The following is a 229,949-nucleotide window of genomic DNA, read 5'->3' as shown; positions in this document are numbered from 1 at the left end:
GAGGTGCGCATCCTCATCCTGAGCATGCTCGACCACGAGAAGTACGTGCACCAGGTGCTGGAAGCCGGGGCGCTGGGCTACGTGCTCAAGAATGCCAGCAAGGAGGAAATCGTGCACGCCATCCGCACGGTGGGGGCGGGGCGGCCCTTCCTGTGCACCGAAGTGGGGCTGGCCCTGCTGCAGAAGCTGGTGCAGGCCCCGCCCGCGCCCGCCGGCCCCGGCGTGAAAAAGCCCTCCGACCTCTCGAACCGCGAAACCGAGGTGCTCAAGCTCATTGCCGAGGGCCTTACCAACGCCGAAATAGCCGACAAGCTCTTCACCAGCAAGCGCACCATCGAGACGCACCGGCAGAACATCATCGAGAAAACCCAGGCCAAGAACACGGCCGCCCTCATCAAGTACGCCATGGAAACCGGCCTGCTGCAGTAGCCCGGCCGTGGGCGGCCCACCCCACACAAAAGCCCCGGCCAGCCGGCCAGGGCTTCGTGCGTTCGGGGCGGGCAGTGGGCTCAGCGGCTGCCGCCCTGGTTGCCCCCGCCGTGCGAGGCTTTACCGCCCTTGGAGGCAATGCGGCGCTGCTCTTCTTCGTCCATGCCGGCGAAGCCCCGGTTGCTGCTGCCGCCTTGGTTACCGCTCTGGCTGTTCTTGGCTTCGGCGCCTTTCTTGCCGGCCTGCGAGTGCTGCTCCGAGCTGCCGCCGCGCTGATTCTGATTGCTTGCCATGACCTGGGAAAGTTTGGTTGTGGGTGAGAAAAGAAACTGGTCTTCTTACGCCTCGCCGGGCCGGCTGGACAAGCAAAAACGGCCAAAAAAGCCCGCCGTAGAGCTTGTATGGCCTTTTTTGGTACTTAATGCGGACGCGGTCCGTACGTGCTTTTGGCGGCTCGACCACGCGGGGGGGCGGCCGTAGCGGGGCAGGTTCCACGGGTACTTGCAGTACCAATTGTCGGTCATCCTGCGCTTTGCTCAGGATGACGGACGCTTTCTGCGCTCCAGCCTTACTGCAGGCCGTTGTTCTGCTCGGTGGGGCCGTCCTGGGCGGTGGTATTGCGCACGTGGGCACGGGGGCCGCCCGCGGTGCCGTTGAGCAGAAACTGCCGCAGCCGGTCGATGTGGGTCTTCAGCTCCTCCACGCGCTCCTCCTGCAGGCGCATGTTGCCCGTCTCGTGGCGGCGGGCCATGCCGGCCAGCAGGTTTTTGCGCTCCTCCAGCATGCGCAGGGCCACCCACATGCTTTCCTCCAGCTGGTGCTGGGTGGCGGCCATCAGCGCATCGGCCGTGAAGGTGTGGCCGGTGTGGCAGCGGTAGCGGTGCACGTGGCCGTGCTCCATTTCCCAGAGGCTGCCGCCGCACTCGGGGCAGGTCAGGGGCACCTGGTGCCCGAGCTGGTTGACTTCTTCGACGGTTCCCACCACGCGTTCAGCAATTGAGGCTTCCAGAATGATATCATCGGGGATGGGAGCGGCGGCCGCGCCGGCCTCCCGCGCCAGCTGCTGCAGCAGCGGCCCCATGCGGCTCAGGGGCACCGTGTAATCGATGTCGACGTTGCGCAGGGCGCTTTCGGGCATGCTCGGAAACTCGGCCTCCGTGGGGTCCTGCACCACGGTGGTGCCCCCGGCGCGCTTGATGAACTCCAGCCCGGCCGTGCCGTCGTGCAGCATGCCGGTGAGCACCACGCCCACCACGTGCGAGCCGTGCGAGGCGGCGGCCGAGCGAAACAGCGCGTCGGCGGCGGGGCGGTAGTGGTTTTCGTGCGGGCCCTTGGTGACGAGCAGGCGCAGGCCCTTCACCAGCAGGTGGCGGTCGGGCGGGGCCAGGTAGAGGTGGCCCAGGCGAATGGGCTCCTGGTGCATGGCCAGGCGGCACTGCAGCTCGGTGTGCTGGGCCAGGCGCTCCACCAGAAACTCGCCGGAGCTGTCGACGGACAGGTGCTGTACCACGAGCACGGCTGCGGGCAGCGTGGCCGGCAGCTGGGCTACCAGCTGCAGGAGGGCCGGCATGCCGCCCGCCGAGGTGCCAATGACGATAAGGTTGAGGTGTTCGTCCACGAGCAGAAAAAAAGAGCGGAACGGGGAAAAGCCGGCAGACGAGCCCGCCGGACGCAGAAGGAACAGTGCGGCTACTCCGGCTATACGCAGGCGGGGAAAAGTGGCCGGAATGGGGCGCGGAAACTTGCGCCCGGCCCCGCGCTGCGGCCACCAGAGCGGGGCAGAACCGGTCCGGCCGGCCCGCGCTACCCGCCAACGAGCTACATTTGGAACAATGCCCGGCCCCCGGCGCCGGACGCCTTTGTCCGTGTAGTTGATTTTACGCCGCCCCGCTACCAGGGCGGCTGCTGCCTCCATGAGTACTCCCAACACCGCCCCGAACTCTGATGCGCCCGCGCCCGTCGTGCCCGACGGCCGCCTGCTGCCCGCCCCCGCCGATTCGCTCATCACCGACGACGAGGACGCCGACACCGGGCCGGCCGTGGTGGTGCGCCCGCCTGCCGACCCGGCCGAGCGGTTTGCAGTGGTGGCGCTGGGCGGCTCGGCGGGCTCCATCGAGGCGCTGGAGCGGTTTTTTCAGAACCTGCCGGCCACCTCAGGGCTGGCCTACGTGGTGGTGCTGCACCTGGTGCACGACCAGCGCAGCCACCTGCCCGAGGTGCTGCAGCAGTTCACCAATATGCTGGTCTACGAAATCGAGGACGGCATGAAGCTGCGGCCCAACACGGTGTACGTGCTGCCGCCCGACAAGGACCTGAGCCTGCTCAACAACGTGCTGCTGCTCGTGCCGCCCACCCAGGCGCCGGGCCACCGCCTGCCCATCGACTTTTTCCTGCAGAGCCTGGCCAAGGACGCGCGCGAGCGGGCCGTGGCCATCATCCTCTCCGGCATGGGCTCCGACGGGGCCCTGGGCCTGAAGATGGTGATGGAAAACTTCGGGATGATTATGGTCCAGGACCCCGAAACGGCCGAGTACGACTCCATGCCCCGCGCCGCCGTGGCCACCGAGTTTGTCGACTACGTGCTGCCGCCCGAGGAGTTGCCGGCCCGGCTGCTGGAGTACATGCAGCAGCCGGTGCTGGAGCGCCCCAACGGCGCCCTGCAGCCGGGCGACGCCAAGCCCACCAACGCCCTGCAGAAAATCTTCCTGCTCATCCGCACCCAGACCGGGCACGACTTCTCCCTCTACAAGCGCAACACCGTGTTCCGGCGCATCGACCGGCGCATGAACGCCCACCAGATTCGCGACTTTGCCCAGTACGTGCGCTTTCTGCAGGAAAACCCCCACGAGGTAGAGCTGCTGTTCAAGGAGCTGCTCATCGGCGTCACCAAGTTTTTCCGCGACGCCGAGGCCTTCGACGCGCTGAAAAACTACCTGCTGCCCATCCTGCGCGCCAAGCCCGTGGACTCGGTGGTGCGCATCTGGGCGCCGGGCTGCTCCACCGGCGAGGAGGCCTATACCCTGGCCATGACCCTGCAGGAGTGCCTCGACCAGCTGCCCACCAAGTACCTGAAGCTGCAGATTTTTGCCACCGACATCAACGCCGACGGCATCGACCACGCCCGCGCCGGCTTTTACCCGGCCAACATCGAGGCCGACGTGAGCGGGGAGCGGCTCAAGCGCTTTTTCACTGCGGTGGAGGGCGGCTACCAGATTCGCAAGGAAGTGCGCGACGTGGTGGTCTTTGCCCTGCACAACATCAACAAGGACGCGCCCTTCATCAAGCTGGATTTGCTGGTGTGCCGCAACCTGCTGATTTACCTCTCGAGCGAGCTGCAGCGCAACCTGCTGCCCGTGTTCCACTACGCCCTCAACCCCGACGGGCTGCTGTTTCTGGGCCCCTCGGAAAACATGACGGGCTTCCAGACGCTGTTTACGCCCCTGGACGTGAAGTGGAAAATCTCGCGGCGCAACGACGTGCCGTACTCTTTGGCCCGTATTTCTAACTTCCCGTTTTCCCTGTCGCGGCAGGCTGCCGCGGTGCCCGCCATTGCCCCACCCGCTATGAACCCGTCTCCGCGCAAAGAAGGCCAGTTCGTCACCCTCATCCAGAAGATGCTGCTGCGCACCTTTGCCCCGCCGGCGGTGGTCATCAACAGCAAGGGCGAAATCCTGTTCGTGAACGGGCGCACCGGGCGCTACCTGGAGCCCGCCCCCGGCCTGGGCGCCATGAACGTGTTCGACATGGCCCGCGAGGAAATGGGCTTCGAGCTGAGCGGGGCCGTGCACCGCGCCCACCTGCAGCACGAAGACGTGCTGGTGGAAAACGTGAAGCTGCGCACCGAGGGCGGCTACCAGCTGGTGCGCCTCACGGTGAAGTACCTCGACGCGCCCGAGGCCCTGGCCGGGCTGCTGCTGGTCGTGTTCGAGGACATGCCCACCAGCAAGCGGCAGCGGCGGCAGGCCCAGGCCCAGGAAAGCCTCACCCGCGACTCGGTGGTGCTGGCCCTGGAAAAGGAGCTGCAGTACACCAAGCACCGCCTGCAAACCACCGTGGAGGAAATGGAATCGTCGCTGGAAGAGCTGAAAAGCACCAACGAGGAGCTGCAGTCGGCCAACGAGGAGCTGCAGAGCACCAACGAGGAGGCCATGACCAACAAGGAGGAAATGCAGAGCCTGAACGAGGAGCTGATGACCCTGAACGTGCAGTACCTCAACAAGACCGAGGAGCTGAGCCAGGCGGCCAACGACATGAAGAACCTGCTTGATGCCACCGCCATTGCCACCATCTTCCTCGACAACGACATGGCCATCAAGCGCTTCACGCCGTCGGTGTCGCGCATCATCAACCTGCTGCCCACCGATTTGGGCCGGCCCATTACCCACTTCGCCTCCAACCTGCGCTACGAGCGGCTGGTGGAGGACGTGCGCCAGGTGCTGGAGCGGCTGGTGAGCATCGAAACCAGCATCCAGACCCACAGCGGTGAGTGGTTTGCCATGCGCATTCTGCCCTACCGCACCCTCGATAACTACATCAGCGGGGCCGTCATTACCTTCATCGACATCACCGCCCTCAAGAACCTGGAGCAGCAGCTGCAGGCCAGCACCGCCTTTGCCGAAAGCATCATCGAGAACCTGCGCGAGCCGCTGCTGGTGTTCGACGCCCAGGGCCGGGTGCTGACGGTGAACCGCCCCTTCACCCAGGCGTTTCAGGTGGACGCCGACCAGGCCCGCGGCCAGCAGCTCGACCAGCTCAGCCGCGGGGCCTGGCGCCTGCCCGGCCTGCAGCAGGCCATTGCCCGCACCATCGACACGGGGGAGGGCTTCGATGATCTGGTGGTGGAAACGCACTTCCCCGGCCTGGGCCGGCGCCACCTGCAGCTCTACGGCCGCCACATCACCAACGGCGGCGCCCAGACGGGCCAGCTGCTGCTGGGCGTCAGCCAGATTGGCGAGTAGGGGAGAAGGAGGAAATACAAAAGCCCGTCATCCTGACGAAGGAAGGACCTTCCTCTAACCCCGTACCAACTAGAAAGCGCAGCCACCAACGCCCTAACGTCGATGGCTGCGCTTTACCGTTTCAGCCGATTAGCGTCTGCTCGTTGGTATCGGCGGCGGTGCGGGGTGCGAGGAAGGTCCTTGGCTTCGCCTTCCTTCGGCTACGCCGTACGCCAGATGAAGGATGAGGGGCTTTGGTATTCACTCATCTACTCCCCTGACCACTAAGCTCAAGCCGATGCCCGCGTTATTTCCCTGGCCATTCCATCCCGCGTACTATACCTTTAACACCGGGAGGCGCCGCCGCACGTCCATCCCGCCCATCCTCTCCCGACCCGCCTGATGCTATGGAGCAGACCCCGGACGAACACGATGCGGCGCGGCGCCGCATGGCTGAGCTGCGCACCAAAGCCGAGCAGCGCCGCGGCCTGGTAACGGCCAGCATCGACAACCTCACGCCCGCCGACGTGCGCCGGCTGGTGCAGGAGCTGCAGGTGCACCAGATTGAGCTGGAAATGCAGTACGAGGAGCTGCTCAGCGTGCAGGTGGAGCGCGAGACGTTCTACCAGAACTACGTCGACCTGTTCGAGTTTGCCCCGGTGGGCTACTGCACCCTCGACGCGCAAGGCATCGTGCAGCAGCTCAACCTGCGCGGCGGCCAATTGCTGGGTACGCCCCGCGGGCACGTGCTGGGCAAGCGGTTTGCGCAGTTTGTGCCCGCGGGCGAGGAGCGCAGCCACTTCTACGCCTTTCTGCAGCGGGTGCTGACCACCACCGAGCGGCAAACCTGCGAGCTGGAAATGCAGCGCCCCGACGGCAGCGAGTTTTTTGCCCTGCTGGAAGGCGTGCGCCTGCACCACGAGATGGGCGAGGCCCGCTGCCGCCTCGCCCTCACCGACGACACCGCCCGCCGCCGCGCCAGCGAGGCCCTGTCCGCCAGCGAGCAGAAATTTCGCACGCTGTTCGAAGAAACCGCCGACGCGGCCGTGCTCCTGCGCGACTACACCATCATCGACTGCAACCGCGCCGCCCTGGCCATGCTCGGGGCCGAGCGGCGCGAGCAGCTGGTAGGCCAGCCGGCCCTGCTGCTCACGCCCGAGCGCCAGCCCGACGGCACGCTCTCGGCCCAGCACCTGCTCCGCAACGTGGAGGCGGCCCGGCTGCGCGGCTCCCACCGCTTCGAGTGGCGGCGGCACCGCTTCACGGGCGAGGAAATGTGGCAGGAAATCGTGCTGACGCTGGTGCGCGTGCGCGAGGAGGTGCTGCTGCACGCCGTCTGGCGCGACATCACCGAGCAGAAGCGCCTCGACCAGCGCCTGCGCGAAAGTGAGCAGCGCTTCCGCACCGTGTTTGAGCAAAGCTCCGACGGCATGCTGCTGCAGCAGGACGGCCGCTACGTCGACGCCAACGCGGCCGCCCTGCGCCTCATCGGGGCCGAGCGGCCGGCGCAGCTCATCGGCCAGCCCGCCGACGTGTGTACCCCCGAGGTGCAGCCCAACGGCAAGCGCACCCGCGAGTGGTTTGCCCAGAACGTGGAAACCGCCCGGCGCGAAGGCTCCCTGCGCTGCGAGGCGCTCATGCACCGCTTTTCGGGCGAGGAAATCTGGATTGAGGCCGTGCTCACGCCCATCGACCTGCCCGGCCAGCCCCTGCTCACCCACGTCTGCTGGCGCGACGTGACCGAGCGCCGCCGCGCCGAGCAGCTCGTGCAGGAAAGCGAAACCCGCCTGCGCACCGCCCTCGATGCGGCCGACATGGGCGTGGCCCAGTGGAATTTCGTCACCGACGAGGTGTTTCTGGATTCGCGCGCCCGGCCTATGTTCGGCCTGCCCGCCGAAGGGCCCCCGCTCACCTTCCCCGACGTGCGCCAGCTGCTGCACCCCGACGACCGGGCGCGGGTGGAAGCCTCCCTGCAACGCTCCGTGGCCGAGCACCTGCCCGTCGACATGGACCAGCGCGTGGTGTGGCCCGACGGCTCGGTGCGCTACGTGGTATCGAGCGGGCAGGTGCGCTACGACGCCGACGGCCAGGCCCTGAGCATGAGCGGCGTGCTGCGCGACGTAACCGATAAAAAGCAGGCCGCCCTGCGCCTGCAGGAAAGCGAAGCCCGCCTGAAAACCGCCATCCGGGCCGCCGACATGGGCATCGGCATCTGGAACTTCGACACCCAGCTGTTCTACGTCGACGAGCGGGCCCGGCGCATGTTTGGCCTGCCCCCGGAAGGCGCCGAGCTGCGCTTCGAGGAGCTGATGGCCGTGGTGTACCCGCCCGACCGGGAGCTGGCCGCCACCGCCCTGCAGGGCGCCGCCGCCGGCGACGCCCCCCTCGACGTGGAAGTGCGCGTGCAGCACCCCGACGGCACCCTGCGCTACGTGTGCGCCAACGGGCAGCTCATGCGCGACGAGGCGGGCCAGCCCGTGCGCATGAGCGGCGTGCTGCGCGACGTGACCCACAGCCACCTGGCCGAGCAGCGCCTGCGCGAAAGCGAGGAGCAGCTGCGCACGGCCCTGGGCGCGGCCAACATGGGCGTGGGCCTCTGGGAGCCCCAGGCCGATGAGGTGGAGCTCGATGCCCGTACCGCCGAAATCTTTGGCCTGGCCGGCGCCGGCCGCTACCACATCGATGCGCTCAGCGCCCTGCTCCACCCCGACGACGTGCCCGGCCTGGCCGAGCAGCTGGAGCTGAGCCTGCAAAATCACCTGGCCTTCTCGCTGCACCTGCGGCTGCTGCGCCCGCCCGCGGCCGAGCTGCGCTACGTGCGCGTCAGCGGGCAGGCCCTCTACGACGAGCGCGGCCAGCCCGCCCGCGTGGCCGGCGTGGTGCGCGACATCACCGAATTTCGGCGGGCCAACCTGCGCCTGCGCGAAAGCGAGGAGCGCCTGCGCCTGGCCCTGCTCTCGACGCACACCGGCGTGTTTGAGTGGAGCTTCGAGGGCGACGAGCTGTACTGGGACGAGCGGACCCAGGCCATTTTCGGCCGCCCCTACGAGGACCGCCGCCGGAGCTTCGACGTCATCCGCGGGGCCGTGCACCCGGCCGATGCCCAGGCCGTAACCGAGGCGCTGACCACCAGCATCCGCGACGGGTTGCCCTTCGAGCTGCAGCACCGCATCGTGTGGCCCGACGGCACGGTGCGCCACGTGGCCGCCAGCGGGCAGGTGCAGTACGACGAGGCCGGCAAACCCCAGCGCCTGGCCGGCCTCGTGCGCGACGTGACCGAGCGCCGCCAGGCCCAGGAGGAGCTTAGCGCCAAAAACCGCCTGCTCGACCACATCCTGAGCACCATTCCGGTGGTGCTTTCCCGCGTGGCCAAGGACGGCACCATCGAGCAGGTCGTGGGGGCCGGGCTGCGCGGCCTGGGCCTGACCGACAATGCCATCGTGGGCGCCAACGTGTTTGAGGTGCAGCCGCAGATTGCCGACCACCTCGAGCGGCTGCTGCAGGGCGAAGAAGTCCGGTTTCTGAGCGAGCCGGCCTACCGCGCCGCCGAGCAGACCTACTTCCAGAACTACGGCTTCTTCGACGAGGAAAAGCAGTGCGGCATCATCTTCGGCATCGACGTGACCGAGACGCACCGCGCCAACGCCAAGCTGGCCGCCGACGCGACCTTTCTGCAGGGGCTGGTATCCAACATTCAGGAGGGTATCATGGCCTTCGACGCGGAGCTGCGCGTGACGGAGTGGAACTACCTGATGGAGCAGTACCTGCTGGTGGAGCGCCAGGACGTGTATGGCAAGCCCATTTTCGAGGCGCTGCCCCTGGTGGCCATTCCGCGCAACCGCGACATTATGGGCCGCGCCCTGGCCGGGGAGTCGCAGACCTACTACAACGTCCCCTTCAGCCGCCGGGAGGGCGTGTTCGACGCGGCCTTTGTACCCCTGCGCAACGCCCAGGGCGAGGTGGCCGGGGTATTAGGCGTGATTCGCGACGTGACCGAGCGCAACCGCCTGATGGAGGAAGCCACCCAGGCCCGGCTGCAGCGCGAGAAGGAAGTGCTCAGCGCCATCATGCACACCCAGGAAGACGAGCGGAAGCGCATTGCCGAGGCCCTGCACAACGGCGTGGGCCAGCTGCTGTACGCGGCCAAGCTCCACCTCTACAACCAGCCCGTCGACGAGACGCACCGCATGGCGGCCCTGGGCCTGCTCAACGAGGCCATCAAATCCACACGCACCATTTCCTTCGAGCTGACGCCCAACATCCTGGAGGATTTCGGCCTGAAAACCGCTTTGGAGGAGCTGTGCAAGCGCATTCCGAAGCAAAACCTGGCCGTGCACCTGAACGTGGGCGAGCTGCCCAGCGCGCTGCCGCGCCTGCTCGAAACGGCCGTGTACCGCATCGTGCAGGAGCTGCTCAACAACGTCATCAAGCACGCCCAGGCCCGCGAGGCGTTTATCTACGTGGAGCAGCAGGACGCGCACGCCCTGCACGTGAGCGTGGAAGACGACGGCTCCGGCTTCGACGTGGAAACGGCTACCCGCAAGCGCAGCGGCATCGGGCTGGCCGGCATCCGCAACCGCGTGGGGCTGCTGGCCGGGCAGCTCACCATCCGCTCCATGCCCGGGCTGGGCACCACCATCAGCATTGAGCTGCCGCTGGGGCCCGAAACGGCGGCCGGTGCGGCGGCCGGGCCGGGCGGGTAGGGGCGGGGCTGCCGGGGGCAGGCGGCAAGCTCGGCTATATCCTGGCGGGCCGCGGGGCGTAAGCAAAAGCCGTTCACCAACCTTCCCGACGCGGCCCTATGCAGACTCCCGACCAAACTTCCGGCGCCCACAACACTTCCTGGCTGGCTACGGCCGAGCGCCCCGGCTTTGCCGCCCTCACCGAAAACACCGAAGCCGACGTGGTCGTCATCGGGGCCGGGCTGGCGGGGCTGACCACGGCCTACCTGCTCACGCGCGAAGGCCGGCGCGTGGTGGTGCTCGAAGACGGCGAAATCCTGTCGGGCGAAACGGGCCGCACCACCGCCCACCTCTCCAACGCCCTCGACGACCGGTACTACCACCTGGAAAAGCTGTTCGGCAAGGACGGCGCCCGGCTGGCGGCCCAGAGCCACGGCGCTGCCATCGACCGGATTGAGGCCATTGCCGAGGCGGAGAATATCCAGTGCGACTTCGAGCGGCTCGACGGCTACCTGTTTCTGCCCAAAGACGGTGACCCGCAGGAGCTGGACGACGAGCTGCAGGCCGCCCACCGCGCCGGCCTCACGGAGGTGGAGCGCCTGCCCGACTCGCCCACCAAGGGCTTTCACGCGGGGCCCTGCCTGCGCTTTCCGAACCAGGGGCAGTTTCACCCGGTGCGCTACGCCGGGGGGCTGGCCGCGGCCATTGTGCGCGGTGGCGGGCGCATCTTTACCCACACCCGCGCCAAGGAAGTGCACAGCGGCAGCCACACCCGCGTGGTGACGGACAGCGGCCACGAGGTGCAGGCCCGCCACATCGTGGTGGCCACCAACACGCCCTTCAACGACCGGGTGGTGATGCACACCAAGCAGGCCCCGTACCGCACCTACGCCCTGGCCTTCCGCGTGCCGAAAGGCGCGGTGAGCAAGGCCCTGTACTGGGATACGCCCGACCCCTACCACTACATCCGCCTGCAGCAGGTGCACGAGCCCGCCCCCAGCGGCGACGCCTACGACCTGCTCATCGTGGGCGGCGAGGACCACAAAACCGGGCAGGAATCAAACTACGAGGAGCGGTTTCGCTGCCTGGAAGAGTGGACGCGCGACAATTTCCCCGCCGCGCAGCAACTGGAGTACCGCTGGTCGGGCCAGGTCATGGAGCCCGTCGATTCGCTGGGCTACGCCGGCCGCAACCCGCTCGACGCCGACAACATCTTCATCATCACCGGCGACTCGGGCCACGGCATGACGCATAGCACGCTCGGGGCCATGCTGGTGACGGACCTCATCCTGGGCCGCGACAACCCCTGGGCCCGGCTCTACGACCCCGGCCGCGTGACGGCGCACCCCTCGTCGGTGCTGGAGTTCGTGAAGGAAAACCTGAACGTGGCCGCCGAATACACCGACCTGCTGACCGGCGGCGACGTGAGCAGCGCCGACGCCATTGAGCCCGGTACCGGCGCGGTGCTGCGCCGCGGCCTGAGCAAAGTAGCGGTGTACCGCGACCCCACCGGCAAGACGCACGAGTGCTCGGCCATCTGCCCGCACCTGGGCTGCGTGGTGCACTGGAACGACGGCGAGAAAAGCTGGGACTGTCCCTGCCACGGCTCCCGCTTCACGGCCTACGGCGAGCTGGTAAACGGCCCCGCCGACCGCGGCCTGGCGAAAACGGAGTAATCGGGCTGCGCTATTACCGAGGCAAGCGGAGCCAGCTGACAGCTGCTGACGCGCTAGACTTTTTTTCCTGGAACGTCAGCAACCGCTGACGTTCCTAATTTTTTTTCTCAGCGCGTCAGTGAGCGTTGACACTTTCAGATTTTTCTTCCAGCGCGTCAGTGGCCACTGACGCGCTGGGTTTTCGGGCCTGTGTGAACAGCGCAAGCCCGGTGCACGCAGGAGAGGAGTAACTTTATGTCTGCTTTGCCCTTACTGTCGTGTTTTTACTGCATTTGTTGAGTGTACCGCTCTTCGACTCCATCCTTTGCTGTTTCCAGCAGAGGAGAGGCTTTTGGGCGGCTCTGGTACTACTGCTGGCCCTGAGCGGCCGGGGCCTTGCCGCACCTGCTCCACCCACCGCGCCGCAGCTCTACGCCGGTACCGTCGGCGAGTACGCCGTGTGGCTGCGCCTGCGCGCCCTGCCCGGCGACACCGCCTGGGCGGGCAGCTACTACTACCTGCGCCGCGGCGGGGAGCTGCAGCTGCGCGGCCGCCGCACGGCCACGGGCGCCTGGCTGCTGCGCGAATCAGAAACGGCCGCCGCGGGCGCCAAGGCTCCGGCCACCGGCTCGTTCACGCTCCAGCCCGCCGCCGACGGCACCCTGCAGGGCTCCTGGCGCGACGCCAAGGGCCGCCGCAGCCTGCCCGTGACCCTGCGCCCCTACCAGGCGGTGGCCGAGGCACCGTTCGAGGCCGCCCGCATCAGCTACCGTACCGAGCTGGGGGAGTATAAAGTGCCCGTGGTGACGGTGCCCGATGCGGCCGTGACCAGGCAGCTGCGCGACTGGTTTACCCTCGAATACGTGACGGGCGGCATGACGCGGGCCGAGCTGCAGCAGGTGCGGGCCGAGCACCAGCGCGGCGAATCGGGCGGCTACGGCGGCCCCGACAACTACACCGTGACCTACAACGGCTTCGGCCTGCTGAGCCTGAACTGGTACGACGAAATGGTAGGCGCCAACGTCACCGGCCGCGTGCAGTACGCCACCCTCGATTTGCGCACCGGCCGCGGCCTCAGCCTCCCCGACGAAATCCGCCCGGAGCTGATGAGCCGGTTCGTGGCCGCCTGCGACAGTTCCTTGCAGCGCCAGATCCGCGAGTACCTGAAAACCAATGTCCGGGACTTCAGCAACGGACTTATGGACGAGGACCTGGCAGGGCTGCGCCAGCAGCACGTTACGCTGGACAAAGCCGCGGCAGCCGACCTCATGCTGCTGGCAGACGCCGTGGCCCTGACGTACCAGGTGGAGTACGAGGGCATGTCGCACTTCATGTTCAAAAACTGGAACGGGGCCTTCACGCCCACGCTCACCCTGGCCGAGCTGCAGCCCTACCTGGAACCCGGGAGTCCCTTGCGGCGGCTGGCCCGGCCGGTCGTCTCCGGCCGCTAGCTGCTTTCTTTGCCCCATGCCCGTTGCCAATTCCATCCGCCCGCTGGCCGTGTCGCCGGCGGAAGTCTTCACCGATAACCTGACCACCTACGCCGCCGAGGAGCGGCACTTTGCCGGCCGCCACAGCGCCATAGCCTGGCTGCGGCTGGCCGTGGTGCTGCTGGTGGCCGGGGGCAGCTGGTGGCTGTTTCGCCATAGCCTGAACCTGGCCGGCGTCGGCTGCCTGCTCGGGGGCTACGCGGTATTTATGCTCATAATGCGCTGGCACGGGCGCGTGGGCTACGAGCTGCGCCAGCGCCAGCTGCTGCGCCGCATCAACCAGGAGGAGCTGGACCGCCTGGCCGGCAAGCTCGCGGGCTTCGATGCCGGCCAGCGCTACGCCGACCCGCAGCATCCCTACACCGCCGACCTCGACGTGTTCGGGCCGCACTCCCTGTTTCAGCTGCTGAGCCGCACTACCTCCCGCCTGGGGCAAGACCAGCTGGCCGGCTGGCTGCAGGCCCCCGCCGCGCCGGCCGAGGTGCAGGCCCGGCAGCAGGCCGTGGCCGAGCTGGCCCCCGACGTGGCCTGGCGCCAAAACTGGCAGGCCCGGGCCCGGCACTTTCCCAAGCAGTCGGACGACCCGCGGCCTTTCCTGGCCTGGATGCACGAGCCCGATTTCTACCAGGGCCGCGGCTGGCTGCTGGCCTTGCTGGCGGTGCTGCCCCCGCTGGGCATCGTCGGCACGGTGCTCTGGCTCGACGGCGAATCGGGCTGGCTGCCCGCGGTGCCCCTGCTCCTCATGTACGGGCTGAACCACCGCTTCCGCCAGCAGCGCGACACGGTGTTTGAGCGCTGCATGGACATGTACGACGTGCTGCGCGCCTACCGCGACCAGCTGCGCCACCTCGAAGCGCGGGCGTGCACGGCTCCGCGGCTGGCGGCGCTGCGCGCGGTGCTGCTGGCCCACGGCGCCCCGGCGTCGGCCTACGTGGGGCGGCTGGCGCGCATTGCCCAGAATTTCTCCCTGCGCTGGAGCACCCTGGCCGGCTTCTTCGCCAACAACCTGCTGATGTGGGACTTTTTCTGGATGTGGCGCCTGGAGCGGTGGAAAGGGCAGCTTGGCGGGCGGCTGGAGCCCTGGCTGGAGGCCGTGGCCGAAACCGAAGCCCTGACCAGCCTCGCCGCTACCCAATACGCCAACCCCGGCTGGGCCGTGCCGGCGTTGGTGGAAGAGCCGCTGACCTACGAAGCCGCGGAGCTGGCCCACCCGCTCATCTTCAGCCCCGGCCGCGTGGCCAACGACTTTGCCACCACCGGCCCCGGCCGCACCGGGCTGGTGACGGGCTCCAACATGTCGGGCAAGACCACCTTCCTGCGCACGGTGGGCATCAACGGCGTGCTGGCCCTGGCCGGCGGCCCGGTGTGCGCCGCCCGGCTGCGCATCGGGCCCATGCTGCTGTTCACGGCCATGCGCACCCAGGACAACCTGGCCGAAAGCACGTCCTCGTTCTACGCCGAGCTGAAGCGCCTGCGCCAGCTGCTGGACCTGACCGAAGCCGGCCAGCCGGTGTTTTTCCTGCTCGACGAAATCCTGAAGGGCACCAACTCCCGCGACCGGCACGACGGCGCCCGCGGCCTCATCCGGCAGCTGCACCGCCGCCCGGCCAGCGGCCTCGTCAGCACCCACGATCTGGAGCTGGGCGACCTGGCCCGGGAGCTGCCCGGTTTCGTGACCAACTACAGCTTCAACAGCGACATCGTGGGCGACGAAATTCGCTTCGACTACCGCCTCACGCCCGGTCTCTGCCGCGAGTTCAACGCCAGTAAGCTCATGGAACTCATGGGGATTGAGCTGGAGAAAAACTAGGCGGGCTTGCAACCGTTGGTGAAGTATCTGACATCTGCTATGTAATCAACCTCACCATCCGCCATGAAACAACTACGACTCACTGCCGCTCTGCTGCTGGCCGGCTGCGCTTTCGGGGCCACCAGCTGCCTCACCCACTGCGACGAGGAGCCCGAGCCCGCGGCCGAAATCGTGGAGGTCAGCTACGCCCAGACCTACTGCGCCGACCGCTGGGGCGAGGCCCGCGGCACCCAGCAGCTCGAAACCGTGGCCAAGGCCTACCTGCTGCAGCAGGGCATCACGCCCCAGCAGCTGCAAGCCGCCGCGGTGAATGCCCCCTCGGTGTGCAATGCCTGCAGCTGCACTACCGGGGTGGTGCTGAAAGTCAGCGTTCTGCCGGCCGATTTGCAGACGATGCTAAACCTGGGCTTCAAGCAGTAGCGGCCCCATAATAGTTCGAGCTGAGTATTGGCCACGCCCGGAGCCGCCGCTCCGGGCGTTTTTGCGTACAAGGCGCTTGCCGCCCGGGAGCCGCGCCCGGCCGCGTGCTTTCCCGCTTCCTGCCATGTACGTCCGACAAAATCTTCGGTGGAGCATCATCTGGCGCAGTGCCTGGCGCAGCGTGCTTATCCTGATGCTCTACAACTTGTGCATCTGCTGGTTTTACGCCAGCGGCTTCACCCACTTGTCTATTCCCTGGCAGCCCGTGGCCACGCTGGGCACGGCCGTGGCCTTCTACATCGGCTTCAAGAACAACGGCTCCTACGACCGGTTCTGGGAAGGCCGGCAGATCTGGGGTGGCATCGTCAACACCAGTCGCACCTGGGCCATTCAGGCCCTGGAATTCATTACCTCCCGCGTGGATGCCCCGGACCTGACCGAGACAATGCCCTCGGCCACGGCCCCGGAGCTGACGGCCCGCCACCGCCGCCTGATTTACCGCCACATTGCCTGGTGCAACGCCCTGCGGCTGCAGCTGCGCCTGCAGCGCGAGCAGTACTGGGATACCGACGTGGCACCTTTTCTGGCGCCCGAGGAGTCGGACTTTATGCGGCAGCGGGCCAATCCGCCGGCCCACCTGCTGCGCAAGCAGGCGGCGGAGCTGCGCATCCTGCGCGAGGAGCGCGGCCTGCTCAACGACTTCCAACACGTGACCATGATGCGCACCCTGGAGCGCCTGTTCGACTTGCAGGGCGGCTGCGAGCGAATCAAGAACACACCCTTCCCCCGGCAGTACGCCTTCTACAGCTTCCTGTTCGTGTGCCTGTTTGCCCTGATGCTGCCCCTGGGCCTGTTGCGCGAGTTCGACCAGCTCGGCCCGCACATGGTCTGGCTCACGGTGCCCTTTTCGGTACTGACGAGCTGGGTGTTCAACACCATCGAAGTGGTGGGGCACACCAGCGAGAATCCCTTCGAGAACCAGATGAACGACGTGCCGATGACGGCCATCTGCCGCACCATCGAAATCGACCTGCGCGAGATGCTGGGCGAAACCGAGCTGCCCGAGAAAGTGGCCCCGGTGAAGGATATCCTGTTTTAGCGGCTGCGGTCAGCCTGGCTTGCGGGTAGATGGGTGATAATGCCGGATCAGGTTTAACCTCATCGTGAAACAACCGGCACTGCCCGCCGCCATTGCCGAGTCCGGCAACGTGCTCGAGCCCGTCCGCTAGGGGCCGCGCAGCCGGCTGTCGGCAAAACAGTGCTGATGCTGCGGGCTGCTTGCCTTGGCGGGGAGCTGAGATGTTGGTAAAAGAAAAATAACCTACTCGACCGATCCGCTTTGTAAGCCTGCCAAACCACTCCCAGGCCCCTAAAGGCCGGTAGTAGCGGGGTATTTATTGCTTAATTTATTGCTCTACAGTATAATGATTTGACAATATTGTAAACAAACTACGTATATTAGAATCATCAGCGCAAGATTGCCGCGTACTCAACCAGTGGTATAGCAATCTGCCTCGTGTCATGCGCCCCCTGCCTCCGCCGTTGTTTCCACTGCCTTTGCCGCTCCTACATACCTGCAACCACAGTTTACATGGAGGTTTACCGCGAGATTCTGCCGGAAAGCTACCTGCTCATTCTGGCCGATGACATTCCCCCGACTCCCGACCAGGAGGATTCGCTGGACCGGGCCCTGCGGCGTGCGGCGCGCAGCGGCAAGTCCAGCGTCTGGGTCGACTGCAGCCAGCTGCAGCACCTGCCCCCGGATGCCGCTGAGCTGCTGACCTATTACCACCGCAAGCTCACCAGCCACGGCATGAGCCTGGTGCTCTGCCACCTGACCGACACCGTGCGCACCGAGCTGCAGCACCTGACCTCGGCCCCGCTGCCCATCGTGTCCACCCTGCTCGACGCCGAGCGGTACTGCCACCGCCCGCAAGCCCGGCGCTTCGCCTCGTAAGCCACTACCGGCCCGTGACCAAAAAAGCCCGCGCTGCATTGGCAGTGCGGGCTTTTGCGCAAGAACGAGGCGGAACGAGCTTAGAAAGCTACGCCGAAGGTAAAGCCCGACCGCAGGCCGGTGTTGCTGAACATGCGCGAGAAGCTCAGGCCCACGCCGCTGAGCCGGCTGTAGTCGTCAAACTCACCGGCGCTGATGCCTTCCTTGCTCGAAAAGCTGCTGAAGCTGTGGCTCAGGCCGCCGTAGACGTCGAGGGTAAGCCGCTCACTGATCAGCCACTGGTAGCCGGCCACCACGCCCCCGCCGAAGGTCTGGGTGCGGCCGGTGTAGATTTCGGTGCTGGGGTTGCCGTACTGGTCGAACTGGTTGGAGGGCGCGGTCATCTTAAACGAGCGGAAGCGCACGAACGGCGCCACGTAGAAGCCGTCGAGGGCCTGACCGGACAGGTAGAAGCGGTACTCCGGCGTGAGCGTAACGCCGCTGAGGCGGTTGTCGCCGGAGCCCAGTGAGGTCAGCGCGAGGCCGAGCTGGGCGCTGCCCCGCTCGCGGACTTTGTGCTCGTAAAACAGGGAAGCGGTGCGCACGCCGGTGCTGAGCACGTTCAGCTTGATGGCGTGGGTGCGCTGGGCCAGGGCGGTGGTGGCACTGCCGGCCAGCAGCATTAGGGCGAGTACAGCGTGTTTCATAGGGCACGAAGCGGAGAGAAAAACAAGGAATTCGGAGCGAAAAGCTTTTGCCACCACAACGTTATCGTTTAATTCCGGCAAAGAAAAATTATCAAATAAAAAGGTCGGCCCCGTGGTCGACAGCCGTCATTGGCAGGCCGGGCCGAGTTTAGGTGCGCAGCGTCAGGGAGTTGTCTTGCGCCGGGCCGGCGGGCGGGGTGGGGCCGGCCGGGCCGCCCGCTGAGTGGCTGCCCGGCCGGGGCAGGAGGATTTTTCGGCGCCGGTTGAGTACGTTGGGGCGCCGGCCCGTTTAAGGCCGGGCGGCCGCCCCGCCGCCCCGCGCGGCCCGCCGCTCCTCTGCCATGCGTCGACACGAACGTACCCTCCAATACTTTTTCTTCGGGCAGGACTTTGCCGACGGCCTGCGCGTCACGCTCGGCATCCTGCTGCCCACTCTGCTGCTGGCCCGCTTCGGGCAGTTCGAGCTGGGCCTTACCGTCTCGCTGGGCGCCGTGTGCGCCAGCCTTACCGACATTCCCGGGCCGGTCATTCACAAGCGCAACGGGCTGTGGCTCTGCACGGCGCTGGTGTTCGTGGTGGCCCTGCTCACCGGCGTGGCCCGGCTGAACGTGTGGGTGCTCGGGGCCGAAATCCTCGGGCTGAGCTTTGCCCTGACCATGCTGCTGGTGTACGGAGCCCGGGCCGGAGCCATCGGCTCGGCGGGCCTGCTCATCATGATTCTGACCATGGACCGGGAAATGAGCCTGCCGGAGCTGGGCGCCTACGCGGGCCTGGTGCTGGCCGGCGGGGTGTGGTACACGCTGGTGTGCCTGCTGTTTTTCCGCATCCGGCCCTACCGCCCGGCCCAGCGCGCCCTCGGGGAGTGTATTCACGCCATTGCGGAGTACCTGCGCCTCAAGGCCGAATTCTACGACCCCGAAACCAGCCTCGACAAGGACTACCGCCTGCTGGTGCAGCAGCAGGTGGTGGTGCACGAAAAGCAGGACGCCGCCCGGGAGCTGATGTTCAAGTCGCGCATGATTGTGCGCGAAACCACCGGCACCGGCCGCCGGCTGGTCCTCACGTTCGTCGACGCGGTAGACTTGTTTGAGCAGATTACGGCCACCTACTACGACTACGCCGCCCTGCGCCGGCGCTTCAACCACACCGGCGTGCTGGCCGAGGTGGCCCGGCTGATCCGGCGCATGGCCGTGGAGCTGGACCACCTGGGCCTGGCCATCCACGCGGGCCGCCCCCACACCGGCCACCACGACCGTATGGCCGAGCTGGAACACCTCAAGGCCCTCATTGACCGCATTGGGGAGGAGGAGCCGGGCTCCAACCTGGTGCTGCGCAAGATTCTGGTGCAGCTGCGCAACCTCAACCAGCGCCTGGCCGACCTCAGCCGCGAAGCCGACCCGGCCTACCGCGTGCCCGCCCCCAGCGGCCAGCCCGAGGCCGACTACAGCCGCTTCGTGTCGCACCAGTCGCTGAGCCCGCAGCTGCTGCTCGATAACCTCACCATGACCTCGGCCACCTTCCGCCACGCCCTGCGGGTGAGCGTGGCGGCCATCATCGGCTTTGCGGTGGCCCGGCTGCTGGTGAGCGGGCACCACAGCTACTGGATTGTGATGACCACGGTGTACATGCTCAAGCCCGGCTTCAGCCTGACCAAGGAGCGCAACATTCAGCGCGTGGTGGGCACCCTGCTCGGCGGGGCCATTGGGGTGGTTATTCTATGGCTGATACCGAATCAGCTGGTGCAGTTCGGCTTCCTGCTGGTGTTTATGATAACGGCCTACAGCTTCCAGCGGCTCAACTACGTGGTGATGGTGACGTTTCTGACGCCCTTTCTGCTCATCATGTTCCACTTCCTGGGCATCCGCTACGTGGCCGTCATCGAGGAGCGGGTGCTCGATACGGTTATCGGCTGCGCCATTGCCCTGACGACGGGCTACGTGCTGTTTCCGCGCTGGGAATCGGAGCAGCTGACCACTTACATGCGCGACGTGCTGCAGGCCAACCGCCACTACCTGCACCGCCTGGGCGAGGCCCTGGCCGGCCAGCCCCTCAGCGCCACCGACTACAAGCTGGCCCGCAAGGACGTGTACCTCAGCTCGGCCAACCTGGCGGCGGCCTTTCAGCGCATGCTCTCCGAGCCCAAGAGCAAGCAGCGCCACGAGGCCGAAGTGCACCAGTTCGTGGTGCTGAACCTGATTTTGTCGTCGAACATTGCCACGGTGTCGGCGGCGGCCCGCAGCGGCAGCCTGCCCGCCCGCCCGGCCGAGGTGCTCAAGCCGGTGCGCCAGTCCTTGATGCTGCTGACGGAGAGCCTGAAAAAGCTGACTGCCGAGCCCCCGGCCGAGCTGGCCGCTCTGCCCGCCGCCCCGCCCGCGCCCGCCGCCGAAAAGCCCGCGCCGGTGGGGGAGGAGCGCCTGCTGCTGGAGCAGCTGGAGTTCGTGCAGAAAGTCAGCAGCGACATCCGCCGGGTAACGGAAGTAGTAGCGGGCTAGGGCCTACTCGTAGTACTGGTAGTGGTAGCGGTAAAACACCGGCTGCCCGGTCGAGCGGCTGGTTTCGCCCGCCGGCAGGCCATCGGGCTGGTAGGAAAATACCTGGTACGCCTTGGGGCCGAGGGAGCTGGCCCCGGTGACGCGCAGCTGCTGGGCAATGAGCTGGCCCAGGTTGTTGTAGGTATTGGTGACGACGGTCTGGACGGTATTCAGCCGGCGCACCGGGTATGGGTTGTAGGTATTGCTGATAGAGCGCGGCACCCGCGCTGAGCCGTAGGTCGGGAAATTCGTGCCCTGCTGCACCACGACGGTAGCGGTGTGCTCCTGCGTGACGAGGCGCTGCCGGGCGTCGTAGTAGAACTGGGTGTTGGGCTTGAAGCCCTCCGGGTGGCGGCGCAGCAGGGCGGGAAACTGCCGGAAGGGTATCTGCTCATCGGGCTGCGCGGCCCGGCGCCGGTGCGTCCGCAGGATCTGGTGCAAATCCACCTCGCCCTGTTGCGTCAGCCGCCCGTCGGCGCGCAGCTCGTACTGCATCTGCGTGCTCTGCAGGCGCCCCTTGGGCGAGTAGCTGCCAGCCAGCAGCAGCACCGTATCGGGGGCCAGGGCAAAGCGCCAGTTACGGCGGTAGCCCGCGGCGAAGTGGTAGCGGCCCACCGTCAGGTCCCAGAAGCGGGCTTCCGTCAGCAGGGTGTCGCCGAGCTGCCGGCGCTGCAGCTCGCAGACCGTGGTGCGGTGGCCATTGGGCTCTAGCACTTCGCAGCGGCCCCGGCCCAGCTCCGGGTTATAGGTGTAGATGGTGGTGAAGGAGCGCCCGGGCACCGGGTGAATGACCAGGGACGTGCAGTTGCCCGCCGCGTCGTAGCTCCACTGGCGCCGCTCCTGCCAATCCGAACTGTAGCGGTGCAGCAGCGTGCGGCGGCCCTGCGTATCCACTTCCTGGTACTCCACCGTGTCGCGCACCTGGCCTTCGTCATTGAGGCGCACTTTCAGCACCGTGCGCACCCGCTGCCGGGCGTAGAGCTGCCGGGTGGCCGCGTTGGGCTCGGGTTGCAGGTAAGCCGTAGGGTCGTCCAGGGCCGGCGGCGCGGCCGTGGCCGGCTCTGGCTGGGGCCCGGCCGCCGCCGCGGCCGAAGGGTATTGCTGCCCCGCTGCGGGCAGGGCCAGGAGCAGGCTGCTCAGCAGCCCCAGGGGTAGGACGATACGGATCATAGGACGGCGGATAACAGTCTTAAACATAACGTTTCGGCGCCATAGTCGATGCTGGTTTGGAGCGGAATTACGGCTGGTGCCCCGGCATAGTAGCCGCTCCTGTCGGGCGCCCCCGAACGCCGCACCGCCCGGCCTGCGCAGGGCAGACCGGGCGGTGCATCAACGGGCCGGAGCAGCTTACTTGGCCGCCGGGCCTTCGGGCTTGAGCGTGCGGCCCAGCCAGTCGAAGAATACGCGGTTCCAGAGCACCGAGTTCTGGGGCTTGGTTATCCAGTGGCCTTCGTTGGGGAAGTACAGGAAGCGGCTCGGAATACCGCGCAGCTGGGCCGTGCCGAAGGCTTCCATGCCCTGCCCCTCGGGCACCCGGAAGTCCTTGCCGCCGTGGATGACCAGGATGGGCGTATCCCAGTTCTTGGCAAACAGCTGGGGGTTGAACTCCTGGTAGGTGCGGGCTACGGTGGCCTGGCGGCGGGCCTGGGCTTTGGCTTCCGCCGCCCGCGACTGCGCCGCCAGGTCCTTGCCGTCGGCGTCCCCCGCGTCTTTTATTGCTTCAGCCTGCCGCTCGGCCGCGGCGCGCACGGCGTCGGCCTGGGCTTCCAGGCTGGCGCCCGGCGTCGGCACTTCCCAGGGGGCGCCGCTCAGGTCGTGGTTGGCAAAGAAGGTTTCCTCGGTGCTGGGGTACCAGCTGGTGAGGTTGTACAGGCCGCAGTGGGCAATGAAGGTCTTGAAGCGGCCCTGGTGCTGGCCGGCCAGGTAGTACACCGAGTAACCGCCGTACGAGGCACCCACGCAGCCGCGGCGGTCCTTGTCCACGTAGGGCTCCTCCGAAATATTGTCGATGGCGGCGAGGTAGTCCCGAATCGGCTGCCCGCCCCAGTCGCCGCTGATGGCGTCGTTCCACTCGCGGCCGAAGCCGGGCAGGCCGCGGCGGTTCGGGGCCACTACGATGTAGCCCTGCGCGGCCATCAGGGGGAAATTCCAGCGGTAGGAAAAGCTCTGCGAAATCGGGCTCTGCGGGCCGCCCTGGCAGTAAAGCAGGGTGGGGTACTTCTTGCTCGGATCAAAGTTGGGCGGGTAGATGACGTACACCTGCATCTGCTTGCCGTCGGAGGTGGCCACGCGGCGGTTTTCCACCTTGCCCACTTTCACGGTGCCCATCACGTCCTGGTTGAGCTGGGTCAGGGCGGTTTCCTTGCCGTTTTTGAGGCTCACGCGCACTACTTCGGCCGGGCTCTGCATAGTGGTGCGGTTGCAGATGGCCACGTCGGCCCCGGCCAGCTCGAAGGCGTTGTAGTTCTGCAGGCCCTGCGTCACCTGCCGGATTTTGCCGCCCTTGCTGGGCACGGCAAACAGCTGCTCGGTGCCCTCCACCACGGCCACGAAGTACAGCGTCTTGCCGTCGGGCGTCCAGCGCACGTTGGCGGCCGACAGCTCCGAGCCGGTCGTCACGTCCTCCATTTTGCGCGTTTTCAGGTCGTACACCACGATGCGGCTGCGGTCCGACTCGAAGCCCGGGGTGGCCATGCTCAGCCAGGCCACCTTCGAGCCGTCGGGCGAAAACACCGGCTCGATGTCGTAGCCGCCCAGGCCCTCCGACAGGTTCTGCGTCTTCCCGTCGCGCACCGAGTACAGGTAGATGTCGGCGTTGGTGCTGACGGCTTCGGCCCGGCCCGAAAGCTTACGCGAGGTGTAGGCCAGCCAGTAGCCGTCGGGCGAGAAAGTCAGCTGCTCGGAGCCAGCCAGGGGCCGCACCGGCGCGTCGAAGGCCTCGCCGGCCTGCACGTCCTTGCCGTAGCCGGTGGGGCGGCCGTCGTCGCCCACGGGCTGGAAGAACACGTGCGAGGCTTTGTCGTCCTCCCACTGCGTCCAGTGGCGGTAAAACAGGTCGTCGTAAAGCTTCGCGTCGGCTTTGGGCAGGTCGGGGTACAGGTCCTGAATGGTCTTGCGCACCTTCACGTCCTGGGTGTACAAAATGAACTTGCCGGTGGGCGCGTACTTCAGGTTCGACAAGCCTTCGTCGGCAAACTCGCTGATTTTCTGCTTGCCCGAGCCGTCGGCCCCCATCACGTACAGCTGGGTGGAGCCGCCTTCGTCGGAGAGGAAGGTCAGCTTGCCGTCGGGCCGCCAGTTGATGGTGTTTTCGCTGCCCGGCGTTGAAGTGAGCTGCTTCACCGCGCCGCCGGCCACCGGCACCGCGTAGATGTCGGTGTTGCCGCGGTTGGCCATCAGGTCGTAGCGCGTCACGGTGAAGGCCACCGTCTTGCGGTCCGGCGACACCTGCATTTCGCCCAGGCGGCCCAGCTTCCAGAGCAGCTCCGGCGTGAGGGTTTGCTGAGCGGAAGCGTGGAGCGAAGCGCCGGCCAGCGCGGCCAGCAGCAACGGTTTTTTCATGGGAATGAGGGGAATGGGAAATGAGGCTGCTAAGGTAGACCGCAGATATGAACGGATGCTTAAACGGATAAAACGGATTTGTTCTGATAAGTCTCAGAACGTTATGTCGAGCTTGTTGAAATATCTCGCTGAAGAGCAACTAAATCGTTAAGAGGCTTTTACCGTCTGCATCTGCACGCGAGATGTTCCGATAAGCTCACTCGGTATATTAATTCCTGCATGCCAAGACGAATCGGTTTTATCCGTTTAAGTATCCGTTCATATCTGCGGTCTACCTTGCGCCCATGCCCGATTTCCGCCTCCGCGTCTTCCTGGCCGTGGCCCGGCACCTGAGCTTCACCAAGGCCGCCCAGGAGCTGTGCATCACCCAGCCGGCCGTCACCAAGCACATCCGGGAGCTGGAGCGCGGCTACGAGCAGCGCCTGTTCGAGCGGCGCGGCAACCGCGTGAGCCTCACCGAAGCCGGCCAGCTCTTGCTGCGCTACGCCGAGCAAGTGGAGGCCCTGCACCACCAGCTGGCCGAGCAGCTCCACACCCTGCACGATACTACCGCCGGCCGCCTGCGCCTCGGCGCCAGCTCCACCCTGGCCCAGTACGTGATTCCGCCCATTCTGCCCGGCTTTCAGGCCCGCTACCCCCGCGTGGAGCTGACGGTGCTCATCGGCAACTCCGAGCAGGTGGCCGAGGCCCTGCTCAAAGGCCAGATCGACCTGGGCCTGGTGGAGGGCCAGGTGCGCAACCGCGACCTGCACTACGAATTCCTGCTCGACGACGAGCTGGTGGCCGTGCGCCACGCCACGCCCGGCCAGCCACCACCCGCGCCCCAGCCCCTGGCCGAGGTGTTGCGCCACCCGCTGGTACTGCGCGAACGGGGCTCCGGTACCCTGGAAGTGCTGGAGCTGGCCCTGCGCGAGCAGGGCATCCGCCTCGGGCCGGCCCAGGCCGCCATCTACCTCGACAATACCGAGGGCATCAAAAGCTACCTGGAGGCCGCGCCCGACTGCATCGGTTTCGTCTCCATCCGGGCCCTGAGCCGGGAGCTGGCGGCGGGGCAGCTGGAAATCGTGCCGCTCGAAGGCTTGCGGCTGATGCGCCACTTCGAGGCCGTGTGGCTGCAGGGCCAGCCGCTGCTGCGGGCCGGGCAGCAGTTTCTGCGCTACGCCCACCAGCAGTTCGGGACGGCGGGTTGATAACCTGGGGTTATTGTTGATAAATATTGTTGATAACCACGGGCGTAGGGAGGCGCGTAATTTTGGGCACCCACCCAATTCTGCCACCCGTGAAGCTTACCCACCCCGTTTCCCACCCCGCGGCTCCGGCCGAAGAAGACTGTAGCAGCGCCGTCCCGCTCTGGCACCGCTCCCTGAGCATCGGGCAGCACGCCGTCACCGTGCAAATGCTGGTCTTCGGGCTGGTGCTGCTGTTCTGCCTCACGCCCTGGGCTTCGCCGCCGCTGGCCCTGGCCCTGGGCCTGGCCGTAGCCCTACTGATTGGCAACCCGTTTCCGGCCCAGAGCAAGCAGTACACCGCCAAGCTGCTGCAGTGGTCGGTGGTCGGTCTGGGCTTCGGCATGAATGCCCACCAAGCCCTGAAGGCCGGGCAGGAAGGCCTGCTGTTCAGCATTGTCTCCATCTTTGGCACGCTCACGCTGGGCTACTTCGTGGGCCGCTGGCTGGGCATCACCCGCAAGACCTCCCACCTCATTGCCAGCGGCACGGCCATCTGCGGCGGCTCGGCCATTGCCGCCGTCGGCCCCGTAGTTAAGGCTTCCGACGAGGAAATGTCCATGGCGCTGGGCACCGTGTTCGTGCTCAACGCCGTGGCCCTGTTCCTGTTTCCGCTCATCGGCGAGGCCCTGAGTCTGACGCCGCACCAGTTCGGCCTCTGGGCAGCCATTGCCATCCACGACACCAGCTCGGTAGTAGGGGCCGCCAGCCACTACGGCCCCGGCGACGAGGCCCTGCAGGTAGCTACTACCGTGAAGCTGGCCCGCGCCCTCTGGATTATCCCGGTGGCCCTGCTCACGGCGGTGCTCTTCCGCACCCCGGGCACCAAGGTCAAGCTGCCCTACTTCATCCTCGGCTTCGTGGGTGCCATGCTGCTGGTCAGCTTCGTGCCGGCCCTGCAGCCCATGGGCCCCTGGATGGTCAAGCTGGCCAAAATCGGCCTTACCGTCACGCTTTTCCTGATCGGGGCGGGCCTCTCCACCAAAGTGCTCAAGGCCGTCGGCCCGAAACCCTTTCTGCAAGGTGTGCTGCTGTGGCTGGTAATTTCGGCCGCCTCGCTCTGGGTTATCCTGCACACCGTCGCCTGATCTACCCCTCCCGCCCCACCCACCCGAACAGAGCCCCGACTAATAAGCCGGGGCTCTGTATTTTTGTACTCTCTTTTTCGCCGATAGCACGTGCGACTATCCGCCCGGAACGCCAAAGTCTTTCCGGGCCCGAATCGTCCACCAAATCCGTGCAATCCGAAAAATCCGTCAAATCCGTGATTCATGAAGCTACCCGCTTTTCAGGACCTCATCATTTTTGAAAACGACGACTATATCGTCATCAACAAGCCGCCCTTCCTGGCTACGCTCGACGAGCGGGTAGGGGGGGCGCCCAACATCCTGCGCCTGGCCCGGCAGCACTACGACGACATTCAGGCCTGCCACCGCCTCGACAAGGAAACCAGCGGCGCCCTGGCCCTGGCCAAGAACCCCGACGCCTACCGCAATCTGGCCATGCAGTTTGAGGACCGGCAGGTGAAGAAGGTGTACCACGCCGTCGGCTGGGGCGTGCACGAGTTCGACGGCCTGCGCGTGGAGCGCAACATCGAAACCACCACCAAGGGCAAGGCCCGCCTGGCGCCAGGCGGCAAGCACGCCGAAACGCTGGTGCGCACCCTCGAAACCTACGCCCGCCACACCCTATTCGAGTGCCTGCCCGTCACCGGCCGCATGCACCAGATTCGCCTGCACCTGATGTACCTGCAGGCTCCCATCGTGGGCGACAAAACCTATGGCGGCGAGGATTTCTACCTCTCCACGCTCAAGCGCAAGTTCAACATGAAGCAGGGCGAGGAGGAGCAGCCCTTCATCAAGCGCTTCGCCCTGCACGCCCGCCAGCTCACCTTCGCCGGCCTCGACGGGGAGCCCATCAGCGTGGAAGCCGAATACCCCAAAGACTTCCGCGTGCTGGTCGATACGCTGCGGCAGTACAGCTGACGGGGAGGCCGCAGCAAAAAAATGAGGGAAACCAGGAAAGCTATATTACAATACCGGTAGCTGCTTTACATTTGGTAGTTTTCCCGGAGTGCGTTTTATCCGGATGCGGGCTTGGTGCCCGCATTTTTTTCATCTCTTTTCTCCCCTATGAAGCACTTGTTACTCCCAGTTCTGCTGCTGCCGGTTTGCGCCTTTGCCCAGACAAACCGCACGCCCACCATGCAGTCGCACATGCAGTCCGTTCGGCAGTTCAACCAGATGACCAACCAACGGACCATGGAATTTCAGCAGCGCCAGATGCAGAAAGGCATGCTGAACTCGCGCAGCGCGTACAGCTCGGGCATGATGACCCGGAAAGAGCAGCAGGAAGTGCAGGCCAAGCAGCTGGCGCGGGAAAAGGAAGCAGAAACCAAGCTGGCCAACCTGACGCAGGAGCTGCAGCGCAAGCGGGAGCAAAGCCCGGCGGCCAACCCGCAGCAGGCCGCGGCGCAGCAGAAGAAGGACGAGAAGCAGCTAACCCTGCTCACCGTTAAAAATTACAAGGAGGTATTTCTGCCCGGTCAGCTGAACAGCGCGCTGCAGTCGCGGCAGCTGCCGTTTGAGAGCCAGCGGCAGCTGGCCGGCCTCAACAAGACGCTCACGGACAACAAGTGGTGGAAGCAGCACGGGAGTCAGGCTGGCGCCAGCATCAAGGCCTACAGCGACACGCTGACCTCGCTCACCACCGAGCTGCTCGGCTTTGCCCTGGCCTCGCCCCCGGCCATGCCGGCTACGCCTTCCGCGGGCGCCATCAAGGCCCAGCTGGCCGCTTCCACCTTCGACCAGGCCGCCGCGACCCAGCTGATGCGGGACGCCGCGCTGAGCGAGAAGCTGCTCGCCGGCACCGAGCTGATGAAAGCCGTGCAGGAATTCACCGCGCTGAACACCGCCAGCCCGGAGCTGCAGGGCAACCCCAGGAAGCTGCAGTCCGAAGTGGAAGCCAAGCTGCGCCAGGTCAACAAGGCCATGTACCGCTACGACGCCCGGTTTGGCACGCTGACGCTCGTTTCCGACACGTACCGCGACTTGCTCAAATACACCTCGGCCTACGTGGCGAAGAACGGCAAGTAAGCCCCACGCAAACGGCCATCGGGCCGGGCCCGACCAACCGCAACGAGCTGCTGCCAACCCCCGGAACCGGGGCCGGGCGGCAGCTCGTTCCATCTTTATTCAGCTACTGCTTTGCTTCTCAAGTAAAAAGCACTAATTTTGTGTCCGTTTTTCCCGGACCCTTGCTTCTTTCTTGGGGTTTCGGGCTGAATCGTAAATACTTACCCAACCCCTCAAGAAACTGATCCATGGATCATCTGAGCTTTAAGACGCGCTCGGTAAACAAAGCCTCGGCCGAAAAGGCCTGGGTTGTTGTTGATGCCAGCGACAACACGCTCGGGCGAGTGGCCAGCCAGATTGCCAACATTCTGCGCGGCAAGCACAAGCCCTCGTTCACGCCCAACTCCGATTGCGGCGACTACGTCATCGTCATCAACGCCGACAAGCTGCGCGTGACGGGCAACAAACTCACGGACAAGATCTACCTGCGCCACACGGGCTACCCCGGCGGTCAGCGTAGCATCAACCTGCGCGACCAGAAGGCCAAGAACTCGGCCACGGTTATCGAGAAGGCCGTGAAAGGCATGCTGCAGGGCAACCGCCTCGGCGCCGCCCAGTTCCGCAACCTGTTCGTGTACGCCGGTGCCGAGCACCCGCACGAAGCCCAGCAGCCCACCACGGTTTCGCTGACCAACCTGTAAAAAAACGCCGCCGGCCCCGCGTGGGGCCGTGGTTCATCGATTGTCAACTCATGGAAATCACCAACACCTCTGGTAGAAGAAAAACCTCGGTGGCTCGCGTGTATGTGCAAGCCGGGCAAGGGAATATCACTATCAACGACCGGGATGCAAAGGCGTACTTCGGTAACGACCTTCTGGTAACCATCGTCAACCAGCCCTTCACCACGCTTGATGCCGTGGGTAAGTACGACGTGCAAGTAAACGTGCGCGGCGGAGGCATCAGCGCCCAGGCCGAAGCAATTCGCCTGGCCATTTCGAAGGCCCTGGTTGAAGAAAACGCCGAAACCCGTCCGGCCCTCAAGAAAGAAGGCTTCCTGACCCGCGACCCCCGCATGGTGGAGCGCAAGAAGCCGGGCCGCCGCAAGGCTCGTCGTTCGTTCCAGTTCTCGAAACGCTAATCTTCCAGAGGAACTCCTATCATGGCTCAGTCCGTAACCTATAAAGACCTGCTGGATGCTGGTGCCCACTTTGGTCACCTCACCCGTAAGTGGGACCCGAAAATGGCTCCGTTCATCTTCATGGAGAAGAACGGCATCCACATCATCGACCTGAACAAGACGCTGGCTTCGCTGGAGCAGGCCACCTCGGCCATCCGCAACATCGCCAAGTCGGGCCGTAAAGTAATGTTCGTCGCCACGAAGAAGCAGGCTCAGGAAATCGTTTCCGACGAAGCGAAGCGCCTGAAAATGCCCTACGTGACCGACCGTTGGCTGGGCGGCATGCTCACCAACTTCGCCACCGTGCGCAAGTCGCTGAAGAAAATGAGCACCATCGACAAGATGGTAAAAGAAAACACCGCCTACGCCGCACTGGCTAAGCGTGAGAAGCTCATGATGAACCGCGAGCGGGAAAAGCTGGAGCGCGTACTGGGCGGCATTGCCGACCTGAGCCGCCTGCCCGCTGCGCTGTTCGTGGTGGACGTGAAGCGTGAGCACATTGCCGTGAAAGAAGCTCAGAAACTGGGCATCCCGGTATTCGCCATCGTCGACACCAACTCCAACCCCGAGCTGGTAGACTTCCCGATTCCCGCTAACGACGACGCCTCGAAGTCGATTTCGCTGATTGTTAACGCTGTCGGCAAAGCCATCGAAGAAGGCCTGTCGGAGCGCAAGGTGGACAAAGAGGACGCCGACCGCAAGCAGGCTGACGAAGAAGCCATCCAGGAAAAGCAGAACGCCGACGAATAGTCCCGCACTGCCCCTGATTTGAGAGGAGGGAACATTCGAAGCAAAGGGCTCCGGTGTTCCCTTCTTTTTTAAGCTGCGGCTGAACCAGAAAGACGGCATTAGAACGTCATTCCGAGCGAAGCCGAGGAACCGAAGGAAGGCGCAAGCCAATCTCGCTGGATAGTAATCTTCTCGTTGAACGAGGATTCCACTATCGGGCATCAGCACGCGAGATGTGTCGACAAGCTCGACATGACGTTCTGAAGTCACAAGCCGCAGTCATCCCAGAGAAACCCTCATCAATCTCTCCCAATTTTCACCGCTATGGCAATTACCGCCCAAGACGTGAACAAGCTGCGCGCCATGACCGGCGCCGGTATGATGGACTGCAAAAAGGCTCTGACCGAAGCCAATGGTGACTTCGAGCAAGCCAAAGACATCCTGCGCAAGCAGGGCCAGAAAATTGCCGACAAGCGTTCGGACAACGCTACCTCGGAAGGCGTAGTGCTGGCTAGCGTGAGCGAAGACGGCACCACCGGCAAGCTGGTGGCCCTGGCCTGCGAAACCGAGCCCGTAGCCAAAGTGGCTGACTTCAAAGCCCTGGCTCAGCTGGTTATCGACTCGGCTGTGAAGACCAACGCCGGCACCAAGGAAGACCTGCTGGCCGCTACCCAGGAGGACGGCCGTTCGCTGCAGGAGCACATCACCGACCTGATGGGCAAAATCGGCGAGAAAATCGACGTGGTAGCCTACGAAACCCTGACCGCTGAGAAAGTGGCTTCGTACATCCACTCCGACAACAAGAAGGGGGTGCTGGTAGGCCTGAAGAACACCAGCGGCACCGACGTAGCCGCCGTGGGCCGCGACGTAGCCATGCAAATCGTAGCCATGCGCCCCGTAGCCGTTGACAAAGACGGGGTGGACGCTGCTACCGTGGAGCGCGAAATCGAAATCGGCAAAGAGCAGGCCCGCGCCGAAGGCAAGCCCGAGGCTATGCTGGAGAAGATTGCCCAGGGCAAGCTGAACAAGTTCTACAAGGAGCAGACCCTGCTGAACCAGGAGTTCGTGAAGGACAGCTCGGTGACCATCGCCCAGCTGCTCGACAAGACGTCGAAAGGCATGACGGTAACCGACTTCAAGCGCGTAGCTATCGGCGCCTAAGTCAGAGCCCCTCAAAGCAGAAAACCCGCTGGTCTTAGCCAGCGGGTTTTCTTTTTTAATGAGCATTAGCTATTGAGCTTAGTATTTATACGGATTACCATGGTATTTTTTAATGATTTGATGAATACTGAGCTGATTGGTTAAAGATATTATCAAATCATTACGGTTATTTTATTGATTATACAATTCTCATATTATTTTGAATTTTTAATATCGGAATCATACTTATTTTTCCCATATTGGTACAAGTCTTTTAGGCTAGTAAAAACGTTTATTAAGCCGCTAAAACGTTCCATTCATCGAAAAAGTCCTTCTACAGCCTTTTAGCGCTATAATTTCGTGGGCCAATCTGACTTATTGCTCCGCTTCACCACGGCTTCTTGCCTTCGCAACACCTCAATTTTCCCAAAATGAAACTAAGTGCTACGCCGTTTCACCCGGCCACGGGTGAACTGTTGCCCGCCTACAGGGACGCCTACCTGCGCGGGGACTTATCCAGCGAAAACACGGACTTGGTTGACGCCTATCTGAAAGCCAATAAAAGCCTGGCCGACGAGACGCTACGCCGCTTCCATGAAATGAAAACCACTGGGCACGCTGTAAAACCCGTAGGCTGGGTACAGCGGCAGTTCGATTTGATTCGTACCGAGCCGGAGCGCTTCCGCCGTCGGGCTGCTACCCTGGTGGTAGGGGGCGCCTTGCTGGGCGGAGCCGTATTTGCCGGTACCAACCTGCCCACCAACGCCCCGGTGCTGGACGACGCTGAACTGGCCGCGGCTCCCGCCGAAGCCGCTGCTATCCGGATGGTATCGGTGAAGGGCCGCATCCTCGACGAAAACGGCCGCCCGCTCATCGGGGCTACCGTGTGGCAGAAGGGCACCCGCAACGGGGTGAGCACCGACGCCAACGGGCAGTACACCGTACGCGTACCGGCGCACCAGAAAGCTACCCTGCAGTACGCTTACGGCGGATATGCGGAGGAAGAAATGACCGTCACCGGCAGCCGCACCGAAAACGTGACCCTGGTGCCCCGCGCGCAGGAAAAGGCTGCTAAAAAGCGCTGGTTGTTCTTCTAACCGGCCTGCCGAAGACGGGTACTCCACCTGCGAGAAGCCGCGGTTCCCGTCTTCATGCGGTACTGGCCACCCGAGAGCTTTCTTGCAGTTGCAGGAAAGCTCTCTGGCCCCGCAGACACTACCAACGGACTCGTCCCGCTTACCCAACATGTTTCTTTTCCGGGCCTGAACGCCCGCAGTAACCTCTGCTAAATGAGACTTCCTTTTCTGCACAAACCGGTTGTGAAGAAAATCACGGGAGACGCATTGGGCATTGACCGCCACAAAGCCGACAGCGTAATCAAGCAGTTGATTCAGGCTTTGCCCGAACTGGTGGCGGCCGCGGTGGTTGACATCAAATCAGCCAAGACGATGGCCGCCTACACTTCGCTGGTCAATTTCGACCCGTATAAAATCAGCGGGCGCAACGCGGAGCTCATGCGCCAGGTGCAGAAAATAACGACTACCCCGTGGGTAGCCGGTCAGCAGCTGAACGATCTGCTGTTTGTGCTCGACGAGCAGCTGCACGCCCTGCGCACTACCTCCGACGGCCAGTGGCTTTGCTACGTGGCCGTACGCCAAGCTGATACCAATATGGCACTCCTGCGGGACGCACTGCGGCGCGCCGCCAGCTAAGCCCGCTTTCCTTTCTGCTTTTTCAACTTCATCTCTCTTTTCCCCTCCGCCTTTATCATGGCTAACATCACTCCTCAACAGTGCGTCCAGAACATCCTGAAAGAGCTGCCCTCGCTCGTTGCCGTGGCGGTTGTGGAAACCGAAACCGGCATGCCGCTGGCGCACCACTCCAACCTGGCCACTTTCGATGCTGAAACCGCCGCTGCCTACAACACGGAGGTTATCAAGCAGAAGCTGAAGGCTATCCAGGCCCTGAAGCTGAACCAGGTGGTGCAGGACATCCTGCTCACGCTGACCGACCAGCTGCACCTGCTCAAGCTCTCGCCCGACGGCGGCAAGTTCATCTACCTGGCCGTCAACTCGGCCGATACCAACCTGGCCATGGCCCGCCAGGTACTGAAAAGCCAGTCGTCGGTGCTGAACTAAGCAGCTCCCGCTTACGCTAAAAAGCCCGCTGGCCGTCTGGTCAGCGGGCTTTTTGCGTCAGGTATTACCTTGGGGCGCTATGAGCGAAGACCGTCGGAATGCTTACCGCTACCTACTCTACCACTTTTTGCTGGAAATCCGCTTGGCACCCGCGGCCAGGCCCTCATGTGAACTGAGCGCCGAACAGCAAGCGGCGTACGTGGATTTTGCGGGAGCTATGGCCTATCAGCTGCATAATTTAGCTTTGGCCGCAGCGCAGGACTTTGCCGGGTTTGAGGAAGCCGCATTCTGGGGCCAGTTCGGTGTGATGGACCACTGGCAGCCGGGTTCTGGGGTGGCCGCCCGCTACCGCCGGGTATTCGAGCAGCAGCTGGCCGGTGGCGGCTGAGGCAGGGCACTGGGCCGGGTGTGGGTATCAGGGATTGGCCCGTTGCCAGGCGCGGAGCCGAGCCAGGGCATTGCGCCGTACGCTGAGGTAGTACAGGCCGTAGTCATTGAGGTGGAAGGAGTGGCGCAGCTCCCACTTGCCCGGCAGCGGGAAGCGGAAGTAGCCGCGGCGGCCCGAGGGGTGGGTCCAGAGCAAGCCGTCGTGCACTTGGGCGTCGGCCACGCCGGGACGGTCGATGCGCCGGAACGAGAGCGGCACGCTGCCGCGGTTCAGGCTGGCCGGGGCGTAAGCCGTATCGACGCGCCAGGTGAGCGGGTTGGTGACCAGGGCGCCGTGGTAGGGCGGGTAGTCGTGGCCCCAGGAGCCGGTGTTCCAGCTCACGTAGCAGCCCGTCTGCAGCGAGTCGCGGCAGGGGCGCAGCACCCGGTAGCCCGCCGTGTCCACGTTCAGCCCGACGAGGTAGGCGGCCACCAAGCGGCGGCGCAGGGCCGGGTCCCGGTCGAAAAACTCGCGCAGCAGGCGCCGGGCGTGGTAGGTGCCCTGGCTGTGGGCGGCAATGATGATGGGGCGGCCCTGGTTGTAGTGGGCCAGGTAGTACTCGAAAGCCGCCTTCACATCGGAGTAAGCCAGGGTGAGGGCCTGCTGGCTGTTGGCGGTGCTATCGAAGAAAGTATAGAGCGTGGCCTGCCGGTAGCGCGGGGCGTACACGCGGCCGGCGGCGTTGAACACGCTGGCCTGGGTACGGATGCTGAACCGGTCGGTGTAGCGGTTGACGTGGCGGTTGGCAATATCGGCGTTCCAGCCCCGGGGCTTCATCCGCGTGGTCAGGTGCAGGAAGAACACGTCGGCGGGCGCCGTGGCCTGGCGGCTGCGCAAGCCGCTGTTGGCCGGCACGGCATCGGCCGAGTCGGCGCGGGTGGGCAGGGTGGCCCAACTGGCCGGCTGGCTGTAGTCGGGCGCCGGGGGCGGTGTGTAGCTGTCGAAGCTACGGATGGGCTTGAGCAGCCGGATACAGCTGCTCAGCATCAGCACGAGTAGTGCCGAAGTCCAGATAAAGGCCCGCGCAGTCATGGGGCTACTCCTGGGTCGGAGCCGTTTCCGGGGCAGGGGCGGGAGTAGCGGCCGGCTTGGCGTCGGTAAACTTGTTTTCGAGCAGGCGTTCCTGGCGGAAGAAAGTCAGCTTGCCGGTGTTGTCGAAGCGGGCCCGCACCTGCGTCAGCGTCTGCTGGTACTGATTCAGCGACTTGCGCAAGGAGCGGCCGCGCTCCTGGAAGGTCACCGTCACGGAGCCGTCCTCGGCCGGCGGGCTGATCTGCAGCGTGCCGGGGCTGATGCTGTACTTGCTTTCCGCAAACTCGGGGAAGTAAGTGCTGCTCAGGTTCTCATCGATGGCGGCCGGCGTGGTGTTCTGCAGCTGCAAAAACCGCTCGACCTGCGGGGCGAAGTACTGGGCGGCGCTGAAGGGCGGCGTCTGCAAATCGTTGTAGAAGGCCGTCAGCACGCGTTGCACCTGGGCGCGGGCGGCGGCTTCGGCGGCGGCGGCATCTACCACCGGGGCGCCGGCACCCGCCGAATCGACGGGGGTAGCCGTGACGGGAATGTTGGGCTGCACGCGCACGGTTTCGGGCACGGCGGCGGGCGGCAAATCCAACTGCTCGGCCTGCGGGCCCTCCTCAATCTGCACGGCGGTGGTGTCGGCGGCCGTGATGGAGTTGCTGGTCAGCCGCTCCGAGCTGCGGGAGCCGAGCACCAGGTAGCCGATGATGGCCAGCAGGACGATAACGCCCCCAATAATCAGAATGGGGCCGAGCGGCGACTTGCGCGGCTCGTCGGCGGGGCCGTCGTGGTAGTAGTCCTGCACGTCGACGGGGCCTTCGGTGGGGCGCTGGGTGTGCGGGTCGAGCACCACGGGCTCCAGCGGCGTGGCGCCCGGCGCGGCCACCACCGGCGGCAGCAGCGGGTCGTCGACGGGCGGCGGAATCACCGGCGTGATGTCGGCCACGGGGTGCTCTTCGACCCGCCGCGGCGCGGGCTCCACCGGCGCAGGCGGCGGCACGGCTACCGGGGCCGTCGGCGCCTCCATAATGGGGGCGGGCGGCAGCGGAGCCGGCGCGGGCGAAGCGGCCGGGGGCGTCGGGGCGTCCGGAAACAGCAGCTTCTGCTTCAGCGAGTTGAACTCCTGCGGGGTGATGACGCCCGCGTCCAGCATTTCCTTGAGCTGGCGCAGCGTTTCGAGGGGCGACGAGTCGGGTTTGTCCATGGCGGAGCGGCACAGAGCCTGCGGTTCAGGCTACTACTTACGGTCGAGGGCGGAAAGCCGGTCACGGCGGCGCTGCACAAGAATCTTGCGGCGCTCGGTTTCGGTGGCGTTTTGCGTCAGCTTCTGCTGGTCTTCCTTGATTTTGGCGGCGTGCTGCACGTTTTGCTCGCGCAGCTGCTGGATGCGGGCCAGGTTGCTGACGGTATCAGCCGCCAGGCCCTTGATTTCCTTGTCGAGCCGGGCTTTTTCCTTTTCGGCTTCGACGAGCTGCTTTTCGGCCGCTTCCACTTCCAGCTTGTAGTGGTGCGGGCGGTATTCCTTGGCGAAGCTCTGCACCATGGTGCGCAGGGCGGCAAACTCCGAGGGGGTCTTGTCCGGGTCGAGCCAGGTGGTGCCGTTGTCGAAGGCGGCGAAGACCTGCACTTCGGCCGTGCTGTCGGTGGGCGCCACCACGTTGGTGTACAGGTCCAGCAGCTTACCCGACACGCTTGACACCGGCGTCTGCTTGGCCAGCATCACGTCCTTGTTGCCACCCAGGCCCAGCACCCCGCCCGACTTAATCTTGATATTGTAGCTGTCCTTCAGAAACTGCTGCCAAAAGTCACGGGCTTCCTTGGCGCTGCCTTCCACCTGCACCTTCAGGGCCGGCCGTTCGCGCTTGTCTACGTTCACGGTGCTGGTGTGCACATCGTACACCTGGGCCGTGGCATCGGTGGCAGCCAGGGTTGCCAGCGGCAGCACCAGGAAGAGGACGCGGGAAAAAAGAGTCTTCATAGCGGGCAAGATAGGGGAGAAGCGGGGGCCGGGTTACACCAAATCGTGCCGTTCCAGCGCGTCCCCGAAGTCGGTGCGCATCTCGGCAAAGCGCCGCAGCACAGCGGCTACAAAGGCCTCGTCGAGTACCTGCGGCAGCTCGGCGTCGCCGCCCAGCAAGTCTAGTTCGGCCACCTTGTAAGTCTGCTCGAAGGGGCCCTGCTCGCACTTGAGCAGGTATTTGCCGTTCCACGCCAGCAGCGTGAGTTTCATCTCGGGATGCGGAATATCGGCTACGTGGCGCATGAGGCAGGATTTGGTCAGGCGAAGATACTAGCTCGGGCCTTGTGGCCGCGTTTGGGGCCAGAACCCCGGGCGCCGCGCTGCGTACACCCGGGCAGTGCCGCGCTGTATTTTCCCACCCCCAAAACACTTACAGCCATGCCCCAGGGAGATAAATCCAAATACACGGACAAGCAAAAACGCCAGGCCGAGCACATCGAGGACAGCTACGAGAAGCGCGGCCTTTCCGAAGAGGAGGCCGAGCGGCGGGCCTGGGCCACCGTCAACAAGCAGGACGGCGGCGGCAAAAAGCCCGGCGGCTCCGGCCGAAAGTCGAGCTAAGCCCTGTCACCTGATAGCATTCAACAAAACGGCCACCAGCGTACTGGCGGCCGTTTTTTATAACAGGCTGGCGCCGGTTTAGCGAAACGAAGTGAGCGTAACCGGTGCCTGTTATAACGCAGGCTTTCAGCCTGCGGCCAGCGCCTGTCTGGTTGTTTGCTGGGCCGACGGAACGCAACAACGCCCTACGCAGGTTGGAAACCTGCTTTATGGTAGGCACCGGTTACACCGTCTTCGACGCCTAAACCGGCGCCAGCCTAATGCCAGTCTTAGCCGGCCGTGGGGGCTTGCCGGGTTTTGGCCAGCTTGAACTCCAGCGTGGTACCCTGGCCCGCGGCGCTGCGCACCCGAATGGTTGATTTGTGCGCCTCCACGATGTGCTTGCTGATGGCCAGGCCCAGGCCCGAGCCGCCCGAGTCGCGGGAGCGGCTCTTGTCGATGCGGTAGAACCGCTCGAAGATGCGGCGCTGGTGCTCCTCGGCAATGCCTTCGCCGTCGTCGTGCACGCTGATGCGCACCGACTTGCCCGCGTCGTGCAGGGCCACGGTCACGTGGCCTTCCTCGCGGCCGTACTTGATGGCGTTGTCGATGAGGTTGATAAGTACCTGCCGGATGCGGTTACGGTCGGCCAGCACGGGCACACCCTCCGCGGGCAGGTTCACGGGGTGCAGGTGCAGGGTCACGCGGCGCTTTTCGGCTTTCTGCTCCAGTTGGTCGAAAATGTCGCGCACGAGCTGGGCCAGGTCGAACGACTGCTTGCGCATGCGCACCACGCCTTTTTCCAGCTGCGAAATCGTCACCAGGTCCTGCACCAGCGCGTCGAGGGCATCGAGGGCGGTGGCAGCTTTGAGCAGAAACTTTTCGCGGATAAACACTTCGTCCTCGTCGGCGTCGAGCACGGTGTGCACAAAGCCCTGGGCGGCGAAAATCGGCGTTTTCAGCTCGTGCGACACGTCGGCCAGGAAGTCGGAGCGCAGCTGCTGCAGGCGCTTCAGCTCGTCGATTTCGTTTTGCCGGCGCACGGCCATGTCCAGAATTTCATCCCGCATGCGCTTGAGCGGCTCGGGCCGAAACAGAAACTTGTTCGACAGCTTCTTGAACTCTTTGCGCTTGACGTGCTCCAGCCCCGAGTAAATCTGGTTGACCTCGCGGAACATCAGGGCCTCGAAGGAGAGGTAAATCAGCAGGAAGCAGGCCGCCACCGTGAAGCCGCCCGCCAGCATGGCCCGCTCGAAGGGCAAGCCCGGCGCCAGCGCGGCAAAAAACGTCAGTACCCCGGCCACCAGCAGGGCAATGATAATGGCAATGGCCCGGGACGACAGATGCAGGCGAAACACGAACGGAATGGGCGCCTCCTGGGCTGAAAACGCCGACCGGGCCGCGGGCTTGCGCACCACGCGGCTCAGCACGGCATTCCACAGCGCCGGAACGACGGTTTGGTTGCTCTTCACCGCAAAGGTCGTGGTTAAATGGCTAACGGGTTAAATGGTCGAATGGCTGGACGGTTAAATGGCTGGTCGTTCTGGCAGCAGAACAATCAACCATTTAGCCATCCAGCCATTTGATCATTCATCAATTATCCGAGTTGAACTTGTAGCCCACGCCCTTGATGGTCTGGATGTGGTGCTCCCCTACTTTCTCGCGCACCTTGCGCACGTGCACGTCCACGGTGCGGGCCAGCACGAACACGTCGTTGCCCCAGATGTTCTGCAGCAGCTCGTCGCGGCCAAACACCTTGTGGGGCGAGGCTGCCAGGAAAGCCAGCAGCTCAAACTCCTTCTTGGGCAGCGTGATTTTGCGCCCGTCCTGGTACACGGCGAAGCCCGTGCGGTCGATGCGCAGGCCGTTGATGTCGATAACGTCGGACTGCGGGGCGGTGGGCTCCAGGTCGCGGCGGACCACGGCGGCCAGGCGGCTCATCAGGGCGCGGGGCTTGATGGGCTTGCTCAGGTAGTCGTCGGCGCCGGCGTCGAAGGCGGCTACTTCCGAAAATTCCTCCGAGCGGGCGGTCAGAAACAGGATGTATGTATCCTTGAAGCGGGGCATGGCGCGCAGTTCCCGGCAGGCGGCAATGCCGTCGAGGTGGGGCATCATCACGTCGAGCAGGATGATATCGGGCCCAAACTGCGGGGCTACTTCCAGGGCCTTGCGTCCATCGGGGGCGGTAGCCACCTCGTAGCCCTCCTTGCGCAGGTTGTATTCGAGCAGCTCCACGATGTCCGGGTCGTCGTCGACTACCAGAATCTTGTAGGGGCCAGCGGGGGTAGAAGCGGCAGAATGTTGCACGGGGAAAGTGACTTAGGTGAGCAAAGACACGCGATGCGCCACAAAAATACCGCCTGGCCCGCGAGTCTGCGTATTACCATATTGTGAACTGCTTGATTGTCACCCGCGCAGCGACCAGGAAGCGGGTCACCCTGTAGTCATTGCGAGGCGCAGTCGTGGTAACCTTTCCTCCCGAGGCACAACGGTACGAGAAGCACGGACTGAAAACAGCACCGCCCGAACCTGCAGACGCAAGTTTCGGGCGGTGCTTCTTGTCACGTTACACGTTGTACAGGACCGATTGCTTCGCTTCGCTCGCAATGACAGCGGACCGAACCGTTAGTTCTTTGCCACCAGCGCCAGCTTGTTCTTCAAACCGCTGGCCTTGTACATGTCAATCTTCACCGAGCCGACGAACATTTCGGCCTCGAAGAGCACCGGAATCTTGTTCCGGTCGTCGGAGAGGTACACGGAAATGGCGTCTTCACCGCGGAACAGCTTGTTCTTGGGCATCTTGGGCGTCAGGCGAATGGCGCGGATGATGCCAGCCTTGGTTTCCACGTTCTGCCGGCCCATGTACTTCACCGTCATGTCGAACACCTCGTCGTCGAAGAAGCCCTTCACGTTGATGATTTCCCCGACTTTGCGGTTCGAGTAGTCCAGCGTCCGCAGAAAGTAGAAGCCGCTCACCAAGTCCTGCACGTTGTCGGGCACTTTGAACGACTCGCGCTTGATCTTGTTCTTGTCCCGCTTGTGCGACTCCACGTTGACCATATTCTTGATGTGGTCGAAGTCGGCCGTTTCGCGCTTGCGGTAGTTGTTTTCCTCGATGTTGCGGAAAAAGCGCTGCGGCAGGATGCTGGTGGTGTCGATGTAGGAGCGCCAGGTGTCGCGCACCTTCAGAAACAGGTCGAAAGAGCCGGTGGTGCGGCCCGTCACGGTGGCCTTGTAGCAGGGCCGGTCGTTGACGCGGTGAATGTCGTCGGCCAGCTCGATGGTGGCTTCGGCGGCCGTAATCAGGCCGTAGTGCACCTTGTACTGCATGGTTTCGCCGCGCCGAAAGCTGTCGTTGCGGACGGTGCGCGGGGCTTCACTGGGCGTAAAAGCCATCAGGCCGGCACTCAGCAAGGCGGGAAGGGAAAGCAGAAGCCAGGGGCGACGATTCATGTAAACAAACAAGCAATAAGCAGGCGGTTGTAGGCGCAACGCAAAGCAGGTGCCAAGCAAATATACCGGCCCTGGCTGCCGCGTGAAATCCATATACGGGATTTTGCGCGCCGGCAGTTCAACGGATATCGATGTGCTTGTGGTTCAGAGGTTAATTAAAATAACGCGCGGCCGAAAAGATATCGTTGTCGCCCGCGGCATACGACGCGGACGCCACGAACGACGCCAAGCCACAAAAAAAGCCCGCGGCGTATGCCACGGGCTTTTTCAACGAAAGCGGATAAGGCTTAGAGCGTGTCTTCGCCGTCCTCGGGGCCGCTCATATCGACGGGAATGGCGGCTTCCAGGGCTTCGGGCTCACCCTTGGCCATCTGGCGCACCTTCTGTTCGATTTCGTCGGCCAGCTCGGGGTTGTCGAGCAGGATGGTTTTCACGCCTTCGCGGCCCTGGCCCAGGCGGTTGCCGTTGTACGAGAACCAGGAGCCCGACTTGGCAATGATGCCCATATCGGTAGCCAGGTCGAGGATTTCGCCGACTTTGCTGATGCCCTCGCCGTAGATGATGTCAAACTCGACCACTTTGAAGGGCGGCGCGACTTTGTTTTTCACCACTTTCACCTTGGTGCGGTTGCCGGTCACGTTGTCCTTGTCTTCCTTGATCTGGCCGATGCGGCGGATGTCGAGGCGGACGGAGGCGTAGAACTTCAGGGCGTTACCACCGGTGGTGGTTTCGGGCGAGCCGAACATCACGCCGATTTTCTCGCGCAGCTGGTTGATGAAGATGCACAAGCAGCCGGTCTTGTTGATGGTACCGGTGAGCTTACGCAGGGCCTGCGACATGAGGCGGGCGTGCAGACCCACTTTCGAGTCGCCCATGTCGCCTTCCAGTTCGCCTTTCGGCACCAGAGCGGCCACGGAGTCGATGACGCAGATATCAATGGCGCCGGAGCTGATGAGCTGGTCGGCAATTTCCAGAGCCTGCTCGCCGTTGTCGGGCTGGGAGATGAGCAGGTTCTCGGTGTCGATGCCAAGCTTCTGGGCGTAGACCGGGTCGAAGGCGTGCTCGGCGTCGATGAACGCGGCAATGCCGCCCTTCTTCTGGGCTTCGGCAATGGCGTGCATGGTCAGCGTGGTCTTACCCGACGATTCCGGCCCGTAAATCTCGACGATACGACCTTTGGGCAGGCCGCCGATGCCGAGGGCAATGTCCAGACCGAGCGAGCCGGTGCTGATGGCGGCAATGTCGCCCACCTTGTTGTCGCTCAGCTTCATGACGGTGCCCTTGCCGTAAGCTTTGTCGAGCTTGTCCATCGTGAGCTGCAGCGCCTTCAGTTTCTCGGCCTGCGGGTTGGTGCCAGTTTTTTCAGCTTTGTCCGTGGTAGCAGCCATGTTGTGCTTGGGTTGGGAGATATGATGTAGGTTTGAAAGTCCTTTCGGAAAGGGGCCGCCGAAGCCCGGGGCTGATACGGTAAAAACCGCGTCAGGGCCGTTCTCGGGCGGCTTTTTCTAACACAGCCGACCGCCTTTTTGTGCCAACTGCGCAATAAATATATGAGAAAATCTTTGCTAAAACTATTAGTAGCTGGGTTTCTGATTTTTATAAGCCCGTTAGCATGGGGGCAGCTCGACAACCGGGCGTTTCAGTACCGTGCCCCGGTGCGAGCCGAGTACGACAACCAGCTGCGGCTGGCGGTGCAGAGCTTCCTGTTCACGAAGGATAACGAATATTTCAACAAGATTTTCGAGGGCCGCACCTACTACGGCACCCAGCTGGCTACCCGGCTGGCCTACTTTCCCAGCCCCAAGCTGCGGCTCGAAGCGGGCATCTTCCTTTATAAGGACTACGGCAACCCCCGGATGCGGCAGGTGCAGCCCTTGTTCACGGCCATTTACCAGACGGGCCCGCACCGCATCCTGTTCGGCAACATCGACGCGCACCTCAACCACAACTACATCGAGCCCCTGTTCGACTTCGAGCGGGTGATGCTCAACCGGCTGGAGGAGGGCATGCAGTACCAGTACACCACCCGCCGCTGGGACATCGACGCCTGGGTGGATTGGCAGCGGCAGCAGTACCGCTTCAGCGACTTTCAGGAGCGCATTGCTGGCGGGCTGGTGGCCGATGCGGCCGTGGTGCGCGACTCCAGCGGCTGGCTGGTGCGGGTGCCGTTCCAGTTTCTGGCCATTCACCGCGGCGGCCAGCTCGATACCATCGAAACGCCGCTGCTGACCCTGTTCAACTTCGCCAGCGGCCTGCGGGTGCGCAAGGAGGTGGGCCGCAAATTCCTGCACAGCTGGTACGCCGACGCCTACGGCACCTTGTTCCACGACTACTCCTTCACCCGGGAGCTGCCCTACAAGAACGGCCGCGGCCTGTACCTGAACCTGGGGGCCGACACGCGCTTCTCCAAAATCCAGCTCAGCTACTGGCGCGGCAACGGCTTTATTGCCCCCCAGGGCGGCCCGCTCTACCAGTCGATTTCCTACACGGTGCGCAACCCCAATTACACGGAGCGCAACCGGCACCTGCTTATCCTGCGCCTGTTCAGCGACTATAAGCTCACCGACGGCCTCACCCTGAGCACCCGCTTCGAGCCGTTCTATGATTTCACCAACAAGCAGGTGGAGTTTTCCTTCGGTACCTACATCAACTTCAACCGCGAGTTCCGCCTGACCACGCTCAAGCGGGACTGACGGGGTTACGCAGGCGAAAGTGCCGCCGGGGCTTCCGGTCGTTCGGAAACAATGGTTTGCCTTCTACTAGACTTCCGGTTGGCCCGGAATCAGTTTTTTATGAGCTACCGGACTTCCGGTCGGCTCATAAACCATTGTTTTTGCTCAACCGGAAGTCCGGTTGGCTCGGAATCAAGTGTAAGAGCCTCAACCGGAAGTCCGGTAGCTTTCCAACAATGGTTTCCGAGCTACCGGACTGCCCGAACGCTCTGATGCAATGGTTTTACCCGTATCAGTGGGTACGGAAGCCTGGTTAAGAGCCAGCAATCAGCCGCCGGACCAGTTATCAGCTCGGGCTCAGCGCGTAGTGCCAGATGCCCGGCTCGTCGGGCCCGACGCGCTGGAAGCCCAGGGCCTCGGCGGTAGCCTGGCTGCGCACGTTGTCGGGGTGGCAGCGCAGGGTGAGCAGCTGGGTTTCGAGCGGGCCGAAAGCGTATTGCACCACGGCGGCCAGGGCCTCGCGGGCGTAGCCCCGGCCCTCGGCGGCGGTGGCCAGGTAGTAGCCGATTTCGCCGGTGCGGATGCGGGGCGTGTCGGGCTGCAGGCTGATGTCGCCGAGGTACTCGCCGCTGGCCTCATGCCAGATGCCCCAGACCAGCAGGCGCCGCTGCCGCCACTGCTCCCCGAACAGGCGCAGCTGCTGCTGGGCGTCGGCGTAGGTGCGCACGGCGGCCACGCGGCGCGGGAAGGCCGGCTGCAGGCGCGCCCCCTCAGCCGCGAGCAGGCCGAAAAAGGCCGGCGCATCGGAGAGCAGGTAGGGGCGCAGCAGCAGGCGGGCCGTGCGCAGGGGCGTCGGGGGCAGCGTGGGCAGGAGCGTCATAGGCGGCGCTATGGCACACGCAAAGCGGGCCGAAACGGTTGCGCGGGAGAGAAGTCGGCGGCCAGAAAATGGCTAGCAGACAGCCTCAAGCGGTTTATGGTCGAGTAACCCCGGCTGCGGCTGCCCGTTAGCATTAAGCCCCGGGCCATGGAGCGGCGCGGATTCTACCCACACCAAAACCCTAGTTCAGATGAATCGATTAGCAGGCAAAGTAGCCATTGTCACCGGCGGAGGCGCGGGTATCGGCGAAGCCATCAGCAAGAAATTCGCCCGCGAAGGCGCCGCCGTGGTTGTGTGCGGCTTCCCCGAAGACCCGGTGGAGGCAGTAGTTGAAGAAATTCAGAAAGCCGGCGGCCGGGCCGTGGCCTACACCGGCGACATCAGCGTGCAGGAGCAGGCCGAAGCCTGCGTGAAAGCGGCCGTCAAGGAGTTCGGGCAACTCGATATTCTGATCAACAACGCGGGCGTATTCCCGGCCACTGGCACCATCGATAAGTACCCGGTGGAGGCGTTTCAGTACATGATCAAGAACAACATTTACTCCTGCTTCATGATGACGCGGGCGGCCATGCCGGAGCTGCAGAAAACCCGCGGCAACGTGGTGTCGGCCGGCTCGGAGGCGGGCTGGATGGGCATTCCCGAAAACACGCCCTACGGCGGCACCAAGGGCTTCGTTCACGCTTTTATGAAGGGTGTGGCGGTGGAGCAGGCCAAGGAAGGCGTGCGCGCCAACTGCGTGTGCCCCGGCCCAGTAGACACGGCCTGGACGCACAAGGAAACCGGGCCGATGTCGGCCAAGATGGAAAAGCAGACCGTGGAGGGCACCCCGATGGGCCGCCGCGGCACCCCCGAGGAAATTGCCAACGTGTACCTGTTCCTGGCCTCCGACGAAGCCAGCTACGTCACCGGCGCCCTGTTCTTCGCCGACGGCGGCGTGACCAACTCCAAGGGCCCGCACGGCGCCGAGGTGCCCAGCAAGCTCAAGCAGGAGCCCGAAGGGGAGCTGGACCTTAAGCACGAACACGACGGCCACGCCGAAATCCGCAAGCAGGACCAGTGGCAGCATTTGGGGTAAGGCAGACGGCTCACCCCGCAGTCATTGCGAGCGAAGCGAAGCAATCCTTCCTCCAGTAGCACCGCCGTTACAATGCCTGCCGCCCGAAAACGGCCCCGCGCGAAACCAGAGTTGCTTGGTTTCGCGCGGGGCTGTTTTGAGTTATTGCCAGTTGGGCCGTCGTGCCACGAGAGGAAGGATTGCCGCGCTTCGCTCGCAATGACAGCGGGGTGAACCGCTCGTTCTACCGCTGCGCCGGCAGCGTCGAAATCAGGGCGGCTTCGCTCAGGTGCGGGTGGCGGTACTGGGCGGGGCTACCCAAGGACTGCTGGGTGCGCATCACGTTCATCTGCCGGGCGGCCTCGTTGAAGAATTCCAGGCGGCGGATGAGCATTTCCTTGGTCAGCACGCGGCCCTCGGGCGTCTTCATGTAATCCTTCGCGTTGTCGAGCAGGCGCTGCATGATAGCGTTGCTGGCCTCGAAGCTGGCTTCGTACTGCTGCTTGAACTCGGCCACGCGGCCGAGGCCGTCGGTGCTGAGCTTGAAGCTGGCGCCGCCGTGGTTGAGCACTTCGCTCAGCACGTAGATTTCCAGGGGCAGCGAGGTTTCGAGGGCCGTGGTACGCAGGTCGAGGCCGGCGCGCAGGGCATCGTCCACCATGTGCAGGTTGCGGGGAAAGCTGTCGTAGTAGCCTTGGACTTCCATGAGGGTCAATTAAAAATTGAGAATTAAAAATTAAAAATGAGGTGTCCAACTGACCAAGCTACCGCGAAAGATTGGCGGCGCTACGCCAATTTTTAATTCTTCATTTTTAATTTTTAATTCCCTTAAAGGAGTTCCTGAACGATTTGGTCCACCGATACGCCTTCGGCTTCGGCCTTGAAGTTGCGCACGATGCGGTGGCGCAGGATGGCCGGGGCCACGGCGCGCACGTCCTCGATGTCGGGGGAGTATTTGCCGTTGAGCAGGGCGTTGCACTTGGCCCCGATGATGAGCTGCTGCGAGGCGCGCGGACCGGCGCCCCATTCCAGCAGCTGAGTGGCACGCTGGGCGGCACGGGCCCCGCCGGGGCGGGTTTTGTGCACCAGCCCCACGGCGTACTCAATTACGTTGTCGGTGACGGGCACGCGGCGCACCAGGTGCTGGAAAGCGTCGATTTCGTCGGCCTGTAGGATGCGCTGCACCGTGGGCTTGATGTCGGCCGTGGTGTTCTTCACAATCTGCAGCTCGGCCTCGTAGCTGGGGTAGTCCAGCGTGATGTTGAACATGAAGCGGTCCAGCTGGGCCTCGGGCAGCGGGTAGGTGCCTTCCTGCTCGATGGGGTTCTGGGTGGCCAGCACGAAGAAAGGCTTCGGGAGCTGGTAACGCTGCCCGGCCACCGTCACGGCCTGCTCCTGCATGGCTTCGAGCAGGGCGGCCTGCGTCTTGGGCGGGGTGCGGTTGATTTCGTCGGCCAGAATGATGTTGGCGAAAATCGGCCCCTTGACGAACTGAAACTCGCGCTGCTGATTCAGCGTCTCCGAGCCCACGATGTCGGAGGGCATCAGGTCGGGCGTGAACTGAATGCGGTTGAAGGAGAGGTCCAGGGCGTTGCTGATGGTTTGCACCAGCAGCGTCTTGGCCAGGCCCGGCACGCCCACCAGCAGGGCGTGGCCCTGCGAAAACACGGCCGTCAGCATCAGCCGCACCACCTCGTCCTGCCCGACGATAACCTTACCGATTTCCTGCCGCAGCGTGCGGTACGACTGTGCCAGGGCGTCAGCCGCTTCTTTGTCCGAGGAGAATTTTTGAGACATGAGAACTGAGACGTGAGATACTAGACTTCGGATGCAGGGGCGCGACAGAGAAATGTGAAAAAGCTCTCACATCTCACTTCTAACTTCTCACCTCTAGTTACTGTTCGGTATCCAGCAATTTGCAGTCGGCGTACTGCGGGTCTACTTCGATAAACACGGTGCCGCGGTTGCGGGCAAACCACTCGTCGAGGGCTTTATTTTTCTTCTGGTTCAGCGCCGCCGTCGAAATCTTCTGGTAGTCGTCCTTGAGGTTGGCCTGGTGGGGCGGCGTATTCGACTTCAGCCAGATGATGCGCACCGCGTCCTTGCCGTCGTCGGTGCGGTAGGGCAGGGGCTTCGAGATGCTGCCCACCTTCATTGTGTCGATGGTGAAGAAGATGGCCGGGTCGAGCTGGTCGAGGGGGAGGTAGGAGCTACCGTCGCGGCGGTTCTGGAGCAAGCCGCCGTTGCCGCTGGTTTCCTTGTCCTCGGAGTTGTCCTTGGCCGCCTTGGCAAAGGTGAGGCTGTCGGCCTGAATGCGGGTGCGCAGCTTCAGCAGCTCCTGCGAGGCCATGTCCACGTCGGTGCCGCCCGTCGGGGGCTTCATCAGGATGTGGCGGGTATTGAAGGTGTTGCCCTTCTTCTCAATGAGCTGAATGAGGTGGTAGCCGAACTGCGACTTCACGATGGGCGAGAGGCCGCCCGGCTGCAGGCGCATGGACGCCGCCTCGTACTCGGGCACCAGCTGCCCGCGGCCGAAGAAGCCCAGTTCCCCGCCCTGCTTAGCCGATACCGGGTCCTCGGAGTACTGCCCGGCCAGCTCGGCAAAGCTGGCGCCGGCCAGAATCTGGGCGCGCAAATCGTTCATCTTGGCCAGCGTAGCCTGCTCGGCTTTGGCGTCGGGCTTGGCCAGCTTCACAATCTGGCCTACTTCTACCTCGGTGGAGTAGTAGGGCAGCGAGTCTTTGGGAATTTTGTTGAAGAACTGCCGCACCTCGCGCGGAGTCACCGACACCTTGCCGGCAATCTGGTCCTGCATTTTCTGCTGCACCAGCTGCTCCTTCACCTGCACGCGCAGCTCTTCCTTGAGCTGGCGCAGAGGCTTGTTGTAGTATTCTTCCAGCTTCTTCTCCGAGCCAATCTGCTGCACGAAATAGCTCATGCGGCGGTTCAACTCGCCGGTCACCTGCTCATCACTGACCACCACCGAGTCGGTTTCGGCCTTGGCCAGCAGCAGCTTGTTGAGCGTGAGCGACTGGAGAATCTTGCACTGAATGTCGGGCGGCAAGGGTTTGCCTTCGGCCTGCTGCAGCTGCTGCTGGTAGATGGTTTCCAGGTCGGAGCGCAGCACAATCTGGTTGTCCACCTTCACGATGATGCCGTCGATTACCTGGCGGCCGGGGCTGGGGCGGCCGAGGCCAGCCAGCGTCTGCGCCTGGGCGCTAAGGGTAATCAGGGCCAGCAGCACCAGGGCCGCCAAACGAAACACTTGAGTCATGTCAGAAGAAAAAGCAAAGGCGACGCAGCTGGTAGCGGGCTGGGCGGCCCCGAGTCAACTCGTCGCTCCGTTTTTGGCCAACGCCAAAAGCGGCCGGTAAATTTCAACATAATTAGCTGCGCAGACAAAAAGCGCCGCCTCAATGCCGGAAAGAGCCCCGCCGCCGGGCCAGGGTTGCAAGGCCCGGTATAGGCTTGGGCCGGCGGCTAATCAATTTCAGGCAGAAATACACCCGTGTGTACCCGCACGCCCAAAACCAGCCGGCTTAAAAATAGTGGTGCCACGACTTTGGAGTCGTGGCACCACTCGTTCAATCGTCTACAACCGAAGGTCAGCGAAGCTAAAATCCGTGCAAGCCGACTAATTCAGTTGAATCCGTGATTATTGCTTGGTCACCAGCTTGTTGACCTCAGCTTCGTTGACTTTCACCGGGTACTTGGCGCGCAGCTCCTTGATCCACTCCTGCTCCAGGTAATTCTGGTAGTCGGAGGTAGCCTGACCACGGGCTTCGGCCAGGGTTTTGGGGCCGGCGGGCAGCACTTTTTCCACCTTCACGGTGTAGTAGCGGCCGTCCTGCTGGCTGGTGTAGGTGCCGGGCTGCTGGGGCGCCGCGTCCACGGCCTTGTTCTCGCCTTTGGGGAAGGCGCGCTGCTGCACCTGCACCGCCAGCGGGTTCTGGGCATTCATCATGTCCTCCAGGCCGCTGAGCTGGCTGGTCGTCAGCGCAATCTTAGCGGTAGCGGCGGCCGGACGAGCGTTGGTGGCGGTGCTGATGCGGCCGGCGGCCACTTCACTCTTCTTCAGGTAGTCGGCCAGGTGCTTGGCGCGGGCGGCGGCCAGGCTGGCTTTTTCGCCCGACTTAATCTGGCCGGTCACGCGCACCCGCAGGGTCGTATCGGCCTTCATGCGCTCAGCCAGTTCCTTCTCCAGGATCAGGCCGGCCTTGCTGGGCGTAGCGGAGTTGGCGTTGAATTGCAGCTCCCCGGGCACGGCGCGCTGCACAGGGTAGCGGCCCACGGCCAGCTGCTGCTGGGCCTTCTTCAGCAGCTCCGGCGAGGCGGCGCTGATGACGGTGGCCTGCACGCGCGGCTCCCACTGGTACTTGGCCTGGTTGGCCGCGAAGTACTTCTGCAGGCCCACGGTATCCTCAATGGCCTTCGACCACACCTTCTCGTCCATGAGCTGGAACAGCAGAATCCCGTCGCGGTACTCCTTCACCAGCATGCGGTAGTCCTCGTGCTTGGTTTCCAGGTTGGCGCGCTCGTAGTCCATCAGGCTCTGGTCCACAAACTGGTCGTAGAGCAGCTGCATGGCGTAAGCGGGCGAGGCACCGGGGCGGGCCTGCTGGCGCTGCTCCACGAAGGTGCCGAAGTCCTTCACCGTGTAGGGCTTGGCGCCGATGGTGAAGACGGGCGTTTCGCCGGCCACGGTGCTCTTCTTGCCCTTGGCGGCCGGTACGTTGCTGAGCTTGGTGATAAAGGCGTCGGTCTTGAAGCGGCCGGCCGTCAGGGCCGTGTCGGCCTGGGTTAGCAGCAGCTCCTTCACCGGGGCCAGCTCGGTGAACTTGTTTTCGACGCGCACCCGCTTGATGAAGGCGGCGCGGTTCAGCTCCGAGCGGGAGTCCTTGGCTACTTTCTGCTTAAGGCCGGGCTCCATCTGCTCGAACGTGGGCACGGGCTGCTTCTCGATGAGCTTGATGATGTGCCAGCCGTAGGGCGTCTGCACCGGGCCGGCCAGCTGACCGGGCGTCTGCAGCTTAAACGAAGCCTCTTCGAACGACGGAATCATGCGGCCGGTGCCGAAGGGCGGCAGCTCGCCGGCGTTGGCCGCCGAGCCCTGGTCTTCGGAGAACTGGGCCACGAGCTTGTCCCAGTTTTCGCCCTTCTGCAGGCGGCTGTACAGCTCGTCAATTTTCTTGCGGGCCACCGTCGAGTCGGCCTTGGGCATGCCAGGCGTGGCCCGGATCATGAGGTGCGCCACCTTGATTTCGCCCTGGGCCGGGCGCATGTCGTTGACCTTGATGAGGTGGTAGCCGAAGCGCGTGCGCAGCGGCTGCGACACCTGCCCCACGGGCGTCTTGTAGGCGGCGGCCTCGAAGGGATATACCATCTGCAGGGCCGTGAAATAGCCCAAACGGCCGCCGTTTTCGCGGGCCGAGGGGTCTTCCGACGTTTCGCGGGCTACCTTCTCGAAGTCCTCGCCGCCGGTTACGCGCTGGCGCAGGGCCACAATCTTGTTGTAGGCATCCAGCGTGTCCTTGGGGTCGGCCTCCGGCGCAACGCGGATCAGGATGTGCGAGGCGTTGACTTCCTTCTGGGAGTGCTCGTAGGCCTCGCGCACCAGCTGGTCGGTCACGCTCTTCTCCGTGAGGTAGGGCTGAGCCAGCTGCTGCTTGTAGCCGTCCAGCTCGCGCTTGAAGGCCTGGGTGGTGTCGAGGCCTTTGCTTTCGGCTTCCAGCACCTTGAGTTTGAAGTTGGTGTACAGGTTGAGGTATTCCTGCACGCTTGCACGGGTACCGGCGTCCGGAGCGGAGCTGTTGTTCTTGCGGTACACGTAGGCAAACTCCGAGGCGGGCACCTCGTGGGTGCCCAGGGTCATCAGCGTGGGCTGTGAGGTGGCGGAGCTAGCAGTGGGCGTTTTAGAGGCTTGGCACGCGGCCAGGAATGTCGCCGCGGCGGCGGCGCCCGAAAACAGAATGCGGGAGTTACGCATACAAACTAATTGGCACGAAAAAGCCGTCCAACCCCTCGCTCACGCCAGTTGCGGACGGCTGCTTGTCGCAATGTTACGCAAAAATCGGCCCACCCCAAGGCTTGAGCCTCAGGGCAGGCGCTTGCTCAGGCGACAGAAATTGCGGGTGCCAATGGTGGTGTACTCCACGTGGTCCATAATTCGGTTGACCAGGGCAATGCCCACGCCACCCTTTTTACCGGTGCGGATGTGCTCCTGCAAATCCGGGTCGCGGTACTCGGCGGGGGAGAAGGACTGTCCATCATCCTCGGCTTCGAAGCGGAACTCGTGCGGCTCCATCTCGATGCGGATGTCGAGGTGTTTGTTTTCGTCCTCGTGGTTGGAGTGAATAATGAGGTTGGCCACGATTTCGTCGACGGCTAGGATGATCTGGTTCTGCAGGATATCCGACAGCTGGTGCTGCTGCAGCACGCCCGCCACAAAATCGCGCACCGTCTTCAGGTTGCTGCGGCTGCAACTGACGCGGATGGTGTGCTTCATGGCGGGGTGGGGTGGCGCGGCGGCGTGAGGGCGGCAGAATTATACCGCGGTGGCTTCTTGCTGGGTAGGCACGATGGTCATCAGCGAATCCAGGCCCAGAATTTCAAATACGTTGTGGACTTTGTCCTGCATGTTGAAGAATACCAGCTTCACGCCGGCGTCCTGGAAGCGCTGCAGGTGCGAGATGAACACGCCCAGTCCGGCCGACGAAATGTAATTCAGCCGTTGGCAGTCAATCATCACTTTGCGATAATTCAGGACCTCGGGCTTGGTCAGCTCCGTATCGAGCGAGACGGAGGAGCTGGCGTCCAGCTCGCCGTCGAGGCTGAGCGTAAGGGTATCGTCGGTGGCGTGGTGTGCAATTTTCATAGCTGCGTTTTACGCGGCGGCTAGGCGACGGGTTGGGCGTTTTTGAACTTAATGACGAGCAGCGTCTGGTCGTCGAAGGGCGGCAGGCCGCGGCTAAACTGCTCCAGGTCGCGGATGATGCTCTGCTTGATTTCCTCGGCTTCGAGGTAGTGGCTGCGCTCCAGTAGCTTACGTAGTCGGTCTTCGCCGTATTCCTCGTCCTGGGCGTTGCGCGCCTCCACGATGCCGTCGGTGTACATCACCATCACGTCGCCGGGGTTGTAGTCGTAGTACATATTCTTGATGCGCTTCTCGTAGGAGGCATCCCGAATAATACCGAGCCCGAGGCCTTCCGTCTGGAAATAGAACGTTTCTTCGGTAATGGCATTGTAGTAGAGCGTGTGGCAATGCCCGGCCCGCGCAAAGGCGAAGCCCCGCTCCTTGTAGTCGACGATGTAAAAGGAAGCGGTGATAAACGAGCTGCGCTCCAGGCAGTGGCTCAGGGCCTGGTTGGCCATGGCCATAAACTTGCTCGGCTGCAGGGGCTGGCCCTTGGCGGGCTGATCCAGCAGCATCAAGGAGTGGAAGATGCCCTTCATCTGGGCCACGTGGAAGGCCGCCGTGGTGCCCTTGCCCGATACGTCGCCGATGATGATGGCAATGCGCGAGGCGCTCAGCTGCAGGAAGTCGTAAAAGTCGCCGCCGACCTCGCGGGCGGGCAGGCTGTGCCAGCGAATCTCAAACCAGCTGTCGGCCGGCAGCGTCTTCGGAATCAGGCTTTCCTGCACGATGCTGGCAATCTTGAGCTCCTCCTTCACCCGCTCCGTCTGCAAGGACTCTTCCAGCAGGCGCAGGTTCTCGATGCTGAGCACCGTCTGGCTGGTGAAGATGTGCAGCAGGCTCAGGTTTTCGCGGTCGAAGCCCTGGCGCGTTTCCTTCAGCAGGTAGAGCGTGCCGTAATGGTGCTTCGAGGAGCGCAGCGGCATCACGATGAGCGAGCCGTAGGGCAGCTCCAGGGCCCGGAAGCCGGCGCTGTTGGGCAGGTCGTTGTTGAGGTACTCGATGTGGCCGATGTTGTAGTCGGCCAGCAGGCGGCAGATGCCCTCCCGCGTTTCGGTATCCACCTGAAACGCCAGGCTGGGTGCCGAGCCTTCCGAGCCCAGGTCCAGCCACGCCGCATCGGCCTCCATGGTCTGCACGGCGGAGTCGAACAAGAGCGAGTAGACCTCCTTTTCGCTCTGCCCTTTCTGAATCAGCTGCGAAAGGCGCTGCATGCTCAGGATTTCCTCGCGCTTCTGCTCGAACACGCCCGCTGTGGGCAGGTTGAACAACGTCACCAGGAAGCCCATGACGGCGTAGAAGCCGGCGAAAAAGCTGGTCAGCACCAGAAAGGCGTGCTGGGCCAGCGGACCGGCCAGCTGCGGGTCGCGCTGCAAGCTCAGGAAGTACACCACGAACACCGCCATGACGCCCAGAATGGCCAGCTGCAGGAATACAACTTCCCATTTCTGGCGGCGGTTCAGGTAAGCTATCCACTGCTGGTGCGCGCTCAGATACACCCCCAGGCCGGCCAGCGCCAGCAGCACCGGCAGCACCACCCAGGGAATAGAGTCGCCGCTGAGCAGACGGAACATCAGGGCCACGCCGAGCAGGATTTCAAACCAGCGCCACTCCTGCCGGGTGCGGGGCTGCGCCCGGAAAAACACCAAGGACCGCCACGTGTAGCAGGTGCGGGCCAGGAAGTACACGAAAAGGCCGAGGTTGATGACGTAGAACGCGTTCAGCAGCACCGCACTGCGGGCGGGCACGTAGCTGGCCAGCAGGCGCTCGGCCAGGTGCAGCACCACGCACACGGCCGCCAGCGCCCCGGGCCACACCAGCAGCTGGCGCATCAGGGCAACAAACTCGGTGCCGCGCAGCCGGTCGGGGCGGGAGCGTTCGTGCAGGAAAAGCCCGGCGGCAAACAAAGCTTGCACGGTCAGAATCAGCCAGTCGGGCGGGGTGCCCCACTGGGCAGCTGCCGACGGACTGGCGCGCAGCAGCATGCACACCAGCAAGCCCAACCAGCTGAGCACGGCCACGGGCAGCGCCATCGGGGTTAGCTTGCGGAGAAATGCCATCATGCGAGGTGGAGGGGCAACGAGCGGCGAAGAATTAAGGGCCGCATAAGGGACAGGAGGACCAAGATACGAAGCCCCCACAAAATCGATAGTGGCTTTAACGAGCTTTTAAGGCGGAAGGGGTGAGGCTCAGTCCCTAACAAAAACCGCCACCCGAAAGTGGGTGGCGGTTCTGACAAATGCAAGCCGGCCGCGGCTTAGCGCGAGCTGTAGTTGGGCGCCTCGCGGGTAATCTGCACGTCGTGGGGGTGCGACTCGCGTAGGCCGGCGCCGGTGATGCGCACCATCTGGGCCTGCTGCAGGGTGGGCACGTCGGCGGCGCCCACGTAGCCCATGCCGGCGCGCAGGCCGCCCACCAGCTGGTACAGCACCTCGGCGGCGCTGCCCTTGAAGGCCACGCGGCCCACAATGCCCTCGGGCACCAGCTTTTTCACGTCGTCCTCGGCGTCCTGGAAGTAGCGGTCCTTGGAGCCTTCTTCCATGGCTTCCACCGAGCCCATGCCGCGGTAGGTCTTGAACTTGCGGCCTTCGTAGATGATGACCTCGCCGGGCGCTTCTTCGGTGCCGGCCAGCAAGGAGCCAATCATGATGCTGGAGGCCCCGCCGGCCAGGGCTTTCACCGCGTCGCCGCTGAACTTAATGCCGCCGTCGGCAATGACCGGGACGCCGGTGCCCTGCAGGCCGCGGGCGGCTTCCATCACGGCCGAAAGCTGCGGCACGCCGATGCCGGCAATGATGCGGGTGGTGCAGATGGAGCCGGGGCCCACGCCCACCTTCACGGCGTCGGCGCCGGCGTCGGCCAGGGCCTTGGCGCCGGCGGCGGTGGCCACGTTGCCGGCAATCAGCTCCAGCTGCGGAAACTCCTGCTTCACGCGGCGCACCATGTCGATAACGCCCTTGCTGTGGCCGTGGGCCGTGTCGATGCTGATAACGTCGACGCCGGCTTCCACCAGGGCCTTCACGCGGTCCAGAGTGTCGGGCGTCACGCCCACGGCGGCCCCTACGCGCAGGCGGCCGAATTCGTCCTTGCAGGCGCGGGGGCGGCTGCGGCGCTTCCGGATGTCGCGGTAGGTGATGAGGCCCTGCAGGCGGCCATCGGCGTCCACCACGGGCAGCTTCTCCACGCGGTTGTCCTGCAGCACGGTTTCGGCCTGGGCCAGGTCGGTGCCGACGGGGGTGGTGATGAGCCGCTCGCCGGGCGTCATCAGCTCCGTCACCGAGCGGGTCAGGTCCTTCTCGAAGCGCATGTCGCGGGAGGTGAGCAGGCCGCGCAGGCGCCGGTCGGCATCCACGATGGGAATACCGCCGATTTTGTTGTCGCGCATCAGCTTCTGGGCATCGGCCAGAGTGGCCGTTTCGCCGAGCGTGATGGGGTCGAGCACCATGCCGCTTTCACTGCGCTTCACGCGGCGGACCTGGTTGGCCTGCTGCTTGATGCTCATGTTTTTGTGAATGAAGCCGATACCGCCTTCCTGGGCCATGGCAATGGCCATTTCCGATTCCGTCACGGTGTCCATGGCGGCCGAGACGAAGGGGATGTTCAGGGTGATGCGGCGGGTCAGGCGGGTGCCGGCGTCGGCGTCGCGGGGCAGAACCTCGGAGTAAGCTGGCAGCAGCAGTACGTCGTCGTAGGTCAGGGCCTCGAAGGCAATCTTGGCGGCGGGGTCGGCGGCCATAGGCAAAAGGCTGTTAAAGCGTAGTTGACTCCTTTTGCCGCGTAAAATTAGGGCGAAAATTTGACTCTGAGCGAATCCGCCGCTTACTTAATAGAAAGCTAATCAGCCAAAGTGCCCCGCTGCTGCCCGCCGTCGGACGGGAAACCACAGCGGGGCATCCCGGGTGCTCAAGACTCCCGGATGGGGCGGCCGGTGACTAATCCACGGCCGGGGCCGGCTCCAGGGGCGGGGTATGGTCGCGGCGCAGGTCCACGTTCAGAATCACGCTCAGCTGCAACGTGTGGTTGTGCTCGAACACGCGGCCGTTGCGCTGCTGCACCAGCTGATTCAGGTAGCCGGCTTCCAGGTTCACGAATTTGCTGGCCGCGTAGCCGAAGCCCGCGTACAGGCGGTTCTGGTCGAAGATGTTGTTGCGCACGCGCCGGCCGAAGTTGATCATCACCTCGTCGGAAGCGGCCAGGTAGGGCATGCGCGGCTCGATTTTGGGGCCGAACAGCGGCAGGGTCAGGCGCAGCAGGTAGCGGGCGCGGTTCTGGTAGGTATAGTCCAGGTCGCCGGGCCAGTGAATCCAGCGCTGCTCCAGGCGGTAGCGGTGCTGCAGCTGCACCGGGCCGGCCTCGTCGCGCAGCAGAATTTGCTCGTAGAGGCGGTGTTCGGGCGAGTTGCTGCTGGCCGGAAAGTCGCCGTAGGGAAACGACTTCTGGTAGGCGTAGCCGGTGCTCAGCATCAGCTTGGGGCAGACGTGGTAATCGACGGCCCCGCGCACCAGCGTCTGCTGGGGCTTGCGGCCTTGGTCGGCGCGGCGCAACTGGGCCTCGGTGTACAGGCCCCAGTGCTCGGAAAGGCGGAAACTGCCGTTGTACACCAGCCACAGGTGACGGTTGTTATCGGCCACGCGGCCCTCGGTGGTCTGAGCAAAAGCGGGCTGCACCGCTCCCAGCAGGAGCAGCGCGCCAATCAGGCGGGAAAATAAAGGCATGCCGGGTGGGAAAAGGCGGCGGTGTTACGAAACTGTTACCGAATATCGACTAATGTTACCGGAATGTTACGGCTGAGTATGTTAAGTTTTGCCCGGAACGGTGTTAAGTTTTTCGGGCCAGACTTGACTGGCCGCTCGGCCATATCCCGGCGGCGGCAACTTTGCGTACTTGCAGGGCCGTTCCCCCAACGCCTTCCCCCGTGGCCAGCTCCCCAAACGAAATTGAAGTCAGCTCCTGGGAGGAGCTGCAGCACGTCCTGTTCCGCGACACCTGGGACGGCCGCATCGGCCGTTTCCGCTCCCCCTTCGTGTACCGGGGCGTCCGCTCCCGGGCGTACACGCTCAGCACCAGTCTGCAACGCCTCGGCGGGCCCTACCACGAGTTGGAAAACCACCTGCTGCGCAACTTCCGCAAGTACGCCAACGACACGGCCATTCCCGATCAAGCTTCGGTGTGGGACTGGCTGGCCGTGGCCCAGCACCACGGCCTGCCCACCCGCCTGCTCGACTGGACGTACTCGCCCTACGTGGCCCTGCACTTCGCCACCGACGACCTCGACGCCTACCACCAGGACGGCGTTATCTGGGCCTTGAACTACGTGAAGGCCGCCGAGTACATGCCCGAGCGGTTGCGCGAGGCCCTGCGCGCCGAGGGCTCCAACGTGTTTACGCCCGAGTTGCTGCAGCCCGTGTGCCGCAACCTGCGCGAGCTGGCCGACATGCAGCCCGAGCAGCCGTTCCTGCTGTTCCTGGAGCCGCCCTCTCTGGATGCGCGCATCATCCACCAGTACGCCCTGTTCGCGCTGATGTCGACCCCGCAGGCGGGCCTCGACAGCTGGCTGGAAGAGCACCCGGAGCTGTTTTTCCGCATCATCCTGCCGGCCCGGCTGAAGTGGGAAACGCGCGACAAGCTCGACCAGGCCAACATCACCGAGCGGGTGCTGTTTCCGGGCTTAGGCGGGCTGAGCCGCTGGCTGCACCGCCACTACAGCCCCGCCCACCGCGGCAACCTGCGCCTCGACGGGCTAGATTTGCCGGGTTGATTTAGCGGGATTCTGGCGGCGTGCTGCGGCAAGTCGGAGGCACTTCTGCGGTCAACCTGAAGAAGGGCACCGTAACCGTGCACATGTGTCGCGCGTGGTGCAGAAGGCGCCAATAGGCTCTGGGCAGACGCAAGGGACCCGCCCGCGGCTCGTCGCGAAACGGATTTGCGCGCTACGGGCCTACTGACCTTCCAGCCGCTTCTTGGTAAGCTTGGTGGGCACGTGGGTCATGGGGTCGTCGGGCCAGGGGTGCTTGGGGTAGCGGCCGCGCAGGTCTTTGCGCACCTCGAAGTAGCCCGTCTGCCAGAAGCTGCGCAGGTCGCGGGTAACCTGGGCAGGGCGGCCGCCGGGGCTGAGCAGGTGCAGCAGCAGCGGCACCCGGCCCGCCGCCACGGTGGGCGTTTCGACGAGCCCAAACAGCTCCTGCAGCTTCACGGCCAGCACCGGGGCGGCCGGGTCGCTGTAGTCGATGCGGACGTGGGAGCCGCTGGGCACTTCCAGGTGCGAGGGCGCAAGGCGGTCCAGCTCCTGGCGCTGGGCCCAGCCACCGGGCAGGCGCTGCAACAGCATTTCAGCCACGTCGAGGCGGCCGACTTCGGCGAGGCTGCGCAGGCCGGCCAGGTTGGGCGCCAGCCAATCGGCGGCGTCTGCGAGCAGGGCTTCGGTGGCAGTAGCGGGCCAGTCGGCGGGGGCGAGGTGGTGCAGGAAAACCAGCCGCTCCTGCGTCTGCCGGGCGTGGTCGGTCCAGCTGAGGGCGCGCAGCTCCCCGTCGAGCACGGCCCGGAGCAGGGCGGCGGCCACGTCGTCGGCGCTGGGGTTGGGCAGGTTGGCTTCGGACAAGACCAGGGCACCCAGGCGGCGCAGCTTGCGGGCCAGCACCCGGCCGGTGGCGGCGTCGAACTGCACCTCGGCCTGCTCGCTGATTTGCTCCTTGAACAGCTCCTCGACCTCGGCCTTGGTCAGCGGGGCGGCCAGGGCGGCGCGCGGGGCGTTGGCGGGACCGTCGAGGTGGGCGGCGGCTAAGAACACGTCGGAGCCGGCGAAGAACTCGGCGGGCAGCTGTACCCGCTGGCCGGTGACCAGGCGCAGACGGTCGGCTCCTTCACGCTGACCGAGGCGGTCGGGGTAGGCTAGGGCGGCCAGCAGCCCGGCCAAATCGGGCTCGATGTCGGCGGATCTGACGCCGGCACGGCCGCGCAGGGCAGTGGCGGCTTCGCGCACCCGGCGCAGGCCCTGCGTATCGGGCTGCAGGCCGGGCAGGGGGGCGCGGCCGGTTTGCAGGGCTTCGAGGCGCAGGCGCAAATCGGGCGGGGCGGGGCGGCCGTCGGTGGCGCGCAGGATGTCGCGCTCGGCCAGCAGGGCGGCTAAGGCGCAGGCCGTGGCGCCGTGGCCCAGCTCCCGGCCGCGCACTACTAGGTGGCCCAGGCGCGGCGGAAGGCCCAGGCGGGCCAGCTCGCGGCCGTGGCCGGTGGGGCGGAGCGGTGACTGAGTGGCTGAGTGAATGAGTGAAGTATCGGGCGCTTTGGGGGCGGCGGGCTCCACGGCCCCGAGGCGCAGCAGCAGCTCCCGGGCCTGGGCCAGGGCGGGGGCGGGCGGCGCGTCGAGCCAGAGCAGGTTCGGGGCTTCGGCGCCCCAGAGGGCCAGTTCCAGGGCCAGGGCGCTGAGGTCGGCGGTGAGGATTTCGGGCGCCAGGTGGGCAGGCAGCGCCGCGTGGTCGATTTCGGGCCAGAGGCGGTAGCACACACCGGGGCCCAGGCGGCCGGCGCGGCCCCGGCGCTGGTCGGCGGCCGCCTGGCTGACGGGCACGGTTTCCAGCGTCGTCAGGCCCGTACGCGGCACGAAGCGCGGCACCCGGGCAAAGCCGCCGTCGACGACCACCCGCACGCCTTCGATGGTAAGGCTGGTTTCGGCAATGCTGGTGGCCAGCACCACTTTGCGGCGGCCGGCGGGGGCGGGGCGCAGGGCGGCGTCCTGCTTGTCGAGGGGCAACTCGCCGTGCAGCACGTGCAAATCCACATCCTCCGCCAAGCCGGCTTCGAGCCGCTCGCCCACGCGGCGCTGGTCGGCCAGGCCGGGCAGGAACACCAGCACGTCGCCGGGGTGGGCATACAGGGCCTCGCGCACCACGGCCGGCGTCAGCTCGGCCAGGCGGTCGGTGGGGCGCGGGGGCAGGCCGGCGGCCCGGCGCGGGTTGAGGTAAATGGTGTCGACCGGGTGCATGCGGCCCTCACTGCTCACCACCGGGGCCTGCAGCCAGGGGCCGAGCCGGGCCGCATCCAAGGTGGCCGACATGACCAGCAGGCGCAAATCGGGCCGCAACACCTGCTGGGCGTCCAGCGTCAGGGCCAGGCCCAGGTCGGCCTGCAGGCTCCGCTCGTGGAATTCGTCGAAGAGCACCGCGCTGATGCCTTCCAGGGCCGGGTCGTCCTGCACCAGGCGCGTCAGAATGCCTTCCGTCACCACCTCAATGCGGGTGCGGGCCGAGACTTTGTTTTCCAGCCGCACGCGGTAGCCGACGGTCTGGCCCACCGGTTCGCCCAGCAGCTGAGCCATGCGCGTGGCGGCGGCGCGGGCGGCCAGCCGGCGCGGCTCCAGCATGATGATTTTGCCCTCGGCCGGCCGCCAGGGCGCCTCCAGCAGGGCCAGCGGCACCAGCGTGGTCTTGCCGGCGCCGGGCGGGGCCTGCAGCACGGCGCGGTTGCCAGCCTGAAGGGCTGCCAGCAGCTCGGGCAGCGCGGCGCGGATGGGCAGGTCGGGGAGGAGCAAACGGTGAGATGGTGAAGTGGTGAAATGGTGAGTTTGATGTTCAGGCTGCGTGGACGGCACTCACCATTTCACCATCTCACTAGTTCACCACCTAATACACCGGCACCGCCGGGTCGACGCGCACCGACCAGGCGTGGATGCCGCCGCGCAGGTTCAGCAGGTTCGTCAGGTCGTGGCGGTGCTGCAGATAGGCCAGGGCCTGCATGGAGCGTACGCCGTGGTGGCAGATGAGCACCACGGGCTGGTCGGCGCGGATTTCGTCGGCGCGGCGGGCCAGCTCGCCCAGCGGAATGAGCTGGCTGCCCTCGATGCGGCAGTACTCGAACTCCTCGGGCTGGCGCACGTCGATAAGCTGCAGGGCTTCGCCGGCATCCAGGCGGGCGCGGAGTTGTTCGGGCGTGAGTTCGGGCAGGGACACGGCGGTGAAATGGTGAAGTGGTGAAATGGTGCGTTTGACGTTCGGTAGGCGCGGGGCCGCGCATTTCGCGCAGCTAGCACGGCACTCACCAGTTCACCACCTCACCATTTCACCGACAAAAGTAGCCCCGGAGTCGTTAGCTTTGAGCCTTGGGGCGAGCGTGGCCGCCCACTTGCCTTCCCGCCACCCGTCGATATTTTCTGCTTGGTAGCCATAGCATTTTGGTTTAAACTCTGGGAGGCACTACAGAGCGTAGAGGTCTGGGGCTTCATTACCACGCTGGTATGCGTGTGGCTGGTGGCGCGCTCCTCGGTCTGGAATTTTCCCGTCGGCATTATTGCCTGTGTGCTGGCGGCGGTAGTCAACATCCGGCTGCGGCTGTATTCCGATGCTGGTTTACAGGGAGTATTTATCGTGCTCGGCATTTATGGGTGGATAGAGTGGCTGCGCAAGCCTGCCGGCCTTGCTACCGAGCCTGAGGTACCCATCACGCGCACTAGTCTGCAACTGTGGGGGCGGCTGGGGGCTTTTGTCGTCTGCTTTACCGCTGGAGCCGGCTATTTTTTCGATACCTACACCAATGCGGCGGCGCCCTACCTCGACAATTTCGCTACGGGAGTAAGCATTGCGGCTCAGTACCAGATTGCGCGCAAGAAGGTAGAAAACTGGCTGCTCTGGCTTGGCGTCGACGCGCTCTACACGTGGTTGTACTGGCAGCGGGGCAGCGTGCTGTTCAGCATCCTGTACTTTATCCTGATGCTGCTGGCTGCTTATGGATACTGGGAATGGCGGCAGTTGCTGCGCCGGGCCGCAACCGCGGCCGCGCGGCCGGTGGTGCCACCCGTAGCCGCTGCCTTGGAAGAGGAGCCGCGCCAAGTATAATGTCGAACCTGAACACTGCTGCCCGCTGATGCTGCGCGTTGCCCTCACCGGCCCCGAATCGACGGGCAAAACCACGCTGAGCCGGCAGCTGGCCGCCCACTACGGCACGCTGTGGGTGCCCGAGTACGCCCGCCAGTACCTCGACGAGCACCACATCGGCTTCGACTACACCCTGGCCGACGTGGAGCGTATTGCCCGCGGGCAGCTGGCCGCCGAGGATGCCGCCGTGGCCGAAGCCGCCGCCCGGGGCCTGCCGGTGGTGTTCTGCGACACCGAGCTGCTGGTCATCAAGGTCTGGACCGAGCACGCCTTCGGCCAGTGCCCCGACTGGATACTGACCGAAATGCAGCGCCGCCGCTACGACCTTATCCTGCTGCTGGGTACCGACATACCCTGGGAGCCGGACCCGCAGCGCGAGCATCCGCACCTGCGCCAGCATTTCTACGAGCTGTACCGCACCGAGCTGACCGACCAGCTCTCCAACTTCGCCGAGCTGAGCGGCAGCGCCGCCCACCGTCTGGAGCAGGCCTGCTTCCTCGTCGACGAGCTGCTGGGCCGCGGCGCGGACCCCCTGCAGCGCGGCCCCCACTTCGAACAACTTCCGCTATGACCACCTATTACCTCGAAAACGAGCAGTGCCGCGTCGGCGTCAACGCGCACGGCGCCGAGCTGAGCAGCCTACAGCGCACCGACCTCGGCGGCCTGGAATACCTCTGGCAAGCCGACCCGGCGGTGTGGGCCCGCCACGCGCCGGTGTTGTTTCCCATCGTCGGCCGCCTGCCCCAGGATACCTACCTGCACCAGGGCCAGACCTACCACCTGTCCCAGCACGGCTTCGCCCGCGACCGGGCTTTTGAGCTGGTGCGGCAGTCGGCCACGGAAGTACAGCTGCGCCTCACGGACGATGAGCAGAGCCGCGCGGTATTCCCCTTCGCCTTCGAGCTGACCATCACCCACCGCCTGCAGGGCACCACGGTGCACGTGGGCTGGGAAGTGCGCAACCCGGCCGCCGACCAGGAGCTGCTGTTCAGCATCGGCGCGCACCCGGCCTTCCGCTGCCCGCTGCTGCCCGACGAATCCTTCGGGGACTACGCCTTCCGCTTCGACCACCCCGTGACGCTGGAGCGGCACCTGCTCGACGGCGGCCTGCTCAACGGCCAAACCGAAACCGTGCTGACGGAGGCCACCGAGCTGCCGCTGAGCTACGAGCTGTTTGCCCAGGACGCCCTGGTAATCAAGCACTACGACTTCACCCGCGTGACGCTGGTGAGCCGCCGCTCCGAGCGGGCCGTGCAGATGCAGTTCGACGGCTTTCCTTACCTCGGCCTCTGGACCAAGGGCCCCGGCGCGCCGTTTGTGTGCATCGAGCCCTGGCAGGGCATTGCCAGCAGCGTGGGCGCCCCCGCGGAGCTGCGCGACAAGGAAGGCATCCTCACGCTGGCCCCCGGCGCCACGTTCCGGGCCGCCTACACCATCACGGCCGAGTAATGGACATTCGCCCCGTACCGGCCGCCGCCACCTACGATTTGCGCCACCGCGTGCTCTGGCCCGACAAGCCCGCCGCCTACGTGGAGCTGCCCGAGGACGAAGCCGGGCTGCACTACGGCGCATTTGAGGCGGGGCGGCTGCTGAGCGTGGTGTCGTTGTTTGTGGATGGGGCGGAGGCGCGTTTCCGCAAATTCGCCACCGAGCCGGCCGAGCAGGGGCGGGGCATCGGCTCGGCCTTGCTGCGCCATATAATGCACGAAGCCGCCAGGCGCGGGGCCCGGCGGCTGTGGTGTGATGCCCGGCAGGAAAAGGCCGGCTTTTACCAGAAGTTTGGTTTCAGCGTCGACGGACCGCCGTTTTACAAAGGGCCAATTCCGTACGTGCGCATGAGCTGCGCCGTGCCGACGCAGTAAGACGCTACAGCAGCACTGGCTCCTTGGGGCGCACGGGGCGGCGGTTGTAGTCCGGCTCCCAGTCGTTGATGGGGCGCGAGATGCCCGGGGGCAGGTCGAGGTCGGGTAGGCCGTCGTCGAGCGGTTCACCGCCGTCGTCGTCGCTATCAGTAGCCGGCGGGCGGCGGGCGGCGGGGCGCGGTACCACCATGAAGTAGGCCAGAATGGTGAGGACCACGAGTGAGTAGATAAGGCTAATCATGGCGGTGTGCGGGCTGGGTTGGGAGCCGGCCGCGGCCGGCTATGTAGCTGGTAACGGGACAAGGGCCGGCCTGGTTTTGGGGCGCGGCGGTTTTTTAGGGCGCTGAAGCAGCAAGGGTAATATACTTAACGGTAGCGGGTTATCCTAGTTGCGGTCTTTAGGGTAGGAGGGTGTGGGGGCAGGAGGGTAGGAGTTGAATCATAGTCATTTCGCGCCCCGTGAGACATCCCGCAGGATAGTGTTGTCATGCATCAACTGCGCAGACGCCAGATCAAGTAAGACGTTCTTTTCCGGTCGTTCAAGGTCCGCACGCGGGATGTCCCGCAGGGCCCGACCTGACGTCTACCCAACTCTTACCCCCATACCCTCCCACCCTCATACCCTAAAAAACTTGCGGCGACCTGGGCTACGGCCTACCTTTGCGCCGCGTTTAGGGGTGCTTCGCGTTACGCAGCGAGGCTGAGATCATACCCATTGAACCTGATTCGGCTAGTACCGGCGAAGGGAACAAACGGTCCGCGAGCGACAAACCATGACCCCGACCCCTGGGGCGTGGCTTCGTTCCATCTTTTCCATTCACTGCTTTGTTTAAGCTTTGGAATCTGCCGGGGGCAGCGCTGATTGCGTGCCTGCCCGTCGGCGCGGCGTGGGCGCAGGGCCCCGTCAGCGGCAGCATCCTCGATGGCCGCAGCCAGCAGGGCCTGCCCGGGGCCACCATCCTGCTCGACGGCGCCGCCGTGGGCACCACCGACGCCAACGGGGCGTTCCAACTACCCGCGGTGGCGGCCGGCGCGCACGAGCTGCGCGTCACCTTCGTGGGCTACGAGGCGCTGAGCCAGCGCCTCAGCGGCCAGCCCGAAGCCCAGCAGCTGAGCCTGGCGCTGCAGCCGGCGGCCATTCTGACCGGCGAAGCCGTGGTAACGGCCCAGCGCGCCAACAACCGCACCGCTACGGCCTACACCAACGTGAGCCGCGAGGAGCTGAACCGGCGCAACTTCGGCCAGGACCTGCCCTACCTGCTCGACCAGACGCCCTCGGTGGTCGTGACGTCCGACGCGGGGGCGGGCGTGGGCTACACCGACATCCGCATCCGCGGCACCAGCAACACGGGCATCAACATGACCATCAACGGGGTGCCGCTGAACGATGCGGAGTCGCGCGGCTCCTTTCTGGTGAACCTGCCCGACCTGGCTTCCTCGGTCAGCAGCCTGCAGATTCAGCGCGGGGTGGGCACCAGCCAGAACGGGGGCGCGGCTTTCGGGGCCAGCATCAACATCTCAACGCTCGACAGTCGCCGCGAAGCCTACGCCGAGACGCAGAACTCCTACGGCTCGTTTAACACCTGGAAAAACAACGTGCAGTTCGGCACCGGGCTGGTAGGCAAGTACTTCACCTTCGACGGCCGCCTCTCGCGCATTGCCACCGACGGTTACGTGAACCGGGCTTCGTCGGACCTCAAGTCCTACTACCTGGCGGCGGGCTACCAGCGGCAGAACACCCTGCTGAAGTTCATCACCTTCTCGGGCCGCGAGAAAACCTACCAGGCCTGGAACGGCGTGCCCGAGTTTGCCCTGACCGGCAACCGCGCCCTGGCCCAGGTGTCCATCGACAACTACGAATTCTCGCCGGAGGAAGCCGAGCGGGCCCTGCAGGAAGGCCGCCGCTTCAGCTACTACACCTACGACAACCAGACCGACAACTACCAGCAGAACCACTACCAGCTGCACCTGGCCCAGGGCATCGGTGCGGACTGGAACCTGGGCGCCACGGCCCACCTCACCCGCGGCTTCGGCTACTACGAAAGCTACCGCGCCGGCCGCCGCTTCTCGGCCTACCGCCTGCCCAACGTCATCATCGGCGGCGACACGCTGACGCGCACCGATTTGGTGGACCGCAAGTGGCTCGACAACTACTTCTACGGCGGCACCTTCGCCCTGAACTACCAGCCCAAGCAGAACGATAAGCTGCAGGCCACCATCGGCGGGGCCTGGAACCGCTTCGTCAACGACCACTACGGCGAGGTTATCTGGGCGCGCTACGCCTCCACCGGCAACATCCGCCACCGCTACTACTTCAACGACGCCACCAAAACCGACTACAACGCCTACGCCCGCGCCACCTGGCAGATTCTGGACGAGCTGGGCGTGTACGGCGACGTGCAGCTGCGCCACATCGACTACCGCATCGATGGGGTGGAGGACGACCAGAACGACGTGACCACCCGCGCCGACTACCTGTTCTTCAACCCCAAGGCCGGCGCCACCTTCACCGTGGCCGAGGGGCAGCAGGTATACCTCAGCTACGCCATCGGGCAGCGCGAGCCGGTGCGTTCCGACTTCACCGACCGCCCCGCCGGCGACACCAGCGCCAAGGCGGAAAAGCTCCGGGACTTTGAGGCCGGCTACCGCGGCAGCTGGACCCTGCCCCTGCTGGGGCTCCGCAGCACCCTACGCGTGGAAGCGAACTACTTCTACATGAACTACCGCAACCAGCTGGTAGCCACCGGGCAGCTCAACGACGTGGGCACGGCCCTGCGCACCAACGCCCCGCGCAGCTACCGCACCGGCGTGGAGCTAAACGGTGCCCTGGCCCTGGCCGACAAAATCAGCCTGAGCGCCAACGCCACCTTCAGCCGCAACCGCATCCTGAACTTCCGCAACGTGATTTACGACGCGGACTACAACCCCGTGGTGGACGACGTGGCCCGCACGACCACCATTTCCTACTCGCCCTCGTTTGTGGGCGCGGCCACCCTGGAAGGCCAGCCGCTGAAGGGCCTGCGCCTGGCCCTGCTGGGCAAGGCCGTGAGCGAGCAGTACCTCGACAACACCGCCAGCCAGCAGCGCCGCCTGGCCCCCTACCAGGTACTGGACTTTCGGGCCCGCTACAGCATCCGCCCGTCGTTCGTGAAGGAAATCGAGCTGGGCCTGCTGGTCAGCAACCTGCTCAACCGCGAGTACTCGGCCAACGGCTACACCTACGGCTACCTGGGCGCCAGCGGCCGGCAGGAAACCTTCAACTTCTACTTCCCCCAGGCCACGCGCAATTTCCTGGCCTCGGTGGGGGTGAAGTTTTAAAATATAGTAGCCTATCGGTACACCTATGTGGCTGATATTCGTATATCTTACAGCGTCAGAAGATGACGTTTTTCATTTCATCATTTCATCATTTCATCATTTCATCATTTCATCATGAGAAAAAATTTTCTTTTGTTGTCGGCTACGTTGATGTTAGCTGGCATGGGCGGGTTGGTTAGTTGCGAAAAGAAGCAGGAAGAAGCTGCATTTGAGCAGGTTGTTACAGCGGCTCAGAGCGCTGAAGGGGCGGTGCCTGAAGAGGACTTCGAGAAAGTGTTAGAAAACACCATGAAGTCCCTGGACGGCACCAATCATATGGTTGTCAGAGCTGTCGAAGGGGGGTACACTTTTCAGATTTTGGATGGCGAAATAAATGTGCCAGCTGAGAGAGTTTACTGCAAGTCTCGTATGTATGGGTATACGTTTGCCAATTGTGTAGCGCACAATATCAGAATACACGGCTGCGTCCAGGTTACTTTTTCTGAAGGCTACTACTACGGTAGCAGCTGTGGATAAATCAGTAAGACGAACTGTACGCTAGGTGACGCTGGCTACAAGTCACTTACGCAAAACCCGCTCTGGCCTGCTGGCCGGAGCGGGTTTTGTTTTGTAGCTCGGCTAGCTTACCGACTGCCTGCTCACAAAGCCCCTTGCCGGTGCCGGCAAGGGGCTTTTGCTGTCTGAGGCCGACTGGAGTAAGCACGCAAAACCAGTTTTGTCAGGGAGAAAGTGGTTTTACGAGCACGCAAAACGTGTTTTGTCGTGCTAAAACTGATTTTGCGAGCTTGTAAAACGAGTTTTTGCACGACAAAACTGCTTTTACAAGCTCGCAAAATCAGTTTTGACGTGCGAAAAGACCTTTTGCGAGTTGCACCCGAAGCCGGCGGCGGCGCTTTGGGCGGCCCGGGCTGTTGCCCAAAGCCCTTTCCCCGAGCAGCCGGAATGACTATATTTGTAGCCCCCGCTTTGCATCGTGCTGTTTTTCACCGCCATATTTCCCCGTCTGCGCTTTAGCCTGATTGCGGCCACGCTACTCCTGGTAGTGGGGCTGAACAACCAGGCCGTGGCCACTTACCGCGTCGTCGCCAAGACGAATGCTACGCGGGTGACGGGTGCGCCCAAGGGCACGGTGGTAAAGCAGAAGGTCACGCTCGAAGCCACCAGCCCCCTCGGCCCCTGGCTGATGCCCGCCGCCGAGGCCTGGGAGCCCGCCGCCCCCGCGGCCCTTACCCGAATTGCCTGGCAACGGGCCGAAGCCCCCGCCACGCGGCCCTCGGCCGTACCCGACTGGTTCCGCACGCGCCTGCTCGAAGCGGCGCTGTCGCCGCACGCCCCCTAGGGCGGCGCGCTGGGCACCTTCTTCGGCAAAGCCGCGACGGTAGCCCGCCAAACGGAAGCAAGTCGCTGGACTTGCGCTAGCCGAAAGGCAGCCGCCGCGCTGCCAGTGCGGCCGGCCATTTGAGCCGGCCGCACCCACACCCCGCAATTCCTTTTCCCTTTTTCAATGCGTAATAAAGGTTTAGTCATTACGCTGACGCTTATCGTGTCGGCGTTGTGCGTCTACTTCCTCTACTTCACCTTCGTCTCGCGCCGCGTGCAAGACGATGCCGTGGCCTACGCCACCCGCAACGGCGTGGTGGACCAAACCAAGCGTCAGCACTACCTCGACTCGGTGTGGCGCGCCCCCGTGACCAAAGTCCTGTGGTCGGACTACACCTACCGCGACGTGCGCGCCTCGGAGCTGGGCCTGGGCCTGGACCTGAAAGGCGGCATGCACGTGACGCTGGAAGTGTCGCCGGTGGAGATTGTGCGGGCCATGGCCAACAACTCCAAGGACCCCAAGTTCAACCAGGCGCTGGCCAAGGCCCAGGAGATGCAGAAGCAGAACCCGAGCACGGCCTTCACCACCCTGTTTGCCCAAGCCTGGCGCGACGTGGCCCCCGGCGACAAGCTGGCCCGCATCTTCGCCAACACCACCAACCGCAACCGCGGCATCGACGCCAACTCGCCCGATGACAAAGTGCTGCGCGAAATCAACGCCGAAGTGGAGGAAGCCATTACCCGCGCCTTCACCATCCTGCGCACCCGCGTCGACAAGTTCGGCGTGAACCAGCCCAACATTCAGCGCGTGAAGGGCACCGGCCGCATCCAGGTGGAGCTGCCCGGCGTCGACAACCCCGACCGTATCCGCAAGCTGCTCCAGGGCCAGGCCAAGCTGGAGTTCTGGGAAGTATGGAACCTGGGCGAAATCGGCCCCTTCCTGCAGCAGGCCAACGAGCTGATCGTAGCCGCTGACAAAGCCAAAACCACCCCGGCCGCCGCCACGGCTGCCACCGCCACCTCCGACTCCTCGGCTACCGCCGCCGCCACCGACACCACTTCGCTGGCCGGCCAGCTGGCCAACCGCAGCAAAGCCAAAGACGCCGCCAAGGACACCAGCGCCGCCGCGCAGCAGCAGAACCTGGGCTTGTTCCGCTACCTGATTCCGGTCGACCAGAACACGCTCATCGCCAAGCTCAGCGACACGGCCCGCGTCAACGCCATGCTGGCCCGCCCCGAGGTGAAAGCCACGCTGCCCCCGAACCTGACGTTCATGTGGCACTTCAAGCCCGACACCCGCGACAAAACCGAGTACCTGACGCTGTACCCCATTCGCAAGGCCCGCGACCAGCAGGCCCCGCTGGGCGGCGAAGTAGTATCGGACGCCCGCCAGGACTACGACCAGGGCGGCCAGCCGGAGGTATCGATGCAGATGAACCCCACCGGCGCCAAGAAGTGGCAGAAGCTGACCGGCGCCAACGCCGGCCGCCAGGTGGCCATCGTGCTCGACGACCTGGTGCAGTCGGCCCCGCGCGTGAGCGGCGAAATTGCCGGCGGCAACTCCAGCATCTCGGGCTCCTTCGACATCGAAGAAGCGCAGGACCTGGCCACCAAGCTGAAATCGGGTAAGCTGCCCGCCCCCACGCGCATCGTGGAAGAAGCCGTGGTAGGCCCCTCGCTGGGTCAGGAAGCCATCAACCAGGGCCTGTACTCCTCGCTGGCTGGTCTGGCGGTTATCATGGTGTTCATGGCCGTGTACTACGGCCGCGCCGGTCTGGTGGCCGATGCCGCCCTGCTGTTCAACATGTTCCTGATCCTGGGCGTACTGGCCCAGTTCAGCACCGCCCTCACCCTGCCCGGTATTGCCGGTATGGTGCTGGTTATCGGTACCTCGGTCGACGCCAACGTGCTGATCTTCGAGCGTATCCGCGAAGAGCTTAACCACGGCCTCGGGCTGAAGGACGCCATCAACAAGGGGTACGCCCGCGCCTTCTCGGCCATCTTCGACTCGAACGTGATGACGCTGATTATTGCCATCATCCTGGGCTTCTTCGGCACGGGTCCGGTGCAGAACTTCGCCATCACGCTGGGCATCGGGGTATTCACCTCGTTCCTCTCGGCCGTGTTCGTGTCGCGCCTCATCATCGAGTGGCTGACCAAGGGCAAGGAGAAAAGCGCCATTTCGTTCTCGACGGTGGTGTCGCGCAACCTGTTCCAGAACGTGAACTTCGACATCGTGGGCAAGCGTAAAATTGCCTACGCCCTGACCTCGACCATCATCGTTGTCGGCTTCGTGCTGATGTACGTGCAGGGCGGCCCGAACCTGGGCGTGGACTTCCGCGGCGGCCGCGCCTACGTGGTGGATTTCGCCCAGGAAATGTCGGCCTCCGACGTGCGGGAGCACCTGCACGGGGTGTTCCAGAACGCCGGCACCGAGGTGAAAACCTACGGCTCGCCCGACCGCCTGCGCATCACCACCGGCTACCTGGCCAACGACGAGAGCGTGGAAGCCGACCGCCAGGTCCGCGCCGCCCTCGATAAAGGTCTGCAGCAGTACGCCGCCCAGAAGCCGGTGGTGCAGAGCACCTCGAAAGTGGGCGCCACCATTGCCGACGACATCAAGAAGACCTCGGTGCTGAGCCTGGGCCTGACGCTGCTGGCTATCTTCGTGTACGTGCTGTTCCGCTTCGAGAAGTGGCAGTACTCCATGGCCGCCGTAGTGGCTCTGATTCACGACGCCCTGTTCGTAATTGCCTCGTACCCGATTGCCCGCGCTCTGGGCCTGAACCTGGAAATGGATCAGGTATTCGTGGCCGCCGTGCTGACGGTAATTGGCTACTCGATGAACGACACGGTGGTTATCTACGACCGTATCCGCGAGTACCTGCGCGAAAACCCCAACCTGACCTTTGCGCAGGTGGTAAACCCGGCCCTGAACAGCACCTTCTCGCGGACCATGATTACGGCCACCACCGTACTGCTGGTAGTGGGCGTGCTCTTCATCTTCGGCGGCGAGACGCTCCGCTCGTTCTCCTTCGCCATGATTGTGGGCATGATTATCGGTACTTACTCCTCGCTGTTTATCGCCGCGCCGCTGATTCTGGACACCACCGGCGGCAAGGAGAAAGGCAACCAGCCCAGCAGCCCCACCGACGCCGCTGCGCCCAAGCTCAACACCGCTGCTAACGCCTAAGCGCCGCAGTAGCCCCGCTTTTTGCCAAAAAAGGCTGCCCCGCAATGGGCAGCCTTTTTTGTTGCACGGCTCGGGCTGCATAGCAATTAGGCCGTCATGTCGAGCTTGTCGAGACATCTCGCGTGCTGACTTCCGGTTGTCATGTCGAGCAACGCGAGACATTTGGGGGCTGCCATTGCAGTCCAACGAGGGAGTTACTATCCAGCGAGATGTCTCGACTTCGCTCGACATGACGGGCAAGTTGGTAGCCATTATATTAAGTCAGGATTCAGGCCCTGATTATCAGGTAAAACCGTTAGATGAAAATCTTTTAATCTATGATAATCATGTAGCTACATAATTTTTTAACTTTTAGGGAGAATCAGGCAACCATTGGGCTGACTGCCTGCGAGTAGCCCAATACCAACCACCACTCCCTGCCGCCGTGCCTTCCGCTCAGCCCGACCACGACCCCGATTTGCTGCTTGGCCTGCTCGGCGGCTGCCAGCGGGCCGACCGTGGCAGCCAGCGCCGGCTGTACATGCTGTACTACAGCTACGCTATGGGCATCTGCCTGCGCTACGCCCGCACCCGCGACGAAGCCATGGAGGCCGTCAACGACGGGTTTATGAAGGTGTTTCGCGACGTGGCCCGCTTCGATACCACGAAGTACGACCAGCTGAGCAGCACCTTTCGGGGGTGGCTGAAACGCATCATGATTCACACCGCCATCGACCAGTACCGGGCCACCGAGAAACACCGGCACCAACAGTCGCTCGACGATACGCCGGCTCTGCAGTACGCCGACGACCATTACACCGCCCTCGACGCGCTGAGCTACGAGGAAATCATCCGGCTGGTGAGCCAGCTCACGCCCGGCTACCGGGCCGTGTTCAACCTCTACGTCATCGACGGGTACACCCACGAGGAAATTGCCGCCCAGCTCGGCATTTCGGTGGGGGCTTCCAAGTCCAACCTCTCCAAGGCCCGGGCGCACCTGAAAACCTTGCTTTTTAAAACCCGCCACCATGCGTATGTCGGATCTATCGGATGAGGAACTCGACGCCCTGTTCCGGCAGGGCGCTGAGCACTACCCCGAGGAGCTGAACCTGGGGGCGTGGGCGCGCATGGAGCAGCAGCTGGACGAGGCCCGGGTGCAGCAGCTCGTCAACCGCAAGGTGGCCCGCTGGTTTGCCGCCGAAGTGGGCATCGTGGCCGTGCTGCTGCTGCTCTGGGGCAGCTACCGCGAGTATTTCAGCGACGCCGGCCGCCCGTTTGGTCCCGAGCCCACCGCCACCGCTCCAGCCCGCGCTGCCGAAGCCGCCCGCTCTACTCAGGCGGCCACCAGCGCGGCCGCGCGGCCGCCGCAGGCCGGGGCCCGCTACGCTGCTGCCGCCTCTTCAGCACCCGCCCCGGGCAATGCGCCGGCCCGGCAGCCTACTATAAGCAAACGGATACCCGCCGCCGCTACGTCCTCGGCAGCCGGTTTGCCCCAAGACCCGGCCGTGGCGCTGCTGCCTTCGCCGCAGTCGGAGGAGCAGCCGGAAACCTACGCCGCTGCGGAAGCCGCCGCCAGCGCGGGGCGGGCGCGTCGGCGCCGCACGGTGCCGCGGGTGGCGGCAGTAGCGGCTGGTGCTACCCGCCGCGGCCGTGGCCCGGCGGCCACCGCGGCGCGGGTATCGGAGGCCGGGGCTGCGGTCCGGGCAGGCAGAGTCCAAGCAGCGCCGGTGGGTGTGGGGCAGAGCAGTCGGGGCACCGGCCGCTCGGCCACGGCGCCTGAGCGGGCCGATACGCCCAGTGCTGGGATGAAAACCCGCCTGGGGCAGCCCGGGGCCGCCTCCCTGAATGCTCCGACGGCTGAGCTGACCCCTGCCGAAGCTGCACGTCAGCTGTCCTCGGCGGGTATGTTGGCTTCGACGGCGGGCAACGCCCCGGCCGCGCCCGGCGCCAACGAGCAGCCGGCTCCGGCCCAGGCGCCGCTAACGGCCAATGCCGCCGCCGCCGCGCCACCGGCGGCAGATAGGCTTACCGCGCGGCAGACACTGCTGTTGCTGGAAGCCACCGATGCGCTGCCGGCCCTGCTGCCCGCGCCCGATAGCGTGGTGCGGCGCCGGCCGCGGCCCGCCGTGCCTAGCCGCATCTTCATCACCGGCCTGTACGCGCCGGAGCTGAGCACCGTGCGCAATGCCGGTTTCGAGCGGGTGGGCCGGAGCGCGGGCCTGCAGGTGGAGTACCAGTTGCGGCCGCGCCTGCGCCTGAGCGTGGGGCTGCTCAGCTCGGTGAAGCACTACCAGGCCCGCGGCTCCGACTACACCTGGCCCCGGCCGCCGGCTTACGCGGTGGAGCGCATCGAAGCCACCTGCCGCATCATCGACATTCCGGTGAACCTGCGCTTCGACGCCTGGCAGGGCGTGCGGTACCGGGCCTTCGTCAGCACGGGGCTTTCGTCGCTGCTGATGCGCGACGAGAGCTACTACTACAACTACACGTACTACGGCACGTCGCGCACCAACAGCTGGCAAATCCGCAAGAGCGGCAACCACCCTTTCAGCGTGGTCAACCTGTCGGCCGGTGTGGAGCGGCAGCTCAGCCCGCGCTGGTCGGTGCAGGCCGAGCCCTACCTGAAGCTGCCCCTGGGCGGGGTGGGGGTGGGCAAAGTGCGCCTGAGCAGCGGCGGCGTGTTTTTCGGACTGAAATACGGCCTCTGATTTTTCAATCCACCACCGGGCGCGGCGGCCCTGCGCCCCGGCCATACCTCTTCCGATGATGACTTTACGGCACATGCCCCCGGCGGCCGGCTTGGCGGCGCTGGCGGTGCTGCTGGCCAGCGCCCTGCTGGGCACCAGCAGCTGCTCCTACGACAACGAGCAGGAGCTTTTCGCGGGCGAGCTAAGCAGCTGCGACTCCGTGAGCGTGACCTACCGCGGCACCATTCAGCCCCTGCTGGCCCAGCACTGCCTGCGCTGCCACGGCCCGACGCGAACCGAGGGCGGGGTGGTAGTGACTGCGCACCACGACGTGCAGACGCTGGGCCGCACCGGGCAGCTGCTGGGCGTGATTCAGCACAAGCCCGGCTACCCCGCCATGCCCGACGACGAGCCCCGCCTGTCGGACTGCGACATCAACAAAGTGAAAATCTGGGTGCGCGCCGGCATGCCCGACAACTAAGCTCTACCACAACCATGAGACGCCTTTTCACCCTTTGCGCGGCCCTGCTGCTGGCCGGGCCGCTGCTGGCCCAGCAACGCTACACCACCCGCTCGGCCACCATCGACTTCTTTTCCGACGCGCCGCTGGAAGACATTGCGGCCAAGAACAGCCAGGTGACGGCCGCCATCGACTTGCTCAGCCAGCAGATGGCCTTCGTGGCGACGATGAAGGAGTTTGTCTTCCCCGACGGGCTGATGCAGGCGCATTTCAACGAGAATTTCGTGGAATCGGAAAAGTACCCGCGGGCCACCTTCAGCGGCCGCATCCTGAACCTGCCCGACAACGGACTGCCCAACAGCGGCGTGGTGGCGGTGGAAGTGGAGGGCGACCTGACCATCCACGGGGTGAAGCGCCGCGTGCGGGTACCCGGCACCCTGGAAATGCTCGATAAGCAGCTGGTGGCCAAGGCCAAATTCAACGTGGCCCCGGCCGACTACAAAATCGACGTGCCCGCCCTCATCAAAGAGCACATTGCCAAATCGGTAGCCATAACGGTGTACGCCGTGTGCGCCCCGCAGATTGCCCCGCCCGTGTCGCAGCAGCAGTCGGCCGCGCCGGCCCGCCCCGAATAAGCGCCTCTCATCCGCTTCCTCCTCCTTATGAATGCTTTCTACGCCCCCGCGCTGCGCCGGCTGCTGCTGAGCGGCGCCCTGCTGCTGCCGCTGGCCGCCGCCGCCCAGGACGACCTGCTGCAGCAGCTGGAGCAGCAAACCACCACCGAGGCCAAGCCGGACTTCGCCACCGGCACCTTCAAGGGCACGCGCATCGTCAACGGGCAGTCCATCGAGACGCCGGCCCGGGGCTCCATGCAGTTTCTGATCGGACACCGCTTCGGGCAGCTCAACAGCGGGGCCTACAACTTCTTCGGTCTCGATCAGGCCACCATCCGCCTGGGCCTGGAGTACGGTATCAACGATAGGGTGGCGGTGGGCATCGGGCGCAGCTCCCTGGACAAAACCTACGACGGCTTCGTGAAATACCGGGCCCTGCGCCAGCACACCGGCCCGCGGTCCATGCCGGTGTCGTTGACCTTGCTGGCTACCAGCACCATCACCACCCTGAAGTTCCCGACCGGGGCCGACCGCAGCACCGCCTCGCGCATGGCCTACAGCTACCAGGCTCTGCTGGCGCGCAAGTTCAGCCCCAGCCTCTCGGTGCAGCTCATGCCCACCTTGGTGCACCGCAACCTGGTGCCCCAGCCCACCGACGACAACGACGTGTACGCCCTGGGCGGGGCCCTGCGCCAGAAGCTCACCAAGCGCATTGCCGTGACGGCCGAGTACTACTACGTGCTGTCGGACGCTACGGCAGAGCAGGCCCGCAACCCGCTGGCCCTGGGCTTCGACATTGAAACCGGCGGGCACGTGTTTCAGCTGCACTTCACCAACGCCCAGGGCATGGTCGACCCGCTGTTCATTCCGCGCACCACGGGCAACTTCTTCAAGGGCGACATTTTCTTTGGCTTCAACATCAGCCGCTCCTTCGGGCTGAACCACAAATCACGGATTTAGACGGATTCGACGGATTACACGGATTTTGTAGACGATTGAGCCTGCAACACGCGCGGACGATTTGCGCTGCAACAAACGGGAAGCTCTGTTTCGGGCGGTGCTACGGCGCCAAGGAGGAGCCGGGCGACTGTCCTGCGCCCGGTTGACGCCGGGGCACCGCGCAAGGCGGAGCTTCCTTGTTTCTCGCCACCGGCCCGGCCAGTAGTGGTCGGGCCGCTTGGTTTTTAGCCCGATTCAGACCGGCGGCAGGGCCTGCTTGGTCAAATCGTCGAGCTGCTTGAGCAGGGTGGGCAGGCGGTAGGCGCCGTGCATGGCGGCTACGTGCCGGGCAGCTTCGGCCACGGGCAGCCCCACGCTGGTGACGTAGAGCGGGTTTTGGCTCTGCCCGCGCCGCACCGGCACCACCTGCGGGGCTACGCCGGCAAAGCGCGTCTTGGCCACGCCGATTACGGGAATGCGCTCCTCCAAAGCCGCGTACAGGTGCTGGCCCAGGCCGAGGCGGTTATCGGCGCCCAGCGTCACGTAGCCGTCGACAATCAAGGCGTCGACTTCGGCCAGCGGCACCTGGGCCAGCACGGCCAGCAGGCAGGGCAGCTCCCGCTTGTAGAAGGCGCCCGGCTCGTAGTCGGCCACGGGGCTGACGGTGGCCTGATATACCGCAGAGGCTTCGGCGGCGGCCCAGGCGGGAAAGGCCAGGGCTACGGCGTGGCCCTGGGTGGGGGAGTAGGCAACGTCGAGGGCGAGGAGCATCCGGGAGCAGGAGGGAGGTAAGAGGCGTGATGAGCCGCCGCCGAAAAGTAGCCCGGCGCCGCCACTTGCCAACGTTGCCGCTGTCGAGCCGTTAAAACCCGGAGCCGGCGCCACCTCCCGCCGGTGCTCCGCCATGCGCAAGCTCCTGGCTTTTCTCTCGCCGCTGCTGGCCGCCGCCACCGGCTGCGGCGACTGTACGCCGGTAGAGCCCACCGCCGACGAGCGGGCCTGGGTCGGTGCCTACCAGCCCGGCCAGCAGCTGACGTTTCGCAGCAACCGGGGCGCCACCAACGTGCTGACGATGGAGGCCATCAAGGAAATGCGCAGCAACCAGGACTGCAACAAGCTGGAATCGGGCCCTTACCAGCCCCTGCGCCTGACGCTGATTCTCAGCTCGGCCACCAACTACGGCGGGGAGCAAGGCCCCAGCTTCACGCTGCAGCTGGACAAAACCACCCCCGAGCGCGAAGCCACGCTGCTGTTCAACCTCGCCGGCCTGCTCGGCAACAAGAGCGACGTGCCCGGCGGCAAAGTGTTTACGCTGCTGCCCGCCCCCGTGACGCTGGCGGGCGGCCGTAGCTACCCCAACGCCTACGCCATTCGCAACGGGCAAAACGCCATCTACCTGCGCGGCAGCCAGCTGCGCGCCGCCTACTGGGACCAGCGCGCCGGTCTGCTCCGCTACGAGCTGGAAACCGGCGAAGTATTCGACTTGGCGAACTGATACTTCTGTCGGCTGACACCCGGGGCTGCCAAGCCCAAAAACGCAACAGCGCCCGACCAGCCGGTCGGGCGCTGTTGCGTTTTACGAACTGTGCCGTTAAACGGAATCGTCCACGAAATCCGTGAACCGAAGGAAGGCGTAGCCAAATCCGGATTAATCCGCAGCAATCCGTGATTTAGAAGGAAGCCGTAACGCCTTCGGCTACTACTTCCTTCACCTCGGGTACCATGCGCTTGAGCAGGTTCTCGATGCCCGACTTGAGCGTGACCGTGGCCGAGGGGCAGCCCGAGCAGGAGCCCTGCAGGTTTACCGTCACGATGCCGTCGTTGTAGCTCTTGAAGGTGATGTTGCCACCATCCTGCTCCACGGCCGGGCGCACGTAGTTGTCGAGCAGGTCGATGATTTTCTGGGCCGTGGCCTGGTCTTCCTCCGAGCCAGCGGCGCCGGCGGCTTCCTGCTGGGCGGCGCGGTGCTCGGCCACGGGGTCCACCAGGAAAATCGGGCCGCCCGACTCCACGTAGGACTTCAGGAAGGTGCGCAGCTCCGGAATCAGGTGCGTCCACGACAGGTCGGAGGTCTTGGTCACCGTCACGAAGTTCTGGGCGATGAACACGCGGCTCACGTAGTCGAACTTGAACAGCTCCTGGGCCAGCGGCGAGTTGGCGGCGGCTTCGGCGTCGGGGTAGTCCACGCTCACCCCGTCGCTGAGCAGCTGGGTGTTGAGCACGAACTTCATCGACTCGGGGTTCGGGGAGGCTTCGGCGTAGATGGACACCGAGCCGGTGGGGGCTGTAGTATTCATGGTTGAGACTGTGCTGCTTAGAGACAAGGAGGAAGGCCGCAAGGAAGCGGATTTGGTGTATAACCGCAAGCCCGGCCCCGTGGTTGCAAAAGTAGCGGATTGCGGCCGCGCGGTAGGTAAAAATGAGGGTTGAGCCGGCCAGCGGCGGCTGATTCCGCCGCGCTGAATCGTCGGCGGCATCCGGCGCGTAGCTTTGGGTATGCAGCCCACCGTTTCCCGCCTCACGCGCGCCCTGTTTCGTCCCGTCGATATTGCCTGGCTGGTGTACTTGCGGCTGGCGGCGGGCGTGCTGCTGGCTTTGGAGCACGGCGGCGGCCTCGTTATCGGGCGGGTGCTGAACTACACCGCGCCGCGCTTTCACCTGCGCTACTTCGGCTGGGAGTGGCTGCCGCACCCGCCGGCCGCGGTCATCTACGGCATCTACGGGCTGATTGTGGGCAGTGGCGTGGCCGTGGCGGCGGGCTGGCGCTACCGCGGGGCCGCCGTGCTGCTGAGCCTGGGCTACACGGCCCTGCTGCTGCTGGAGGAAACCGAGTACATCAACCACTTCTACCTCTACGCCCTGCTGGCGGCCGTGCTGGCGCTGCTGCCCGCCCACCGCGCCGCCTCCGCCGATGTGCGCGCCGGCCGGGTGGCCCCGGCTGCCACCGTGCCCGCCTGGATGCGCGCCGTGGTGCTGTTTCAGATCGGGCTGGTCTACGTGTTTGCGGCCCTGGCCAAGCTCAACCCCGACTGGCTGGCCGCCCGCCCCCTCACCGTGTGGATGGCCGCCAAGGCGCAGTACCCCGTCGTGGGCGGTTTGCTGGCGCACCCATTTACGCCCTGGCTGATGAGCTACGGCGGCCTGGCCTTCGATGCGCTGGTGGTGCCGCTGCTGCTGTGGCGCCGCACCCGCGTCTGGGGCTTCGCCTGGGCGGCCTTGTTTCACCTCTGCAACGTGGTGGTGTTCGGCCTGGGCACCTTCCCCTGGGTGGCTCTGCTGCTCACCAGCCTGTTCTTCGCCCCCGATTTTCCGCGCCGCCTGCCCGGCTTCGTGGGCCGCTGGTTCCGCCGCCGCTTGCCCGCGCCGTCCACCACTTTGGGCTCGGATGCGGCAGTGGCCGACCAAGCAGAGGCCGCCGCGCTGCCCCCGCCGCGGGTACGCCGCCGGGTGCTGGTAGGGCTGGCGGCGTTTGCAGCGGTGCAGCTGCTGCTGCCCCTGCGCCACTTCCTGTACCCCGCCGATGTGCACTGGACCGAGGAGGGCCACCGCTTCAGCTGGCACCTGATGCTGCGCGCCAAGAGCGGCTGGGCCCGTTTCCGGGTGCAGCTGCCCGATGGCCGGGAGCAAATCGAGTGGCCCGACCAGTACCTGACACCCAACCAGGCCCGCAAGCTCGTCGACAGCCCCGACTTACTGCTGGAGTTTGCCCACCGGCTGGCCGAGAACTACCGCCGCCGCGGCCTGCAGCCCGTAGCCGTGTACTGCGACTCCCAGCTGAGCCTGAACGGCCACCCGTCCCGCCCGCTGGTCAGCCCGCAGCTGAACCTGCTCACCCAGCAGCGCGGCCTGGGCCACTACGCCTGGGTGCTGCCCGGGCCGGGGGAGTAAGCGCCTGGCCGGCTGCTTGGCCCGTCTTACACCCGGCTGCCGCGGGCCCGCAGCAGCATATCGGCCAGCACCAAGGCCGTCATGGCATCCACGATGGGCACGGCGCGGGGCAGCACGCAGGGGTCGTGGCGGCCGCGGCCGGCCAGCTCCACCGCCTGGCCCTGGTCGTCGATGGTTTGCTGGGGCTGCAGGATGGTGGCCACCGGCTTGAAAGCCACGCGGAAATACACGTCCTGCCCGTTGCTGATGCCCCCTTGGATGCCGCCGGAGTGGTTGGTGCGGGTGCGTACCTGCCCGGCCTCGTCGGTGTAAAAGGCGTCGTTGTGCTCCGAGCCGAACAGCAGGGTGCCCGCGAAGCCCGAGCCGTACTCGAAGCCCTTCACGGCGTTGATGCTCAGCATGGCCTTGCCCAGCTCGGCGTGCAGCTTGTCGAACACCGGCTCCCCGAGGCCGGCGGGCAGCCCGCGCACCACGCCCGTCACCAGCCCGCCCACGGTGTCGTGCCGGTCGCGGGTCTGGCGGATGAGCTGGGCCATGCGCTCGGCCGTGTCGGGGTCGGGGCAGCGCACGGGGTTCGAGTCGATGAGGGCGAGATTGAGCTGCTCGTAGCCCACCGGCACGGCCACGGCCCCCACCTGCGACACGTAGCTCTGCACCGAAATGCCCTGCTGCTGCAGAAAGGCCATGGCCACGGCCCCGGCGGCCACGCGGGCGGCCGTTTCGCGGGCCGAGGAGCGGCCCCCGCCGCGGTAGTCGCGGTGGCCGTACTTCTGGTCGTAGGTGTAGTCGGCGTGCGAGGGGCGGTAAGCGTGCTGAATGTGGGAGTAGTCGTGGCTGCGCTGGTCCTGGTTGCGGATCAGCAGCGCAATGGGCGTGCCCGTGCTCCGGCCCTCGAACAGGCCCGACAGCACCTCCACCTGGTCGGCCTCGCTGCGCGGGGTCGTCAGCTCCGACTGGCCCGGGCGGCGCCGGTCCAGGGCCCGCTGAATATCGGCCACGTCCACGCTCAGCCCGGCCGGGCAGCCGTCGATAATCACGCCGATGCCGGGGCCGTGCGACTCGCCGAAGGTGCTGATGCGAAACAGGGTGCCGAAGGAATTGCTCATGGAGCAAAGGTAAACCGCTGATTTATGTGATTTGGCTGATGACGCTGATTCGGGTGTGGGCACTGGGGCGGCTGGCGCCGGTTTAGCCGTTGAAGACGGCGTAACCGGTGCCTACCATAAGGCAGGCTTTCAGCCTGCGTCCGGCGCCCGAACGACGATTCCGGCTTGCATCAGCAACGCTGCACGCAGGCTGAAAGCCTGCTTTATTTCCGGCACCGGTTACGCCGTCTTCGACGGCTAAACCGGCGCCAGCGCGCCGCGGGCCGTATAGCAGCCGCCATGCCCCGCACTCACCGCTCATTCCTGCTGACCGTCGGCCTGCTCGCCGCCACGCTCGGTGCCCACGCCCAGTCCACCCCGCCGCGGCGCTTCGACCGCGCCTTCCAGACCTGGTACAACTATACCGGCGACCATCAGCTCACCGACTTTTGGGGCCTGCACACCGAAGCCCAGCTGCGCCGCGCCGATTTGCTGCCCGAGCGGCAGCAGCTGCTGCTGCGCCTGGGGGTGAATCAGCACTGGTCCGACAAAGTGCAGACGGCGGCCGGCTACACCTTCCTGCGCACCTACCCCTACGGCGAGTTTCCGGAGGGCCACAGCCGGGAGCACCGCAGCTACCAGGAAGTGCAGCTGGCCGACACGCTGGGCCGCTTGGCGCTAGGGCACCGGTGGCGGCTGGAACAGCGCTGGGTGCGGGCCGAGGGCGAGGCGGGCCCCACGTTCAGCAACCGCGCCCGGTACCAGTTCAGCGTGCAGCTGCCCTTGCAGGGCCGCCGCGTGGAGGCGCGGGAGTGGTACCTGGCGGCCTACGACGAGCTGTTCGTGGGCTTCGGGCGCAACGTGGATCATCCGTTCAACCAAAACCGCCTCTACGCTGCCCTGGGCCGGCAGTTCACCAAAGCCGGCAGCGCCGAGCTGGGCTACATGTACCACGTAAAGGCCCACGACGACGGCCGCACCTTCGAGCTGAACCACACGCTGTACCTAGCCCTGACCTACGACCTGGATTTTCGGCGGAAGTAATTACCCGGGCCGTCATGTCGAGCGAAGCCGAGACATCTTGCGTGCTGACTCCTGCAAGTAATTATTTCGTTCAACGAATAAATTACTATCCAGCGAGATGTCTCAACTTCGCTCGACATGACGGGCAAGCGGGGCGCAGCAGAACGAATCCGTTTTATCCGGTCCATCATCCGTTCCCTCTGTGGTCCTCAGAGAATCAGGCGTACGCCGCCCAGCTCGGAAATCTGGTAGGGAAACTGGTCGCCGGGGGAGCCGATGAACATGAAGTTCTTCGGAATGCCCCATTCCCGCGACAACTCATCAATCAGCTCCGGGCCGAACTTGCCGCTGCGGGTCACGAATTCCACCTCGATCTGCTCGTAGGCGCGGTCGAGCACGCGCACGTCGTTCAGCAGCTCGGGCGCCACCTGTTCCCCCTCGCGCAGCAGCGTCACAATTTTCAGGCGGTTGGTGAATTCGTTTTCCACCACGTAGGCCATGACCTTGTTGAGGTTCGACACGTTGTCGCCCTTGGTGAAGAACACAAACTCCTGCTGGTTCAGCTCGCGCAACATGCGGCGCACCGTGAGCCGCCCGAAGCGCGACCAGCTGCCGTAGCGCTCCGACAGGCGCTGAATGCCGTGCAAGAGCAGCTTCAGGATGGCTACGCGCTCCAGCATCACCACCACCAGCAGCATGGTGGGCACGAAGTACTGCAGGAAGGTCACCAGGTGGTCGGGGTGCAGCTTGATGTTGCCGAACAAGCCCACCACCACGCCCAGCAGGGCCAGAAATACCGTCGGGATGGTGGCGTACACCGGGCGCGGCAGGCGGCGGCGCTTGCCCTTCAGCAGGAAGTTGCCGATGGCGAAGAAGGCCATAACCGACAGGAAGGATATGGTGTATACGCCCGCCAGCGGCCCCAGCTGCCCGCGCGTGATGAGCAGAATGCTGATGCACAGCGCGAAGAAACTCAGCAGGATGATGTGGTTGCTGCCGCGGCGGTTTTCCTTGAGGAAGCTCTGCGGCCAGATGCGGTCCAGGGCCATGCGCTTCATCAGCCCGCTCACGCCTACGAAGGACGTCAGCACGGCCCCGCTGAGCACGGCCACCGCGTCGATGGAAATGAGGGCGGCCAGCCAGCGGCCCGCCGCCACTTCGCCCAGGTGGGAGAGGAGCGTCTCGGTGTGCTGGCCCACCGTGACGAGCGGCAGCACGCCCACGGCCAGCAAAGCCAGCACCGGGTTGAAGAAGCTCACCACCACCCACATGTTGCGCAGCGTCTTCTGAAACACGCCCGGGGCCTGCTCCTCCACGAAGTTGGCCGAGCTTTCGAAGCCCGAAATGCCCAGCATGGCCGCGCTGAACCCGTAAAACAAAGCCGTGCCCAGGCCGCCCTTGAGCGGGGCCTGAAAGTTCAGCTCCAGCGTGCCGATGCCGTGCGTGGCGAGGTACCACGTGGCCGCGCCCACCAGCAGCAGCAGCGTGCCCAGATGCACCAGGAAAATAACCACCGCCACCTTCGCCGACTCCGACATGCCCAGCAAGGTCAGCACCAGGAACAGGCCAAGCAGCCCGATGGTGGCCGGCAGAATCGGCAGGCCCGCCCAGAGCGCGTGCAGGTAGTGCATGGCTTCGCTGGCCGAAATGACGGCCGTGGCCATATAGGACAGGATGGTGAGGGCCGCGGCCAGGGAGGCGTTGCTCTTGCTGGTGGTGTTCAGCAGCACGTTGTAGGCTCCGCCGTTGAGCGGCAGCGCGCCCACCACTTCGCCGTAAATCTTGCGGAACAAGAACAGCACCGCCGCCACCAGCAGCAGGGCCAGCCAGGCGTACTGGCCGGCGTAGGTAATGGCCAGGGCCGACACGTACAGGCAGGAGGAGGAAATGTCGTTGCCGCAGATGGCGGTGGCTTCCAGCTCGTTTAGCTTGGTATGCGTGCTCATAGGTGAAGGGGGCGGGAGGGCGGCGAAAGAACAGGCGGATAGCCTACGCGCCGCCGCGGTAAAAAGATGAAGATATTCCGCCAATAACCCCGCGGCCGGTCCCCGCCGCGGCCCCGAAGCGTCTGGCAAGCATCCCGAAACGCTTATCTTTGAGCTTCCCATCCCAACTCACTCCCACGCATGTCTTCCGAAACCGACGTCCTCTCGCCCAAGGCCCAGGTGCAGCGCAACAAAGGCTCCCTGAACGCCGCCGGCTTCACCGACTACTACGACATCGACGAGCTGCTCACCGAGGAGCACAAGCTCATCCGCCAGAGCATCCGCGACTTTGTCAAGAAGGAAATCAGCCCCAACATCGAGAAGTGGGCCCAGCAGGCGCACTTCCCCTCCGAAATCGTGCGCAAGTTCGGCGAGGTTGGCGCCTTCGGCCCCACCATCCCCACCGAGTACGGCGGCGGCGGGCTGGACTACATCAGCTACGGCCTGATCATGCAGGAAATTGAGCGCGGCGACTCCGGCATGCGCTCCACCGCCTCGGTGCAAGGCTCGCTGGTGATGTACCCCATCTACCAGTACGGCTCGGAGGAGCAGCGCCGGAAGTATCTGCCCAAGCTGGCCTCCGGCGAGTGGCTGGGATGCTTCGGCCTCACCGAGCCCGACCACGGCTCGAACCCCGGCGGCATGACCACCACCATCAAGGACATGGGCGACTATTACCTGCTCAACGGCGCCAAGCTGTGGATCAGCAATTCGCCCCAGAGCCAGGTGGCCGTGGTGTGGGCCAAGAACGACGAGGGTCGTATCCGCGGCGTTATCGTGGAGCAGGGCATGGAAGGCTTCACCGCCCCCGAAATCCACAACAAGTGGAGCCTGCGCGCCAGCATCACCGGCGAGCTGGTGTTCGACAACGTGAAGGTGCCTAAAGAGAACCTGCTGCCCAACGTGGAAGGCCTCAAAGGCCCGCTCGGCTGCCTCGACTCGGCCCGCTACGGCATTGCCTGGGGCGCCATCGGCGTGGCTATTGATTGCTACGAGTCGGCCCTGAAGTACTCCCTGGAGCGGGAGCAGTTCGGCAAGCCCATTGCCTCGTTCCAGCTGCAGCAGAAGAAGCTGGCCGAAATGATTACCGAAATTACCAAGGCCCAGCTGATGGTGTGGCGCCTCGGGATGCTCAAAAACGCCGGCAAAGCCACTTCGGCCCAGATTTCGATGGCCAAGCGCAACTCGGTGGAAATTGCTCTGCACATTGCCCGCGAAGCCCGCCAGATCCACGGCGGCATGGGCATCACCGGCGAGTACCCCATCATGCGCCACATGATGAACCTGGAGTCGGTCATCACCTACGAAGGCACCCACGACATCCATCTGCTCATCACCGGGGCGGATATTACCGGTATCCAGGCGTTCAAATAAGCTTTGGCCTGACTGTAACGCAAAACGGCCGCTCCATTTGGAGCGGCCGTTTTGTTGCCGTTACTTTTCCAGAATATAAATGGTTTCAGTGCCCGACTGCATGACTTGGGCCAGATGCCAGCCCGCTTGCCGGTATTCGTTCAGCTTTCGTAGCTCTGTGGTGCGCAGCATTTCCACGCTTGCTAGTGCCTTATCGGTAGTGCCTAGCTTAACAGGAATTTCCTGGTTTTGCACCGGCCCATCAGCCGGGTACACTGAGAGGAGAACTTTAAAGCTGAAGCCGTTTCCTATCAATTGGCTGCGAAGCATCATATAGCCCGCTGGCTCGGCCGTTTTCGGATAAAAGGCCCAGGAGCCGGCGGCCACCAGCAGCAGCGCCGCGAAGAGAATCAGCTTTTTCATGATCGAAAAGAAAATGTGGTCGGTAATATAGAAGCCCAGCTGATGAAGCTGCCGGGCCGCGCTTAACACAACCGCATTACCGTCGGCTGCGCCAGACCTGGCAGCAGCGGCCGGTGCCCCGTACCTGCCACTACCCACATGAACCGATTCGACCGCGTCACGGCCATCCTGATCCAGCTGCAAGCCAAGCGCAAAGTGAGCGGGGCGGCGCTGGCCGCGCAGTTTGAGGTGAGCGTGCGCACCATTTACCGCGACCTGCGCACCCTGGAAGAAGCCGGCGTGCCGCTGCTCGGGGAGCCGGGCATCGGCTACTCCCTGGCCGAGGGCTACCCGATACGGAGCGGCAGTTGCAGCAGCACCTCATGGCCACCGAAAAGCTAGCAGCGGTGGTCCGGCCCGAGTATGGGCAGCACTTGCAGCAGTGGATGGCGGAGCGGAACCTGTTGGTGCACGACGAAGCTCTGCTGGCCCGGCTGGCCAACGGCGCTGATGCCTTTTTCCTGGTCACCGCCTGGCGCATCTACCAGGAATACGGCGGCGACAAACTGCTCAACAACTGTCCGCGCTGCGGCCGGCTGGCCCGCACGCCCCGGGCCCGGCAGTGCCGCCACTGCGGCCACCGCTGGTACGAAGCCTCGGCCTAGAGTGTATGCCGCGTTTCGGCTTCGGACTCCGGATGCTACCGTTTTTCCAGCAGATACACGTCCTCGTAATACGTATCGGTGCCGGAGGCGAAGGTGCCGATGATGCGGTTTGGCGCCATTTGCACCACCTGCCAGCCTTGGCGGCGCAGCTCGTTTACCTTTACCAGCAGCAGGCCCCGCATCTGGGTGAGAGACTTCTGTCGGCCCAAATCCTGCGCCGTTACGGTGCCGTCCGGTGCCGTAACGACCAAGTCGCCGCGGCTGCTGCCGTTGATGTAGAGCGTCACGGTCATGTAGCCCGTTTCGTCGACGGGCTTGGGGTAGAAGGCCCAGCAGGCCAGAACCGTCAGCAGCAGCGCCGCGGCCAGTAATGCTTTGTTCATGGTAGTTAAGGATTAAGCTTATGCGTTTGAGATGCTTGTGCTGCGCCGTGGGGGTACTAACGCTGCTCTTGGGCCGGCCCGCTTTCGGCCAGACGGTGCCGGCAAGCCTGCGCTACGAGCTAACCGACGCGGTGCTGGCCCGCGTGCGCCCGATGGCCCTGCTGCCGCCCGCGCGCCCGGGGCCCGGCGGCCAGCTGGTGCAGCCGCCCGCCCAGCTGCTGCCCGTGCTGCTGCTCGACCGGCCTGATTCTGCCTGGGTGGCTTCCCAGCTGGGCCGGGTGCTCGATGCGTTGGCCAGCCCCGCTCCGGCCCAGCGGCGCAACCGGTTCACTCCCGCCGACCTGACGTACATGCGGCAGCAGCTGGCCCGGAGCGCCCGGCAGCGGCTGGCGCCGCACCGCTTGCGGCAGCCCGGCGTCGTGCTGGTGTCTGCCGATACGGTTACGGCCCTGTACCGCCGCGGGGGCGCCCGCAGGAGGCAGCAATACGGCGTCGAGCAGTACGACTACACCGTGGGCGACTCCCTGCAGCGGCGCTTTGGCAGCCTCCAGCTGTTCCAGATCAGCGGCCCGCTCTTCTCATCGGACCATCGACGCGCCGTGCTGACGGTGGCCGTCGACGACGGCTGGCAGACGTTCGTGTACCGTAAGATGGGAGCCACCTGGCGGGAAGACGAGGCGCTGGAGGCCGGCGTCAGCTGCCACTGAGCCGGCTGGGTTACTGCCGCGGCTGGGCATCTTGCCGGAACAGGTAGCGCACCACCAAGCCTTCCTGCAGGGTGTTGACCAGCTGCCAGCCCTGGGCGCCCAGCTCGTTGAGCTTGTTGGTTTCGGCCTGGTACACCAGGTTCTCGGCGTAGCGGCTGCGGCGCGTCACCCAGTTCGACGAATCAGCCAGGGCCCGCACAATGGACGCCCGCACGACTTGCTTCGGGGTCCGGTCCCGGTCGACCCAGAACTCCTCGGTTTTGATGCTGCCGTCGGGGCCGATAACCGTCAGGGACGAGCGGTAGGTGCCCCCCGACGGTGTGTACTGCGACTCGCGCACCAGCGTGAGGTAGCGGGTAGTGGCCGGGGCTTGTTGGGCCAGGACCGCGCCGCTGGTTAGCAGCAGGCCTAGCAGGCAGATAGCGTTGCGCATGGGTAGGAGAGGAATAAGGTGAAAACGACAAAGCCGGCTCTGAACTACCAGAGCCGGCTGCGCGGGGTGCATAAATCAAGCCACAGTGCGCCTAAAGGCCATTTTCTGACGAGCGCTACTGCGTGAGCAGGCGGCGGGTGAGCTGCAGGGCCGTGGGCAGGCGGTGGGCCAGGGCCAGCAGGCGCTGCGGCTGCCAGGGGTTGTGTGGCACGCCCAGGTAGCGGCCCAGGTAACGCCCGAATTCCGGCAGCGGCACCTGCCAGAAGCCGGAGTGGGGCTGCAGCACCTGCCGGCTCAGGGCGGCCAGCCCCTGCAGCTTCTCGCCGGGCATGTGCCAGATGGGCAGCTGCAAATCGGAAGGGCGCACGTCGGAGTAGCGGAAGGCCGTCCAGATACGGCGGATAAACGGGCTGGCGTCGGTCCAGCCGCCGGGCAAGCGGTTGTAGGCCAGCGTGGTCACGTACTCGTCGTTGTCGTACACGCTTTCCCCGTTGCAGAAGCGCGGCGGCTCGGTGGGGTATTGCGTCAGGATGCGCTGCCACACGGTTTCCAGCTCGCGCAGCAGTTCCGCCAGGCAGGCCCGGCTGCCGCCCACCAGCTCGCCGCCGAAGTGCAAGGGCGTTTCGGTAGGGTAGTCGGGGAAAATCTGGTGGTAAAGCCGGCCCATGTCGCGGCGGCTTAGGTCGATGATTTTCGTGTCGGGCTCCGAGCTGATGTCGAACAGCAGTAGCCGGCCGCGGCGCAGCGCCTGTTCCAGCTGCGGCTCGGCCCGGCTCCACACGCAGTCCGAGTCGAGCAGCAGGCTGTGGGCACCGGCCGCGGGCGCGGCCAGCTCGCGCAGCACCTCCAGCTTGTAGAAGCCGTTGCGAAACTTGCGCGAGGCCCCGGCCGGCGGCTGAAACTGCTCGAAGGGCAACTGGCGCACTTCCACGCCGATGTCGCGCAGCCGCTGCTGGTAATCCACGCCCTGCCAGCGCGTCGGGGCCTGGTCGTTGGTGTAGAGCAGGTGGCGCGCCTCGGGGTTGCAGCGCACGGAGGTGCCAAACAGCACCATCACGCACTGCCAATAGGTGCGGCGCCGGCCGTCGGCATTCACGTCCTGCAGCTGGTCGTAGTAAGAGGCAGGGTGGCGCGCGTCGTCAACGCAAAGGCTGGTTACGATGTCCATAGGGCCAGGTGAGCATAGGTGGCTGGTGGATAAATATAAATTATTATAATAAATATTATATATAAAGTTGAAATAATATAGCACTACCGGAGCGTGGCGGTGTCAGCGTAGCTCGTCGAAGGCGTATTGAGCGGTGCTCCAGAACTCATCCAGCGCCACGATGCGCGGCTTGAAAAAGGAAATCAGCCGGGGCCAGTCGTCGCGGTTGAACATATTCACCGGCACCAGCTCCTGGTAAATCCGGCTGATGGGCTTGCCGTACTCGTCGGTGGCCTCGGCCTCCCACATCCAGGCGTCGCCGCTGGTTTCCTCCAGCATCAGGCGCAACTCCTCGAACTGGGCGAAGAACAGTTCCCGCAGGCCCGCGTCGGGGTGGGTGATGTCGATGCTGACGGTGGCGCGGCGGTTGTCGGCGTGCAGGCGGAAGTACACGTGCTTGAGGCCGGTTTTGTAGTTGACCCAGTTGGTGGGCAAGCCCTCGGCGCCGGGCACGGGCTGCATGTATTGGCCAAAAGCGGTCCAGAAGGCCTGCCGCAGCTGGGCGGCTTCGGTTTTGCTGTACATCGGAGTAGGGGCGGGAAAAGCGGGCCGCGAAGGTACACTGCGCACTACGCACTAAGTTGGCCTCCCGATTCTGTCCTTACCCGCCCCGCGTCTATGAGCCTGGATACCGTCGAGCTGATTGCGGCCGTCGAAGACTTTTTCGCCTTCAAAATTCCCGATACGGAAGCCGAGCAGATGGGCACCGTGCAGCAGATTGCCGACGGCGTATGCCGCCTGCGCGGCGGCGGCGCCACCACGCCCTCGCGCATCCGACACGGCTGCCACGCCGCCATCCGGCGGGAGCTACAAGCCGCCCTGCGCCTGGCCCAGCGGCCCGATACCGCCGTGCCGCTGGCGCAGGTGTTGCCCGCCGCCGCGGCCCACTGGAATCCGGTGCTGGCGCAGCTGGCCGCGCGTACCGGCTGGCAGCTGCCCAGCTTCACCGACCCCCGGCCGCCTGCTACTTCCTGGCTGGGGCGGCTGTTTCGGGCGGAGCCCGGGCGGTGGCCCGACTGGCGCCTGGCTACGGTGGGCGACCTGGTCGACTGGACCGTGTCCTTGAACTACGCGCGCTTCTACCACGGCCCCGACGCCACGCTACCCTACGACGTGCTGCGCATCGTTGTCGGCATCGTGGCTGAGCGCGCCGGCGTTGCTGTTTGGGAAATCCGGCCCGAGGACAGCATCACCAACGACCTGGGCCTGGACTAAGAAGCCGGCTACATTGCTATTTTGCAGCCCGTAAGCCTCCGCCCCATGCCCCAAGCCGCCCCGCTCGTCATCCTCGAATGCCTCGTCGCCGGCACCTCGCACCGCGACAACCTGGCCCAGCACGAACCCCAGCTGCAGCTGAATCAGTCCCTGGAGCTGCGCCGCGAATCCGACAGCACCTTTGATGACTGGGCCGTGCAGGTGCACACCCTGCCCGAAGCCGGCGCCGTGTGGCTGGGCTACCTGCCCGAGGGCCGCAACGAAACCGTAGCCCGCCTGCTCGACGCGGGCAAGCGCATCACGGCCCGCCTCACCCACAAGTCGTGGGAAGACGACTGGCTTTACCTCAACATCGAGGTGCTGCTGCACGAGTAACACTGGCCCGCGCGGCATACGCAAGGCCGCCCGGGCCCCGCGCGAAGCGGCCCGGCTGGCTTAGAGCAAGTCGGCCAGCGCCGTCACCTCCTGCTGTAGCTCTTCCAGCCGCGGCTCCTCGGCAAAGTTCTCCTGAATGCACTTCACGAAGCCCGAAATCATCAAGCAGATGATTTCCTGACTGCGCGCCAGGTTTTCGGCCAGGTTCTCCGGTACTTCCAGGCCCTCGGCGCGGTTTTGCACGTACAGCTCCCAGTGCAGCGTGTCGAGCACGTTCGATACCAGGGCCATGGCCAGCACCTGGCTGCTTTGGTAGAGCACGGCCACGTTGTTCCACGACAGCTGGGTGGGCGTCTCCTCGCTGGCCACCTCCAGCAGGGCCAGGGTGGCGTCCAGCTTATCCGGCTCCTTGCTGGATAGGCGGCCCACCGCCTGCGCAAAAGGCAGCTCCGACAAGCTGGGCATTGTCCGCACCAGCATCACCGACACGTGCAGCATCTGCAGCTGAGCTTTGATGAACCCGACCTGAAAAATCGGCTCGTCGTCCTCGTCTTCGTAATCGTCTTCTTCGTCCTCCGACTCGTCTGCTTCCTCTTCGTCGTCCGCCGCAGCCGCTTCGTCGGGAGCCGGTGGCAGGTCCACCACCTGCAGGGTATCGGTGAGGCGGGCAAAGGCGCCTTCAATCTGCAGGCGCAGCAGGTGCAGCTCTTCCTGGGCGTCCTCGTTGTCTTGGGCGGCAAACTTGCCCACCAGCTCCATGAACGTCGTGCCGAAGGGCAGCAGGTGCTCCTGCAGCGCGGCGGTCTGCTCGGCGTCGAGCTGCATGTTCTGCTGCAGAAAGCGCAGCACCGGCGCGGCCAGCGGCCCTTCCAGCACCAGGCAGCCCACCAGCAGGTGCACGTAGAACAGCTCGGGCTCCTCCAGCAGCTGCCGGGCCAGTGTTTCGTTGCTGTTGATGGCCGTAATCATGCGCGAGCCGGCCAGGTCCAGGCCGGTCAGCTCGGTAATTTCCTGGGGCAGCGGGTCGTTGGGGCGGCTGAAAAACTGCAGGCAGCCCATGCCGCAGAAACTCAGGAACGGGCCGACTTTTTCGTAAAAACCCGGGGGCAGCACATCGGCCGCGGCAAAATCGTCGGGGAGTTCAGACATAAGCTTGGAAAACGATGAAAACACCAGCTGCAGATAAGGTAAGCAAGATTTTTCTGAATCAGAATCAGGCCCAAGAGAAGGCTGATTGCTAATTATTTTAGCCTATCGGCGAGATTGGGAAGATATTCTGGCTAAAAATATTGTGCAGGCGGGACGATTTGCCGGCCACTGGTGTTACTTTACCTACTGAAACCAACCGCTACACGTCTTACCCGGCCATGCGCGAATCGTATCTGACCGGTGGTGCCGACCACATGAGCGCCACCGACAAGGAAATAGACAAGGCCCTGCGCCCGTTGAGCTTTGCCGACTTCACCGGCCAGGCCAAGGTGGTCGACAACCTGCAGGTGTTCGTGGCCGCCGCCAAGCAGCGCGGCGACGCCCTCGACCACGTGCTGCTGCACGGCCCTCCCGGCCTGGGCAAAACCACCCTCTCCCACATCATTGCCAACGAGCTGGGCTCGGGCATCAAGATGACCTCTGGTCCGGTGCTCGACAAGCCCTCCGACCTGGCGGGCCTGCTCACCAACCTCGACCCGCACGATGTGCTCTTCATCGACGAGATTCACCGCCTGAACCCGGTGGTGGAGGAGTACCTGTACTCGGCCATGGAGGACTACCGCATCGACATCATGCTCGACTCGGGCCCCAATGCCCGCTCCGTGCAGATTTCCCTGTCGCCCTTCACCCTCATCGGGGCCACCACGCGCTCGGGCATGCTCACGGCGCCGCTACGGGCCCGCTTCGGCATCTCGGCCCGCCTGGAGTACTACGACGCCAAGCTGCTGACCGACATCGTGCAGCGCTCGGCCGAAATCCTGGGTACGCCCATTCACGAGGATGCCGCCTTTGAAATTGCCCGCCGCTCGCGCGGTACGCCCCGTATTGCCAACAACCTGCTGCGCCGCACCCGCGACTTTGCCCAGATCAAAGGCACCGGCACCATCACCCGCGACATTGCTCAGTTTGCCCTCAGCGCCCTTGATGTGGACTCGCAAGGCCTCGACGACATGGACAAGCGCATCCTGTCGACCATCATCGACAAGTTCAAGGGCGGGCCGGTCGGCATCACCACCATTGCCACCGCCTGCGGCGAGGAAGCCGAAACCATCGAGGAAGTGTACGAGCCCTTCCTGATTCAGGAGGGCTATATCAAGCGCACCTCGCGTGGCCGCGAAGCCACCGAGCAGGCCTACACGCACCTGGGCCGCCCGCTGCCCCAGCACCTGCGCGGCAACGTGGCCGGTGACCTGTTTACGCAGGGCTAGAGGGCTCCCAGCAGCCCGACAACCAGAAAGCGCCTCCGAACAGCTCGGAGGCGCTTTTTGGCTTTCAGGAGGACGCGCTGCCAGGGGTTGATAAAGTCTGTTTATCGAAAGGGGGAAATTATTTATTGTTTATCAATAAATATTTATTGATAATTGCGAAGGCAAAAGCGCCAAACCATTCACTCGTTTCACCTTTGTCAGCACCCAGCCATGAAACCACAGGCAACCTTCGTTCTAAACGCTCTGCATGTCATCTTCTGGATTGTGTTCATCGGGCTGTGCATCAAAGTCGGGGCGGTGCTGGTTTCGTTTTTTGTGAGTTTGTTCGTTAGCGCCGAGGCGGCTCACAATATGTACATGGGGCTGGATATGGCGGAGCTACAGCAGTTTAGCCAGCACCACTATGTCGCCGTGGTATCTTTTATGGTTTACTTTCTGGGGGTGCAGGCCTACCTGGCTTACCAAGTCATTCGTATCCTGCAGCGGCTCGACCTGGCGGCACCCTTCAGTGGGGAAATTGCCGCGTTGATAACGCGCATCAGCCGGGAGGTGCTGACGGCCGGGGTGGTAATGCTGGTAGCCGGCAGCCACGGCGAATGGCTGCTACACCGGGGCGTCGGCGGCGTACCGGTCTGGTCGGGCGGGGAGTTTCTGTTTCTGGCCGCTATTATCTTCCTCGTGGCGCAGATATACCAGCGTGGGGCCGACTTGCAGGCTGAAAACGACTTGACCGTCTAGCCCATGCCGATAGTTATAAATCTGGACGTGGTCATGGCGCAGCGGAAAATGTCCCTGAGCGAGCTGGCCGAAAAGGTGGATCTGACGCTGGCCAACCTTTCCATTCTGAAGACTGGCAAGGCCAAAGCCGTACGGTTCAGCACCCTGGAGGCCATCTGCAAGGCGCTGGACTGCCAGCCGGGCGACATTCTCGAATACCGCTGAGGAAACCTGGCCCCCCGCGTCGGCAGCCGGAACCGAGGCCGCCCGCACGGGCGTTAGAAGCCACTGCCGGCAATCGGCGGCGCGGCTCCGACGCCGCCCGCGCCGGATTCTTCCGACCTTTGCCCCATGCTAGCCTCCGACCTGACCCGCGCCGAGTGGACCGCCTTTATCAAGCGCCGGGCGGCGGAGCTGGGCTTTATGGCCTGCGGCATTTCCCGGGCGGAGTTTCTGGAGGAAGAGGCTCCGCGGCTGGAGCAGTGGCTGGCCAAGGGCATGCAGGGCCAGATGCGCTGGATGGAAAACCACTTCGATAAGCGCCTGGACCCGCGCCGCCTCGTCGACGGAGCCAAATCGGTGATTTCCTTGCTGCTGAACTATTACCCCGCGCCCGAGGACCAGCAGCCCGACGATACGCTCAAAGTCAGCAAGTACGCCTACGGCCGCGACTACCACCACGTCATCAAGGACAAGCTCAAGCACCTGATGTGGGACCTGCAGGCGCACATCGGCGAAGTGGGTGGCCGGGCCTTTGTCGATTCGGCGCCGGTGCTGGACAAGGCCTGGGCCAAAAAGAGCGGCCTGGGCTGGGTGGGTAAGAATTCCAACCTGATTACGCCCGGCGCCGGCTCGTTCTACTTCATTGCCGAGCTGATAGTAGACGTGGAGCTGAGCTGCGACGGGCCCATCCGCGACTACTGCGGCAGCTGCACCCGCTGCCTCGACGCCTGCCCCACCCAGGCCATTACGGAGCCCTACGTGGTGGATGGCAGCAAATGCATCAGCTACTTCACCATCGAGCTGAAAGACCAGCTGCCCGCCTCGGTGCAGGGTCAGTTCGGCAACTGGATTTTTGGCTGCGACATCTGCCAGGACGTATGCCCCTGGAACCGCTTTGCCAAGCCCACGCAGGAGGCGCAGTTTCAGGCGCACCCGGGCCTGAAGGATATGCGCGAGACGGACTGGGAGGAAATTACGCAGGAGGTGTTCCAGACGCTATTTCGGCACTCGGCCGTGAAGCGCACTGGCTACGCGGGGCTGCGCCGCAACATTGCCTTTGTGACGGGCCAGCCCCATACAACAGAAACGCCGGCCCAGGGGCCGGCGTCGGATACGGAATAGCAGGTAGCTCTACCCCAGGCTGACCTGGCGGAACACGCGGTTCAGCACGCGGCGGTAAAGCTTGGAAAACTGTGCGTAACACCAGGCCTTGAGTTGGCCGGCCTCGCCGGGCACCAGGGTGCGCAGGGCTTTGCGAAGCTCTTTCTCAAACAGCATTTTGTCGAAGCTGACTTTGAGCAGAATGGTTTTTACGTATTCCAGCATCGTCGTACCAGGGTGAAGTTTGGGAAGAAAAACTGCGTATGCTTGGGGGCGCGGCATCCCTATACGAGCAAAAACCAAAAAGGCTAACAAACATTCGTGGCTTTGCGTCGGTAAGGGGAAAGATACAACGGAACGGGGGTAAAATCCAAGGGGGGGCGACAAATAAAATCCCCGACTGCTATATAACAGCCGGGGATGCGAAAAGGGCCTTAAAACCGCGTTAAAACGCGAACAGGCCAATAAGCGCTGCCGCCGCGGCGGCCGTGAGGGGCTCATCGAAAGCCTCGGTAGCGGCGGCCAGCTTGTCGGCCTCGGTCAGGCCGATGGTGGCGGGCAGCAGCGAGGGCACGTTACGCTCAATCAGGGCGCCCACGCGCTGCTCCACCCGGTCTTCGCCGGCGTAAAAGCCCGCGGTGTTCGGGGGCAGGGGGCCGCCGTTGTCGGTGCCGCTGATCCAGTGCTTGACGGTGGCCCCGCGCTGGCGCCGCAGCTGGCGCAGGTGGGCGGCGTGGCGGCCTTCCACGGCAAACATGCGCACCACCATGTCCATCAAATCGTTGTTGCTGGCTACCAGGGCCACCTGACCGGTGTACACGCGCGTGCTCAGGTCTTCCAGCGCCTGAGCCACGGCCAGCATGGTGTCGGTGTTGGTGAGTACGTCGGGGAAGCGGGTGGCGCTGGCGCCGCCGCGGCTACCGGTGAAGTCGTAGCGGGGGCGGGTCTCCACGATGCCGCCCGAAGTGCGGATGTAGCTTTCGAGCAGGGCAATATGCTGGCGCTGCTGGGCGCGAATCAGCGTAAAGTCGGGCTGAATGGCGGCTGGTACCAGGCCGGTAGCCCCGAGCACCTGGCCGTAAAACTCATCCTGCAACCACTCCACGCGCAGGGCCAGCTGCAGGGCATCGAGCACGGTGCCGGTGCGCTGGGCCAGGGCGGGGGTGGCCGTGGCGGCCGTCAGCAGCACGGCCGGCAGCGCGGCGGCGGCAGTGCGGCCCAACTGCGCCATGGCGCCGCGGCGGGCGGTGGGCGCGGCAGAGGCGTCGGCCGCGCCCAGCTGCTCAAGGAAAGAAAGCAAACTCATAGGTAGACTAGGAAAGCGCTGCTTAGCTGGTGGGCAGGTTATCGGCCCGCAGCTTGATGGGGCTGTATTTGGCGGTGAATTCGGCCAGCACCTCAGTGGGCGTGAGCACGCGGTTGAGGCCGGCTTCGGTACCCGTCTGCGGAACCACATCGGCGCCGGCGAAGGAGCCGGCCTGGTTCAGGTCGCGGATGGCGGCGGCGTGGCGGGCTTCCACGGCCATTATCTTCAGCACCAGTTGCAGGTAGTTGGCGTCGGCCACCAGCTTGGCGGCGCCGGCCAGGGCCGCCACGCCCATATCCTCGATGGTCTGGGCCGCGCTGAGCACGCCCGCCCGGGTGGTGAGCGTAAACGAGTCGTACTTGAACTCGAGAGCCGGCAGGTTAACGTCGAGCGTCAGGCCATTGGCGGAAAATACCTGGTTGAGGGTTTCGCGGTGCGCCAGCTCGTGGCGGTACAAGTCGCGCAGCACGGCCAAATCGGTGGCGGTGAGGTCGGTGGGCGGCGCGGCCAGCACTTTATTGTAGAATTCGGCCGAAAACCGCTCCAGCAGGTAGAAGTACGACAGCACGCCCGGGTCGCCGGCGGCCAGGGCAATAAACGGGTCGGTGGTCGGCGCGGGGTTGTCGTCTTCGCAGGCGGCCAGCACCAGCAGCGAAGCCGTGGCTACGCCGGCGCTGGCCAGGAAGGAGCGGCGGTTAAGCGTCGACGGGGAAGAAGAGGAAGATGCCTCGGGCATACGAAGAAACAAAAAGCTTACGGGCAGGGAATTGCCGCGGGCCTGAACCGCAAAGGTACTCGCTCAGCACCAAATGCGCAGCCTCCGAAAGAGGAGCCGGCCGGTAGCGGATAGGTTGCACGACCGGGGCTATAACACAACGGCCAGCCCGCAGGTGCGGGCTGGCCGTGAATACTTGCGGGCGGGCAGCGCTTAGAAGGTAGCGGCCGAGCGGGCAATGGCAGTGACGGTGGTGTTGTCGAGCGGCTCGTCGAAGGCGGCGCTGACCTCATCGGCCGTGTAGGTGGTGCCCAGACCGGTGGTCAGCGTAACGCCGGCTTGCACCAGGTTGCCTTCGGCCGGGAAGTCCGCCGCCGGGTTGCCGGCGCCGTACACGGCCGCCGGAGCGCCGTTGGCGTCCGAGTTGATAATCCAGGGCATGATGGTGGTCTGGCCGCCGGCCGTAGCGCCACGTCGCATGTAGCGGATGTGGGCTGCGTGGCGGGCCTCCACCGAGTGAATTTGCAGGGCGACGGTCAGCAGGTTCACCGTATTGCCACCCACGGTCGGGTTCAGGGTGCGCGGAATCTTGGTGGCTTGGCCTTTGTAAGCCCGCACGCCGGTGTCCTCAAACGCCTGGGCGAAGGTGAGGAAAGAGGCGTAGGTGGCGAAGGCGGTGCCGAAGTTGAAGCCGTTGGCCGGCGCCGGGGCGGCGGCCGAGCCCAGGGCGGCAGTCAGCAGGTTTACGTGGGCCAGCTCGTGGGCGCGGATGGTTTCCACGGCCGTGCGGGCGGCACCGGTCAGGTTGGCCGACAGCGTGGCGGCCGACAGCGCCTGGTTGTAGAAGCTGTACTCCAGGCGCTCCAGCAGCAGGGCGTAGTTCAGCACGTCGTTGACGGTGCTGAGGTTGTTCTGGGCCACTACTTTGTTGAAGGCCGAGCCGATAGCCACCGGGGCGGCGGCCAGGGCCATTTTCTTGCCCAGGTCGCCCAGCAGGCTAAGGGCGCTGCGGCGGTGCGTCAGGCGGTCGGTGAATTCCGGGTCCACCTTTTCAATTTCGGAAATTATCTGAAACAGGTTCATAATACGGGTGCGGGTCTGGTTGAGAGAAAAGCTTACTTGCCAACGTTGTCGCCGTTGACGCGCTCGGTGATGAACGGCTGGGCGGCGCTGAGTACCTGGGCTACCGTCATGGCCTTGTCGAGGCCGTTGGCGTCCACCGTGGTGCTGTCGGCAAACGAGCCGTTACTGAGCAAGTCGCGGATGTAAGCGGCGTGGCGGGCTTCCACCGACACGATTTTACCGGCTATGGTCAGGTAAGTCGGGTTCTGAATCAGCTGACCAGCCCCGTTGTAGGCAGCTACGCCCAAATCCTCAAACGTCTTGGCCGTCTGCAGCACCGAGTCGCGGCTGGCGAAGTTGACGGTGCTGAAGTTGGGCGTCAACCCCCCGATAATCTGAGTGGGCGCGGCGGCCGTAATGGCGGCCTTGAAAAAGTCGCGGTGAATGGCCTCGTGCTTGGCAATGGCCGTGAGGGCGGCCCGCTCGTCGGCGCTGGTAAAGGCGGTGGCGAAGCTAGGGTTAGCAATTACCTGCGCGTAGAAAGCTGCTTCCAGCTGCTCGAGGGCGTAGGCGTAGTTCAGCACACCCACGTCGCCGGAGCCCAAGCTGACGGTCGTTGTGTTGTTGTTTTCATCGTCGTCGCAGCCGGCCAGGAAGAGGCCCGCGGCGGCGGCCGTCAGGCCGGTGTAGCGCAAAAACAGGCGGCGGTCAACGGGCTTCTGCAGCTGGCTGCCCAGGCCGGCCTCTGCGGGGGCAGGGGTTTGGTTGCGTGAGGTCATAGGGGTTATGAATGAATGGGGGTTGAACGAAACCTCAGGCACAAAGCGGTCCTGCGCAGTGCCGGATAGGGCTCTGCCGGGAAAACATTGAACCAGGGATGGGGGAGGAATTTGATGCACCTACGCGCCTAGCTCAGCCGTGGATTTTTTTCGCGAAAAGATTTGTTTATATGTTAGGTTTTTAATATTGAAGAAGAAATTCGCCAAACCCGCCTGGCAGTGCTGCCGAGCATGTTTTGCCCCCGGTTTTGCGTAGTTTTGAGGGTATGCCGTGGCGCTATTTTTTTTTGATTGGCCAGCTGTGCCTGCTCTTGAGCGGGGCCGCGCCCCGCGCCGGGCGGGCCCAGACACCCGCCGCGCCCCCGGCCGCCGCCGCGCCCGCCGGGCAGCAGGCCGATCTGGAGCTGGGCCGGAGCAGCTTCCCCATCAACGAGTACTTTACCATTGCCCTGCGCCTGCGCGGGGCGGCGCTGGATAAGTACTCGGCCTTTCCCGACATCGAAGGCTTCAAAAAAAGCGGTAAGACGTCGACCACGACTACCCGCACCGTGGCGGGCCGCAGCAGCGTGGAGCTGGTGCTGACGCAGCGCTACGCCGCCTTTGCCGAGGGCGAATTTGTGCTCAAGCCCTTCAGCCTGACGGTGAACGGGCAGGTGCTGCGCTCGGCCGGGGCTACCCTGCGCGTGCTGCCCCAGGCCGCGCCGGCCACGGCGGCCCAGCCCGGCACTGCCCCGCCGGCCAGCAAGCAGCCGCTGGGTATCGGCCTGCTCGACCAGCTGCTGGGCAAGCCCAAGCCCCAGGAGTTCGTGGAGCCCCGCGACAACGCCTTTCTGTCCTTGGAGCCCGATAAGGCCGTGGCCTGGGTGGGCGAGCCGGTGCACGTGGGCCTGTACTTCTACCTGGCCCCGTCCGACCAGGGGCTGCTCGATTTTTACCGCTTTGCCGAGCAGCTGCCGCCCTTGCTGCGGCAGCTGCGCCAGCCCTCGGCCTGGGAGGAAGCCTTCGACGAAACCGACATCCGGCCCGACTCGGTGCGTATCGGCGGCAAGCCGTATCTGCGCTACCAGCTCTACGAGGCGGTGTACTACCCGCTCAGCACCAAGCCGCTGACCTTCCCGGCGCTGGCCCTGCAGATGAAAAAGTACCGGGTGGCCAAGCGCCCCGAGCCCGGCCTCGACAACCGCCTGGAGGGCTACAAAACCTACCTCAGCCGGGCCCGCGCCGTGCAGGTGCGCCCGCTGCCGGCGCTGCCCGACTCGGTGAAAACCCTGCCCGCCGTGGGCCGCTACCGCCTGAGCGAAGGCGTGGGCAGCACGCAGTTTCGCACCGGGCACACCATCACCTACACGCTGGTGGTGGAGGGCGAAGGCAACCTGACGGCCCTGCCGCCGCCCGCTGTCCGCACCCCCGCCGGGCTGGAGGTGTACGGCCCCGAGGTGCGGCAGGAGCTGACCCGCGCCGACGGCCGCGTGAGTGGCCGCAAGGTGCTGCGCTACCGCCTGGTGCCGCGGCAGCCCGGGCCGCTGCGGCTGCGCGAGGTGCTGCAGGTGCCCGTGTTCAACCCCGACCTCGGCCGCTACGACACCCTGCGCCCCGAGCTGACGCTGGCCGTGACCGGCCCGGCCGTGACGCCCCCGCAGGAAGTCACGGCCTTCGTGCGCACCGACCCCTTTTACACCCAGCAGCTGGCCGCCGCCGACGACAAGCTGCTGGACATGGATGCCGCCCGCCAGACCCGGCGCTACGCCAACGGCGTGCTGGCCCTGCTGCTGACGCTGGCCGGCTTCGGCTGGTGGACGGCCCGGCGCCAGGGCTGAGCCCGCCGGAATCGGCCCAAAACCACTGCGGCCGCCCCGGAAGTCCGGAGCGGCCGCAGCGGTTTCGGTAGCAAGGCCCGCTTAGCTTTTCGGCTGACCGATGCGGCTTTGCAGGTAGGCAATGAGCACTTCCAGGCCCTTGTCGAAGTGGCGGTTGTTGGGAATGATGATGTCCGCGTCGTGCTTGAAGGGCTTGATGTACTTCTCGTAAGTCGGCGCCACGTGGTGGGTGTAGCGGTAAAGCACGTCCTCCAGGTCGTAGCCCCGCTCGTCCCGGTCGCGCACGATGCGGCGCAGCACTTTCACGTGCTCCCGCGCGTCGATGTACACCTTCAAATCGAGCAGCTTGGCCACTTCCTCGAAGTAGAACACGAAGATGCCTTCGACCACCACGATGGGCGCGGGGCGGAACACCAGCTCCTTAACCGGGGCGTTGGGGTTGTTGAAGGTGTACTCCGGGCGGCGCACCTCGAGGCCCTGGCTGATGCGCAGCACGTCGGCGGCGTAGGCGGCCGAGTCGATGCTGCCGGGCAAATCGAAGTTGGTGACGCCCTGCGAGTCCACCTGCTGCACCTCGCGGGGGTGGTAGTAGTTGTCCTGCGAAATCAGGCAGATATCCTGCTCCGGGAAGGCCGACAGAAGCCGGCGCAGAAAGGTCGTTTTGCCGGAGGCGCTGCCGCCGGTGATACCAACGATGAAAGGCTGTTGCATGAATGCTGACTGCGGCCCGACCAGCAGGGCCAACCTTGCAAAAGTAAGGGTTTCGGCTAGTACGGCCTCACTCACCGCGCAGGAAAGCGGCTGGGTGGGCGCAGCGGGGCTACTCCACCGAGTACCGCTCGCGCAGAAACGTGGCCAGCTGGGCCACGGCGCGGGCCCGGTGGCTGAGCGCGTTTTTCTCGCTCAGCGGCATTTCGGCGAAGGTTTTGCCCAGGGTTTCGGGCTCAAACACCGGGTCGTAGCCGAAGCCGCCGGTGCCGCGGGGCTCGGTGGTGATGTGGCCCTGCACCTCGCCCGAAAACGTCCACTGGTCGGCTGCGCCCGACACCAGGGCAATGACGGTGCGGAAGCGGGCGGCGCGGTCTTCCTTGCCAGCCAGCTCCTGCAGCAGCTTCTGCACGTTGTCGGCCGAGAGGCGCTGGGGGCCGGCGTAGCGGGCCGAGTACACGCCCGGCGCCCCGTTGAGGGCCGTGACTTCCAGGCCGGTATCGTCGGCGAAGCAGGACACGCCGTAGTTGTCCCACACGTAGCGCGCCTTCTGCAGGGCGTTGCCTTCCAGCGTGTCCTGGGTTTCGGGCAACTCCTCCTGGCAGCCGATGTCGGCCAAGCTCAGCAGCTCGACGTGGGGCGGGAGCAGGGGCCGGATTTCGTCCAGCTTATGGGCATTGTTGGAGGCAAAGCAGAGGCGCATTGGCGGGAATGGTTAAATGGTTGGGGAGCTAAATGGCTGGTCGTTCTACGGGGCCTGAGCCGAGCGGAACGGGCACAAAAAAACCGGAATCATTCCGGTTCAGTAGCCAGATGGGAGTAAGCCGGGCTCAACCATCAGCCATTTAACAATTTAGCCATCCGGCCATCTATCGGAACATCGATTTGATACTGCCCCAGGAGCGCTGGACGGCGCTGGGCGTCTGGCTGAGCACGGTGGTATAGCTCATGTCGCCGCCGGTGGACTTGACGATGAGCCGGTACACGTAGGGGCCGGTGTTGGTGGCGGAGGTGCCGTTCGTGCCGTTGGTGCCGCGGTACAGGTTGGCGTCGAGGTACTGGTAGCGGCGCTGCCCGCTGGGCGCCACGGTGCTGACGCGGCTAAAGCTGGCGTCGGTGGCGCTTTTGCGGTACAGCTCGAAGCCCGTCAGCCCGCTTTCGTTCAGCACTTCCCACTCTACGCGCACCGAGGAGCCTTCCAGCGTGGACTGGAACACCGTGAGCGTGACGGCCCAGGCGGCCGTAGCGGCCAGCAAGAGCATGAGAATGAGCGGTAAGATAAACCGACGAGACATACGGCGGCAAGAGGGGGAACGGGCGGGGGAAACGGTCGGGGTGGGCCAGACCGGGACCAAAAATAACTTTTTCAGTCAATTTCGGAAGGTAAAGTTTCTATTAAGCCGGAAAAAATCCGGCGGGCTTTTCTTTTTAGCCTCAAGGCCTTACCTTTGCTGCCCCTTCCGCAAAATCGGCGGGGCCTACCAGGACTTCACGCATCAGCGCCATGAAAAAGGACATCCACCCCGAGTACCGCGAAGTAGTGTTCCAGGACACCACCAGCGACTTCAAATTCATCACCCGCTCGACCATGACGTCGAACGAGACCATCACGATGGAGGACGGCAAAACCTACCCCGTCATCAAGGTGGAAGTTAGCAGCCAGTCGCACCCCTTCTACACGGGTAAGAACGTGCTGCTCGACACCGCCGGCCGCGTGGAGAAGTTCATGAACCGCTACAAGAAGAACAAGTAATTGGCAGTGCCAAGCGCCTAGTTGTTGGTGCTTGGTATGTTCAACGACTGCAACACTCCCGCTGGCCCCGAGTCAGCGGGAGTTTTTGTTTAGGGCCGGGGTTTCATGCTGCGCGGCAGACCCCGACCTTTGCCCCCGTATTCCGGTTGAGCATCAGCCGAGCGTGTTGTGCCGGGAGGCGTCGGCCCCTAAGCACGAATTCCTAAGCACCAAGCACTACCATGACCATCCTGCTCTTCGACGACCCCGCCATCCGGCCCAACCTGCTCCCGTTCACCTTCACCCGGCCCGTGGCGGCGCTGCGCTGCGGCATCCTCACGCTGGCCGAAAAGTGGCAGCACCGGCTCGGGCAAGACGTACATTACCTGACGGAACCCTACCTACAGGCCAAATTCCCGGCGGCCCCGGCCGAAGGCCCCGCGCTGGTTATCAACGGGGCCGTGTGCGCCGACGATTTGCTGGCCCGGCAGGTGCAGGCCCTGCAGCCCGGCGAGGCCCTGTTCGACGGAGAGCTGCTGGTGGCCGCCTACCTGGCCGACGCCGGCAAAGTGGCCGAGCTGATTCAGGACGGCTTCGCGGCCACCCGGCAGGTGGCCGAGCCGGTGACGGTTATCAGCCAGCCCTGGCACCTGTTCTTGCGCAACGGCACCGAAATCCGCCGCGACTTCGCCCTGCTGACCCAGGGTCGCCAGTCGCAGCCGGTGAACGATGCGCACACCATCGTGTACGCGCCGGAAAACATCTTTATCGAGGAGGGCGTGAAGATTCGGGCGGCTATTCTCAACGCCGAGGACGGGCCGATTTACCTCGGCAAAAACGCCCAGGTGCACGAAGGCGCCATCATCAAGGGGCCGCTGGCGCTCTGCGAAGGCTCGCACATCAACGCCGGCGCCAAAATGCGCGGCGACAACACCGTGGGCCCGCACTGCAAGGTGGGCGGCGAAGTGGGCAACTCCATCCTGCTGGGCTACTCCAACAAGGGCCACGACGGCTACCTGGGCAACTCGGTTATCGGCGAATGGTGCAACCTCGGGGCCGACACCAACACCTCGAACCTGAAGAACAACTACGCCCCGGTGAAAATCTGGAGCCACGCCGCGGGCCGCTTCGTGAATACCGGGCAGCAGTTCTGCGGGCTGATGATGGGCGACCATAGCAAGTGCGGCATCAACACCATGTTCAACACCGGCACGGTGGTGGGCGTGGCGGCCAACGTGTTCGGGGCCGGCTTCCCGCGCAATTTCATTCCCTCGTTCAGCTGGGGCGGGGCCGCCGGCTTCGAGACGTTCCGCCTGGGCAAGGTGGCCGAGGTGAATGAGCGCGTCATGGCCCGCCGGGGGCTGCCCTACGACGAGGTGGAACGCGGCATCATGGAGAAGGTGTTTGAGCTGACCACCAAGGACCGGGTGTGGGAGCGGACCAGCCCGGGCAGCGCCGACACCAATACCACCATTGAGCTGTAAGCCGTGAAGCCAACCGACGAGCCGACCTCCGGCCTGCAGGGCCTGGACTTTGCCGTGGCCATCTTCGCCACCATGTTCCTGGCCACCGGCGCGGTAATGGACGCGCTGCGCTCCGTGGTGCTGGGCGCCGCCTCCCTGGCGACGACGGGCCTGGGGCTGTGGCTGCTGCTGCGCTGGCTGAAGTCGGGCCGGCCGCAGGCGGTGCGTTTCGCGGGCGCAGTGCTCATCGTGGCCCTGACGCTGGGCGTGCGGCTGCTGCTGGGCAAGGTGCTGCTGTAGCGGCTGGCGCGAAGCTGGGCTTCGCGTTTCGGTGCTGAGGCTGTTCCGGCTGGCGCCGGTTTAGCTGGCGGAGCCAGCGTGACCGGTGCCCGCTATCAAGCAGGCTTTCAGCCTGCGTCCGGCGCCCGGGCGGCTTGGTCCGGCCCGCGGCCACCACGTTCGACGCAGGTTGGAAACCTGCTTTATTTTGGGCACCGGTTATGTCGCTGCGCGACTAAACCGGCGCCAGCTCTTAACATTCATCCGATGCGTTTCGCCGACATTCCGGGACTTCAGGAGGTAAAGCAGGTGCTGCGGCAGGCGGTGCGGCGGCAGCATGTGGCGCACGCGCAGCTGTTTCGCGGGGCCGAGGGCTCGGGGGCGCTGGCCTTGGCCCTGGCCTACGCAGCTTACCTGAACTGCGAAAACCGCCAGCCCGAGGATTCCTGCGGGGAGTGCCCGAACTGCCGCAAAATCGACCGGCTGGTGCACCCCGACCTAAACTTCATCCTGCCCGTGACAACCACCAAGGCCGTCAGCAAGGACGCGCTCAGCCACAAGTTCGTGGGGGAGTGGCGCACGTTTGTGCTGGCCGATGGGGGCCTGTACCAGGGGCTAAATGACTGGATGCAGCACATCGGGGCCGACAACAAGCAGGGCAGCATCTCGAAGGACGAGGCGGTGCAGCTGCTCAAGCTGGTGTCGTTGAAGGCGTTTGAGGCGCCGTTTAAGGTGGTGGTTATCTGGCTGCCCGAGCTGATGCACCCGGCCGCCGCCAACGCCGTGCTCAAGCTGCTGGAAGAGCCGCCGCCCGCCACGGTATTCCTGCTCGTCAGCCAGCAGCCCGACAAGCTGCTGCCCACCATCGTGAGCCGGGTGCAGGTGGTGCCAGTGCCGCGCTTCCGCGAGCCGGACCTCACCCAGTACCTCGTGGACCACTACCAGGTGCCCGAGGCCAAGGCCCGGCAGCTGGCGCTGGTAAGCGAAGGCAACCTCGGCGCCGCCCTGGCCGCCCGCGACGCGCCCGACAACGACTATTTCACCTTCTTCCGGGAGTGGATGCAGGCCTGCTTCCGCGTCAGCCAAGGCAAGCTCGACGACATGGTAACCCAGGCCGACAAGTTTCAGAAGCTGGGCCGCGAAAACCAGAAGGAGCTGCTGCAGTATGCCCTGGGCCTGGTGCGCAAGGTGCTGCTGTTCGGCCTCGACGCGCAGCTGGTGCCCCACCTGCCGGCTTCGGAGCAGACGTTTATCAGCAAGTTCAGCCCCTTCGTGCACCGCTACAACGCCGAAGGTCTGGCCCAGGTGCTCAACGAGGCCCACTTCCACGTTGAACGCAATGCTCACCCGCGCATCACCTTCGTCGACACTTCCCTGCAGGTGGCCGAGCTGCTGCGCGTAGCGGTGAATTAGTGAGTCAGCGACTTAGTGATTTAGTGAATCATCGTTCGATTGTTCGCTACCTCTCCAAGTCAGCCCGTCACTAAGTCACTAAATCACCAACTCACTAAATGTCCCTATGACCTCTCCCATTCGCATCGGTACCCGCGGCAGTAAGCTGGCTTTGTGGCAGGCTAACCACGTGGCCGATACCCTCAACGCCGCCGGTCTTGAGACTGAAATCGTCATCATCACCACCAAGGGCGACGTGGTGCTGGACCGCTCCCTGGACAAAATCGGGGCGAAGGGCGTGTTTACGGAGGAGCTGGAGGAAAGCCTGCGCACCGGCCACATCGACATTGCCGTGCACAGCGCCAAGGACGTGCAAAGCTCCATTCCCGACGATTTGGAGCTGCTGGCCTTCATGCCGCGCGAAAAAGTCAACGACGTCATCATCAGCTTCGACCCCGGCTTCTCCCTCGACCGGCCCGATATCGTGCTGGGCACCAGCAGCACCCGCCGCCGGGCCATGCTGAAGCGCTACTACCCGCACGCCATTACGGCGGAGGCCCGCGGCAACCTGCAGACGCGCCTGCGCAAGCTCGAAGAAGGTCAGTACGACGCCTTGGTGCTGGCCTTTGCCGGCGTGCACCGCATGGAGTACGACTCGCTCATCGTGCGCGTGCTGCCCGAAACGCAGTTTATTCCCGCCGCCGGGCAGGGCTCGGTGGCCATCGAGTGCGCCAAGAACCTGGACCTCCCGCGTAAGCTGGCTTTGCGCAACCTGCTCGATGACCCGGATGCCCATACCTGCCTGCGGGCCGAGCGGGCCTACCTGCGCACCATGGAAGGCGGCTGCAGCATTCCCAGCTTCGCCCTGGCCACTTTCACCGACGAAGGTGCCCTGCAGCTGCACGGCGGCCTCATCAGCCTCGACGGGCAGCAGTTTGTGGAGGAAATCCAAGAAACCCACGATGCCGACGACGCCGAGGCCCTGGGCGTGCGCGTGGCCGAAGCCGTACTCAGCCGCGGCGGGGAGCAGATTCTGCAGGACATCCGCCAGCATCGGGACTCCGAGTCGGCCACGTTCTAACGAGTGGTGCCCCGACGCTAAAGTCGGGGCACCACTTGTTTTATGCCGGGCCGGCTAAACAGCAATCAACTTCATTTCTAGCCGGCAGTACGATGCGCCTTCTGATCTGTCTTTCTGGTCTGCTCCTGCTCAGTGCTTCCGCTTGCGGGCAACAACACTTGCGCAGCACCCACGCGCAGCTAAAGGAACTGCTGAAGGAAACTCTGAAAGAGCCGGTTGAAAGGCGTGTATTGGTTAGGCCGGTTATTCCGGATTCAACTACGGCCGTAGCGGTGGCGGAGGCGCTGACCTTTGACATCTACGGCGACAAACAAATCAGGCGACAGAAGCCCTACCAGGTGGCACTGATCGACGGATATTGGGTTGTTACCGGCTCCTTGCCAGTAGGCCACGTTGGCGGGGCATTCGAAGTAATTCTTGATGCCAAAGACGGCCGGGTACTGCGACTGGCGCACGGCAAGTAAAGCGGTTCGGATTAGCCGTCGGTGCGCTGCCGCTTGTTCGTCACGGCGTAGAGCAGCAACGCCGCCACTGCCCCGCTGGTATCGGCCAGCATATCCTTCTGCGCGTCCCAGATGTCGCCCTGGCTGCCCAGGAACTCCGCGCCCGAGGCGCCGCCGGCGGTGGCCGCGTACACCCACTCGATGATTTCGTAGCTCATGGCCACCGTGCCGATAACGCACAGCGGCAGCAGGTAGGAGAGGAAGCGGCTGCGAATCAGGCCGCGGGCGTCGGTGTACTCGATGAGTGGGTAGGCGTAGAAGCCCACCGAAAAGTGCGCCACCCGGTCGTACATGTTGCGCTTGAAGCCGAAGAAGTCATTAAACCAGTCGAAGGGTACCCGCTCGAAGGTGTAGTAGCCGCCGATGGTGTGCATGTACAGCAGCACGCTCATCAGCAGGTAGCTGGTGTTCGAGAACTGCACGCCCCGGCGGTACAGCACCACCAGGGCCACCACGATGAGCACGATGGGCAGGTTTTCGACCACCCAGGTGGCGCGGCTGTAGGGCGTAAAGGCCAGGGCGGTGAACAGTAGTAGGTAACCGACGAGCAGCAGCTTGGGCAGCCAGGACGGGTTGCGCAGGGGTGCAGGAATAGGAGTGGAGGTCATAAGGCGGCAAAGAAGTTGGAGCCGCTTACGTAAACTCGGGCCGCGCCGCCGTCCGTGCCGTAGCGCGAAGCTCCGCTTCGCGTATCCAGCACGTTTGTCGCTGAACGACTCGTTAAACAACGATTGTCGTTTCAACGAGTCGTTTTGGATGCGCGAAGCAGAGCTTCGCGCTACGGCGCGGACAACCGGGACTTGTTACGTGTCACCTGTTACCTGTCACCCCAAAACCCATGCGCCCCCGCCCGCTGCCACCCGCCCCCACGCTCCGCACCGCCCGCCTGCTGCTGCGCCCCTGGCTGCCCGCCGACGCCCCGGCGCTGCTGCGGCTGATTGATGACGACCGGGCCCGGCTCACGCGGGACTTCCCCAAAACCACTCAGGCCGTGCAGGACGAGGCCAGCGCCCGGGTGTTCATCGAAATCCGCGACGCCGACTGGCTGATCGGCAAGGGGGTGCAGCTGGGCATCTGGCCCGTGGGGGAGGCGGCGCCGGTGGGTTTTGTGAGTTTGCGCAACATCGAGTGGGAGGTGCCCAAGGCCGAGCTGGCCTACCTGCTGAGCGCCGCGGCCGAGGGCCGGGGCCTGATGCACGAAGCCGCAACGGCCGTTATCGACTGGGCCTTCCGGGAGTTGGGGCTGGAGCGGGTGTACTGCCACGTCGACCCCGCTAACGAGCGGAGTGCCCGGCTGGCCCAGCGCTGCGGGCTGCGGCCCGAGGGGCGGCTGCGCCACAACTTCCGCGGCGGCGACGGGCTCATCCACGACAGTCTCCTCTTCGGCCTCACCCGGCCCGACTGGCTGGCAGGTTCCGCCGATTCGGTTTAGCTTCGCCGGGCGCAACGGCCGTAAGAGGCTCGTGCGTCCCGTTTCATCTCCCCGCCCATGATTCGCTCACTCCGCTTTACCGGTCTGCTGGCCGCCGCGCTCTGGCTCGGCTCGGCCGCCGCGTCGGCCCAGGAGGCCAAGACCAAGACTAAAACGCCCAAGCCCAGCAAAAAGGACGAGGTGGTGACCCTGCACGTCACGCAGGGCGGCACCACGCTCGGCGACATTCGCCTGGTGACCTACGAGCAGACGCCCCTGCACCGGGAAAACTTTCTGAAGAAGGCCAAGAGTGGATTTTACTCGGGCACCACCTTTCACCGCGTCATTCCCGGCTTTATGGTGCAGGGCGGCGACGCCAACTCCAAAAACGCCGACCCGAACGACGACGGCATGGGCCAGCCCAACGACCCGACCGTGCCGGCCGAGCTGCGCCCCGAGCTGAAGCACAAGCAGGGCGCCCTGGCGGCGGCCCGCATGGGCGGTCCTCCCGGCACGCCCAGCAGCAGCTCGCAGTTCTACATCGTGCAGAACCCCGGCGGCACGCCCTTCCTCGACGGAGCCTACACCGTGTTCGGCCAGGTAATCCAGGGCCAGGACGTGGTCGACAAGATTGTCAAAGCCCCGCGCAACGAAATGGACCGCCCCAACGAGGCCATCAAGATGGACGTGAAGGTGGAAAAGCTCAGCAAAAAGAAAATCACCAAGCTGTACGGGTATCAGTATTAGGTGAAATGGTGAGGTGGTGAAATGGTGAGTGCCGTTCCGCTTGCGCGAAATGCGCGGTTGTGGCCTCCCGATCATCAAACTCACCATTTCACCACCTCACCATTTCACCGCATGCGCCTACTCATTACCGGCTCCAACGGGCTGCTGGGGCAGAAGCTGCTGGCGCGGCTGCACCAGGAGCCCGGCGTGGCACTGCTGGCTACCAGCCGGGGCGCCAACCGGCTCACGCAGTGGTTTCCGGAAGTAGACTACCAGCCGCTCGACGTGAGCGACGAAGCGGCCGTGCAGGAGTTGCTGGCCCGCTGGCAGCCCACGCACCTCATCCACACCGCCGCCCTGACGCAGGTGGACGACTGCGAGCTGCGCCCCGATGAGTGCTGGCTCCACAACGTGACGGCCACCGCCATCCTGGCCCGCGCCTGCGCCGCTCAGGATATTCACCTGACGCACCTGAGCACCGACTTCGTGTTCGACGGCTCGTACGGGCCGCTGAAGGAGGACGCCGAGCCCAAGCCCATCAGCCACTACGGCCGCAGCAAGCTGGCCGCCGAAGAGGCCGTGCAGGCTACGCCGGGGCTGCGCTGGGCCATTGCCCGCACTGTGCTGGTGTACGGAGTGCTGCTCGGCGGCGGGCGTAGCAACATCGTGCTCTGGGTGCGCGACTCGCTGCGGGCCGGCAAGACCATTAAAGTAGTGTCGGACCAGTGGCGCACGCCCACGCTGGCCGAAGACCTGGCCGAGGGCTGCTGGCTGATTGCCCGGCAAAGCGCCCAGGGCATCTACCACGTCTCAGGCCGGGAGTTTTTCACGCCCTACGACATGGCCCTGCGCGTGGCCGCGCACTTCGGGCTTGATGCCGGGCTGATTGAGAAAGTCGACGCCAGCACGTTTACGCAGCCCGGCAAGCGCCCCGCCCGCACCGGCTTCATCATCGACAAGGCCGAGCAGGAGCTGGGCTTCCGGCCGCACTCCTTCGAGGAAGGTATTGACATCGTGGCCGGGCAGGCCTAGGGAAGTGGCATACACTTTAGTGTGTGCTGGCGCGGTACGCGCCAAGGTGTAGCCGCGCCGTTTGGAGCGTTGGAAAATGAACCGCTCTGTCAAGTGTCGTGCAGGACCGCATTGCGGCCTTCGGCCGCAGCAACAAGCTGAACCGAAGGTCGACGCAGTCAAGCTTATGCCACTTTCGCGTTAATTGCCGCCCCAATTGCGCGCTTCTGATGCCGAAACCTTTCCTGCTTTTCTGCCTGCTGCTGGCCGCCCTCACGGCTCCCGCCCAAACCCTGCCCGAGCCCGTCGACCTGGTGAATCCGCTGATGGGCACCGACTCCAAAGTGGAGCTGTCGAACGGCAACACCTACCCGGCCATTGCCCTGCCCTGGGGCATGAACTGCTGGATGCCGCAGACCGGCAAGATGGGCAGCGGCTGGGCCTACCAGTACGCGGCCGACAAAATCCGGGGCTTCAAGCAGACGCACCAACCCTCGCCGTGGATGAACGACTACGGCCAGTTTGCCCTTATGCCCATCACCGGGCAGCGGCGCTTCGGGGAGGACGAGCGGGCCAGCTGGTTTTCGCACAAGGCCGAGGAGGCGCGGCCCTACTACTACCGCGTGTACCTGGCCGACCACGACGTAACCACCGAAATAGCCCCCACCGAGCGGGCGGCCCGGTTCCGCTTCACCTTCCCGCGCACCGACAGCGCCTACGTGGTGCTCGACGCGCTGGACCGTGGCTCCGCGGTGCAGGTGCTACCCCAGCAGCGGCGCATCACCGGCTACACCACCCGCAACAGCAAGGGCGTGCCGGCGAACTTCAAGAACTACTTCGTCATCGAGTTCGACCACGACTTCACCAGCACCGCCATCTTCCAGGACAAGGTGCTCGACGCCGCTAAGCTGGCGGCCGAGGCGAATCATACGGGCGCCGTCGTCGGCTTCCGGACGCGCAAAGGGGAGCAGGTGCAGGCGCGGGTGGCCTCGTCGTTTATCAGCCCGGAGCAGGCCCTGCGCAACCTGGACGAAGTGGGGCCGCAGGATGACTTCGAGGCGGTGAAGCGCAAGGCGCGGGCGGCCTGGGCGGCTCAGTTGGGCAAGATTCAGATTGAGGGCGGCTCGGAAACCCAGCAGCGCACGTTTTACTCCTGCCTGTACCGCTCGTTGCTCTTCCCGCGCAAGTTCTACGAGCTGGACGCCGCCGGCCAGCCCGTGCACTACTCGCCCTACAACGGGCAGGTGCTGCCCGGCTACCTCTACACCGATACCGGCTTCTGGGACACGTTCCGCTGCCTGTTTCCCTTCCTGAACCTGCTGTACCCGAGCGTCAATGCGCAGATTCAGGCCGGCCTCGCCAACGCCTACCAGGAGGGCGGCTGGCTGCCGGAGTGGGGCAGCCCCGGCTACCGCAACATCATGATCGGCAACAACTCGGCCTCCGTGGTGGCTGATGCCTACCTCAAGGGCGTGCGCGGCTACGACATCAACAAGCTCTACGAAGCCCTGCTGCACGGCGCCAACAACGCCGGCCCCATGACGGCCGTGGGCCGCGCCGGGGTGGAATACTACAACAAGCTCGGCTACGTGCCCTACGACGTGAAAATCAACGAAAGCGCGGCCCGGACCCTGGAATACGCCTACGACGACTTTGCCATCTACCAGCTCGGCAAGGCCCTGGGCCGGCCCAAAAAGGAGTGGAGCCTCTACGCCAAGCGCAGCCAGAACTACCGCCACCTGTTCGACAAGCAAACCGGGCTGATGCGGGGCAAGAATCAGAATGGCACCTTCCAGTCGCCCTTCAACCCCTTCAAGTGGGGCGACGCCTTTACCGAGGGCAACAGCTGGCACTACACCTGGTCGGTCTTCCACGACATCGACGGGCTGATGCGGCTCATGGGCGGGCCCAAACCCTTCGTGGCCACGCTCGATACGGTGTTTACCCTCGCGCCGGTGTTCGACGCCTCGTACTACGGCGAGGTTATCCACGAAATCCGCGAGATGCAGATTGCCGGCATGGGCAACTACGCCCACGGCAACCAGCCCATCCAGCACATGACTTACCTCTACAACTACGCCGGCCAGCCCTGGAAAACCCAGTACTGGGTGCGCGAAACCCTCAACCGCCTCTACCAGCCCACCCCCGACGGCTACTGCGGCGACGAGGACAACGGCCAGACCTCCGCCTGGTACGTCTTCTCCGCCCTGGGCTTCTACCCCGTCTGCCCCGCCACCGACGAGTACGTGCTCGGCGCCCCGCTCTTCCCCCGGGCCACCCTACGCCTGGAAAACGGCAAGACCATCGTGCTCAACGCCCCCGGCAACCGCGAAGCCGCCAACCGCTACATCGGCGGGCTGCGCCTGAACGGCCAGCCCTACCCGCGCAACTTCCTGCGCCACTCCGAGCTGCTGCAAGGCGCCACCCTCGACTTCGACATGGCCCCGCAGCCCAACCAGCAGCGCGGTACCCGCCCCGAGGACGCCCCGTACTCGATGAGCCGGCAGTAGGGCAGAGGAGGCGAGGGCGCTCAACCAGTGCGGTACTACAGCCGCGTAGCGGCGCCACGTCAATAGCCCGCGCAAGACACCAGAACAACAAGAGTTCCGTAGGAGCGGCACCTTTCCCGCGCGGATGAGGGTGCCGCTCCTACGGAGCTCTTGTCGTTCCTGGCGTGTCGGTTGCTATTGACGTGGCGCCGCTACGCGGCTGGCAGGCTGGGCAAAGCTGCGCGGGGCTACAGCCGCAGAGGAGGTACGGGACCACAGACGCGATGCGGAACTACAGCCGCAGCGCGGCGCCATGTTGGTAGAACTTCAGCAGCGGGCACGAACGACCGAGCTGCAGCGCAGCGGCATCCGTTGGCTTCGCTGACTTTTGGTTGCGGCCGTCCACGCGGCGCGGAGAGGTGTCGCTGCGCTGCAGCTCGGCTCTGTCCTGAGCTATCCGTTTCTACCAATATGGCGCCGCTACGCGGCTGTAGAACCGGTACAAGGCGCCGCCATCTTCCGATTGAGGCTGCGCCACAGCAAAATGCGGCCAATGTTCCTTGAACGCGTCCTGCACCGGTGCAGCATGACCAAGCGAGCCTGCAGGACCACCTTGCACCGGTGCAGGATGGCCAAACACTCGTGCAGAGGCATCCTGCACCGGTGCAAGTCGATCAAATACTTCTGCTAAGAGACCTTGCACCGGTGCAGGGTGGTTAAACAGCCCTGCCGAGGCATCCTGCACCGGTGCAGAATGCCCCGGCACCCGTGCAGCGGCGCCCTTCACCGGTGAAGACGACTTCTACAGCTCTGCATAAGTTCCTGCCACCGGTGGCAGGCCCGTCAGCACCCCTGCAAAGCCAACCGCCACCGGTGGCAAGGGCTTGCGCACCCCTGCAAAATCAGCTGCCACCGGTGGCGAATCCATAAACACCCCTGCGCAACCGCTCCCAACCGGTGGCAGGCCCTTCCGCACCCCTGCGCCACGCTTCGCCACCGGTGGCGGTAGCTGCTGCCCAGTTGCGCTCAGCCCAGCCGCCCCACAACCCCAGCCCGACGGTAGCCGTTAGCCTTTCCGGTTGCCGCCGCGCCTCTTATCCACAACCAAACATCCATTTCATGAAAGCATTAGTCTTCCACGGCATCAAGGACGTGCGCGTCGACACGGTCGAGGACCCGGAAATCGTCGATTCCCGCGACGCCATCATCCGCGTGACCAGCACGGCCATCTGCGGCTCCGATCTGCACATCTACAACGGGGGCATTCCGCAGCCCCGGCCCATGGTGCTTGGCCACGAGTTCATGGGCATCGTGGAGGAAGTGGGCAAAGGCGTGGGCGGCAAGCTCAAAGTGGGCGACCGGGTGGTGGTGCCCTTCCCCGTAGCCTGCGGCACCTGCTACTTCTGCAACCACCACCTGCCCGGCCACTGCGAAAACTCCAACCCCGACCACTACGGTCCCGAGGGCGGCGTGCTGACCGAAAAAGGCGGGGCCCTGTTCGGCTACACCGACCTCTACGGCGGCTACAACGGCGGGCAGGCCGAGTACGTGCGCGTGCCCTACGCCGACTACGGCCCCCGCGTCATTCCCGATAGCCTCACCGACGAGCAGGCGCTGTTTCTCACCGACATCTTCCCCACCGGCTACAGCGGCATCGACTGGGGCGAGGTGAAGGGCGGCGAGTTCGTGGCCATTTTCGGGGCCGGGCCGGTGGGCATCATGGCCGCCAAATCGGCCTGGCTGCGCGGCGCCGCCCGCGTGGTCATCGTCGATGTGCTGCAGTACCGGCTGGACAAGGCCCGGGCCACGGCCAACGTGGAAACCATCCTGTGGCAGGACCGCAAGCAGGTTATCGAGGAAATCCGGAGCATGACGGCCGGCCGCGGCGCCGATGTGTGCGTGGAGGCCGTGGGCTTCGAGCCCGAGCGCGACCTGCTGGACCGCGCCAAGGCCGTCATCAACTTCGAAAAAGGCTCCCCCAAGGTCATCGAGGCCTGCATGAGCGCCGTGCGCCGCGGCGGCATCGTGTCGGTGCTGGGCGTGTACGGCGCCTACTTCGACAACTTCCCCCTGGGCCAGTTCTTCGACAAGGGCATCACCCTGCGCGGCGGCCAGGCCCCGGCCCACAAGCACATCGACAAGCTGCTGCAGTACGTGGTGGAAGGCAAGGTGCAGCTCGACGACATCATCAGCCACAAGCTACCCCTCAGCGAAGCCGCCCACGGCTACGACATCTTCCGCAACAAGAAGGACAACTGCACGAAAGTGGTGCTCAAACCCTAAGCGGCCACGGCCCGAATCGTAGACCGTTGTGCAGCGCACTCGCTCGGCTACGCCGAGTGAGCCGTACGTAGCCCGGCTGTGCCGAGCACCCATCCGCGCCGCGTGAACGACGCCCGCACGTCCCGGTGCCGCGCTCGGCGTAGCCGAGCCACATACACCTCACTCGGCACAGCCGAGCGAGTGCGCAGCAACGTCAAAGAACCCGCCCCGCCGGCGGGTTCTTTTTTTGCCCGTGGCGGCCGTTTCCCGTGCCACGGGGCCGCGCCGCTACGGCGGGTTTTAGTATCTTGAAACACCTTCATCCGCGCCCGGATAATCCCCGCCAAACCGCGTTTTGGCAGGATTATTCCCCGACTCTACTTAACCAAGCCACCGCTCTGAAAACCTACCTGCTCCGTGCTTCCCTGGGGGTGCTGCTGGCCGCCACACTGCCGCCCGCTGCCCGTGCCCAAAGCCCCGCGCCCCGTCCTGCCCTGGCCGCCAAGCTCGCCCCGCCGCTGCAGTCGGTGGCCGCCCGGTCCGCGGGCATCTACCGCATCCAGGTCACCAACGCGGCGGCTTTCCGCCACTGGGCCGGTCAGCACCTGCCCGCCGCCCGACTGCAGGCCGTACCCGGGCAGCCGCAGCTGCTCACCGTCAGCGGCGCGCCGGATGCGGCCGGGCTGGCCGCCTGCCCGCTGGTGCAGTTCGTGGACGTGGCCGCGCGCCGGGCCTACGCCGAGCGGGAGCTGGACGGCATCGACCTGGGGCTGAACCGCATCTGGCCCGTGCACGCCCGCTACCCGCAGTTCACCGGCCAGGGCCTGACGGTGTCGATAAAAGAGGAAGCCTTCGACCAGCACGATCTGGACTTCAGGGGCCGGGTCGTCAGTAGCTCGTTGTTCACCGGTACCGTCACCGACCACGCCACCACCATGGCCACGCTCATCGGCGGCGCCGGCAACTCCTCGCCCGCCGGCCGCGGCGCCGCCCGGCAGGTGCGCCTGGCCACCAGCAGCTTCGCCAACTTCCTGCCCGACGACGGCGTGCAGCTCGCCGCCAACGGCGTATCGGTGCAAAACCACTCCTACGGCGCGGGCGGCGTGGAAAGCTACTACGGCCTCGAAGCCCGCGCCTACGACCAGCACACGCGCCAGTATCCCGCGCTGCTGCACGTGTTTTCCTCCGGCAACCAGGGCAACCGCACCGGCCCCACCGGCACCACCTACGCCGCCGTGCCGGGCGTGGCCAACCTCACCGGGCAGTTCAAGCAGTCGAAAAACACCCTGAGCGTGGGCGCCACCGATGCCCTGGGCCGCGTGGCCCCGCTCAGCTCCCGCGGCCCCGCCCACGACGGCCGCCTCAAGCCCGAGCTGGTGGCCATCGGGGAAGCCGGCACCTCCGACGCGGCCGCCGTGGTGTCGGGGGCGGCCGTGCTGCTGCAGCAGGCCTACCGCGACCAGCACAACGGCCAGCTGCCACCGGCGGCGCTGGTGAAGGCCGCCCTGCTGAACAGCGCCGACGACACCGGCCGCCCCGGCCCCGATTTTGAATCCGGCTTCGGGCAGACCGACGCCTTGGGCGCCGTCGAAACCATCCTGCAGAACCGCTTCCGCCTCGATGCGGTGGGCTCCGGCGCCACGCGCAGCTTCCCGCTCACGGTGCCCGCCGGCGTGCAGCAGCTCACCCTCACCCTGGCCTGGGCCGATGCCGAAGCCGCCGCCGGTACCGCCCAGGCCCTCGTCAACGACCTGGACCTGGAGCTGGTGGCGCCCGGCGGCCTGCGCTACCGCCCCTGGGTGCTCAGCGCCTTTCCGCACCCCGATTCGCTGGTGCTGCCCGCCCGCCGCGGCCCCGACCGCCTCAACAACGTGGAGCAGGTGACGCTGCTGGCGCCGCCGCCGGGCAGCTACGCCATCGAGGTGCGCGGCCACCGGCTGACGGTGGGCAGTAGCCAGGACTTCGCCCTGGCCTACGAGCTGGCCCAGCCCGGCCTGGAGTGGGTGAACCCCACCGCCACGGGCACGCCCCCCGGCCTGCGCACCGACCAGCTGCAGCGCCTGCGCTGGCAGTGGCGCGGCGCCCCGGCTACCGGCCGCCTCGAATACCGCCTCGGCCCTGCCGCGCCCTGGCAGCTCATCAATCCGGGCGTGGACTTGGCCGCCGGCCTCTACGCCTGGACGCCGCCCGACGTCAACACCGAGGCGCAGCTGCGGCTGGTGGTGGGCGCTGCCGATTACCCCAGCGCCACCTTCGGCCTGAACCGCCCGCCCCGGCTGCAAGTGGGCTACTACTGCCCGGCCGAGGGCAGCCTCCCCGGCGAAGCGCTGCTGACCTGGTCGGCCCTGCCCGGGGCGACGCAGTACGAGGTGCGGCAGTTGGGCGCCACCGAGCTGCAGCCCCTCACCACCACCGCCGACACCGTGCTGCTGCTCAGCGGCCCGCAGCTGACCACCCGCCACTACGCCGTGTACCCCGTGCTGCCCGGCGCCCGCAGCGTGGGCAGCCGCACCATCGACTACGCCAGCGCAGGCACGGCCTGCTACGTGCAGTCCTTCGTGCCGCGGCAGTTCGTGGCCTCCGAAGTGGTGTTCGACCTGCAGCTGGGCACCACCTACGGCCTGCGGCAGGTGCACCTGGAGCGCGAAGCGGCCGGCGGCTTCGTGACGGTGCAAACCCTGCCCGCCGGCCGCTCCACGCGCTTCGCCCTCACCGATGAGCTGTCCGAGCCCGGCCTTTACCGCTACCGTGCCCGCCTCGAAACCACGGCCGGCCGCGTGGTCTATACTCAGGTGGAAGCCGTGCACTACGCCCGCCCCGACGACGTGCTGCTCTTCCCCAACCCCGCGGCGCCCGGCCAGCCCGTCACCCTGCTCGATGCCGCCCAGCGCGCCCTGCACTGGCAGCTCTACGACCAGCTCGGCCGCCTGCTGCGCGAAGACCGTCCCGCCCCCGGCGCCCTCACCGAGCTGGATTTGCGAGGCCTGGCCGCGGGCACTTACCTGCTGCGCATCCGGCCCGAAGGCGGCGCCCCGCTGGTGCGGCGCCTGGTGCTGCTGTAAGCGGTAGTTCCCCCCCCCAAACGACAACGCCCGGCTTCGCAGAGAAGCCGGGCGTTGTGCATTCCGTAGGGGTAGGAGCCGCTAGTAGAGGTAGTTCAGCGCCGTTTTGTCGTGCGAGTCGAAGGGGCGGCTCTGGCCCGCGCCGATGCAGGCCAGCATCCAGGAGTTGGGCTCGGCCGTGGTGGGCGTGCCCGGAATGTGCACGGCCCCGACGGTGCTGGCGCCCTCGTTGGCCGTAGCGCCGCCGCAGCTGTAAGAGCGGTCCATGAAGTCGGTGTGGCGGAAGCCGATGCAGTGGCCGATTTCGTGGGCCAGGATGGTGGCCAGGTAGTTCACGCCCGGGTTGGTGCCGATGGCCTGCGAGTTGACCTTCACCTGCCCGTACGGCGCCCCGGCCGAGGTGGGGAAACCCGCCGAGGCGAGGAAGCTGCCGTTGCCCTTCACGATGTCAATATCGGCCCCGCTCGACACGCGCTGGAAGGTCAGCAGCAGGTTTTCCGCGTTGTAGCGCCGGATGGCCTCGTCGAGCCCGGCCACGTAGGAGCTGGGCAGGCGGCTGGAAATACTGACCTTAATGACGCGGCCCGAGCCGGCATTGACCAGGTTGTTGGTGCGGTACTGCTCGGCGTTGGCCACGCGCAGAATGCGGTGGTCGGGCGTGCTCTTCAAATCGGCTTCGCTGAGCACAATGTCGCCCTCCACCAGGTAGCCGTCCTCGGTTTTTTTCGCCTTGTGGGTGCTGAATCCCAACTGGCGAATCTGCGTCAGGGCCTCCTCGGAGGGTTGGTCGGCGGCCAGCACTTCGGCCTTTTTCTGGCAGGATGTCAGGCTCATTACGCTCAACGCCAGAGCCGTGGCGGCGGTAAACAGTGTTGCTTTCATCGGTGGTGTTGGGGGTTGGGTGAGTGGAAGGGAAGGGGGAAGTGGCGCTGGTACCACCCGAAAAAAACGAGGCCCGGCTCTGTCTAGGAGCCGGGCCTCGCCGAATCAAACCGGCCTTTGCAGGCCCGGCTCGTTAGTAGATGTAGTTAAGCGCAACTTGGTCGTTCGAGTTGAACGGACGGTTGCCGCCGTAGCCGATGCAGGCCAGCATCCACGAGTTCGGGTCTACACCGGTGGGCGTGCCGGGGATGTGTACGGCACCCACGGTGCTGGCGCCTTCGTTTACGGCCGAGCCACCGCAGCTGTACTGACGGCCCATGTAGTCGGTGTGGCGGAAGCCGATGCAGTGGCCCACTTCGTGCGCCAGGATGGTGGCAATGTACGTGGTGGCGTACGAGGTGCCGATGGAGTTCGAGTTAACCAGTACCTGCGAGTAGGGGTTGCCGCCCGAGGGGAAGCCGGCCGAGGCCAGGTAGCCCGCGCCCGAGGGAGCCTTGGTCAGGGTAATGTTGGCACCCGAGGTAACGCGCGAGAACCGGATGCGCAGGTTCAGCGCGTTGTAGCGGCGAATCAGCTCGTCGGTGGCCGTTACGTAGGCCGAGGGCAGCGTGCTCGATACGGCAATGGTAATGGTGCGCTGCGAGGTGCCCACGCTCACCAGGTTGTTGGTGCGGTACTGCTCCTCGTCGCCTACGCGCAGGAATTCGTTCTGCGGAGCGCTCTTCAGGTCGGCATCCGTCAGGAAGATGTCACCTTCGACCAGGTAGCCATTGTCCACTTTCTTGGCGCCCGTCGAAGTAAAGCCCAGCGCTTTAATCTGGGTCAGTACGTCCTCCGACACGGCATCGGGAGCTTGAACATTTTCCTTCTTGGAGCAGCTGGTGAACGACAGCGCCGTGAAGGCACACACTGCGAGAGTCGAAAGTACTTTGTTGACTTTCATAACGGTGGTTTGGTTGGGGTTTTGGTTGAACAATGCGCAAAAGGTAGGAGTGTTTTTTGAAAACATCAAATAAAATTCATCAAAACTTCATAATAGCCTCACCGTATCGCGCGCGTAGGCAGGCGCTGGTACCCTAGTAATACCGGGAGAGCCTTGAATTTTGCTGGGAATGTTGCGGCGTTTATTTAGCTGTTGTTTATGGTATTATGTTAATATTAGCCCTCGTCGCTCCGGCCCCGGAACGTACAGTTGTTAGCCTGTGGCTGCCAATGAGCGGCCTATTGATAAAGTCCAGAAATTGGAAAGGAGGGTGACCAAGCGGCCTCTGGCTGATTGACGGCCGGTAGGGGCGACCCAAAACGGGAAGCCGCGGGCCCTAATCCCTGCCGGCCCGTACCCCCTCCCGAAATGCTTATCTTTGTTTGAAACCCCATTGTTGTTCGCGGGCCGCCCACCGGCGGCCTGCTTGATATAGATTCTCACTGTGGCTTGCACTTCATGTTCCAGCGGCGGCGGTTGCGCCACCTCTGGCTGTGGCTCCAAAGGGGGCTGCTCGTCGGGCGGCTGTACGCGCCTGAACGTTTTCGACTGGCTGCAGGACCTTGACCTGCCCGCCGGCTTCCAGGAATTCGACCTCGTAGAAATCCGCTTCAAGGGCGGACGCAAAGAGTTTTACCGCAACGATAAGCGCCTGCTGCTCATCACCGGCGACGCGGTGGTGGTGGAGGCCGGCGGCAACGGCTGGCACCTGGGCTACGTCTCGCTCAAGGGCGAGCTGGTACGCCTGCAGATGAAAAAGAAAAAGGTCGCCCAGGACTCCAAGGACATCCGCACCATCATCCGCGTGGCCACGGCCCAGGACGTGGAGCGCTACGAAGCGGCCCGCGAGCTGGAGCTGAACACCATGTTCCGGGCCCGCTCGGTGGTGGATGAGCTGCGCCTCAAGATGAAGCTCTCGGATGTGGAGTACCAAGCCGACCGCACCCGCGCTACCTTCTTCTACTCGGCCGAGGACCGCGTGGATTTCCGCGACCTGATTAAGCGCCTGGCCGAGGAATTCCGCGTGCGGGTGGAGATGCGCCAGATTTCCCTGCGCCACGAGGCCGGCCGCCTGGGCGGTATCGGGGCCTGCGGGCGGGAGCTGTGCTGCTCCACCTGGCTGACGGAGTTTAAGAGCGTAAGCACCACCGCCGCGCGCTACCAGAACCTGAGCCTGAACCCGGCCAAGCTCTCGGGGCAGTGCGGCCGCCTGAAGTGCTGCCTGAACTACGAGCTGGAAACCTACCTCGACGCGCTCAAGGACATTCCGCAGGTGTCGCGGCCCCTGCAGACGCAGATGGGCGACGCCTTTTTGCAGAAGACCGACATCTTCAAGAAGCGCATGTGGTTTGCCTTCCGCGGCGACAACAACTGGATAATGCTGCCCACCGAGCGCGTGAAGGAAATCCAAGCCCTGAACAAGGCCGGCGAAAAGCCCGACACCCTGCTGGCGCCCGTGACGGAGCCGGTGGTGGAAGTCAGCGTGCAGGAGCACGTGGAAGGCTCCCTCGACCGCCTCGACGACAAAATCAAGGCGGGCAAGCGGGCCAAGCGCAAGAAAAAAGGCAAGGAGAAAGGCCCGGTGGCCCCCGGCCCCGGCGTGCAGCCCAAGCCCACGGCTACTTTGCCCAAAGACGCCCCGCGGCCCCGCACCGAGCCCAAGCCCAAGCCGCCGGTGGAAGCCACGCCGCCCGCCGAGGGCGCCGCTGGCGCCCCCAAGGCCGGTGGCCGCTCAGGCAGCCGCCGCGGCCGCTCCAACGTAACCACCGACGCCCCGCGCACCGACCGCCCGGCCCCGCGCTTCGACCCGCGCTTCCGCAACGCGGCCGGCCCGGCCCCCGACGGCAGCGGCCCGGCTTCCAAGCCCCCGGGCGAGGAAGGCCGCGGCGAGCGGAGCGGCCGTTCGCGCCGCGGTGGCCGCCGCGGCGGCCCCGAGGCGGGCGGCGGGGCGCCGGCCAATCCTTCACCTTCGGCTTCTTAACCGATGCTGCGCTTTATTCCACTGCTGCGCCGGGCCGCCCTGCTGGCCCTGCTGCCGGCCCTCGCGGCCTGCGACGCGAACCGCGTGTACGAGGACAATACCGACCTGGAAGCCAACGGCCAGCCCTACCTGTGGTCGGTGCAGACCAAGCCGGCGTTCGAGTTCAAGATTGAGGACCCTGCGCAGGCTTATAACGTGTACCTGAACGTGCGCAACGCCTCGATGTATGGCTACTACAACCTGTACATCAAGGCTACGCTGACCGGGCCCGGCGGGCCGGTGGGCAAGCCCATGCTGCACCAGATGATCTTGATGGACCCGAAGACCGGGGAGCCCCGCGGCAATGGTATGGGCGACATTTTCGACCACCAGTTTCTGGCCATGCCGCGGCAGCGCTTTCCGCAGGCCGGCACCTACCGCCTTACCCTGGAGCAGTACATGCGCCAGGACGTGCTGCCGGGCATTATGTCGGTGGGCGTGCGGGTGGAAAAAGCCCCGGCCGACGGCGCGGCCAACTAGCCGATTACATGCTGCTAACGCGCGAAAAGCCGCCCCGGGCCGGGGCGGCTTTTTTGTGCACTTAGCCCGGGTTGAATAGGAAAGTAACGATGCTTGGCGCGTCTGGGACGGGAGCTGAATTGTGGACGTTTGGACAACTCCACGGCAGGGGCGGCGTATAGTTTAACCGCTTTCCCAATTCTCACCCAACCAACTACACCTTCCACATCATGGCGGACAACACCAAAAATCCGAACGACCAGAAGAACCAGAATGCCGGCTCTTCGACGGGTGCCCAGAACAGCGGCGCCACCAACGCGTCGGGCATGGGCTCTACTACGGGCGGCATGCAAGGTAACACCGGCACCAACCCCGGTTCCTCCACTTCCTCTTCGGGCCTGACCAGCGGCAGCACCAGCAACCGTGAGTCGGGCTCGACTACTTCCAGCCAGTCGCTGGCCAACTCGGAAACGAGCATGGGCCAGGGCGGCATCACCGGCTCGACCACGGCCCAAGGCAGCACCGGCAGCAAGTCGGGCGCCAGCAAATCCGGTAGCTCCAGCAGCAAGTCGGGCAGCAGCGCCGGCAAGTCGGCCACGGGCTCAACTTCTTCGGCTTCGACTACGGCCAAGAAGTCGGGCAGCAGCGCCACGGCATCGAAGTCTTCGACCTCGGGCAGCAAGAGCGGCTCGGCTTCGGGCAAAGGCCAGTCGTCGGAGCAGGGCAATGACCAGAACTACCGCTCGGGCGGCCAGCAGGATCAGGACCGCAACAACTACGGCGGCAACTTCGGCAACAGCACCCAGGGCAGCTACCGCGACCATGACCGCGACGAGAACATGTATAGCGGCGCCGGGCGCGGCGAATTCGGCCAGCAGGGCTACGGCTCGACGCAGGGCGGCTATGGTAATCAGGACCGCGACTTCGACACCCGTTCGCGCGGCAACGAGTACGGCGAAGACGGCTACAACCGCGGCCGCCAGGGCAACTCCTACGGCCAGGATGACTACCGCGGCGGCGACCGGGGTGGCAACGGCTACGGCAACCAGGGCGGCTACAGCGGCAGCTACGGCCAGCAAAGCAACTACGGCGGCCGTAATCAGCAGGATTACGGCAACCGCAACGACCAGAACCGCGGCGGCCAGGGCGGCCACAACTACGGTGAGATGCGCCAGGGCCAGATGGACAGCCAGTACGGCCAGCGCGACTCGTACGGCTACCAGGAGCGCGGCTACGGTCAGCAGGGCGGTAGCAGCATGGGCGGTGGCCAGCAGGGCCGCAGCGGCTCGCAGGGTGGCGACTACCAGGGCCGCAACTACGGCGGTGGCAACCAGCAGGACTGGGACAACCGCGGCAACATGGGCGGCCGTAGCGGCCAGGGCGGCTACGGCGGTCAGGGCAACTACCAGGACGACTACCGCAGCTCCAACGACAACGGCTCGCGCTACGGCCAGCAGGGCTATAGCCAGGACTACGGCCGCTCGTCGATGAGCGGCGGGGGCTACGACCAGAACCGCGGCAACCGTGGCGGCCGGGAGCAGGACGACTACGGCCAGTACAGCACCCGCAACCAGCGCGAAGACCAGGACCGCTCTTCCTCGCGCGGGGGCTACGACAACCAAGGCTCGGGCCGCCGCAACCAGGACGACAACCGCAGCCAGGGCAACTACGGCCGCAGCAACATGGGCGGCGGCCAGATGGGCGGCGGCTACGGCGGCGGCTACAACGACGACCGGTACAGCTCCGGCCGCTCGGGCTCGTCGTACGGCTCGCAGCAGGAAAACTATGGCTCGCGTAGCGGCTACAACGAAGGCCGCGGCGGCTACGGGGGCAACTCCGACCAGGGCTACGGCTCGCGCGGCGGCTCCTACAACGACGAGTACGACTCGTCGAACCGCAACTCGCGCCAAGGCTCGCCCGCCCGCGGCGACATGCGCAACGAGGACCGCAACCGCAACTACGGCCAGCAAAACCGCAACCAATACCGCAGCCAGGACGAAGATTCGGACTACGGCTCGGGTTCTTCGATGCGCCGCAACAGCGGCCGCGACGATGACGACCGTTACTAGGTCGACACCCCGCTAATTGCAAAAGGGCCTTCGGCAGTTGCCGAAGGCCCTTTTTTTTGTCGAAACTGATCAAGAAGAGAGGCATCCTTCCCGGCGCGTACGTCGGATGACAGGCGAATTTTGCTGACCACGACTCCCTGAACAGATTCATCACGACAATCGATACAAAGGCTAAGCCCGGGGCAGATGCCTGCTCCGGGCTTGGCCTTTGAGAGTGATGCGGCCTTAAAACAAGGATTATTGACCCGGGCTTATTTCCGCCTCTTCCGAAAGAGTGTGCAGGCGCAAGTGCGGCGCCGCCACTGCAAGCGGCTAAGCCGGCAGAAACTCGGCCCGGTGCTCCTGGGCAAACTCCTGCACGGTACGCGGCACGCGGCCGGTGAGGCGCTGCACGTCCGGCGTAACGGCCGCGGCGTGCCCCGCGCGGATGAGGGCATTCAATTCCGCCATGCTGTCGACCAGCCACTGCGGGGCGCCCTGCATGGCCTGGCGGGCGGCCTCCTCGGGCACGTCGACGTACCGCACGGGCTGGCCGGTGGCCTGACCGATGGCCGCGGCCACTTCCTCTACTGTGAGGGCCAGCGGGCCGGTAAGGGCGTAGGCGCGGCCGTGGTGCTTGGGCACGTCGTCGGTGAGGATGGCGGCGGCGGCTTCGGCAATATCGAAGGCGTCGATGTAGCCGGCGCGGCCCTGGCCCAGCGGCATAAAGATGCTGCGCTGCTGCCGGATGGCCTCGCCCTGGTAAGTGAGGAAGTTCTGCAGAAAGCTGGCGGGCCGCAGGATGGCGTAGGGCAGCCCGCTTTGGGCCAGGTACTGCTCGGCCTCGCGGTGCCAGCGCCCCAACTGAATGCCCGGCTCGGCCTCGGCGCCCAGGGCCGACAGCTTCACCACTTGCCGCACCCCGGCGGCCCGCGCCGCGTCGATGAGCGTGCGGCTGATGTCGACCTGGTTTTCGACGAAGGGGGTGATGAGAAACACCCGGTCGACGCCGGTGAAGGCGGGCGTAAGAGTGGCGGGGCGGTCATAATCCAACTCCACCAGCTGCACCTCGGGGTTGAACTGGCGCAGCCGGTCGCCCTTGATGATGGAGTGCACGCCGGCGCGTACGCGGGCGCCGCGGTTGCTGAGGGCGCGCACCAGTTCGGAGCCGACGGTGCCGGTGGCGCCGGTAATCAGGATGGTTTCGGGCATGGGAAGGTAATTGGTTGGGGTAGGCAGAAATTACCGCCGGGCCGGCCGGTTTGTTTAGCGGCTGGCCGTGTCGCCGCGGTAGCGGGCCCGAAACAGCTTCCCCTTCTCGTTGCTGACCACGAAGTCGTGGTCGTCGACGAAGGTGAGGGCTTCGGCCTGCCCGCTGGAGGGCAGGGGCAGGCAGCTCTTGGCCCCATCGAACAGGCGCTGCCCGGCCTGGGGCTGCAGCAGGTACACGTGGCCGTAGCCAAGCAGGGCCACGGTGCGCCCGTCGGGACTGATATCGGCGGCGGTAATCCAGGTATTGATGCGGATGCTGTCGGCCAGGCGGGCCACGTAGCGGCCGGGGCGGGCGGGGAGGTGATATTCCTTTACCCAGTTGCCCTCGCCGCGGTTTTTGGTAAACAGGTACAGGCTGTCGTTGTGGTAGAAAAACGCCTCGCAGTCGAAGTTGCGGGCCTTTTTCTTGGGCGGAAACTGCCGCTGATCGGGGTAATGGAAGCGGATGGTGTCCACCGTTTTCAAATCGGCGCCCGAGAGGCGGTAGATGCGCAAGTCGCGGCGCTTGTTGCCGTTGTTGCCGAAGTCGCCGATGAACAGCTGCCGACGCTGCCGGTCCTGGGCCAGGTCCTCCCAGTCCACGTTGGAAGCGCCACGCACCGGGTGCGTCCGAATCAGGTCGCCCTGGGGCGTGACCAAGTATAGCCAGGTGGTATTGCCGCCGTCGCCGTGGGTCCAGAGGTTGCCGCTGCTGTCGGCCAAGGCCAGGCCGGAGCTTTCCACTACCTCGGTCTTGTGCAGGCGGCCTACGGCCTGCACGCTGTAGTCCTTGCTAACGCGCTCAAAGTCGCCGCGGTCAGCGTCCTTGGCGCAGCCGCACAGCACCGACTGCACGAAAATCAGCAGGGGAACCAGTTTGTCACGGAGCACGAACAGCATAGGCGAAAGGCAGAGTTTGAGCATCGGCCCGGCCGGGCAAGCCGGAGCATATGCGCTGCCTTACGCAAAGCGTCCGCCTTTGGTCTAAAGTCGGTGGTTGAATAAGGGAAGGGTTGATTGGGGCATCCTATTCAAGCATCCAGTCATTCCCTTATTCAGAACCTGAGGTAGGGCAGCAGCTTCTGGTAGGTTTCGTCGTCGAGGATGCGAATCTGGCGCAAGTCGGCGGGCTGACGGAAGCGGCCGTGCTGCTGGCGGTAGGCCACCAGCACGCGGGCCAGGCGCTTGCCCAGGTACGGGTGCTGGCAGATTTCCTCGAACGCGCCCTCGTTCACGTTGAGGGGCTGGGGTTGATAACCAGGTGCCACGAAGGTGTACTTGCGCAGGCTATCCACCAGGTCGGGCGCGTCGCGCAGGCTGTATATTTCGGCGCTCTGGCCCACGTTGATAAAGCCGCCCAGCCGCTCCCGGTACTCTACCACCCGCTGCGAAAGGCGCCGGCCAAAGCCCCGAATCTGCATGAGCTGGGTGGTATCGGCCGCGTTCAGGTCGAAGGGCTGCAGGTTGCGCGGCTTGCGCGGAAAGCGGCCGGGCTGCGGCGGCCCCGGGGCCGCGGGCTGAGTGTTGCGGACGGGGTAGCGGCTGGCGTACTCCTTTTTCTCCCGCGGCGGCAGGCTCTCGGGCAGCAGCAGGTAGGGCGCCAGGCGCTGGTAAGTGCTGTCCTCAAGCCCGTAGGCCTTGCGCAGCTGCTCCTTGGCCTTGAAGCCGCCGATAACGTCGCGGTATTTTACCAGCCGCTTGGCCAGGAAGCGCGGCAGCCCGCGGGCCTGCCAGCCGGTTTCGTCCACGGTGTTCGGGTCGAAGGGCGTGAGCGGAATGCGCGCTACGCGGGCGTAGGCGGGGCGGCGCGCGGGGTAGCGGCGGCGGGTGGCCGCGGCGGGGCGGGCAGCAGTCAGCTCAGCGGCTACTTCATCGAGCTGCTGCCGGTCACGGCCGGGGTCGTAGGCGGGTAGGGCCGGCCGCAGCAGCAAGGGCGCCGCCAGCAGAGCTACCAGCAGGATGAGCAAGAGGGCGAAGCCGTTGGTTTCGGTGCGGGAAAACCCGAAATGCCGCCGCACGGCCCGGCGGACTTTTTCTAACACTGGCATAATCAAATACGCAACAATTCACCTGGATTGGTAGAAAATGTACAGGTAAATAGGCCAAGTGCAATGTTTGGGCAGGAAATAATTATCAGGTAGCGGGCTTACTGCGGTAGGAGCCCCTGTGGATTGTAGCTGGCTCAGGTTGCGGACTGCCGGTGGGTCGACAACGAGCGGGCCTTAGCGGGGCAGCTGATACACCGCAAAGCCCGCGGGCGTAAAGGCGTAAAGGTACTGCTCGCCCACCAAGGTGTGGGCCGCGTCGGCTACGGGCAGCAGCACAGTGCGCTCCTGCAGGCTGTAGAGGTGGTAGAAGTGCAGCAGGCCGTCTTTTACGTAGTACAGTTCGTCGCCGCGGAAGCCTACCCAGTTCAGGCCGCTGAAGGGGAGCTTTTTGCGGAAGTTGCCCAGGTTGTCGAAGACCCAGATGCCGCCGGCGCGGTCGACCAGGTAGAGGTTGTTCTGGTACTCGCGCAGGAAGCGGAAATCGGGCTTGCTGCGGCCCAGCAGCACGTCGAGCGGGGTGCTGACGGTGATGCGGCGCAGGGCTGAGCTGTACTGCTGCAGCGTGAGGTTACTCTCGTTGAGCAGCCAGAGGTTGTCGTCGGGGGCCAGGGTGGCGGTGCGCACCAGCCCGTCGTTGACCAGCTCGGGCAGCCGCGTGGCGCCGATGGGGGAGAGAAACCGGTCGAGCAGCAGCAGCTCCTGCCGGTCGTCGTAGAAGACCAGGATCTTAGTGGTGTTCCAGGCTTCCACCTGGGCCGTGTGGCCGGGCAGCGGGGGCGAGTAAGTGGCCAGCGCCTGCCCGTCGGGCCCGAACTGCCGCAGGTTGTTCTGCGCGTCCGTCACGTAGAGGTTGCCTTTGCGGTCCAGGGAGGCCGGGCCGGGCTGGGCCAGCTTCACCGTGCGCACCAGGGCCAGGGTAGCGGGCGTGGCTGCCGGAGCAGCGGGCGGCTGGGCGGCCGGGCGCACCTCGGCCGGGGCCGTGGGCGGGGTGGTAGCCGTCTGGGCCCGGGCGGCTGGTGTCAGCCCAAGCAAGAACAAACCAGCCGCGGTGCCGCGCCGGAAATTAGCCTTCAAAACGCTCCAGGGACAGGGTGTGGCCATCGTAGACGCCGTACGTGCAATAATTGACCCACTCGCCGAGGTTGACGTAGCGGCTCCGGTCCCCCACGGGTACGTCGAGGGGCAGGTGGCGGTGGCCGAACACGTAGTAGTCGTGGTGAAAACGCTTTTCCAGCTCCCGGCAGTACACCAGCAGCCACTCCTCGTCGCCGAGGTACACGTCGTCCTTGGCCGAGTTGCTCAGGCGGCTACGCTGGCTCCAGGCGTTGGCAATGCCGATGCCCACGTTGGGGTGAATGCGCGCAAATAGCCACTGGGCCACCGGCGAGGCAAAAATGCGCTTGAGCACCTTGTAGGTGTAGTCCTTGGGCCCCAGCCCGTCACCGTGGCCGATGTGGAAGCGCTGCTCCCCGATGCTGAGGCTGATGGGGTGGCGCAGCACCGGAATGCCCAGCTCCTGGGTGAAGTAGCCGAACATCCACATGTCGTGGTTGCCGGTGAAGAAGGTCACCGGCAGCCCGCCGTCGACCAGCTCGGCCAGCTTGCCCTGCAGGCGGATAAAGCCGCGGGGAATGGCGTGGCGGTACTCAAACCAGAAGTCGAATATGTCGCCCACGAGGTAGATGGCCGCCGCGTCCCGGGCGGCCATATCCAGCCAGCGCACGATGCGCCGCTCCCGTTCCCGGGAGCTGGCTGGGTTGGGGGCGCCGAGGTGAAAATCGGAGGCCAGGTACACCTTGCGGCCGGGCGGCAGCGGCAGGGGCGGCAGCTCAGGCAGTGGGGAGGTCATCAAGCAAAAACAGGGTGATGCTGCGCGGGCCGTGGGCGCCGAGCACCAGGGTCTTTTCGATGTCGGCGGTGCGGCTGGGGCCGGTGGCCAACGACAGCATGGACGGCAGCTTGTCGAGCCCGCCGAACTTGTCCAGCACCAGCTGCAGCGCGTCCTTGATGTCGGCCACTACCTGGGAGGCGCGGGCAAACACCAGCTGCTGATCGGGGTAGATGCTCAGGCGCCGGCCGCTGGCGGTGGCCGCGCTGAGCAGCACCGAGCCGGTACGCGCCACCAGGGCCTCGCAGGTGGTCAGGCCCGCGTCGGCGTGGGCAATAAAGTCGGCTTCGTCGCCCTGGTGGACTATGCCGGCCGCGTGCAGCAGCTTCTTCAGCTCCGGCTCCCACACGAACAGGTTGCCGATCTGCCGCTCCTTTTTGTGGGCGTAGAGCAAATCGTAGAAGTGCTCCTCGCTGGCGCAATAGTAGAACGTGCCGCCGGCCCGCACGAAGCTTTCGGCGAAGCTGATGGTCAGGTCGTCGGCCGGGGCGGGGAACAGCGGGGCGGTGAAGTTGGGCACGGCCGGCTGCTGCGGGCTGGGCTGCTGCAGGGCCGTGCGGATGCGCTTCAGAATGATGTCACGGGACGATTCGGCCATGTACAAAGCTAATCACGGATTCTTGCGGATTTGACGAATTACACGGATTTCGTGGACGATTGGCCTTTGGGTTCGGGGTGGACTGTGCATTGGTGCGCAACTTGGAGTAGCTTGGGCCACTGCTGTTGCTTTGCCTCCTCGACGTCCCTGCATTATGTCATCCGACTTCATCAATCCTGAAAACGACCCGGCCAACGCTTCGTCTGAAGAGTCGGTGGAGAATGCGCCGCAGATGCTGCACGTGCGGTTTCTGTTTGCGCAGCCCATCAGCCTGGATCAGGCCCGCATAACCGCCGAGCTGCGCAACGAGTTTGCCCGCGTCGACGAGGCGGACAACGAGGGCAACGCGCTGCTCTATTTCTTCCCCGACTACAGCGTGCAGTACCAGGATGCCCGCGTGCCTGCGCAGGGCGCGGTGCTACTGGCCGAAGAGCCGCAATTTGATCCGGAATCCGTCGCCGCGGCGCTGACGCAAAGCTGGCACTGGCCCGAGGCGGCCGACGTGGTGCAGCAGTGCCGGTATGAGTTCCTCGTCACGGATATGATGTCGCGCGGGCTGGAGCATCAGCAGCGGGTGGGGTACTTCCAGAAGTTTGTGGTGGCCCTCATTAAAGCTACCCGGCCGCAGGCGGTGCATTTCGGGGCGAGCGACAAGCTGGTGAACCCGTTTGCCTACGTGCTGGCCGTGACGGACGAGGAGCCGGACGTGCTGAACGGGCTGCTCAACGTGCGCTTTTTCAACATTGCCGACGGCGCCGAGGGCCAGATGCTAGTGGACACGCTCGGCCTGCACGCGCTGGGGCTGCCGGACTTTCAGATTCTGTTCCAGGAAATGGACCCCAACCAGGTGGTGGGCGCGGTGTGGAGCTACGCCAATTACATCTACGAAAATGGGGTGGTCATCGAGCCCGGCAACACCATCCAGGGTCTCACCCCCGCCGACATGTGGACTTGCTACTACGCCGACGCCGCGGTGGCCCCCGCGCGCATCGTAATCGACGTCGATACCGACCCGCAGTAATGGGCCACCACATCAGCGCCCTGGTCACCGCCAGCCCCGCCGACCAGGCGCAGGCTGCCCGCTACGAGCTGCCCTGCTTCCTTGAAAACGGCTTTACCATCATTGGGCTGAATGCCTGGCACAGTGACTACTGGGCCGAACAGCTCGGTATTCCGCACCGCAATTACTCCGACATTATCCTCGACAACGACGTGACCCGGTTCTTCGCCCGGGCGCTGGGCCTCGGCCGCTACGCCCTTATCAGCACCGACTACTTCGGCGGCACGGGGGAGCAGTACGCCGCCGTGTACGAAGGCGACCAAACCATCATGCCCGCCACCCGTGGCGGCATCAACGCGGCGCTGCGGCTGCTGGGTGTGCAGCGTCAGGGGTGGCTGGATGAGTTTGACACCATCGGCCTGGGCAAGCACCGCAGCTTCGACGGCTACTTCGAGCGGTACTACGACTTGGATTGAGCCGCGGAGCAGGACGCAGGTGCTGATACTACGGCGGCGCCGGCTGGTACTGCCCGTTGCGCATTGGCGCAATGCCCATTTCCGGCCGGGAGAAGCCCTTGGGAAATGCGCCACACTCGTTTCCGTCCGGTGGAACCCTTGAGGGAATCCTACATGAGCAATTCCATGCGGCGGAGGCCCCTTAGGGAATCCTGCACGCGGATGCGCCTTAAACGCAGTGGTGCCACGATTATGAAGTCGTGGCACCACCCGGACGACAATCGTCTACAAAATCCGTGTAATCCGTCAAATCCGCACCAATCCGTGATTCTTATTTAGCCACCACCTTAAACTCGGTGCGGCGGTTCAGCTGCCGGCCTTCCTTGCTGGTGTTGGGCGCCACGGGCTGAGTGTCGCCGTAACCGGCGGAGGTGAGGCGGGCGGCGGCCACGCCGTGGGCGGTGAGGTAATCGACCACGGCCTTGGCGCGGCGCTGCGAGAGGTCCTTGTTGTACTCGGCCTTGCCCACGTTGTCGGTGTGGCCCGAAATTTCAATGCGCAGCGCGGGGTACTCGGTGGTCATCAGCTGCACCAGGCGCTCCAGCTCGGCGGTGCTTTCCTTGCGCAGCGTGGCCTTGTCGAAGTCGAAGAAGATGTTGTTGAGCACCACCTTGGCGCCCACGTCCAGCTTCTTGAGCGGAATGTCCTTCACCACTTCCGAGTAGGCCGCGCCCTGGGGCAAATCGAAGTTCTCGGAGTGAAACAGGTAGCCCTCCTTGCGCACCACGATGCCGTAGTTCACGCCCGAGGGCAACGACACCAAGTAGCGCCCCGACTGCGAGTTGGAGCGGAACGAGGCAATGGTCTGGCTCAGCGTGTTGTCGACCAGCTCGATGGTGGCCTCGATGGGCTGCTTGGAGTCGGCGTCCGTCACGGTGCCCTTCAGAATGGTGACCTGGGCAGTGGCAATGGGCACGGCCGGGGCCAGCAGCGTCTGCCGCACCGGGGCGGCGCGGGAGGCCAGCAGCGGCTCCTCGGAGGAAATAACCGGCGGCTTCTCCGGGCCCAGGAAGGTAATCATGTAGATGTCGCGGCTGCCCTGCGAATCGTCGCGGGAGGAGGCGAAGTAGCCGTGGCGGCCCGAGGCCGACAGCACGAAGAACACGTCGTCGTCGGGGGTGTTGATGGGCCAGCCCAGGTTTTCGGGCTTGGTCCACTGCCCGTTTTTCCACTCCGAGCGAAAGATGTCGTAGCCGCCCATGGAATTGTGGCCCTGCGACGAGAAGTAGATGGTCTTGCCGTCGGGGTGCACGAAGATGCCGTCCTCGTCGTAGGGCGTGTTGATGACGGAGCCTAGGTTTTCGGCCTTGCCCTTGCCCTCCACGTCGAGGCGCCAGATGTCGTGGCCGCCGCGGGAGCTTTCCTCCGAGCCGTTGCTGACGAAGTACAGCATGCGCCCGTTGGGTGCGTACGCCGCCGAAGACTCGTGCGACTGGCCCCCGTTGACGCGCCGGCCCAACGAGCCGGGCTTGCTCCAGGCCGAGCCCTTCAGGTCGGCTTCGTGCAGGTCGCCGGCGCCGTCCTCCACGTAGGTCACCAGCTTCTGCCCGTCGGGCGAGAGGGCCACCACCGCGTCGTGGCCCTTGGTATTCACCGTCGGCCCCAGGTTCCGGGCCGCCTGCCACTGCCCGTCCTTGCCCTTCACCGACTGCCAGATGTCCTCGAAGTAGCCCCCGATAAACGGGTCCTTCTCGTCGCCCACGCCCCCGTCGCGGCGGGAGGTAAACAGCATCACCGACTCATCGGCCGTGATGACCGGGCCGTACTCGGGGTAGGGCGTGTTGATGGCCGTGCCCACGTTGTCGATAAAGGCGCGGGTGGGCGTTTTCATCAAGGCCAGGCCGGCTTCGCACTCCTGAATCTTTTTGCGGATGTCATTCTGCTGGGCGGTGGCGTTTTTGCTGCCGGCGGCGGGCTGGGCGGCCTTGTACTCGGCAATGGCCTCTTCCCAGCGGGCGTTCAGGTGCAGGCCGCGGCCCAGCATGTAGCGGATGCGCGCGTCCACCTGCGGGTCGAGCTGGTAGGCCTTCTGCAGGTAGGGCAGGGCCTTGGCCTTGTAGGTGGAGTTCAGGTAGCAGTGCCCGATGCGGAAGTTGAGCTGGGCGTTGTTGGGATTCACCTGCTGGGCGGCCAGGAAGTGCGGCAGGGCCTGCTCGTAGCGCGGCGGGTCGGTTTCGTACCAGCTGTTGGCTTCCTTCAGCTCCTTCTGGGCATTCTTGAGGCTTTCCTTGTCGCCCTTGAACTCGTCCTTGGAGAATTCCACGTTCTGCGCGGCGGCACTCAGCGTGGTCAGCAGCACGAAGGAAGCGGTGTATAGATATCTAAGCATGGGGGCAATGATTGAGTGATTGAATGACTGGATGATTGAGTGATTGAATGATTGAGTGGGTTTTGCCATTCAATCATTCAATCAATTGGTCATTCAATCATTGCTCACAGCCCGAGTTGGCGGCGTAGGCGGTGCCGGCGGTGATGCCCAGCTCGGCGGCTTTGCGCCAGTCGGCGCAGGCGCCGGGCACGTTGCGCAGCATTTCGCGGGCGTGGCCGCGGTTGAGGTAGGCCTCGGCGTACTGCGGGTTCTGGTTGATGGCGGCCGAGGCGTCGGCTTCGGCGGCCTTGTAGTTTTTAAGCTGCTGGTAGGCAGCGGCGCGGTTGTTCAGGGCCAGGGCGTAGTCGGGCCGCAGCTTCAGGGCCTGCGTCAGGTCGTCCACGGCGGCCTGGTACTCGCCGGCTTCGTATCGGGCCCCGGCGCGGCCGAGGTAGCCCACCGGGTCGTCGGAGCGGCGGCGCAGGTAGTCGGAGTAGTCCTCCAAGGCGCCTTTGTAGTCTTTGAGGCGGCGCTTGGCGGCGGCGCGGTTGAGCAGGGCCACGTGCAGGTCGGGGTTGAGGCGCAGGGCCTCGGTGTAGTCGCGCACGGCGGCTTCGGGCTGGCCCAGCTGCCGCTCGGCCGAGGCGCGGTCGTGCCAGGCGTAGGCGTACTTCGCATCGACCTTGGTGGCCTGGGTGAAGTCCTGCAGGGCGGCCTGGTAGTCGCCCTTCTCGAAGCGCAGGGCGCCGCGGTCGTACCAGGCGGCGGCGTAGTCGGGCTTCAGCTCGGTCACCTTACCGTAGTCCTGCTCGGCTTCGGCGGCCTGCCCCTGGGCCTGCCGGGCCTGGGCGCGGCCGTACCAGGCCGTAAACGTCGAGGGGTCGAGGCGGATGGCTTCGTTGTAGTCCTGCACAGCCGGGGCGTACTGCTTCAGCTCGTAGCGGGTGGCGGCGCGGTTGTAGTAAGCCCGGGCAAAATCGGGCTTGGCGGCCAGCGCCCGGTCGAAGTCCTGAAGGGCGGCGTTGTAGCTTTTGTCGTTGAACTTAGCGACGCCGCTATTGTAATATTTCTCGGCCAGCTGGGCCGGCGGCAGGGTAGAGGCCCGCACGGTATCGGTCTGCGCCTGGGCGGCGGAACCCGTCAGCATGCATCCAAACAGGAATAAGTATTGTTTCATAGCCGACTTAGGCCCAAGGTGTGGTGAAGGAACTTGTCGAAATATATTGCATTTTTCCGGAGATGCGGAAGGCGGTGGATGAAAGAAGAGCAGATGGCTGGAGGAGTGGATAAAAAGCACGTCATCCTGAGCAGAGCGAACCGCAGGAAGGCGTAGCTAAGGACCTTCCTCGAACCTGGCACCGCCGGTAACAGCAAGGCGCCGACGTTCTTTCGGCAGCAGGCTAAAAGTGCTGCCACCAACATGCTGGTATTGGTGGCGTCGCTGCATCATTGAAGCGGTTCCCGAAAAGCGTCGACACTTCGTAGGTGCGGCGGTGCAGGGCAGGAGGCAGGTCCTGCGGCTGCGCCTCAGGATGACGGGCTTTTATCCGACGCAGCCAGCCCCGCCCGCACCAGCGCCTGCCACTCCTCCGCTTCCGAGCCGGCGAAGCGCGGGCGGCCGGCGCGGCGGTACCAGTAGCCGGCGTTGGCCGCGTCGCCCTCGCGGCGGTGCAGGTAAGCGTGCAGCCAGCAGCTGAGCGGGTCGGTTTCGTCCTGCTGGGCAATATCGTGGGCGGCTGCCCAGCGGCCGTGGTGCTCCAGCCACAGGGCCCGCAGCAGCGCCGGCAGCGTGGCGGGCGGAGCCGGGGCGGTGAGAGTAGCAGTGAAGTCGGCGTAGGTCATCGGCGGAAAAATATATAGGGCGGGCAAACTTCTACCCCCCGGCAGCGGGTTATACACGCACTCCGCCCAAGCGGAGTTTGCGTAATTTTGTCGGCCGCGGCTCCGGCCGCGCGCAGCAACTGGATTTTCCTACCCCTCAAGCCTTTGTCAATCATGGCAATGTACCCCGAATACATGGTGGCGCCCATCCGCCAGGACCTCGTCGAAGCTGGCTTCGAGCAGCTTTACTCGCCCGAAGAAGTGGAATCGGCCCTCAACCTACAGGAAGGCACCGTGCTGGTGGCCGTCAACTCGGTGTGCGGCTGCGCCGCCGCCAAGGCCCGCCCGGCCCTGAAAATGGCCCTGTCGGCCGCCGACAAGAAGCCCGCCAAGCTCGTGACCGTGTTTGCCGGCATGGAAACCGAAGCCGTAGCCAAAGCCCGCGAGTTCATGCTGCCTTACCCGCCCTCCTCGCCCAGCATTGCCCTGTTCAAGGACGGCGAGCTGGTGCACATGATTGAGCGCTACCACATCGAAGGCAACGATTTAATGCGCCTGGTCGACAACCTTCAGGGCGCGTTTGCCGAATACTGCTAACGATTAAAAGTTTTTCATGCACCGGAAAAGGCCCACGACTCTCGTCGCGGGCCTTTTTGCGTTTCTGAACAACCAAACCTGGCCGTCATGTCGAGCCCCGCGAGACATCTCGCTGGGTGGTAATCTGCTCGTTGATCGAATAGGATACTGGTAGAAGTCAGCACGCGATATGTCTCGCGGGGCTCGACATGACGGGCTAAGTGCAGCTTCTGTGGCTTGCCGCCGGCTCCCATACCTCACTCACAGGCGCAGAGCGTACCGCCCTGCCCGAACGGGCCGGCGCTGACGGTTTGTGAGGCAGTCAGTGGGGCACCACCGCACGCCGGAATAACCTCCACCGCAAACGCCGCTTGGCTGGCGCAGTTCGTCAGCTGGGCTACCGCCGAGGGCTGACCGTCGAAGGCGGGCTGGTGCACGCCGTTGAGGTACCAGCGGTAGCTGCCGCCCAGGTTGCTCCCGCTAACGTCGGCCGTGGCCGTGGCCCCGCAGCTGTACTGGCTGATGCTGGTGGTCAGGGAAATGCTGGCGGCGCAGGGGTTGTTGCTGATGGAGACGATGCGGGCTTCGGAGGGCACCCCGTTGCGGAGCGCGAATACCATGTAGTGCCCAGGCGGGCAGTCATTGGGGCTGGCCGGGGCCGTGACGGTTACGCTGGTGCCGGTGCGGGCCGTGATGGGCAGCCGCAGAAAACGCTGGTTCATATTGAACGAGTGCGTCACCGACGACAGCCGGATCCAGGTGACGGCGTCAATCTGGCCAGGGGTGGGCGAGTTGAAGGCAAAGGGCTGCCCGTAGCTGGTAGTGGCCGGGGCATAGCTGATTTCCGGCCGCGGCCCCTTGAACAGGTAGGGCGGGCTGAACACCTCCGCCGTGGGGTGGTCGGTGTAGCCGCCGCCGTGCCCGCCGCCCGCCGACAGCACCCGCCCGTCGGGCAGCAGCACGGCCGTGGAGTGGTACAGGCGCGGCTCCCCCATCGGGTTCAGGGTAGTCCAGGAGCCCGGGCCGCTGCCCGAAGCCGGCGGCGTCCACATCTCCGCCGGCAGTATGGCGTCGATGTCGCGCTTGTCCCCGTTCGGGATACCGCCCGTCACCAGCACCGAGCCGTCGGGCAGCACCGTTGAGTTGACGTGCGCCCGCGGGTATGCCATCGAGGCATCGTACTGAAACTGCGGCGTGGCATCGTTCAGGTTGATGCGCTCCACGGTATTGGTGACGCCGCCCGCCCCCGAGCCGCCGATGACCAGAATCTTGCCCGGCTCGTACATCACCGCCGTGCCCTCGTGGTGGGCTCCGTGGAAATACCGATTGGCGTCGCCCACCGGCGGTACCGCCGCGCCAAGCTGGTGCTCGGGCCCGTCCGTCCAGGTGCCGCCGTTAACCACGTCAATATAGCCGGTCAGCTTGTTGGGCCCGGCGTTGAATACCCGGCCGTCAGGGGCCAGGAACATCATGGGATAGAGCGGAAGCCGCCGCTCCCGGTCCGCATTCATCAACCAGGACCAGCCGCCGTTTTGCCAGAGTTCGGGACGGTAGCGGTTCTGGTCTTGCGCATTCATCACAATTATTGGTTCGGTTTCCCCTGATACACTCAGGACGCTGCCGTTTCCTAAAACAGTAGTGGTAGGATACCAGCGGTTTCGCTTCATATCGGTTTGCTGTTGCCAGGCTGTCGCAACAGGTCTTGAATAATCGTAAGTGTAAGTAAGCTTTAGCCCACCGATATAAGTGACGTTGAATGGATTGTCAGGGTCAGGAGGGTTTGGTTGAGGTGTCACTGATTCGTAGTAGCGGTCATGGCCGCCAGCTACGAACAGGCGGCCATCTGGTAGTAATGTATGACCGCTGCAAAAAATATTGTCGTGCACCGTCTGCAGTAGGTTCAGCGCGTTGGTGGCTGGGTCCCAATCGTAGACTCCAGTGTGCCCGTGTGAGTTGTCGTTGTGGCCTTGCCACGTCAGCACTTTGCCACTTGGCAGTACGTGCGTATGGATGCCAACGATAGGCCAGTTATAAACGCCTCGCCATTGACCGCCCTGTGCGTAGGGCCGGCCAATGGCAGCCGAAAAGCCGGGGGCATCGACGGAAAAACCAGGCTGAAGCTCGATACTGGTTTCAGCGAGCAAGGAATTGTTCTGATAAGCGTTGCGAACGAGTACGTTGCCGGTAAGCGGATTATTTCCCTGCGCTTGAGCCAGCGAGCTAAGACCGAAACCGATAAACAGTAAGCAGTAGTGGTGACGCATATACCAGATTTGACAACGTTATTCAATAATCAATTTTTGGCTTTGGCCCTGGGCCTGCAACACGTACAGGCCAGCCGGCAACTGAGCGGGGAGGACTAGCCGCAACGGCCCTTGCCGGGGCATTACTCCCTGGGCCACGCGGCGGCCCAGCGCGTCGAGCACCTGCACGGCGCTGCTCGGCGGCAGGCCTTGCACCGTCACTTGGTCGCGGGCTGGGTTAGGATATACTTGAAAGGCGACGCCCACATCTGAAGACTTGGAAGGAAGGGCACCGCCGGACATACGAGCCAAGAAGTAAGTGGCCGAGCCAGGGGCAGCGGCCAGGGAAAGTGGTGGCAACGAAATAGAATTGCTGCCACTAGAAGCTCCGATTAGGTGCAAGCGCCCAGCTGCGTCGCTGCTGACCGGCCAAATAGACTCGCTACCCGTGCCGCCAATCTGAACGTTCCACAACCAAGTCCCAGCGGTGTCTAAGGCGGCTACTACCGCATCTTGTTGGCCTGTGCTTGTGAGTGTCGCCTGACCGAATGAACCATCATTCGGGCCAAATCCCCCACTTATATAAAGGCGATGACCTCTAATCAACAATCCGTACATGGTTTCTTGTCCTGCGCCGCCAGTGCGCTGAGCCCATTGCCAGGTACCAGTGCCCGCATTAAGACGGCCAATGAACGCGTCGGGGTGCTGGTAAGTGATGGGCGGAGAGGGGCGGATGTCAGTGTAGCTGCCGCTGACGTTGGTTAATGTAGTGGCACCCAGGCGGGCGGTGGCGCCAGTAAAGAAGCCCGCTACGTATAGGTGCCCGCTGCCGTCTAGAGCCAATGCTCTGGCTTCAGTAACACCGGGTCCATTGATTCCAGAATAAGCGCCGTAGCTGCCCACCAAAGTTTGCGCCCACTGCCATTGTCCAATAGCGTCTACCTTAGCCAAGGCACTACCACGACTGTAGGGCAGAGTTGACGTACCAAACGTTAGCGCGCCCTCAGAATAAGCACTTAAATATGCATTGCTCCATCCGTCGCTGACCAAGCTCAGGATTCCGTCGTGCCCAGGGCCGTACCCGGCGCTTTGGGCCCAGTCCCACGCGCCAGTCGTGGCGTTCAGGTGGGCTATGAACAGGTCTCGCCGATTGGTGCTGGTGGCAATTCCTGTATTGTAAAGCGCCGTGGGGCCGAAGCGGCTGACCGGACCGCTGAAGGTACCGCCTACGAATAGACCGCCCGCCCCATCGTATGCCAGGTGCGTAGCCAAATCGTCGGCACCGCTGAAGCTGTTGCCGCCGCCGGCACTCTGAGCCCAGAGCCATTGACCGGTGTTGCCGTCGAGCTTGGCCACAAAGGCGTCTGCCTCGCCGGCTGTAGTCAGCACCGTGTTGCCGAAGGTGGCCGTGGCGGGCGTGCCGCGCGTGCCGCGGGCGAAGTGGCCTGCCACGTACGCGTTGCCTTGGGTATCCATGGCCAACGCCTGACAGGCGTCCGTGTCCGGGCCGCCGCCGCGCACGGCCCAGAGCCAGGTCCCGCTGGCGTCGCGCTTGGCTACGAAGGCGTCCGCGTCAGCCGTACTGAGCGTGGTGGCGCCGAAGCTTACCGTGCCGGTGAAGCTGCCGGCCACGTAGGTGTTGCCCTGCGTGTCGGCCACGATACCATTGGGGGACGCTTGACTACTGGCGTTTAGTGGCTGGCCGCAGGTCTGGGCTTGGTCAAAAGCCGGAGCCTGGGCGACGACAAACATGGGTAGAGCCAGTAGACCAGTCAATAAGAGGGCACGACTACCAAGGACGAGTAAAGTCGTTTTCATCAGCTGAGGAAGAAGGGGACTCGTTTGTATGCTGTAGGAGGCCAAGGCTCAACGCTCTTGGCCCGTCAGCGCCTTCACTTCACTGCGAAGCTGCTGGTTCTGCTTGTCCAGCTCAATCACGCGCAGGGTCAGCTCTTCCACCTGCTGAAGCAGCTTGGCCTGCATGGCGGCCAGGTCCACGCCCTGGGCCTCTACCTCTTGGGCCGTGGGAATACCCGGCAGGTGGCGGTGCTGTTGCAGGTAACGCTCCAGCTCGGGCAGGGGCAGCAGCCGATAGGTGGGCGCAAATACAAAGTCGGCCCAGTCCACGGGGCCCACCACGTGAATGGATTGGGCCACCAGCTTACCGTCCACGGCCAGGCGATAGTTGGCAAAGTGCGGCGATGCAGTAGTAGGTCCCCGTCCAATTTGCACGCGCCCGTCCGGGTGAATCTTCAAGCGGCTGTAGGTGCTGGCCACCGCCGAAGAAGACACCCAGTTGGCGTAGGTGCCGCTGCTGCTGGGTACAGTGCTGAAGTGCAGCGCCCCCTCGTTGTTGGCCCACACCACCGCGCCACCATTGGCCCCGGCACGGGGCTCCAGCCGAAAATAACCATCGAAGTTGGCCTGCCGAATGGCATTCAGGCCGATGCAGGCCGCCCCGGTGGGCACGAGCGGATTGTTGAGCGTGGCGTTAAAGGTTCCGCCCAGGTCATCTAGGGCTACGCTGCCCATGCCCAATCCCACGCTCAGCCCGCAGTCCGGGTCGCCGTAGTCCCGGCGGTTGAAAGCGGCGCGCCCGCTGCGCGAAATCTTGAGCAGGGACGGGTACTGGGGCGTAGAGCCGGAAAAGTTATCCAGGAACAAGGTGTAGGCTGGGCTGTTGGGCGAGTTGCTGACGTAGCCGGCGCCAACGCCAACGTTGTAGGGCGGATTGGGATTAAGCTCTACCCGGGCCTGGGCACGCCCCGGCAAATGACTGCCAAGCAGGATCAGGATACTTAAACAGAACCGGAGCGGGGGGGGAGATGTTGAACATGAGCAAGATAAGTAAACGCTGAAGCCAATGGTAGTCAGCTGCCATCATATTCGCAAGTCTTAACTCATCTCTTTTCGCAACGTTGCGTGCGGCCGGCCCCAGAGCCTACGCGGAAACTCGTTGCGCTTTTAGAAAACGGTCATGCTTCATCTGGCGTCCGCCCCGCGAAGCATAACGGGCTGGCGGTGCGTTTACTTCTGCTCAGCTGCTTAAGGGCAAACTCCCAAAAAATCCGCCAGCCAAGACGCCGTCAGCGCCGCACCGGCCACCCGCCTCACCCAAGCAAAACGCCCGCCGCTGGCGAACCAGCGGCGGGCGTACCGAATCGTCCACAAAATCCGTGTAATCCGAAAAATCCGCAGAAGTCCGTGATTTAGTTGGCTACCTCGCTCAGGAACTTGATGCGCATCAGGCGCAAATCTTCCTCGGTGTAGTCGTCGGTGCCCAGCTCCTTCAGCGCCACCGCAATGTTGTCGGTAGTGGCCTGCATGAAGTAGTCGTAGATTTCGTCCTGCCGGTCCTCGTCGAGCACCGAGTTGATGTAGTAGTCCAGGTTGAGCTTGGTACCGGAGTAGCAGATGTGCTCGATTTCCTCCATCAGCTCCCGCATGTCGATGCCCTTGGAGGAAGCAATTTCCTCCAGGTCCATCTTCTTGTCGATCTGCTGAATGATGTAAATCTTGATTTTGGACTTGTTGACGGCCGACTTCACTACCACGTCGGCGGCGGTTTCGATGTCGTTGTCGGCCACGTACTTCTTGATCATCTCCAGGAAGGGCGCGCCGAACTTCTGCGCCTTGCCCTGGCCCACGCCTGACACGTGCGCCAGGTCCTCCATCTTCGTGGGGAAGGTGGTGGCCATTTCCTTGAGCGAGGGGTCCTGGAACAGCACGTAGGGCGGCAGGTTCTTCTGCGTCGCCAGCTTTTTGCGCAGGGCCTTGAGCATGTCGAACAGCGCCTGGTCGTGCCCGGCCGACTGCTGCACCTCTTCCTTCTGCTCCTCCTGCTGCACTTCCTCCTCGTAGTTGTGGTCCTTGGAGAACTTCAGGTTGAAGGGCTCGGCCAGGTAAGCTTCGCCCTTGTCGCAGAGCTTCACCACGCCGAAATTCTCGATGTCCTTGCCCAGGAAACCCGCAATCATGCACTGGCGCAGGATGGAGTGCCAGAAAGCAATGTCGTGGTCTTTGCCGGCGCCGTACACCGGCAGCTGGTCGTGGCCGTAGCTTTCCACGTGCGGGTTGGTCATGCCCGTGAGCACGGCCGTCAGGTGCTCGATGCCGAAGCGCTGCTCGGTCTGGATAACCGCCTGCAGGGCCAGCTTCACGAATTCCTTGGCCTCGAACTTCTCGCGCGGGTGCTTGCAGTTGTCGCAGAAGCCGCAGTCCTTCTCGTACACCTCGCCGAAGTAGTGCAGCAGCTGCTTGCGCCGGCACACTGCCGAATCGGCGTAGTTGGCCATTTCCTGCAAGAGCAGCTTGGAGTTGTCGCGCTCCGTGACGGGCTTGTCCTTGTTGAACTTCTCCAGCTTCACGATGTCGTCGTAGCTGTAGAACATCAGGCAGTGGCCGTCGAGCCCGTCGCGGCCGGCGCGGCCGGTTTCCTGGTAGTAGCCCTCGATGGACTTCGGCGTGTCGTAGTGAATCACGAAGCGCACGTCCGGCTTGTCGATGCCCATGCCGAAGGCAATGGTGGCCACGATGACGTCGCACTCCTCGTTCAGGAACGCGTCCTGGTTATGCATCCGGGTCTGCGGGTCGAGGCCGGCGTGGTAGGGCAGGGCCTTCACGTCGTTGACGCGCAGCAGCTCGGCAATTTCCTCCACCTTCTTCCGGCTCAGGCAGTACACGATGCCGGCCTGGCCCTTCTGCTGCTTCACAAACTGAATCAGCGCCTTTTTGGTTTGGTGCTTGGGCCGCACCTCGTAGTAGAGGTTGGTGCGGTTAAACGACGACTTAAACACCGAGGCGTCGTCCATCTGCAGGTTTTTCTGGATGTCCAGCTGCACCTTGGGCGTGGCCGTGGCCGTGAGGGCAATGATGGGCACGTTCACGCCCAGATCATCGATAATGCCGCGGATGCGGCGGTACTCCGGGCGGAAATCGTGGCCCCACTCCGAAATGCAGTGCGCCTCGTCGATGGCCACGAACGAGATGGTGGCCTTCTGCAGAAACTCCAGCGTGTCTTCCTTGGTCAAGGACTCGGGCGCCACGTAGAGCAGCTTCACCTCGCCGTTAATCACGTCGCGCTTGACCTTGTTGGCCTCGGTCTTGGTGAGCGTGGAGTTCATCACCTGCGCATTCACCCCGAAGGCGTTGAGCTGGTCGACCTGGTTTTTCATCAGGGCAATCAGCGGGGAAATGACGATGGCCGTGCCCGGCAAGACCAGCGCTGGCAGCTGGTAGCACAGCGACTTACCCGCGCCCGTGGGCATTATCACGAAGGTGTTGTGCCCGTCGATGACGTTCTGGATGATGGCTTCCTGCGTGCCCCGGAACTGACCGTAGCCAAAAACTTCCTTTAACTTGGCCTTCAGATCAGCCCCCAGGGGCTTCGCCGCCTTCTTCGCGGGCGCTGCAAGTTCTGCTGTATTCGCTGCTTCTGACATCGTACTTCCTCTCTGAGCAAAAAGGGTAAACCAGACAAAAACTTCTGTTGGGGTTTACTGCTCAATCTAGACAAATTTAGATTGAAACCGTTGACGGACGTCAATTCCATCGGAAAAAATGTGCTTCTGCAAGAAGCAGAGGCCATTCGGGGCGTAGCCGAAGCTATTGGGCAAACCGGAGATTTTCAAGATTGCGTTAGCACCATTTTGGGACTCACCGGCCGTGTCGTTGTCACTGGCATTGGCAAGAGCGCGCACATTGCCGGCAAGATGGTGGCCACCTTCAACTCCACCGGCACGCCCGCCCTGTTTATGCACGCCGCCGACGCCATTCATGGCGACCTGGGCATGATTCAGCAGGGCGACTTTGTTATCTGCATCAGCAAGTCGGGCGACACGCCCGAAATCAAGGTGCTGGTGCCGCTGCTGCGCCGCAAGCAGGTGCCCATGGCGGCGCTGGTGTCAAATCGGGAATCCTACCTGGCCCAGCACTCCGACTTCGTGCTCTACGCCCCGGTGGAGCGCGAGGCCTGCCCCAACAACCTGGCGCCCACCACTTCCACCACCGCCGCCCTGGCCCTGGGCGACGCGCTGGCCGTGGCCCTGCTCGAAGCCCGGGGCTTCACCTCCCGCGACTTTGCCGCCCTGCACCCCGGCGGCACGCTGGGCAAGAAGCTCTACCTGAAAGTGGGCGACCTGAGCCGGCAGAACCAGGTGCCGCAGGTGCTGGACGACGCCGGCCTGCGCGACATTATCCTGGAAATCAGCGGTAAGCGCCTGGGCGCCACCGCCGTGCTCGACCAGGGCGGCCAGCTGCAGGGCATCATCACCGACGGCGACCTGCGCCGCATGCTCACCAACTTCTCGCCCGAGCGCCTGGGCGAGGTGCGGGCCCGGGCCATTATGACGCCCCGCCCCGTCACCATCGACGTGGAGGAGTTTGCGGCCGAGGCGCTGGCCCGCATGCAGGCCCGCAACATCACCCAGCTGGTGGTAACGGAAAACGAGCGTTTTCAGGGCTTTATCCACCTGCACGATTTGCTGCGCGAAGGCCTGGTCTGAGCGAATCCCTTACCTTTGCCGGCCCCCCGGCGGCGCGGCGTTTCCCCCACGGCGGCCCGTCGCTGCTTCTTAGTTACTCCCACTCTGATGAATCAGAATACCTACCTCGTTGTCATGGCGGGCGGCATTGGCAGCCGCTTCTGGCCCTTTAGCCGCACCAACAACCCCAAGCAGTTTCACGACGTGCTGGGCGTGGGCAAATCCATGCTGCGCCTGACGGTGGACCGCTTCGCCGGCATCTGCCCGCCCGAAAACGTGTTTGTGGTGACCAACCGCGACTACACCGAGCTGGTGCAGCAGCACCTGCCCGAGCTGGCGCCCGACCAGATTCTGGGGGAGCCCATCGGCCGCAACACCGCCCCCTGCATCGCCTACGCCAGCTACCGCATTGCCCAGCGCGACCCCAAGGCGACGATTATCGTCACGCCGGCCGACCACGCGGTGCTCAAGGAGGACGTGTTCCAGGACATTATCCGCCAGGCCGTCAGCGCTGCCCAGCAGAACGACGTGCTCATCACACTCGGCATTCAGCCCTCGCGCCCCGATACCGGCTACGGTTACATCCAGTTTATCGACGACCAGCACCTGGGCGGCACCAACCTGCGCAAGGTGAAGACCTTCACCGAGAAGCCCAACCTGGAGCTGGCGCAGATGTTCGTCGACAGCGGCGACTTCCTGTGGAACTCCGGCTTGTTCGTGTGGCGCGCCGACGTCATCACCCACGCCTTCCACCACTACCTCTCCGACATTGCCGAGGTGTTCGACGAGGGTAGCAGCCGCCTGGGCACGCCCGCCGAAGCCGCCTTCATCGACGAGGCCTACTCGCGCAGCCGCAACATCAGCATCGACTACGGCATCATGGAGAAGGCCGACAACGTGTACGTGCTGCCCGCCGACTTCGGCTGGAGCGACCTGGGCACCTGGGACTCCTTGCACCGCATGGGCCGCCGCGACGAGCACAACAACGTCGTCGACGGCGACGCAATCCTCTACGATACCAAGGAGTGCGTTATCAAGACCCCGGCCGAGCGTCTGGTGGTGCTGCAGGGCCTGGAAGGCTACATCGTGGCCGAGTACGACAACGTGCTGCTGATCTGCAAGCGCACCGAGGAGCAGCGCGTGAAGGACTTTGTGGCCGACGTGAAGTCGAAGAAGGGCGCGGGATATAATTAATAATGAATAATTAAGAATTAATAATTGGCTCTACTGTCAATATCGATTCTTTGCGGCATACTGGCCCGACAATCAAAGAGCCTGCTCAGTGAGCAGGCTCTTGTTTTTGGCCGAAGTCAAAGTCGGCAGCGAATTATTAATTCTTAATTATTCATTATTAATTAACAAGCCGCTGGCGCAGCACTTCGTAGAGCAGAATGCCGCTGGCCACCGATACGTTCAGGGAGCCGATCTGCCCGATCATCGGGATGCGCAGGCGGGCGTCGGCCAGGTCCTGCAGCTCGGGGCTGATGCCGTCTTCCTCGCTGCCCATCACCACCACCAGCGGGCCGGTCATGTCGATGGTGGCTTTTTCCAGCGTCTCGTTCCCCTTCTCGGTGCAGGCTACCACTTGCAGGCCCGAGTCCTTGAGGCGGCGCAGGGTCGCGTGCAGGTTCGATTCGCGGCAGACGGGCACGCGGGTAAGGGCACCGGCGGAGGTTTTCAGCGCGTCGCCGTTCATCTGGGCCGCGCCGTGGGTGGGCACCACGATGGCGTCGACGCCCAGGCACTCGGCCGAGCGGGCAATGGCGCCGAAGTTGCGCACGTCGGTAATGCGGTCGAGCACCAGAATGAGCGGGCTTTTCCCTTGCTCGAACAGCGTCGGCAGGATGTTGTCCAGCGGGGCGTAGTCGATGGGGGAGAGGAAGGCCACCGCGCCCTGGTGGTTTTTGCGGGTGAGGTTGTCCAGCTTCTCGTTGGGCACCAGCGAAATGGGCGTGCCAGCGGCCCGGGCCAGGGCGCTGATGTCGCTGACGATGGTGTTCTTGGCACCCTTTAGCAGGTAGATTTTCTCCAGCGTCTTGCCGGCCTGCAGCGCTTCCATGATGGGGCGCAGACCGAACACCATCTCGATGCTGCGGTCCGGGGCCTGGCGCGGCGGGTACTTCTTGTAGTCGGGGCGACGCTCGTTCAGCGGCCGGCCCGAGGGGCGGGGGCGTTCTTGCCGGTTCTCCATTGTTGCACGGCGCGCATCCAGAGCCATTCGTACTCGGGCCGGCGCACCAATTCGTAGTAGTCAGGGGCAAAGGTACTCGCTTTGGCGCGGAACGTGTAAGCGGCATTGCGCTCCACGCCCACGTACTCCCACCGCTCGGCGGTGGCGGAGCGCTCCACCCGGTCGGGCGGGCCCAGCACCACGTAGAGCAGGCCGCGGTCGGTCATCCAGCCGGGCTTGTGGGCGGTGAAGAGGCGGTTGGCCGCCGCCACCCGGCCGTAAAAGTCGCGGATGAGGATGCGGGCAATGCTCTGCTCGTTGTTCGCCACGCGCAGCCAGAAGTCGTCGACGGCGCGCTTGGGCACCTCGGCCCGCTGCAGCTGCTCCCGCTCCAGCGAGGTGGTGAGGTAGCGCAGGGGCTCAATCAGCTCCGGGGCGGTCGATACGTCGGGGAAGGCGCCGGCCTCCACCAGTACGCCCAGCGGCGGGGCGCTGCCCATCTGCAGGGTGTAGAGGCCGGGCTCGGCGAAGCGCAGGGGCCGGCCGGGCGTCAGCTCCTGCACCAGCTCGGCGGTGAGGCTGCGCGGGGTGCCGCCCTGGCTGGCCGGGTCGGTGTAGGGCGGCAGGGCGGGGGTGAAGTCGGCCGGAAAGCGGCGCAGCGTGACGGGCTGGGCCGGCCCGAAGGTGTCGAGGGTGATGGTTTCGCCCACGCGCAGGTAGCGGCGCAGCAGGGGCCGCCCGGCCGAGTCGGTCAGGATAAAGGGGCGCTGGCGCAGGGCCGGCGTCAGCGGCAGCCAGGCCGTGACTTCCGGGGCGTTGGCAATGGCGTCGAGGGAGCCGACGGCCAGCACCGAGGCGGCGGCCAGCGGGGCCAGCGGCACGCAGAAGCTCACCGTCACGTCGCTGCCGCGGCTGGTCTGCCCGAAGGCGCCGAGGTCGTCCTGCCAGCCCGGGCGGCGGGCCTCGTAGCTGGCCCAGCTCACCACGCGCAGGGCCTGGTCGGCGCGCGGGGCGGTGCCGGCCGGGAAGCGCACATACAGGCGCAGGCTGTCAGGGCCCTCGCGCCGGGCATCGATGCTGGGGCGCGTGGGGTCGTACTGGCCGGCGAAGTCCAGCTTCCAGGGGCTGGGCAGGCGCTGGGCCGGGGCCAGGCCGGCCAGGAAAAGGCAAAGCAGCAGTAGCAACGGCAGACGCATCATCAGCAAGGTAACGTCGGCAGTGCGGAAATGGCTATGCCGGCGGGCGTCATTTCTCGCAGAGGTGCGCAAAAGTCGTTGAACAACTCGGCGAACCTCCGCGCAATTTTCTGCGCACCTCTGCGAGAAATGCCGTTCAGCCAAAAACACCGGCCCCGCCGATGCTGCATCGACGGGGCCGGTGGGCACTTGCGGTAGAAGAAACGACTTACCCGCCCTGCTGCGGGTAGTACTGCTGCAGCAGGTTCAGGGCCTTGGTAGCGCGGGCCCGGTCGCCAATCTGCTCGGCGGCGCGGTACACGCTCTGCAGGGTGAGCAGGTTCAGCTGGATTTCCAGGTCGAACAGGCTGCCTTCGGGGGCGGTGGTGTAGTAGAGCAGGGCCAGCTGGGCGCGGTTGGTCATGGTATCCATGATTTCGTTGGCCTTCTGCGTCTCGCCCACGGCGCTGAGCGGCACCACGAACTGCGGCACGTAGTAGTCGTAGGGAATCGACTTGTCGGGCATCACCTTGAAGCAGTAGTCCATGACCTCCTTAGCCTTGACCTTGTCGCCGGCGTCCACGTAGGCTTGGGCCAGGCGGTAGAACTTGTCGCGGTAGTTGGCCGGGAAGCGCAGGTTGTTCTCGTCGTAGAAGATGTCGGCGCGGTCGAGGTTGCGGAAGGCGAAGCGCTTCATCATGATGTCATACATCAGCTGCTTCTCCACGTAGCCCTCCTGCCCGCTACGCGGGTCGTAGTTGGGGTCTTTCAGCGGCAGGATGCGGTAGGCCAGGCCTTCGAGCTGGAAGTAGGGCTGCAGGTTCATGAAGTCCTGCGAGTTCACGGTGGAGGAGAAGTAGATGGGGCGCTGCCAGTTATTGGTGGCCAGCATGTCCAGAATCACCAGGTTCTTCTTCTCAATGGCGCCGCGGCCCATGTCCCACTCCATGCGGCCCACCAGCTGGGAGCGGCGGTCGGCCGGGATGAGGCCCAGCTGCTTCACGGCCGTGGTGTCGATGGGCAGGAAGAACTTACGGGTGGGGAAGGACATCAGCGGGCGGCCGCTCTGGGTGGCCACCTGCAGCAGCGGGGAGTTCTGCTCGACCAACTGCATGAACTGCTTCAGGTCCACGTCCTTCACCGAGGGGTTCTCCACGTAGGGCAGGTAGTCGTTGGTGCCCTGCTGGTACACCGCGTGCTCCATCGAGATGGGCAGCGGGGCCGACTTGTAGCTCGGGCGCTTCATCTGGTCGATGTACCAGTCGGTGTTGAGGTAGCTGAGCACGGCCACGCGCACGTCGGTACGCACGCCCTCCACTTCCTGGGCGTACCAGAGCGGGAAGGTGTCGTTGTCGCCGTTGGTAAACAGGATGGCGTTGGGCTGCAGCGAGTTCAGCAGGTTCTTGGCCGAGTCCACCGAGTTGTAGCGGTCCGACCGGTCGTGGTCGTCCCAACCCTGGGCGGCCATCAGCACGGGGGCCAGCAGGCCCAGGGCCACGGCCACGCCGCCGCGGGCGCCGTCGGCCTTGAGGGCGGCTTTCAGCAAATCAGCCAGGCCCAGCACCCCCAGGCCAATCCAGATGGCAAAGGCGTAGGTGGCGCCGGCGAAGGTGTAGTCCCGCTCGCGCGGCTCGATGGGCGGCTGGTTGAGGTAAATGACGATGGCAATGCCCGTAAACAGGAACAGGAAGCCCACCATCAGGGCGTTGGGCCCGTCGCGGCGCACGTGGAAGAACAGGCCCACCAAACCCAGCAGCAGCGGAATGGCGAAGAAGTTGTTGCGGGCCATGCTGTCGGCTACGCGCTCGGGCAGGTTGGCCGACTTCTCAGTGGGCCAGAGCACGCCGGCCTGCTGCACGTCGGAGTCGCGGCCGACGAAGTTCCACAGGAAGTAGCGCCAGAACATGTGGCCCATCTGGTAGCGGAACAGGAAGCCCAGGTTTTCGCCCATGGTGGGCTTGGCGTAGCTGGGCTGACCGGTGGCGGGGTCCTCCACCTGGCGCACGTTTACGCCCCATTTCTGGTACTGCTGAATGTGGCCGGGGTCGGGAGAGTACAGGCGCGGCAGCAGCACCTTGTCGGCGTCGTTGTAGTTGGTTTCGAGGCGGTGCTCAGCAATTTCGTACTTGTCCTTGCCGCGCACGTAGCGCGGGGCACCCTCGGTCTGGCTGATGGGCTGGGCGTTAAACTGCGGGCCGTAGAGCAGGGGCCGGTCGCCGTACTGCTCGCGCTTCAGGTAGCTCACGAACGACAGCACGTCGTTGGGCGTGTTCTCGTTGATGGTGGGCAGGAAGGACGAGCGGATGGGGATAATCAGGTACGAAGAGTAGCCGATGAGGATGAACACCAGGCTGAGCAGGGCCGTGTTGAGCAGGCGGCTGCCGCGCTGCCGGGAGTAGCGGAAGCCAAACCACAGCAGCCCGAAGAAGATGAGCAGGAAGAAAATCAGGCCCGAGTTGAAGGGCAGCCCGAAGGAGTTGACGAACAGCACCTCAAACCAGCCGGCAATGGAGGGCAGGCCGGGGATAATGCCCACCAGAATCAGCCCGACGATAATGCTGCTGATGACCAGGGTGACGAAGCCGCCCATCCAGGTGGGCGTGGCGTGGCGGCGGAAGTAGTATACCAGGCCCAGGGCCGGAATGGCCAGCAGGTTCAGTAAGTGCACCCCGATGCTGAGGCCCATTACGTAGGCAATCAGAATCAGCCACTTATCCGAGTCGTACTCGTCGGCGCGGTTTTCCCACTTCAGCATCAGCCACACCACCGCGGCGGTGCACAGCGAAGACATGGCGTACACCTCGGCTTCCACGGCGTTGAACCAGAACGAGTCGGAGAAGGTGAGGGCCAGGGCGCCCACTACGCCGCTGCCCAGGATGAGCAGGCTCTGCCCGGTGGTGGGCTCCAGCGTCCGGTCGTCGTGCATGCCGGGGCGGTGCAGCACCAGCTTCTTGGCCAGCATGGTGATGGTCCAGAACAGGAACAGCACCGTGAACGAGGAGCTGAGCGCCGACAGGGCGTTGACCAGCACCGCCACCTTGGTCACGTCGCCGAAGCTGAACAGGGAGAACAGGCGGCCCAGCAGCAGGAAGGTGGGGGCCCCGGGCGGGTGCGGCACCAGCAGCTTGTAGGAGCAGGCAATAAACTCGCCGCAGTCCCAGAAACTGGCCGTGGGCTCCAGGGTGAGCAGATAGGTAATGGTGGCCACGGCAAATACCAGCCAGCCCACCAGGTTATTCAAACGCGAGTAACGCTGCATACGGGAATGTTCAAGGAGGCCAAAAGTAGGCATAAATGCGGCAAGGGCCGAACGGCGCTGCTGGCGTCAGCGGCAGATTAAAAATCAGTTAACGAACGGGAAGTAGCCGGCCGGCGCCTTACCTTGACTTTCAGTAGTTTCTCTTTTTCTCATTTCTTACTCAACGGCTTATGCGTACTCTTACCCCCCCCCCCCCCCCCCCCCCCCCCCCCCCCCCCCCCCCCCCCCCTGCTCCCGTCTCCCCCTTCGGGTCCCCCTGCGGCGCTGTTTTTTTTCTTTTCCCTCTTTTTTCCCCCCCGGTTATGCCTTCCCCTTCCCCCCCCCCCCCCCCACACACAACCCTCTGTTTGGCCGGCGGCTGTGGCTGCTTGGCCTAATAATGCTGGCCGGCTGGCTTGGTAGCATGAGGGCTACCGCGCAGGTTGCACAGCCCGTCAGCGTGCACAACGGCCCCTGCTCTTTCGCTGGCATGACGGTGCTGGGCTCCACCACCAGCGTAACCACCATCAGCGGCGGGGCCACGTTCAGCGGCACTTACCACGTGGTGGGCGAGCTGCTGCTGGAAAACGGCTACTTCAACGTCAAGCCCGGAACGGTTTTTTACATCGACGGCTATGGTCGCACCTCGCCCGTGCGGCGCGTTACCGGCCTGCGCATCCGGCTGGGCAAAAACGCTACCCTGCACGCCGAAGAGGCCATTTTTCGGGCCGCCTGCAATGTTATGTGGAGCGGCATCGTGCTGGACCCCGACGAGCCCGGCCAGGTACTGGAGCTGGAAGAATCGGTAGTGGCCCACGCGTATACCGGCGTGTATATTCCACCCAGCTCGGAGCTTAGTCACTATGAAATCAACAATACCGGCTTTTACTACAACTACTACCACCTCTTTGATGAAGGCAAGCACGATGGCGCCGGGCCTAACCCGTGCCTGCTGCAGAGCAACTTGCTGTACTCGGAAGCTCAGTACATGCTGGGGCCATTCAATACCTATGTGAATACTACCCCTGCGACCTGGTTCTATAACTACGAGGCTATTCACCTCAATCCGCAGTGCCCGTTGGATCTTCAAGACGACGTCGTAATTCACAACAACCGCATCGTCAACTCCATCTACGGCATCGTGAACAACGTGGCCAATTGCGGCGATTTTCAGATGGACGGCAACACCCTGGAGAACATGCGGGTAGCCGGCTACTGGCTCGACGATACCAAGGGCAGCTACGTGCTGGGTAACGTTCTGCTGGACGCGGGCCGCTACGCCACCCAGCAAGTATCGGCCACGGCGCCGGCCTATGGAGCGTTAATCAGGCTGCAAAGCAGCCAGAATTTCCTATTGACCGTAACCGGCAGCAACGGGCAGGATACGACCAGCACCCGAAGCCAAACCGGTATCCTGATAGAAGACCTGGCAGCAGAGTTATCGGAAAATGCGCTGCAAGACCTCACCTATGGCATCAGCCTGCGCGGCACCAGCAGTGGTACGCAATCCGTCAATTCCAATGTAATTACCAACTGCGCCAACGGCTTCCGCATTTTGCCCAATTCCAGCCTGAGCACGAATTTTCAGCTGCAATGCAATACCATTGCCCCGCCGGCCTTGTCTGGGATGCGCGGTATCTGGGTACAAAGCAACGCCTTCCTGCCTACTAAAGGAACAGTGTCAGTACCTGCCGGCAACAAGTTTGTGCCGGCGTCAGGCGGCTCATTTTCGCACGTTGAAAACGACGGGAGCAACGGCAGTTTTGTGTATTACCGATATAACTCGGGTGACGAAGCGGTGCCCGGTATTAGTGGTGGTACTAGCGGCACCGTTTCCAACATGGGCATCACCCCTAATTCCACTAACAACTGCAATGCTCGCGGCTTTAGCCCACTGGTGGGTGTCAACCGCGGAACGGGCACTTTGAGCAGCTACGTGGTGGCGCTGATGGACACGGTACGCCGCCGTGCTGCCCCGGCGTACCGCCTGCGGCAGTACGCGGGCGAAATAGCACAGGCGCATCTGGCACTTAATCTGACGGCTGCACTGGAAGCCTACGCTTTATCCCTGCCAGCGGCCAATGCCGAGGCATACAACCAGTTGACCCTTACGCTGCTGCGTTATTATACGTATGAGGGCCAGAATCAAACAGGGGCTGCCCGACTGCGTAATCACCTGCTCAGCAACGGCGCTGCCAATGCTGATTGCCGGGCCTGGGCCAGCTATCTGGCCGTGACCAGCAGCCTGCAGCATGTTCGGCCCCAGCCGGGTGAACGGCTGGCTGCCGCTGATAGCGCAGCCCTGCACCAAGTAGCCCTGACGGCCACCGGCGCGGCCGAGCCTGCGGCTACGCTGCTGCGCTACTACTGCCCCGGCGTGTCGTTGATGCCAGCTTCCGAGCGGGCAATGCCCGCCGCTGTTATTTCGCGCCTACATCAAGCGGCCGCGCCGGGCAGTATCCGGGAGCTGTTTCCCAACCCGGCCAGCCGGCAGGTGCGCGTGTACTACGAGTTGGGGGCACTGGCCGAGGGAGCAGAACTGCGGTTGAGCAGCCTGCTCACGGGCAAGGTCGTGTTCCGCCAAACCACTCAGGCCGGGCAGCGCGAAGCCGTGCTGGACCTAAAGACCCTACCAGCAGGTCAGTACGCCTGTGCGCTGGTGGTGGCCGGGCGGCCGGTAGATGTGCAACGTCTGCAGGTTGTTAATGAATAAGCACGGATGGGCGCGGGCGGCCAGGCTGCTCGCGCTCGGCCTGTGGCTACTGGCAAACAGCGCCAATGCCCAGCGCTTTGGGCCTCCTTGGGAGCAGGGCGTTACCCTTCCTGCTCCGGTACGGGAAACGGTTTTTCTGGGCGTGCGTGCAACGCCGGGCGGCTACTGGACAACTGGGATGGGCGACGCCCGGCCAGATTTCCCTCATGTTTACACTCGTTATGACACGGCCGGCACGCTGCAGTGGCAGCGCCGCGGACGGGTCATGATTTCGGGCGAGCAGGACCTCAAACCGTGGGGCAACCGCTGGGTACTTGCAGGCAGTATAGCCGGACCGCTCTTGAGCGGTTGGCCCAACCCGCTGCCTTACTTGCAGAAAATAAAGCCCAACGGGGACACGCTGTCCGGCGTGACGTATCGGGCCGCTGCTACCTCGGGCTTCATTACCTGCGTCCTGCCAGATAGCCGTGGGTTTTCCTTGGCCGGGTACACCTTCGAACGCTTGTCGGGCGGGCCGGGCTCAAATCCACTGCCGATTCGCTACCAACTCATCCGCACGGACACGGCCGGTACCCTGCTGTGGCAACGCACGTACGGCTCACCACTTTCGTACGGCAACGCTTACGGCACCGACGCGGTGCGCCGCCCCGACGGGGGCTACCTGCTCACTGGGTCCGCCCAAGCCGGTCCTGGCTTCCACCCCATGCTTGTAGTGACGGATTCACTGGGCAATGAGCGGCGGCGTAAAATTATTGTCGTCCAAGACTCATCTTGGACGGAGCATTATACTCGGCTGTGGGGCCATACGCTGGAATTACCCAATGGCGCAGGCTACGTGCTCAACTGCCGGGTGAGCGTACCTGTACCTAGTCAGCCCGGCTACGTTGACGTGGAGGCTTGGGTAGTAGCGATAGATACAGCTCTAAACGTACGCTGGCAGACGCGCTTGCCAGGTGGGCGTAGTACCTCCACGGATGTGCTACGCGTGTACCGGCAAGCGGATGGGACGCTGTTGGCGGCTACTTATGATATGACCAGCCGGCCGGGAAGCACGCTTTCCTCTTACGTATACGTTCACCGTCTTTCGTCCACGGGCCAGTGGCTGAGCCGCCGTACCCTAACCGCCGGCTCCAACACGACCCGCATCCGCGCCTACGACTGGCAGCCGCTGGCCGGCGACTCGGTGGCGGTGGTGGCGGGCACGGCGGTGGTAGGCGGAGGCAGCAGCGCTGGCTGGATAGCCCGGTTGAAGGCCACCACGCCACGGCAGGTCACGGCCTTGGCCGGCGCGTCCGTGGCCGGGCCGCTGCGTGTGTACCCCAACCCCGCTGCCGGCCCTACGGCCCGCGTGGTGCTGCCGGCCGGGCTGGGCCGCGGTACCACGCTCACGCTGCTGGATGCGCTGGGCCGCACGTTGCATCGGCAGGCGCTGCCCGCCGCCCCCGGCGCCGCGGCCAGCGTGCCGCTCACGGGCCTGCCCGCCGGCCTCTACGCGCTGCAGCTCACCGCCGCCGACGGCCGCCGCTGGACCGGCCGCCTGCTGCGCCAGTAACTGCGTGGCGCTATAACCACAAACGAAAAGCCCCGTCGGCACCGAGCCGGCGGGGCTTTTCGTTTGTAAAACCAGCAGGCCTAGTTCTGCAGGGTCACGCGCTTGGTGGCCAGTACCTTGTCGTTGCTGAGCAGGGTGCAGAAGTACAGCCCCGCCGGCAGCGCCGACATATCCAGCGGCTGGCCGGTGGTCAGCGCTTCGGGGCGCAGCGTAAGGGCCTGCACCTCGCGGCCGATGATGTTGGTCACGCGCAGCTTGTAGGCCTGCCCGGTTTTCAGCTCGCCCAGGGCCACCGTCACGCGGCCGTCGCGGCTGGGATTGGGGTACACGTTGAGCAGCGAGGCGGCCAGCTTGGTGGCCTCCTGCACCGGCGTGGCCGGCGTGACGTTGACGCGCCCGGCCATGCCCAGCCCGATTTGCCCGCCGGTACCGGCTACGCCGTGCGCCGTGCAGTGGTAATCGAAGACGCCGGCGGTGTTGAACGTCACGTCCTGGGTGGGCTGGGCCGAGCTGGGCGTAAACGGCTGGAAAGCGGCGGGGCTGCTGTCCGACACGGTCGGGTGCGTGCCCTCAATCCACTGGAAGCGGACCACGTCACCGGGTCGGATGTTCACAGTCTGGGGTACGTAGTCGTTGTTGCGCACCTGCACGGTGACCATGGCTGCCCAGGCAGCCGTTTGCACCAGCACCAGGCTGGCAGCGGTGAACAGGCGGGTAAAAAGCTTCATGCGAAAGGCGTTTGGAAGGATGGCGCACAGGGCGCGGCAATGAAAGATAGGAAATTTCCGGTAAACAGCCGCCGGACGTCCAGCCGTTGGCAAGCACCGTGCCGGGTTGCGGCGCGGCCCCCTGCCGGCTTGGATGCCCAGTCGGGCGCGGGGTTTAAATGGCAGGTCAGAGCGCGGGCCTGACAGTGCGGCGTGGGTTCGACCACGCACTCGGCGGCTGCCCCGTGCCGGGTTGCCTGCCGCCCGGAAAGTTTAGCTGCCTGGCAGCACGTGGCGGATTTCCTGCAGGCCAAACGCGCGCTGCTGCCCGCTGGCCAGCTGCACCACCAGCTGCCCCGTTTCGGCCACGTCCACGATGCGTCCCTGCAGCCGCTGGCCCTCGGCCTCGAAGGCGTGCCATTCCTCGTCGAAGCGGTAGAGCACGCTCCGGTAATCGGTCCGCAGCGTCGTGTACTGCCCGCCGCGCAGCTGCAGGTAGCGCCGCTCCAGGCATTCGAGCAGGCGGCGGGCCAGGGGAGGCAGGGTGTAGGCGCGGCCGGTCAGCCGGCTGAGCGAGGTGGCCGTGGGCACGCCAAATTCGCCTTGGTTAATATTTAATCCGATGCCGACCACGCTGAATTGAATTTGTGGGCCGCTCAGCGTGTTCTCGATCAGGATGCCCCCCAGCTTCTGGTCCTGATAAAACAGGTCGTTCGGCCACTTCAGGCGCAGTGCCGGGTCGGGACCGAGCAGGCCGGCCGCCCAGTCGTGCACCCCCAGGGCCACGGCCAGGTTCAGGCGAAACTGCTCGGTGGCGGCCAGAAACGTTGGCCGCCACACCACCGACAGCGTCAGGTTTTCGCCCGGCGCGGCTTCCCACTGGTTGCCACGTTGGCCGCGGCCGGCCGTCTGCTTGTCCGTTATGACGGTACAGCCATCGGTGGCGCGGTTTTCGCCAATCAGCTCCCGGGCTACCGTGTTGGTGGAGCCACATTCCGGCAACCAGATAAGCTGTTGGCCCGTGAAGAGCGTTTGGGGACTGATTGGCTCCACTTGTTTTTCGCTACTTTGGATTGACAAACCTACTTTCTCCACATGAAAATTACCCCGGTTCGGCAGGATTCGGACAACTTGGCAGACCTCGTCGTACGCGGTATGCAGGACAAAAAAGCTTCTGACATCGTCGTACTCAATCTTAAACACCTCAAAAACGCCGTTGCCGATTACTTCGTCATCTGCTCCGCTTCCTCCGACACCCAGCTCGACGCTATTGCCCGCTCGGTGGAGGAAGAAGTAGAGAAGACCACCGGCCAGAACCCGTGGCAGAGCGAAGGCCGCCAAAACCGCGAGTGGGTACTGCTCGACTACGTCGACGTAGTGGTGCACGTATTCCTGCGCGACCGTCGCTCCTTCTACGCCTTGGAAGAGCTGTGGGGCGACGCCGAAATTTCCTTTATCGAGGAAGAAACGGCGGTGAAATAGGCCGGGCGCTCCGGCGCAGCCCGATAAATTTCCGGCGGCCGTAAAATAATCCGGTTGCCGCTGCGTCAGCCCTGGCAAGCAGGCCCGCTGGCCGTTACCTTGTCGCCCACGGCTCCGAACAAAGCCTTTCGGCGGCGTGTTTAGCCTGCAGTGTCTCCTCTTGTTGAAGACCAATTTTATTCATGCCAGATAACACCCCCTCCCCGAAAAAGAAGAAACCCATGCTGCCTTCGCCCGGCGGACCCAAGCCGGGCGTGCAGCTGTGGGTATTGCTCGGGCTGACGGTGCTCGTGTTCGGGTTGTACTACCTGAACCGCGGCGGCTCAGCCATTGAGATTACCCAGCAGAAGTTCGAGCAGTACTACCAGTCGGGCTACGTGCGCGATGTGACGCTCGTCAACGACCGGCTGGTGGAAGTGACGCTCAAGAAGGAAGCGCTGTCGAACACGGAGTACGGCTCGCAGCTGCGCAACCGCAGCCCGCTGATGTCGGACCAGAGCCCGCAGTTCAACTTCCGCGTCATCGACGGCAAGACTTTCAAGGAAGACTACGACAAGCTGCAGGCCAACATTCCGCCACCCCAGCGCATCGGCCTGAAAGTGGATAGCCGCACCGGCTTCGGTGAAATGTTCACTGGCTACGGCTTCATGCTGCTGCTGCTCGTGGGCTTCTGGTTCCTGATGCGCCGCATGAGCGGCGCCGGCGGCCCCGGCGGCCAGATTTTCAACATCGGCAAGTCGCGCGCGGCCCTGTTTGAGGGTGGTGACAAAGTGAAGGTGACCTTCAAGGACGTAGCCGGCCTGGAAGAAGCCAAGGAGGAAGTACAGGAAATCGTGGAGTTCCTCAAGAACCCCTCGAAGTTTACCATCCTCGGCGGCAAGATTCCCAAGGGCGCTCTGCTCGTAGGTCCTCCCGGCACCGGCAAAACCTTGCTGGCCAAGGCGGTAGCCGGCGAAGCCGACGTGCCCTTCTTCTCACTGTCGGGCTCCGACTTCGTTGAAATGTTTGTCGGCGTGGGGGCCGCCCGCGTGCGCGACCTGTTCAAGCAGGCCAAAGCCAAGGCGCCCTGCATCATCTTCATCGACGAAATCGACGCCATTGGCCGCAGCCGCAGCCGCGGCAACGTGCCCGGCGGCAACGACGAGCGGGAAAACACCCTGAACTCGCTGCTGGTGGAAATGGACGGCTTCGGCACCGACTCCGGCGTTATCATCCTGGCCGCCACCAACCGCCCCGATACCCTCGACTCGGCCCTGCTGCGCCCCGGCCGCTTCGACCGGCAAATCAGCGTCGACCCGCCGGACCTGAATGGCCGTACCGCCATCTTCCAGGTGCACCTGAAGCCGCTGACCTTGGCTCCCGATGTGGACGCCAAGCGCCTGTCGGCCCAGACGCCCGGTTTTGCCGGCGCCGAAATTGCCAACGTCTGCAACGAAGCCGCCCTCATTGCCGCCCGCCGCGACAAGAAGATGGTAACCATGCAGGACTTCCACGACGCCATCGACCGCGTCATCGGCGGCCTGGAGAAGAAGAATAAAATCATCAGCCCCGAGGAAAAGAAAATCGTGGCCTACCACGAGGCGGGTCACGCCGTGGCCGGCTGGTTCCTCGAGCACGCCGAGCCCCTGGTGAAGGTGAGCATCGTACCCCGCGGCTACGCGGCGCTGGGCTACGCGCAGTACCTGCCCCGCGAGCAGTTCCTCTACACCACCGATCAGTTGCTCGACCAGATGTGCGTGACGCTGGGTGGCCGTGCCGCCGAGGACCTGGTATTCGGTAAGATTTCGACCGGCGCCCTGTCCGACCTCGAAAGCATCACCAAGCGCGCTTACGGCATGGTGTCGGTGTACGGCATGAACGAGAAAATCGGCAACGTGTCGTTCTACGACTCGCAGGGCCGCAACGAGTACGGCTTCTCCAAGCCCTACTCCGAAGCCACGGCCCAGACCATCGACGAGGAAGCCCGCAAGATGATTGAGGGCCAGTACCAGCGCACCAAGCAGCTGCTGACGGAGCGCGGCGCCGAACTGGAGGCCGTAGCCCAGGAGCTGCTGCGCAAGGAAGTGCTGCTCCAGGACGATTTGGAACGCCTCGTGGGCAAGCGGCCCTTCGCCGTGCCTACGGCCTACCAGGCCCACATGGAAGGCACCGACCGCAGCCAGACGGCCTCCGAATGGCGCGAGAGCCACCCCAGCGGTGTCTCGCCCACGCACAACGACGTGCCCGAGCAGCCCTTGCCCGGCCTCGATACCCCGCCGGCCGCTCCCGTAGCGCCGGAGCCCAGCGTGCCGAGTGGTACGGCCTTGTAATAAGCAATTGCGCTGCGCGCGCAAAGAAACCGCTGACCCAGACCAGGCAGCGGTTTTTTTGTGCGCGCAGCGCAGCGAAAGTGACAGATCTAAACGCAAAAAAACCGCCGGCATCGCCTGCGGTTTTTCGACACACCTATTGCAACAACCTACTAGAGACCAGCCTAAGTGACTAATCTCCGGATAGATAGCATCGTTAAGCTGACCCCTCCAAGGTGGGGAAAAGGCCAACTATTATATCTCCAATGCGCAGGGCGACTCCGCGGCGCAGGGCTTCTTCTACTTTCGACACGTCGGCGACCAGCAGGCCGTCGGTGGTGCTGACCGCATCCGAACCGGGTTCGGGACTCTGCAGCGCCGTGTGCGTAGGACTTTGCATCGTAGTATTAGAAAGAAATACAACGAATCCACGCTGGTCATTTCCGGCCATTAGCGGCAGGTTGCCCGCGTTTCTGATACAAGATTACGGCCCTTGATGAGCTATGGAAAGGAAGAACAACCTGTCTGTGTGACAGCTAAGAAGCAGAATAACGGTGGTCTATTGTGATGAAATTTATCTGTAAATAACTGTAAATAAGATTTTTGAAAATAGTAGAATGAGTTGGCTAGTGCTGAATTAATCTTTGTTTGTGACTCTTTGGTCGGCGGTTTTGAGCGTAGAGTGAGGCGTGCCATTGCGGCTGTCTGTTGCTGACAGCAAGTGCAAGGCAGCCATGGTGCAGGTCAGGAAGAACAACCCGCCTACCGTCAGCCACCAAGCCGAAGGTTCCAGGCGCGCATCGGCCAAGGTGCGGCCCCAGTCCAGCTCGTCGGGTGGTAGGCCAATGCCCAGGAAGGACAGGGTCGTTTGTAGCCCGAAGCAGACGGTAAGGTTCAAGGGCAACGAGGCCCGCAGAGCCGGCTTGGCATTAGGCAGCAGGTGACGCCACAGAATGCGCCAGTCGGAAAAGCCCGCGGCCCGCCCGGCTTCGATGTAAGGCTGCCGCCGCAATTGGGCGACCAAGGTGCGGCTCAGGCGGGCGGTGGGCGGCCAGCAAGTACCGGCCAGCACCGCCAGCAGCCAAGGCTTGGAAGGCGCGTGCAGCGCTGCCAGCAACAGGGCCAGCACCAGCCGCGGCACCGAGGCCGTGAAAGCCCCCGCCGCCAGCACCAGCCTGTCCAGCGGCAGGGGCCAGGTGGCTCGTAGCGGTAGATAATGTGCTGCAGTAGCCCCCAGCGCCCCCGCCAACAGCCACCGCGGTAGCAGTTGCGGACCCGTTACCAGCGCCCCCACTACGCTGAACATTATCACCACAACTGCGGCCCGCCGTACCCGAAGCCCCCGATTGCCCCAGTAACCGGCTGCGGCACCCAGGCTCGCCCCCAAAGCCGTGGCGACAAGAGCCGCCGGCAGGCTTACCGCTAGCAAATTTCGGGTGCCGGCCAGTAGCACGGCCAGTACGTCGCGGCCGAAGGGGTCGGTGCCGAGCCAGTGGCGGGCGGAGGGCGGTAAGCTCAGCTGGCTGAGGTCAAGCTGCGTGGCGGCTGGCTGGGCGGAGCCAGTTTGCCACGCCCACAGCGCGGCCAGCACCAGGCCGCCGAGCCAGGCCCAGGCCAGCCCGCGAAGCAACAATGGACGGGAGGGAAGGGCAGCCATTAGGCCAGACGTGGGTCGATGAGGGCGTTGATGGTATCGGCCACCAGCCAGGCCAGCAAGCGGCTCAGGGCTATCAGCAGCACGCCGCCGATGAGCACCGGCAAATCCCGGGCGGCGGCAGCCTCGGCCAGCAGCCGCCCCATACCCGGCAGTGCAAAGACTACTTCGATAACAACGGAGCCGGCTACCACGCCCGGCACCAAGTCGCTGAGGCGGGTGATGAATACCGGCAGCGCGTTGGGCAAGAGGTGGTGCCAAGCCACGCGGCGGGCGGAGGCACCCTTGGCCCGCGCCGTAGCTACGTAGGCTTGTCGTTGCTGGGCGCGTAAGGCTTCGGTCAGCGGCAGCGCCAGCGCGGGCACGCTCACCAGCACCAAAGCTGCTACCGGCAAGGCCAGATAATAAGCAGTGTTCAGCCAGTTGCCCCAGAAAATGCCCTCCGCTCCCTCGGTGCCCAGACCGTAAGCCGGAAACAGGGGCCAGAAATCCGGGCTGGCCAGTAGCGTGAGCAGCAGCATGCCCACCACGAACAGCGGCAGGCTGTCGAGCAGGTAGGCCACCGGAACAAACCGGCGGTACCACTGCGGCCGGCGGGCCATGCCCAGCGCCAGCGGCAACGCCAGGCCGGCCGTCAAAAGTAAGGCGCTGCCGGTGAGGGGCAAGGTCACGCGTAAAGCCGTCCGCAGGCTGGTTTCCACCGCCGCGCCGTCGCGAAACGACGCCCCGAGCCGGCCGTGCAGGGCTTCCGTCAACCAGCTATGGTACTGATTGGGCGTACCGTGCCAGCGCCAGGGCAGCAGGCGGAAATAAAATAGCGGCTGCTGCAGCCCCAAGCGCTGCCGAAACTGGGTTTCGGCAGCGGTATAGTGGTCGAAAGCACCTGTCTGTTCGTCGTTGAGCAGCTGCGGTGCTCCGGCGCCTAGGGCACGGCTGAGCAGAAAGCAAGTGGAGGCAATCAGCCAGGCCGTTGCCAGCGCCCCCGCCAGCCGCAGTGCCAGTCGTCGTACCATGCGCTACTGCCGGGCCGGCGGAGCCAGGCGGAAGGAACTGATATCGTAGCCGGGCTCCAGGCCGCTCGGGCGCACGTTCTCGAAGCGCCGGGATACAGCCAGCCGGTTGGGCTCGAAGAACAGCGGGGTAAACGGCACTTCCTGATATAATAGGGTCTGCAGCCGCCGGAGCAGCCGGGCTTTGCCCACCGAATCTTCCGTGGCGTAGATGGTTTCGAGCAGCTGGTCGGAAGCCGCGTTGCCGAAGCGGCTGCGGTTGGCACCCTGGCTGCCGATGCTGCGCGTATGGAGCAGCGGGCGCAAGTCGTAGGAAAACGGGTTGCCGTACAAGGTGCGCAGGCTGAGGTCAAACTCCCCGTTGCGGCGCAGCTCAGACAGCCGCCCCGCTTCGGTGGGCTGCAGCGTCACGGTCAGGCCAACCTGGCGGGCACTCTGCTGGAAAAGCAAGGCAATGGTTTCGTACGTCCGGTCGCCGGCGCCGTACACGAGCTTGAGTGCGAGCGGGTTTTGCTGCTGCGGGTGCCGCCAGCCATCGGCAGTGCGCTGCCAGCCGGCTTGCCGGAGCAGCTCAGCGGCCTGCGACGGGGCGTAGGGGCGCAGGGGCAGACTATCGTGGTAGGCCCACCGCTCGTGCGGGCTGATAAGGCTTGTGCTGCGTTGGCCCTGCCCGTACTGGGTAGCGCGCAGCAAACGGTTGTAATCTACCAGCAGCGCCAGGGCCTGGCGGGTGCGGGCGTCGCGCAGCGCGGGTTGCTGCACGTTCATTTCCAGCACGGCCACGCGGTAAGAGGCCGGGGAATAAAAACGGAAACTGGCGCTATCAGTGGTTTGCAGGCGGGCGAAATCCGCCCCGGGCATGTGCGGGTACACGTCCAGCTTGCCCCGGCGCAGGGCCAGCAGCGCCGTTGCCGGGTTGGGCACCACGTGAAACTCGATGCGGCCGGGCTGGGCCGTCCAGGCCGGGGTTTTCGGACTGATGTCGTCCGCCCACCAGTGCGACTTGCGCACGAACGTCACTTGTTGACCCACTTGCCAGCTAGCCAGCTCGTAGGCGCCGCTGCCGCGCAAGGTGCGCGCATCGCGCCAGCGGGCGGCCTGGTTGAAGGCCGTTTGAAAAGCGCGGACCGCCGGCAATTTGCCCACCGCGCTGTCGGGCTGGGCCAGCTGCCGCAGCGAAAGGGCGCTTAGGTGTCCCGGCGCATCCAGCAGGTATTCGGGCAGAATCGGAAAGTCCCCGCTGTTGAAGCTGTAGTCGGGAGCGTAGCCGCGGCACACGAAGGTGAAGCGGCGCGGGTCGGCGGCGTCCAGCTGCACCTCCCGAATGAAGCTTACGAGGCCCCGCAGGCTTTCATTGGGCAAGCCCGGGCAGTTCAGCACCTTGAGCGTGAAGACCACGTCGCGGGCTACTACTGGCTGGCCGTTGTCCCAGCGCGCCCGCGGATGCAGGCGGTAATGCAGGTAGGTCAGCGAGTCGCGCTGTTCGACTTTGGGCAGCGCGGTAACCAGCCACGGTACGTGCCGGCGCGTGACGCCATCTACCGTCAGCAAGCTCTGGTAGAGCAGGTTGTTGGCCTGCACGGCGTAGGCATTAGGCAGCGCCACCGGGTTCAGCGACTCTGGGTCGCGGGGCCAGCACACCCGCACGGTGGGGGCAGCGGCCGAATCGGAGGTGGCGGGGGAGGAACAAGCGGCGAGGCCAAGGATACCGCTGATTAGGCCCCAAACGACGGCAAATCGGAGCATGGGCAGGAGCTGTTCCGCTCAGGGAAGGCCCGCCAAGTTACCACGTGCCGCCGAAAACTGGCTTATTGACCTTCGCCCCAGCCGCTGCCGCCGGTGAAAGAAGACGTCGTGGAGGGAGGAGGGGTGGTCGTCGGGGTGTTTTGGCCTTCGCCCCAGCCGCTGCCGCCGGTGTCGGCCGACGAAGTCGTGGTGGTCGTGGAGGGAGGGAGAGCTTCACGGGAGCTAGCATCGGTACTAGCAAATACCGAGTTGAACTGCAGGAAGGCGGCGAGTAGGAGTTCGAGCATGACCGTGTTTTTTGTTGGTGTCAAATGTTTGATTGACACAAAGTTGGGTCATGCCTACCCCCCGGGTAAAGGAAGAAAGCTCTGTAGCTGTGACTATAATTCCGGCCCTATTGGGTGTAATTGTAAAAGAAGAAATGCCGTAGACCGAACCGGATTAATACTTACCAATGCTACTTTTACCAGCAAACGGCCGGCAGATGTGACAATTGCCGACTGAAAAAGGCCCAATTCTCAGAATGCAAAGCTGCGACCGGGCAGCTGACAAATTCAAGGAAAAGCAGCGGCGCGCTGTGACTTGGCCTTTGCGGGCCCAAAAGCCGCGTCGATTGCCGATTTGAGCCACAAAACGCGCCTGAGCTATGAATGAGTTGGTGAATTTGGCCAAGGTTGTGACGAACCGGCGGCTAACGACTGTGCCACTGATTGAGTTCGACAGCCGCGGTCAGGCCCGTACACGCGAGGAGGAGCTGCTGGAAATCCTGCTGGCCGACGCCAACGTCAGCAATCTGCAAGTAGCCAAGCGGATATACAACAGTGGCTCGGCCAAAACCCAGGCTACCGTGCGCAAGCTCAAGCAGCGACTGCAGCAGAAGCTGCTGAATCACCTGTTTTTCCTCGACCACACCGACCCGCGGCACCCGGCTTTCCGGCGCTACGAGCAGCAGTGCCTGGAAATGATTTACCAAGCCAATATGCTGCTGCGGGAAGGCGAGCGGGTGCTGCTGCCGCAGATTCTGCGCAAAGTGGCCCGGCTGGCGGAAGAAGGCGAGTTTACCCAGCACGCCATCAGCGCCTGGGACATGCTGCGGGCCATCAGCATCGAAACCAACGACTACCCGCAGTACCGCAAGAGCGTGAAGCAGCTTGATAAGCTCAACCAGATCCTGCTGGTGGAGCAGCAGGCGCAGCGTCTGTTTCAGGAGGCAAAGATGGACTTGACGCGCTCCGTGTCGTCGCGGCGGCGGCTGCTGCAGCAGGTGCCCACCACCATCCGGCAGTTGGAAACGCTCTATAAGCAGCAGCCCACCTACAACGTGTACGACCCCTTGCTCAAGCTGCAGCTGATGCTGCAGGAGTTGGTGGGCAACTTCGAGGAAATCATTCGCATCACGGGGGAAGCGGAGGAGCTGTTTGCCAAGGGCAAGTTGAACGCCAAGCGTTTCGACAGCCGCTTCACCAAGTTCTACAACGTGTACGCGCACCTGCGCGCCCGGCGGCTGAAAGACGGCCTGGCCGTGGCCGAAGGCTACCTGTCGGCCTTTCACCGCTCCAGCAACAACTGGTTTGTGTTCCTGGAAAACTACTTTCTGCTGGCCATGCACGACGGCGACTACGCCCTGGCTGGCAGCCTGCTGCGGCGGATGCAGAACAACCCCTTCGTGACAAAAATATCGCAGCCGGCCCGGCAGCGCTGGGACTTGTTTCGGGCCTACCTGTTCTTCGTGCGGCCCGAGGAGGCCGGGCTGCGGCCGCTGCACTTCGCCCAGCTGGTGCAGCGCATCCCCGACCACAGCCGCGACAAGCAGGGCTACAACGTAGCCATCCTGATTCTGCAGTTTCTGCACTACCTGCGCGAGGGCAACATCGAGGCGCTGCTGGCGCGCCTGGAGAGCCTGCGCAAGTACGAAAACGCGCATTTGCGCGACGCCGCCACGCTGCGCAGCCGGCTGATGTTCCGGCTGCTGCAACTGACGGTAAAGGAAAACTTCGACCCGAAGGCCTGCGAGAAAAAAGGGCAGGCGTTGCTAAGTCGTCTGCAGGAAACGCCCCCGCCGGGCGAGGCCTTCGCCGAAATAGAGATTATCCCTTACGAAAGCCTCTGGCAGCAAACCTTGCTGATGCTGCAACACATGGCCGAACTGCAGCAGCAGCGCGAGCGGCTTAGCCGCCTGGCTTAGGGCTTGGCGGCCGTGGCGTTGGCCGGAGCGGTGGCCGCCCACTGCTCGAAACGCTGGAACTGAGCCGGCGTGAGCAGGCCCTTCAGGCTTTCGCGGTACTCCTGGTTGACGGCCGCCAGTTTGGGCTGGCGCATGGCTTCGTCGCCGGCGTACATGCGGTCGATTTCCTGTTCTCTCTCCATGCGGCTGAGCGCGAGCTTTTTCACCTGCAGCATGCGGGCCGGGTCGAGGCCAATCTGCGGGGCGAGGGCGCGGGCGTACTCGGTAGCGCGCTGCGCAGGCGAGGGCGTATCCTGAGCAAAAGCGGTGGTGAGGCTGAAAGTCAGAAGAGCAGCGGCAACAAGCGTTTTCATGGTGGAGGACTTGGTATTTTGAGTAGAACGTGTTGGATCGGCGGGACAAAGTAAACGAGTTATTTTGACATTGTGAACTTTTGTAATAAATATTTGTACTGAAACATTCGGGGGCTGAAGAAACTACCCGGCTAGTACAATCAATTGGGCAAAGTCATAACGCGGCAAAGCCCGGCTTATTGACCGGGCTGCGCGAAAAAGGCGGAAAGTAGACTTGGAAAACTAAAGCCGCATCAGGGAAGTACCACAATGGGCCGGCTCACGCAGTGGCTGTCGGGGCAGGGGTCGGGGCCGTTGGCCCGCAGGCTCATGCGTACCTCAAAGCGGCCGGGCTTACGAAAGGCGTGCGTGACGCGGCGGCCATTGGTGACTAAACCGTCGCGAAAGTCCCAGAGTACCACGGTGTTGGTGCAGGGCGGAATCTGGGCCTGGCTGGCGTCGAACACCACGGCCTGGCCCACGCGCACGGTGTCGGTGGAGAGGGTGAAATCGATGAGCGGCTCGAGGGTGAAGTCCACGGGGTAGGTTTGCTCGGCCTGGCGCAGCTGCCCGGTACGCTCGTCGAGCACGTCGAGCTGGATAAGGTAGCGCTTCCGTTCGCGGTAGCAGTGCGAGATGACCGGCCCCGTGAGCGTGGTGCCGTCACCCATCTGCCAGCGGTAGGTGAGAGGGCCGGCGGCCGGGTCGATGGAGCGGCGAGCATCCAGGTCGACGCAGGGCTCGGGCACCTGCGGGACGGGACAGGCCACGCTGAGCGTGTCGCCGGCCTGCTGGGCGGCGGCGGGCAGGGCCGGCAGGAGCAACAGCAGCGGAGCAGCGCGGAACAAACGCGGTGGTGTGGGCAGGCGGAGCGGCATGGCGGCGGGCGGAAGCGGCTAAAACTTGTTGAGGCGCTGCAATACCTCGCGCATGTAGGTCTGGCCGATGGGCAGGTGCTTGCCGTCGATAACCACCGCGTTGTCGTCGATGGCCTGTACGTGGCGCAGGTTGACGATGGTGGAGCGGTGAATGCGCACGAACTGCTGGGGCGGAAACTTCTCCTCCACGGCGCGCATGGTGCTGTACACGATAAGCTTCTGCTGGTTGGTGACCAAGTGCACGTAGTCGCCCAGGGCCTCCACGTAGCGGATGTCGTCGAAGGCCACGCGCACCAGCTTGTTGTCGACCTTGACGAAGGTGTGGTCGGTGGTGATGGGGCCGCCGCTGGGAGTAGCGGCAGCAGGCGTCTGGGCAGTTTCGAGGGCTTTCTGGGCGGCTTTCAGAAAGCGGGCGTAGGCCACCGGCTTCACCAGGTAATCGACCACGCGGTGCTCGAAAGCGGCCACGGCGTACTCGCGGCTGCTGGTGACCATGATAACCATGGGCGGCTCGACGAGGGTATCAAGCAAATCGAGGCCGGACATCTGGGGCATGTCCACGTCGAGGAAGAGCAAGTCGACGGGCGTGGTGCGCAGGGCGGCGGCGGCTTCGATGGCACTGGCGCAGCTGCCCGCCGATTCCAGAAAATCAGTGTGGCTGATGCAGTTCTGAATTACCTGAATGGCCAGCGGGTCGTCGTCGACTACAAGGCAGCGCAGAGCGGTGGGAGCGGTGTTTGGCATAAGCCAAAGTTAGGCGGGCCGGCGACAAAAGCCAGCTAGGCCGGGGTGGAGGCGTCGCGGCGGCGGGCCAGCACGGGGTAGAGCTGCGCCAGCTGCTGCTGGGCGGCCGCGGCCCGGGCTTCGGCATCGGGTGGTAGCTGCTGCTTGGCCTGCTGCTCCAGCTGGTTTAGTTGCTCGTGCAGCTCGGGCAGGCCGAAGTACGCCAGCTGACCCTTGATGCGGTGGGCGGTGCTGGCCACGGCGGGGGCATCGGCGGCCGCGGCGGCGTGGCGGAGCTGCTCGGTGAGGGGCGGCACGTCGCGCAGGAAGGTGTCGATGATCTGGGCAATGAACGCCTCGTTGCCAAAGGCCAGCTCTTCCAGCAGGCTCCAGTCGAGCTGCGGCGCGGCGGGGCCGGCGGCAATTGGAGCGGCCGGAAGCTGAGCGGGTAGCGGAGCCGCCGCGGCGTCATTGGCCGGTAGCGCGGAATCCGTAGCGGGCCGGGCGCGGCCGGTAAACTGGGCCAGGCTGGCGTAGAGCACGGCCGGGTCGAAGGGCTTGGGCAGGGTGTCGTTCATGCCCGCGGCCAGGGCCAGGGCGCGGTCTTCGGGCAGGGCCGAGGCGGTGAGGCCGATGATGGGCAGCGCGGCGGCGTCGGGGAAGCGCAGGCGCAGCTGGCGCGAGGCCTCGTAGCCGTCCATTTCGGGCATCTGCACGTCCATAAGCACCGCGTCAAAAGCTTCGGCCGCGGCGGCTTCCACGGCCAGGCGGCCGTTGGCAGCAATGACGACCTGCACGTTCCAGGCTTCCAGGGTTTTGCGGGCCACCAGCTGGTTGAGGTCGTTGTCTTCGGCCACCAGCACCCGCAGGGGCAGCTCGAAGGGGCGCAGCTCGGTGGGCGTATCGGCGGGCAGCAGGGCCGGGTCGGCTTCCTCGTAGGGCAGCTCGAAGCTGAAGGTAGAGCCCTGGCCCACGGTGCTTTCCACCCAGAGGCGGCCGCCGTGCAGCTCCACCAGGTTGCGGGCAATGCTCAGGCCCAGGCCGGTGCCGCCGAACTGCCGGGTGGTGCTGGTGTTGGCCTGAGAGAAGTCCTCGAAAATGGCGTCGAGCTTGTCGGCCGGGATGCCGATGCCGGTGTCCTGCACCGCGAAGCGCACCCGCCACTGCCCGGCCGCGGCCCCCGGCTCGGCCCCAACGCGCACCGTAACGGCGCCGGCGGTGGTGAACTTGATGGCGTTGCCGATGAGGTTGACCAGCACCTGATTCAGGCGCACCGGGTCGCCGAAAACGGCCGGGGGCACCTCGGGCGCCAGCTCCAGGCGCAGCTGCAGATTCTTGGTGGCGGTGGCAAACTCGAACATGCGCCCCACCCGTTGCAGCAGCCCGCGCAGCCCGAACGGCGTACGTTCCAGGGTCATCTTACCGGCCTCGATTTTGGAGGAGTCGAGGATGTCGTTGATGATGGTGAGCAGGTTCTGCGAGGAGCCCTGAATGGCAGCCAGGTACTCGGTCTGCTCGTTGTTGGTGGGCGTGCGCTGCAGCAGGTGCGTCAGGCCGATGACGGCATTCATCGGCGTGCGGATTTCGTGGCTCATGTTGGCCAGAAACTGCGCTTTGGCCTTGCGGGAGGCCTCGGCCGCGTCGCGGGCCAGCACCAGGTCGGCGTTGATTTCCTCGATGTGGGCCTTCTGCCGCCGCAGCTCCTGGGTCCGCTCACGCACCGTCAGCTCCAGCTGCAGCTTCTGGCGGCGCAACGTGGCTTCGCGGGTGCGGATGAAAGCCCAGATAGCAGCCGCGGCGCCCAGCAGCACCAGGGCGGCAAACCACCCGGTACGCCAGAACGGGGTGGCAATGCCGAAGGGCAGCCGGACCGCGGCCGACCACGGCGCGCCGGCGTGCAGGCGCGCCCGAACTTCCAGCACGTAGCGGCCGGCGTCGAGGCGGGGAAACTGGGCTTCGGCCAGGGAGCTGGGGCGGCTCCAGTCTTCCTGGTAGCCGCGCAGGCGGTACTGGTACTGCAGCTCGGTGCCAGGGGCCAGGCTGAGGCCCCGGAAATCGAAGGCCACGCGGTGCAGGCCGGCCGGCAGCTGGCCCAGTGCGGCCGCCACGCGCGTTTCCCCGTCGACTTCGGCCCGGGTGATGAGAAGGCCGGCCAGCCGGGTGCCGGGAAACAGAGCTGAATCGGCGGTGCTGACGCGCAGCAGGCCGGTGCGGGAGGCTACCCAGACGGCCGGCTGCTGCACGCCCAGCGCGGCCATGGGCAGCAGGTCGCGCAGCAGCGGGTTGGCCGGTGAAGCCAGGGCCGCAAACCGCTTTTGCACTGGCTGATACGCGCTGAGGCCGTTTTGGTGGACTATTAGCAGCTGGTCGGGGTAGAAGCGGTTGGGCGCGTAGCGCGGGTTATAGGTACCGTGTGGGGCCTGGCCGGCCCGAAACTGCGTCAGGGCGTAGCAGTACATGGAGGGCAGGCCCTGGGCGGTGGTGTACTGGCGCAGGCGGCCGTGCTCGTAGCAGAACAGCCCGGCGCCCTCGGTGCCAATCCAGACGCGGCCGGCGCTGTCCTGGGCCAGGGCGCTGACGTCGAGGGCGCCGCTGGGGAAGCGGTGGTAGGCAAACTGCCCGCGCTGCCACACGGCCAGGCCGGTATCGTGGGTGCCAAACCACACGCGGCCTTCCCGGTCGCCGAGCAGGGTACGGATGCTGTTGTGCAGCAGGCCGTTGGCGGTGGTGTAGTGCTCGGCGGGGCGGGCCGGGTCGGCGGGCAGGTAGTAGGCGCCGTCGAGGGCAGTGCCTACCCACAGGCTACCATCGGGCAGGCGGGCCAGGGCGGTGGCGCGAAGGGCAGCGGGCAGGCGCGGAATGCACTGCCAGCCGGCGCTGCGCGTCAGCTCCCACACGCCCGCGCCGTCGGTGGCTACGCGGTAGCGCGCCGGCGCGTCCGGGCCAGCGGGCTGCACATCTAAAGCCGTGACGGGGGCCGGCACTTGCAGCGGTTGCCCGGCGCCGGCGTACAGCGGCTGGGCCAACGGCACCGGCGACTGAGTGGCGCGCAGGCCGTGGATTCGGCCCCCGGCGGAGCCATACAACGCTTGTACCCCGTCGCGGCCCAAGGCGGTCGGCGCCGTGAAATCCGGGCTACGATAGGGGTAGAACGTGAGGTGCCGGTCGGAGTGGCGCCACAGGCCCTGCCCGGCGGTGCCCAGCCAGGCGTTGCCTTCCCGGTCTTCCAGGAGGCAGGTAATGTCGGGCAGTTCCGTCAGCTGAAACCGTCGTTGGTAATTCCCAACAATGGCCGTATCGGGCGCCGGAATGCCCGTGGCGGCCCGAAAACCGGCCGGCAGCCTGGCCGATTTCGGCACCTTCACGAACCGCCGCCCGTCCCAGCGCGAGATGCCGCCCTGGTAGTGGTTCACCCAGAGCGCGTGCGCGGTGGTGTCCTCGTAGAGCCGGGTGGCAAAGTCCTCGGCCAGCCCGTTTTTGGTGGTGAAGGTGCGGAACTCGGTGCCGTCGTAGCGCACGAGGCCTTCCCCGGTGGCAATCCAGAGGTAGCCCTGCCGGTCCTGGTGCAGGGCGTAGACGAAGCTGGGCGCGAAGCCCTCGGCCGGGCCGAACGGCTGCAGCCAGTGCCGGGGCGCCTGGGGCTGCTGGGCGCGCAGGGGCCGGCCGCCCGCCAGGAGCAAGCCAATCAGCAGGCCGAAAACAAAGCGCAACCGAATCATTTTGGGAAGATACGGCCCCCCCGCAGCCCGACGGCTGAGGACTCGCCGAACCCGGCCGCGCGGCCGGTGAGCGGCCATCCTGGCTAGTCGGGTCGCGGGCTTAGCGGCGGCGGATTTTCACGTCCACATCGTAGCGGTACTTAGGCGGGCCGCCGAGCGGAATGGCGAAGAAGGGCAAGGCCGTGTCGTACTGGTCGGTGACGTAGAACACCAGGTCGTTGGAGGCGCGGGAGCGGCTGCTGATGCGCAGATCCACCGACAGGCCGTGCTCCTTTTCGCTGATAGTGTGGGTGCTGCTGGCCCACTTGTTGTCGCCCGATGCCACGGCGTCGTGCCCGTTTTTGGCCACCGAGAAAATCTTCATGCTGATATCGTCGTCAGCGTCGAAGTTGCTCTGCTTGATGCTGATGACGTGCTCGTTGATGAAGGGGTAGAGGTGCGTCACGGCGCCGCGCTCGGGCGTGAGGCGGAAGGCGTACTCGTAGGTAAAAGCGTTGCCGCCCTCCACGGGCACGTTCTGCGTAGGGCTGCTGCTCAGGAAAAAGCGGTACAGGTTGCCGTCGTCGCCCTTTTTGCCCTGCACCACCATCTTGAACACGTAGCCGTCGAAGTCGGGGACCAGCTCACCCTCCAGCGGGTTGAGCGGGCCGAAGGTGTACCACTGGTTGTCGTAACGCGCATCCTGCGCGAAGGTGACGGTTTTGAGCAGGGTGCCGGCGCGCAGGCCGGCGCGGGGCTCGGCGGCGCGGGCGTCGGCGTTGGAGTGGGCGCCGGCGCCGCCGTAGAGGCTGAACTCGGTCTGGGTGTTCCAGCCGAACTTGGCCTCGTCGTGCTTGCCGCCGCAGTCGGGGTCGAAGACGCGGATGTACAGGGGCTGGCGCCGGGCCTTGGGCACCAGGAAAAACATGGTCTGGGTGAAGTCGTCGTCGCCCCAGCTTTTATCGGCTTGGGCGCCGAAGGTGACGAGGTAGGCAATGTTTTCGCCCGGGTTGGGCACGGCCTGGGCGCGGGCCGCCGGGCCGCCCAACCAAGCAAACCCCAGCCCCAGCAGGCAACAGGACAGTAATAGACGCAGCATAAGCGGCAAGATAATAGCGCCGGCGGGCCGGACCGCTGAGCGGGAGCTAGAAGCCAGATCCTAAGCCGGTGAGCGGGGGCGGGCCGGTGGGCTCCGCGGCCGCGTAACGGCGCCGGTTCAACCCGCAGCGGCGTTTTCGCGTTGGCAAAAGCCGCGGGGCGCCGTAACTTGGGCAGGCCGAGTTGTATTTCGTTACCCGCCGCATCCGTACCACCCACCCCGCCGATGGCCGCGTCCACTGCTACCCATACCACTGAGTTTCTTGATCAGCTTACCCAGGCCGTGGCCGACATCCGCCGGGTGGCGCAGGCACGGTTTCGGCCGCTGGCCGAAGACCAGCTCAACCGCGGTCCGGCGCCCGGCAAGTGGAGCGTGGGCCAGTGCCTGGAGCACCTGAACATCATCGGCGGGCTGTACTTGCCGGTGATGAACCAGCGCATCCGCCGGGCCCTGGAGCGCGGCACCCAGCCGGCCGATACCGTCAAGCACGGCTACTTCGGCAAGAAGCTGACCGACTCCATGCTGGTGCCCGCCCGTGAAAAGCCCCTGAAGACGCCCCAGCAGTACGCGCCCAGCGGCTCGCGGCTGCCGCGCACCGTGGTGGAGGTATTTCTGCGCCAGCTCGACGACCTGGACCACCAGCTGCAGCAGGCGCGCAAAATCAACGCCAACGCCGTGCGCATCCCGAACGTCATCTTCCCGCTGCTGCGCCTGCGCCTCACCGACCAGTTTGCCTTCCTCGTTGCCCACCTGCAGCGCCACGTGGCGCAGGCCGAGCGCGTGCTTGATGCCCGGCCGCGCTAGGCCCTACTGCTGGCTAAGGGCGAACAGGTAGGTGAAGGCCACAAACACGGTGCTCTGCCGCTCTGTGCCCACTTCGCGCACCTTTTCGACAATGCGGTTGCTGAAGCCGTGGGTGTAGCCCGCCTGCAGCTGGCCGTGGCGCAGGCGGTAGCCCACGCCGCCCAGCACGCCCACGTCGTAGGGATGCACGCTGCTGTAGTACTCCGAGCCATCGGCCGCGAAACGGATGCCACCGCTGCCCGCGTAGCCGTCGATGCGCTGGCCGTTGAGGGTGGCGAGGTAGGCACCGTCGCCTTTGCCGCTGGCACCCAGCGCGGCGTAGGGACCGGCAAACAGCTGCCAGCCGCGGTCGGTGCCGTGGGTGTACACCAGTGGGAGCTGCAGCTCCACGTAGTTCAGCCGCTGGCGGTAGCGGAACTCGCGCACGTACGGTTGGCCGCCGGTGGTGCGCTGTTCGTCGCGGTCGGTGATGTAGCTGCCCTTGTGGGTGAAGAGCACCGAGGGCTGCACGGCCAGGCGGCCGAAGCGTTGCTCCAGCACTATCCCGGCCTGCAGGCCCCATTCGGGCTCGTAGGTAAGCGGCCGCTCAAAGGAAGTATTGCCGCGGTACCAGGCCGCGTTGTAGCCCAGGCGCGGCCCGATGCTGGTTTGGGCCGCGGCGCTATGTGCGCCAATTGCCAGCAGAAAGCCCAGGGAGAATACGAATCGGTGCATCAGATACGAGAAGGGGCGAGCGTGGTAACGCGTATAATCGCCGCCGCCGGCTTCTGTGAATAGGATAATCAGTGGCTTACTGGGCCGGCTTCAGGTTCAGAAACGAGAGGAAGCCCGGCAGCTTATGCTCCCGCTGCCCGCCGAGCAGGTAGCTCAGGCGCAGCTGGTAGGTGCGGTGCGGCAGGTAGGCGTAGGTAGGGTTGGGCGTCGGGCTCGGTTTGCCGCGCAGGCTGCGGCTGTAGGTGGCCTGCAGCTGCCAGCGGCCCAGCGCGTAGCCCAGGCCGGCATTGCCGCCCCAGTCGGTGCGGCGCAGGGCGGGGCTGTAGCCCTGGTTGTTTTCGGGCTTGCCCACGGTGTAGTCCCAGGTGGCTTCGTGCGTGGCCGAGGGATTGAGTTCGGGGTTGGTGGAAGTGGGGGCGGGGCCGTCGGGAAAGTCGCGGGTGTGTTCCTTGCCGCTGAGCGTGACGGCCAGGTAGGGCCCGGCCAGCACTTGCAGCCCGCGGCCCTCGCGCCCCAGCGAGGCAACCAGGTTCAGCGGAATTTCCAGGTAGTTGATTTTGGTGCTTTGCTCGAAGCGGCGGTAGTAGACCTGGCCCTGGTAGCGGCCCTCCGCGGTGTAGTGCGACTCGTTGCCCTTCTGCACAAACAGCACCGAGGGCTGCAGGGCAAAATGGCCCAGCCGGGCATTGAAGGTCAGGCCGCCCTGGGGCCGCCACAGGCCGTGCTGCTGGAAAGTAGGCCCGTGCAGGTAGATGTTATCGGCCCCGTTATCGAACGAGGTGTAGGAGTAACCGACGGTGGGGCCGGCACTCAGGTACACCTGGGCCTGGGCCGTGCCGGCGGCCAGCAGCAGGCCGGCGCAGAGTAAAGAGAAGCGCATACGCAGGAAAGAAAGATGAACGACAACGGATTAATCGGACAAAGCAACGTAACTCCGCTCGCAACGCCAAACGCCGCCGCGGGGCCGCCTTAGTGCTCGTGCGGCGGCGGGGGCGGCAGCTCGGCGGCGGCGCGGGGCAGCAGGGCCGTGGGCACGCGCGGGTAGTGGTGGTGCACGTGGTGGAAGGCAAACGACGACACCACCGGCGTCCAGAGCTGGGCGGCCGCCGAAGCGGCGCGGGCCGCGGGGTTGGTGTCGGCCAGGTGGTGCGGAATGTAGGCCGCCCAGATGGGCAGCGTGGCACTCATCACGAAGGCCACCGCCCAATAAACCAGCCCCACCAAACTGCCCAGCCACAGGTACAACCCGACGAACAAGGCCAGCAGCAGCAAGGTCAGCCCGGTTTCGAGGAGCTGAATGCGGCGGGTGTGCGGGGCCATGCGCAGCGACTCGCGGCGCAGCATCAGGATGTGGTAGGGGCCGCGCCAGAGCACTTCGCCAAAGCGCCAGGTGGCCGGGGCGCCCTCGGGGTCGTCGGGGCGGAGGCAGCGGGCGTGGTGGCGCAGGTGCGTGACCTGCAGGCCGTGGCCGCTTTTGAGCAGCAGCAGGCCGCTGAGCGTGAGCAGCCGGGCGTTGGCCGCCTTGCTCAGGCCCAGGGCGTTGTGCATGGCGTCGTGCATCTGCACGAAGGTGGCCAGGCACACGGCCACGGCCAGCGGCACGGCCAGCCACCACAGGCCCGCCCCGGCGGCCGCCACGTACAGCAGAAACAGCACCCAGGGCCGGGCCAGCTCCAGCACCCGCTGGCGCGGCGTCAGACGCAGGTGGGCGGCAGCGGTGTTGGGGTTCATGGCGTCAGATAGGCTGGATACGGCTAATACGTTGCGGGTCAATAAATATAAGCAGGGCAGCCGTAGCTACAACTGGCGTTGGCACGGCGGCCGTGAGATTAGACGGCTCGTTATAACACTTGGTGACCCAAGTTGCGGAACGGTGCTAGGATTAGTTCCCCTCCTCAGCTGAGGAGGGGTTAGGGGTGGTTGAAAGATTAGAACTAGAAGAACTAGAGCTAAAAGATGTTCTAAAACGGGGTCAACCACCCCTAGCCCCTCCTCATCTGAGGAGGGGAACTAGCTCTAACCTAGCTGCTAGCCTTAGACAACTCCGCAACTTGGGTTAATTAGCTGCGGCCAAAAAGGCGGACCGCGAAGCCCGCCTAATCCAGCATGAAATCCGGCTGCGGCTTCGGGCCGAACAGGTAGGTGAGTGTCAGGGACGTGACGCGGTGGTAGCGGCCGCCGATTTCCTGGCCGGCGTCGCGAACGGGCCACACGTTGGTGCCCCCGAAGCTCTGTTGCAGCTGCACCAGCAGGCGCTGGTGCTGGTAGCCCAGGCCCGCGTTCAGGCCCACGTCCTGCCAGCGGAAGCTGTAGCCCCCGCCAAACAACGTGGGGTAGGAAATGGGGTAGCGGGTGCGCTCCGGGGCGTTGTCCGACTCCGGCGTCAGCTCCATGTGCCCGCCGATGCCCACGGCCACGTACGGGCCGGCAAACACCTGCACGCCCCGGGCCCAGCGCGGCGTGTAGGCCAGATGGATGGGCAGCTCCAGGTAGGGCACACGGGTGGTTTGCTTTTCCTGGTACACCACGCGCTGGCCCTGGGGCAGCGTCACGTCGACCGTATAGCGGCGCACCGAGCCTTTCTGCGAAAACACGAAGGCCGGCTGCAGGGCCCAGCGCCCCATGCGCACCTGAGCCGCCACGCCCACCTGCGCCGCCGGCCGCAGCCGGTGCTGCTCGTCGAGGCCGGGGCTGACGCGGAAACGGGCCAGGTTCAGGCCCACGCGCGGACCCATGCTGAACTGAGCGCGGGCCGCCGGGGCCGCCACTGCTACCAAAAAAGCCGCGGCAACCGCGGTAAAACGAAGCGACATAAACCGAAGCCGCAGAGCTGGTTGGAAATGAGGAAACTAGCCTAAAGGTAACGCGGCCGGGTTCTTGGTTGTAGGCCTCACATCATCGTGTGAGAAACCCCGTACCCACCAAAGCCCGACAATAAACCGGGGCGCGGCGTGTGGAAAAGGTTGGTTCGGCACATCTCATTAAGCGCAAATTCCTTGCTTTGCCCATGCGGTTTCCCCTTTTCCTCCTTGCTTTCTGGCTGCTGCTGATGGTTGCCCCCTCCAATGCCTCCGCCCCGCCCGCCGGCGGGCCCTACGACGCCCAGTGGAAAAAAATCGACGCGCTGCTGGCCAAAGACCAGACCGCGGCGGCCCAGCAGCTGGTGCTCGGCATCTACCAGAAAGCCCGCGCCGGCCGCCAGACGGCCGACTACGTGCGCGCCCTCGTCTACCGCCTGCACCTGCTGGAGGAGCGCGAGGAAGACGCCGACGAGAAAGGCATCCAGCTGCTCGAAGCCGATTTGCCCGCCGCCACCTTCCCCGCCCGCCCGCTGCTGCACTCTTTGCTAGCCGAACAGTACCACCAGTACCTGCAGCAAAACCGCTACCGGCTGCACGACCGCACCACCGTGGGCCAGCCCGCCCCGGAGGAAGCCCCGGACCTGCTAAACAACCCCGACGGCGCCGACCTGGCTACCTGGGACGCCGCCCGCCTGGCCGCCCGGGTAGTGCGCCACTACCGCGCCTCCGTGGAAACCGACGCCGCCCGGCAGCAGCAAACCAAGCTGGCCGCGCTGGGCCGCCTGGCCACCTTCGCCGATGCCCAGGGCACTGCCCTGCGCCCCACGCTCTACGACTTGCTGGCCCACCGCGCCATCGAGGGCCTGGCCGACGACGAGCTGTACCTGACCAGGCCCGCCGAGCAGTTCCGCTTCAACGACGCCAAGCTGTTTGGCCCCGACGCCGAGTTCGTGGCCCTGCCGCTGACGGCCCCGGCCGCCGACTCGCTCAACGGCCCCCTGCACGCGCTGCGCATCTGGCAGCAGCTCACGCGCTTTCACCAGGGCAGCCCCGCGGCCGTGCGCGCCGACGTGGAGCGGCTGCGCCTGGCCTACGTGTACCGCTTTGCTACCCCGCCCGCCGCGGCCCGCAGTGGCTACGAGGCCGCACTGCGCCGCGCCCAGCAGCCCTACCAGCAGCTGCCCGCCTGGGCCGATTTTCAGGTGGATCTGGCTCAGCTGCTACAGCAGCGCGGTGAGCCGGCCGAAGCCGTGCAGCTGGCCCGGGAGGCCATCAAACGGTTCCCGAAATCGGTGGGGGCGGCCCGGGCCCAGAGCCTGCTCAACGACCTGGAACGGCCCGTGCTGAGCGTGCAGACCGCGCAGGTGCAGCTGCCCGGCCAGGCCCTGCTGCTGAGCGTGCAGCACCGCAACCTCGACAAAGTCTACGGCTACGCCTGGCGCATCAGCGGCCGGGCCATGCTCGACGAGCTGCTGAACCGCCGCGAAAGTGAAATCGGAAAAGCCTACGCTAAGCGCCTGAGCGCCGCGCCGGCCGCCACCTGGCAGCTCAGCCTGCCCGGCCCGGCCGACTACAAAGTGCACCGCGCCGAGCTGGCCAGTCCCGCCCTGCCGGTGGGCCACTACCTGCTGGCCCTGAGCACTGCCGCCGCCCAGCCCACCAAGGAGCGAGCCGATATCAGCACCGTGTACGCCTTCGTGACGGTGAGTGAGCTGGGGCTGGTGCACCGGGCGGCCCCCACGGGTGGCACCGACCTCTGGACCCTGCAGCGCGCCACCGGGCAGCCCCTGGGCGGCGTGCAGGTGCAGCCCTGGTTTATCGATTACCAGAATGGCCGGCGCTACCTGCCCGACGCGGCCCAGCCCACCGCCGCCGACGGCCACCTGACCTTGCCCTACCGGCAGGAGCAGCGCCGCTACATGCAGGCCGTGCTGCTCAGCCGCGGCCGCGACTCCCTGGTCATTGCCGAGGGTATGCCCGGCCGCCCGGCGCCCGACAACCCGCCAACCCGCCGGCCTCAGCGCCGCGCCTTTGTGTACACCGACCGCGCCATTTACCGCCCGGGCCAGACGCTGTACTTCAAGGGCATCGTGGCCCAGGAGCAGGACGGGCGCAGCGCGGTGCTCAAGAACCTGCCGGTGCGCCTGCAGCTGCTCGACGTGAACGGGCAGCAGGTGCTGGAGCAGCCGTTTACCACCTCCGATTACGGCTCCTTCCACGGCGAGCTGACGCTGCCCGCCAGCCTGCTCAACGGCGAGATGCAGCTGGTGGTGAAAACTGCCGACAACAACGAGCAAATCGGCTACCAGGGCTTTGCGGTGGAAGACTACAAGCGCCCGACCTTCTTCGTGACCCTGGACCCGGTGACGGGCCGGCCCAAGCTCGGCGACACGCTGTCGGTGCGCGGCACGGCTACGGCCTACGCCGGCCCGGCCGTCGACGGGGCCACGGTGCGGTACCGCGTGGTGCGCCGCACGCAGTGGCCGCTGTTTGGCTGGGCGGCGCTGGATTTCGGCTTCGGCGGCGAAGGTGGGAGCGGCAGCTACCGCCGGCCCTACTACCCCGGCGGCGCCGAGCAGCAGATTGCCACCGGCACCGTGCAAACCGACGCCCAGGGCCATTTCCGCATCAGCTTCACCGCCGCCGCGCCCGACGACGCCGACACCAGCACCGACGACGATAACGACGAGGACGGCGGCTACCGGCCCCCGCGCCCCGGCCGCCCGACCTACGTGTTTGAGGTAGTGGCCGACGTGACGGACCCCAACGGCGAAACCCGCTCGGAGCAGCGCAACGTGCCGCTGGGCGGCAGTGCGCTCAACCTCACGCTCAGCGGAGCCAGGGAAATCAACCAGCAGCGCCTCGACAGCGCCTTTAGCCTGCGCAGCCAGAACGCGGCCGGCGAAACCGTGCCCGCCGCCGGCACCGTGCGCCTCTACCAGCTCACGCCGCCCGCCCGGGTGCTGCACCCGCGCTCCGGCCCGCGCCCCGACCAGCCCGGTCTGCCCCGCGAGGAGCACCAGAAACTCTTCCCGCACGACGCCTGGCTGCGCGAGGACGATGCCGAAACCTGGCCCAAGCGCCTGGTGGGGGAGTGGCCCTTCGATACCAAGCAGGGCAATGGCCTGCCCGAAGTCAGCAAAGCCCTGGCCACCCAGACGCCCGGGGCCTACCTGCTCGAAGCCCAGAGCCTGACCGGCGCCGACACCGCCCGCGCCCGCCTCGGCTTCACGCTCTACAACCCCACCGCGGCGCGCCTGCCGCTGCCCCTGCCCGTGTGGCTGACCGAGGCCTCGCAACACGTGCGGCCAGGGCAGCCGGTGCAGGTGCTCATCGGCTCGGGCTTCGACAAAGTGCCGGTGCGGCTGGAAGTGGAAAGCCGCGGCCAGCTGCTGCGCGCCGAGTGGCTGACGCTTAGCAATGAGCAGCGCCTCATCAGCGTGCCCAATGCCCCGGAAGGCCCGCTGTACGTGCGCCTGGTGCTGGTGCAGGACGGCCGCTTCTACCAGCGCGAGCTGACCATCATGGTGAACGAGCCGCCCCGCCCGCTGGCCCTCGACATCAGTACCTTCCGCGACAAGCTGCAGCCCGGCCAGCAGGAAACCTGGCGCGTGACCATCAAGAACAGCCAGAGCCAGCCCGCCGCCGCCGAGCTGCTGGCCACGCTCTACGACCAGTCCTTGGACTACTTCCGCCCGCACCGCTACCAGGCGCCGCAAATCGACCCGCCCTACTTCGGACCGCGCTTCGGCTGGGGGGCGCACTTCAATACGGTGCCCTGGCAGACGCTGCTTGCCAGCTTCGAAGGCAAGCCGGTGGGCCAGGCCTACTACCTGTACCCCGAGCTGCGCATGGACTACTGGCAGTGGTGGGAGCTGGAAAAAGTATCGACGGTCAAGTTCACGCCGCCAGTTATCAAAAGGGACGAGGAGGTTCAGTCTGTATCACGCAGTGTAGGAGCCCCCGGCGGCATGCGCAGAGAAATGGCTATGGCCGCCGCACCCGCGCCGATGATGGCGAAGAAGTCAATGGCCGACAGTTCCGCTGGTTTGCTGGAAGAAAAAGAGCTAAGCGAATCAGTCGTCGTGGGCTACGGCACCACCGCCAAGCAGCCCGCGGCCGACCTGAGCGCCGTGCCCGTGCGCGCCGATTTCCGCGAAACGGCCCTGTGGCAGCCGGCCGTGCGCACCAACGCCCAGGGCGAAGTGGTGCTCGAATTCAAGATGCCCGAGGCCGTGACGCGCTGGCAGCTGCTGGCCCTGGCCCACACGCCCGACCTGCAAACCGGCCTGCTGGCCCGGCAGCTCGTCACCCAGAAGCAGCTGATGGTGACGCCCAACGCCCCGCGCTTCTTCCGCGAAGGGGACCAGCTGCGCCTAACCGCCAAAATCAGCTCCCTGGCCGCCAGCGCCCTTAGTGGCACTGCCCAGCTGCAGCTGCTCGACGCCCGCACCAACCAGCCCCTCGACGCCCAGCTGCTCAAGAGCCCGGCCCAGGTGACGTTCAGCGTCGGCGCCAACCAGAGCACCACCGTGGGTTGGGACCTCAGCATCCCCGCCGACCAGGCCGTGCCCTTGGAAGCCGTAACCTACCGCGTGGTGGCTGAGGCGAAGCAGGATATGGGCTCAACGCCGCCTCACGTTGAGCATCGGGTTGTGGGCAAGCGCAAGAACGGTAAAGACAAGGTGAGGAAAATCAGCAAAGAGGAGCGGGAAAAGCATTGGATATTGACCCTGTCCGATGGCGAGGAAAACACCCTGCCGGTGCTGCCCAACCGCCTGCTCGTGACGGAGACGCTGCCGCTGGCCATTACCGGCGCCGGCACGCGCACCTTCGAGCTGAAGAAGCTGACCAGCACCACCTCGCCGACGCGCCGCAACCAGGGCCTCACGCTGGAGCTGACGGCCAACCCGGCCTGGTACGCCGTGCAGAGCCTGCCCTACCTGATGGAGTACCCCTACGAGTGCGCCGAGCAGACTTTCTCGCGCCTCTACGCCAACCTGCTGGCCGCCCGCATCGTGCAGGCCAACCCGCGCATCCGGCCCCTGCTGGACGAGTGGAAAAAAGCCGCGGCCTCGGGGGACAAGAACACGTTCCGCAGCAAGCTGGAGCAGAACCAGGAGCTGAAAAACCTGCTCTTGCAGGAAACGCCCTGGGTGCGCGAAGGCCAGACCGATACCGAGCGCATGCGCCGCCTCACCGAGCTATTCGACGAGCCGAAGCTGCAGGCCGAAACCCAGCGGGCCATCCTGCGGCTGCAGGAAATGCAGAGCCCCAGCGGCGCCTTTCCCTGGTTTAAGCAGATGCCCGACAACCGCTACATCACCCAGCTCATCGTGGCCGGCTTCGGTAAGCTGCGGCAGCTCGGCGCCTTCGATGCCATGCAGGACCAGCGCACCGCCGACATGCTCAGCCGCGCCGTGGAATACCTCGACCGGGAGCTGCAGAACGACTACGACCGGCTGCGCAAGCAGAAAGGCGTGAAGCTCGCCGACGACCACCTTGGCGACGACGCCCTGCACGCCCTGTACGCCCGCTCGTTCTGGCGCCAGGACTCCGACCCGACGCTGGAAAAAGCCGCCCAACCGGCCTACACCTACTACCGCGGGCAGGCCGCCCAGTACTGGCCCAAGCGCGGCCGCTACCTGCAGGGCATGGCCGCTCTGGTGCTCAGCCGCGCCGCCCAGGCCAAAGCTGCCCAGCCCATCATGGAAGCCCTGCGCCAGAACGCCATTCACCACGAGGAGCTGGGCATGTACTGGAAGGACGTGCGCCCCGGCTACTACTGGCAGCAGGCCCCCGTCGAAACCCAGAGCCTGCTCATCGAAGCCTTTCACGAGGTGGCTAAGGACGATAAGTCGGTGGAGGAAATGAAGCTGTGGCTGCTGAGCCACAAGCGCACCCACAACTGGGAAAGCACCCGCGCCACCGCCGACGCCTGCTACGCCCTGCTGCTGCAGGGCGGCCGCAACTGGCTCGAACCCACCCAGCCCCTGCAGGTCACGCTCGGCACGACGCGCATCAACACTACCGAGGGCGCCGAGGCCGGCACCGGCTACGTGAAGCGCAGCTTCCCCGCCGCCGAGGTGCGCGCCGACATGGGCAACGTCACGGTGCAGAAAACCGACGCCGGCGTGGCCTGGGGCGGGCTGTACTGGCAGTACTTCGAGCAGCTCGATAAGATTACGGCCGCCGAAAAAGCCCCGCTGACCCTCACGCGCCAGCTGTTCCGCGAAACGCCCGGCGCCAGCGGCCCCGTCCTGACGCCCATGACGGCCGAGGCGCCGCTGCGGGTAGGGGAGGTGCTGGTGGTGCGCCTCACGCTGCGCACCGACCGGGAGCTGGAGTACGTGCACCTGAAGGACACCCGCGCCGCCGGCCTGGAGCTGATCAGCCAGACCTCCGGCTACCGCTACCAGCAGGGCCTGGGCTACTACGAAAGCCCCCGCGACGCGGCCACCAACTTCTTCCTCGACTTCCTGCCCCGCGGCGCGCACGTATTCGAGTACCGCCTGCGCGCCGCCCAGGCCGGCGACTTCAGCTCCGGTATCAGCCAGGTGCAGTGCATGTACGCCCCGGAGTTCAGCAGCCACTCGGCCGGCCAGCGCCTGCGCATCGGCGCGCAGTAGGGCCGGGGCTGTTATATCGAGCGGGGCATCTGGGTGAGCCCGTCAGGCGTCGTAACCCGGATGCCCCGCTCCCGCTCGGCATGACACGCAGGGTGGCGGCTGGCCGCTACGAACGCCGCAACTTTCGGCGACGGAAAAGATTGAGGCCGATTTCGTTGGCCTGGGGCGCGCTAATCCGTGTTTCTACAGCTTTTGCATGATTCCGGGGTTGAATTTCCCGGCCGGAGCTGGTATTTTCGCCATTCGGTTGAGTTATTTCTGGAGGATTGCTGATGCTAAGAACCGCCTTGTGCACGGCCGTGATGGTCGTATTTGCGCTGACTACCCAGGCCCAGGATGGCCGCAAACCCGCCGTTTCGGGCGGCAAAGCCGTGGATACCGCCGGCAAAGCCACCATTCCGGTGGGCCCCGTGCTGGCCGGCGAAGAGAAACTATCGGCCCAGGAGCGCGCCGAGCGCACCTTTCTGATGCCGCCGCGCAAGAAAATGCCCTCGGTGCAGCCCGTGGCCCCGCAGCCCCAGCCCGACGCCGCCAGCGGCGCCGTGGCCATTGGCCCGCCCACGGAAGCGGAAGTGCTGGCCGAAGAAGCCGCCAAAGCCGAAGCAGCCAAGCCGGCCGCCACGGCGCACCGCAGCACCTCGCGCCGCCACTACTCCTCGCGCCACCGCAGCAGCAGCAGCGCCAGCCGCAAGTCGTCGAGCCACCGCAGCAGCAGCAAGAAAAAGACCTCGAGCAAAAAGAAATCCTCGCGCCGCCGCTAAGCCGGCCGGCCTATCAAGTCAAAAGCCCGCTTCCCGGCGGGCTTTTGTGCGTTTAGTCGGTTTCCTCCATTTCGGGCACCTCCTCATCATTGGGCTCGGCAGTAGCTGGCTCGCTGTAGCGTGGGGTGCGCCAGCGCTGCCGGGGTGGCCGGGCCGGCTCCGCGCCGAGCTGCCAGTGCCAGCCCAGCAGCAGGGCCGCCTGCCCACGCAGGGCGTGACCGCGCACCTCGTAGGCCAGGGGCGGCTGCGGGTCGGGGCGCTGGACGTACTCGGTGAAAGTGTAGTTGGGGCAGTAGCGCAGCAGGCTTTGGTATACTTCCAGCGTGAGGGTAGGACCGCCGCGGGGCGAAGCCCAGACCTGCAGGCCCAGTTCGGCGCCCAGCAGGGCCGTCCAGCGCCGGGGCCGGGCCGTGGGCTCCAGGTAGGTGAGGTCCGCCAGCCCATCGGGGTAGGCGCTGACGTAGCCAGCCGAGAGGTTCAGGCCCGCAAAGGGCTCCAGCCAATGGCCCAGGTTCATAAAATCGACGTAGCGCAGGCCGCCGCCCAGCTGGTATACCTGTCCGGCCCAGTAGGCGTCGTAGCCGTTGTAGCGGCTCACGGTTTCGGTGGCCCACCAGCCGTTGCGCACGAAGCCCACCACCTGCAGCCGCTCCAGCCGGGCGGTGGGCCACTGCAGCTCCGCCCGGCAGGAAGGGGCCGCGTCCTGCACGAAGGCGTTGCCGGTCGTAAACCAGTGCGGCTTCATGAAGAAACCCGGGCCGCCGCTCAGCGTGAGGCCGGGGCGCCGCTGGGCCGGGGCCAGTAGGGGAGAGGCCAGCAAACAGAGGCAGAAAGCGCCCCGGATAAACGCGTAACGGTCGGGCATCGGCCCCAAGATAAGACCTGGAGCCAATGCTCGACCGTGCGGGTTTGGTATGCCGGAGCCGTTTAGGCGTTCTGCGGCATCAGGCGCACCACCAGCCCGTCGAGGCGCTCGGTGATGCGAATCTGGCAGGACAAGCGGCTGCCCTGCGACATGATGGGCAGAGACTCCAGCATGGCCAGCTCATCGTCGGAGGGCTCGGGCAGCTCGGGGCCGGCCAGCACCTCCACGTGGCAGGTGCCGCACAGGGCCATGCCCCCGCAGGTAGCCTGGATGTCGTAGCCCGAGGCCTTCATTACCTCCATCAGGCTCAGGCCCATATCGGTGGGGGCCACCAGCTCGGTGCGCTGGCCCGGCGCCTCCTCCACGTACACGCGTACTTCGTCGGTCATGCTAATTAAGGGTATGAGGGTAAGAGGGTAGGCGTCTAGGAGGGATGAAAGTAAGAAGGCCGTGCTACAGACTCCTGCCCTCACACCCTCATACCCTCCAGCCCTTAGAGAGTAGGCACGCCGTTGACGGTGGTGTATTTGAGCACGTACTTCTTGTCGGGGAAGATGTGCTTGTAGGCGCCCTGGGCCATCAGCGCGGCTTCGTGGAAGCCGCAGAGGATGAGCTTGAGCTTGCCGGGGTAGGTGTTGATGTCGCCGATGGCGTACACGCCGGGCACCGAGGTCGAGTAGTCCAGCGTGTCGACCTTCACCGCGTCGTCTGCCAGTTCCAGGCCCCACTCGCCGATGGGCCCCAGCTTGGGCGTGAGGCCAAACAGCGGGATAAACGAGTCGACATTCAGCGTGCGGGTCGAGCCGTCGTTGGCGGTGATGGTTACGGCTTCCAGCGCGTCGGGGCCGTGCACGTGGGTCACGTTGGAGCTGAGCACCAGGTTCACCTTGCCCGCGTCGTGCAGGTGCTTCACCTTCTCGGCCGAGTCGGCGGCGCCGCGGAAGGTGGTGCCGCGGTGCACCAGGGTTACTTCCTTGGCTACGCCCGCGAGGAAGATGGTCCAGTCCAGGGCCGAGTCGCCGCCGCCGGCAATGACGATGCGCTGGTCGCGGAAGGTTTCCGGGTCGCGCACCATGTAGTACACGCCGCGGCCGCCCTCGTAGCTTTCCAGGTTTTCGATGGCGGGCTTGCGCGGCTCAAACGAGCCCAGGCCACCGGCAATGCAGATGGCTTTGCAGTGGATGACGGTATCGTCGGCCGTGATGAGGTGGAACGAGCCATCTTCCAGCTTCTCGAACCGCTCCACCCGCTCGCCCAGCGTGAAGGTGGGGTGGAAGGGCTCGATCTGGCGCATCAGGTTCTGAATCAGGTCGCCGGCCAGCACCTCGGGGTAGCCGGGGATGTCGTAAATGGGCTTCTTCGGGTAGATTTCCGAAAGCTGCCCGCCCACCTGGGGCAGCGCGTCGACGACGTGGCAGCGGAGCTTGAGCAGGCCGGCTTCGAATACGGCGAACAAGCCCACGGGGCCGGCGCCGATGATGCAGATGTCAGTGGAAATGGTAGGGTGCATTACGGGGGTAAAACGGTCAGCGGAGCGCGGCTGCGGGAAGGCGGCGCCGTTGGAATCAGGCTGATAACCACTGCCGAGGGCAAGAGGTTGCGCGCAGCCCGCCAACGGTGGGCAAAGGTACGCCAGCCGTCCGAAACGCGCACGGCTCTATCTATAGATAAAGCGGAGTGGCGCCGGCCCGGCCGAAGCACTACAGGAATCCTCAGTTGCGCAGGAATATCTAGAGGTAGAAGCTACAGGCTAGTTCCCCTCCTCAGATGATTCCGCGCATCAAGCGGCGGGGGGGCTAGGGGTGGTTGAATTTCGTTCTGGAACGTCAGCCGGCTTTTAGCTTTCTGCTTCTAGCTTTTCAACCACCCTCAGCTGATTCCGCCGCTCGATGCGCGGAATCAGCTGAGGACGGAAGCTAAATTCTAGGTCTAGGTACTAGCCTTGGAATAACGAGGGCTTTGCTAAGTTGCGGACCGGCGTCCGAGCAGCCAAAAAACGTTGGTAAACTTGTTTATTAAGCCGTTGGTAAACATGCTTACCAGTTGTTAAAGAGCTGACGGCAAGCTGTAACCGCTCGTCCCAGACGCAAAAAAGCCGGCGCGGGAAGCTCCCGCGCCGGCTTTTCACTGCCGGATGAATCAGGCTCTAGTATCGGCCCCGACGGTCGTTGTCGCGGCCCCGGTCGTGGCGGTCATCCTCGTCGTTCCAGCCGCGGCCGTAGTCCTGGCTGCTGCTCATCGAGGAGCTGCCGCGCCGGCCCATGCCGCGGTCCTGGTCGTAGTCGTCGCTGCGGCCGTACATCGACGAGTCGTAGGAACCGTAGGACGAGCCGTACGAGGAATTCTCGCGGCCCGACATGCCGGAGCTCATGCCCGACGACATACCCGAATTCATGTTGCGGCCCATGTTATTATCGGAGTCGCGGTTGCGACGGTTCATGCTGCCGCCCTGGTAGTCGTCGGTGTTGTCGTAGCTGCCGCGCCCGTAGGAGCTGTTGCGGCCGTACGAGGAGCTCATGTCTTCGCGCTCGGAATAGTCGCTGCCGTAGCCATTGCCCATGCCAGGGCTCATCCCGCGGCGCGAGGAGGAGTAATTCTGGCTGCCGTAGCCGTCGTAGTCCATGTCGGAGTTGCCGCGGCTCATGCGGCCCATGTCGCGCGAGGAGTCCCGGTCGTACGACGACATGCCCATCGACGAATTGCGGCCGCTGCCGTAGCCGCCGCGCTCGGACATATCCATGCCGCTCCGGCCCGACATGCCGCCGCGGCCGTAGTCCTGGTCCATGCCCGAGCCCATGCCGTAATCGGAGCGGCCCGTGCTGCTTTGTTGCATGCCGCGGCCGCCGCGGTAGTCGTCGCGGTCTATGCCGGAGTTCATGCCCGACATGCCCATGCCGGACATGCCGCTGCGGCCCGACGACATGCCAGAATTCATGCCGCGGCCGGAGTAGTCGCGGTCTTGGTAGTCATCGTACGACGACATGCCCGAGCGGGAGCCTCGGTCCTGGTTGTCGTACTGCGACGAGCTGCGGCCCTGCATGCGGCCCATGCCGTCCGAGTTCTGCTGGTTGCGGCTACGGCTTTCGTAGCGCTCCTCGTCGCGGTGCTGATTGTAATTTGCCATGGTGGGAACGGGTTTTGGTTAGGCAAAAGTGTACTGCTTCCGGGGCCGAAATGTTGCGGTCGTGGCAAGGCAAAACAACTGTTTGTTGGCGACGGTCCCAGCGGCCTGGAAAAGTCAAACGGAATCCAGCCCGACAGTTTTGCGTATAGACGGAAATGAGACAATAGCATTGAAGTCAATGGAAAGTAAATATTTCAGAGCCATACCGGCAGACCTGCCCGAGGACGAGCAGGCTGCCCGGCGCAAGCGGCAGAACCACGCCGAGTGGGGCATTGCCGTGGCCGCCCTGGGGGGCACGCTACCGGCGGCCTCCATCCTGACCGAACTGCAGCGCTACATTGATGGCGAACTGACCATAGAGGACTTGGCCGGCCTGGGCCATCCGCCCCGGCCCGAAACCAAAGCCTTTGATGCGGTAGTGCAACGCGAGCGGCTGAGCCGCGCTGCTTAGCTTACTGATTCGCCCTAAAAAGCCCTTTCGATGCTTCGGAAGGGCTTTTTTTATGCCCTTGACCGGCCCGGCGTGCCGCAGCCCGGGGGCGGCTACCGTGGGCTACGGAAAACCGGCTCCGTACTGGCCCGGAGGCCAAAATGCCCCTGCTTACGGATTGCGCAAGGGGGCGGGAAGAGGTCAATTTTACATCTGAAAAAGTCTATTGACTGGATTCGGTACCAGCCCGCCCGGTTGGTGCGCTGCGCCCCGCCAACGCTGTTTTTCAGAGCCATGAACACCCCCATCTACCCGCGCCGCTTCCGTCCCTGGGGCGCGCTGCTGATTGCCCTGCTCGCCGGCCCGGCCGCCCTGGCCCAGACGGACCCCGGCTCGGGCGGCCCCACACCCGGCGCCCCCGACCCCACGGCCGTGCCCCTCGACGGCGGGGCCGCGCTGCTGCTGCTCGGCGGGGCGGCCTACACCCTTCGGCAACTGCGCCCGCGTCGCCGGGCCTGATTGCATTTTTCCGCGCCACACACTCTTCCTCTTTACCTATGAAAAAGCTGTACGCTTCCCTGCTGACCTGCTTGCTGCTGACGGCCGCCGCGCTGTCGACTCAGGCCCAGACCATCCGCCGCGTGAACAACTCGGGTATCACCGGCACCAACATCTACAGCACCGCCCAGGCGGCCCACGACGCGGCCACGGCCGGTGACATTATCCAACTGGAGCCCTCCAGTGACAGCTACGGCAACCTGAACATCACCAAAAATGTGTCGGTGGTGGGGCCGGGCTACTTCCTGGGCCAGAACACGGGCCTGCAGGCCAACCCCCTTTCGGCTACCATCAGCACCCTGTACTTCAGCAGCGGCAGCGCCGGGGCTAGCGTAGCGGGGCTGACGATAAGCAGCCAGGCTTACATCGGGGCCAGCAACGTGAGCCTGCAGCGCTGCTACGTGGCCAGCTGGATTTACGTCGGGTACGCGACCAGCAGCAACATCAACATCCGGCAGAACTATGCCGGGGGCCTGCAGCACTGGGGCAACGCGGCCAACAACGTGCTCGTCACCAACAACATGTTTACCAGCTCCAGCAGCCTGGGGGCCAACGTGGCCGGGGAGGCGGTGAACAACGTGTTTCTGAGCGCGGTGAACATCGACAACTTCAACGTGCGCAACAACTACTTCGCCGGTGCCTTTCAGCCCAACAACAACCTGTACTCCTACAACATCAGCGCGCAGGCGGGCTTCTCGACGGCCAACAGCAACCAGAACAACGTGCCCCAGGCCTCGGTCTTTACCCTCGCGCCCGGCACCACGCAGTTCGACGCCTGGTACCAGCTGAAAGCCGGCACCAACCCGGCCCGCGGCACCGGCTCGGGCGGCACCGACATCGGCGCCTTCGGCGGCAACACGCCCTACAAGCTCTCGGGCATCCCGGCCATTCCGAGCATTTACCAGTTCAACCAGACGCTGAGCGGCAACACGCTGAACGTGAACCTGAGCACCCGCTCGAACAACTAACCGGCCATGCGAAACCCTTCCCGACAACACGCGGGGTGGGGCGGATGGCTGCGGCGCCCGGTCGTGCTGCTGATGCTGCTCGTGAGCAGCATCCTGGGCAGCGCCTTACCCGGGGCGGCGCAAACCATCAGCCAGGCGGAGTACTATTTGGATAGTCCCGACCCCGGCTTCGGCGCCGCCACGCCCATCACCATCAGCACCCCCGCGGCCGATCTGGCCGGCCTCTCGTTCACGCACGACGTGAGCGGGCTGAGCGCGGGCTTCCACCGCCTGAGCGTCCGCACCAAGGACGCCGGCGGGCAGTGGAGCCTCACCACGCGCCGCACCTTCTACTACGAGCCGCTGGCGGCCACCGCCGCCAACGTGAACAAGGTGGAGTACTTCGTCGATACCGACCCCGGGTTCGGCCTGGCCACCGACGTGCCCGTGACGGCCGGCACCGACCTGGCCGGCGTCACGTTCTCGCTGAACGTGAGCACGCTGAGCACCGGCTTCCACGTGGTGGGCGTCCGCTCCAGGGACGCCAACGGGCAGTGGAGCCTCACGACCCGGCGCACGTTCTACTACGAGCCGGCCGCGGCTACGGCCGTGAACATCAACAAGGCCGAGTACTTCGTCGACACCGATCCGGGCTTTGGGGCGGCCACCGACATTCCGGTGACCTCGCCGGCCACCGACGTGAGCGGGCTGGCCTTCAGCTACGACGTGAGCAGCCTCGCCACGGGTTTCCACAGCCTGGGCGTGCGCACCCGCGACGCCAACGGCAACTGGAGCCTGACCACGCGCCGCACCTTCTACTACGAGCCGGCCGCCGCTACGGCGGTGAACGTGACCAAGGTGGAATACTTCCTCGACGCGGACCCGGGCTTCGGCCAGGGCACCGACGTGCCCATCACGGCCGGCCTGGACGTGGCGGGCGTGGCTGTTTCCATCCCGGTAGGCGCGCTGAGCACGGGCTTCCATACCATCAGCGTCCGCTCGCGCGACGCAAGTGGGCGCTGGAGCCTGACCACGGCCCGGCCCTTCTACTACGAGCCCGTGCCGGCCGCCGCGCCGAACATCACCAAGATTGAGTACTACTTCGACACTGACCCCGGCTTCGGCAGCGGCACTGACGTACCGGTGGCCGCGCCGGCGCCGGATCTAGCCGGTTTCGGCTTCGTGGCCGACGCCTCGGGCCTGACGGACGGCGCGCACCGCTTCTTTGTGCGGACGCGCGACGCCAACGGTAAGTGGAGCCTGGTAACCAACCGCAGCTTCCTCAAGAACGGCTGCGCCTCCTCGACCAACTTCGCGGCCGGCCTGCCGGCCAGCAGCTACAACTACGGTGGCAGCACCAACGGGCTGGTAGAAACGGCCTTCAACGCCGACCCGGCCTCGCCCAACACCAGCAACTCCTTCTACGGCTACAACGGTAGCCTGCTGCAGGCCGATATGGGCGCGGCCCAGACCATCAGCGAGGTGCGCTACAAGCTCACGCCCAGCAACACCAGCAACTTCACGCTGCTGCTGCAGACGGCCCCGGCCATCAACGGCACCTTCACCACGGTGGACACCTACTCGGCCAGCTTCGTGGCGAATGCCACCACGCTGGTGGCCCGGACGCTGGCCGCACCGGTCAGCGCGCGGGTGGTGCGCATCGTCATTCAGAACGCGGCCGGGCAGTACGCCATCATTTCGGGCGCGGGGGCTTACTACTTCAACTGCGCCGGGCCCACCATTACCAGCTTCACGCCCGCGGGCGGGGCGCCGGGCACCAGCGTGGTCATCACCGGCACGAACCTGACGGGCGCCACGGCCGTGACCTTCAACGGCACCGCCGCGCCGGGCTTCGTGGTCAACTCCGGGACCCAGATTACGGTGTCGGCGCCGGCCGGGGGCACTACGGGGCAGATCTGCGTGACGACGCCGGGCGGCACGGCCTGCTCGGCGGCCAGCTACGCCTACCCGCCCACCATTGCCACCGGCACGGTGTCGCCCAGTTCGTTCTGCGCCAGCACCTTTATTTCGGTGCCGTTCACCACGAACACCAGCGCCTATTTGGCCGGCAACCAGTTTAAGTTCCAGCTTTCGGACGCCAACGGGGTCTTCTCGGCCAACAGCCGCCTGTACGGCAGCAGCAGCTCGCTGAACGCCAACGGCGGCGTGCTGACCGACAGCATTGCCTTCCGCACCCCGGCCGGCACGGGCTACCGCATCCGGGTGGTGGCCACGAATCCGCCCGTAACGGGTACCGACAACGGCGTGAACCTGACGGTGCGCCCGACGCCGGTGGCTACGGCCGCCGCGGCCCAGACCTCGGTGCCCTACAACGGCACGATTCAGCTCACGGCCGGGCCAGCCGGGCAGAGCAGCTACCAGTGGTACGTGCAGTACGCGGCCGGCGGCACCGGCTACGTGGGCAGCGGCGCCACGCTGAGCCTCAATAACGCCCAGCCCAGCCAGAGCGGCCGCTACTACGTGTACGTGCAGAACAGCGGGGGCTGCCAAGACTCGGCCTCGGTGCGGGTGACGGTGCAGCCCTCGGCCCAGCCGATTCTCACCATCGCCCAGTTCAGCTACAACGGCTGCGCCGGCAACTCGCTCAACGTGGGCTTCACGGTGCAGGGTAACGTATTCGGCAGCGGCAACGTGCTGACGGCCCAGCTGTCGGACGCGGCCGGCTCGTTTGCTTCGCCCACGGACATTGGCTCGGTGAACTTCAGCGGGCAGGGTTCCGGCTCGGTGCTGGTGACCTTCCCGGCCGCCACGCCCACGGGCACGGGCTACCGGGTGCGCCTAGTGGCCTCCAGCCCCAGCGTGACCAGCCAGACCGACAATGGGGCGAACATCAGCCTGATTCAGCGGCCGGTGGCGGTGGCTTCGTCGAACTCGCCGGTGCCTTACGGCGGCACCATTCAGCTGATGGCTCAGCCGGTGGCGGGAGCTACGTACCAGTGGCTGGGGCCGAACTTCGCTTCGACCCAGCAGAACCCCATTATCACCAACGCCACGCAGAACGCCAACCAGGGCACCTACACCCTGTACGTGACGGTGGGCGGCTGCCAGAGCGTGGCCGCGACGACGCAGGTGACGGTGCAGCCCTCCACCGACCCGATTCTGAGCGTGGTGCAGTTTAGCGGCACGTTCTGCGCCGGCGCCACCCGCAACGTGGGCTACAGCGTGACGGGCAACAACTTCGCCGCCGGCAACGTGCTGACGGCCCAGCTGTCGGACGCCAGCGGCTCCTTTGCCGCGCCGATGAGCATCGGCTCGGTGAGCTTCAGCGGCCAGGGCTCCGGCTCGATTCCGGTGACCTTCCCGCTCGGCACCGCGCCCGGCGCGGGCTACCGCGTGCGCATCGTGGGTAGCAGCCCCGCGGTGCAGAGCATCAACGACAACGGCTCGAACCTGACCATCAACGCCACGCCGACGGCAGCCGTGCTGACCAGCAACTCGCCGGTGGCCACGGGCGGCACCGTGACGCTGACGGCCCAGGCCGTGAGCGGGGCTACGTACGCGTGGAGCGTGCCGGGCTTCGGCAACGTGAGCACCGGCAGCAGCCCCACGCTGAACTTCAACAACGCCACGACCAGCAACTCGGGCACCTACACGCTGACGGTAACGCTGGGCTCGTGCTCGGCCTCTACCACCGCTCAGGTGACGGTGCAGCCGGGCGCCCCCACGCTGGTGCTGAACTCCAGCGCCGCGCGGCAGACCTGCGCCGGCAACGTGCTGAGCCTCGGCTTCACGGTGGACGGCAGCGGCCTGACGGCCGGCGGCACGGTATCGGCCGAGCTGTCGGATGAAAACGGCTCCTTTGCCGCGCCGACGGTTATCGGCACGCGCAGCTTCACGGGCACCGGCAGCAGCTCGGTCAGCGTGACGGTGCCGGCTTCGGCCGCAACGGGCAGCCTGTACCGGGTGCGCCTCAGCAGCACCAACCCGGCGCTGCTGTCGACCGAAAGCGGGCTGTGGAGCATTACCAACCTGACGGGCGTAACGGCCTCGTCGAACTCGCCGGTAGCGGCGGGCGGCACCATCCAGCTGACCTCGGCGGGCGTGCCGGCCGGGGCCACGATTCAGTGGAGCGGGCCGAACTTCAGCTCTTCGCAGCCGAACCCGCAGATTCAGAACGCCAGCCAGGCCAACGCGGGCAGCTACACCCTGAACGTAACCCAGGGCGGCTGCACCATTGGGCGCACCATTACCGTGAGCATCGGCCAGCCGGTGGCTTCGGTGACGACGGGCCAGTTCTCGGGCGCGTACTGCCCGGGCTCGGCCCTGAGCGTACCGTTCTCGACGCAGGGCGTGTTCGGCGCTGGCAACGTGTTTACGGCCCTGCTCTCGGACGCCAACGGCTCGTTTGCTTCGCCCACCAGCATCGGCACGCTCAGCCTGAGCGGCAGCGGCATCAGCGGCTCGATTGCGGCCACGATTCCGGCCGGCGCGGCCGTGGGCTCGGGCTACCGCATCCGCGTGGATGCTTCGGCGCCGGCTACCAGCAGCTCGAACGACAACGGGACGAACCTGGCGGTGCAGAGCGTCAGCTTCACCTGGACGGGCGGCTTTTCGACCAACTGGTTTGACGCGCGCAACTGGTCCTGCGGGCAGGTGCCCACGGCCACCAGCAACGTCATCATCAGCACCGGTACCTACTACCCGATTGTGACGGGCACGGGCGCGGCGGTGAGCAATATTACCGTGGTGAGCGGGGCCACGTTCCAGGTGTCGTCGACGCTGACGATTTACGGCAACGTGGTGAGCAACGGCATCTGGCTGACGGGCGGCTCGTACGTGTTTGCCGGCTCGGGCACGCAGACGGTGGGCGGCTCCTCGGCCGTGTACTTCGGTGGCGTGACCATCAACGCCGGCGCGGTAATGAGCCTGGCGACGAACATCTACGTGTCGGGCGGCTGGGTGAACAACGGTACGACCAGCAACGGCTTTATCGGCGGCTCCTACTTCGTGGACTTCAACGGCACGGTGGCGCAGCTTATCGGCGGCTCGGCGGTGACCAACTTCTACTCGGTCGTCATCAGCAACACGGCGGGCGGGCTCACGCTCAACCAGAACATCTACGTGCTGGGCAACTGGACCAACAACGGCGCCACGAGCAACTCATTTGTGGGCGGCTCGTACGTGACGACGTTTGCGGGCACCATCAACCAGATTATCGGCGGCACGCAGGTCACCAACTTCGGCGGGCTGACCATCCTGAACACGGCCGGCGGCGTGACGCTGAGCACCGGCATCGGGCTGGGCGGGGCATTTGTCAACAACGGGCAGTTCGTGGTGGGCGTGCAGTCGGTGGCCTTTAATGGCACCGTGGTGCAGACCATCGGCGGCTCCGCGCAGACGACCTTCTACCACGTGACCATCAACAACACGGTGGGCGTGACCCTGGTGTCGAACATCTACGTGCGGGGCGACTGGCTCAACAACGGGCAGTTCACGGCCGGCTCGTACACCGTCGTCTTTAACGGCACGGTGGCGCAGCTTATTGGCGGCTCGCAGGTGACGAACTTCTACGACGTGACCTTCCAGAACCCGGTATCGGTGACCTTGCACCAGGACATCTACGTGCTGGGCGGCTTCGTCAACACCGGCGTGTTCTACGGCTACTACCTCACCGGCGGGGTGCCCACGGGCCACTTCGTGCGCTTCGGCGGCAGCACGGCCCAGGTCGTCACGACCAACGCCACGACCTACTTCTGGCACTTCTACGTGGGCAACGCGGCGGGCGTGAGCCTGGCCTCGAACATCTACGTGGCCGGCAACTACTACCTGTACAGCGGCTCCTTCGCGGCCGGCTCGTACACGGTGTACTTCAACGGCCTGGGCGGCTACGTGCAGACGGTGGGCGGCTACACCAGCCTGAGCTTCTACGGCTGGAACATCGTCAGCGGCACCGAGGTGCGCCTGCTGCAGAATGTGACCTGGCTGGGCTCGTTCGTGAACAACGGCGTCTTCTACGGCTACAACCTGGTGGGCGGCGTGTACACGGGCTACACCAGCGTGTTCGGCGGCTCGGCGGCGCAGGTCATCAGCGGCACGGGCGTGTACAACTTCTGGCACGTGACCTGGAACAACCTCGTTTCGGTGACGCTGCAGCAGAACGTGTACGTGCTCGGCAACTGGCTCAACAACGGCGGCTTCGTGCACGGTGGCTACACGGTGTACTTCGACGGCCCGGCGGCGCAGCTTATCGGCGGCTCGGTGAATACGACCTTCTACCACGTGAGCGTGGGCAACCTGGTATCGGTGACGCTGGCCCAGCCGATTACGGTGCTGGGCAACTGGTCGGGCCTCGGGGTGTTCCTGGGCGGCTCGTACCTGGTGTACTTCAACGGCTCGGCGGCGCAGACCATTACCGCCTCGGCTGATACGCGCTTCTACAACATCCGCTTCCAGAACCCGGCTTCGGTTACGCTGCTCAGCGACCTGTATTTGACCGGTAACTGGGTCAACGACGGCGGGTTCGTGGCGGGCGGCTACGGGGTGTACTTCTCTGGCACGGCCCTGCAAACCATCGGCGGCACCGCGCTTTCACAATTTCACCATCTCACCATTTCACCGCTTGCCAACGTGCGCATCGACCGGGCCGTGACGGTGCTCGGCGACTGGACCACCAACGGCACCTTCCTGGCCAACGGCTACGTGGTGACGTTTGCCGGCACGGTGAACCAAATTATCGGCGGCTCGATTGTGGTGCCCTTCTACGGCATCGTCATCAACAACACGGTGAGCGTGACGCTGGCCCAGGATATCCGCGTGCGTGGCGGCTGGGTGAACAACGGCGTATTCGTACCGGCTACCTACACGGTCTACTTCGACGGCACGGTGGCGCAGCTCATCGGCGGCACGGCGGTTACCACGTTCCACCACATCAACATCCTGAACACGGTGGGCGTGACGCTCGGCGGGCCGATTTTTGTGACCGGCAACTGGCTGAACAACGGCCTGTTCACGGTGGCCGGCTACCTGGTGACCTTCAACGGCACGGTGGCCCAGACCATCGGCGGCACGGCGGTGACGGTGTTCAACGGCCTGACCTTCAACAACGCGGTAGGGGTGAGCCTGCTCAACGACATCCGGGTGCGCGGTGACCTGCGCAACCTGGCTTTGTTCGCGGCCGGCGCCCACACGGTGTACTTCGACGGCTCGGTGGCCCAGGGCATCTACTGCCCGAGCGGCACGCTGACTTTCCACGACGTGACCTTCGCCAACGCCCTGGGCGTGACCCTGCACGACAACATCTTCGTGACGGGCAACTGGCTCAACAACGGCGGCTTCCTGGCTAACGGCAAGCGGGTAACCTTCAAGGGCTCGGGGCTGCAAACCATCGGCGGCTCGGTGGCTACCACCTTCCACCACCTGACCCTGGCCGCCGGGGCCAACGTGCGCATCGACCGGGCCATTACGCTGCTGGGCAACTGGCTGAACGAGGGGGCCACCTTCGTGGCCAACGGTTTCGCGGTGCTCTTCAACGGCACGGTGGCCCAGACCATCGGCGGCACGGCCCTGACGGTGTTCCACCACCTGACGCTGGGTAACCTGGTGGGCGTGAGCCTGGACTACGACGTGGACCTGACCGGCAACTTCGTCAACACCGGCATCTTCTGCGGCTGCGGCAAGAAAACCCGCTTTGTCGGGACGGTGGCGCAGACTATTACCTGCACCTCCGGCAACACCCGCTTCCACGATGTCACCTTCGATAACGCGGCCGGCGTGACTTTGCTCGACGCCATCGGCGTGACGGGCAACTGGGTAAACAACGGCGGGTTCCTGGCGGGCGGGCAGCTGGTGCTGTTCAGCGGCACGGCGCTGCAAACCATCGGCGGCACGGCTTTGACCAGCTTCTGGAACGTGCAGATTACCAACGCCGTGAACGTGCAGCTGCTGCGCGACATCGTGGTGGGCGGCTACTGGCTGAACTCGGGCATCTTCTCGGGCAACGGCTACCTGGTGACCTTCAACGGCTCGGCCCAGCAGACCATCACGACCACCGGCACCAGCGCGAAGACGACTTTCCACCACGTCACCTGGGCTAACCCGGTGGGCTGCGTGCTGGGCGGCGACATCTACGTGACCGGCAACTGGCTCTGCAACGGCCCCTTCAACCCGGCCACCTACACGGTGTACTTCACCGGCACACTGGCCCAGACCATCGGTGGCACCTCGCAGATCCGCTTCTACGGGCTGAACGTGCAGAACACCGTGGGCCTGAGCTGCAACGGGCCGGTCTACCTCTACGGCAACCTCACCAACGGCGGCCTGGTCAACGTGGGCACGTATCCGTGGTACTGCGTGGGCACCGCCGCCCAGACGTTCGGCGGCACCACCACCACGCCCCTGCGCTTCTACGACCTGCTGATTCAGAACGGCAGCGGCGTGGCCCTGACCAGCGCCTACGGCGTGACCCACGTGCTGACGCTGACTTCGGGCAACCTGGCTTCCGACGGCTTCCTGACGCTGCACTCCACTGCCACGGGCACGGCTATGGTGGTCAACCCCGCGGGCGGCGGCCTGGTGACGGGCCGCTCGACGATGGAGCGGTTCATTACGGGCGTAGCCACCACCGGCTACCGCCACTACGCCTCGCCGATGCAGCTGGGCTCGGCCACGGTCAATGAGTTTGCCGACGATTTGCCGGTCTTCGAGCTGAACCCGGCCTACAACACCCAGGGCAACACGGTGACGCCCTTCCCGACCTTCTACCAGTACGACGAGACGCGCCTGAACGGCTCCGCGAACTTCTTCGACCGGGGCTGGATGGTGCCCACCTCATCGGATAACCTGCTGCCCCTGCGCGGCTACTCGGCCATGACCGACCCGAGCACCACGGTGGACATCAGCGGGGTGCTGCAGAACGGCGCGGTGAGCATCCCGCTCAGCCGCGGCGGGCAGTCGGGCTCGGGCTGGAACCTGCTCGGCAACCCCTACCCGGCCCCCATCGACTGGGACCTGGTGCCCGCCACGGCCGGCCTGGACAAAGCTCTGTACGTGTACGTGCCCTCGGGCCGCTACACCGGCGCCTACCGCTCCTACGTGAACGGCATCGGCCAGAACGGCGGCTCCAAGGACCTGGCCGCTATGCAGGGCTTCTTCGTGCGGGCCACGGCCGCCGCGGCCACGGTCAGCATGACCAACGCCGTGCGCCACACCACGTACCTGAGCCCGGCCTTCGACCGGCAGGCTTCCGGCAGTGGCAACGGCCCTGCCGCCGGCCTCAAGCCGCTGCTGCGCCTGGAAGCCCGCAACGCCCAGGGCCAGGCCGACGAAACGGTGCTCTACTTCGACCCGCAGGCCGGCCCGGGCTACCAGGCTAACTTCGACGCCTACAAGGTGCAGCTCAACGGCAACGGCCGCCCCAGCCTCTGGAGCAAAACTGCCACCGACGCGCTGAGCATCAACGGCCTGCCTTCGTTGGCTTCGGCCGGCGTGGTGCCGCTGGGCCTGCGCGTCAGCCAGAACGGCGCCCACACCCTGGTGCTGACCGCCCTGCAGAACCTGCCGGGCACGCAAGTCATGTTGGAAGACCGCCTGCTGGGCCGCCGCCAGGACCTGGCCCTGGATTCGGTGTACTCGTTCACCATGCACCCCGATTCCACCCGCCAGCGCTTCTTCCTCTGGTTCCAGCCCCGCGTGACCAGCACGGGCCCCGCCCAGCTGCAGGCCAGCCTGAGCCTGTACCCGAACCCGACCCCCGGCGTGGCTACGCTGACCGTGGCCGGGTTGAAAGAAACCGGCACGGTGAAGGCCGAGGTGCTCAACACGGTGGGCCAGGTGGTACGCACCATCAGCCTGCCGGTGCGCCAGGGCCTCATCAGCCAGGAGCTAAACCTGCGCGAGCTGCCCACCGGCGTGTACTCCTTGCGCCTGCACACCGCGCAGGGCACCCTGGTGCGCCGCCTGGTGAAGGAGTAACCCTTGCTTGCAACGTTCCGGACACCCCGGCGGGCTTCCCGCCGGGGTGTTTTCTTTATCATGCGCGCCGATTTCCAGCGGCCCCGCCACCCGCCGATAACTCGGCTGTACTTCTCCTAACTTGCGTCTGATGCTGCCCGCCCCGATTTTCCTTCTGGCCCGTCTCTGTCGTGCCGCTAGCGGCGGGTGGGCTGGGCGTGGGCGACGGTGGGGCCTGGGCCTGCTGCTCGGGCTGCTGCTGGCTGCCCCACCCGCCCGCGCCCAGCAGCCCAGCACCCGCGCCGACAGCCTGCTGCGCCTGCTGGCCCGCAGCCGCCCCGATACGGGCCGCGTGGAGCTGCTCATTCAGCTGGCCTGGGACCGGACCGACGACAGCCCCGTGGCGGCCATTCAGTACGGGCGCCGCAGCATGGCCCTGGCCCGCCGGCTCGATTTTCCGCGCGGGGAGTGCCGCAGCCTGCTGATGCTGGGCTGGGCCTTTCTGCGCGCCGGCGACTACCCCACGGCCGTGCAGACGCAGCTGGAGGCCCGCCGCCTGGCCGAGCGCGTGGGCTTCGCGGGCGGCATCATCCACGCCGACAACGCCCTGGGCTACGCCTACGCCGAGCAGGGTAACTACCCGGCGGCCCTGCGCCACTACCGCCGGGCCCGCCGCCTAGCCCTGCAAAAAAAGGATTCGGTGCTGCTGACGCCGATTCTGGGCAATATCGGCCAGGCTTTCCAGCACCTGGGCCAGCTCGATTCGGCCCTGCACTACACCCGCCAGGGCTACCGGGCCGACCAGCGCCTGCGCGACTGGCACAGCGAAATCGGCGACCTGGCCCTGCTGGGCGACATGGAGGCCGAGCGGGGCGACACCGTGGCCGCCCGCCGCTACTACCAGCAGTGCATCCGCCGGGCCGTGGGCATGCCCGTCTCCTACGCGCTGTGCCGGGCCTACCTCGGCCTGGCTCACCTGGCCGAAACCCGCCACGCCGCGGCGGCCACCCGGCGCTACGCCCGCCAGGCCCTGCGCGCCGGGCAGCAGGGCTACTACCCCAAGGGCATCTTCGAGGCCAGCAACTACCTGGCCCGCCTCTCCGCGGCCCAGGGCGACACCGCGGCGGCCTTCCGCTACCTGACCACCGCCGCCGTCACCCGCGACAGTCTGTTTAATCACCGGCAGCTGGCCCAGGTGCAGGCCCTGGCCTTCGGGGAGCAGATGCGCCAGCGCGAGCAGGCGGAGCAGGAACTAAAGCACGCCGCCCGCCAGCGCCAGAAGCTGCTGCTGGCGTTGCTGGGGCTGCTGTTGCTGGCCGGAGCGCTGCTATACCTGTGGCTGAGCCGGCGGCAGCTGGCCCGGGAGGTGGCCTTTGCGCGGGAGCGGGAGCAGCTGGAGCAGCGCAGCCACCTGGCCGTGCTGGTGGCCGAAGAAAACGAGCGGCGCCGCATCGGCTCCGACCTGCACGACAGCCTGGGCCAGCTGCTCTCGGCCGCCAAGCTCAGCCTGCACATCCTGGAGCGCCAGCTGCAGCGCGACGCGGCCCGGCCCGCCAGCGCCCATCTGGAGCAGCTGGCCAACGCCCTGGGCATGCTCAACACGGCCATTGCCGAAGTCCGCATCATCGCCCACAACCTGGTGCCCAGTGCCCTGGTCAAGCGCGGCTTAGCCCAGGCCGTGCGCGAGTTTGCCGCCAAGCTGCGCACCGGCGGTCAGCTGAGCGTGCACGTCGAGGTCTTCAACCTGGAAGGCCACCTCGATCAGACCGTGGAGGGCGTGCTGTTTCGGGTGATTCAGGAGCTGGTGCAGAACATCATCAAGCACGCCCGCGCCTCGGAAGTCACCATTCAGCTGGTGCAGGGTGAGCAGGAGCTGACCGTCACGGTGGAAGACAACGGCGTGGGCTTCGACGCGCAGGCCTTGGGGCCGGAGGCGGGCATCGGGCTGCGCAACGTGCAGGCGCGCATGGCCTACCTCGGCGGCCAGGCCCATTTCGACGCCGCCCCCGGCCGCGGCACCACCGTCACCCTGGAAGTGCCCCTGGCGGCGGCCGCTGCCAACTGAAAAAGCCGCCGGCCTCAGGCGCCGGTGCGCCGCAGCAGGGCCGGCAGCTGCTGCCACTCGGGGTTGAGGCGCTGCAGCTCCTGGGCGTAGCGCCGGGCGGCGGGCACGTCGCGGCGCAGCAGCCGCACCAGGGCCAGGCCGTAGAGGCTGCCCACGTGGTCGGCTTCGTGGCGGCGGGCCCAGCGGAAAAACGCCTCCGCCAGCCGCGGGCGGCCCGCCGCCAGCAGGCAGCAGCCCAGCTTGTAGCGTTGCTCGGAAGGGTAGAGGTACAAGTCGCCGGGGATAATCTGGTCGAAGGCCAGGCGGCGCAGCGAGGTGCTGGTGCGCAGGTAGGCCCGCGCCGCCAGCCCGTAGCGCCGGGCGGCGTAGTGCAGGTCGCCCAGGATGAGGTGGGCCAGGCTCTGCTGCGGATTCAGCGCCAGACTTTCCTGCAGGCGCGCTTCGGCGGCGGCCGGCTGGCCCTGCTCCAGCAGCAGAATGGCCGCGTTGCACAGGGCCGAGCAGCGGATGATGACCGAGCGGGTGATGGGCGCGGTCAGGGCCTCGAACAGGTGCAGCGCCTGCGGTTTGTCCTGCAGAAACCACACGGTTTTGGCCCGCTGGTAGCGCAGCCACTCGTCGGTGGGCTGCCGGGCCAGCTCGGCATCGAGCAGCTGCAGGTAGCGGCGCTGCTTGGCCTGCAGGAACGCCGCGTCGTGCGCGTAAATCTGGTGGACGATGCGCGCGTCGGGCAGCACTTCGATGCGGGCCCCGGCCTCGGTCAGGCTGCTGTTAAGCTGCTCGTGCACGGCGTAGCGAAACCGAAACCGTGCGTCGCGGCGAAACAGGCGCACCAGTCCCACCGGCCGCAGCATGCGCTTGCCGCTGTCCAGGTCGAGGTACACGTCGGCGCGCTCCAGCAGGAAGCCGCCCACCGCCGCCGGCGTGCGGGCCAGCCGGCGGCGCAAGTCGGCCGGGCCCTGCCAGTACTCGTCGGCGTCCAGAAACAGAATCCAGGCCCCGCGGGCCTGCTCGATGGCCACGTTGCGGGCCCAGGCGTAGTCGTGGCGCCACTCGATGTGGTGCACGCGCGCCCCGTGCTGCCGGGCCACGGCCACGGTAGCGTCGGTCGAGCCCGAGTCGACCACCAGCAACTCGTCGGCCAGCCCGGCCACCGAAGCCAGGCACTGCCCGAGCAGCCGCTCCTCGTTGCGGGTGATAACGCAAACGGATACCAGCATAGCGCCGCCACGGCCGGCCCGGCGGCGCGGGGCTGCCGGGCCGGCCGTCGGTTAGAGAACGGGCCGGTCAGGAGTGGTAAAAAGCGTTGAACCGGTCGGGCGGCACCACCACGCCTCCGTCGCCCGCGTCGGGCGCCTCATCTACCTGCGCCGTGCTTACGAAAGTGTGGTCGTCGGGGGGCGGCGTCTGCGGGCTGCGGGCCGTCAGGCCGAGCAAGGAAAACAACAGGCTGAGGAAGTAGGACATAGGATGGAAAGAATGGTGACGATGCCCAAGCTAGGGAAATGTTATCGGAAAATCACCATGCCTTTTGCCGCTGGTCCTCTGAAAATCAGCTTAGATATGTTTTGTGATATATCGGGGGCTGCTTAGTTTTAAAGTCTGGTTGGCCGACAGCCCGGCCGGCTGCTGCCGCACGCTATTTATGCCGCTTTTCTTCCCTTTCCGGCGCCCCGGGGCTTTGCTGCTGTGGGTGGGGCTGCCCTTGCTGGGCCAGGCCCAGGCGCCGGCCCCGCCCGACAGCCTCGACCGGCGCCTGGCCGCCGCCCCCGACTCGGCCCGGCTGCGGCTGCTGCTGGCCGACGCCGCCGCGTTGCGCCAGTCGGACCCCGAGCGGGCCCTGCGCCGTGCCACCGACGCCCGCCGCCTGGCCCGGCAGCAGCACCGCAGCCCGCAGGAAGCCGACGCGGCCCTGCTGCAGGGCCGCATCTGCACGGCGCTGGGCCAGGCCTCCGAAGCCGCCACCCACCTGCACGCCGCCCAGCGCCTGGCCGCCGCCGCCCACGACACCCTGCGCCTCGCCTCGGCCTACCTGGTGCTGGGCACTACCTACAAAAACCTGCAGCAGTACGGCCCCTCGCTGGACTACGCGCGCCAAGCCCGCTACTACTTCGACCGCGCCGTGCGCCAGGGCCAGCCCGCGGCCCGGCGCGGCGTGGCCGTTTCCTACAACAACAGCGGCACGGTGTACCTGGAGCAGCAGAAGTACCCGCTGGCCGCCGCCGACTTTCAGCAGGCCCTGCGCCGCGGCCGCGCCCTGGGCGACTCCGGCGTGGTGGTGCTGGCCCTGTACAACCTCGGCGCCGTGGCCCTGCAGCGCAAGCAGCCCCAGGCCGCCCACCAGTACTACCGCCAGACGCTGGCCATCGACCAGGCGCAGGGCAACGTGCAGGGCCAGGCCGAGTCGTGGCTGAACCTGGGCGACGCCCTGCTGCAGCTCAAGCGCTACCGCGAGGTGGAGCAGGCCTACGGGCAGGCCCTGCGCCTGGCCCGGCAGCTGCAGGCCCGCCCGCTGATCCGGGTGGTGTACGACGGCTACGCCTCGCTCTACGAGGCCACCGGGCAGTACAAGGACGCCGTGCGCTGGCGCACCCGCTTTCAGGAGCTGAACGACTCCCTGTTTCAGGCCGAAACGGCCGAGCAGGTGACGGAAATGCGCACCAAATACGAAACCGAGCAGAAAGAAGCCCAGAACCGCCTGCTGCAGAAGCAACAGCAGCTGCAGCAGGCCCAGCTGCGCGCCCAGCGCCAGCTGGCCCGCCGGCGCACCACCCAGCTGCTGGCCGGCCTGGCCGTGACGGCCCTGCTGGGCGCGGTGGGCTGGCTGCTCTATACCCGCAACCGCCTGCGCCAGCAGCTGGCCCTGGAGCAGCAGCGCCAGCAGCTGGAGCGGCAGCGCGCCGCGGCCGTGCTTGAGGCGGAGGAAAACGAGCGGCGCCGCATCGGCTCCGACCTGCACGACGGCATCGGGCAGCTGCTCTCGGCCGCCAAGCTCAACCTGCACGCCCTGGACCAGCAGATGGGCCCGCAGCTGAACGGCCGGCAGGAGCTGCTCAACAACGCCGTGGCCGTGGTCGACGAGTCCTTCCGCGAGGTGCGCAACATCTCCCACAACCTGATGCCCAACGCCCTGCTGCGCCGCGGGCTGGCCGCCGCCGTGCGCGACTTCCTCGGCAAGCTGCCCTCCGATAACGGCCTGCGCATCGAAGTACAGGCGTTTGGGCTCGACGATATCCGGCTCGACGCGACGGTGGAAAGCGTGCTGTTTCGGGTGATACAGGAGCTGGTGCAGAACATCATCAAGCACGCCCAGGCCACCGAAGTAACCCTGCAGCTGGTGCGCAACGACGACGAGCTGACGGTGACGGTGGAAGACAACGGCGTGGGCTTCGACGCGCAGGCCTTGGGGCCGGAGGCGGGCATCGGGCTGCGCAACGTGCTCACGCGCATGGCCTACCTGGGCGGCCACACCCACTTCGACGCTGCTCCTGGCCGCGGCACCACCGTCACCCTGGAAGTGCCCCTGGCGGCGACCGTGCGCTGAACTGCCCGGGTCAATTGCCAAGGGCCGCCCGCTTTTCCATTCCCGATTGCCGCATGAGTTTTTCCCTCCGCCGCGTGTTGTGCTGTTTGCCGCTGCTGCTGCCGCTCAGCGGCCGCGCCCAGATTCCCCAGCGCAACGAACACGCCATCGACAGCCTCCGGCAGGAAGCGCGCCTGCACCCCAACGACACCGTCGGCGCCCGGGCGCTGGTGTCGCTGATGTACTACCTGCTCTACAACGACACCGCCCGGGCCGGGCAATACGGCCGCCGGGCCCTGGCGCTGGCCACCCGCCTGCACGACACCCGCCGGCTGGCCCGCGTGCACTACAACCTGGGCACGCTAGCGGCCATGGCCGGGCGCCACGAAGCCTCCATCCGGCACCATCTGGCCTCGGCGCGCTACTTTTACCAGCTGCGTAATCCGCTGTGGGCGGGCCACAACTACCGCAACATCGGTTCCCGCTACAGCGAGCTGGGCCGCTACGAGGACGCCATGCGCTACCTCGTGCGCAGCCTGCGCCTGCGCCAGGCCGCCGCCGATTCGGGCGGCATTGCCGACTCGTACCTGATGATGGGGCAGCTGTACCTGATGCAGCGCAACTACCCCGCCGCCCAGGCCGCCTACGAGCAGGCGCTGGCCCGCTGGCAGCGCCTGGGCGTGCGCGCCTTTGTCGTCGACGCCATCAATCACCTGGCCATCATCCACCGCGACCAGGGCCGCTACGCCCGCGCCGAAAGCTACCTGCAACAGGGCCTGAATACCCTGGGCGCCGGCGGCGACAGCGCCGCTACGGCGGGCCTGCTGGTGAGCCTGGGCGTGCTGCACCAGAAGCAAGGGGAGTGGGCCGCCTCGCTGCCCCCGCTGCTGCGCGCCGAGCAGCTGGTCGTGCGCGACAAGCTCACCAACCCTCAATTCGACGCCGACGTGCTGGCCTGCATCGGCACCTCGTACGTGATGGTCGACCAGGAGCCGCGGGCCCAGCGCTACCTGCAGCGCGCCCTGCGCGTGGCCCGGCAAAGCAAGATTCGGGAGGAAGAAGTGGATGCGCTGACGGGCCTGGCGCTGCTGGCCGCCCGCCGCCGCGACTTCGCCGGGGCCTACCAGTACCAGCGGCAACTCTCGCTCATCAACGACACGCTGCGCAGCGAAGCCGCGGCCCGCAGCGTGACCGAGATGCAAGCCAAATACGACGCCGAGCAGAAAGACGCGCGCAACCGCATTCAGGCCCTGCAGCTGCGCGAGCAGGCCCTGCTGGTGCGCAAGCGCAACGCCCAGCTGCTGGCCGCCGGGGCCGCGCTGCTGCTGGCACTGGTGGGCGGCTGGAGCCTGTATAAGCGCCGGGCGCTGCGCCAGCAGCTGGCCCTGGAGCAGCAGCGCCAGCTGCTGGAGCGGCAGCGCGCCGCGGCCGTGCTTGAGGCGGAAGAAAACGAGCGGCGCCGCATCGGCTCCGACCTGCACGACGGCCTGGGCCAGCTGCTGTCGGCGGCCAAGCTGAACCTGCACGCCCTGGACCAGCAGCTCGGACCCCGGCTCAACGGCCACCGGGAGCTGCTCGCCAACGCCGTGGCCGTGGTCGACGAGTCTTTTCGCGAGGTACGCGGCATCTCCCACAATCTGATGCCCAACGCCCTGCTGCGCCGCGGCTTGGTGGCGGCCGTGCGCGACTTTCTCGACAAGCTGCCCTCCACGGGGGGCCTGCGCATCGAGGTGCAGGCGTTTGGCCTCGACGCGACGCAGCTGCCGCCCACCACCGAAAGCGTGCTGTTTCGGGTGATTCAGGAGCTGGTGCAGAACATCATCAAGCACGCCCAGGCCACCGATGTTACTATTCAGCTGGTGCGCAGCGACGATGAGCTGACGGTAACGGTGGAAGACAACGGCGTGGGTTTCAGCCCGCAGGCCTTGGGGCCGGAGGCGGGCATCGGCCTGCGCAACGTGGAAACGCGCATGGCCTACCTCGGCGGCCAGGCCCATTTCGACGCTGCTCCCGGGCGCGGCACCACCGTCACGCTGGAAGTGCCGCTGCCGCAGGGTGATTTAGTGACTTAGCGAATTGGTGATGTAGTGACCGTTCAGTTTGGACTAAAGATGCGCAAACGGCCCCGGTAGCTTAGCTGCCGGGGCCGTTTGTTGTCGGTTGGGAGTCAGTTGGGAGCAGCAGGCTGCCCACTCACTAAATCACTAAGTCGCTAAATCACCACCTCACCACTTCAGAGCAGGATGAGCTTGTGGCGCAGGGCGTACTGAATCAGGCCGACGATGGACTTGGACTTGGTCTTGGTGAAGATGTTTTTGCGGTGCGTTTCCACCGTCCGCTCACTGATGAACAGCTTCTCGGCAATATCAGCGTTGGAGTATTCGCCGGCAATGAGCTGCAGGATTTCCCGCTCGCGCGAGGTCAGCGGCACCGGCCGCTCGGCGGTGTCGCGGGTGGCGGGCACGTCGAGGTTTTCGAGCAGGGTGGCGCCCACTTCGGCGTTGAAGAAGGTGCGGCCGGCGGCCACCCGGCGCACGGCCGTGGCCAGCTCCAGGCCGTTGGTGTTCTTGAGCAGGTAGCCCGAGCCGCCGGCGGCCAGCACTTCCTGAATGGAGGCGTGGTCGTGAAACATGCTCAGGGCAATGACGCGCACCTGCGGGTGCGTCGTGCGGATGGCCCGCGTGAGCTGCACGCCCGACATCTGGGGCATATTCAAATCCACCACCGCCACCTGCACCTCGGGGTGGGCGTGTAGGCAGCGCAGCGCCTCGGCGCCCGAGTTGGCGGTGGCCACTACGCGCATGTCCGGCTCGTCCTGCAGCAGCACCCGCACGCCCTCCAGCACCAGCTGGTGGTCGTCGACGAGCAGGATGGGAATCCGGTCAATAGCAGTGGCGTGGGCGGAGGAGGTCATGGCAGCAGGAGCGAGGGTATTGGGCTTACTAAGAAACAACATCCAGGCCCGCTCAACAAAAGAAAATCTGGTTATCGGCATATTTTTATGCGGGCCGCAGGCCAATTCGCCCCGGGCCGGGCCACGCACCGGGGCCGACCACCGCGGCTGCAACCGGGGCGGCGCCGGCCAACCAGCCGTTGCTCGAACGATAACAAGAGGGCTGAAAAAGCGTGGTGCATGCCGCGTGGGGCCAGGTGGTGACTTAACAAAGCACGGCGTTACGCGCGCGCACGTCAATCCGCGCCGCCGGGCAATTTGGCCTGCCCGCCGCCCCGGAGTATGGCCTCCGTGCTGGCGCGGAGGCCGCCGCGCTATATTCATGCAGGCCAATAAATTGCCCATCGGGCCCGGCAGGTCTTTGCGGGCTGCGCGGCGTTGGGCGGCGACTTATCTTTGCCAACGGGATTAGCAAGCCTCGCCGACGTTGGAACCCCACAGCCCGCAGCGCAAAATCATTCACCTCGACATGGACGCATTCTACGCCTCCGTGGAGCAGCGCGACAATGCCGAGCTGCGCGGCCGGCCCGTGGCCGTGGGCGGGGCCCGGCAGCGCGGCGTGGTGGCGGCGGCCTCCTACGAGGCCCGGCAGTTCGGGGTGCGCTCGGCCATGCCCTCGGTCACAGCCCAGCGCCTGTGCCCCGAGCTGGTGTTCGTAAAGCCGCGCTTCGAGGTGTACAAGGCCGTTTCGCGGCAGATTCGGGCCATTTTCGCCGAGTACACCCCGCTCATCGAGCCGCTGTCGTTGGACGAGGCCTACCTCGACGTAACCGAGAACCTGCCCGGCATCGGCTCCGCCACGCAGATTGCGCGCGACATCCGGGCCAAAATCTGGGAGCAGACGCAGCTGACGGCCTCCGCCGGCATCAGCTACAACAAGTTTCTGGCGAAGCTGGCCTCCGACTACCGCAAGCCCAACGGGCAGTTCGTCATCCGCCCCGAGCAGGGCCTGGACTTCGTGGCCGGGCTGCAGGTGGGGCAGTTTCACGGCATCGGGCCGGCCACCGCCCGCCGGCTTAACGACCTGGGCATATTCACCGGGCTGGATTTGCGCAACCAGTCGGAGGCCTTTCTGCGCCAGCACTTCGGCAAGGCCGGCGGCTACTACTTCGCCATTGCCCGGGCCGAGGACCACCGCCCCGTGGTGCCCGACCGGGTGCGCAAGTCCGTGGGCTCCGAAACCACCTTTCAGCACGACCTGACCACCATCGAGGAGCTGACCGAGGGCCTGCAGCCCTGCCTCGACGAGGTGTGGGAGTATTGCCAGCGGGCCGAAATCCTGGGCCGCACGCTCACACTCAAGGTCAAGTACGCCGACTTCCAGCTGATTTCGCGCAGCCGCACCAGCCTCGCGCCCATTGCCACGGCGGCCACGCTCGGCTACCTCAGCCAGGAGCTGCTGCAGGGCCTGCTGCCCCTGCCCAAGGGCGTGCGGCTGCTCGGCGTCTCGCTCTCGAACCTGGAGCCGGTAGGGGAGGTGGTGGGGCGGCAGCTGTCATTCGGGTTTTAGCGCGGCAAAGGCTTCGTCTTCTAAGGTCCAGTCGCGTACCTTTTGACCGTTTACTACCTTGTTTGTATGAAGGCGTTAATTCTATTGTTTATCAGTTTGCTCACCTTCTGTCTGATGTACCTAGGTAGCCACGGCCACATTATGTTTCGCCCCCACATGACGGAGGACTGGGTGTTCTGGAGCATTATCGTGTGGACCGGGGCCGGCGGATTGGCGCTACTTTTTCGGGACCTGAGGCGCTGGCGGCGGGGACAGTAGCCTGGTTAAGCCGCTTTCGACTTTTTCGGCTTCGGCACGTGCACCGGCTTGCCCTTCGAACCGCCGGTAGGCTTGCGGCCCCGGGCTTTCAGCCGCTTCTTGGTGCTCCGCTCGGCCTTGCGCACTTCGCGGTTTTCCAGCCGCTGGGGCATACGGGCAATCAGCCGCTCGCGCACGAACTGGCAGAGCTGGGACAGCAGAGTCACCTGGGTGCCGTTGAGCAGCTTCACCACGTCGCGGCGGCGCAGCAGGCTCACGTGGTGCAGGCCCAGGTCCATCAGGTACTGCTTCACTTCGGAGAGGCGCAGCAGGCCGGCCACGGCGCCGCGCTCCACGGTGGCGTTGTAGGCGGCCGGGCGGTACTCCCGCAGGCCCTCCGGCGCGGCCACCAGCACGCCTACCCACTCGGGCACCGCGTCGAGCAGCTTTGTGAGGTGCTTTTCGGTGACGACGAAGGTCACGAAGTCGTAGGCGCGGGCGTAGCAGGGCAGCTGGGCCTTTACCCGCAGCAGGGTGTCACCGTCGCTTTTCAGCTCGTAGCCGTGCATGAAGTGCTCGGTGATGTGCACCACGTCGGCGCGGGTGGTGCCGGTGGGCAGCTCATCGACGTACACGCCGCCCTGGAGGCGTGGGTACAGCAGCGCGCGGATTTCCGGGTCGTTCATGGGACCCCGAAGATACGACGCCGGGGCCGTAGCGCGAAGCGTTGCTTCGCGTGTCGTTGAACGATAACGCTGGAACGTCATGTCGAGCATGTCGCGCATCAAGCGAGGATCGAGACATCTCGCGTGCTGACTGCCACAAGTAATCTGCTCGTTCAACGAGAAGGTTAGCACCCGAGCGAGATGTCTCGATCCTCGCTTGATGCGCGACATGGTCGACATGACGTTCTGACTTGTCGTTCTGCCCCAAGCAGAAATTTTCGCCCCGACTTGCGTGCAATTCATTCCGCTTTATATTTGCACCGCGCTCCACGCCACGGAGCACTTATCAAGAAAGGCGGAGGGACAGGCCCTGTGATGCCTTAGCAACCAGTACTCGTTACCAGGTGCTAAATCCTGTTCCGACTCAGACCCGCAAGGGCGCGAGGCGGAAGAAGATAAGTTAAAAGAACGCCCATCGACTGCAGCGGTGCCGCTCTTCTGACTTGTCGGGAGGGCTTTTTTTATGCCCGCCCGGTGAGAAATCTTGCATAAGTGTCTGGGCATCAGGGTGCGTTTTCCGAAAACCGAAAAACGTCAGAAACCCATGCAAGCCTCAACCTACCTCCTCCAGTCCATTCCCGTCGATGAGCTGACCGGCGCCATTGCCGTGCCCATCTACCAGACCTCCACCTTCGTGCAGGAGGCCCCGGGCGTCAACAAGGGCTACGACTACGCCCGCTCGGGCAACCCCACCCGCCGCGCCCTCGAAGACCTGCTGGCCAAGCTCGAATACGGCCACTCCGGCTACGCCTTCGCCTCGGGCCTGGCCGCCATCGACGCGGTGGTGAAGCTGCTCTCGGCCGGCGACCAGATTGTGGCCATCGATGACCTATACGGCGGCGCCTTCCGCCTGTTCGAGCAGGTGTACCGCCGTTTCGGCATCGACATCGTGTACGTCGACACCGCCAACCCCGCCGAGGTAGCCGCGGCCCTGACCGAGCGCACCAAGCTGGTGTGGCTGGAGTCGCCCTCCAACCCCACGCTGAAAGTGTCCGATATCCAGGCCATTGCCGACGTGGCCCACGCCCACGGCGCGCTGCTGTGCGTCGACAACACCTTTGCCTCGCCGGTGCTGCAGCAGCCCATCCGGCTCGGCGCCGACATCGTGGTGCACAGCGCCACCAAGTACCTCGGCGGCCACTCCGACCTCATTGCCGGTGCCGTGGTGGCGGCCACCGCCGAGCTGGGCCAGCAGCTGAAATTCATCCAGAACGCCTCGGGCGGCATCCTTGCCCCCTTCGACTGCTTCCTGGTAATCCGCGGGCTGGAAACGCTGGCCCTGCGGGTGGAGCGGCACTGTAGCACGGCCCTGAAAGTGGCCCGCTACCTGCAGACCCGCCCCGAAGTGGCCGCCGTGTACTACCCCGGCCTGGAAACGCACCCCAACCACGCCATTGCCAAAAAGCAGCAGCGCAGCGGCTTCGGCGGCATCGTGGCCCTGGTGCTCAAGGACGACACCCAGGAGGCCGCCACCCGTGTGGTGACCAGCACCCAGTACTTCAAGCTGGCCGAAAGCCTGGGCGGGGCCAAGAGCCTGCTCTGCCACCCGGCCACCATGACGCACAAGTCGACGCCCGTGGCCCAGCGCCGCGCCGCCGGCGTCGCCGACTCCCTCATCCGCCTCTCCGTGGGCCTGGAAGACGCCGACGACCTCATCGAAGACCTCGGTCGGGCCCTGGACGCGCTGACGGCCGCTAAAGCCGAAACGGAAGTAGAGCTGGAAGCCGAAGCGCAACTGGCCTAAGCTGAACGAGGTGGCCGCCGGCAGGCAAACTCCCCTCCTCAGATGATTCTGCGCATCAAGCAGAGAGGGGACGCCGCGCCGCAGGCGCGGCTGGGGTGGTTGACTGGCGTTGCTGACGTTGAACGACGGCGTTAGAACGTCACACCGAGGCATCAACGAACTACTGTTGACGTAGCCGAACCAAAGGTCGCCGTAGGCGAGCATCTCGTGTGCTGACCATAAAACGCCTCAGCGGCCTCTTCAGCAGCTTTTGCGCCTTCTGCGGGCTAAAAAATCACCTGGACGACTCCAGACGTCAACAACGACGTCAACCACCCCCGCTTCGGCTAAAGCCAAAGCATCCCCTCCTCATCTGAGGAGGGGAGTGGAGCTCCAACCATAGAAACCAACGAACATGAATCGTAACGATATCCGCATCGGCCTTTTCGGCTTTGGCGTGGTGGGGCAGGGGCTGCACACTGTGCTGGAGCGCACGCCCGGCCTGCGCGCCCGCATCGGCCGCATCGGGGTGAAGGACCGCAGCAAAACCCGCAGCCTGCCCCCGGAGCTGTTTACTTTTGAGCGCGACGAAGTGCTCGACGACCCCGCGCTCAACGTCATCGTGGAGCTGATTGACGACGCCGACGAAGCCTACCGCATCGTGACCGGGGCGCTGCGCCGGGGCAAGGCCGTGGTGACGACCAACAAGAAAATGCTGGCCGAGCACCTGCAGGAGCTCATTGAGCTGCAGCGCCAGACCGGCACCCCGCTGCTCTACGAAGCCGCCGCCTGCGCCTCCCTGCCCGTCATCCGCAACCTGGAGGAATACTACGACACCGACCTGCTCGACGCGGTGGAGGGCATCATCAACGGCTCCACGAACTACATCCTCACCGCCATGCACCGCGACGCGGTGACCTTCGCGGCGGCGCTGGCCCGGGCGCAGGAGCTGGGCTTCGCCGAAAGCAACCCCGCCCTCGACGTGGAAGGCCTCGACGCCCGCAACAAGCTGGTCTTGCTGCTGGCCCACGCCCTGGGCCTGGTGGCGCGCCCCGAGGACATCCTGACGGTGGGCATCACCGGCATCAGCGAGCTGGCCAGCAGCTACGCCCGCGAAAAAGGGCTGGTCATCAAGCTGGTGGCCGAAGCCCGCCGCCTGCCCGACGGCGGGGTGGCCGCCGCCGTGCTGCCCACCCTGCTGCGCCCCGAGCACGAGCTGGCCCGGGTGCACGACGAGTACAACGGCCTCATCACCCAAAGCCTGTTTACCGACCGGCAGTTCTTCCTCGGCCGGGGCGCCGGGGCCGTGCCCACCGCCTCCGCCGTGCTCAGCGACCTGTCGGCCCTGACCTACGGCTACCGCTACGAGTACAAGAAGCTGCAGCAGCAGTCGGCGCGGGCGCTGGCGCCGGCCGCGGCGGAAGTGGATGTGCTGGTGACCTTCGGCCAGGGGCACGCGCCGGAGCGGGCCGATTTCAGCCGGATCCACGAGTATTTCCACTCCGAGCAGCAGGGCTACTACCTCACCGGCACCATCGGGCTGGCGCGGCTGGCGGCGGCCGCGTGGCTGCGGCAGCCGGGCATCAGCGTAGTGCGGCTGCCCCAGCCGCTGCGCGCCGCGCAGGCCGCGCCGGTGGCTTCAGCGGCGGAAGTAGAAGCGGCTGACTGTCCGGCGTAGAGCTGGACTCGCATTAAACAGCGCGCCGGGTTGTCACTCATGAGGAGTGGCGGCCCGGCGCGCTGGCGTTTGGGGAGTAATGAAATTCTGCGGATGCCGGACCGGCGTAGGCCCGCGCCATAGCGCGGGCTGTCGTTGAACGGTCGTCGTTGCCGCGTCTGCGAATGGTCCGGCCTGCCGATGGTCGTTCAACGGTTGCCGTTCAAACGCCGGTCCGCGCTGTGGCGCGGACCTACGCCGGTTCCGGCGCTTACCCCAGCAGCCGCTGGCGCAGGAGCTGGCGGGCGGTCTGGCGCTGGGGCTGGGTGCCGAGGCGCAGCACGTCGGTGAGGGCCAGCAGCTCGTACCAGGCCGCGTCGTGGGGGGCGGCCTGGGGCAGGCTGGGGTAGAGGGGCTCCACGGCCACGCCCAGGGTGGCGCCGTTCGGGTCGGGCCACACGTAGGGGTGGGCGTCGGTGGGCGGCAGTTCGGGCACTACGCTGTGGGCGGTGGGGGTGCCCTGGGTGAGGCCGCCGGGGTGGGCGGGGAAGACGTAGGGCAGGCCGTAGAGCAGGAAGCGCAGCAGCACCCGGCGCTGCACGGTGCGGCCGTCGGGCTGGAGCAGGCGCGCGTACTGGCAGCGCCGCAGGGCGTCGGAAATTTCGGCAGGACTGATGAGCAGGGCGGCGGCGAGGTCTTTGCCCTGCCAGGGCTGGGCGGCCAGGGTCGTAATCTTCAGCAAAACAACCACGTCTTGGGGCCGCATACCGTTGTGTTTGCGCATGCAAAAAACGGGGCTAGAGGGGCGGAATTCGTGATTCGCAAACTGCGAACCGACTGCGGGACGATGTCAGTGGGGCGAAGGTAAACGAGCCGGGCCAGCAAAAGCAACTTTATTTAAAATTATTCTAAACAAGCCTTGCGGCGAATCAGGCAGGCGCTACTTTTGGGCACTGTTTAGAAAGTATCTAAACAAGGCTGCGGGAACAGCGGTGCGGCCGCTGCCGGTCGGAAGGGCCGGCGGCGGCCCCCAACCCGCCCCGCCGCTGCCCTCTGCTCCACCGCCATGCGCCACGCCTCGTTCTGCTTCCTGCTCAGCCTGCCCGCCGCCGCGCTGGCTCAGGCCCCGGCCGCCCAGCCCGACACGCTACGGCGGCAGCGGCTCGACGAAGTGGTGGTAACGGCCACCCGCACCGAGCGCAGCCTCACCGAGGTGCCGATTCCGGTGACGGTGGTCAGTCAGCAGCAGATACAGGCCATGGGCGCGCTGCGCCTGGGCGACGTGCTGCGCGAGCAAACCGGCCTGACCACCGTCAACGACCACGGGCAGGGCATTCAACTACAAGGACTCAACCCCGAATACACCCTGATTCTGGTGGACGGGGAGCCGCTGATCGGGCGCACGGCCGGCACGCTGGAACTCTCGCGCATTGCCGTCGGCAACATTCAGCGGGTGGAAGTGGTGAAGGGCCCGGCCTCGGCCCTGTGGGGCTCGGAGGCGCTGGCCGGCGTGGTCAACATCATCACCCAGAAGCCCCAGCCCGGCGTGGGCGGCAACCTGCGCCTGCGCTACGGCTCGAACCGCACCGCCGACCTCGGCGGCACCTTCAGCGCCAAGGGCGAAAAGCTGGGCTTGACGGCCTTCGTGAACCGCTACAGCTCGGCCGGCTACACCCTCAGCGGCACGCCGGAAGCCAGCGGTCCGACGGTGGCCCCGTTCGTGAGCTACACCGCGCAGAGCCGCCTCAGCTACCAGCTGGGTGAGCGGACCTGCCTGAGCCTGAGTGGCCGCTACTTGACCGAGGGGCAGGAAAGCAACCTGGCGGTAGCCGCCGAAACCGGTGGCATGGCCCTGGTGAATTATCAGTCGCGGCAGCAGGACTACAACCTGAGCCCGGTGCTGACGCACCGCTTCTCCGACAAGCTGTTCGGCACGGCGCGCTTCTACCATAGCGGCTACCGCACCAAGGAAGACTACACCTACCAGGCCACCGGCCAGCCCTACGACCAGGCCTACTTCCACCAGTACTACACCCGCCCCGAGCTGCAGCTGGACTGGCAGCGCCGCCCCGGCCACGTGCTCACGACGGGCGCGGGCTACATCCTCGAAACGGTGGAGGCCACGCGCTACGACGCGCGGCAGCGGCAGCGCTCCGGCTACCTGTTCGGGCAGTACGACTGGACGCCCACGCCGCGGCTGAACGTGGTGCTGGGGGCGCGCTTCGACGGGCACAGCCAGTACCAGGGGCAGTTCAGCCCCAAGCTCTCGGCCCGCTACCAGCTGCTGCCCTGGCTGGCGGTGCGCGGCTCGGCCGGCCGCGGCTACCGGGCGCCCGATTTCCGCCAGCTCTACCTGAATTTCTCCAACCCCGTGGTGGGCTACAGCGTGTTCGGTACCAACCAGGTGCGCGCCAAGGTGGCCCAGCTGGCAACCCAGGGCCAGCTGGCCGTGGACCCCGGCACCGGGCAGCCGGTGGTGTACGAAGCCGTGCTCGGCCAGGCCCAGGGCCTCACCGCCGAAAGCTCCCGGGCCTACAACCTGGGCCTGCAAATCGACCCGACCCCGAAGCTGCAGCTGACGGTGAACGGCTTCCGCAACGACCTGCAGAACCTCATCGAAACCGCCGCGGTGGCGCTGAAGAAGAACGGGCAGTCGGTGTATTCCTACCGCAACGTGACGCGGGCCTATACGCAGGGCCTGGAGGCCGATGCCCGCTACCAGCTGCTGCCGGGCCTGACCCTGAGCGGGGGCTACCAGCTGCTCTTCGCCAAGGACAAGGCCGTGGTCGACCGCATTGCGGCCGGCGAAGTGTACCGCAAGGACCCGCAAACCCAGGAAACCCAGCGCGTGCAGCCGGCGGATTACGGCGGCCTCTACAACCGCTCCCGCCACTCCTTCAACCTCAAGGCCTTCTACGAAAACCAGCCGCGGGGCTGGTCGGCCAGCGTGCGGGGCGTGTACCGGGGCCGCTACGGCTTCGGCGACGTGAACGGCAACGCCCTGCTCGACGCCGACCCGGAGTACGTGCCCGGCTACTGGCTGGTGAACCTGGCGGCGGCCAAGACTTTCCGCCGGCGCCTCACCCTGCAGGCCGGCGTCGACAACCTGCTCGGCTACACCAACCCGCAGTACATCAGCTCCCTGCCCGGCCGGCTCTACTACGCCAGCCTGCAGGTGGAGCTGGGCAAGCTCCGCTAAAGGCTGCGCCGCTGCTGACCCTGATTCCAACATCATTTTCTCTCTACACCCAACATGAACCACCTGTTTCTCCGCCTGGCCCTGGTCCTGCTGACCGTTGCCGGCCTCGGCCTGACCTCCTGCAACAACGACGACGACCAGCAGGACGACACGGTGAAGCCCGCGCTGGAAACCAAGACGGTGGCCGACCTGGCCCCGCAGCCCGGCGCGCCCACCAGCACCGGCCAGCCCGGCCAGCCCCGGCACTACACCTTCTACAGCCTGACCGAGGGCAAGGAAGTGCCCTACACCGACTCGGCCTCCACGAAGTGGGACGTGGCCTTCCGCCGCACCAACGTGCTGATCAACGGCGGCACCAGCGGCCCGGGCCAGGGCGGCGCCAAGGTGGAAAGCGGCCTGTTCGCGGAGCTGACCACCGCCCCGGACACCTACGCGGTCGACGCCGCCTCGGGCCTGGCCATTCCGGCCGTGACGGGCAGCGGCTGGTACAACTACAACTCTACCACCCACCTCATCACGCCCATTGCCGGCAAGGTCATCTTCGTGCGCACCGCTACCGGCAAGTACGCCAAGCTGGAAATAACCAGCTACTACCAAGGCTCCCCGGCCAGCCCCACGCTGGCCACGCCCAGCGGCTACTACTCCTTCCGCTACGTGTACCAGCCCGACGGCAGCAAGAATCTGAAGTAGGGTCTTGGGAGCTTGGGGTCTTGGGGGCTTGGGCAGTTCTGAACCCAAAACAAAACCAAGCCCCCAAGTCCCCAAGACCCCAAGACCCCAGAAATAAGTCCGACGCGGGCGGTCCGGTCACCGGTGAGTGGGTGATTGTACACGACGGGCCGCCCGCTGTCGGCACCAGTTCCCGGCCTCAGATCTAAGGGCCCAAGCCCCTAAGACCCTAAGTTTCCAAGACCCCAACAAGCGTATGAATCTGCGTTTTTCTTTTAAAGCCGCCCTGCTGCTGACGTTGCTGCTGGGGCACCTGCGCGGTTTTGCCGCCGCGCCGGCGCGCATCGTGTCCTTAAGCGGCACCGTGAGTGAAATCATCTGCCAGCTGGGCCTGCAAAGCCAGCTGGTGGGCGTAGACGTGACCAGCACCTACCCCGAGGCCCTGACCAAGCTGCCCAAGGTGGGCCACAACCGCAACATCTCCGCCGAGGGCGTGCTGGCCCTCACGCCGACCATCGTGGTAGGCACCACCAAGTCCTTGAAGCCTGAGGTGGCCGCCCAGCTGAAGTCGGCGGGCGTGACGGTGCAGCTGTTTCAGCAGGAGTACTCGGTGGCCGGCACCAAGAAGCTGATGCAGCAGGTGGCCGCCGCCTTTGGCGCCACGGCCAAAGTGCCGGCCCTGCACAAGCAGCTCGATGCCGACCTGGCCAAGGCCAAGAAACCCGCCAAGGCGCCCAAGGTGCTCTTCATCTACGCCCGCGGCACCGGCACCATGATGGTGGCCGGCCAGAACACCCCACTGGAAAAAGTCATCGGCCTGGCCGGCGGGCAGAACGCCGCCACCGGCTTCACCGACTTCAAGCCCCTGACCGCCGAAGCCCTGATAGCCGCCAACCCCGACGTGCTGCTGCTCTTCGACAGCGGCCTGCAGAGCCTGGGCGGCAAAGCCGGCCTGCTGAAAGTGCCCGGCGTGGCCCAGACCAACGCCGGCCGCACGGGCCGCGTGGTGGAAATGGACGGCCAGCTGCTGTCCGGTTTCGGCCCCCGCCTGGGCCAGGCTACCACCGAGCTGGCCCGGCAGCTGCAGTAGAACGGCCAGTGGCATAAGCTTCAGCTTGTGCTGCGGCCAACGGCCGCAAGGCAGGGCCGCGCCGTCTGGTTGCTCTGTTGGCCTGTTTCCGCCTTGACGCGTACCGCGCCAGCACAAGCTAAAGCTTATGCCACTCCCTGCAGCCATCCATCACTCATTCACCACATGCACCTATGCCCGCCGTAGCCGAACTGCTGACCGCTCCTGCCGAAACCACTGCCGCTGTGCCGGCTTCCGCTGCCACGGCCGCCGAGGTGCGCCGCCGCCTGCTGCTGCCGGTGCTGGCCGCGCTGCTCATCGGGGCAGTGCTGGTCGGGGCGGGGGCGGGGGCCATGCGCATTCCGGTGCCGGCGGTGCTGGGTGTACTGCTGCACAAGCTGGGGCTGGACGTGGGGCTGGCCTTCGAGCCCCAGCACGAGGCCGTGCTCTGGGCCATCCGGCTGCCGCGGGTGTGCCTGGGCGTGCTCATCGGGGCGGCGCTGGGGCTGGCGGGGGCCAGCATGCAGGGCCTGTTCCGCAATCCGCTGGCCGACCCGGGGCTGATTGGCGTGTCGGCCGGGGCTTCGCTGGCGGCCGTGGCCACCATCGTGCTGGAGGCCACGCTGCTGTCGGTGCTGCGCGAGTGGCTGGGCTTCTACGCCCTGGCCGCGGCGGCTTTCGTGGGAGCTTGCGGCACTAACCTGCTGGTGTATCAGCTCTCGAAGGAAGGCGGCCGGGCGGTGGTGGCCACCATGCTGCTGGCCGGTATTGCCATTAATGCCCTGGCCGGGGCCCTCACCGGCGTGCTGACCTACGTGGCCACCGACGAGCAGCTGCGCAGCATCACCTTCTGGGGCCTGGGCTCCCTGGGCGGCGCCTCCTGGCCGACGGTGCTGAGCGTGCTGCCGCTGCTGGCCCTGCCGCTCGTGCTGCTGCCGCGCCTGGGCAAGTCCTTGAACCTGCTGGCCCTGGGCGAAGACCAGGCGGCCCACCTCGGCCTGCCCGTCACGCGGCTGAAGCGGCAGCTCATCGTGCTGGCGACGCTGGCCGTGGGCACCTCAGTGGCCGTGGCCGGCAGCATCGGCTTTCTGGGTTTAGTGGTGCCCCACCTCATCCGCCTCGCCGCCGGCCCCGACCACCGCGTGGTGCTGCCCGGCGCCGCCCTGGGCGGGGCGCTGGTTCTCACCCTGGCCGATACGCTGGCCCGCACCGCCGTGGCCCCCGCCGAGCTGCCCATCGGCATCCTCACCGCCCTGCTCGGCACGCCGGTTTTCCTCTGGATTCTGCTGCGCGAGAAACGCCGCCGCCTGGCTTGAAAACGAGTTTTTAGTTGCTGGTTTCTTGTTTCTAGTTGAGCACGAGGGACAAGAAACCAGCAACCAGAAACCAGTAACTCCCCTAATGGCCTTTTCCCTCAACACCATCGTCGCGCAGCTGCCCAGCCTGGACCTGGCGCGCACCAGCCGGTTTTACCAGCAGCTCGGCTTCCGCGAAACCGGCGTGTACCCCGACTTTCTGATGCTGGAGCTGGCCGGCCACGGGCTGCACTTCTGGCTGACCGACGACCGGAACCTCTGCGAAAACAGCTCCTGCTACCTGAGCATCACCGGCATCCAGGCTTTCTACGAGCAGCTGCCCGCCGCCCTGAAGCACCCGCGCGCCGCCCCGCGCGCCTGCAAGTGGGGCATGACCGAGTGCTATATCCACGACCCGGACGGCAACCTGCTCAAGTGCGGCGAACCGACCTGGCAGGTGGACGCCGCGCCAAAAGTTGCCGCGCAAACGAGCTGATGGAGCGCGGGCTTGAGCCCGCGGCTGCCCGAACGAAATGCGCCGGACGACTCCTGCCGAACGCGGGCTGAAGCCCGCGCTACCACCTTCCTCACCGCCATGTTCGACGTTCAGAACCTTAGCTACCTGGCTGGCCGCCGCCCCCTGCTGCGCGACGTGAGCCTGCAGGCCCGTCCCGGCGAGCTGCTGGCCGTGGTGGGCGCCAACGGGGCCGGCAAATCGACCCTGCTGCGCCTGCTCAGCGGCGACCTGGCGCCCAGCGCCGGCTCGGTGCGCTTCGAGGGCCGGGAGCTGCGCGCCATTCCGGGCCCGGCGCTGGCCCGCCGCCGCGCCGTGCTCACGCAGCAGCACAGCCTCACGCTGGCCTTTTCGGTGCAGGAGCTGGTGCTGATGGGCCGCTACCCCTACTTCCGCGGCCAGCCCTCGGCCCACGACCACCGCGTGGTGGCGCAGGCCCTGCAGCTCGTGGGCCTCACGCCGCTGGCCGGGCGCAGCTACCCCACGCTCTCGGGCGGGGAGCAGCAGCGGGCCCAGTTGGCGCGGGTGCTGGCCCAGGTGTGGGAGGCCGAAGCGGGCTTCCTGCTGCTCGACGAGCCCCTGACCGGCCTCGACCTCAACCACCAGCACCACACCCTCGACGTGGCCCGGGCGCTGGTGCAGCACGGCTTCGGCGTGGTGGCCGTGCTCCACGACCTCAACCTGGCGGCCCAGTACGCCGACCAGCTCGTGCTGCTGCGCCAGGGCCAGGTGGTAGCCGCCGGCGCGCCGGCCGCAGTGCTCACGCCGGCCCACATCCGCCACGCCTTTGCCATCGAGGTGGAGCTGTTGCCGCACCCCACGCTGGGCAGCCCGCTCATCGTGCCCGTGCCGCGCCCGGCCGTGGCCCCCGGCCTCTGGCCGACTTCCAATCCGTAACCCGTTTTCTTCTTCCGCTTATGTCCGTCACTGCCGACCTGCAAACCGCCACTCTGGCCGACCGTTGGACCCAGTTCAAGCTCGACCACCCCAAAACCCGCATCCGCGACGCCGCCCGGCAGTTCGGCAGCAGCGAAGCCGCCCTGCTGGCCACCCAGTGCACCGGCCAGGCCGACGCCCGCGTCGTGCGCCTCACCGACGACTTTCAGAGCCAGCTCAAGGACGTATCCGGTCTGGGCCGCGTGATGGCGCTGACCCGCAACGACAGCGTGGTGCACGAGCGGAAGGGGCCCTACCTCAAGACCTCGTTCAAGGGCCCGATGGGCTTGACCCTGGGCGAGGATATTGATTTGCGCCTGTTCATGCAGCACTGGCAGTTTGGCTTTGCCGTGGATGAAAACGGCCGCCGCAGCCTGCAGTACTTCGCCCCGGACGGCGAGGCGGTGCACAAAATCTACCTGACCGAGGACAGCAGCGCGGCCGCCTACAACGAGCTGGTAGCCCGCTACCGCGCCCCCGAGCAAGCCGCCGAGCTGGCAACCCAGCCCGCCCCCGCGGCCCCGACCGAAACCCCCGACGCCGACATCGACGTGGAAGGCTTCCGCGCCGGCTGGCGGGCCCTGCAGGACACGCACGACTTTTTCGGCCTGCTGCGCGAGTTCGGCGTGAGCCGCACCCAGGCCCTGCGCCTCGGTCCGCCCGAGCTGGTGCAGCGCCTCGACAACCAGGCTATCGTGCGCGGCCTCGAAGCGGCGGCGGCCGCGGAGCTGAGCATCATGCTGTTCGTGGCCAGCCGCGGCTGCATCCAGATTCACACCGGCCCGGTGCAGCGCCTCGTGACGACCGGCCCCTGGTTCAACGTGCTCGACCCGGACTTCAACCTGCACCTGAAACTGGAGGACGTGGCCGACACTTGGCTGGTGCGCAAGCCCACCACCGAGGGCCTGGTGCACTCCGTGGAGCTGTACGACGCGCAAGGGCGCAACCTGCTGCTGTTCTTCGGCAAGCGCAAGCCCGGCATTCCCGAGCAGGAAGCCTGGCGCGAGCTGGTCGGCAAGCTGTAAAGTTTCTGGTTGCTCGTTTCTGGTTATCGACCGGGAACGAGCAACCAGAAACTATAAACAAGAAACCCACTTCCCCAACCATGCACCGCTGTCTTCATTCCAACGAGTTCGGCTGCGCCGTGCGCTGCCCGGGCGGCTGCTGCCTGCACGTGTACTTCGGCAACGTGGCCCTGGCCCTGAAGCCCCACGAAATGCGGCCCTGGCTCGACACCGTGGACAACCTCTACCAGGGCCACGCCCTGGCCGCCGCCGACGAGCCGGATTTGCGCCGCATCAGCCTGCGCAGCCCCGTCGACAACCTGACGCTGCTCTTCAGCCTGAACGAGTTGGTGTGGCTCAGCGACTTGCTCACCAGCGCCCATTTGCTGCTGGAGGTGGAGCGGATTCTGGCTACGGCGGGGGAGAAGGAAGAATGAGGAAGGAAAAGCACGTCATCCTGAGCAAAGCGAAGGACCTTCCTCGAACCCCGCACCGCCGTTTCCTACGAAGTACAGACGCTAATCAGCCAGAACGATAAAGCGCCGTCTCCAACGACCTGAGGTTGGGGGCGGCGCTTTTTACATGAGGTTGAAGCCCTGACGACTGGCGCCGGCACGTTGGCATCAACGGCAGTGCGGGGCGCGAGGAAGGTCCTTCGCTTTGCTCAGGATGACGTTCTATTTCGCTCCTCCGCGCCTACAGAATCGACAAGTCCGACTTGCTCTGCATGCGGTGCTCGAACATCTTGGCAATGTTCAGGGCCTTGACTTTGGCCTGCTCGGCGGTGGGGCCGGCAAAATTCTCCATTACCGCGGCGTAGAACAGCTGCAGCCAGCGGCGAAAATGCGCGCTGCCGATGGGCAGCGGCCAGTGCTTGGGGAAGGGCCGGCCCTTGTAGCGGCCGGTGCCCAGCAGCAGGCTGCTCCAGAAGTCGTACATGGTGGGCAGGTGGGCCTGCCAGTGCACCCGCGCCACGTCGTTGAAAATCGGCCCGAGCAGCTCGTCTTGGTTGACTTTGTCGTAGAACCGGTCGACCAGCGTGCGGATGTCGGCTTCGGTGGTAATATCGGGCAGGGTAGGGACGGACATGGCGGAAAAATCAGCGGGACGAAATCAGGAACGAAAAATCAGGCGGCGACGGGCCGGGCGGCGGCCGGCTGCGCACTGCGCAGGGCCCAGCGGAAGGCGAGGCTGCCGCTGATGAGCAGGGCCAGCACCTTGGCCGCTTCCAGCCCGATGTAGGCCCAGTGCAGCCAGGATTCGGGCTGCGGGCGGCCGGCCAATAGGGCTTCGGCGCGCACGTCGAGGGCCGGCAGCAGCCAGACGGTCTGGGCCAGCAGCACCGCGGCGGCCGGCAGCAAGGAGGCCCAGATGCGGCCGGGTACGCACAGCCGGCTGGCGGCCAGCAGGGCCACGAGGCCGAGCAGCAGCTCTACCTTGTTGAGGGCGTGGAACACCACCCGGCCGATGCCCACGCCCAGCGCAGTGGTAATGTGCGGGGCGGTGAATTTCAGCGGGGCTTCGAGAAAGGAAATACCCAGCACCAGGCCCGCCCACAGGAACAGGCTGAGCACCAGCAACAGGGAGAAAGTCGGGAAAGAAGGACGCATACCGCAACGCACAAAGCCAGAGCCGCCGCAGCCACGCCGCACCGGCCGATACAACACCGCAAATATCCGGCTTGGTTCGCGGCCGGCCACGACCCCGCCGGCTGATTTTCGTCAGCTGCCGGGCTGCTGGGGAGCCGGACTCCGATAGGTACGGCTACGCTTCCAGGCGCTACTTTTGGCGCCGGTCCGCACCCCGGCGGGCTTTCCCAGCGGATTCTTATGCAGCGCGTCGTCCTCGGTATCAATTGCAGCGGCTTCCATTCCTCGGCCTGCCTGCTCGGGCCCGACGGGCAGGTGCGCTTCGCCATTGCCGAGGAACGCCTCAGCCGGGTGAAGCAGGATAAGTCGTTTCCGCGCCGCGCCATTGAGTACTGCTGCGCCGCCGCGGGCCTCACGCCGGCCGAGGTGACGGACGTGTTTATCGGCTGGAACCCGGTGGGCTACCTGCCGCAGTCGGGGCAGACGTTGGCCGACGCCTTCCAGAACCGCGGCAAGCTGGCCCAGCTGAGCCTGCAGGAGCTGGCCGCCGTGCAGGGCGCCGACGCACGGCAGCTGGTGCAGGAGCTGCTGGGCGCCGACGGCCGCCGGACCCGCCTGCACTACGTCGACCACCACCGCGCCCACATGGCCAACGCGCTGCTGCCCTCGGGCTTCGCGGAGGCCGACTTTTTCGTGGCCGACGGCTTCGGCGAAACCACCACCGGCCTCGTGGGCACGGCCACCCGCGCCGGCGACATCCGGGAGCTGGCCGCCAACCGTACGCCGCACTCCCTGGGCCTGTTCTACGCCGCTTTCACCGATTTCCTGGGCTTCCGGCCCAACGGCGACGAGTGGAAAATCATGGCCCTGGCCGCCCGCGGCGACTGGCGGGTGTACTACGAGCGGCTGCGCCCGCTCATCACGGTGGAAGGGCTGCACTACGAGCTGGATCTGCGCTACTTCGAGTTCTTCCTGTTTTTCACCCCGCGCTACTTCTCGCCCAAGCTGGAGGCGCTGCTGGGCCCGCCGCTGCCGGCCGGCGCCCCGCCCACCCAGCGCGAATACGACATCGTGGCCGCCGTGCAGCGTATCACCGAGGAAGTGGTATTCGAGCTGCTGCGCAACCTGCGGGCCCGCACCGGGCAGCGCCGCCTGGTGCTCGGCGGTGGCGTGCTGATGAACTCGGTGCTCAACGGCAAGCTGTGGGCGCAGACCGGCTACGAGGAAATCTTCATCGGCGCGACGCCCGACGACACCGGCATCAGCGTGGGCAGCGCCCTGTACGGCCACCACTTCGTGCTGCACGAGCCCGCCGCGCCGCTGGCCGCCAGCCGCCACAACTTCTTCGGCCGCGAGTACGCGGAGGCGGAAATCGAGGCGGAGCTGCAGCGGCGCAAGCTGCGCTACGAGCGGCCGCAGGACCTCACGGCCGCCGCTGCCGCGCTGCTGCACGAGGGGCTGGTGCTGGGCTGGTTCCAGGGCGCTTCGGAGCTAGGGCAGCGGGCCCTGGGCCACCGCAGCATCCTGGCCGACCCCACGCGCCCCGATATGAAGCAGCGCGTCAACGCCAGCATTAAGTACCGCGAAGCCTTCCGCCCCTTCGCCCCGGCCGTGCCCGCGGAGGAGCAGCACCGGTTTTTCGACCTGCCCGCGGGCGAAACGGCTTACTTCATGGAAAAGGTGTACCCGCTGCGCCCCGAGGCCCAGCGCCGCCTGCCCGCCGTCACGCACGACGACGGCACCGGCCGCCTGCAAACCGTGGTGGCCGCCGACAACCCCGCCTTCCACGCCCTGCTGCGGGCTTTCGGGCAGCTCAGCAGCGTGCCGGTGTTGCTCAACACTTCCTTCAACCTGAACGGCATGCCCCTGGTAGAATCCCCGGCCGACGCGCTGGACTGCTACCTGCAGTCGGGCCTGGATGCGCTGGTGCTCGGGCCGTTCCTGCTGCGCAAGTAAACCCGGGTACCGGAGCTAAAGGCTAAGGCTAGGGCTAGTTCCCCTCCTCAGCTGAGGAGGGGTTAGATACTGTGATGGAAAGCAAGAAACAGGAGCAGTTTTTTACCTTGGGGCTCGTTTGAGGAGAGCCTGCGGGTTCATCCTGCGTAGCCCCGGCCCGTCACGCGGCCGGGGCTACTTCTT

Annotated in this window: 191 protein-coding genes and 2 riboswitches (1 of these 193 running past the window's edge); of the genes, 101 read left to right on the top strand and 90 right to left on the bottom strand. The window is 65.2% G+C overall.

Annotated features, from left to right (window positions below; genetic code table 11):
- A protein-coding gene (locus EJV47_RS14260) for a response regulator (RefSeq protein ID WP_126693830.1) crosses the window boundary here: on the top strand, positions 1–429 show its 3' portion. It extends 222 nt beyond the left edge of the window; the window shows 429 of its 651 coding nt (coding positions 223–651); the start codon falls outside the window, past its left edge; the stop codon is at positions 427–429.
- Positions 430–509: 80 nt separating this feature from the next.
- On the opposite strand, the gene EJV47_RS14255 is transcribed toward EJV47_RS14260, so the two are convergent.
- Together EJV47_RS14255 and EJV47_RS14250 are read right to left on the bottom strand one after the other, a co-directional pair.
- On the bottom strand, positions 510–722 hold the full coding sequence (locus tag EJV47_RS14255; protein ID WP_126693829.1) for a KGG domain-containing protein: 213 nt from the start codon (positions 720–722) through the stop codon (positions 510–512).
- A 275-nt stretch (positions 723–997) separates the two neighbouring features.
- Positions 998–2,047 (bottom strand): chemotaxis protein CheB, encoded by a 1,050-nt coding sequence (locus EJV47_RS14250; protein WP_207895891.1) that lies wholly within the window; start codon positions 2,045–2,047, stop codon positions 998–1,000.
- A 295-nt stretch (positions 2,048–2,342) separates the two neighbouring features.
- On the opposite strand from EJV47_RS14250, the gene EJV47_RS14245 reads away from it, so the two are divergent.
- The 8 genes from EJV47_RS14245 (at position 2,343) to EJV47_RS14210 (ending at position 17,380) form a co-directional block, all read left to right on the top strand.
- The gene (locus EJV47_RS14245) at positions 2,343–5,387 is read left to right on the top strand and encodes a chemotaxis protein CheB (protein ID WP_126693827.1); all 3,045 of its coding nucleotides are present in this window, start codon (positions 2,343–2,345) and stop codon (positions 5,385–5,387) included.
- A 386-nt stretch (positions 5,388–5,773) separates the two neighbouring features.
- On the top strand, positions 5,774–10,069 hold the full coding sequence (locus EJV47_RS14240; protein WP_126693826.1) for a PAS domain-containing sensor histidine kinase: 4,296 nt from the start codon (positions 5,774–5,776) through the stop codon (positions 10,067–10,069).
- A 98-nt stretch (positions 10,070–10,167) separates the two neighbouring features.
- Positions 10,168–11,724, top strand: a complete 1,557-nt coding sequence (locus tag EJV47_RS14235) for an FAD-dependent oxidoreductase (RefSeq protein ID WP_126693825.1) — start codon at positions 10,168–10,170, stop codon at positions 11,722–11,724.
- A gap of 257 nt (positions 11,725–11,981) precedes the next feature.
- On the top strand, positions 11,982–13,154 hold the full coding sequence (locus EJV47_RS14230) for a hypothetical protein (RefSeq protein WP_126693824.1): 1,173 nt from the start codon (positions 11,982–11,984) through the stop codon (positions 13,152–13,154).
- Between the two features lie 16 nt (positions 13,155–13,170).
- The gene (locus tag EJV47_RS14225; protein ID WP_126693823.1) at positions 13,171–15,003 is read left to right on the top strand and encodes a MutS-related protein; all 1,833 of its coding nucleotides are present in this window, start codon (positions 13,171–13,173) and stop codon (positions 15,001–15,003) included.
- A 63-nt stretch (positions 15,004–15,066) separates the two neighbouring features.
- Positions 15,067–15,423 carry a hypothetical protein gene (locus EJV47_RS14220; protein WP_126693822.1) on the top strand — a complete coding sequence of 119 codons (357 nt, stop codon included), beginning with the start codon at positions 15,067–15,069 and terminating at the stop codon, positions 15,421–15,423.
- Between the two features lie 124 nt (positions 15,424–15,547).
- Positions 15,548–16,522 carry a bestrophin family protein gene (locus EJV47_RS14215; protein WP_126693821.1) on the top strand — a complete coding sequence of 325 codons (975 nt, stop codon included), beginning with the start codon at positions 15,548–15,550 and terminating at the stop codon, positions 16,520–16,522.
- A gap of 492 nt (positions 16,523–17,014) precedes the next feature.
- Positions 17,015–17,380 (top strand): hypothetical protein, encoded by a 366-nt coding sequence (locus EJV47_RS14210; RefSeq protein ID WP_126693820.1) that lies wholly within the window; start codon positions 17,015–17,017, stop codon positions 17,378–17,380.
- Between the two features lie 80 nt (positions 17,381–17,460).
- Here EJV47_RS14210 and EJV47_RS14205 read toward each other — a convergent pair whose 3' ends face one another.
- A complete protein-coding gene (locus EJV47_RS14205) occupies positions 17,461–18,066 on the bottom strand; it encodes a DUF3575 domain-containing protein (RefSeq protein WP_126693819.1) in 606 nt (201 codons plus the stop codon).
- Positions 18,067–18,407: 341 nt separating this feature from the next.
- Between EJV47_RS14205 and EJV47_RS14200 the strand changes: the two genes are divergently transcribed.
- Positions 18,408–20,558, top strand: a complete 2,151-nt coding sequence (locus EJV47_RS14200; protein WP_126693818.1) for an FUSC family membrane protein — start codon at positions 18,408–18,410, stop codon at positions 20,556–20,558.
- A 3-nt stretch (positions 20,559–20,561) separates the two neighbouring features.
- Here the strand turns inward: EJV47_RS14200 and EJV47_RS14195 are convergent, their stop codons facing one another.
- Both EJV47_RS14195 and EJV47_RS14190 read right to left on the bottom strand, forming a co-directional pair.
- Positions 20,562–21,767: a hypothetical protein gene (locus EJV47_RS14195; protein WP_126693817.1), complete on the bottom strand. Its 1,206-nt coding sequence runs from the start codon at positions 21,765–21,767 to the stop codon at positions 20,562–20,564.
- A gap of 177 nt (positions 21,768–21,944) precedes the next feature.
- A complete protein-coding gene (locus EJV47_RS14190; RefSeq protein ID WP_126693816.1) occupies positions 21,945–24,158 on the bottom strand; it encodes a S9 family peptidase in 2,214 nt (737 codons plus the stop codon).
- A gap of 284 nt (positions 24,159–24,442) precedes the next feature.
- Here EJV47_RS14190 and EJV47_RS14185 point away from each other — a divergent pair, with 284 nt between their 5' ends.
- The 12 genes from EJV47_RS14185 to EJV47_RS14130 all read left to right on the top strand — a co-directional run bounded on the left by EJV47_RS14185 (position 24,443) and on the right by EJV47_RS14130 (position 34,030).
- Positions 24,443–25,348 (top strand): LysR substrate-binding domain-containing protein, encoded by a 906-nt coding sequence (locus EJV47_RS14185; protein ID WP_126693815.1) that lies wholly within the window; start codon positions 24,443–24,445, stop codon positions 25,346–25,348.
- 89 nt (positions 25,349–25,437) lie between these two features.
- On the top strand, positions 25,438–26,472 hold the full coding sequence (locus EJV47_RS14180; protein ID WP_243651161.1) for a YeiH family protein: 1,035 nt from the start codon (positions 25,438–25,440) through the stop codon (positions 26,470–26,472).
- A gap of 183 nt (positions 26,473–26,655) precedes the next feature.
- Positions 26,656–27,369 (top strand): RluA family pseudouridine synthase, encoded by a 714-nt coding sequence (locus EJV47_RS14175; RefSeq protein WP_126693814.1) that lies wholly within the window; start codon positions 26,656–26,658, stop codon positions 27,367–27,369.
- A 147-nt stretch (positions 27,370–27,516) separates the two neighbouring features.
- Positions 27,517–28,479 carry a hypothetical protein gene (locus tag EJV47_RS14170; RefSeq protein ID WP_126693813.1) on the top strand — a complete coding sequence of 321 codons (963 nt, stop codon included), beginning with the start codon at positions 27,517–27,519 and terminating at the stop codon, positions 28,477–28,479.
- A 227-nt stretch (positions 28,480–28,706) separates the two neighbouring features.
- On the top strand, positions 28,707–29,159 hold the full coding sequence (gene rplM / locus EJV47_RS14165; RefSeq protein WP_126693812.1) for a 50S ribosomal protein L13: 453 nt from the start codon (positions 28,707–28,709) through the stop codon (positions 29,157–29,159).
- Positions 29,160–29,209: 50 nt separating this feature from the next.
- Positions 29,210–29,596 carry a 30S ribosomal protein S9 gene (gene rpsI, locus EJV47_RS14160; protein WP_126693811.1) on the top strand — a complete coding sequence of 129 codons (387 nt, stop codon included), beginning with the start codon at positions 29,210–29,212 and terminating at the stop codon, positions 29,594–29,596.
- 21 nt (positions 29,597–29,617) lie between these two features.
- A complete protein-coding gene (gene rpsB / locus EJV47_RS14155; protein ID WP_126693810.1) occupies positions 29,618–30,385 on the top strand; it encodes a 30S ribosomal protein S2 in 768 nt (255 codons plus the stop codon).
- A 303-nt stretch (positions 30,386–30,688) separates the two neighbouring features.
- Positions 30,689–31,525 carry a translation elongation factor Ts gene (tsf, locus tag EJV47_RS14150; RefSeq protein WP_126693809.1) on the top strand — a complete coding sequence of 279 codons (837 nt, stop codon included), beginning with the start codon at positions 30,689–30,691 and terminating at the stop codon, positions 31,523–31,525.
- A 410-nt stretch (positions 31,526–31,935) separates the two neighbouring features.
- Positions 31,936–32,601 carry a carboxypeptidase-like regulatory domain-containing protein gene (locus EJV47_RS14145; RefSeq protein WP_126693808.1) on the top strand — a complete coding sequence of 222 codons (666 nt, stop codon included), beginning with the start codon at positions 31,936–31,938 and terminating at the stop codon, positions 32,599–32,601.
- Positions 32,602–32,793: 192 nt separating this feature from the next.
- The gene (locus EJV47_RS14140; RefSeq protein WP_126693807.1) at positions 32,794–33,216 is read left to right on the top strand and encodes a hypothetical protein; all 423 of its coding nucleotides are present in this window, start codon (positions 32,794–32,796) and stop codon (positions 33,214–33,216) included.
- A 57-nt stretch (positions 33,217–33,273) separates the two neighbouring features.
- Positions 33,274–33,642 (top strand): hypothetical protein, encoded by a 369-nt coding sequence (locus tag EJV47_RS14135; RefSeq protein WP_126693806.1) that lies wholly within the window; start codon positions 33,274–33,276, stop codon positions 33,640–33,642.
- A 79-nt stretch (positions 33,643–33,721) separates the two neighbouring features.
- Complete coding sequence (locus EJV47_RS14130; protein ID WP_126693805.1) at positions 33,722–34,030, top strand: hypothetical protein; 309 nt, start codon at positions 33,722–33,724, stop codon at positions 34,028–34,030.
- A 27-nt stretch (positions 34,031–34,057) separates the two neighbouring features.
- Here EJV47_RS14130 and EJV47_RS14125 read toward each other — a convergent pair whose 3' ends face one another.
- From EJV47_RS14125 to EJV47_RS14110, 4 genes are read right to left on the bottom strand one after another with little or no spacing between them, the layout of a single operon-like run.
- Complete coding sequence (locus EJV47_RS14125; RefSeq protein ID WP_126693804.1) at positions 34,058–35,101, bottom strand: DUF3089 domain-containing protein; 1,044 nt, start codon at positions 35,099–35,101, stop codon at positions 34,058–34,060.
- Positions 35,102–35,105: 4 nt separating this feature from the next.
- A complete protein-coding gene (locus tag EJV47_RS14120; protein ID WP_126693803.1) occupies positions 35,106–36,290 on the bottom strand; it encodes an SHOCT domain-containing protein in 1,185 nt (394 codons plus the stop codon).
- A 33-nt stretch (positions 36,291–36,323) separates the two neighbouring features.
- Positions 36,324–37,064, bottom strand: a complete 741-nt coding sequence (locus EJV47_RS14115) for a hypothetical protein (RefSeq protein WP_126693802.1) — start codon at positions 37,062–37,064, stop codon at positions 36,324–36,326.
- Between the two features lie 33 nt (positions 37,065–37,097).
- Positions 37,098–37,349, bottom strand: a complete 252-nt coding sequence (locus EJV47_RS14110; protein WP_126693801.1) for a hypothetical protein — start codon at positions 37,347–37,349, stop codon at positions 37,098–37,100.
- Positions 37,350–37,484: 135 nt separating this feature from the next.
- On the opposite strand from EJV47_RS14110, the gene EJV47_RS14105 reads away from it, so the two are divergent.
- On the top strand, positions 37,485–37,667 hold the full coding sequence (locus tag EJV47_RS14105) for a hypothetical protein (protein ID WP_126693800.1): 183 nt from the start codon (positions 37,485–37,487) through the stop codon (positions 37,665–37,667).
- A gap of 269 nt (positions 37,668–37,936) precedes the next feature.
- Here the strand turns inward: EJV47_RS14105 and EJV47_RS14100 are convergent, their stop codons facing one another.
- From EJV47_RS14100 to recA, 4 genes are all read right to left on the bottom strand, one after another.
- Positions 37,937–39,118, bottom strand: coding sequence for a sensor histidine kinase (locus EJV47_RS14100; RefSeq protein WP_243651160.1), 1,182 nt, complete (start codon positions 39,116–39,118; stop codon positions 37,937–37,939).
- 121 nt (positions 39,119–39,239) lie between these two features.
- On the bottom strand, positions 39,240–39,953 hold the full coding sequence (locus EJV47_RS14095) for a response regulator transcription factor (RefSeq protein ID WP_126693799.1): 714 nt from the start codon (positions 39,951–39,953) through the stop codon (positions 39,240–39,242).
- Between the two features lie 318 nt (positions 39,954–40,271).
- The gene (locus EJV47_RS14090) at positions 40,272–41,099 is read right to left on the bottom strand and encodes a DUF3108 domain-containing protein (protein WP_126693798.1); all 828 of its coding nucleotides are present in this window, start codon (positions 41,097–41,099) and stop codon (positions 40,272–40,274) included.
- A 287-nt stretch (positions 41,100–41,386) separates the two neighbouring features.
- Entirely contained in the window at positions 41,387–42,487 is a 1,101-nt protein-coding gene (recA, locus tag EJV47_RS14085; protein WP_126693797.1) for a recombinase RecA, read from the bottom strand.
- A 267-nt stretch (positions 42,488–42,754) separates the two neighbouring features.
- On the opposite strand from recA, the gene EJV47_RS14080 reads away from it, so the two are divergent.
- Positions 42,755–43,792, top strand: a complete 1,038-nt coding sequence (locus tag EJV47_RS14080) for a hypothetical protein (RefSeq protein ID WP_126693796.1) — start codon at positions 42,755–42,757, stop codon at positions 43,790–43,792.
- Between the two features lie 325 nt (positions 43,793–44,117).
- Here EJV47_RS14080 and EJV47_RS14075 read toward each other — a convergent pair whose 3' ends face one another.
- Entirely contained in the window at positions 44,118–44,651 is a 534-nt protein-coding gene (locus tag EJV47_RS14075) for a GNAT family N-acetyltransferase (protein WP_126693795.1), read from the bottom strand.
- Between the two features lie 190 nt (positions 44,652–44,841).
- Here EJV47_RS14075 and EJV47_RS14070 point away from each other — a divergent pair, with 190 nt between their 5' ends.
- Positions 44,842–45,726, top strand: coding sequence for an SDR family NAD(P)-dependent oxidoreductase (locus tag EJV47_RS14070; protein WP_126693794.1), 885 nt, complete (start codon positions 44,842–44,844; stop codon positions 45,724–45,726).
- A 223-nt stretch (positions 45,727–45,949) separates the two neighbouring features.
- Here the strand turns inward: EJV47_RS14070 and EJV47_RS14065 are convergent, their stop codons facing one another.
- The 9 genes from EJV47_RS14065 to EJV47_RS14025 form a co-directional block, all read right to left on the bottom strand.
- Positions 45,950–46,411 (bottom strand): hypothetical protein, encoded by a 462-nt coding sequence (locus EJV47_RS14065; RefSeq protein ID WP_126693793.1) that lies wholly within the window; start codon positions 46,409–46,411, stop codon positions 45,950–45,952.
- A 122-nt stretch (positions 46,412–46,533) separates the two neighbouring features.
- Positions 46,534–47,502, bottom strand: a complete 969-nt coding sequence (locus tag EJV47_RS14060) for an AAA family ATPase (protein ID WP_126693792.1) — start codon at positions 47,500–47,502, stop codon at positions 46,534–46,536.
- Positions 47,503–47,599: 97 nt separating this feature from the next.
- Positions 47,600–48,979 (bottom strand): peptidylprolyl isomerase, encoded by a 1,380-nt coding sequence (locus tag EJV47_RS14055; RefSeq protein WP_126693791.1) that lies wholly within the window; start codon positions 48,977–48,979, stop codon positions 47,600–47,602.
- Between the two features lie 381 nt (positions 48,980–49,360).
- Positions 49,361–51,691: a peptidylprolyl isomerase gene (locus EJV47_RS14050; RefSeq protein ID WP_126693790.1), complete on the bottom strand. Its 2,331-nt coding sequence runs from the start codon at positions 51,689–51,691 to the stop codon at positions 49,361–49,363.
- A 108-nt stretch (positions 51,692–51,799) separates the two neighbouring features.
- A complete protein-coding gene (locus EJV47_RS14045; protein WP_126693789.1) occupies positions 51,800–52,210 on the bottom strand; it encodes an ATP-binding protein in 411 nt (136 codons plus the stop codon).
- 39 nt (positions 52,211–52,249) lie between these two features.
- Positions 52,250–52,579 carry an STAS domain-containing protein gene (locus EJV47_RS14040; RefSeq protein ID WP_126693788.1) on the bottom strand — a complete coding sequence of 110 codons (330 nt, stop codon included), beginning with the start codon at positions 52,577–52,579 and terminating at the stop codon, positions 52,250–52,252.
- Positions 52,580–52,599: 20 nt separating this feature from the next.
- Positions 52,600–54,681, bottom strand: a complete 2,082-nt coding sequence (locus tag EJV47_RS14035) for a GAF domain-containing SpoIIE family protein phosphatase (protein ID WP_126693787.1) — start codon at positions 54,679–54,681, stop codon at positions 52,600–52,602.
- A gap of 194 nt (positions 54,682–54,875) precedes the next feature.
- On the bottom strand, positions 54,876–56,354 hold the full coding sequence (guaB, locus tag EJV47_RS14030; protein ID WP_126693786.1) for an IMP dehydrogenase: 1,479 nt from the start codon (positions 56,352–56,354) through the stop codon (positions 54,876–54,878).
- A gap of 196 nt (positions 56,355–56,550) precedes the next feature.
- A complete protein-coding gene (locus EJV47_RS14025; RefSeq protein WP_126693785.1) occupies positions 56,551–57,333 on the bottom strand; it encodes a DUF2490 domain-containing protein in 783 nt (260 codons plus the stop codon).
- A gap of 200 nt (positions 57,334–57,533) precedes the next feature.
- Between EJV47_RS14025 and EJV47_RS14020 the strand changes: the two genes are divergently transcribed.
- Positions 57,534–58,376 (top strand): FRG domain-containing protein, encoded by an 843-nt coding sequence (locus EJV47_RS14020; RefSeq protein WP_126693784.1) that lies wholly within the window; start codon positions 57,534–57,536, stop codon positions 58,374–58,376.
- A 180-nt stretch (positions 58,377–58,556) separates the two neighbouring features.
- Here the strand turns inward: EJV47_RS14020 and hrpB are convergent, their stop codons facing one another.
- Together hrpB and EJV47_RS14010 are read right to left on the bottom strand one after the other, a co-directional pair.
- Positions 58,557–61,142, bottom strand: coding sequence for an ATP-dependent helicase HrpB (gene hrpB / locus EJV47_RS14015; RefSeq protein ID WP_126693783.1), 2,586 nt, complete (start codon positions 61,140–61,142; stop codon positions 58,557–58,559).
- Between the two features lie 91 nt (positions 61,143–61,233).
- Complete coding sequence (locus tag EJV47_RS14010) at positions 61,234–61,560, bottom strand: rhodanese-like domain-containing protein (protein ID WP_243651157.1); 327 nt, start codon at positions 61,558–61,560, stop codon at positions 61,234–61,236.
- Between the two features lie 204 nt (positions 61,561–61,764).
- On the opposite strand from EJV47_RS14010, the gene pnuC reads away from it, so the two are divergent.
- From pnuC to EJV47_RS13990, 4 genes are read left to right on the top strand one after another with little or no spacing between them, the layout of a single operon-like run.
- On the top strand, positions 61,765–62,442 hold the full coding sequence (gene pnuC / locus EJV47_RS14005; RefSeq protein WP_165903760.1) for a nicotinamide riboside transporter PnuC: 678 nt from the start codon (positions 61,765–61,767) through the stop codon (positions 62,440–62,442).
- 28 nt (positions 62,443–62,470) lie between these two features.
- Positions 62,471–63,052: an AAA family ATPase gene (locus EJV47_RS14000; protein WP_126693781.1), complete on the top strand. Its 582-nt coding sequence runs from the start codon at positions 62,471–62,473 to the stop codon at positions 63,050–63,052.
- Positions 63,049–63,930, top strand: a complete 882-nt coding sequence (locus EJV47_RS13995; RefSeq protein WP_126693780.1) for an aldose 1-epimerase family protein — start codon at positions 63,049–63,051, stop codon at positions 63,928–63,930. The genes EJV47_RS14000 and EJV47_RS13995 overlap by 4 nt, the downstream gene beginning before the upstream one ends.
- Positions 63,930–64,343, top strand: coding sequence for a GNAT family N-acetyltransferase (locus tag EJV47_RS13990; RefSeq protein ID WP_126693779.1), 414 nt, complete (start codon positions 63,930–63,932; stop codon positions 64,341–64,343). Before EJV47_RS13995 ends, EJV47_RS13990 begins: the two co-directional genes overlap by 1 nt.
- 4 nt (positions 64,344–64,347) lie before the next feature.
- On the opposite strand, the gene EJV47_RS13985 is transcribed toward EJV47_RS13990, so the two are convergent.
- Positions 64,348–64,584: a hypothetical protein gene (locus EJV47_RS13985; RefSeq protein WP_126693778.1), complete on the bottom strand. Its 237-nt coding sequence runs from the start codon at positions 64,582–64,584 to the stop codon at positions 64,348–64,350.
- Between the two features lie 422 nt (positions 64,585–65,006).
- A riboswitch (TPP riboswitch) is annotated at positions 65,007–65,110 on the top strand.
- Between the two features lie 58 nt (positions 65,111–65,168).
- Here EJV47_RS13985 and EJV47_RS13980 point away from each other — a divergent pair.
- From EJV47_RS13980 to EJV47_RS13940, 9 genes are all read left to right on the top strand, one after another.
- The gene (locus EJV47_RS13980) at positions 65,169–67,661 is read left to right on the top strand and encodes a TonB-dependent receptor (RefSeq protein WP_243651156.1); all 2,493 of its coding nucleotides are present in this window, start codon (positions 65,169–65,171) and stop codon (positions 67,659–67,661) included.
- A 114-nt stretch (positions 67,662–67,775) separates the two neighbouring features.
- Complete coding sequence (locus EJV47_RS13975) at positions 67,776–68,177, top strand: hypothetical protein (RefSeq protein WP_126693777.1); 402 nt, start codon at positions 67,776–67,778, stop codon at positions 68,175–68,177.
- A gap of 457 nt (positions 68,178–68,634) precedes the next feature.
- Positions 68,635–69,000 carry a hypothetical protein gene (locus EJV47_RS13970; protein WP_126693776.1) on the top strand — a complete coding sequence of 122 codons (366 nt, stop codon included), beginning with the start codon at positions 68,635–68,637 and terminating at the stop codon, positions 68,998–69,000.
- 165 nt (positions 69,001–69,165) lie between these two features.
- Positions 69,166–72,174, top strand: a complete 3,009-nt coding sequence (gene secDF / locus EJV47_RS13965; protein ID WP_126693775.1) for a protein translocase subunit SecDF — start codon at positions 69,166–69,168, stop codon at positions 72,172–72,174.
- A gap of 424 nt (positions 72,175–72,598) precedes the next feature.
- Entirely contained in the window at positions 72,599–73,207 is a 609-nt protein-coding gene (locus EJV47_RS13960; protein WP_243651155.1) for an RNA polymerase sigma factor, read from the top strand.
- Positions 73,188–74,861 carry a porin family protein gene (locus EJV47_RS13955; RefSeq protein ID WP_126693774.1) on the top strand — a complete coding sequence of 558 codons (1,674 nt, stop codon included), beginning with the start codon at positions 73,188–73,190 and terminating at the stop codon, positions 74,859–74,861. The genes EJV47_RS13960 and EJV47_RS13955 overlap by 20 nt, the downstream gene beginning before the upstream one ends.
- A 55-nt stretch (positions 74,862–74,916) precedes the next feature.
- Positions 74,917–75,321: a c-type cytochrome gene (locus EJV47_RS13950; RefSeq protein ID WP_126693773.1), complete on the top strand. Its 405-nt coding sequence runs from the start codon at positions 74,917–74,919 to the stop codon at positions 75,319–75,321.
- A 14-nt stretch (positions 75,322–75,335) separates the two neighbouring features.
- Positions 75,336–75,935, top strand: coding sequence for a YceI family protein (locus EJV47_RS13945; RefSeq protein WP_126693772.1), 600 nt, complete (start codon positions 75,336–75,338; stop codon positions 75,933–75,935).
- A 27-nt stretch (positions 75,936–75,962) separates the two neighbouring features.
- On the top strand, positions 75,963–76,874 hold the full coding sequence (locus EJV47_RS13940) for a DUF5777 family beta-barrel protein (protein WP_207895890.1): 912 nt from the start codon (positions 75,963–75,965) through the stop codon (positions 76,872–76,874).
- Between the two features lie 234 nt (positions 76,875–77,108).
- On the opposite strand, the gene EJV47_RS13935 is transcribed toward EJV47_RS13940, so the two are convergent.
- A complete protein-coding gene (locus EJV47_RS13935; protein WP_126693771.1) occupies positions 77,109–77,624 on the bottom strand; it encodes an endonuclease V in 516 nt (171 codons plus the stop codon).
- Between the two features lie 133 nt (positions 77,625–77,757).
- On the opposite strand from EJV47_RS13935, the gene EJV47_RS13930 reads away from it, so the two are divergent.
- Positions 77,758–78,348 (top strand): hypothetical protein, encoded by a 591-nt coding sequence (locus tag EJV47_RS13930; RefSeq protein WP_126693770.1) that lies wholly within the window; start codon positions 77,758–77,760, stop codon positions 78,346–78,348.
- Between the two features lie 175 nt (positions 78,349–78,523).
- On the opposite strand, the gene EJV47_RS13925 is transcribed toward EJV47_RS13930, so the two are convergent.
- Positions 78,524–79,150: a NifU family protein gene (locus tag EJV47_RS13925; RefSeq protein WP_126693769.1), complete on the bottom strand. Its 627-nt coding sequence runs from the start codon at positions 79,148–79,150 to the stop codon at positions 78,524–78,526.
- A 199-nt stretch (positions 79,151–79,349) separates the two neighbouring features.
- Between EJV47_RS13925 and EJV47_RS13920 the strand changes: the two genes are divergently transcribed.
- The gene (locus tag EJV47_RS13920) at positions 79,350–80,741 is read left to right on the top strand and encodes an HTTM domain-containing protein (protein WP_126693768.1); all 1,392 of its coding nucleotides are present in this window, start codon (positions 79,350–79,352) and stop codon (positions 80,739–80,741) included.
- Between the two features lie 26 nt (positions 80,742–80,767).
- Here the strand turns inward: EJV47_RS13920 and aroC are convergent, their stop codons facing one another.
- Positions 80,768–81,847, bottom strand: coding sequence for a chorismate synthase (aroC, locus tag EJV47_RS13915; protein ID WP_126693767.1), 1,080 nt, complete (start codon positions 81,845–81,847; stop codon positions 80,768–80,770).
- Between the two features lie 279 nt (positions 81,848–82,126).
- Here aroC and EJV47_RS13910 point away from each other — a divergent pair, with 279 nt between their 5' ends.
- Complete coding sequence (locus EJV47_RS13910) at positions 82,127–82,870, top strand: DUF2490 domain-containing protein (RefSeq protein WP_126693766.1); 744 nt, start codon at positions 82,127–82,129, stop codon at positions 82,868–82,870.
- Between the two features lie 188 nt (positions 82,871–83,058).
- Here the strand turns inward: EJV47_RS13910 and EJV47_RS13905 are convergent, their stop codons facing one another.
- Positions 83,059–84,795: an APC family permease gene (locus tag EJV47_RS13905; protein ID WP_126693765.1), complete on the bottom strand. Its 1,737-nt coding sequence runs from the start codon at positions 84,793–84,795 to the stop codon at positions 83,059–83,061.
- Between the two features lie 180 nt (positions 84,796–84,975).
- Here EJV47_RS13905 and EJV47_RS13900 point away from each other — a divergent pair, with 180 nt between their 5' ends.
- Complete coding sequence (locus EJV47_RS13900) at positions 84,976–86,208, top strand: acyl-CoA dehydrogenase family protein (protein ID WP_243651154.1); 1,233 nt, start codon at positions 84,976–84,978, stop codon at positions 86,206–86,208.
- Between the two features lie 60 nt (positions 86,209–86,268).
- Here EJV47_RS13900 and EJV47_RS13895 read toward each other — a convergent pair whose 3' ends face one another.
- Positions 86,269–86,610, bottom strand: a complete 342-nt coding sequence (locus EJV47_RS13895; protein ID WP_126693764.1) for a hypothetical protein — start codon at positions 86,608–86,610, stop codon at positions 86,269–86,271.
- A gap of 138 nt (positions 86,611–86,748) precedes the next feature.
- Here EJV47_RS13895 and EJV47_RS13890 point away from each other — a divergent pair, with 138 nt between their 5' ends.
- Together EJV47_RS13890 and EJV47_RS13885 are read left to right on the top strand one after the other, a co-directional pair.
- A complete protein-coding gene (locus EJV47_RS13890) occupies positions 86,749–86,991 on the top strand; it encodes a helix-turn-helix transcriptional regulator (RefSeq protein ID WP_126693763.1) in 243 nt (80 codons plus the stop codon).
- Entirely contained in the window at positions 86,973–87,254 is a 282-nt protein-coding gene (locus tag EJV47_RS13885) for a hypothetical protein (RefSeq protein WP_126693762.1), read from the top strand. The genes EJV47_RS13890 and EJV47_RS13885 overlap by 19 nt, the downstream gene beginning before the upstream one ends.
- Positions 87,255–87,289: 35 nt before the next feature.
- Here the strand turns inward: EJV47_RS13885 and EJV47_RS13880 are convergent, their stop codons facing one another.
- Positions 87,290–87,637, bottom strand: a complete 348-nt coding sequence (locus tag EJV47_RS13880; protein ID WP_126693761.1) for a hypothetical protein — start codon at positions 87,635–87,637, stop codon at positions 87,290–87,292.
- Positions 87,638–87,705: 68 nt separating this feature from the next.
- On the opposite strand from EJV47_RS13880, the gene EJV47_RS13875 reads away from it, so the two are divergent.
- The gene (locus tag EJV47_RS13875) at positions 87,706–88,344 is read left to right on the top strand and encodes a hypothetical protein (protein ID WP_126693760.1); all 639 of its coding nucleotides are present in this window, start codon (positions 87,706–87,708) and stop codon (positions 88,342–88,344) included.
- Positions 88,345–88,354: 10 nt separating this feature from the next.
- Here the strand turns inward: EJV47_RS13875 and EJV47_RS13870 are convergent, their stop codons facing one another.
- From EJV47_RS13870 to EJV47_RS13860, 3 genes are all read right to left on the bottom strand, one after another.
- The gene (locus EJV47_RS13870; RefSeq protein WP_126693759.1) at positions 88,355–88,777 is read right to left on the bottom strand and encodes a hypothetical protein; all 423 of its coding nucleotides are present in this window, start codon (positions 88,775–88,777) and stop codon (positions 88,355–88,357) included.
- Between the two features lie 115 nt (positions 88,778–88,892).
- The gene (locus EJV47_RS13865; RefSeq protein WP_126693758.1) at positions 88,893–89,945 is read right to left on the bottom strand and encodes a hypothetical protein; all 1,053 of its coding nucleotides are present in this window, start codon (positions 89,943–89,945) and stop codon (positions 88,893–88,895) included.
- Between the two features lie 102 nt (positions 89,946–90,047).
- Positions 90,048–90,509 (bottom strand): DUF4268 domain-containing protein, encoded by a 462-nt coding sequence (locus EJV47_RS13860; RefSeq protein WP_126693757.1) that lies wholly within the window; start codon positions 90,507–90,509, stop codon positions 90,048–90,050.
- A gap of 93 nt (positions 90,510–90,602) precedes the next feature.
- On the opposite strand from EJV47_RS13860, the gene EJV47_RS29045 reads away from it, so the two are divergent.
- Together EJV47_RS29045 and EJV47_RS13850 are read left to right on the top strand one after the other, a co-directional pair.
- Positions 90,603–91,199 (top strand): acyl carrier protein, encoded by a 597-nt coding sequence (locus tag EJV47_RS29045; RefSeq protein WP_126693756.1) that lies wholly within the window; start codon positions 90,603–90,605, stop codon positions 91,197–91,199.
- A 45-nt stretch (positions 91,200–91,244) separates the two neighbouring features.
- Positions 91,245–91,574 carry an HIRAN domain-containing protein gene (locus tag EJV47_RS13850; protein WP_126693755.1) on the top strand — a complete coding sequence of 110 codons (330 nt, stop codon included), beginning with the start codon at positions 91,245–91,247 and terminating at the stop codon, positions 91,572–91,574.
- A 60-nt stretch (positions 91,575–91,634) separates the two neighbouring features.
- Here the strand turns inward: EJV47_RS13850 and EJV47_RS13845 are convergent, their stop codons facing one another.
- On the bottom strand, positions 91,635–92,723 hold the full coding sequence (locus EJV47_RS13845; RefSeq protein ID WP_126693754.1) for a hypothetical protein: 1,089 nt from the start codon (positions 92,721–92,723) through the stop codon (positions 91,635–91,637).
- 218 nt (positions 92,724–92,941) lie between these two features.
- On the opposite strand from EJV47_RS13845, the gene ruvB reads away from it, so the two are divergent.
- The 4 genes from ruvB to queG all read left to right on the top strand — a co-directional run bounded on the left by ruvB (position 92,942) and on the right by queG (position 96,052).
- A complete protein-coding gene (gene ruvB / locus EJV47_RS13840) occupies positions 92,942–93,991 on the top strand; it encodes a Holliday junction branch migration DNA helicase RuvB (protein ID WP_126693753.1) in 1,050 nt (349 codons plus the stop codon).
- 210 nt (positions 93,992–94,201) lie between these two features.
- Entirely contained in the window at positions 94,202–94,729 is a 528-nt protein-coding gene (locus tag EJV47_RS13835; RefSeq protein WP_126693752.1) for a DUF2975 domain-containing protein, read from the top strand.
- Positions 94,730–94,732: 3 nt separating this feature from the next.
- Positions 94,733–94,933, top strand: a complete 201-nt coding sequence (locus EJV47_RS13830; RefSeq protein WP_126693751.1) for a helix-turn-helix domain-containing protein — start codon at positions 94,733–94,735, stop codon at positions 94,931–94,933.
- A gap of 126 nt (positions 94,934–95,059) precedes the next feature.
- On the top strand, positions 95,060–96,052 hold the full coding sequence (queG, locus tag EJV47_RS13825) for a tRNA epoxyqueuosine(34) reductase QueG (protein WP_126693750.1): 993 nt from the start codon (positions 95,060–95,062) through the stop codon (positions 96,050–96,052).
- A gap of 9 nt (positions 96,053–96,061) precedes the next feature.
- Here the strand turns inward: queG and EJV47_RS13820 are convergent, their stop codons facing one another.
- The 5 genes from EJV47_RS13820 to EJV47_RS13800 all read right to left on the bottom strand — a co-directional run bounded on the left by EJV47_RS13820 (position 96,062) and on the right by EJV47_RS13800 (position 99,893).
- Positions 96,062–96,256 carry a hypothetical protein gene (locus tag EJV47_RS13820; RefSeq protein ID WP_126693749.1) on the bottom strand — a complete coding sequence of 65 codons (195 nt, stop codon included), beginning with the start codon at positions 96,254–96,256 and terminating at the stop codon, positions 96,062–96,064.
- A gap of 220 nt (positions 96,257–96,476) precedes the next feature.
- Complete coding sequence (locus EJV47_RS13815) at positions 96,477–97,337, bottom strand: ferritin-like domain-containing protein (RefSeq protein ID WP_165903759.1); 861 nt, start codon at positions 97,335–97,337, stop codon at positions 96,477–96,479.
- A gap of 22 nt (positions 97,338–97,359) precedes the next feature.
- On the bottom strand, positions 97,360–98,073 hold the full coding sequence (locus EJV47_RS13810; protein WP_126693747.1) for a ferritin-like domain-containing protein: 714 nt from the start codon (positions 98,071–98,073) through the stop codon (positions 97,360–97,362).
- A 192-nt stretch (positions 98,074–98,265) separates the two neighbouring features.
- Positions 98,266–99,135 (bottom strand): ferritin-like domain-containing protein, encoded by an 870-nt coding sequence (locus EJV47_RS13805; RefSeq protein ID WP_126693746.1) that lies wholly within the window; start codon positions 99,133–99,135, stop codon positions 98,266–98,268.
- 32 nt (positions 99,136–99,167) lie between these two features.
- Entirely contained in the window at positions 99,168–99,893 is a 726-nt protein-coding gene (locus EJV47_RS13800) for a ferritin-like domain-containing protein (RefSeq protein WP_126693745.1), read from the bottom strand.
- A gap of 287 nt (positions 99,894–100,180) precedes the next feature.
- Between EJV47_RS13800 and EJV47_RS13795 the strand changes: the two genes are divergently transcribed.
- Complete coding sequence (locus tag EJV47_RS13795; RefSeq protein ID WP_207895889.1) at positions 100,181–101,710, top strand: BatD family protein; 1,530 nt, start codon at positions 100,181–100,183, stop codon at positions 101,708–101,710.
- A gap of 81 nt (positions 101,711–101,791) precedes the next feature.
- Here EJV47_RS13795 and EJV47_RS13790 read toward each other — a convergent pair whose 3' ends face one another.
- The 3 genes from EJV47_RS13790 to EJV47_RS13780 form a co-directional block, all read right to left on the bottom strand.
- Positions 101,792–102,421 carry a uridine kinase family protein gene (locus EJV47_RS13790; protein WP_126693743.1) on the bottom strand — a complete coding sequence of 210 codons (630 nt, stop codon included), beginning with the start codon at positions 102,419–102,421 and terminating at the stop codon, positions 101,792–101,794.
- A gap of 109 nt (positions 102,422–102,530) precedes the next feature.
- A complete protein-coding gene (gene rdgB, locus EJV47_RS13785) occupies positions 102,531–103,121 on the bottom strand; it encodes an RdgB/HAM1 family non-canonical purine NTP pyrophosphatase (protein WP_126693742.1) in 591 nt (196 codons plus the stop codon).
- Between the two features lie 166 nt (positions 103,122–103,287).
- A complete protein-coding gene (locus EJV47_RS13780; RefSeq protein WP_126693741.1) occupies positions 103,288–103,713 on the bottom strand; it encodes a hypothetical protein in 426 nt (141 codons plus the stop codon).
- 209 nt (positions 103,714–103,922) lie between these two features.
- Between EJV47_RS13780 and EJV47_RS13775 the strand changes: the two genes are divergently transcribed.
- From EJV47_RS13775 to EJV47_RS13750, 6 genes are all read left to right on the top strand, one after another.
- Positions 103,923–104,171 (top strand): type B 50S ribosomal protein L31, encoded by a 249-nt coding sequence (locus EJV47_RS13775; RefSeq protein ID WP_126693740.1) that lies wholly within the window; start codon positions 103,923–103,925, stop codon positions 104,169–104,171.
- Between the two features lie 221 nt (positions 104,172–104,392).
- The gene (locus EJV47_RS13770) at positions 104,393–105,634 is read left to right on the top strand and encodes a GlmU family protein (protein WP_126693739.1); all 1,242 of its coding nucleotides are present in this window, start codon (positions 104,393–104,395) and stop codon (positions 105,632–105,634) included.
- Between the two features lie 3 nt (positions 105,635–105,637).
- The gene (locus EJV47_RS13765) at positions 105,638–105,913 is read left to right on the top strand and encodes a hypothetical protein (RefSeq protein ID WP_126693738.1); all 276 of its coding nucleotides are present in this window, start codon (positions 105,638–105,640) and stop codon (positions 105,911–105,913) included.
- Positions 105,914–106,159: 246 nt separating this feature from the next.
- The gene (locus tag EJV47_RS13760) at positions 106,160–107,305 is read left to right on the top strand and encodes a DNA polymerase III subunit (RefSeq protein WP_126693737.1); all 1,146 of its coding nucleotides are present in this window, start codon (positions 106,160–106,162) and stop codon (positions 107,303–107,305) included.
- A gap of 106 nt (positions 107,306–107,411) precedes the next feature.
- Entirely contained in the window at positions 107,412–108,365 is a 954-nt protein-coding gene (gene hemC / locus EJV47_RS13755; RefSeq protein ID WP_126693736.1) for a hydroxymethylbilane synthase, read from the top strand.
- Positions 108,366–108,457: 92 nt separating this feature from the next.
- Positions 108,458–108,829, top strand: coding sequence for a YbbC/YhhH family protein (locus tag EJV47_RS13750; protein ID WP_126693735.1), 372 nt, complete (start codon positions 108,458–108,460; stop codon positions 108,827–108,829).
- Positions 108,830–108,840: 11 nt separating this feature from the next.
- On the opposite strand, the gene EJV47_RS13745 is transcribed toward EJV47_RS13750, so the two are convergent.
- On the bottom strand, positions 108,841–109,476 hold the full coding sequence (locus tag EJV47_RS13745) for a DUF2238 domain-containing protein (RefSeq protein ID WP_126693734.1): 636 nt from the start codon (positions 109,474–109,476) through the stop codon (positions 108,841–108,843).
- Positions 109,477–109,706: 230 nt separating this feature from the next.
- Here EJV47_RS13745 and EJV47_RS13740 point away from each other — a divergent pair, with 230 nt between their 5' ends.
- From EJV47_RS13740 to EJV47_RS13715, 6 genes are all read left to right on the top strand, one after another.
- Entirely contained in the window at positions 109,707–110,300 is a 594-nt protein-coding gene (locus EJV47_RS13740; protein ID WP_126693733.1) for a GNAT family N-acetyltransferase, read from the top strand.
- A 57-nt stretch (positions 110,301–110,357) separates the two neighbouring features.
- Positions 110,358–111,026: a peptidylprolyl isomerase gene (locus EJV47_RS13735; RefSeq protein ID WP_126693732.1), complete on the top strand. Its 669-nt coding sequence runs from the start codon at positions 110,358–110,360 to the stop codon at positions 111,024–111,026.
- Between the two features lie 111 nt (positions 111,027–111,137).
- The gene (locus EJV47_RS13730; RefSeq protein ID WP_126693731.1) at positions 111,138–112,037 is read left to right on the top strand and encodes an SDR family oxidoreductase; all 900 of its coding nucleotides are present in this window, start codon (positions 111,138–111,140) and stop codon (positions 112,035–112,037) included.
- Positions 112,038–112,246: 209 nt separating this feature from the next.
- Positions 112,247–114,526, top strand: coding sequence for a GH92 family glycosyl hydrolase (locus EJV47_RS13725; protein ID WP_126693730.1), 2,280 nt, complete (start codon positions 112,247–112,249; stop codon positions 114,524–114,526).
- A 1,098-nt stretch (positions 114,527–115,624) separates the two neighbouring features.
- Positions 115,625–116,788 carry a zinc-dependent alcohol dehydrogenase gene (locus EJV47_RS13720; protein ID WP_126693729.1) on the top strand — a complete coding sequence of 388 codons (1,164 nt, stop codon included), beginning with the start codon at positions 115,625–115,627 and terminating at the stop codon, positions 116,786–116,788.
- A gap of 287 nt (positions 116,789–117,075) precedes the next feature.
- Positions 117,076–119,829 (top strand): S8 family peptidase, encoded by a 2,754-nt coding sequence (locus EJV47_RS13715; protein ID WP_126693728.1) that lies wholly within the window; start codon positions 117,076–117,078, stop codon positions 119,827–119,829.
- Between the two features lie 81 nt (positions 119,830–119,910).
- Here the strand turns inward: EJV47_RS13715 and EJV47_RS13710 are convergent, their stop codons facing one another.
- Positions 119,911–120,711, bottom strand: a complete 801-nt coding sequence (locus tag EJV47_RS13710; protein ID WP_126693727.1) for a M57 family metalloprotease — start codon at positions 120,709–120,711, stop codon at positions 119,911–119,913.
- Positions 120,712–120,844: 133 nt separating this feature from the next.
- Positions 120,845–121,654: a M57 family metalloprotease gene (locus tag EJV47_RS13705; RefSeq protein ID WP_126693726.1), complete on the bottom strand. Its 810-nt coding sequence runs from the start codon at positions 121,652–121,654 to the stop codon at positions 120,845–120,847.
- A 484-nt stretch (positions 121,655–122,138) separates the two neighbouring features.
- Between EJV47_RS13705 and EJV47_RS13700 the strand changes: the two genes are divergently transcribed.
- The 3 genes from EJV47_RS13700 (at position 122,139) to EJV47_RS13690 (ending at position 126,241) form a co-directional block, all read left to right on the top strand.
- The gene (locus EJV47_RS13700) at positions 122,139–123,674 is read left to right on the top strand and encodes a PSP1 domain-containing protein (protein ID WP_207895888.1); all 1,536 of its coding nucleotides are present in this window, start codon (positions 122,139–122,141) and stop codon (positions 123,672–123,674) included.
- A 3-nt stretch (positions 123,675–123,677) separates the two neighbouring features.
- Complete coding sequence (locus tag EJV47_RS13695) at positions 123,678–124,193, top strand: gliding motility lipoprotein GldH (protein WP_126693725.1); 516 nt, start codon at positions 123,678–123,680, stop codon at positions 124,191–124,193.
- A 209-nt stretch (positions 124,194–124,402) separates the two neighbouring features.
- Positions 124,403–126,241, top strand: a complete 1,839-nt coding sequence (locus EJV47_RS13690; protein WP_126693724.1) for a hypothetical protein — start codon at positions 124,403–124,405, stop codon at positions 126,239–126,241.
- Between the two features lie 312 nt (positions 126,242–126,553).
- Here the strand turns inward: EJV47_RS13690 and EJV47_RS13685 are convergent, their stop codons facing one another.
- From EJV47_RS13685 to EJV47_RS13660, 6 genes are all read right to left on the bottom strand, one after another.
- A complete protein-coding gene (locus EJV47_RS13685; RefSeq protein WP_126693723.1) occupies positions 126,554–127,432 on the bottom strand; it encodes an SDR family oxidoreductase in 879 nt (292 codons plus the stop codon).
- Between the two features lie 54 nt (positions 127,433–127,486).
- Positions 127,487–128,371 (bottom strand): hypothetical protein, encoded by an 885-nt coding sequence (locus tag EJV47_RS13680; protein ID WP_126693722.1) that lies wholly within the window; start codon positions 128,369–128,371, stop codon positions 127,487–127,489.
- A gap of 155 nt (positions 128,372–128,526) precedes the next feature.
- Complete coding sequence (locus tag EJV47_RS13675) at positions 128,527–129,519, bottom strand: ComEA family DNA-binding protein (RefSeq protein ID WP_126693721.1); 993 nt, start codon at positions 129,517–129,519, stop codon at positions 128,527–128,529.
- Between the two features lie 174 nt (positions 129,520–129,693).
- Positions 129,694–130,593 (bottom strand): hypothetical protein, encoded by a 900-nt coding sequence (locus EJV47_RS13670; protein ID WP_126693720.1) that lies wholly within the window; start codon positions 130,591–130,593, stop codon positions 129,694–129,696.
- Entirely contained in the window at positions 130,583–131,368 is a 786-nt protein-coding gene (locus EJV47_RS13665) for a UDP-2,3-diacylglucosamine diphosphatase (RefSeq protein WP_126693719.1), read from the bottom strand. Before EJV47_RS13665 ends, EJV47_RS13670 begins: the two co-directional genes overlap by 11 nt.
- A complete protein-coding gene (locus tag EJV47_RS13660; RefSeq protein WP_207895887.1) occupies positions 131,349–132,005 on the bottom strand; it encodes a LutC/YkgG family protein in 657 nt (218 codons plus the stop codon). The genes EJV47_RS13665 and EJV47_RS13660 overlap by 20 nt, the downstream gene beginning before the upstream one ends.
- A gap of 154 nt (positions 132,006–132,159) precedes the next feature.
- Between EJV47_RS13660 and EJV47_RS13655 the strand changes: the two genes are divergently transcribed.
- Both EJV47_RS13655 and EJV47_RS13650 read left to right on the top strand, forming a co-directional pair.
- Positions 132,160–133,026 carry a DUF4261 domain-containing protein gene (locus tag EJV47_RS13655; protein ID WP_126693717.1) on the top strand — a complete coding sequence of 289 codons (867 nt, stop codon included), beginning with the start codon at positions 132,160–132,162 and terminating at the stop codon, positions 133,024–133,026.
- Complete coding sequence (locus EJV47_RS13650; RefSeq protein ID WP_126693716.1) at positions 133,026–133,481, top strand: hypothetical protein; 456 nt, start codon at positions 133,026–133,028, stop codon at positions 133,479–133,481. The genes EJV47_RS13655 and EJV47_RS13650 overlap by 1 nt, the downstream gene beginning before the upstream one ends.
- A 310-nt stretch (positions 133,482–133,791) precedes the next feature.
- Here the strand turns inward: EJV47_RS13650 and EJV47_RS13645 are convergent, their stop codons facing one another.
- The 3 genes from EJV47_RS13645 to EJV47_RS13635 form a co-directional block, all read right to left on the bottom strand.
- Entirely contained in the window at positions 133,792–135,849 is a 2,058-nt protein-coding gene (locus EJV47_RS13645; RefSeq protein ID WP_126693715.1) for an OmpA family protein, read from the bottom strand.
- 97 nt (positions 135,850–135,946) lie between these two features.
- The gene (locus tag EJV47_RS13640) at positions 135,947–136,975 is read right to left on the bottom strand and encodes a tetratricopeptide repeat protein (RefSeq protein WP_165903758.1); all 1,029 of its coding nucleotides are present in this window, start codon (positions 136,973–136,975) and stop codon (positions 135,947–135,949) included.
- Between the two features lie 380 nt (positions 136,976–137,355).
- Positions 137,356–137,670 (bottom strand): hypothetical protein, encoded by a 315-nt coding sequence (locus tag EJV47_RS13635; RefSeq protein WP_126693713.1) that lies wholly within the window; start codon positions 137,668–137,670, stop codon positions 137,356–137,358.
- Between the two features lie 159 nt (positions 137,671–137,829).
- On the opposite strand from EJV47_RS13635, the gene EJV47_RS13630 reads away from it, so the two are divergent.
- Complete coding sequence (locus EJV47_RS13630; RefSeq protein ID WP_126693868.1) at positions 137,830–138,246, top strand: BrxA/BrxB family bacilliredoxin; 417 nt, start codon at positions 137,830–137,832, stop codon at positions 138,244–138,246.
- Between the two features lie 236 nt (positions 138,247–138,482).
- On the opposite strand, the gene EJV47_RS28075 is transcribed toward EJV47_RS13630, so the two are convergent.
- Entirely contained in the window at positions 138,483–139,697 is a 1,215-nt protein-coding gene (locus EJV47_RS28075; protein ID WP_165903757.1) for a galactose oxidase early set domain-containing protein, read from the bottom strand.
- 534 nt (positions 139,698–140,231) lie between these two features.
- On the opposite strand from EJV47_RS28075, the gene EJV47_RS28070 reads away from it, so the two are divergent.
- Positions 140,232–140,471, top strand: coding sequence for a hypothetical protein (locus EJV47_RS28070; RefSeq protein WP_165903756.1), 240 nt, complete (start codon positions 140,232–140,234; stop codon positions 140,469–140,471).
- Between the two features lie 36 nt (positions 140,472–140,507).
- Here the strand turns inward: EJV47_RS28070 and EJV47_RS13620 are convergent, their stop codons facing one another.
- The 3 genes from EJV47_RS13620 to recQ all read right to left on the bottom strand — a co-directional run bounded on the left by EJV47_RS13620 (position 140,508) and on the right by recQ (position 145,909).
- Entirely contained in the window at positions 140,508–142,286 is a 1,779-nt protein-coding gene (locus tag EJV47_RS13620; protein WP_126693711.1) for a T9SS type A sorting domain-containing protein, read from the bottom strand.
- Positions 142,287–142,334: 48 nt separating this feature from the next.
- Positions 142,335–143,240, bottom strand: coding sequence for a coiled-coil domain-containing protein (locus tag EJV47_RS13615; protein WP_126693710.1), 906 nt, complete (start codon positions 143,238–143,240; stop codon positions 142,335–142,337).
- 437 nt (positions 143,241–143,677) lie between these two features.
- Complete coding sequence (gene recQ, locus EJV47_RS13610) at positions 143,678–145,909, bottom strand: DNA helicase RecQ (RefSeq protein WP_126693709.1); 2,232 nt, start codon at positions 145,907–145,909, stop codon at positions 143,678–143,680.
- 81 nt (positions 145,910–145,990) lie between these two features.
- Between recQ and EJV47_RS13605 the strand changes: the two genes are divergently transcribed.
- Both EJV47_RS13605 and EJV47_RS13600 read left to right on the top strand, forming a co-directional pair.
- Positions 145,991–146,971, top strand: a complete 981-nt coding sequence (locus tag EJV47_RS13605; protein ID WP_126693708.1) for a KpsF/GutQ family sugar-phosphate isomerase — start codon at positions 145,991–145,993, stop codon at positions 146,969–146,971.
- Between the two features lie 87 nt (positions 146,972–147,058).
- Positions 147,059–148,144: a mannose-1-phosphate guanylyltransferase gene (locus tag EJV47_RS13600; RefSeq protein ID WP_126693707.1), complete on the top strand. Its 1,086-nt coding sequence runs from the start codon at positions 147,059–147,061 to the stop codon at positions 148,142–148,144.
- A gap of 157 nt (positions 148,145–148,301) precedes the next feature.
- Here EJV47_RS13600 and rlmB read toward each other — a convergent pair whose 3' ends face one another.
- The 3 genes from rlmB to EJV47_RS13585 form a co-directional block, all read right to left on the bottom strand.
- The gene (gene rlmB, locus EJV47_RS13595) at positions 148,302–149,141 is read right to left on the bottom strand and encodes a 23S rRNA (guanosine(2251)-2'-O)-methyltransferase RlmB (RefSeq protein WP_207895885.1); all 840 of its coding nucleotides are present in this window, start codon (positions 149,139–149,141) and stop codon (positions 148,302–148,304) included.
- Positions 149,096–150,319 carry a GWxTD domain-containing protein gene (locus EJV47_RS13590; protein WP_126693706.1) on the bottom strand — a complete coding sequence of 408 codons (1,224 nt, stop codon included), beginning with the start codon at positions 150,317–150,319 and terminating at the stop codon, positions 149,096–149,098. The genes rlmB and EJV47_RS13590 overlap by 46 nt, the downstream gene beginning before the upstream one ends.
- A 205-nt stretch (positions 150,320–150,524) precedes the next feature.
- Positions 150,525–153,554, bottom strand: a complete 3,030-nt coding sequence (locus tag EJV47_RS13585; RefSeq protein ID WP_126693705.1) for a glycosyltransferase family 117 protein — start codon at positions 153,552–153,554, stop codon at positions 150,525–150,527.
- A gap of 469 nt (positions 153,555–154,023) precedes the next feature.
- Here EJV47_RS13585 and EJV47_RS13575 point away from each other — a divergent pair, with 469 nt between their 5' ends.
- Complete coding sequence (locus tag EJV47_RS13575) at positions 154,024–156,246, top strand: right-handed parallel beta-helix repeat-containing protein (protein WP_165903755.1); 2,223 nt, start codon at positions 154,024–154,026, stop codon at positions 156,244–156,246.
- 1,030 nt (positions 156,247–157,276) lie between these two features.
- Complete coding sequence (locus EJV47_RS13570) at positions 157,277–157,798, top strand: T9SS type A sorting domain-containing protein (protein WP_165903754.1); 522 nt, start codon at positions 157,277–157,279, stop codon at positions 157,796–157,798.
- Between the two features lie 80 nt (positions 157,799–157,878).
- Here EJV47_RS13570 and EJV47_RS13565 read toward each other — a convergent pair whose 3' ends face one another.
- Complete coding sequence (locus EJV47_RS13565; RefSeq protein WP_126693701.1) at positions 157,879–158,526, bottom strand: T9SS type A sorting domain-containing protein; 648 nt, start codon at positions 158,524–158,526, stop codon at positions 157,879–157,881.
- A 252-nt stretch (positions 158,527–158,778) separates the two neighbouring features.
- A complete protein-coding gene (locus tag EJV47_RS13560; protein WP_243651153.1) occupies positions 158,779–159,507 on the bottom strand; it encodes a biotin--[acetyl-CoA-carboxylase] ligase in 729 nt (242 codons plus the stop codon).
- 93 nt (positions 159,508–159,600) lie between these two features.
- Between EJV47_RS13560 and rsfS the strand changes: the two genes are divergently transcribed.
- Both rsfS and ftsH read left to right on the top strand, forming a co-directional pair.
- Complete coding sequence (gene rsfS / locus EJV47_RS13555; protein ID WP_126693699.1) at positions 159,601–159,987, top strand: ribosome silencing factor; 387 nt, start codon at positions 159,601–159,603, stop codon at positions 159,985–159,987.
- 221 nt (positions 159,988–160,208) lie between these two features.
- Positions 160,209–162,296, top strand: a complete 2,088-nt coding sequence (gene ftsH / locus EJV47_RS13550; protein WP_243651152.1) for an ATP-dependent zinc metalloprotease FtsH — start codon at positions 160,209–160,211, stop codon at positions 162,294–162,296.
- Between the two features lie 196 nt (positions 162,297–162,492).
- On the opposite strand, the gene EJV47_RS13545 is transcribed toward ftsH, so the two are convergent.
- The 5 genes from EJV47_RS13545 to EJV47_RS13525 form a co-directional block, all read right to left on the bottom strand.
- Positions 162,493–162,675: a hypothetical protein gene (locus EJV47_RS13545; RefSeq protein WP_126693697.1), complete on the bottom strand. Its 183-nt coding sequence runs from the start codon at positions 162,673–162,675 to the stop codon at positions 162,493–162,495.
- 237 nt (positions 162,676–162,912) lie between these two features.
- Entirely contained in the window at positions 162,913–163,932 is a 1,020-nt protein-coding gene (locus EJV47_RS13540; RefSeq protein ID WP_126693696.1) for an ABC transporter permease, read from the bottom strand.
- Positions 163,932–164,942: an ABC transporter permease gene (locus tag EJV47_RS13535; RefSeq protein WP_126693695.1), complete on the bottom strand. Its 1,011-nt coding sequence runs from the start codon at positions 164,940–164,942 to the stop codon at positions 163,932–163,934. Before EJV47_RS13535 ends, EJV47_RS13540 begins: the two co-directional genes overlap by 1 nt.
- 3 nt (positions 164,943–164,945) lie before the next feature.
- Positions 164,946–166,685 (bottom strand): ABC transporter substrate-binding protein, encoded by a 1,740-nt coding sequence (locus EJV47_RS13530; RefSeq protein WP_126693694.1) that lies wholly within the window; start codon positions 166,683–166,685, stop codon positions 164,946–164,948.
- 62 nt (positions 166,686–166,747) lie between these two features.
- Positions 166,748–166,972 (bottom strand): hypothetical protein, encoded by a 225-nt coding sequence (locus EJV47_RS13525; protein WP_126693693.1) that lies wholly within the window; start codon positions 166,970–166,972, stop codon positions 166,748–166,750.
- Positions 166,973–167,385: 413 nt separating this feature from the next.
- On the opposite strand from EJV47_RS13525, the gene EJV47_RS13520 reads away from it, so the two are divergent.
- Positions 167,386–168,870: a hypothetical protein gene (locus EJV47_RS13520; protein ID WP_126693692.1), complete on the top strand. Its 1,485-nt coding sequence runs from the start codon at positions 167,386–167,388 to the stop codon at positions 168,868–168,870.
- Here the strand turns inward: EJV47_RS13520 and EJV47_RS13515 are convergent.
- The 5 genes from EJV47_RS13515 to EJV47_RS13495 all read right to left on the bottom strand — a co-directional run bounded on the left by EJV47_RS13515 (position 168,867) and on the right by EJV47_RS13495 (position 175,600).
- A complete protein-coding gene (locus EJV47_RS13515) occupies positions 168,867–169,223 on the bottom strand; it encodes a hypothetical protein (protein WP_126693691.1) in 357 nt (118 codons plus the stop codon). The genes EJV47_RS13520 and EJV47_RS13515 overlap by 4 nt on opposite strands.
- A gap of 233 nt (positions 169,224–169,456) precedes the next feature.
- Positions 169,457–170,080, bottom strand: coding sequence for a PKD domain-containing protein (locus tag EJV47_RS13510; protein ID WP_126693690.1), 624 nt, complete (start codon positions 170,078–170,080; stop codon positions 169,457–169,459).
- Between the two features lie 18 nt (positions 170,081–170,098).
- The gene (locus EJV47_RS13505; protein ID WP_126693689.1) at positions 170,099–170,824 is read right to left on the bottom strand and encodes a LytR/AlgR family response regulator transcription factor; all 726 of its coding nucleotides are present in this window, start codon (positions 170,822–170,824) and stop codon (positions 170,099–170,101) included.
- A 35-nt stretch (positions 170,825–170,859) separates the two neighbouring features.
- A complete protein-coding gene (locus tag EJV47_RS13500; RefSeq protein ID WP_165903753.1) occupies positions 170,860–174,522 on the bottom strand; it encodes a hybrid sensor histidine kinase/response regulator in 3,663 nt (1,220 codons plus the stop codon).
- A 100-nt stretch (positions 174,523–174,622) separates the two neighbouring features.
- The gene (locus EJV47_RS13495) at positions 174,623–175,600 is read right to left on the bottom strand and encodes a hypothetical protein (RefSeq protein ID WP_126693687.1); all 978 of its coding nucleotides are present in this window, start codon (positions 175,598–175,600) and stop codon (positions 174,623–174,625) included.
- Positions 175,601–175,825: 225 nt separating this feature from the next.
- Here EJV47_RS13495 and EJV47_RS13490 point away from each other — a divergent pair, with 225 nt between their 5' ends.
- The gene (locus EJV47_RS13490; protein WP_126693686.1) at positions 175,826–176,404 is read left to right on the top strand and encodes a DinB family protein; all 579 of its coding nucleotides are present in this window, start codon (positions 175,826–175,828) and stop codon (positions 176,402–176,404) included.
- Positions 176,405–176,407: 3 nt separating this feature from the next.
- Here EJV47_RS13490 and EJV47_RS13485 read toward each other — a convergent pair whose 3' ends face one another.
- The 4 genes from EJV47_RS13485 to EJV47_RS13470 all read right to left on the bottom strand — a co-directional run bounded on the left by EJV47_RS13485 (position 176,408) and on the right by EJV47_RS13470 (position 179,931).
- Complete coding sequence (locus EJV47_RS13485) at positions 176,408–177,118, bottom strand: outer membrane beta-barrel protein (RefSeq protein WP_126693685.1); 711 nt, start codon at positions 177,116–177,118, stop codon at positions 176,408–176,410.
- Positions 177,119–177,194: 76 nt separating this feature from the next.
- The gene (locus tag EJV47_RS13480; protein ID WP_126693684.1) at positions 177,195–177,998 is read right to left on the bottom strand and encodes a porin family protein; all 804 of its coding nucleotides are present in this window, start codon (positions 177,996–177,998) and stop codon (positions 177,195–177,197) included.
- An 89-nt stretch (positions 177,999–178,087) separates the two neighbouring features.
- Entirely contained in the window at positions 178,088–178,849 is a 762-nt protein-coding gene (locus EJV47_RS13475; protein WP_126693683.1) for a fatty acid desaturase, read from the bottom strand.
- A gap of 365 nt (positions 178,850–179,214) precedes the next feature.
- Positions 179,215–179,931 (bottom strand): porin family protein, encoded by a 717-nt coding sequence (locus tag EJV47_RS13470; protein ID WP_126693682.1) that lies wholly within the window; start codon positions 179,929–179,931, stop codon positions 179,215–179,217.
- 194 nt (positions 179,932–180,125) lie between these two features.
- Here EJV47_RS13470 and EJV47_RS13465 point away from each other — a divergent pair, with 194 nt between their 5' ends.
- Entirely contained in the window at positions 180,126–186,548 is a 6,423-nt protein-coding gene (locus EJV47_RS13465) for an alpha-2-macroglobulin family protein (RefSeq protein ID WP_126693681.1), read from the top strand.
- A 272-nt stretch (positions 186,549–186,820) separates the two neighbouring features.
- Positions 186,821–187,309 (top strand): hypothetical protein, encoded by a 489-nt coding sequence (locus tag EJV47_RS13460; protein WP_126693680.1) that lies wholly within the window; start codon positions 186,821–186,823, stop codon positions 187,307–187,309.
- A gap of 52 nt (positions 187,310–187,361) precedes the next feature.
- On the opposite strand, the gene EJV47_RS13455 is transcribed toward EJV47_RS13460, so the two are convergent.
- From EJV47_RS13455 to EJV47_RS13440, 4 genes are all read right to left on the bottom strand, one after another.
- Positions 187,362–188,174: a hypothetical protein gene (locus EJV47_RS13455; RefSeq protein WP_126693679.1), complete on the bottom strand. Its 813-nt coding sequence runs from the start codon at positions 188,172–188,174 to the stop codon at positions 187,362–187,364.
- Between the two features lie 62 nt (positions 188,175–188,236).
- The gene (locus tag EJV47_RS13450) at positions 188,237–188,563 is read right to left on the bottom strand and encodes a 2Fe-2S iron-sulfur cluster-binding protein (RefSeq protein ID WP_126693678.1); all 327 of its coding nucleotides are present in this window, start codon (positions 188,561–188,563) and stop codon (positions 188,237–188,239) included.
- Between the two features lie 104 nt (positions 188,564–188,667).
- Complete coding sequence (locus tag EJV47_RS13445) at positions 188,668–189,684, bottom strand: NAD(P)/FAD-dependent oxidoreductase (protein ID WP_126693677.1); 1,017 nt, start codon at positions 189,682–189,684, stop codon at positions 188,668–188,670.
- A gap of 636 nt (positions 189,685–190,320) precedes the next feature.
- Positions 190,321–191,298 (bottom strand): hypothetical protein, encoded by a 978-nt coding sequence (locus EJV47_RS13440; protein ID WP_126693676.1) that lies wholly within the window; start codon positions 191,296–191,298, stop codon positions 190,321–190,323.
- A 178-nt stretch (positions 191,299–191,476) separates the two neighbouring features.
- On the opposite strand from EJV47_RS13440, the gene EJV47_RS13435 reads away from it, so the two are divergent.
- The 5 genes from EJV47_RS13435 to EJV47_RS13410 all read left to right on the top strand — a co-directional run bounded on the left by EJV47_RS13435 (position 191,477) and on the right by EJV47_RS13410 (position 205,207).
- Positions 191,477–191,749, top strand: coding sequence for a hypothetical protein (locus tag EJV47_RS13435; RefSeq protein ID WP_126693675.1), 273 nt, complete (start codon positions 191,477–191,479; stop codon positions 191,747–191,749).
- Positions 191,750–192,022: 273 nt separating this feature from the next.
- Entirely contained in the window at positions 192,023–192,247 is a 225-nt protein-coding gene (locus EJV47_RS13430) for a PID-CTERM protein-sorting domain-containing protein (RefSeq protein ID WP_243651149.1), read from the top strand.
- A 38-nt stretch (positions 192,248–192,285) separates the two neighbouring features.
- Positions 192,286–193,254, top strand: coding sequence for a hypothetical protein (locus EJV47_RS13425; protein ID WP_126693674.1), 969 nt, complete (start codon positions 192,286–192,288; stop codon positions 193,252–193,254).
- Positions 193,255–193,260: 6 nt separating this feature from the next.
- Positions 193,261–203,163 carry a T9SS type A sorting domain-containing protein gene (locus EJV47_RS13420; protein ID WP_126693673.1) on the top strand — a complete coding sequence of 3,301 codons (9,903 nt, stop codon included), beginning with the start codon at positions 193,261–193,263 and terminating at the stop codon, positions 203,161–203,163.
- 130 nt (positions 203,164–203,293) lie between these two features.
- Positions 203,294–205,207, top strand: a complete 1,914-nt coding sequence (locus EJV47_RS13410) for an ATP-binding protein (RefSeq protein ID WP_165903752.1) — start codon at positions 203,294–203,296, stop codon at positions 205,205–205,207.
- Positions 205,208–205,221: 14 nt separating this feature from the next.
- Here the strand turns inward: EJV47_RS13410 and EJV47_RS13405 are convergent, their stop codons facing one another.
- Positions 205,222–206,427 carry a glycosyltransferase family 2 protein gene (locus EJV47_RS13405; protein ID WP_126693671.1) on the bottom strand — a complete coding sequence of 402 codons (1,206 nt, stop codon included), beginning with the start codon at positions 206,425–206,427 and terminating at the stop codon, positions 205,222–205,224.
- 67 nt (positions 206,428–206,494) lie between these two features.
- Positions 206,495–206,674 (bottom strand): hypothetical protein, encoded by a 180-nt coding sequence (locus EJV47_RS13400; protein WP_126693670.1) that lies wholly within the window; start codon positions 206,672–206,674, stop codon positions 206,495–206,497.
- A gap of 178 nt (positions 206,675–206,852) precedes the next feature.
- On the opposite strand from EJV47_RS13400, the gene EJV47_RS13395 reads away from it, so the two are divergent.
- On the top strand, positions 206,853–208,751 hold the full coding sequence (locus tag EJV47_RS13395; RefSeq protein ID WP_126693669.1) for an ATP-binding protein: 1,899 nt from the start codon (positions 206,853–206,855) through the stop codon (positions 208,749–208,751).
- 53 nt (positions 208,752–208,804) lie between these two features.
- Positions 208,805–210,802 carry an ATP-binding protein gene (locus tag EJV47_RS13390; RefSeq protein WP_126693668.1) on the top strand — a complete coding sequence of 666 codons (1,998 nt, stop codon included), beginning with the start codon at positions 208,805–208,807 and terminating at the stop codon, positions 210,800–210,802.
- 161 nt (positions 210,803–210,963) lie between these two features.
- On the opposite strand, the gene EJV47_RS28060 is transcribed toward EJV47_RS13390, so the two are convergent.
- Complete coding sequence (locus EJV47_RS28060) at positions 210,964–211,644, bottom strand: response regulator transcription factor (protein WP_165903751.1); 681 nt, start codon at positions 211,642–211,644, stop codon at positions 210,964–210,966.
- A 466-nt stretch (positions 211,645–212,110) separates the two neighbouring features.
- Here EJV47_RS28060 and dinB point away from each other — a divergent pair, with 466 nt between their 5' ends.
- Positions 212,111–213,193, top strand: coding sequence for a DNA polymerase IV (gene dinB, locus EJV47_RS13380; protein WP_126693666.1), 1,083 nt, complete (start codon positions 212,111–212,113; stop codon positions 213,191–213,193).
- A gap of 263 nt (positions 213,194–213,456) precedes the next feature.
- Here dinB and EJV47_RS13375 read toward each other — a convergent pair whose 3' ends face one another.
- Positions 213,457–214,116 (bottom strand): sce7726 family protein, encoded by a 660-nt coding sequence (locus EJV47_RS13375; RefSeq protein ID WP_126693665.1) that lies wholly within the window; start codon positions 214,114–214,116, stop codon positions 213,457–213,459.
- Positions 214,117–214,435: 319 nt separating this feature from the next.
- Positions 214,436–214,557, top strand: a riboswitch (SAM riboswitch).
- Positions 214,558–214,699: 142 nt separating this feature from the next.
- Between EJV47_RS13375 and EJV47_RS13370 the strand changes: the two genes are divergently transcribed.
- Both EJV47_RS13370 and EJV47_RS13365 read left to right on the top strand, forming a co-directional pair.
- On the top strand, positions 214,700–215,899 hold the full coding sequence (locus tag EJV47_RS13370; RefSeq protein ID WP_126693664.1) for a trans-sulfuration enzyme family protein: 1,200 nt from the start codon (positions 214,700–214,702) through the stop codon (positions 215,897–215,899).
- A gap of 394 nt (positions 215,900–216,293) precedes the next feature.
- Positions 216,294–217,556, top strand: coding sequence for a homoserine dehydrogenase (locus tag EJV47_RS13365; RefSeq protein ID WP_126693663.1), 1,263 nt, complete (start codon positions 216,294–216,296; stop codon positions 217,554–217,556).
- Between the two features lie 250 nt (positions 217,557–217,806).
- Here the strand turns inward: EJV47_RS13365 and EJV47_RS13360 are convergent, their stop codons facing one another.
- Positions 217,807–218,319, bottom strand: a complete 513-nt coding sequence (locus EJV47_RS13360; protein WP_243651148.1) for a hypothetical protein — start codon at positions 218,317–218,319, stop codon at positions 217,807–217,809.
- A 282-nt stretch (positions 218,320–218,601) separates the two neighbouring features.
- On the opposite strand from EJV47_RS13360, the gene EJV47_RS13355 reads away from it, so the two are divergent.
- The 8 genes from EJV47_RS13355 to EJV47_RS13320 all read left to right on the top strand — a co-directional run bounded on the left by EJV47_RS13355 (position 218,602) and on the right by EJV47_RS13320 (position 226,658).
- Entirely contained in the window at positions 218,602–220,734 is a 2,133-nt protein-coding gene (locus EJV47_RS13355) for a TonB-dependent receptor plug domain-containing protein (protein WP_243651147.1), read from the top strand.
- A gap of 54 nt (positions 220,735–220,788) precedes the next feature.
- Positions 220,789–221,424, top strand: a complete 636-nt coding sequence (locus EJV47_RS13350) for an HmuY family protein (protein WP_126693662.1) — start codon at positions 220,789–220,791, stop codon at positions 221,422–221,424.
- Positions 221,425–221,659: 235 nt separating this feature from the next.
- Positions 221,660–222,493, top strand: a complete 834-nt coding sequence (locus tag EJV47_RS13345; protein ID WP_126693661.1) for a heme/hemin ABC transporter substrate-binding protein — start codon at positions 221,660–221,662, stop codon at positions 222,491–222,493.
- Between the two features lie 173 nt (positions 222,494–222,666).
- Positions 222,667–223,788: a FecCD family ABC transporter permease gene (locus EJV47_RS13340; RefSeq protein ID WP_126693660.1), complete on the top strand. Its 1,122-nt coding sequence runs from the start codon at positions 222,667–222,669 to the stop codon at positions 223,786–223,788.
- An 85-nt stretch (positions 223,789–223,873) separates the two neighbouring features.
- On the top strand, positions 223,874–224,263 hold the full coding sequence (locus tag EJV47_RS13335; protein WP_126693659.1) for a VOC family protein: 390 nt from the start codon (positions 223,874–223,876) through the stop codon (positions 224,261–224,263).
- 99 nt (positions 224,264–224,362) lie between these two features.
- Complete coding sequence (locus EJV47_RS13330) at positions 224,363–225,178, top strand: heme ABC transporter ATP-binding protein (RefSeq protein ID WP_126693658.1); 816 nt, start codon at positions 224,363–224,365, stop codon at positions 225,176–225,178.
- 20 nt (positions 225,179–225,198) lie between these two features.
- Complete coding sequence (locus EJV47_RS13325; protein WP_126693657.1) at positions 225,199–226,242, top strand: hemin-degrading factor; 1,044 nt, start codon at positions 225,199–225,201, stop codon at positions 226,240–226,242.
- Positions 226,243–226,322: 80 nt separating this feature from the next.
- Positions 226,323–226,658 carry a DUF6686 family protein gene (locus EJV47_RS13320; protein ID WP_126693656.1) on the top strand — a complete coding sequence of 112 codons (336 nt, stop codon included), beginning with the start codon at positions 226,323–226,325 and terminating at the stop codon, positions 226,656–226,658.
- 259 nt (positions 226,659–226,917) lie between these two features.
- Here the strand turns inward: EJV47_RS13320 and EJV47_RS13315 are convergent, their stop codons facing one another.
- Positions 226,918–227,310 (bottom strand): group III truncated hemoglobin, encoded by a 393-nt coding sequence (locus tag EJV47_RS13315; protein ID WP_126693655.1) that lies wholly within the window; start codon positions 227,308–227,310, stop codon positions 226,918–226,920.
- Between the two features lie 38 nt (positions 227,311–227,348).
- Positions 227,349–227,831 (bottom strand): hypothetical protein, encoded by a 483-nt coding sequence (locus tag EJV47_RS13310; RefSeq protein WP_126693654.1) that lies wholly within the window; start codon positions 227,829–227,831, stop codon positions 227,349–227,351.
- Positions 227,832–228,050: 219 nt separating this feature from the next.
- Here EJV47_RS13310 and EJV47_RS13305 point away from each other — a divergent pair, with 219 nt between their 5' ends.
- Positions 228,051–229,766 (top strand): carbamoyltransferase family protein, encoded by a 1,716-nt coding sequence (locus EJV47_RS13305; protein WP_126693653.1) that lies wholly within the window; start codon positions 228,051–228,053, stop codon positions 229,764–229,766.
- Positions 229,767–229,949 lie beyond the last annotated feature (183 nt).

The sequence above is a fragment of the Hymenobacter gummosus genome (assembly GCF_003970915.1).
In the GTDB taxonomy this organism is placed as follows: Bacteria; Bacteroidota; Bacteroidia; order Cytophagales; family Hymenobacteraceae; genus Solirubrum; species Solirubrum gummosum.
Note: the sequence above shows the minus strand (reverse complement) of the source record. Positions and strands in the feature narration are given on the sequence as shown.

Excerpts from the sequence above, each read along its gene's own strand:
- rpsB (WP_126693810.1), top strand. The coding sequence starts at position 29,618 with ATGGCTCAGTCCGTAACCTATAAAGACCTGCTGGATGCTGGTGCCCAC.
- EJV47_RS14090 (WP_126693798.1), bottom strand. The coding sequence starts at position 41,099 with ATGAATCGTCGCCCCTGGCTTCTGCTTTCCCTTCCCGCCTTGCTGAGT.
- EJV47_RS14110 (WP_126693801.1), bottom strand. The coding sequence starts at position 37,349 with ATGCGCCACGTAGCCGATATTCCGCATCCCGAGATGAAACTCACGCTG.
- EJV47_RS13435 (WP_126693675.1), top strand. The coding sequence starts at position 191,477 with ATGGAAAGTAAATATTTCAGAGCCATACCGGCAGACCTGCCCGAGGAC.
- EJV47_RS14025 (WP_126693785.1), bottom strand. The coding sequence starts at position 57,333 with ATGCCTTTATTTTCCCGCCTGATTGGCGCGCTGCTCCTGCTGGGAGCG.
- EJV47_RS13590 (WP_126693706.1), bottom strand. The coding sequence starts at position 150,319 with ATGATGCGTCTGCCGTTGCTACTGCTGCTTTGCCTTTTCCTGGCCGGC.
- EJV47_RS13650 (WP_126693716.1), top strand. The coding sequence starts at position 133,026 with ATGGGCCACCACATCAGCGCCCTGGTCACCGCCAGCCCCGCCGACCAG.
- EJV47_RS14060 (WP_126693792.1), bottom strand. The coding sequence starts at position 47,502 with ATGTCTCAAAAATTCTCCTCGGACAAAGAAGCGGCTGACGCCCTGGCA.
- EJV47_RS13390 (WP_126693668.1), top strand. The coding sequence starts at position 208,805 with ATGAGTTTTTCCCTCCGCCGCGTGTTGTGCTGTTTGCCGCTGCTGCTG.
- EJV47_RS13850 (WP_126693755.1), top strand. The coding sequence starts at position 91,245 with ATGCCCCAAGCCGCCCCGCTCGTCATCCTCGAATGCCTCGTCGCCGGC.
- EJV47_RS14045 (WP_126693789.1), bottom strand. The coding sequence starts at position 52,210 with ATGAAGCACACCATCCGCGTCAGTTGCAGCCGCAGCAACCTGAAGACG.
- EJV47_RS13355 (WP_243651147.1), top strand. The coding sequence starts at position 218,602 with ATGCGCCACGCCTCGTTCTGCTTCCTGCTCAGCCTGCCCGCCGCCGCG.
- EJV47_RS13780 (WP_126693741.1), bottom strand. The coding sequence starts at position 103,713 with ATGTCTCGTCGGTTTATCTTACCGCTCATTCTCATGCTCTTGCTGGCC.
- EJV47_RS13655 (WP_126693717.1), top strand. The coding sequence starts at position 132,160 with ATGTCATCCGACTTCATCAATCCTGAAAACGACCCGGCCAACGCTTCG.
- EJV47_RS13935 (WP_126693771.1), bottom strand. The coding sequence starts at position 77,624 with ATGCTCCTCGCCCTCGACGTTGCCTACTCCCCCACCCAGGGCCACGCC.
- EJV47_RS14120 (WP_126693803.1), bottom strand. The coding sequence starts at position 36,290 with ATGGACAAACCCGACTCGTCGCCCCTCGAAACGCTGCGCCAGCTCAAG.
- EJV47_RS13460 (WP_126693680.1), top strand. The coding sequence starts at position 186,821 with ATGCTAAGAACCGCCTTGTGCACGGCCGTGATGGTCGTATTTGCGCTG.
- EJV47_RS13880 (WP_126693761.1), bottom strand. The coding sequence starts at position 87,637 with ATGAACAAAGCATTACTGGCCGCGGCGCTGCTGCTGACGGTTCTGGCC.
- EJV47_RS14070 (WP_126693794.1), top strand. The coding sequence starts at position 44,842 with ATGAATCGATTAGCAGGCAAAGTAGCCATTGTCACCGGCGGAGGCGCG.
- EJV47_RS13770 (WP_126693739.1), top strand. The coding sequence starts at position 104,393 with ATGACCATCCTGCTCTTCGACGACCCCGCCATCCGGCCCAACCTGCTC.
- EJV47_RS13705 (WP_126693726.1), bottom strand. The coding sequence starts at position 121,654 with ATGAAAGTCAACAAAGTACTTTCGACTCTCGCAGTGTGTGCCTTCACG.
- rdgB (WP_126693742.1), bottom strand. The coding sequence starts at position 103,121 with ATGCGCCTCTGCTTTGCCTCCAACAATGCCCATAAGCTGGACGAAATC.
- EJV47_RS13445 (WP_126693677.1), bottom strand. The coding sequence starts at position 189,684 with ATGCACCCTACCATTTCCACTGACATCTGCATCATCGGCGCCGGCCCC.
- EJV47_RS14240 (WP_126693826.1), top strand. The coding sequence starts at position 5,774 with ATGGAGCAGACCCCGGACGAACACGATGCGGCGCGGCGCCGCATGGCT.
- EJV47_RS13335 (WP_126693659.1), top strand. The coding sequence starts at position 223,874 with ATGGCCTTTTCCCTCAACACCATCGTCGCGCAGCTGCCCAGCCTGGAC.
- EJV47_RS13405 (WP_126693671.1), bottom strand. The coding sequence starts at position 206,427 with ATGCTGGTATCCGTTTGCGTTATCACCCGCAACGAGGAGCGGCTGCTC.
- secDF (WP_126693775.1), top strand. The coding sequence starts at position 69,166 with ATGCGTAATAAAGGTTTAGTCATTACGCTGACGCTTATCGTGTCGGCG.
- EJV47_RS13885 (WP_126693762.1), top strand. The coding sequence starts at position 86,973 with ATGGCCACCGAAAAGCTAGCAGCGGTGGTCCGGCCCGAGTATGGGCAG.
- EJV47_RS13930 (WP_126693770.1), top strand. The coding sequence starts at position 77,758 with ATGCGCAAGCTCCTGGCTTTTCTCTCGCCGCTGCTGGCCGCCGCCACC.
- EJV47_RS13830 (WP_126693751.1), top strand. The coding sequence starts at position 94,733 with ATGCCGATAGTTATAAATCTGGACGTGGTCATGGCGCAGCGGAAAATG.
- EJV47_RS14215 (WP_126693821.1), top strand. The coding sequence starts at position 15,548 with ATGTACGTCCGACAAAATCTTCGGTGGAGCATCATCTGGCGCAGTGCC.
- EJV47_RS14140 (WP_126693807.1), top strand. The coding sequence starts at position 32,794 with ATGAGACTTCCTTTTCTGCACAAACCGGTTGTGAAGAAAATCACGGGA.
- EJV47_RS13480 (WP_126693684.1), bottom strand. The coding sequence starts at position 177,998 with ATGCGCTTCTCTTTACTCTGCGCCGGCCTGCTGCTGGCCGCCGGCACG.
- rplM (WP_126693812.1), top strand. The coding sequence starts at position 28,707 with ATGGATCATCTGAGCTTTAAGACGCGCTCGGTAAACAAAGCCTCGGCC.
- EJV47_RS13630 (WP_126693868.1), top strand. The coding sequence starts at position 137,830 with ATGTACCCCGAATACATGGTGGCGCCCATCCGCCAGGACCTCGTCGAA.
- EJV47_RS28060 (WP_165903751.1), bottom strand. The coding sequence starts at position 211,644 with ATGACCTCCTCCGCCCACGCCACTGCTATTGACCGGATTCCCATCCTG.
- EJV47_RS28070 (WP_165903756.1), top strand. The coding sequence starts at position 140,232 with ATGGATGCCAACGATAGGCCAGTTATAAACGCCTCGCCATTGACCGCC.
- EJV47_RS13600 (WP_126693707.1), top strand. The coding sequence starts at position 147,059 with ATGAATCAGAATACCTACCTCGTTGTCATGGCGGGCGGCATTGGCAGC.
- EJV47_RS13865 (WP_126693758.1), bottom strand. The coding sequence starts at position 89,945 with ATGGACATCGTAACCAGCCTTTGCGTTGACGACGCGCGCCACCCTGCC.
- EJV47_RS13425 (WP_126693674.1), top strand. The coding sequence starts at position 192,286 with ATGAAAAAGCTGTACGCTTCCCTGCTGACCTGCTTGCTGCTGACGGCC.
- EJV47_RS13485 (WP_126693685.1), bottom strand. The coding sequence starts at position 177,118 with ATGCACCGATTCGTATTCTCCCTGGGCTTTCTGCTGGCAATTGGCGCA.
- EJV47_RS13690 (WP_126693724.1), top strand. The coding sequence starts at position 124,403 with ATGGCGGACAACACCAAAAATCCGAACGACCAGAAGAACCAGAATGCC.
- EJV47_RS13475 (WP_126693683.1), bottom strand. The coding sequence starts at position 178,849 with ATGAACCCCAACACCGCTGCCGCCCACCTGCGTCTGACGCCGCGCCAG.
- EJV47_RS13350 (WP_126693662.1), top strand. The coding sequence starts at position 220,789 with ATGAACCACCTGTTTCTCCGCCTGGCCCTGGTCCTGCTGACCGTTGCC.
- EJV47_RS14145 (WP_126693808.1), top strand. The coding sequence starts at position 31,936 with ATGAAACTAAGTGCTACGCCGTTTCACCCGGCCACGGGTGAACTGTTG.
- ruvB (WP_126693753.1), top strand. The coding sequence starts at position 92,942 with ATGCGCGAATCGTATCTGACCGGTGGTGCCGACCACATGAGCGCCACC.
- EJV47_RS13685 (WP_126693723.1), bottom strand. The coding sequence starts at position 127,432 with ATGCCCGAAACCATCCTGATTACCGGCGCCACCGGCACCGTCGGCTCC.
- EJV47_RS14205 (WP_126693819.1), bottom strand. The coding sequence starts at position 18,066 with ATGAAACACGCTGTACTCGCCCTAATGCTGCTGGCCGGCAGTGCCACC.
- EJV47_RS13740 (WP_126693733.1), top strand. The coding sequence starts at position 109,707 with ATGCGCCCCCGCCCGCTGCCACCCGCCCCCACGCTCCGCACCGCCCGC.
- EJV47_RS13575 (WP_165903755.1), top strand. The coding sequence starts at position 154,024 with ATGACGGTGCTGGGCTCCACCACCAGCGTAACCACCATCAGCGGCGGG.
- EJV47_RS14200 (WP_126693818.1), top strand. The coding sequence starts at position 18,408 with ATGCGTCGACACGAACGTACCCTCCAATACTTTTTCTTCGGGCAGGAC.
- EJV47_RS13535 (WP_126693695.1), bottom strand. The coding sequence starts at position 164,942 with ATGGTACGACGACTGGCACTGCGGCTGGCGGGGGCGCTGGCAACGGCC.
- EJV47_RS13860 (WP_126693757.1), bottom strand. The coding sequence starts at position 90,509 with ATGTACAGCAAAACCGAAGCCGCCCAGCTGCGGCAGGCCTTCTGGACC.
- EJV47_RS13735 (WP_126693732.1), top strand. The coding sequence starts at position 110,358 with ATGATTCGCTCACTCCGCTTTACCGGTCTGCTGGCCGCCGCGCTCTGG.
- EJV47_RS13315 (WP_126693655.1), bottom strand. The coding sequence starts at position 227,310 with ATGTCCGTCCCTACCCTGCCCGATATTACCACCGAAGCCGACATCCGC.
- EJV47_RS13675 (WP_126693721.1), bottom strand. The coding sequence starts at position 129,519 with ATGCCAGTGTTAGAAAAAGTCCGCCGGGCCGTGCGGCGGCATTTCGGG.
- EJV47_RS13955 (WP_126693774.1), top strand. The coding sequence starts at position 73,188 with ATGTCGGATCTATCGGATGAGGAACTCGACGCCCTGTTCCGGCAGGGC.
- EJV47_RS13455 (WP_126693679.1), bottom strand. The coding sequence starts at position 188,174 with ATGCCCGACCGTTACGCGTTTATCCGGGGCGCTTTCTGCCTCTGTTTG.
- EJV47_RS13635 (WP_126693713.1), bottom strand. The coding sequence starts at position 137,670 with ATGACCTACGCCGACTTCACTGCTACTCTCACCGCCCCGGCTCCGCCC.
- EJV47_RS13910 (WP_126693766.1), top strand. The coding sequence starts at position 82,127 with ATGCCCCGCACTCACCGCTCATTCCTGCTGACCGTCGGCCTGCTCGCC.
- EJV47_RS13810 (WP_126693747.1), bottom strand. The coding sequence starts at position 98,073 with ATGCCCGAGGCATCTTCCTCTTCTTCCCCGTCGACGCTTAACCGCCGC.
- EJV47_RS14040 (WP_126693788.1), bottom strand. The coding sequence starts at position 52,579 with ATGAAAATTGCACACCACGCCACCGACGATACCCTTACGCTCAGCCTC.
- EJV47_RS14105 (WP_126693800.1), top strand. The coding sequence starts at position 37,485 with ATGCCCCAGGGAGATAAATCCAAATACACGGACAAGCAAAAACGCCAG.
- EJV47_RS14235 (WP_126693825.1), top strand. The coding sequence starts at position 10,168 with ATGCAGACTCCCGACCAAACTTCCGGCGCCCACAACACTTCCTGGCTG.
- EJV47_RS13545 (WP_126693697.1), bottom strand. The coding sequence starts at position 162,675 with ATGCAAAGTCCTACGCACACGGCGCTGCAGAGTCCCGAACCCGGTTCG.
- EJV47_RS13420 (WP_126693673.1), top strand. The coding sequence starts at position 193,261 with ATGCGAAACCCTTCCCGACAACACGCGGGGTGGGGCGGATGGCTGCGG.
- EJV47_RS14055 (WP_126693791.1), bottom strand. The coding sequence starts at position 48,979 with ATGACTCAAGTGTTTCGTTTGGCGGCCCTGGTGCTGCTGGCCCTGATT.
- EJV47_RS13720 (WP_126693729.1), top strand. The coding sequence starts at position 115,625 with ATGAAAGCATTAGTCTTCCACGGCATCAAGGACGTGCGCGTCGACACG.
- EJV47_RS13400 (WP_126693670.1), bottom strand. The coding sequence starts at position 206,674 with ATGTCCTACTTCCTCAGCCTGTTGTTTTCCTTGCTCGGCCTGACGGCC.
- EJV47_RS13890 (WP_126693763.1), top strand. The coding sequence starts at position 86,749 with ATGAACCGATTCGACCGCGTCACGGCCATCCTGATCCAGCTGCAAGCC.
- hemC (WP_126693736.1), top strand. The coding sequence starts at position 107,412 with ATGACCTCTCCCATTCGCATCGGTACCCGCGGCAGTAAGCTGGCTTTG.
- EJV47_RS13345 (WP_126693661.1), top strand. The coding sequence starts at position 221,660 with ATGAATCTGCGTTTTTCTTTTAAAGCCGCCCTGCTGCTGACGTTGCTG.
- EJV47_RS13305 (WP_126693653.1), top strand. The coding sequence starts at position 228,051 with ATGCAGCGCGTCGTCCTCGGTATCAATTGCAGCGGCTTCCATTCCTCG.
- EJV47_RS13325 (WP_126693657.1), top strand. The coding sequence starts at position 225,199 with ATGTCCGTCACTGCCGACCTGCAAACCGCCACTCTGGCCGACCGTTGG.
- EJV47_RS13905 (WP_126693765.1), bottom strand. The coding sequence starts at position 84,795 with ATGAGCACGCATACCAAGCTAAACGAGCTGGAAGCCACCGCCATCTGC.
- EJV47_RS14220 (WP_126693822.1), top strand. The coding sequence starts at position 15,067 with ATGAAACAACTACGACTCACTGCCGCTCTGCTGCTGGCCGGCTGCGCT.
- EJV47_RS13695 (WP_126693725.1), top strand. The coding sequence starts at position 123,678 with ATGCTGCGCTTTATTCCACTGCTGCGCCGGGCCGCCCTGCTGGCCCTG.
- EJV47_RS13565 (WP_126693701.1), bottom strand. The coding sequence starts at position 158,526 with ATGAAGCTTTTTACCCGCCTGTTCACCGCTGCCAGCCTGGTGCTGGTG.
- EJV47_RS13665 (WP_126693719.1), bottom strand. The coding sequence starts at position 131,368 with ATGACCTCCCCACTGCCTGAGCTGCCGCCCCTGCCGCTGCCGCCCGGC.
- EJV47_RS14195 (WP_126693817.1), bottom strand. The coding sequence starts at position 21,767 with ATGATCCGTATCGTCCTACCCCTGGGGCTGCTGAGCAGCCTGCTCCTG.
- EJV47_RS13945 (WP_126693772.1), top strand. The coding sequence starts at position 75,336 with ATGAGACGCCTTTTCACCCTTTGCGCGGCCCTGCTGCTGGCCGGGCCG.
- EJV47_RS13760 (WP_126693737.1), top strand. The coding sequence starts at position 106,160 with ATGCGTTTCGCCGACATTCCGGGACTTCAGGAGGTAAAGCAGGTGCTG.
- EJV47_RS13820 (WP_126693749.1), bottom strand. The coding sequence starts at position 96,256 with ATGCTGGAATACGTAAAAACCATTCTGCTCAAAGTCAGCTTCGACAAA.
- EJV47_RS14125 (WP_126693804.1), bottom strand. The coding sequence starts at position 35,101 with ATGACTGCGCGGGCCTTTATCTGGACTTCGGCACTACTCGTGCTGATG.
- EJV47_RS14000 (WP_126693781.1), top strand. The coding sequence starts at position 62,471 with ATGCTGCGCGTTGCCCTCACCGGCCCCGAATCGACGGGCAAAACCACG.
- EJV47_RS13490 (WP_126693686.1), top strand. The coding sequence starts at position 175,826 with ATGGCCGCGTCCACTGCTACCCATACCACTGAGTTTCTTGATCAGCTT.
- EJV47_RS14115 (WP_126693802.1), bottom strand. The coding sequence starts at position 37,064 with ATGAAGACTCTTTTTTCCCGCGTCCTCTTCCTGGTGCTGCCGCTGGCA.
- EJV47_RS13870 (WP_126693759.1), bottom strand. The coding sequence starts at position 88,777 with ATGCGCAACGCTATCTGCCTGCTAGGCCTGCTGCTAACCAGCGGCGCG.
- EJV47_RS13790 (WP_126693743.1), bottom strand. The coding sequence starts at position 102,421 with ATGCAACAGCCTTTCATCGTTGGTATCACCGGCGGCAGCGCCTCCGGC.
- EJV47_RS13470 (WP_126693682.1), bottom strand. The coding sequence starts at position 179,931 with ATGTCGCTTCGTTTTACCGCGGTTGCCGCGGCTTTTTTGGTAGCAGTG.
- EJV47_RS14245 (WP_126693827.1), top strand. The coding sequence starts at position 2,343 with ATGAGTACTCCCAACACCGCCCCGAACTCTGATGCGCCCGCGCCCGTC.
- EJV47_RS13730 (WP_126693731.1), top strand. The coding sequence starts at position 111,138 with ATGCGCCTACTCATTACCGGCTCCAACGGGCTGCTGGGGCAGAAGCTG.
- aroC (WP_126693767.1), bottom strand. The coding sequence starts at position 81,847 with ATGAGCAATTCCTTCGGCACCCTGTTTCGCATCAGCACCTTCGGCGAG.
- EJV47_RS13800 (WP_126693745.1), bottom strand. The coding sequence starts at position 99,893 with ATGACCTCACGCAACCAAACCCCTGCCCCCGCAGAGGCCGGCCTGGGC.
- rlmB (WP_207895885.1), bottom strand. The coding sequence starts at position 149,141 with ATGGAGAACCGGCAAGAACGCCCCCGCCCCTCGGGCCGGCCGCTGAAC.
- EJV47_RS13995 (WP_126693780.1), top strand. The coding sequence starts at position 63,049 with ATGACCACCTATTACCTCGAAAACGAGCAGTGCCGCGTCGGCGTCAAC.
- EJV47_RS13465 (WP_126693681.1), top strand. The coding sequence starts at position 180,126 with ATGCGGTTTCCCCTTTTCCTCCTTGCTTTCTGGCTGCTGCTGATGGTT.
- recQ (WP_126693709.1), bottom strand. The coding sequence starts at position 145,909 with ATGTCAGAAGCAGCGAATACAGCAGAACTTGCAGCGCCCGCGAAGAAG.
- queG (WP_126693750.1), top strand. The coding sequence starts at position 95,060 with ATGCTAGCCTCCGACCTGACCCGCGCCGAGTGGACCGCCTTTATCAAG.
- EJV47_RS14075 (WP_126693795.1), bottom strand. The coding sequence starts at position 44,651 with ATGACGCTCCTGCCCACGCTGCCCCCGACGCCCCTGCGCACGGCCCGC.
- EJV47_RS13500 (WP_165903753.1), bottom strand. The coding sequence starts at position 174,522 with ATGATTCGGTTGCGCTTTGTTTTCGGCCTGCTGATTGGCTTGCTCCTG.
- EJV47_RS13640 (WP_165903758.1), bottom strand. The coding sequence starts at position 136,975 with ATGCTGACGGGTTCCGCCGCCCAGGCGCAGACCGATACCGTGCGGGCC.
- EJV47_RS13450 (WP_126693678.1), bottom strand. The coding sequence starts at position 188,563 with ATGACCGACGAAGTACGCGTGTACGTGGAGGAGGCGCCGGGCCAGCGC.
- EJV47_RS14065 (WP_126693793.1), bottom strand. The coding sequence starts at position 46,411 with ATGGAAGTCCAAGGCTACTACGACAGCTTTCCCCGCAACCTGCACATG.
- EJV47_RS13430 (WP_243651149.1), top strand. The coding sequence starts at position 192,023 with ATGAACACCCCCATCTACCCGCGCCGCTTCCGTCCCTGGGGCGCGCTG.
- EJV47_RS13725 (WP_126693730.1), top strand. The coding sequence starts at position 112,247 with ATGCCGAAACCTTTCCTGCTTTTCTGCCTGCTGCTGGCCGCCCTCACG.
- EJV47_RS13320 (WP_126693656.1), top strand. The coding sequence starts at position 226,323 with ATGCACCGCTGTCTTCATTCCAACGAGTTCGGCTGCGCCGTGCGCTGC.
- rsfS (WP_126693699.1), top strand. The coding sequence starts at position 159,601 with ATGAAAATTACCCCGGTTCGGCAGGATTCGGACAACTTGGCAGACCTC.
- EJV47_RS13375 (WP_126693665.1), bottom strand. The coding sequence starts at position 214,116 with ATGAACGACCCGGAAATCCGCGCGCTGCTGTACCCACGCCTCCAGGGC.
- guaB (WP_126693786.1), bottom strand. The coding sequence starts at position 56,354 with ATGGCCGCCGACCCCGCCGCCAAGATTGCCTTCGAGGCCCTGACCTAC.
- EJV47_RS14225 (WP_126693823.1), top strand. The coding sequence starts at position 13,171 with ATGCCCGTTGCCAATTCCATCCGCCCGCTGGCCGTGTCGCCGGCGGAA.
- EJV47_RS13505 (WP_126693689.1), bottom strand. The coding sequence starts at position 170,824 with ATGCCAAACACCGCTCCCACCGCTCTGCGCTGCCTTGTAGTCGACGAC.
- EJV47_RS13330 (WP_126693658.1), top strand. The coding sequence starts at position 224,363 with ATGTTCGACGTTCAGAACCTTAGCTACCTGGCTGGCCGCCGCCCCCTG.
- EJV47_RS13680 (WP_126693722.1), bottom strand. The coding sequence starts at position 128,371 with ATGCTGTTCGTGCTCCGTGACAAACTGGTTCCCCTGCTGATTTTCGTG.
- EJV47_RS13895 (WP_126693764.1), bottom strand. The coding sequence starts at position 86,610 with ATGAAAAAGCTGATTCTCTTCGCGGCGCTGCTGCTGGTGGCCGCCGGC.
- EJV47_RS13745 (WP_126693734.1), bottom strand. The coding sequence starts at position 109,476 with ATGACCTCCACTCCTATTCCTGCACCCCTGCGCAACCCGTCCTGGCTG.
- EJV47_RS14175 (WP_126693814.1), top strand. The coding sequence starts at position 26,656 with ATGAAGCTACCCGCTTTTCAGGACCTCATCATTTTTGAAAACGACGAC.
- EJV47_RS13515 (WP_126693691.1), bottom strand. The coding sequence starts at position 169,223 with ATGAAAACGCTTGTTGCCGCTGCTCTTCTGACTTTCAGCCTCACCACC.
- EJV47_RS13775 (WP_126693740.1), top strand. The coding sequence starts at position 103,923 with ATGAAAAAGGACATCCACCCCGAGTACCGCGAAGTAGTGTTCCAGGAC.
- EJV47_RS13585 (WP_126693705.1), bottom strand. The coding sequence starts at position 153,554 with ATGCAGCGTTACTCGCGTTTGAATAACCTGGTGGGCTGGCTGGTATTT.
- EJV47_RS13920 (WP_126693768.1), top strand. The coding sequence starts at position 79,350 with ATGCAGCCCACCGTTTCCCGCCTCACGCGCGCCCTGTTTCGTCCCGTC.
- EJV47_RS13805 (WP_126693746.1), bottom strand. The coding sequence starts at position 99,135 with ATGAACCTGTTTCAGATAATTTCCGAAATTGAAAAGGTGGACCCGGAA.
- EJV47_RS28075 (WP_165903757.1), bottom strand. The coding sequence starts at position 139,697 with ATGATGTTCCTGGCCCCTGACGGCCGGGTATTCAACGCCGGGCCCAAC.
- EJV47_RS14130 (WP_126693805.1), top strand. The coding sequence starts at position 33,722 with ATGAGCGAAGACCGTCGGAATGCTTACCGCTACCTACTCTACCACTTT.
- EJV47_RS13440 (WP_126693676.1), bottom strand. The coding sequence starts at position 191,298 with ATGGCAAATTACAATCAGCACCGCGACGAGGAGCGCTACGAAAGCCGT.
- EJV47_RS14050 (WP_126693790.1), bottom strand. The coding sequence starts at position 51,691 with ATGCGTAACTCCCGCATTCTGTTTTCGGGCGCCGCCGCCGCGGCGACA.
- EJV47_RS13310 (WP_126693654.1), bottom strand. The coding sequence starts at position 227,831 with ATGCGTCCTTCTTTCCCGACTTTCTCCCTGTTGCTGGTGCTCAGCCTG.
- EJV47_RS13750 (WP_126693735.1), top strand. The coding sequence starts at position 108,458 with ATGCGCCTTCTGATCTGTCTTTCTGGTCTGCTCCTGCTCAGTGCTTCC.
- EJV47_RS13940 (WP_207895890.1), top strand. The coding sequence starts at position 75,963 with ATGAATGCTTTCTACGCCCCCGCGCTGCGCCGGCTGCTGCTGAGCGGC.
- EJV47_RS13660 (WP_207895887.1), bottom strand. The coding sequence starts at position 132,005 with ATGGCCGAATCGTCCCGTGACATCATTCTGAAGCGCATCCGCACGGCC.
- EJV47_RS13950 (WP_126693773.1), top strand. The coding sequence starts at position 74,917 with ATGATGACTTTACGGCACATGCCCCCGGCGGCCGGCTTGGCGGCGCTG.
- EJV47_RS13815 (WP_165903759.1), bottom strand. The coding sequence starts at position 97,337 with ATGAGTTTGCTTTCTTTCCTTGAGCAGCTGGGCGCGGCCGACGCCTCT.
- EJV47_RS14170 (WP_126693813.1), top strand. The coding sequence starts at position 27,517 with ATGAAGCACTTGTTACTCCCAGTTCTGCTGCTGCCGGTTTGCGCCTTT.
- EJV47_RS14190 (WP_126693816.1), bottom strand. The coding sequence starts at position 24,158 with ATGAAAAAACCGTTGCTGCTGGCCGCGCTGGCCGGCGCTTCGCTCCAC.
- rpsI (WP_126693811.1), top strand. The coding sequence starts at position 29,210 with ATGGAAATCACCAACACCTCTGGTAGAAGAAAAACCTCGGTGGCTCGC.
- EJV47_RS13365 (WP_126693663.1), top strand. The coding sequence starts at position 216,294 with ATGAATCGTAACGATATCCGCATCGGCCTTTTCGGCTTTGGCGTGGTG.
- EJV47_RS13530 (WP_126693694.1), bottom strand. The coding sequence starts at position 166,685 with ATGCTCCGATTTGCCGTCGTTTGGGGCCTAATCAGCGGTATCCTTGGC.
- EJV47_RS13645 (WP_126693715.1), bottom strand. The coding sequence starts at position 135,849 with ATGCTTAGATATCTATACACCGCTTCCTTCGTGCTGCTGACCACGCTG.
- EJV47_RS14210 (WP_126693820.1), top strand. The coding sequence starts at position 17,015 with ATGGAGGTTTACCGCGAGATTCTGCCGGAAAGCTACCTGCTCATTCTG.
- EJV47_RS13975 (WP_126693777.1), top strand. The coding sequence starts at position 67,776 with ATGAGAAAAAATTTTCTTTTGTTGTCGGCTACGTTGATGTTAGCTGGC.
- EJV47_RS13900 (WP_243651154.1), top strand. The coding sequence starts at position 84,976 with ATGTCTTCCGAAACCGACGTCCTCTCGCCCAAGGCCCAGGTGCAGCGC.
- EJV47_RS13395 (WP_126693669.1), top strand. The coding sequence starts at position 206,853 with ATGCCGCTTTTCTTCCCTTTCCGGCGCCCCGGGGCTTTGCTGCTGTGG.
- EJV47_RS13360 (WP_243651148.1), bottom strand. The coding sequence starts at position 218,319 with ATGCGCAAACACAACGGTATGCGGCCCCAAGACGTGGTTGTTTTGCTG.
- EJV47_RS13495 (WP_126693687.1), bottom strand. The coding sequence starts at position 175,600 with ATGCTGCGTCTATTACTGTCCTGTTGCCTGCTGGGGCTGGGGTTTGCT.
- EJV47_RS13845 (WP_126693754.1), bottom strand. The coding sequence starts at position 92,723 with ATGTCTGAACTCCCCGACGATTTTGCCGCGGCCGATGTGCTGCCCCCG.
- EJV47_RS13410 (WP_165903752.1), top strand. The coding sequence starts at position 203,294 with ATGCTGCCCGCCCCGATTTTCCTTCTGGCCCGTCTCTGTCGTGCCGCT.
- EJV47_RS13925 (WP_126693769.1), bottom strand. The coding sequence starts at position 79,150 with ATGAATACTACAGCCCCCACCGGCTCGGTGTCCATCTACGCCGAAGCC.
- tsf (WP_126693809.1), top strand. The coding sequence starts at position 30,689 with ATGGCAATTACCGCCCAAGACGTGAACAAGCTGCGCGCCATGACCGGC.
- EJV47_RS14185 (WP_126693815.1), top strand. The coding sequence starts at position 24,443 with ATGCCCGATTTCCGCCTCCGCGTCTTCCTGGCCGTGGCCCGGCACCTG.
- EJV47_RS14135 (WP_126693806.1), top strand. The coding sequence starts at position 33,274 with ATGGCTAACATCACTCCTCAACAGTGCGTCCAGAACATCCTGAAAGAG.
- EJV47_RS13525 (WP_126693693.1), bottom strand. The coding sequence starts at position 166,972 with ATGCTCGAACTCCTACTCGCCGCCTTCCTGCAGTTCAACTCGGTATTT.
- EJV47_RS13370 (WP_126693664.1), top strand. The coding sequence starts at position 214,700 with ATGCAAGCCTCAACCTACCTCCTCCAGTCCATTCCCGTCGATGAGCTG.
- EJV47_RS29045 (WP_126693756.1), top strand. The coding sequence starts at position 90,603 with ATGAGCCTGGATACCGTCGAGCTGATTGCGGCCGTCGAAGACTTTTTC.
- EJV47_RS13710 (WP_126693727.1), bottom strand. The coding sequence starts at position 120,711 with ATGAAAGCAACACTGTTTACCGCCGCCACGGCTCTGGCGTTGAGCGTA.
- EJV47_RS13510 (WP_126693690.1), bottom strand. The coding sequence starts at position 170,080 with ATGCCGCTCCGCCTGCCCACACCACCGCGTTTGTTCCGCGCTGCTCCG.
- EJV47_RS13990 (WP_126693779.1), top strand. The coding sequence starts at position 63,930 with ATGGACATTCGCCCCGTACCGGCCGCCGCCACCTACGATTTGCGCCAC.
- EJV47_RS13570 (WP_165903754.1), top strand. The coding sequence starts at position 157,277 with ATGACCAGCCGGCCGGGAAGCACGCTTTCCTCTTACGTATACGTTCAC.
- EJV47_RS13620 (WP_126693711.1), bottom strand. The coding sequence starts at position 142,286 with ATGAAAACGACTTTACTCGTCCTTGGTAGTCGTGCCCTCTTATTGACT.
- EJV47_RS13985 (WP_126693778.1), bottom strand. The coding sequence starts at position 64,584 with ATGATTAGCCTTATCTACTCACTCGTGGTCCTCACCATTCTGGCCTAC.
- EJV47_RS14035 (WP_126693787.1), bottom strand. The coding sequence starts at position 54,681 with ATGATGGCATTTCTCCGCAAGCTAACCCCGATGGCGCTGCCCGTGGCC.
- ftsH (WP_243651152.1), top strand. The coding sequence starts at position 160,209 with ATGCTGCCTTCGCCCGGCGGACCCAAGCCGGGCGTGCAGCTGTGGGTA.
- EJV47_RS14255 (WP_126693829.1), bottom strand. The coding sequence starts at position 722 with ATGGCAAGCAATCAGAATCAGCGCGGCGGCAGCTCGGAGCAGCACTCG.
- EJV47_RS13540 (WP_126693696.1), bottom strand. The coding sequence starts at position 163,932 with ATGGCTGCCCTTCCCTCCCGTCCATTGTTGCTTCGCGGGCTGGCCTGG.
- recA (WP_126693797.1), bottom strand. The coding sequence starts at position 42,487 with ATGGCTGCTACCACGGACAAAGCTGAAAAAACTGGCACCAACCCGCAG.
- EJV47_RS13835 (WP_126693752.1), top strand. The coding sequence starts at position 94,202 with ATGAAACCACAGGCAACCTTCGTTCTAAACGCTCTGCATGTCATCTTC.
- EJV47_RS13340 (WP_126693660.1), top strand. The coding sequence starts at position 222,667 with ATGCCCGCCGTAGCCGAACTGCTGACCGCTCCTGCCGAAACCACTGCC.